The organism is Pseudomonas marincola (assembly GCF_900682675.2).
GTDB classification, from domain to species: Bacteria; Pseudomonadota; Gammaproteobacteria; order Pseudomonadales; family Pseudomonadaceae; genus Aquipseudomonas; species Aquipseudomonas marincola.
This window is the reverse complement of sequence record NZ_LR215729.2, coordinates 1,993,462-2,224,147: the sequence shown is the minus strand read 5'-3', so window position 1 is coordinate 2,224,147 and position 230,686 is coordinate 1,993,462. Positions and strand designations below refer to the sequence as shown.

The window sequence follows — 230,686 nt, the reverse complement described above, 5'->3', positions numbered from 1 at the left end:
TTTGCCGTCCTTGCGGGTGTTCTTCATGTAGCTGATCAGTTTGTCGGTGTAGAAGTCCGTCGAGTAAAAATCATCCGGCACCTCGACCGCTTTGCCGTTCTCAACGTAATGCACCTGCTCGATCTTGCTTGGCTCATCAGCGCGCGGTTTGAAGTGCGATGCGCCGCCTTCAAGCATGCTGAAGGACTGCTGAAAACCACGCGCAGCCGGCCCCTGCTCAGGCGTCAGGCCCAAGTGCCACTTGCCCACCATCATGGTGTCGTAACCGCCGTTTTGCAGCAGTTGCGGCATCGAGTAAACCTGTTGATTGAGATAACCCTCATAGCCCGGATGGCCTTTTTGGAAAGGCATCAAAGCTTCAGCCATCGTGCCCAGCCCGGCCAGATGGTGATCGGTGCCAGACATCAGCATCGAGCGGGTTGGCGAGCAGGTCGGCGCGGCGTACATGCTGGTCAATTGCAGGTTGGCCTTGGCCAGCGTATCGAGTTGCGGTGTGTTGATCTCACCACCAAAAGCACCCAGATCGGAATAGCCCAGATCATCGGCGAGAATCAGCAGAATGTTCGGCTGGCTGCTGGTGGCGGCCGCTGCATTACTAGCAGCCAGGAGCCCAAACAGCAAGGCTTGGGTCAGACGGTTAATACGCATTACAACCTCTCTTGTTCTTGTAAAGCATTGGCGCGCCACGCAGGCGCAGCTCAATCCTCGAAAATAGCGACAGCGCGCACGAAGCCGGCCGAAGCGTGTTTGATTTTATAGGGGAAGCACGAAACCATAAATCCGTTGGCAGGCAACTGATCGAGGTTGGCGAGCTTTTCCATCTGCCCGTAACCAATGTCGCGGCCAGCCTTGTGGCCTTCCCAGATGATCGACGCGTCGCCGCTTTCAGCAAAGCGCTCGCGGGTGTACTTGAACGGTGCATCCCAGCTCCAGGCATCGGTTCCGACCACCCGCACACCGCGCTCCAGCAGATACAAAGTGGCTTCACGGCCAATACCAACGCCGGCATCGAGATAACCCGGCTGGCCAAATATTTCACCGGCTCGGGTGTTGATCAGAACGATGTCCAGCGGCTGCAAATCGTGGCCAATGCGCGCCAGTTCAGCTTCAATTTCGGCAGCCGTCACCACATGGCCGTCCGGCAGCGCGCGGAAATCGAGTTTCACACCCGGCTGCAAACACCAGTCCAGCGGCAACTCGTCGATACCGAACGCAGGTTTGCCGCCATCGGTGGTCGAGGCGTAATGCCACGGCGCATCCATGTGGGTGCCGCTGTGCGTAGTGATTTGCAGGCGTTCGGCGGCCCACGACTCATCACCCGGCAATTGATCCTTGGTCAGGCCCGGAAACATCGCCGCCATCTCTGGCCAGCCTTGCTGGTGGTCGGTGTATTCGATCTTTGGCAGCAACGGCGGCGGATCGGTGTACGGGTTGTTCTCAAGCGTGACCGAAAGGTCAACCAAACGACGGTTAGACGTTTTCATAAGCAGTAACTCCGGACTTCCTGGCCCCTGCGGATTCGCTTCGCGCAACGGCTTTTGGTTTGAGTGAATTGCGGATCAGTGCAGCGGCCGAGCCGTCATGGCGAAAGCCAAGGGCCCGCGCCTGCGGGGTTTTCATCGGCGGGTAATTGCCGAACAATTCTTCGAGTTGGGCATCGGCAGCAAAGCTGATCAGCTGCCGGCGCTCTTCGCCGTATGTGGCGGCCAGCGCATCAATAATCTGGGCAATGCTCAGGTGCAATACAGGCAGCTGCCAGACCCGCTCGCCGTCCAGATCGGAGCCGTCGAGTTGGGCCGCATGTATCAGGTTATCGACACAGCACTGCGCCGACATCCACCAACAACGCGCCTCTGGCGATACGGGGCAACAGTAGGGTTTACACTCAGCGAAGGCACTCAGCAGATCGCTCATGAATGCCGAGCGCAGGCCATTAGGTTGCTGCGGCCGCACAACAATGCCTGGCAGGCGCACTGCGCGGGCGTCAACATCGCCGCGCCGGGCAAGGTCGTTAATCGCCGTTTCGACCATCAGTTTGTGCGCGCCGTAAGACAATGCCGGACGCTTGGCCGCTGACTCATCCATACGTGTGGCAAAGTCCGGGCTGTAAACGGCAACGCTGCTGGCGTAAACCATCACCGGTGAACCCGAATGCTCGCGTAACTGATCGAGCAGCTCCAGGCTCGCCAACAGGTTGATCTGATAGCCAAGGGAATACTGCGCTTCGGCCGCGCCGCCTGGCAGACTGACCAGATGAAACACCACGTCGATGCCATCGGCCAGCGCACGGCGTAACAAGGCCGGGTCGGTAATGCTGCCAATGTGCCGGCGCAGGCGAGAGTCTTCCGGGAAACCGTTCAGTTCCTGATCCAACAGCAACAACGCCGCTATTTCACGACCGCGCAGTTGCCCTTGCGCCAACAGGCGCTCAACCAGTACACGACCGACAAAACCGTTTGCGCCCGTAACCATTACCCGCATGACCTGCTCCTTAGTCGGCAGCGACTACACGTTGGTCGATGCCGCCAAACAGCGATTGGCCATCGGCACCAATCACGTCCATCTGCACGCGATCACCAAACTGCATGAAACCGGTTTGCGGTTTGCCGTGTTCGATCATCTCGATCGCGCGACGCTCCGAGATGCACGCAGAACCTGCGCTGCGATCGGCATTGGAGACCGTGCCCGAACCGATGATCGTGCCGGCGGATAATTTGCGGGTGAACGCAGCGTGGGCGATCAATTCGGCGAAACTGAAGTTCATCTCACGCCCATTCGGATGCCCGAACCATTCACCGTTCCAGTTCACCTGCAACGGCAGATGCACGCGCTGGTCCTGCCAGGCATCACCGAGCTCATCCGGAGTAACGGCCACAGCGGCAAAACTTGAAGACGATTTGGCCTGGACAAAGCCGAAGCCGGTTTTCATTTCACGTGGTGCCAGCGCACGCAGGCTCATGTCGTTGATTTGCACGATCAGTTTGATATGCGCCGCTGCATCAGCTGCGCTGCAGCTCATCGGCACTGAATCGACGATCACCCCGTACTCGCCCTCAAAGTCGATACCAAGGCTTTCGCTGGGCAAAGGGATATCAGCACGTGAACCGAGAAAGTCGTCGCCTGCGCCCTGATACATCAGCGGTGTGATGTCTGCCCCCTCAATCGGGTCAAGGTGGAAGGCTTTCTGCATCAATTCGCCGTGATTAAGGAACGCCGAACCATCCAGCCATTGATACGTGCGTGGTAGCGGCGCCATCACCGCAGTTGGGTCGAAGGCTAAACTGCCATCAAACTGGCCTGCGTTGAGCTGGGTATACAGCGCCTGTAATTGCGGCTCGACACTGCGCCAGTTCTCGATGGCTGCGAGCATATTTACAGCGATATGGCTTACATCGAGGGCACGTTTCAGGTCACGTGAGACCACCAGCAAGCAGCCGTCGCGAGTGCCGTTATCAAGGGTTGCCAATTTCATGTGTGTGCTCCGAGTAATGCAGCCAGATGCGGCGCGTACTGGCCGTCCAGAAGAATGAAAACCATGCGCGACATGGCTTCTGTGCGATTGCTCCATGCGTGATTTGTGCCGCGCTGCACAACCACATCACCGCGTTTGAGGTGCACCTCTTCGCCGTCGAGTACCAGCCACACTTCACCTTCGGTGACGATGCCGTAGTCGAGAGTTTCGGTGCGATGCATCAGTTTGTGCTTCGAGTCCTTGGTGCCCGTGCCCGCATGGGCCTGGCCAATTTCCGCGAAGGTGGCAGCAGCCTCAGCATCACTGACGTTGTTCTGGACGCTGTCTGGTGGAATATCGACGACGCGGATTACGCTGCCCAGCAAACCGGGGCTCAACTGCAATGGTTTGTCAGTCGGGTCATCGCCGTTATCCAGCACTGCCGGGCTGCTCTGGCTGTTCCATACCTCATAAAACACCGTGCCGGGAACAGCCTTGAGGGGAAAGTTGTTCGGCGTCTCGCCGCTCATCGCGACCACTGCTTGGCCGCTGGCATCGTGGCCTGTGACCACGCGTTTAAAGCTAGGCAGTTTTTGCATCAATCAATCCTCGATCCGTTACCGTCGCCGACAGGGCTAGGGCAATGTCATGCCAACACGCACGCCTGCTCGAAAGACAAACGCGGGCCAGCCGGTCGCAACTTGCTGGAATCGCCATAGCCCAAGCTGCACAGGAAATTGCTCTTCCAGCGGCCATCCACGAAGAACGTGCTATCAACCAGGGCATTGTCGAAGCCAGACATCGGCCCGCAATCCAACCCCAGCGCACGCGCTGCGAGCATCAGGTAGGCGCCTTGCAAGCTGCCGTTGCGCAACGCCGCGATGTGCGCCAACTGAGGATTACCGCGATATGGCGCGGCGGCGTCGTAGATCGGGAACAGCTTAGGCAGGAACTCGAAGAACTGGCTGTCGAAGGCCACAATTGCTGTAACAGGCGCTTGCAGCATCTTCTCGCCGTTGTGGCCTTTCAGTGCCGGTAACAACTGCTGTTTAGCTTCTTCGCTGCGCACAAATACAAAGCGTGCCGGGCTGCAATTATTGCTGGTTGGCCCTTGCTTGAATGTGTTGTAAAGCGTGTGCAGTAACTCATCTGATACCGGCTTATCCAGCCAGGCATTGTGTGAGCGGGCCTCAACAAACAGTTGTGCTAAAACGTCACTGGATAATGCTTGATTCATCAAAAACACCTTATCAATCGAGTAGCGGATGCCCGTATTTGCGGGTGCAAATGCTCAGTGCTGAGCCAGATTTTCAACACTCATCGCGGGGGCTTTACTGGCCGTCAGTCGCGGCAGAAACAGGCACAGCAATGCGATCAGCAACTGCGCCACAGCGATCACAGCCAGTGCGGTCGGCAGTGTGTTGTTGACCCCGCTGGTGATGGCAAGCACTGCCAGCGGGCTGACAAACTCACCTGCAAACAAGGCGGCAGTGAACATGCCTGCCGCACGGCCGCGCTGGAAGAAGTCGACGTGCGACATAATCCAGGTGATCAGGGTCGGCAGCATCAGACCAATACCCAGGCCATTGATCAGCACGGCCACCACAACCATGGCGTGGCTGGTGGACAGCGCCATGAGCAGACCGCCGAGCCCTGCCAGCGCAAAAGCCAGCAGCAGCTGGCGATGGCTGGCCAAACCGCTGAGCACACGGAAACTCAGTGCCCCTGCCAGTACGCCGAGTTGATTGGCACCCATGGTCATGCCGATTTGCTTGGGCGCATCGACATGCAGCAGGTTAAGCAGATAACCCGCCTGCACCGGAACAATGAACAGGCTCAACCCGGCCAGAAAAGTCAGCACATATAAAGGTGCCAACGTGCCCCACGGGAATGCTTGCTGTGCGGACTTCTCCAGCAGCGCCCCGGCGCCTTGCGCAACCGGCTCCCACAGCAATTTGGCCATCAAGGGTAGAAACACCAAACCCACCGCATACAGGGCAAACGGCGTACGCCAGCCGCTCTCACCCAGCGCACCACCCAGCCCCATGAAAATAGCCGCCGACAGCGAAGTGGCAACCATTTGCAAGGCGAACAGCCGCTCGCGCCGTGCCCCGTCGTAGTAATCGCCCATGAGCGTGGTGCAGCAGGTCATGATCGCGGCTTCTGCCAGGCCGATACCGGCGCGACTGATCACGATTGCCTCGAGCGACTCAAGCCACAAGGGCAACACGCCGCACACCGAATACAACAGCATTGCACCCAGCAGCAGGGATTTACGGCCCAGACGGTCGGCAATTACGCCGGCGAATGGGGCCAGTAAAGCGATGACCAACGCCGGTAATGTCAGGGCAATCGGCACCAGCACCTGAGCGCCCGGGGTTTCGGCAAAATGCGCCTGCATACGCGGCAACACCGGTGCCAATAACACCGCGCCCAACACCGGCAAACAGCTGCCCAACAGCAACAACAATGACTGCGGTAAACCCGCCTGACGCACGCTGCTCATTGGTTTTCCTCTTGCTGGCTGATGCCACACACAGCCGCGCCGTAAGCGGCCAAACCAAAAACCAACACGCTCCAGAAACCCTGGCTTAAGGCAATTGCTCGATTCATCTCAGGTTCACTCTTGTTATTGTTGGGTTGTTACACGCAATCAGGTCGGCGAGACGCTGCGCGCCAGTGGCGCAACATCGACCGTGGTCTGTGATTTAGTTGTGGGTTGGCCGTTTACCGACGGTTTATCAGCAGTGTTTGCGGCTTGCTCGCTGACCTTGCTCGGCAACAGGAAGTACGCCAGTGCCGGCAGCAGAATCAGTGCTCCCACCATGTTCCAGATGAACATGAAGGCCAGCAGCACGCCCATGTCGGCCTGGAACTTGATCGGCGAAAGAATCCACGTCGCCACACCAATCGCCAGCGTCACACCAGTGAGCATCACCACCTTGCCGGTCGACAGCAGCGCGTTGTAGTAAGACTCGGACAGGCTCTCACCTCGGCGCAGATGCGCGAGCATGATGCTCATGACATACAACGCGTAGTCCACGCCAATGCCCACACCGAGTGCGATCACTGGCAAGGTTGCGACCTTGACGCCGATATTCAGCCAGACCATCAGTGCTTCGCAGAGAATCGAGGTGAGCATCAGCGGGATCACCGCGCACACCGTGGCGCGCCACGAGCGGAAAGTGACCAGGCACAGCAGGATCACCGCGGCGTACACCCAGATCAGCATCTCACGGTTTGCCTGCTTGACCACGATATTGGTGGCCGCTTCGATGCCGGCACTGCCCGCGGCCAACATGAACTGCACTTCATCGGTGTTATTCGCCGCGGCAAAGGCTTCAACATGATCGACCAAGCGCGTCAGCGTCGCGGCTTTGTGGTCGGTCAGGTAGGCGTACAGCGTAAGCAAGCTGCAGTTTTCGTTGTACAGACCACGCGGCGCACTGGCGGTGATCATGTTGAGCATCGCTTGGTTGTTCTGCAGCTCGTACCACTTGGCGCTGCCCTCGCTGAAGCCCACCAGCATGCGCCGGTTGAGCAACGCCAGCGAGTTGGTCGAGTCGACACCCGGCAGGCTGCGCAGTTGCCAGTCGAGGTTATCGACCTTGTTGAGAATGTCGTAACGGGCGCACGCACCGGCCGGGGTTTTGACCATGACCGCGAACAGATCACTGCTTGCCCCGTACTTCTCGGTAAGGAAGGCATCGTCACGGTTGTAACGTGAATCCGGACGCAGTTCCGGCGCACCGGCATCGAGGTCACCGATGCTCAAATGCTCACTGACCATGAAACCGAATACCGCCAGCGCCAGGCTTGCTGCCACGCAGATGGACGCCCAGCGACGCTGGGTGAACAGGTCGAGGAAGCGCCAGAACGCATGACGCTGCTGGCCGGATTGCTCGGCTTGCTCGCTCTTCAGGCTTAGCTGCGCAGCACGCGGGCTCACGCCAACATACGAAAGCAGTACAGGCAGCAGGATCAGGTTGGTGAAGATCAGCACGGCCACACCGATACTGGCGATCAGCGCCAGATCCTGAATCACCTGAATCTTGATGATCATCAGCACCGCGAAGCCCACGGCATCACACAGCAGTGCAGTCAGACCCGCCAGGAACAACCGGCGGAAGGTGAAGCGCGCAGCGACCACCCGGTGCATGCCGCGACCGATGTCCTGCATGATGCCGTTCATTTTTTGTGCGCCGTGGCTCATGCCGATGGCGAACACCAGAAACGGCACGAGTACCGAGTACGGATCGAGTTGGTAGCCGAGAATCGGCAGCAAACCAAGCTGCCAGACCACCGCCACCAGCGAACAGAACACCACCAACAAGGTGCTGCGAACGCAGCGGGTGTACCAGTACAGCACCACCGTGGTGATCAGGATCGCGACGATGAAGAACAGCACAATTTGCTTGAGACCGGCGATCAGGTCGCCGACCTTCTTGGCGAAGCCGGTTATGTGAATATCGATCGAGTCGCTTGAATACTTTGCACGCAGCGCTTCGAGTTGCTCGGACAATACTGAGTAGTCGAGTGATTTGCCGTCCGGTGTTTTCGCCAGCAGTGGCACATAGATAATGCTTGAGCGCTGATCAAACGCGACCAGTTGGCCGATCTCGTTGGACTGCTGCACATTGCGCCGTAACTGGGCCAGGCTTTGCGCCTTGCCATCGTATTCATCGGGGATTACCGGGCCGCCATCCAGGCCCTCTTCCGTCACTGCGACCCAGCGGGTTGCCGGGGTCCAGAGCGACTTCATGTAAGCGCGGTCAACACCTGGCAGCAGGTAAATCTGATCGCTCAGTTGCTGCAAGGTTTTCAGGTAGTCAGCGTCGTAGATATCACCCTTTTTATTGGCGACAGCAATGCGCAGCGCATTGCCCAACCCACTCAACTCACGCTGGTGATCCAGATAGTTGGCAATATAGGGGTGCTGCGTCGGGATCATTTTCTCGAAGCTGGCATTGAGCTCCACGCGGGATGTCTGAAAACCCAGCACCACCGTGGTGATCAAACACACCAGCAGAACCCAGATGCGGTGGTTGAACAGCGCGCGCTCAAGAACCGAGCCAGAGCGTGGGTCGAAATCAGCCATGTCACTGGCGTTGAAACTGTTAGAGGACTTCATAACCTCACTCCGTCGCAGCTGTGGATGGCTGCGTCAGGCGCAACAATCCGGTGAACCCGGCAACAACCACACTGCCATCGGCAGCCTGGACCAAACTCGCAACTGGCTTACCCAGTGGCTTGCCAAACATTTGCAATGCAGCGCCCGCCTTGGCATCGCTGAGGAACAGCCCGCCGGCCTGATTGGCCAGCAAGGTGCGACCGTCTGCCAGTTGCGTGGAGTCGCTGAAAGAAACCGGCATTGGCACAGGCATCAGCTCAAAGGACTGGCCGCTGTCGTGAGAAATAAACGCGTGACCTTTCAGACCGGCCACGACCAGGGCGCCGTCATCCGTAACGTGCGCGGTGAAAAAGCTGCCCTCGTAAGGGCTTTCGAGTTGCACAAATGACTGGCCAGCATCGCTGGAACGGGCCACAAAGCCTTGCTCGCCCGCGAGGTACCAGTCATTACCGTGCTGGGCGATTGCATACAAATGCACCCCCATCGGATTGTCGACATGACCAACCAGCGACTGCCAGCTGGCACCGCCGTCGTTGGTTTGCAGCAACATGCCGTAAGCACCGGCGATCAGCCCATGCTTGGAATCAGTGAAGTGGATAGCCAGAAATGGCTTGTCCGGGCCGTCCGCAATCAAGCGTTCGGCGTTTTGAACGCGCAGATCGGCGTTATCGACTGCGGTTGAGTCCAGCGTTTGTTCATCGACGGCCGTAGCGTCGCTTGTATTCACCGCGGCGGCGGCCGTCACTGCGAGCAAGTCTTTGCGCGCGGCTTCAAGTTCAATATTGGCGGCGTCCAGGCCGCTGAGTTGCAATTTCCAGCTTTCGCCACCATCAACCGTCGCTAACACGACCCCGGCGTGACCGATTGCCCAGCCATGTTTGGCATCGGCAAACTGCACGGCTGTAAGGCTCACCGAAACAGGCACCGGTACTTGTTTCCAGCTCTGGCCATTGTCGTCAGAGACCAGCACCAGACCCCGCTCACCCACCGCAACCAAACGCGAGCCGGCACGTGCCAGATCAATCAGCACGGCTTTTGCCGGGGCAGCCACGTGCATGGCAGCGGTCGTCAACGGTGAACCGGCAGCTGGCATAGCCGCTTGGCAGACCAGGCTATTAGCACACAAAGCCAAGGCCACAATCAGGCCATTGGTGGGCGATTTTATTTTCATAATTGACCTCAAAAAACGCGTCTTGCAGTGGGGCCAGCAAAGGCTGGCCCCGAACATCAAGCAACTGCTTTACCGCACGCCCTGCCCGGCCATCGCGGCTGGCGAGAACTCGGATTTTCTGTAGCGATCAACCACGCCGTACTGCTCCGGCAACCCGGTGTAGACGTTCTGGATAAACCAGGCGCCGGAGGTCAGGTCGTAGAAACCCGAAGACAAGGTGGCGTGAGCCGGGATATCCGGCATAACCGCAGGCAGCGCCCACAGGGTTTTGGCCAGCTGGCCGTTAGCATCCCAGCGGTCACCCAACATGGCCTGCCAGGTGTCTTCGTCGAGGTAGTAGCGCCCTTTCGGCAACTGGTGACGTTTGCCCGGTGCCAGATCTGCTTCAACCACCCAAACGCGGTGCAGTTCCCAACGCACGTAATCCGGGTTCATGTGATGCTTGGCAAACAGGTCTTCGGGCTTGGCTGCGGTCTGCACCTTGTTGTCGTTATAAGGCACATACATCTCTTTCTTGCCGATCAACTTCCAGTTGAAGCGATCGATTCGGCCTTGGAACACCGACAATTCGTCGAAGCTCATCACCCCGGCGGTAGCAGGTGTAGGCGTGTCGCAGCAGGCGTTTGGTAGTTTGCGCACGCGGCGCTGGCCAGCCAGATAAACGTGAGCCTGCGACTTGTCACCGTTGAGGTTGGTACGCCCCATGATCTGCTCACCGGCGCGGATTGGCGGGCCGACGTTCAACAGGCGGAACAGCCAGTAATCACCTTCAAACTTCTCGGCAGACCCTTCCGGGTAGTAGTACGGCATTTCCTGAATGGCTTTACCGTCCGTGGTCATTACCTGAGTACCATCTGCGGTCATCAGGTAGTGACGGAAATGCATCGAAACCGAGGTGCCACGCCAGTTGAGGATGTGGTTCCAGATAGCCTCGGTTCCGTCTTTCGGGATCGGGAATGGCACGCCACCGTAAGCGCCCTGCGGAATTCGCCCAGCGCTGCTGTCAACCAGTGTCGCGTTAACGGCGTTCTTCGCGACGTTGTCATATACCCATTGCGGTGCTGCCGCAGTCCGGTGAGTCGGGTAGACATCGACGCGGTAGGTTTCTGGATACTTGGCAAACATCGCCTTAGTGCCATCGCTCAGCTTGTCGGCGTATTGCGCCATGTTCTGGGCGGTGATGCTGAACAACGGCTTTTCCGCTACGAACGGGTCAAGGCGCTTGCCACCTTGTTTGTAGGCCGGATCAACCTTGGTATAGCCACCATCCCAAGCGGGAATTGTGCCGTCGGCATTACCGGCTTTCTCTGCGCCCATCGGCGTCAAGTTCTTGCCCAGCTGGGCGGCTTCTTCAGCAGTGGCTGCAAAAGCTGGCGAGGCGCTGACGGCCAGGCTGGTCAGCACGGCAAAACACAAAGCCTTGAGTTTGAACTGGGTAGTCATTCTCACGTCCTCTTAGAAAGTGGTTTTAACGTTGAAGGCGACGTAGTCACGGTCTTTCAGCGACTGCTCGAAGTTGAAGTGCGTCTGCCCGTCGAGGTTGGTGTCTTCCGGTCCGTAGTAGTGGGTGTAACTAAGGCCGAAGGTCACGCGGTCGAGATAGGTCGCGGTGACGCCGATGTTCAAATCGCCGCCGCGATCAGGCCCAAACGAGCCGACCACCGCCGACTTGCCCATCGGGAAGTAGCTGATGCCCATCGGCACACTCAAATCGATGCCCGGATAGACCTGACGATACGTCGGGGTGAACACCAGCTTCATGCCAACGCCATCGTCAGTCGCTTTCGGTGAAAGCTGTTCGCGGTTGTCGGTCACGCTGAGCAAGCGGTTCCAGGCCAGTTCGCCGACCATTGCCGACTCTTCGGAGATAAACGAAGGACCAAACGTTGCGAGGAAGTTGAGGTTGACGTGCGCCGTGCGGCCGATTGCGTAGAGCGCGTCATCGTTGTTGTCTGCAGCTTGTCCTGGCGCGATGGTTACACCGTTGGATACCAGCGGCATGTTCCAGCGCATCGAGGCTTCACCCGCCCAGTTGAACTCGCCGGACGTTGTCGAAAAGCTGGCGCCCAGGGCTTGGATGTCTTCCGGGTATACCCAGTAGTATTCGCTGAGTTTGCCAGTCTGGAAATTGGCTGGGCCGGTGGGTTGCTTGAGGTACAGCTTCGGGGTTTTGTCGTGGTACTGAATCGCGTAGAAGCCGTAGTCCACGGTGTCTGCTGCATAGCGCAGCTGCACACCGCCCTGCCCTGAACTGCGCGCTTCTTTATCGTTGCCATGCCAAAACGCAACCTTCTGGCCATTAGGCAATACACCGCCAGTGAGCAGCCGCTCGTTACCTTCGCCAATGGTGTCACTCACCGAGAAGTAGCTACCCGAGCCCGGCAGACGGGTCTCTTCCCATTCCAACTGGTAGTAGGCGCCGAGCGATACATCGTCCGTCAACTGATAAGTTGTCGAGAGCTGATTAACCGGGCGAACGATTTCCTTGAACTGGGTGTTAGGCACCGATACCGCTTTCACAACGTCGATCGGAGCCATACCACCGGCAATGCCGTTAGCCCCGAAGAACAGGCTCTCACCCCAGACCAGGCCATGACGACCGGCGCGAACCGACATCGCGCGCTCGGCAAGCTCGCCATTCCAGTAGACGAATGCATCGAGAATCTCACCACTGCCGCCATGCAGGTGGCGGGTGTCATCGGTGAACTCGTCATACGCAACAGAGCGCTGGTTGGCCCGCAGGGGATCATCAGCGTCGGTGTCTTTCTGGTATTCGGTGTCGTACCAGGCAGCGCCGCTGATACGCGCACCGAAGTCGCCGAACGACATGTCCAGTTCAGACAACAGATCGAGACGATTGGAGATCAGGCCCTTGTCGAAGTTGCGATCACCGTCGTCCTGGTTCAGCGCAACAGGACCTTCAGTCAGGCGGCTGCTCTGATCCTTAACACGCCAGGCGGCGCTGTATTTGACGGTGTTGTCCCAGCGCAGGCCAAAATCCGGATTACCGGTATTGATCTGAAACGCCTGAGCAGCGGGCGCGCCAAGCACCAGCATTGCAGCAAGGGACAGGGTGAAGGGTGCGTAGCGAGACGCAGCGATGTTGCGATATGACATCGGTGTAGCCCTCTTTATTGTTTTTATGCGTTGGTTCTTACAGGTTCCCGACTTGAGCGGGGCAAGGCAGGCCCCTACCCAAGCCGGGTATGCACGGTAAAAGCGTTGTTTTGCGTTGGTTTAGATAGGCTCAGCCGTACGGGCAAGCATCTGTTTAACCAGGCCGATGCGATCGAACTCGCGGTCATGCGCAATTTCTTTATCGCCGGCCAGCACCGAGCTCTCTGCGATGTACTTGCAGCGCTCAAAACGGCGCGCCATGAACCGTTGCAGTTGCTGCTCGAGAGAACCGCCTGCAGTCAGTTCCTCGCTGAGAACCACTGCATCTTCGATGGCCATGCCTGCGCCCTGCCCCAGATGTGGCGTGGTGGCGTGAGCAGCATCACCGATCAGCAGAACGCGACCGCGATACCAGGGCTCATCGACAAACACCACTTCGAGCGGTTTGTAGACCACCTGTTCGCCGTCGGTGATCTGTTCACGCAGCTCGCCGATCAAACCTTCGAAGCCGCTCAGGCGCTTGCGCATTTCAGTCGCCAGCACGCTCTTGTCCATCCACGGGTTGTTCGGCTCATGCGAGGTCACGAACATGTACATCAGGTTATCGGCCAGCGGCACCAGACCGGCATTGCCTGCCGGGCCCATGTAGTTGGCCAGATGATCGATTTCTGCGGTGCGCGGGAAGTTGTAGCGCCAGACGGACTGGCCAGTGAAGCGCGGCTGGTATTTATCGCCAAACAACAGGCCGCGTACTTTCGAGAACAGGCCATCAGCGCCGACCACCAGGCTGTAACGACCCTGCGTGCCATCGGTGAATTGCACGTTTACGCCGTCAGCATCTTCATTAAGGGTTTCAACCGAAAGACCCAAACGCACCTGAGTGCCGAGTTCAATAGCGGTTTCGCTGAGCACCTTGTGCAGCGCAAGGCGTGAGATGCCCACGTTGGCCGGGTATTCCGGGCCGGCCAGACGCTGGCCGGGAATGCGCGCCAGTTGCTGGCCGGAGGTGGTGTTGATGGTGACGTCTTCGAATGCATAGGCAGCATCGAGATAACCATCGAGAACGCCCAGCTTGGCCATTTCGCGAACCACGTTGCTCTGCTGGATGATGCCAACACCGTAAACAGTCCACTCTGCTTTAAGCTCGACCAGATCGACTGCAACGCCTTTGCGGCGCAGGGCGATTGCGGCGCACAGACCGCCAATGCCACCGCCTACGATTAATACCTTGTTCTCTGCACTCATGATGTTCTCACTCTTGTTCTTATGATCCGGGTTGGACGCCAAGTGCTGACCTTCAGGCGTGGTCATCTGCGCGTACGTGCTCCACCCAAGCTTTGTGGATGAAGCATCGGGCCTTACCAGCAATTTGACTAATCGCATGTAAGGATGTGATGTATCGCAAAACGCGATACCTCAATCACGACTCGCAAAAACTCAACTGAGCGGTATCCAGCACCAGCCAACCCTCATCAATCTGGTATTCAAGGGCACTCAACTGCTCACCAAGACACGGCCCGTAAACACAGAGGCCGGACTCAGGAAGAAACTGGGCACCGTGGGCGTAACAGATAATTCGCTGGCCATCGGCGGACATGAAACGGTCCTTGCGATACTCCAGACGCACATCCAGATGCGGGCAGCTGTTGCGATAAAGCCGAACCTGGCCCTGATGCAATACCGCGAAAACGCTGTCGCGGCCCTGGCCCAGCGGATCGAATCCGCGGGCCTGGCCTTCAGCCAATTCACTCATCAGGCACAGGGCAACGAGCGCTGCACTCATCGCTCAATCAGCCCTGCTTCGGCGGTGGACCACCCGGCGCCCATTTCTCTTTCGAGGTAAACAGGAACAATTGCGAGTTGTCTGCCGAGAGCGGAGCCTGACGGGCGACCCACTCGTCATCGTGCTTGTCCATGTCGGCGTCGTACTCGATGTGGCAGCCCAACGGGCTGTTGAAGTACCAGAACCAGTTGGAGCCAAACAGGTGACGGCCAGGCCCCCAGAAACTGGTCCAGCCGCTTTGCTCGAAACGGCGTCCGGCGAGCAGTACTTCGGTGCCGCTGCCCATGTGGAAGGTGAAGTGCTCGCAGCCCTTCATGTGTGGCGGCGTCTGGATCATGAACAGGCAATGGTGATCGTCAGAGCCGGCTGGGCGCATGAACGGGCCGGCGCCGATGAAGGTGTCGGTAGTGCGGAAACCCAGACGCTCGGCGTAGAACGCCTCGGCCTTGGCTACATCCGGAACGAAATACACAACGTGCGACAGCGTGCGTGGAATCGCCGGCATATCGAGGGTGATGCCTGGCTGATTCAGCGGGCGCTGTGGCGCATGGCCTGGCGTGTTGGTCAGATCGGCAGGGGCTGCGAATGCTTTGCGCACGGTGACCTGAAAGCCAATCGCGAAACCCATGTCGTCGACACTGTGTACCGAACCATCGGCGCCACGGGTGACGTCGCGATCACGGCCCAGCTCATCAGCAATGGCTTCGAGGTCGGCCGCGTCAGCTACGCCATAGATTGTTTCGCGGATGGAAGGGGCCGGGCCAATTGCGGCCGGGAGCGAGGCGTCATCGGCTGCCCGAATAACGATTGCGGTGCCGTCCAGCGCTTCGAAACGACCGCCCTTCACGTCCGCACCCACTGGGGTTAAACCGTAATCACGCAAACAATCTGTACAGGCTTGAATGTCATCGACGCCAAAGACCAGGGCGTCAAGGCCAATAATGTTCATGGCATACCACTCCATTGAAATTATGATCCGCATCCGTGGCTCAGTCGCCAGCGCATACGGTGGTGGAGGCCGGGTAGATCCGACTGGTTGCAAAGATTGCGGGGGCTTAATGAAGTTGACTAATCGCATGTGAGGATGCGACCTATCGAAAAACGCGATACCTCACGCCGAACCGATCAGCGCTGGCTGCAGTGATGAATAATGAACACGGATTCACTTTCTTACTTGACGTACAACTGATTGCGCACGAAGGTATCGCAAAAATAAATACAACTCGCAGGACCCTGCCATGCGCTTCAATCACCTGGACTTAAATCTGCTGGTTGCCCTCGACGTTTTGCTTGAGGAGCAAAACATCACCCGTGCGGCCGAGCGCCTGCACATGACGCAGTCCGCAACCAGTGGGGTTCTCGGGCGTTTGCGCACATTTTTCGAAGACGACCTGCTGGTACAGGTCGGCCGCAAGATGCAGCCAACCCCCTACGCACTGGAACTGGCGAAACCGGTGCGCGAAGTGCTCATCACCATTCGTTCCTCAATCACCACCAAGCAGGTGTTCGACCCCGGCACCAGCAAACGCCACTTTCGCCTGGTGACGTCCGATTACCTGATCAGCGTGCTGTTTGCCCGCGTTATCCAGCATCTGCAAAAGGAAGCGCCCAACGTCACCTTCGAGATGCTCGGCCCAAGCGACAATTCCGGTGAATTGCTGATTCGCGGCGAGGTTGACCTGATGATCGTGCCCGAACGCTACATCATCGAAGGCCACCCTTCGCAATTGCTCTTCGAGGAAGACCACGTCTGCGTGGTGTGTAAAGACAACACCAAAATTGGCGACAGCCTGTCACTTGAGCAATACATGCAGATGGGCCATATCTCGGTGGGCTTTGGCCGTACGCGGCACATGAGTATCGAGGACTGGTTCATGAGCCAGTACGGTTTCAACCGGCGTATTGAAGTCATCACCAACGACTTCAATACCCTGCCGCAGCTGGTGGTCGGCACCGAACGCATTGCCACCATGCACAAACGGCTTGCCGAACTGTACGCGACCTACCTGCCACTGCGTATTCTGCCAACGCCGGTGCAAGTACCGATCATGCGCGAATACATGCTCTGGCACCGCAGCATGGATGGCGACCCGATGCACCGCTGGATACGCGAACGCATCAGCCAGTGCATCCATAATATCGAACAAAACAAGGCGGCTTGATGGCCAATCTGGCTGCGCGTGCTGGTATCTCACAGGCCAGCACGCGCCGTCAGATCAACGACCGGCTCGGGTATTAGCGAGGCGCCTGCCCGCATCATCAGCACACCGAGTTGTCATCCAATTAACGGTTAGCAAGTATCGGCATCTGCAATCCGCGGAATCTGGATCATCCACTTGCGCGATGAAACCAGCGCCAGTTAAACCTGAGGTCGCAAACTCGACACTGCTAGATTGCGCTGGCGGGTATCGCGAATGCCGATACCTCTCATCCTTACTCACGATTGGCCAAATACCCGCGTCACTGCTTAACGTAGTTGCCCTGATAGTCCGTATTTGCCTGCCTGGCCGCGGACACTGCCTTTGCTCAGAATAAGGACAACAACAATGTTCCGTTACTTCCCCACCAATTATGTTTGGGACCTTTCTGTAAACCTGGCCATTGAGATGGGCGCGCGCATCGGCGAAATTGAAGAGATGTGCAAGCCGCTGGCTGAAGCGGCCAAGCAACCCGATGCGGCCGGTACTGCAGCGTTTCGTGCAACCTGGTCGAAAATGGCCGACAAACTCTGCAGCCTTGCTGAAGAAGACGAAGCTGCCGGTCGCCTGCTTTCTGCCGGTGAGAAATACAACCGTGCATCCACTTATTACCTCACTGGCGAGCGCCTGCAAGCGCACGGCTCGGAAGGCCGCGCCGAATTGTACCAGCGGGTACTGTCAACCTTTGCCCGTGGCATTGAGCTGAGCAAAGAGAACTGCGAGCGCGTTGAAATCCCTTATGAAGGCGCCCACATCAGTGGCCTGCTGGTTCGCGCGGAAGGCGTTGAAGGTCCGGCGCCGCTGCTGGTTCAGGTCAATGGCCTGGATTCAACCAAGGAAATGAAATACCGCGTAGGCCTGCCTGCATGGCTGGCCAAACGCGGCGTCTCTTCGCTGATTATTGATCAGCCAGGCACCGGTGAAGCGCTGCGTCTGCACAACCTCACCGCTCGTTATGACACCGAGCATTGGGCCAGCCGTGTGGTTGACTGGCTTGAAACCCGCGCGGATGTGGACGCCAAGCGGATTGGCATGGAAGGCGTTTCGCTGGGCGGTTACTACTGCCCGCGCGCGGTAGCCTTCGAACCCCGCTTCGCCTGCGGTGTAGTCTGGGGCGCCAACCACGACTGGCGCGATGTGCAAAAACGCCGTCTGGAAAAAGAAGGCAGCTTCCCAGTTCCGCATTACTGGGCGCACGTGCAGTGGGTGTGGGGCGCCAAGGACATGGACGAGTTCATGACCATCGCCGAAAACGTCCATCTCGATGGCGTACTGGATCGCATCAAGGTGCCGTTCCTGGTCACGCATGGCGAGAAGGACTCGCAAATCCCGCTCAAGTGGGCCGAGCGCACGTATGAGCAACTGGTCAACAGCCCTAAGCGCGAGCTGAAAATCTTCACCGAGCGTACCGGTGGCGTTCAACACTCAAGCTTCGACAACAGCATCAACGCCGGTCAGTACATCGCCGACTGGGTTGCAGAAACACTGGGCGGCCGCACCGCTTAAGCACTTTCTGCAACGCATAAAAAAGCCGAATCCTTTGGCGGGGATTCGGCTTTTTCGTGTCCGTTAGAGCGCTTAGCTGACGACTTTTGTGGCGTGAAACGAACTCATCTGCCAGCCTTTGGCCGTGCGTACCCACACCTGAGTCGCGAATCCTTCGCCACGCATGGCCTGATCACCGCCACGTTTTTGCAGCGTGTTGCACTGCGGGCCCGTCATGATGGCAAGATCATCGCCATAAAAACGAATGTCCAAAGGGCCACGTTCGATCGCCAGATACTGCACGGCGCTGCGAGCATAATCGAGATAGTCCGCCTTGCCTTGCACCAGCCCGGTGGTGTGCACGTACACCAGATCATCGGCAAACAACTCATTCACCGCCGTGTAGTCTTCTTCAACCAATGCACGGCTGCGTTCTTTCTCCAGAGCCAGCAGTTGTTGTTGCGCACTCATTGTTGCTCTCCTTGATAGATCTCGCCGACATGGCGACGCAGCACCATAGAGGCCCGGCGCAGGCGCAAAAAAATCGTCTATCAGGATGGCAACTATCGCCACTTACGATACCCACTGCACGATGATTATCATCAGCGCGCCCTCCCCGTACCACGTGGCCTGCGACTGATATTGAGCGGATCAATAGCCGCGCATCGATACAATCTGCTGGTCGCACAGCAGTTATTTACCTAGCGTGCCGCACATAACAATCAACCGAGCGAAATCGTTATGAGCGCCCTGCATCTGCACTGCCAAACCCTCTTCGACAGCACCGGCCTGGAAACACGTCAGCAGCAAACCCTGGTCGTGGAAAACGGCCTGTTCAGCTACGTCGGCCCAACCGCCAGCGCACCGTCTGTAAAGCCAGGCGATAACGTAGTCGATGCCGGCGACAACTTCGTCATGCCGGGCCTGATCGACGTTCATACACACCTGGCATTCGGTAACGCCCAGAGCGAAGAAGACATCGACATCTGGACCACTGACGAATTTCGCGCCCTGCGCGGCATGTTCTTCGCGCAGCACGTTGTCGCCGCCGGCGTGACCAGCATGGTCTGCCCCGGCGACAGCGGCCAGCTGAGTATTGCGGTGCGCAATGCCATCGCCGCCGGTATGTTCGAAGGCCCGCGCATTGCAGCAAGCAGCCGGGTGATCACCAACCGCCAAAGCCTTAACGACTGGTTCCCGAGCCGCGTCGGCGCGCCCGAATATTTCACCGCACGGCTGGTGACGAGCCGCAGTGAGGCGCTGGCAGAGATTCGTCGCCAAGCCAAAGACGGCGTAGACCTGATCAAAATCGCCATGGACGGCACCCATCGTCGGCCTAACGGCGAGATCATCGCGGCGTTCACCGCAGAAGAAACCTATGAAATGGTTGAGGAAGCGCATCGCCTCGGGTGCAAGGTGGCAACTCACGCCTACGGCCGCGAAGCCGTGATGTACACCGCCAAAGCTGGTGTGGACCTGGTATTCCACGCGTTCTATATGGACGATGCCTGCATCGAGGCACTGCTCGAATCCGGCAGCATCCTTGCCCCGACCATGACCTTCCCGCAGAACACCGTGGATTTCTGCCAGCCACACGACCCGGCGATTACCACCGGTTACGCGGGCTACTGCGCCCGCACGCTGGAGGTTGGCAGTGAAGTACTGAAGCGGGCAAAAGCTGCGGGCATCCCGTTCGCCTGTGGCAGCGACAGTGGTTTTGCAGTAACGCCTTACGGCGAGTGGCACGCCCGCGAACTGGAGCTGCTGGTCAAGCGCCTCAACTTCACCCCAGCAGAAGCGCTTTATGCCGCCACAGCTGTCGGCTCGCGCTGTATGCCGCGCGGTGAAACCCTCGGCACTATCGAAGTCGGCAAGCAGGCAGATTTTCTGCTCATCGATGGCTCGCCCCTGCAAGACATCCGCATTCTGCAAGACCGCTCACGCCTCAAGGCCGTGTACAAGGGCGGCCAACTGATGAAGCAGCAGCGCACCCCGTATAACCCCAAGCAAGTCAGCGATTTCAACTCGCTTAAATGGACCGATCTATACACCCGCGACCGCGTCGCTGAACTTGGCAAGTGGAGCCTGTAAGCATGACCATCACCACGCTAGACCTGAAAACCGCGACCCAGTTGGCCAACGCCGCCATTGCCGCCTCGCACGAGTTGGGCGTGAAACCACTGGCCGTTGCCGTGCTCGATGCCGCCGGGCATCCGCTGGCAGTGCTGCGCGATGAGCAGGCGAGTTTCCTGCGCCCGAAAATTGCCACCGGTAAAGCGCGTGGGTGTCTGGGCATGGGCTTCGGCGGGCGTGAACTGGCACGTCGCGCCCAGGCGATGCCGGCCTTCTTCGATGCCATCAACAGCCTCACCGACGGCGAAGTGATTCCCGTGGCCGGTGGCGTGTTGATCCGCAATAGCCAGGGAACCCTGCTCGGTGCTGTAGGCATTAGCGGCGACACCTCAGACAACGATGAACGCTGCGCCCTGCAAGGCATTAGTGCAGTCGGTTTGGTTGCCGATACCGGTGACGCTCAGGCCTGATCCAGTTGCGCGGCCTGCTCAACCAGCAGGTCGCGAAACCAGGCCAGCGCCGGATCGTTATCCTGATAAGGATGCCACTGCATCACCTGCACCGCCTCTGGAAATGCCAGCGGCGCAGGCAAAATTCTCAGCGCATAGCGCTGCGCAAACTGCTCAGCCTGGCGGCGGAACAAGGTCGCCACGCGGGCGGTGCCCACCACAAATTCCGGCATTAACGCAAAGCTCTCAAGCGCTACGCCAACCTTGCGTTCAATGCCTATTTCACTCAGGTGCGCCGCATCGAGTGCAAGATTGCGCCCTTCGGCAAACTCACGTACCACATGTTCGGCAGCGCAATAAGCGGCCAGCGTCATGCCGCTGGTAAACTGCTGTTGCTCACGGCAGACAATACAGCAGAGCTGATCGCTGAGTAGTGGCGTTTGCGGATAGCCGGGATTCAAGCGTTGCTGCGGCACAATCACCAGATCGCTGCGGCGATAATCCAGGGCTTCACTGACCACATCGCCATCGCGAGGCATCGGCAAGTCACGCAACTTCAAACTCACACCCGGCGCCACGCGGGCAAGTTCACGACTGACCGCCGGCAGCAGTACCGCCGCGACATAATCCGACGCCACGAGAGTGAACTGACGATTGCACATGGCCGGATCAAAGGTCATTGGCGCATCGACAATCTCACGCGCCAAGGTCAATGCTTCGCGCACCTTGGGTTGCAGTTGCAGCGCCAGCGCTGTCGGCTCAAGCCGTCGTCCGACTTGCACCAGCAACGGATCATTGAAGTGCTCACGTAAACGGCGCAACGCGGAACTGGTAGCCGATTGCCCGAGATGCAAACGCTCAGCCGCACGGCTGACATTGCACTCGCTGAGCAGCACATCAAGGGCGACCAACAAGTTAAGGTCAAGGTGGCGATAACGCATGCGGGCTCGGTTCCAGTGGCAGTGGTTGCACAGTGCGGTCGCTATGATTAGCTGATCGGGAAGTGGTTGCAACCATAGATGGCGGGCTTTTTCAGGCGCGTTGCGAAACGACTGTTGCAGCACGCAGACCATAGCGCCTAACACAAACAAAACGGCGGATTGTTACGCCACAGTTAACAGTGATTTACATAAAGCGCTATTTAAAGCAGGACGCTGCCCGCCCATGATGCCGCCCGCTGTACAGACAGCCCCGACGTTTAGGCGTGACTGCACTGACGTCTTTATCGGCCACTCTTTCGGGGTGGCCTTTTTTATGGGCTGAAATCACTTGCAGATTATTACCTGCAAAGTAAGGGTATTTCAGCCCTTGCGCCCAGGATTCCCCGCTGCGAGCACAGATATACCGGTGGGTCTGTTGGGCGTGATCGACACAGTACGGCCCGAATAGTCGCTCATACCGGTTGTTTACCTGAGGTTTTTGATGACGCCAGACCAACGTTTTGCACGCTGGGTGCAAATCGCTATTGCAGCCCTGGCTTGCTGCTTTATCTACTTTCTCACCGCTGACCTGTTCATGCCCCTGACGCCGCAAGCTCAGCTCAATCGCTCGGTGCTCAAGCTCGCGCCGCGCATACCCGGCCAGGTCATAGAGGTGGCCGTGACCAACAACCAGCACGTTCAACCGGGGCAACTGCTGTTTCGGCTAGACCCGCAGCCCTTTGAGATTGAAGTGCAGCAGGCCCAACTGCAACTTGAGCAGGCCGAACAAGACAACGCTGAACTGGACGCGCAACTAGAGGCCGCCAAAGCGCAGGAAAAGGCAGCGCAAGCACAGTCTGCGGATCTGGCAGCGCAGGCCAAACGTATGCAGCGTTTGATCGCCCGCCAACTGGTCTCGAAACAAAACTACGAAACCCTCGACGCGCAACGCCTGATGGCAGTGGCCGAACTCAGCGCTGCACGCGCCAGAATTGGCGAACTAAAAGCCCGCCGTGGCAGCAGCGATAACGACAACTTGCACCTGCGTCAGGCCCGCAATGCGCTACGTCGGGCTAAATTGAACCTGCAATACAGTGAAGTACGCGCTGAGCGCAGCGGCGTAGTCAGCAACTTGCAACTCACAGCGGGCACCTTCGTGGCCGCTGGCGCACCAGTTGCCGCCTTGGTGGAAGACAGCGTGGACATCATCGCCGACTTTCGCGAGAAAGCGCTGCGATATGTCAGCGCCAACACCCCTGCCGTTGTGGTCTTCGATGCGCGGCCGGGCGAGCGCTTCAGCGCTACCGTCAGCCACTTTGATGCGGGAGTTCGCGAAGGGCAGATAGAAGCCAACGGCCAACTGGTAGCGCCAGTGCAATCGGAGCGTTGGGTTCGCGATGCGCAACGCCAGCGTCTGCACCTGCAACTCAACCAGGCGCTCGACTTCACATTGCCGACCGGCGCCAAGGCCACAGTGCAACTCAAGCCCTTCGACAACCCGCTCGCCAGCGCAGCCGCCGCGATGCAGATTCGCCTGATCAGCTGGCTGCACTATGTCTACTGAGCAAGCCGCTAACGGCGGCGCGCCGGTTAAAACACTCAACGAAAATGACCTGCGCCAATGCTTGCGGATCGCCACAGGCGGCTGCCTGGCACTGTTGTCCTGCAAGCTGCTCAACCTGGAGTACGGCGCGTTCTTCTGCGTTTATCCGATGTTGTTGCTTGGCCTGGCACCCAGAATCAATGCCCACCTGATCCGCCAGTTTTTCGCTCAGGGCATGCTCGTCAGCGTTGAGATCGCCCTGCTCTACGGACTATTCGGCGGTCGTCCGCTGGTCATCACGCCGTTGATATTCTTGTCGTTCTGCTACCGCTTTGCGCTCATGGCCAGAGGCAATCACTTCATGTTTGGCGCACTTGGCGCGGTGTTTCTGTCGATCCAGCTGAATTTCGCCAGTTACCCGCAGACCGATGTCATAGACATGCTCGGCTACAACAGTTGGGCAATCCTGCAGGCCACTGCAATTGCCGTACTGATGTTCTATGTATTCCCCGACGCCGAGCCCAGACAAGCACGGACGCCACCGAACAAAGACCTGCCCAGCCGCCGACACGAAGCCTTGCTTGGCGCCACGGTCGCCACGCTGTCGTTTGTTGTATTTCAGTGCCTGAACCTGCATGACTCGCTCTCCGCGCAGGTCGCGAGCATTCTGCTGCTGTTTCCGATGCACTGGAAAGGCTCGCACTTTGCCGGCAGAGTCCGCGCCAAAGGCACATTACTGGGCTGCGCAATGGCGCTGCTGATCATGCTGCTGCTCTACAACCACTACGACGTGCTGCCGCTGCTGATCATCATGGTATGGATAGCCGCCATGGTTTGCGCACGCTGGCACATGCTCGAAAATGGCGTGCCCGGCGTCGGCTTTGGCGCCCTGACCACCCTGGCCATTCTCTTTGGCCAATCGCTAACCCCTGAACACGACATCATGTACGCCACGCTCTACCGCCTGACTTCAGTGAGCCTGTCGGTACTGCTGACCCTGTTCGCCGTATTTATTGTTCATCGCTTGCTCAACAGGTTTGAAGCGACTCGCCATTTCAGTCATTGAGTTCACCGGCCCGGAAGCGGTGATGGATAACGACAGCGCACTGCGGAGCTACCTCGAAGCCCTCCAACAATGCGCCCGCGAAATCCCCCGAGAACTGGGCGCCAGCGCGCGGCATGGCGTCGCCTCAAATTATCGGTAGCGGCTGCTGGTGGCTTGCTTCGACTGACTCAGAAACCCCCAATAGCAGCCCTCATGTGCCGGCCCAGGCTTGGCACGGCCTTCTCGTTTACGCTGCTGAAACACAGGCTTCGGGCTTGGGTAGCATTTCAGTTTTTGCGCGAGGGAAAAAACAAAGCCGCTGACAATCTCGCGTCAGCGGCTTTGGGGTTTGCATAGCCCGTCTGAATCAGGCGCGACTTTCAGTCGCCAGTGCTTTGATAAAACCGAGCATTAACAGCAGCATGATAAACATGAACGGTAGCCCCATCGCTACGGCACCTGCCTGAATCCCTTTCAGCGCTGTGTCGCCACCAATCACGAACAACGTAATGGTGACCAGCGCCACCAGCAGGAGCCAGAGCACGCGTTGGCCTGCATGCGTATTGGGTTCTCCGCCGGCGGCCAGGTTATCAACGACCAATGCACCAGAGTCCATTGAAGTCACCATGAAGATCACCAAAAGCACAACCACCAGCCCCGAGGTGATTGCAGACATGGGCAGCACTTCCAGAAATTGGAACAACGCCATGTTGATATCGCTAAGGCCAGCCACCAACGTTCCTTCACCAGCAGCAATCTGATTGATCGAGCCGAGACCAAACGCCGCGAACCAGAAAATGCTCGCCACAGTTGGGAACAGCATTGCCGCGCAAACCAATTGTCGCAGGGTACGGCCTCGGGAAACCCGAGCGACGAATACGCCAACAATCGGTCCCCATGTGCACCACCAAGCCCAATAAAACACGGTCCAGCCCTGGAACCAGTCCTGATCAGGACGATCAATCCAGTTACTTAATGGCAGAAAATATTCGGCGTAGTCGACAGCCGTTGTCGCAACCGAACTGAAGAAGCTGCCCGCGCCCACCGCGACGGCAACCACCACAAACAATGCCAACGCCAGGAGCATGTTGATGTTGCTTAACAGCTTCACCCCGGAATGCATGCCGCGCCACAAGGAAAAACCAGCGAGGCCCGTCACGGTTAAAATGAACATCAATTGGAAGGTAAACGAGTTGGCAATGCCCAGTACATGGGTAATACCCGCAGTTGCTTGCATGGCGCCCAGGCCCAGGGATGTCGCCAGACCAAACACTGTTAGTACCACGGTAAAAATATCGACGATCTGACCCGGCAAACCCTTGTAAGCATCCCCGATGAGCGGTTTCAGTCCAGAGCTAAGGGAAAATGGCATGCCTTTGTTAAACGCGAAATAACCGATTACCAGGGCGCTGGTGAGATAAATCGCCCACGGGTGAAAGCCCCAGTGAAACATAGTGGCGCCCATTGCGGCGTGAGCTGCCTCCGGTGTTTCTTTGAGTACATTCAAGGGCGTTTTCCACCACTCGGTATACTGCGCTACAGGTTCGGCAACGCCCCAGTAAAGCAGCCCGACGCCCATGCCAGCGGCAAACATCATGGAGAACCAGGAAAGCACGCTGAATTCAGGTTTGGCATCCTTGCCGCCCAGACGAATTTTTCCGTACGGAGACACTGCAATTCCGGCGCAGAACAGTACCGCCAGATTGCCCATGATCATGATGAACCCATCGCAGTTTTTCAGAATCCAACCTTTCGTGGCTTCCAGCGTCTGACCAAACGCAACCGGGTCGTATAGGGCTGCCAATATGAGTGACAACACGATGAAGAAGGAGACGGGAAAGATTACCCGGTGGAAATTCAACCCCATGAACTGAATGTTCAAGGCCGGCGGTTGAGCAGCGTCTACAGCAATGTCTTTCATAACGGGGGCCTCGCTATTGTTTTTGTATTTAAGTCAATTCTGGAGCGTGTTTCGTCGCCGCGAAATCACTACAAGGCAGTTTTCCAGAACTGTGCCTGATACCGATATTCAGTGAGTCCAAACCGCAGGACAAACTATTTTATTGCGCCGATTTATGACTTTTAATCACTTCTGTAAAAGGCCAAAAGTCGTCAACCAGCAAGCATCGATCAACCTGCTTCAAGACCGATAAAGTCTCAGTCTATGTTTCGCAATCACACGCTAGTCGGGCACGCCCAAGCGTGTACCCGGCGCAACATTCCATGCACGCCATGACGCAGCATCGCGTCCGTTTCAGCGATGCCTATTCATGACTTTTTGGCGACTAACGCAGGATGCAAATGGACTTGAATTGACCAGGCTTCATGCAAAAACACGCGCCGCGCCAAAGCCCCATCAAAGCCAATCCGTCTGCCAGGGGTAAGTCGATAACGCCTGGCAACCCTGGGCTGTAATCAGCACCTGTTGCTCAAGCTTGATACCTTCTTTACCGTTCTGCTCGCCGATGTAGCTTTCAACGCACACCACCATGTTTTCTGCGAACACGCCGTCGTAGCCCGCACCCTCCCAGTCCGCGCCTTTATGCGCCAACGCCGGATATTCATCGGCAAGCCCGACACCGTGGGCAATGCAGCAGTAGCGATTGGGTTGATAGACTGACGGGATATCCCATGCCTGCTCAGAAAAATCGCGATAACTCAGGCCTGGGCGCAGCAGGTCCATGTTGAAATGTATTTGCTCATACGCGAGTGCATAGAGCCTGCGCTGATTATCCGTTGGTGCAACATGGCCAACCGTCCAGGCCCGGGAGATATCGGCGCAATAACCGTATGGGCCTATCAAATCGGTGTCGAACGAGACAACTTCACCCGCCTGCATAACCCGGTCACTGGACTCCTGCATCCATGGGTTAGTCCGCGGGCCTGAAGAGAGCAGCCGGGTCTCTATCCACTCACCGCCATGACGAATGTTTTCATAATGCAGCCAGGCCCAGAGCTGGTTCTCAGTCATTCCGGGGTGTTGTTCGTCGTGCATGCGCTGGATGCCTTGTTGGCAGACGCTGATCGTCCAACGCATTAACTCGAGCTCATCAGCCGATTTGATCATCCTTGCGCGTTCCATCAGGCTGTGGCCTTCATAGAGAGACAGCCCTTTTGACTGGAGTAGCTCAAGCCCTTCGAAGTCTGCGCGATCCACTGCAAGCCTTGCATCAGCACCGGCATGGTGTTTGACCGTAGCGACGATCTCATCCGCCCATTGCGCTGCCTTCTCGCTAATGCGTGAGCCGGCGCCGAAATAGCTCCAGTTCAGCGCGGGGCGAATTTCATCCAGCAAACTGTTGCCGGCATGCAAGTGCTCACAGTTATGAAACTCCCAGAGAATCACCGGGCCATCGGCAAACACCAGGGCGTAGCGTGCGTAGTTATGCAGCGTCCAGATCTGCATGTTCGAGGTATCAGTGGCATAGCGAATATTCACCGGGTCATATAGCAGCACCGCAGCACATTGCTCTTTGCTCAACTGCTGACGAACCCGCTGCAACCGGAAGGCGCAGGCAGCGCGATAGGTGGCGGCTGAGACAGGGTTTTTCAACACCTGCTGGTTTGACTGGCCCGTTGGATACTTATTTTTATTTTCAAACATGGCTATTTTCCGTCATTCATATTTGCGCTTGCACAGCCCCAGGCGCTGCTGCATGCCTGTCATCGTGATCTGCATCTGGGATAACCGGCTCAACCTGAGCAGCCAGCGTCGAACTGGCCAGACCGCTTGGCGTCGCCTGATGTTGCAAGGGCGCATCGTCTTGCAGATAAACACCCGTTACCTTGCGCTGCGTCACCAGCACTGCCAGAAAGGCGGCGCAACCGGTGAAGAAGTAGTACAGACTGGAAGCACCAAAACTGGCCATCACCACGCCAGCAATCAGCGGACCGACTGCTGAACCCAGGCCAAAGGTAATCAGCAATATGCCGGCGAGTGAGACACGCAGATGCGCCTCGATGTTGTCATTTGCCAGGGCCACGCCCAGTGGATACAGACAGAACTGCAGGCAGCCAATCAGAATGCCCAGGCCAATCAAAGCAGTCATTGAGAGTTCATGGATAATGGCCATCGGCAAACAGGCCAGGGTCAGCATAACCGCGACCAGCCTGATCAGGCTGGCACGAGGGAATCGATCAGAAAGCAGGCCCAACGGCAGCTGAGCCAACAACCCGGCACCGATGGTCAATGCCATGAACAGCCCGATTTGTGCAGTATCCAACCCTTGTTCGCTGGCATAAATAGCGGCCAGCCCATAAAAGCTTCCATTGATCATGCCGGACACCAGCACGGTTGCCAGCGACTGCGGCACGCGGTGCAAAAAGTGCCTGATAACAACCGGCGCGGGTGGATGCGGTGTAGGGTGAATACTGCCGGTGAGTGCAACTGGCACCAGGCATAACGCGAATGCCATCGCCACGCCCAGCAGCGCATTAATGCCCAGATCGCCATTGATGCTCAATGCCAGCTGGCCCAGCATCATACCGACATAGGTCGACAGCATATAAATGGCCATAACACTGCCGCGCTGATGATTTTGCGAGCACTCGTTCAACCAGCTTTCGAGCACCATCAGCTGACACATCATGGCCACGCCCACCAACAATCGCAGCATCAGCCAGACGCCCATGTTCTCGCTGAAGGCATGGGCCAGGACTCCGGCCGCAATCACACCCGCACAGGCGACATAGGTACGGATATGTCCCACGCGATCGATCAGCGTATGACCAAGCCTTGCCCCCAGAACCATACCGAGCGCATTAGCGGCCATCAAAGCCCCGCTCCAGACCGCAGCACCACCACTGGCATTAAGACGCAGCGCCAGATAAGTCATCAGGAGGCTGGAACCCAATTGCATCAGCATGCACGCCAGATATAACGCACCAAATGCCCGAGTCAGCCCCAGCATGTGTGTTCTCCAACCCGCTATAAACAGGCTGCGCCCAGCCAGTGCCGGGCGCAGCGATCATTTGAGGTGACTGCGACTCATGCCAGGCCGTGGCGTTGTTTCCAGTCACCCGGATGCACCACATAACCGAACAGCGCGTGACCGCCATAGACCAGCTCGGTGCCTTCGGGTATCCATAACATCTGACCGGGTTCAACCCGATACAGCTGACCATTCGCCTGCAACTCGAAGCAGCCTTCAATGACGAAAATCACTTCGTCATACAACAGCGTCCAGGCCACTTCTGCCCCTTCCCAGCGAGCAAAGCCGATTCCAATATTGGGCGAGACCTCATTGCTGATCGCGCGCGCGACAAAGGCTTGCCCATTGCCATCCCCGGCGGCGCTTCTTAGCGCAAAATCCAGATCGCGGTGATCGACCAGCAACACCGGACCTTTACCAGTAGTGGCGACTAAAACACTCATAATTCACTCCGACTGTTCCAGGCCGCCAAACGTATACGCGAGCGCACGCCAATTCCGAGGAATGGCTCAGGGGGATTTAACGAAGGCATGCCGGTTACCGCCTGAATGTCACGCAGCTGGTTTGAATCTGCGCCAATCGCCAAGTCGGCCAGCAGGGTCCCGGAAATGGTGCCCCAAGCGGCACCTACGCCGTTGTCGCAGGCTGAGGCGTATACATTGTCCTGCAGCTCACCGAAGAAGTTGGTGAAGTTACGCGAAATCGCGTACACACCGCCCCACGTATGCGTGAACGGCACATCGGCCAACTGCGGATAACGCGCCAGAAAAGCCTTGCGATGATCATTACGTACGCCTTCGCGCATCGCATCACTGGTGCTACGACCATACTTGGGCACGTGCTTGTAGGTATTACGGATGATCAACCGACGATCTTGAGTCATGCGCACGGTAGTGCCCGCATGATCGGCAGGGGTTAGACCCCAATCGAGCTGGCCACCGAACCGTGCCAGCTCGGCATCACTCAGCGGTCGCGTCCAGCTGGCAAACGTCATCACCGGCAGCAGGCGGTTGCGCAAAAAGCCAAATTCCTGGGTGAATATACTGGTGCCCAAGAGCAATTTGGGTGTGGTTATCTGGCCTTTGCTGCCGTGCAGAATCCATCCACCATTGGAGTCACGCTCCAGACGCTGAATGGGCGATTCTTCGAGTAGCTCTACATTCTCGGGCAAGCTACACCCCAGGCCATTGACCAGTGCTGCCGGTTGCATCAAATAGCATCCGGGTGTGTAGATAGCCTGGCTGTAATGCTGACTGCCGATGACGTCGGCTAATGCCTCGCCATTGACCCATTTGAATGGCTCGCCCAACTCGTCCATCAATTTCGCAAAATGCTCGAGATGCGCCTGCCCACGAGGGCCGACTGCACCTTGATACTTGCCGGCATGAGACCACTGACAATCAATCCCATGCTTAGTGACCAACCCCTGTAACTGGCTGATGGCTGATCGGTTCAGCGACAACAGGCGTTGCTTGTGGGCCGGATCCGGGTGTTCCAGCGCAAACTTGTGCGGCAGATCAATCACAAACCCCGAATTGCGGCCCGAGGCGCCATACCCAACACGCTGGGCATCGACAAGAATGATCCGCGCTTGTGGCAATTGCTCAGCCAAACGCCGCGCCGCAGCAAGGCCGGCAAAGCCTGCGCCGATAACCGCAAAATCAGCCCGCTGCATCCCCTGTAAACGCTTTGCCGCAGGGAGGTCATTCAGCGCGCTGTACCAACCGCAAGTTGAATCATCCAAAGGCAGATTAACGCTTTTATTATTCATGATGCGGCCCTCAGGCTACGGCTTGTTGCGCGGTTTGGCAGGATTGCAGCCAGCTATTGCGTTGCAGCTGCGCTTGGCGCCCCAGCAGGACAAAACCGCAAAGCTTGCCTTCTGCGCTGTAGAACCCTGCACTCATGCCATCGTCGGTTGGCGTGCAACGCCACTCTCCTGCTGTGCCCATTCCAGGCGGTAGCAGGCACAGAGGCGCGGCCGGGGTTTTAACCATGACCGGCATCAGCGGGTAGCTGACTGGGCTCGCGTGTCCTAGCAAGGTTTTACTCAGCGCCTGAATGCCCTGGTTGATTGGTGCCAGATACGGCAACAGTTGCCCGTCAATCTCGATGCAGTCACCCAAAGCAAAGATCCCGGCAACCGAAGTCTGCAAATGAGCGTCGACCTTTATCCCACGATCGGTGGCAATACCACTGCGCTGCGCCAGTTCCAGATTGGGCCGCAATCCAACAGCGGACAGCACCAGATCAGCTTGCAGTTGCTGGCCGTCGGTAAGGCTAAGGTTGTACCCATGTTCGTTACGCTGAACCCGCTCAAGTGAATTGCGCAGATACCAGCTAACGCCCTGCTCGCTCAATGCACGCTGTAAATGCTGGCCGGCATCCGCCGGAAGAAGACGCTCCATCGGCCATTGGCCCAAACCGATAACACTCACATCAAAACCATTGCTGGCAAGGTCATTGGCAAACTCGCAGCCAATCAGCCCATCACCCAGAATTGCCACACGCTTAATGCCCACCAGACGCTCACGAAAACGCTGATAATCGTTGAGGTTGTTAACGCTGAGCAGCGCTTCATTGTCTCCGGAAATAGGCAGGCGAATTGGCGATGCACCGCTGGCCAGAACCAGTTGGCCGTACTCCATCTCACCTAAATTGGTGTGCAGTACACGCTTGTTGCTGTCGATTTTATCTACCTTGCAGTGCGCATAAACGCGCAAGCCCAGACGCTTTTCGATTGCCATTGCTGACTCACCTGTCAGCCCCTCAGCGGTCTTGCCCTGGGCCAGGCCGATAGACAATGCAGGCTTTGAATACAGATGTCCGGAATCCTGAGTCAGCACGCGAATTTCAACATTGGCGTCACTGCGACGCAGTGCCTGTGCTAAGCCATAACCTGCATAACCACTGCCGATGATGACGATAGGTTGACGCGGCAGAGCCGCTGCAACAGGAGCCGGCTTAACCGGCGCAGCCGCCACAGCAATAACCGGCTCATTGATTTCGAGCATTTCAAAATCACTTTTACCAACCCCACACTCCGGGCATACCCAATCTTCGGGTACGTCTTCCCAGCGAGTACCTGCGGCAATTCCGTCTTTAGGCCAGCCTTCGGCCTCGTCGTAAATCAGGCCGCACACCACACAGAGCCACTTTTTCATGATTGCCTCCGTCACTCGCCAGTCACACGAATCGCGACGTTTTTAGTCCGCACATAGCTGTACAGCGCCTCCTGGCCTTTCTCACGCCCGAAGCCAGACAAGCCCACGCCACCAAAGGGGGTTTCGATGCCGCCCGCGTACCACTCATTAATGAATACCTGGCCTGCTTTCAGTCGCCGGGTACAGCGCATGGCGCGGCTGATATCCTGGGTGAACACACCGGCCACCAAGCCGAAATCGGTGCCATTGGCGATGCTCAGCGCTTGCTCTTCGGTGTCGAACGGAATCACCGCCAAGACCGGCCCGAACACTTCTTCCTGAGCGATGCCCATTTGCGGCGTTACATCGCGCAATACCGTGGGCCGCATGAAGTGGCCATGGCGATCACTGAAGGCTTCGCCACCGGTTGCCACAATTGCACCTTCCTCGACGGCGCGGCGGCAAAGCTTCTCGATACCGGACAACTGCGCCGCGCTGATTACCGGCGTGAGATCCGGATTATGCTCACCCGCACCGACCGTCAGACCCTCGGCAAGCTGAACCACTGAATCAACCACTTCTTCGTAGATTTCACGTTGCACCAACAGCCGCGACATGGCTGAACACACTTGGCCTGCGTTGAAGAAAATCCCACCCTTGACGCTCGACAACACCTGCTCACGGTCGGCATCGGCAAACACCAATGCCGCCGATTTACCGCCCAATTCCATAACGCTTGGGGTGGCATTCTCAGCAGCTGCACGCAAGATCGACTGTCCGGTTGGCACCGAGCCGGTAAATACAATCTGATCAACCTGTTTGCTGCTGACCAGATAGTTGCCCACTTCACGTCCGCGCCCACAGATGAGGTTGACCGCACCTTTGGGCAAATCCACTTTGGCGATGGCCTTGATCAATACACACATTCCCAGCGGCGACAGTTCTGGCGACTTAATCACCACCGCGTTCCCTGCTGCCAAAGCGGGGGCCAGAGAGCGTGCGCAGATCGACACAGGGAAATTCCACGGCACAATCTGCGCCGAGACGCCCATTGGATCGTATTGGGTAAAATCCATGTAGCCATTGCCCAACGGGATCGAAGTGCCTTCGATCTTGTCCGCCATGCCAGCGTAGTATTCGAAGTAGCGTGCGGCCTCGGTGAACTCATCACGCGCATCGTTCAGGCTTTTGCCATTTTCCTGGCAAAGGACCCAGGCGCCCTCTTCGGCTACTGCACGAATCTCGGCGGCTATTTGCAACAGCCAGGTCACTCGTTGCGCCGGACGCACCCGGCTCATTGCCTGGCTGTCAGCACAACGCCGTGCTGCTTCGAGGGCGCGCTGAGCATCTTCAACCGAAGTCTGAGCAATGGTTGCCAGCGGCTCGCCTGTGGCGGGTTGATTGACGCTGAGACGGCTGGAACTGTCGACCCATTCGCCGTCGATAAAATTAAGCCAGTGATTAGCAATTGCACTCATGACTCTCTCCTCAGGCCAACTGGTCGGTGGACAAGAATTGACGCGCCGCCCAGGTGTGGAAAAAGTGGGTCGGGATGTCCATCTCGGGCGAGAATGCGCCGCCCTTGTAGCCAGGTGAGTAACGGCCTTTCTGCATGCCTTCTACCGAGCTGATGTCTTCAGCGAACACCACCTTCCAAGATTCAAGAATCGAGTTGCGGCAGGCGGCATACTCGTCGTTAAGCGCCTCATCACCGACATAGAACAAGCGCAGATGCTCAATGGTGCGCCCAGGTGCAACCGGCTCGAGTTGCATGGCAAAAGCGTGATCCGCCTGAATGCCAAGCAGCACGTTAGGGAAAAATGCCACGTATTCGGCATTGCGCAGACGATCCTGTGGCCAGCTCGGGAACATTGGCAGGTGCGTACCGGCCACGTCAGACAGGTTGTAGGCGTAGCTGCCTTGCCCGGCAAAGCTGTCACCGAACATGATGTTGTAGTGATCTTCAAGTCGCGAATAGGTGTTCAGGCTCGGGTGAACCCACGGCAGGTGGTAAGCCTCGCAATAATTCTCGACGGCCAGTTTCCAGTTGCAATTGATGTCCAGCGTGGTGGCATCAAAACCAGGGCGACGGCGCAGCAAATCCATGCCGTCGGCACCGAGGAACTGGGTCCAGCGATCGGTCAGCGGTGCGAGCATTTCCTCCAGCGGCTGCGCGTCGCCGGACAGGTTGACGAATACCATGTCCATCCAGATAGCACTGCGCAAAGCCTTGAGGCCATGCTTCTCGCAAGCGAAACGGTCATCTTTGTGCTTGTCGATACCGCCAACATGCGGTGTACCGCGCAAGCTGCCATTAAGGTCATACGTCCAGGAATGGTATGGGCAGCGAATAACACCCTGCACTTCGCCTTCTTCTTGCACCAGTTTCATGCCGCGATGGCTGCACACGTTGTGAAAGACCTGGACCAGGCCTTCGCGATTGCGCATCAACAGCAACGGCAAACCCATGAAGTCGATCGGCTTGACCGAACCATTCTTGATCAAGTCACTGGCAAAGCCGACACACGCCCAGGTTTTACCCATCACCTCATCGCGCTCCAGCTCAAAATAGCGCTGCTCGGTATAGAACTCGTTACCAAGACCAGTGGCTTGATGGATTGGATTGAGGACACTTTCCAGTTGCTGAACGGGAATGCGTTGAGAGATGGAATTGTTCATTGTTTTTCTCCCCTGCTGGGCACGTTAGGTCAGGTTCGGCAGGCGCATTGGCCACTCTCCGTTGACCGCGAGTTTCGAGAAAAACAGGGATTAGCGACAAACGATTATTTTCGTCAGCATTTATGACTTTTTATCACAGGTAATTCGCCAGCCACCGCTATTTGCGGCCTTTAGTGATATACCCAGCATACATATGACAAACGCTCATCAATCCATGCGTAAAAATAGCGCATCAGCTTGCCAATACGCGCGCGCGAAGAACCGCCGGTGTGCTCATTGCGTTACATGCAATGAGCACACCGGCGCATCTGTTGAAAACGCGGATCAGAGACCAGCGTCAACAGCATCGGGAAGGGTTGGAAGCTGCGAGATTAACCAGGAGCGAAACTGCTTGACGCTCTGACGGGAAGACGTACGGTTGCTGGGCTCAAGCAGGCAGAACTGTCCCTCGGTGAGCAAGGTTGACTGCACAGGACGCACCAACGCACCAGTTTGCAGATGGTTATCAACCAGATTCGACCAGGCCAGGGCTATACCCTGGCCGCTGATCGCGGACTGCAACAGCATCGAGTAGCTGTTGATGTTGATCCGGTGCTTGGGCTCGACCATCTTCCGGCCGAGGCGCAAGAACCACTCGGACCAGCCGATCCAATCGCGCTGCGGATCCTCAAGCCATAGCAAGGTGCAGGTAGAAAATTGTTCGACGCTCACAAGCTCTGGGTGCTTGGCCAAATAATCCGGGCTGCACACCGGGAATACTTCTTCGGAAAACAACGGCGTAACCTGCATGCCTTTGGGCGCAGTTCGGCAATAGTAAAGCGCCAGATCGCAGTCCAGCCGCGAGTAGTCCTTGACGTGATCGTAGGCGATTATGCGCAGGTCGATGTCTTCGTTGTCACGCTGAAACTCGGCAACTTTTGGCAGTAACCACAGCGACGCCATTGCCGTGCTGGTGGCCACCGTGACTTGCTGGGCACCGCGCCAATGGCGGATCTCGCCGGTGGCGCTGGCGAGTTGCAGCAAAGACTCACGCACAACCTCGTAATACTGATTGCCCGTTGGGGTCAGGCTCATGGCTCGGGTTGTACGCTCGAACAGCGCCTTTCCCAGATAGTCCTCTAGCAGACGCACTTGGCGACTGATCGCTCCCTGCGTCACGTTGAGCTCGTTCGCGGCGAAGGTGAAACTCAAATGTCGCGCGGCGCTCTCAAAGGCAACCAGGCTATTGAGTGGCGGCAGTGGATTAATTTTCATCAGGCAATCCGTAATTCTTTGTTTTTATATCGACCCGCTGCCGCGCTCCAACTCAATCAACCAGTGAATTGTTGAGAGAAATGACTGGCGAGTCGCGAATATCGAGCCCGCCTTTTACGCCATCCGAGATTCACTCCGCCAGTGTTTTCTGCAAATCGACTGCATCAATTTGTGAGAAAACGACCACCGGTAAGTCGCTGCAATAAAAGCAAAAAGCCTGCACTCAGGCAGACTTTTCTTGAGTCGATTTCAGACTTGAGAATGCCCTCCTAATTTCAGAAACGCATGTTATATGGATCGCACGAAAAGTCTCTGCTTTTCAGACGATTGCCGACGTTCGCCTAAATATCCAACACCAGACAAGCACTTTTAGCCCGTGAGCAGCAGGGTGTGAACTGGTCGTTCAGGGCGTGTTCAGCGGGTGTCATAAAGGCATCCCGGTGGTCGGGCTGGCCGTCGATCACGCGAGTCAGGCAAGTGCCGCATATGCCCTGCTCGCACGACACAGGAATGATCACGCCAGCTTCATCGAGAACTTGTACCGCCGTTTTGTCTGCCGGAATTTGCAACACCAGACCGCTGCTGTTCAACCGGACTTCAAAACTAGTGTCATCAGCCGTAACTGTAGGCGCAGCGCTGAAGTATTCGCGGTGCAGGCGATTTTCCGACCAGCTCAATGCTCGCGCACTCTCAAGTACAAAGTCCATGTAGCCCGTTGGCCCGCAGACGTACAAGTGGGTTTGCGTGCATTGCCTGGCCAGAACAGCTGTAATGTCGAGCCGTTGTTGCTCATCGCCATCATCAAGGTGAACATGAACATTGGCGGCAAATTCGAGTTGCTGCAGGCGTCTAACAAACGCCGCTTGCTGCGCAGAGCGACTCGAATAGTGCAGTTCGAACGCAGCCCCATTTGAAGCCAGGCGTTGCGCCATGCAGAAGATCGGCGTGATACCAATCCCCCCGGCGAACAACACACTTCGCGGTGCGCTTTCATCCAGCGCAAACAGATTGCGTGGCTCGCTGATCCCTATTCTCTGGCCGACGCGCAGCGCTTCGTGCACAGCGCTCGAGCCACCTCGCGAGGCAGGGTCTTTGAGGACAGCAATACAGTAACGATTGCGCTCTTGCGGATTATTGAACAGCGAGTACTGACGGACCAGCCCGTTGGGTAGGTGCACATCGATGTGCGAACCGGCAGCAAATGCTGGCAAGTCACTGCCATCAGGATTAACCAACTCAACGCTGACAATGTCTCTGGCGACTAGGCGCATGGCCGAGATCAATACGTCCATCACGATGCACTCCGGGCGATAACTGCATCATCCGCCTGTTTTTCTGCTGCAATGATGCGTTCGATAATTCGGCGCGACTGCACTCCGCCAGCATCAATATTGAGTTTGAGCAGATTGCGTTCGGGATGCGCCAACAAGTTGCGTTGCTGACGTTCGAGCATTTCCAGATCCTCCGAGAAGATCTTGCCTTGGCCCGCGCGAATGGTCTCGGTCAACTCAGCATCTTGCGCCTTGAAGTTGCGCGCCATGCCCCAGAAATACCAGATGGATGTGTCGGTCTCCGGGGTAATGAAATCCACCACGATACTGCCGGCCTTGTGCTCTGGCGCGGCGTCATAACCGCCGTTGCCCGCATGCGCTACACCCACTTCAATCATTACATGGCTTGGTGGTGAGAAGCGGCAGATCTGCCAGCGGTCCACCGGCACATCATCGGCCAAACCATTACCGCGCAATGCCGCACGCCAGAACGGTGGCGGCATGACACCTTCCATGAAGCGACTGGTTATCACGTTCTGGCCGTCAACTTTAGTGGTCACCGGCGCTTCATCGATCTCTTTCTGACCAATGCTGGAAGCATGCACATAGGTTTCATGGGTCAGATCCATGAGGTTGTCGACCATCAGCCGATAATCGCAATTGATGTGGAACAAGCCACCGCCGTACGCCCACTCAGGATTCTGAGCCCATTCAAGATGAGGAATCAGGTCGGCACTGGCTTGCTTGGGATCACCCGGCCACACCCAGATAAAGCCATAACGCTCCTCTACCGGGAAACTGCGAATTGCCGGAAAACCCTGCACACGCTGATTCGGCATGGCAGCCACCTTGCCATTACATTCCATCACCAGCCCGTGGTAGCCGCACACCAGTTGACCGTTCTGCACATAACCAAGGGACAACGGCGCTCCACGATGCGGGCAGAAATCCTCAACGGCCGCGACCCGGCCTTCGTGGCCACGGTAGAACACAATGCTCTCGTTACAGACTTTGCGCCCCAAAGGCTTATCCGCAATTTCATCCGGGGTGCAGGCAACGTACCAGGCGTTTTTCGGGAACATGCTCAGATCTCGCTTACTGTTATCAATGGATCCATCTTGAGCAAAATCTACTCATAACACTGAGCTTAATCTAGCCATTGGATCCAGCGAACGTGCGATTAACGAACACAATAAGCTCTAATAACCCGCCGAATCCAACACTGGAATCAGGGACTGGTTCAAGAGTACATTGGCAACCTATAAATCTAATTGGATCCAATAGAGGCTTTAATGAGCGGTTCAGGCCAGCGCGTTCTCAACCTGTTACGCAAGATGATCATCGACGGCGAGTTCCCTGCCGGTGAGCGGCTCGCAGAGATTCCCACAGCCGAACGGCTGGGCGTGTCGCGGATGCCTGTGCGCATGGCTTTTCGCGCTTTGGAACAGGAAGGCCTGCTGATTCGGCTCGGCGCCCGTGGCTTCACGGTTAAACAGATGACCGCCGATGATCTTGCCGGAGCGGTTGAAGTGCGTGGCGTTCTCGAAGGGCTGGCCGCGCGCCAGGCAGCAGAACGCGGGATACCAACCGGGATTCGCGAGGTGTTGCTGTCCTGCCTTGAACAAGGCGATCAGTTGTTCGCCAAGGGCTACGTCTGCGAGGAGGATCTGGCTGAATATCACGACATCAATAAGCGCTTTCATCAGGCAATTATCGACGCCAGCAATAACATGGCCATCGCCGAGGCGCTTGCCCGCAATGAGCACCTACCCTTCGCGTCCGTCAGCTCATTAGCCGTCGACCGCAACGACCTGGCTCTGGAGTACCGCCGCTTCAACTTTGCCCATATGCAACATCACACCGTCGTAGATGCGCTGTTAAGCGGCCAGGGCGCACGTGCCGAAATGATCATGCGTGAGCACGCCAATGCCACATTGCGCTACGCACACCTCTTCGGCTCCGCGCCGAGGGACGGGCTCAAAATCATTCAGTGATGGCTGAATCAAGGCTGCACGAGAATCCGCAAGAGCAATAAACTGTGTTCGAAACTTGGCAGATCTAAGCAAACGCAGCGGCCTGCCCCTCGCCAAAGCAGCCTTGCTGTTTGGCGAGGGGCAGCAATTAGGGCTTACACCACAAACCCGTAAAGGTCCCACTCGGCTTCAGATATGTCCAGCTCCAGGCGTTGCAACTCGGCCCGTTTAATCGCTACAAACGACTCGTGCAAACACTGCCCGAATACCTCTTGCATGAAAGCGGATTGCTCAAAGCGATCAATTGCGCCTTTCCAGCTGGTCGGCAAATCCGCCACATGCTCCTTGCTGTAGCCATTGCCCTCTACCGCAGGGCCCGGATCGGTTTCTTCGCGAATACCTTGCATGGCCCCGGCTAATGTCACTGCGGCCACCAGATAAGCGTTGGCATCAACGCCGGCTACGCGGTGTTCGAAGTGACGGGTCTGGGCTGAACCGTCAGGTACGCGCAATGCCACTGTGCGGTTTTCAAAGCCCCAGGTATCCGATGCTGGCGAGTAGACCGCCGAGGCAAACCGCCGCCACGAGTTGAGGAACGGCGCCAGAATCAGCGCCGTGTCGCCGACTGTTTTGCGGATGCCACCGATGGACTGCAGCATCAGCGGGCTCAATTCACCGCAAGGCTGATCAGCGTACAAGTTGCTGCCGCCTTCATCGTTCAATGACAGATGCAGGTGCATACCCGAACCCGCTTCCTGCCCGAATGGCTTGGCCATGAAGCAGGCCTCCACCCCGAAGCGACGGGCCACCGAGCGAATCAGGCGCTTGGCCAATATCACATCATCCGCGGCGCGCAGCAGGTCCCGGTAGCGGATGGTCAGCTCGTACTGACCCACCGCGTATTCCGAAATAACTGACTCCATGGGAATGCCCAGATGCTCGGCACCGGCGTAGATCATCTCGAACAAGGGTGACATTTCATCCAGCTCATCAACCGCCATGGTGTTGCGATTGCGCGAACGACGGCCCGACAGCAAATAGCGCGCCGGCTGATACCGTCCGTTGGCATCTCGTTCTTTGTCGATCAGGTAAAACTCAAGCTCAAACGCGCCCATGGGTGAGTAGCCGGCCTTATTGGCGGCCTCGACCTGCCGGACTAGAACTGCACGCGGATCGGCATTAAAGGGCGTGCCATCGGCGTTGTACATGCTCACCAGCACCACGCCCCGCCCTGAATGGGGTTGCAAACCGAGCGTTCCCGGCACTGGCCAACAGCGTTTGTCGCCACCGCCATCGTGCAATACCAGTGAACAGTCGACGTCATCGCCCGCAACATCCTGTCCAAACAGCGAGGTCGGCATGGCGCGTCCCGACTCATACAGCGACTCCAGCTCATGCCGGCGAATGGTCTTGCCACGCCCGATGCCGTGGCAATCGGTCATGACAATGTCGACGCCTTTAACGTCCGGATACTTGGCCAGAAACTGATTCAACTCTTCCATCGTGGCCCCTGAGGGCGATTTAGCATTCATATCGGCGACCAATAGTGGGCAGGGAGTTAGTCAATCAAACCCAGATTACGGGCGTGAGCATAGGTCAGCTCAATGACTTTTTGCGTCTTGGCGATCAGCTCATCGGCTTCGGTGTGCGTCAGGCTGAACGGCGGCGCGATGACCATCCGATCGCCAACCGCGCGCATGACCAGGCCATTGTTGAACGAGTGCTCACGGGCGATCATGCCGATCCTGGCCTCGGCCGGGAAGCTGCTGCGTTTGGCCTTGTTCGAGGTGAACTGAAAGGCGCCAATCAGGCCGGCCATAACCGCTTCACCCACCATCGGATGCTCAGCCAGTGCTTGCCATTTCTGCTGCAGATAAGGGCCTATGTCATCGCGCACGCGCGTGACCATTTGCTCTGACTCAAGAATCTCAAGGTTGGCAATCGCCGCCGCGCACGCAGCCGGGTGGCCGGAATAGGTAAAACCGTGGGCAAACTCATCGCCGCGCTCAAGCAACACTTGGGCGATGCGATCGGACACGGCGACAGCGCCCATGGGCACATAGCCCGAGGTGATGCCCTTGGCCATGGTCATGAAATCGGGCTCGGTGCCCATCAGCTCGCAACCAAACCACTCACCTGTGCGCCCGAAGCCGCAGATAACCTCATCGGAAATCAGCAGAATGTCACGCGCTTTGAGGCCCGCAGAGAGTGCCGGCCAGTAGGTAGAAGGTGGAATGATGACCCCGCCAGCGCCCTGAATTGGCTCGGCAATCATCGCGGCGACTTTGTCGGCACCGATTTCGTCGATCATGTCGAGGGTTTGTTGTGCCACATGCAGGCCGAAGGCTTCCGGGATCATGTCGCCGCCATTCGCCCACCAGAACGGTTGCGGCGCGTGCACCACATCGGGAATCAGCATGCCGCCCTGTGCGTGCATACCGCCAAAGCCGCCCAATGAGGCCGCCGCGACTGTAGAGCCGTGATAGCCATTGGTGCGACCCACCATGATGCGTTTCTCGGGCTTGCCTTGCAGCTCCCAAAAATAGCGGGCCAGGCGGAAAATCGTGTCGTTGGATTCAGAGCCGGAACCGGTATAGAAAAAGTGGTTGAACTGCGCTGGCGTGACTGCTGCCAACTTGCGCGACAACTCGATAACCGGCGGGTGCGAGGTATTGAAGAAGGTGTTGTAGAACGTCAGTTCGCTGAGCTGACGGGACACCGCGTCAATAATCTCCTGACGACCATGCCCAACGGACACACACCACAGCCCGCTCATGCCATCAAGCAACTGGTTGCCTTCGGTGTCGGTGAGATACACCCCTTTGGCCGAGCTGATCACGCGCACGCCACGGTCATTCAGCTCGCGGGAATTGGTAAACGGGTGCAGGTGATGCTGCGCATCGGTGTGTTGCAATGCCAGGGTTTGTTTCGACAAGCTCATGATTTCCTCTCTATTGCTTGGGCACGAAGGCCCTGCTGTTATTGGGTTGCGACGCTGCGGTCGGTCAACCGGGAAAAATTAAGTCGCGGCTTTGTAACTGAGTGTTCACCGCTGCCAGGCTTAGCCGGCCAGCGGCTTTTCTTGATCATTTATGCGGCGTAGATCGCAGCCGATTCAGGCCTATGAGCCCGCCGACAACGCATCCAGTTCCGGCATCGCCATCTGCAGCGCCTTGGCATAAAGCTGCACGGCCTGATCGATATCGCGCTGGGTAACGCCTGATGTCTGCGCTGGATGCATACAGCAATAAATTCCATAATTTTTTGCGATCGCAGATCACACGATATAGGCTTAACGAGAGATTTCGCAAGCCCATCGAATAGATATATTTTTGTGCCCTGCTGCGGCTGACTTTTGCGGAAAAATCGGCGTTCAAGCGCCCTTCTGACGTGATACCGCCGGGTTTGGCGTCATCAATGTGCCAATTTTTTCTGGCCCGACGTGCCGCTGCAGAATAAGATTCCACAGGCGCACAAGCTTGTAGAACTGTTTGGCGAGCACCACCGCAGAGTCCTCACATGGAGAACACGTGAAAGATAAAAGCCCGATAGGCCTTGAAACCATTGAAGTGGCCCCGCTCCATGAAGTCGTCTATCAACGGCTGACGCATGCGCTGATGTCGGGCCAGATCAAGCCCGGTCAAAAACTCACTTCACGCAAGATTGCCCATGAGTTGGGCACCAGCGACATGCCGGTTCGCGCCGCGCTGATGAAGCTGCAATCGCTCAAGGCGCTGGACCAATTACCCAATGGCTCGCTTACGTTGCCAGTCATGACTCGTCAGCGCTTTGCCGACCTGATGAGCACGCGATTAGTGTGTGAAGTTGCAGCGGCGCGGGCGGCAGCCGATGCGTTTAAAAAGGCTGAGCTAAAGGCCATTCAAAACGCCTCCTCTGCCCTGACGCAAGCGGCCAAGAACAAGGACATCGACGATTACCTGCTGCGCAATTACGAATTCAAATTCATGATCTATCGCGCCTGCCATTCAGAGTCGTTGATCTTTCTGATCGAGACATTATGGCTGCAAGTCGGCCCGTTTCTACGCCAGTTTGGCAGCAGTTACGCGGGCAATCTGGAGGCCATTCTCGACATCGATTACCACGAGGAAATCGTCGAAGCACTCGGCCGTGGCGATGGTGATGCAGCCGCTGAGGCGTTGCGCAAAGACATCGCCGACGGCATGGCTTTTCTGTTGGAGCATGGCGAGTTTCAGTGACGATCAGCCCGCTTTAACTAAGCCGGTTGCGGTTTGAAGCGGCTCCGATATTCACTGGGTGACAGCCCGACAATGCGCGTAAAAACCTTACGAAAGGCACTGGGGTCGGAGTAGCCAACGGCCCAGGCCACGCGCTCCACCGACAGGTGGCCCAGTTGTAGCGCTGATCGCGCCTTGCTGACCCTGAGTTGCTGGCAATATTCTGATGAAGTCATGCCGGTGGCTTTTTGAAAGCGCCGCAAGAACGTGCGCTCTTCGAGGTTGGCCAATGATGCCAGCTGGGCAAGCGACACATCCTTGCCTTCTACCGTTTGCAGCCAGTGCTGGACTTTAAGGATGGCACTGTCGCCATGCGCCAGTCGCGGCGCAAACATGCTGTAGTAGCGCTGCTCCCTTCCCGGCACATCAATCAGCAACACTTGCGCGGTCTGCAGCATCACATTCGGCCCGAGAAAACGTTCGACCAACCGCAGGCCCAAATCTGTCCAGCTCATCAGGCCGCTGCTGGTGATGATGTCTACGTCATCGATCAATAGTTGGTCGGTGTCTACGCAAATATCCGGAAAACGCGCCTCGAACGACTCGGCTAGTGCCCAGTGCGCGGTAACCGTGCGTTGGTTAAGCAGCCCGGTTTCGGCCAGTACAAAAGTACCTGCACAAACAGAGGCCAGGATGCCGCCATTGGCATGCACGCCTTGCAGCCATGTAACGGTCGAAGCAACGCGGTGTGGAGCAATCGGATCACCGAGCTTTGGCGGCACAATCACCACGGCCAGCTCGCAGGGCAAGTCTGGCGAGCTGTCGAACACCCGCACGGGTGGCGTTTTCTCAGAGCTAGCCTGCCAGTGCGTTACACGTACGGGATTGTGCTCGAGGCCTGCATGTTCAGTCGCAATTCCTCCTGCCATCAGCAGTAAATCAGTCACGCCAAGCACGGCCGCCTGCTGCGCTGACGGGTATAAAACTACACCGATTTCGATTGGCTGCATGGTTGTCATGTGTCGTTTTGTACCCGAATTATGTCGATATGGCCACTCGATACTCTAGCGCATCCCCGTGAGAATGGAACCGTCATCCATTCAATATCGCTGGAGTGAAGCATGAGCAAGCACGCAGTTATTGTCGTCGACCTGCAAAACGAATACCTGCCAACCGGCAACCTGCCTTTGCACCGCATCGAGCAAACCATCAGCACTGCACAGGCGGTCGTAACCAAGGCGCGTAAAGCCGGTGATCTGATCATTAACATCAGGCATGAATCGGCTGAACCTGATGCCCCGCTGTTCACTAAAAACACGCCAGCGGTTCAGTTCATCGAAGCAATGGCGGCGCAGGATGATGAGCCGGTGATTGTCAAAAATTTCCCCAACTCATTTCGTGAAACCGAACTCAAGTCGATCCTGCAGGCGCACGCCATCGACACGCTCACAGTGGTCGGCGCAATGAGCCACATGTGCATCGATGCCACCGTGCGTGCGGCAGCTGACTTTGGCTACCCGGTGACAGTTGTAGAAGATGCCTGCACCACCCTCGACCTGGAATTTGCAGGCCGTAAAGTACCGGCCCCGGACGTGCACGCCGCGTTCATGGCAGGCCTGGCGTTCGCCTATGCGAACGTGGTTAACAGTGCTGAATACCTGAAGGGCTGAACACTAACAATCGCTGCATGATCCGTTTGCAGGGGCGCTGAAATGCCCCTGCAAACCTCACATACCAACTGGCTAATTATCGACGTAAGCCCATCGCGCAATCTGAGCGTCACTCACGCCAGCCAGTCCAGCGTCAGTAACAGCCGGGGCACACCGTTAGAAGCCTGCGGTGAGCGGTGGATCAAACCCTGCCCCTCATTACCCACCCAACGCTCTCCCTTGGCCAGTAACACATGGCCCGTTTGAGCGCGATTGATCAACCCGTCATCTACTGGCTCCGCAGCTGGCTGGCCGAGCAATCGGCGGTCCATTGCATCCTCTGACAACCATTCACTGCCCAGCCCGGCGTAACAAGTAATCAGCCTGAGCGGCACATGGTCGACGTGAAAGCGCGGGCACATGGCTTTGTCCAATACCCGCATGCGCACACCAATGCGCTTTGCGTCGACCAGGCAGACAAAAGCACTGATCAGCGAGCGCACATCACCAACCAAAGCCTCATGGCCGGGTAAATGACTATATCGCGCGAGCAAACCTGTAAGGTCGGGTTGCTCGTCTGCATCACTAAGTTCGAGCGTGATCGATTCAGCTAAGGTTCGATCATGGGCGACGACATTTGCTGCGCAATCGGTAATGTGCACCGGTAACTGCCGTTGCCAAACGGCCAAGTTAACTTGCTCTCTGAGCACCTGTGCCAAAACATCTGCACGCTCGCCGATAACCTGTTGCACAGCGTGTTTGATATTCAGAGCCAGCATCAGGCGACTTCCTGCTCGGTCCATGGGCCGAATGGGTCTGGCAGTGCTTGCCAGGCAGCAGCACCCAGAGCCATTTCCTGATCATCCAACAAGCAGGCATCCAGTTCTGCAGTCAGCCGCGTGAAGTCGATGTTCTGGCCGATAAAGACCAATTCCTGACGACAGTCGCCGACCTCTTCCTGCCAGTGCTTCTTAATTATTTGTAAGCCTTGCTCATCCTGCGGCCATTGATCTTGCGGCACAAAGCGCCACCAGCGCCCAGCAAAACCGTGGCGCATCAACCCACCCGCCTGCGACCAACTGCCGGCCTCGCGGTACTTGCTCGCCAACCAGAAAAAACCCTTGGAGCGAAGCAGGCGGCCATTGGTCCATTCACGGTTAATGAAGTTGAAAAAGCGCTGGGGATGCAGCGGCCGGCGCGCCCTGTAGGCACCAGAGGCGATGCCATATTCCTGCGTTTCCGGCACGTGCTCGCCGCGCAACTCCTTGAGCCAACCCGGGGCCTGAGCGGCACGTTCAAAGTCAAATCGCCCCGTGTTGAGGATTTTTTCCAGCGGCACTGCGCCCATCACCATCGGCACAATTTCGGCATGGGTATTGAGCCCCCGCAGAATAGCCATCAACTCATCGCGTTCATGACTGCTGATCAAGTCTGCCTTGCTCACCAACAGCACATCGGCAAACTCGACCTGCTCGATCAGCAGATCGGTGATCGAACGTTCATCCTCATCACCAAGGGTTTCGCCGCGGCTGGCAAGGCTCTCAGCCTCATGAAAGTCCCGCAGAAAATTAATCCCGTCGACCACCGTGACCATGGTATCCAGACGCGCGAGATCAGCCAGACTCAGGCCGTCTTCACCGCGAAAGGTAAAGGTTTCCGCCACAGGAAGCGGCTCAGAAATACCGGTGGACTCAATCAGCAAGTAGTCAAAGCGGCCTTCGCGGGCGAGCCGCCCTACTTCTTCCAACAGGTCTTCACGCAAGGTGCAGCAGATGCAGCCGTTACTCATTTCCACCAGTTTTTCTTCGGCACGATTGAGGCTGACATCGCGCTGAACCTCGCTGCCATCAATATTGATTTCGCTCATATCGTTGACGATTACCGCCACCTTCAAATTCTGTCGGTTCTTCAAAATGGCGTTGAGCAACGTGCTTTTTCCTGCCCCAAGAAAGCCGGACAACACGGTGACAGGAAGGCGGTTTTTCATGTTTTGAACTCCATCAGTATTCGGGTTGCTGCATCGGTGGGTGTTTGTGCGAGCGGTTCAAGTGCGCTTGGTGTATGGGAGCGTGACATTCATCTGCCAAACGTATTATCACGTTATAACATAACAATACGCAAATCAAAAAAACAGCAGATACCTAACACGAAAATTTTGAGGCCGATGGTGATGAACGCATCACCATCGGCCTATATTTGGAAGGGATCTCGGCAGTCCCAATCTGTTGTCTTCGCTAATCACCCTCAGACCAGCAATGCGAGCTCATAACGAGCCCTGTTCACTGACCCCTATTTCTACACGCTCGCCCTGCAACCGCACCGGCCATGTGCGCAGTTGTTGCTCTGGGTATTCCAGGCACGTGCCATCTTCTAAGCGAAAATGTTGTTTGTAGAGCGGCGCCGCGATCACCAGATCACCGGCCAAATTGCCGACGATTCCGCGACCTATTACGTTAGCGCCTGACTTGGGGTCGCGATTATCAATGGCGTAAAGCTGTTTACCGCTCTCCTCGCCGGGCAGGTAGATCAGCGCAATTTGGGCGCCATCAACCCATGCCACCACACCAGAGTTGGCGACCAGATCAGCACGGCTGCACAGCGATTGCCATTGCAGGGTCTGTTGTTGCTCAAGCAGGGTTGCACTTGATGGGCTCATCAAACCACCTCCTCATATAACGGGATCAGGGAAAGTTCGGCGTCGCGTACTGGCCGGCGTTGCTGGCGTTCTTTAACGAAGTGGATGTCCGGATCGCTGCGTTTGTCGTTGACGAAAGTCCGGAAGCGTTTGAGTTTCTCGGGGTCGTTGAGGGCGTTTTTCCACTCGCACTCATAACGGTCGACGACTAATTGCATCTGCGCTTCCAGTTCAGCCGCAAGCCCCAGGCTGTCATCGATAATCACCGCCTTGAGATAATCCAGCCCGCCCTCCAACGACTCGCGCCACACCGAGGTACGCTGCAGGCGGTCGGCAGTCTGCACGTAGAACATCAAGAAGCGATCGATGTAACGGATGAGCGTGGCGTCATCCAGATCTGTCGCAAACAGCTCGGCATGCCGTGGACGCATACCGCCATTACCACTGACGTAGAGGTTCCAGCCGTTCTCAGTGGCAATCACGCCGACGTCTTTGCTTTGCGCTTCCGCGCATTCGCGGGTACAGCCCGAAACTGCAAACTTGATCTTGTGCGGTGAGCGCAAACCTTTGTAGCGATCTTCAAGGCGCAGCGCCATGCCGACACTGTCTTGCACGCCGTAGCGGCACCAATTACTGCCGACACACGATTTCACCGTACGCAGCGATTTGCCGTAGGCGTGCCCTGTCTCGAAGCCTGCGGCAATCAGCTCACTCCAGATATCGGGCAGCTCGTGTAGCTGCGCACCGAACAGATCGATACGCTGGCCGCCAGTGATCTTGGTGTAGAGGTCGTATTTTTTCGCCACAGCGCCAATGGCGATGAGCCCATCAGGGGTAATTTCACCCCCTGGAATGCGCGGCACCACCGAGTAGGTGCCGTTCTTCTGCATGTTGGCCATGAAGGTGTCGTTAGTGTCTTGTAACGGCACCAGCGACGGATCGGTAATCGAGCGGTTCCAGCAGGATGCCAGCACTGAGCCCACCGCGGGTTTGCAGATATCGCAACCGAGATGACCCTTGCCATGCTTGGCCAGCAGCTCTTCAAAGCTTTCAATGCCCTCGACCCGAACAATCGCGTACAGCTCTTGGCGGGTATAGGCGAAATGCTCACACAAGCTTTTGTCGACCACCACGCCGCGCGCAGTCAGCTCATGTTCAAAGACCTGCTTGAGCAGTGCCGAACAACCGCCACAACCCGTTGCAGCTTTGGTGCATGATTTAAGACCGGCAAGGTCGCTGCAACCGCCATCGATAGCTGCACACACAGCCGCTTTGCTGACGTTATGGCACGAGCAAATGGTCGCCGTCGCAGGTAGTGCATCAGCCCCTAATGCCGGCGCGCCTTCGCCTTGCGGCAAGATCAGGCAAGACGGATCTGCCGGTAATTTGATGTCGTTTTGTACGTACTGCAACAGGGTGTCGTAATAGCTGTTGTCACCCACCAGCACCGCACCGATGGCATGTTTGCCATCAGCCGAAACCACTAAGCGGCGATAGCTGGCAGTGGCTTCGTCGATGAAGCGATAGCTGCGTGAACCGGCAGTGGCGCCGTGTGCATCGCCGATAGAACCGACGTCGACGCCAAGCAATTTAAGCTTTGTCGACATATCGGCGCCCATGAATGGTTCGCTGTCTTCACCGCATATTTGTGCGGCAACTGCACGGGCCATTTGGTAGCCCGGCGCGACCAAACCGAACACTCCGCCGTTCCAGGCAGCGCACTCACCAATGGCATAAATGTTCGGATCGTTAGTGCGGCACTGGCTGTCGATCGCCACCCCACCGCGAGGCCCGAGCTCCAGATTGCATTGCCGGGCCAATGCATCCTGCGGACGAATACCAGCAGAGAAGACAATCAGGTCGGTTTCGAGGAACTCATCACCGCTGAAGTTCATGCGATAGCGGAATTCGCGTCCGGCGCTGATTGACTGGGTAGCCCGCGACAAATGCACGCTGACGCCCAGCGCTTCTATTTGAGCTTTCAGTGCTAAGCCGCCGTGATCATCCAGTTGCACCGGCATCAAGCGTGGCGCGAACTCGACAACGTGCGCTTCAAGGCCCAGCGACTTCAGCGCATTGGCTGCCTCTAAACCCAGCAATCCGCCACCGACCACTACCCCACGAGTCGCCTGCTTGGCCGCCAAGCGAATAGTGTCGAGATCCGCCAGTGTGCGATACACCAAGCGCGAATGTCCTTCAGCGCCTTCAATAGGCGGCACGAACGGGTAAGAGCCTGTCGCCAGCACCAACTTGTCGAAGCTAAAACAGCCTTGGGCAGTGATCACCTCACAGCGCTCGCGATCAATCTCCAGCACGGGAATCCCCAGATGCAACGTAACGCCCGGCTGTTGATACAGTTCAGCGCCGCTGAGTGCCAACGACTCGGCGTCACGCCCGCCAAAGTACTCGGAGAGGTGCACACGGTCGTATGCGCGCAGCGGCTCTTCGCTGAATACCTGAATCTGGTACTGAGCCAACGCGCCGCGCTCAATCAGCTGCTCTACGCAGTGGTGACCGACCATGCCATTGCCGATAACGATCAGCGTTGGCAGATTATTTGTGGTTGCGACAGTGGAGTTCATAGAGCACCCGTTCGAGCTGATCACATTTTCAAAAGCAAAAAAAAGGCGCCTGGAACCTCACGGTCCCAGGCGCCATTGCCTGTTCGTTTGCGGTATTACTGCGGCCGCCATGCCGAGTTCACCGTCTGTGCCCTTGTTCTTTACAGAACGCTCGATCGCCATTGACCGATTGGGCTGCCCTCAAAAGAGAGAGCACTGATTGAGTATTAGCAAGGCCTATGCCAGATAGCTGAAATGGCTGGTTTATGCGCCTGCGCTGCGCATATAACCAACTCAGCAGTCATCCGCAGAACGGGTTTGGAACTCAATTGGTGCACCTTGAATGAAAATTGCACCGCGCTGATGCCAAACCCAAGCGCTGAGCATTCGAGTGTTAAGGATGTTAAGAGCCGGTGCTTAACAGCCAGATAATCACGGCGCCCAGAATCGCGGAAAGTCCCTTCCAGAACATCAGGGGATTTCGCTCAAGCAACGGTGGGCGGTGCTTCTTGAGCAGCGACTGATTGGGCTGACGCAGCTCGAAAATAAATTCCGAGAGCGCGGCATAACGCTTTAACGGATCGGGTTGCAGCGCCTTGCGCAGCACATCATCAATCCACACGGGAAGCTCACGGTCGTTGTCACGCAACGGCTGATAGACCAGGCGATTCTGCGCTGTACGGCTTTTGCACTTGGCCACTTCAGCGCCATACGGCAAGCGCCCGCTGAGCATTTGGTAAATGATGACCGCCAGCGAGAATTGATCGGAGCGTGGCGAGCCCGCCTCACCCAGAAAATATTCGGGTGCGGTGTATTGCGCGGTGCCCAGCAGTTGGTTGCGCGCAAATGGCGCGGTGATTTCAACCAGCCCGGCGACCTGCGCAGAACCAAAATCGATCAGTTTCAACGTACCGCTGGCATCAATCATGATGTTGTCGGGGCGCAAGTCCTGATGGAGCATTTCCAGGCGATGGAATGCCTGCAAGCCTTTGCCAATCTGCTCGGCCATGCTGCGTACTTTCTCCAGCGGCGCTTGTGGATGGTCGATAATCCACTGACGCAACGTCTGCCCCTCAATGTATTCACTGACGCTGTAGAGAAAGTTGCGTTTACGGGTTGGCACGGGCGCTTTGAGCACATGCGGGCTGTCGATACGCCTCGCGACCCACTCCTCGCTCAGCAAACGCTCCAGATGCTGTAAATCATGCTGCAGGTCAACCGATGGAATTTTCAGTACCACCTGCGCGGCGCTGTCGATATCGTCAGCCAGGTAAAGATGGCTGCGGCTGCTGGCGTGCAATTCGCGAATTACCCGAAAGCCTTCAAACTCCATGCGTGGGTGCAGCAACGGGGCGAATGCCAGTTCAGCAACTTGCTGCTGCAACTCACTCGCCTCGTGCAGCGGCAAGCTGTCGACTCGAACAATCTGCACGGTGAGATTGTCATCACTGCCTTGTGCATAGGCATGTTCGACAATCGCCCGGGCGGCACCATCGAGGTCAGTATTCTGCGTCGTAATCAACTCAACCATGCGCGCATCGCTGGCGAATTCGTAAACGCCGTCGGTGGCAAACAAAAAGCAGTCGCCCTGCTCCACCTGAAACGTACGGTAATCGAGCTCAAGGTGAGTATTGATACCCATCGCACGGCTTAGATAGCTTTTGTCTTGCGATACCCAAAGCCGATGGTCTTCGGTCAATTGCTCCAAGCGGCCATCACGTAATCGGTAGATTCGCGTGTCGCCCGCATGGAAAATATGCGCGGTCGTCGACTTGATAACCATCGCGCTGAGCGTGCAAACGTAGCCTCGGTCGAGGTCATAGCGGAACTGGCTCTGACGGGTTTGTGCGTACAACCACGAGTTGGTCGCCATCAACACCCGCTGCGCGGACTTCTTCACTGACCACGCATCAGAGGTGCAGAAATAATCGCCAAGAAAACTGCCCACCGCCGACTCACTGGCAATGTGGCTCACCGCGCTACTGCTTATGCCATCAGCCAAGGCAATGGCGATACCTTTGGCCGTAAGCTGCGGTTCCTGCGGGATATAAACCCCATGAAAGTCCTGATTGGCAGCCTTGCGTCCCTTGTCGGAGTGCTGCCCTACGGTCACCTTGAGCTGGCTGGCCATGTCGCTCCTGACACGGCCCGACAGATTAGCTGCCGGACCGTGATTGCATTTAGCTGAACGTACGCTTCGGCGCCGTCTTCACATGGGTGGTGTAAAGCGTCAGGCCGGTGAAGGCTAAACCGCCCACCAGATTACCCAATGCAGTCGGGATCTCGTTCCAAAGCATGTAATCCATGACCGAGAAATTACCGCCCATAATCATCGCCGACGGGAACAGGAACATGTTCACTACTGAGTGCTCAAACCCCATGTAGAAAAACAGCATGATCGGCATCCACATGGCGATGGTTTTACCGCTGACAGTGGTCGAAATCATCGCGCCAACCACGCCCATCGAAACCATCCAGTTGCACAGCATGCCGCGCAAGAAAATCGTCATCCAGCCCGCCAGACCGTACTCGGCATAGCCCAATGTACGCGCCTCACCGATGTGCGAGATCTTCTCACCGATAACGCCCGGGCTCGCAGAGAAGCCATAGGTGAAGACGAAAGCCATCATCACTGCCACCGTCAATGCGCCGCCAAAATTACCGAGGAATACCAATCCCCAGTTACGCAGCACACCGTTCACCGTCACACCCGGGCGACGGTCCAGCAATGCCAATGGCGTCAATACAAACACTCCGGTGAGCAGATCAAAGCCCATCAGATAGAGCATCACGAAACCCACCGGGAACAACATAGCGCCCACCAGCGGCATACCTGTTTGCACGGTGATGGTAATCGCAAACACGGCAGCCAGCGCCAGGATCGCACCTGCCATAAAGGCGCGGATCAAGGTGTCGCGAGTGGACATGAAAATTTTCGATTCGCCGGAATCCACCATCTTGGTGACGAACTCAGCAGGAGCTAGATAGGACATGTATTTTCCCCAAGTGTCAGTATCGCAACGCAAAAAAAAACGCCTGAAGCCTCTCAGCTCCAGGCGCCTTTGCCTGTTAATTCTTTGCCTAGTTAGTTGTGCGTTACACCGGGCGCAATGGCCCCAACTTATCGCAATCAGCAGTGGTTATTTTGAGCTGCCTGATCGCCGTTGATCATTGGCTGCCACTCGCGTGATTGCGAAGGTGTCACCGATGATTAGCAAGTAGCGCGCCAAACACCCTGAATCTTCGCGGACATCGCGCCAGCAGGGACTTCGCGGGCTGTTGGCAGAGAGCGACTAAGTGATACTCACAGCGGCTTACGCGACATTCGGAACCAAAACAGCGCACACAACCGGAGAAACGCCCCACCCTGAGCCGTGACTGAGACGGCTGGCGCTGACGTATGTTGCTTGAGCCATTGTTGTGCCGGGATTTTACGGTCATGGGTTTGGCTTTCTTGATAGAATACTGGCTGGTGCTGTTTATCCAGACTTGCGCGGTACATCTAACATCTCCGCCTTTTCGCAGCCTTGATGTGATCGTGACTTAAACCGACCCGTGCTACACGACCTTGTTGCGGTGCTAAAAAGTCGTACAAGGAACGAGAAAACGATCACACACAGACCAAAACCCCACAGAATCAGACGACTCAAATGCCCGCAGAATCAGCCTCAACCCCAGTAACCACGCCGCCGGCCCTGTCCCGCCGCTTCAGCGTTGCACCTATGATGGACTGGACAGACCGTCATTGCCGGTTCTTCTTGCGCCAGCTTTCGCGCAATGCGCTGCTGTATACCGAAATGGTCACCACCGGGGCGTTGCTGCATGGCGATACGGCGCGGTTTTTACGCCATGACGAGGCGGAGTATCCGCTGGCATTGCAGTTGGGCGGCAGCACGCCTGCGGATTTGGCAGCCTGCGCCAAGCTTGCCGAGGCGGCGGGTTATGACGAGGTGAATCTGAATGTTGGCTGCCCGAGCGATCGGGTGCAGAATAATATGATCGGCGCCTGCCTGATGGCGCATCCGGCATTAGTGGCTGATTGCGTGAAGGCGATGCGCGATGCGGTGAGCATTCCGGTCACGGTCAAGCATCGCATCGGCATTGATGGGCGTGACAGCTATGCAGAGCTGAGTGACTTTGTCGGCACGGTACGCGATGCGGGTTGCGAGAGTTTCACTGTGCATGCGCGTATCGCGATTCTTTCGGGTTTGTCGCCGAAAGAGAACCGCGAAGTACCGCCGCTGCGTTATGAAGTGGCTGCGCAGATCAAGCAGGACTTCCCGGACCTTGAGATCATTCTCAATGGCGGCATCAAGACCCTTGAGGACTGCAAGACCCACCTCGAAACCTTTGATGGCGTGATGCTCGGCCGCGAGGCTTACCACAACCCTTATTTATTGGCGCAGGTCGATCAACAGTTGTTTGGTTGCGACAAGCCGGTGCTCAGCCGCTATGAAGCGATGCTGAGCATGCGCAGCTATATCGAGCAGCATTTGCAGGAAGAGCGCGCGGCCATGCACCACGTGACTCGTCATATGCTCGGTTTGGCGCAAGGTTTCAAGGGTGCGCGGCGCTTCCGCCAATTGCTTTCGGTGGACATTCACAAGGCTCCTAATCCCATGGAACTGTTTGATCAGGCGGCTCTTTTGCTCGAAGGACATTGAGCCGGCAATCGCCCTCGGGTAATGTCATGGCATCTGCAACGACAAGGCACTGTCATGACTTCCAAGCTGGATCAACTCAAGCAGTTCACTACCGTGGTCGCCGACACCGGCGATCTCGACGCGATTGTCCGGTTAAAGCCGGTAGACGCGACCACCAACCCTTCCCTGCTGCTTAAAGCTGCCGCCATGCCGCGCTATAGCGAATTGCTCAAGAATGCCGTAAGCGCCAGCAACGGTGATCTGGGCATGGCTTGCGACCGCTTTGGTGTGGCGGTTGGCCAGGAAATTCTCAAGGTTATTCCGGGCCGTATTTCGACCGAAGTCGATGCGCGCCTGTCTTTCGACACCGAGGCCACGCTTGAGCGTGCCCACCGCCTGATTGATCTGTATCAGCAGGCCGGTATTGGTCGCGAGCGCGTACTGATAAAAATCGCTTCGACGTGGGAAGGGATTCGCGCTGCCGAGCAGCTTGAGAAAGATGGTATTCAGACCAACCTGACGCTGCTGTTCTCCTTTGCTCAGGCGCAAGCGTGCGCGGATGCCGGGGTCTTTTTAATCTCGCCTTTTGTGGGGCGGATTTACGACTGGTACAAGAAAGCCGAAGGCTGCGATTACGTCGGCGCGGCAGATCCTGGCGTGCAGTCGGTAAGCCGGATTTACAAGTACTACAAAGCCAACGGCTACAAGACTGTTGTGATGGGTGCGAGCTTCCGCAATCTCAGCCAGATCGAGCAACTGGCCGGTTGCGATCGCCTGACCATCAGCCCTGAACTGCTGCAATCGCTGGCTGACGACAACGGCAAGCTTGAGCGCAAGCTCGACGTCAATGCGCAAGGCGAAGCCCGTCAGAGCCTCAACCAGAGCCAATTCCGTTGGGCAATGAATGAAGACCCGATGGCAACTGAAAAGCTTGCCGAAGGCATTCGCCAGTTCGCCCGCGATCAGGAAAAGCTCGAGAAACTGCTGATCAGCTAAACGCAAACGGGGCGCCTAAGCGCCCCGTCATGCTGTAATTTCAAGACTCAGGAATGCTCAAGCGCATTGACCAGGTCATGGAATGCTTCACGATTGGACTCGTTAAGGCCCATCAGAATCCGGTGCGCTTCCAGCACTTTAGCCCGCACCACTTCTTCCGACTGATCTTGTGACGGCAAATCGTCTAATGCCTGCGGACACGGCACCGGTTGGTCGACGATGTTGAACACCTGATCGAAACCCATCGATTGCAGCAATCGTGTGATGTCCGCGTGCGTGGTGACGACCGTGGGCAACAGGCCGATCTTCTGCCGCGACAATATCGACAGCTTCGCCAGCAAGCCCAAGGTAGTGCTGTCGATGCTGCGCGTTTCCGTCAGATCGATGACGATCGCGGAAAAATTGAGCGCCGTGAAGATTTTTTCAATGGTCGAGTCCAGCGCGGAACAGAGCGTCAGGCGCACTTCTCCCACGAACTTAAGAACAAATGTGCCGTCAAGTTCAGCGAATTGGATTCTTCCGGGACCGATCCCAGGATTCATGCAAGGTTCCTGCATAACACCATCAATGCGATATCATCCGGCATATCAGCGAGGTTGGCCAGCCCCAAAGCTGTGCTCAACCCCTCTAAAGAGCCGCCTGCCGAGCTAACTAGCTGAGGCAGTTGGGTTTCTTTTTCCTGCAGAGTGTCGCCCGGCAACAAATCGAGAATGCCGTCAGACAACAGCGTCAGGCTGAACGATTGCGGCAACTCGATCTCGTGATCCGAATATTCGGCCTCATCAAACAGACCGACCGGCAAGCCACGCCCCTGCAGATATTGTGCATCACCATTGCTGTACATCACCGGCAGCGGCAAATGCCCGCCAATGCTGTACGTCAGGCGATTGGTTTGTTCATCAATCACGCCGCCTAGCATGGTCACATGCTTGCCCAGCTTGCAATTGATGAGCCCGCGATTGATGTGCCCAAGCACTTCAGACGGTTTGAACTTCGGCAACGTGCCATTGCGCTTCGACTCGAAGAGCAGGCGCGTGGTCATGAACTTGAGCAATACGGTGATGAACGCCGAGGATGCGCCATGGCCAGACACGTCAGCCAGATAGAATGCCACACGGTGCTCATCAACACGAAAGTAGTCGACGAAATCACCCGACAGATACAGCGACGGGATGATTCTGTGTGAGAACTGCAAATCTGCAACCTGCCAGGGTGTTTCCGGCAGCATGTTCATCTGCACCTGGCGACCAGCATTCTGGTCTTCCTGCAACAAGTGCAAGCTGGCCTGCAGCTCACGGTTGGCAACCTCGAGTTGCTCGCCGTAACGTTTGTTTTCCAGGCGCAGATTGACCCGATCCAGCGCACGGCGAATCGAGTGCTCGAGAACAGCCAGGTCTTCCAACGGCTTGATCAGGTAATCCACCGCACCGAGGCGCAGCGCTTCGACCACATCGCCCATCACACCGGCACCCGAAACCACGATGACCGGAGCCTCGACCTCAAGCGCATTGATGCGCCGGATCAGCTCAAGTCCATCGACTTGGGGCATACGTAGATCGCATATCACCAGATCGGGGTTCTCACGCTGGAAGACTTCCAGACCTTGTAGACCGTTACTGGCTTGCAAAACGTTAAAGCCGCTGTCTTCCAAGTAGGCCGCAAGGCTTGCGCGCACTACTTCGTCGTCATCAATAATCAGCAGCGTGGCACTGGTTTTGTGCATGGGATATCCAGGCAAACTACGCCGGAGATGGGTTGGCGTAAACACTGATCACCAACCCTTTCAGGCGAGCTATCAGTTCGTATTAAGGCGCAGACGGTACTCCCATCCGATTCCTGATTCAAGGGTGTGACGATCCGCAAAAGATCCACTGAATATGACTTTACACCTCAAATAGCTGGAGGCTATAACAACTGCAAACAAGTCGAGCTTATCTTTGAGGATAGCCCTATGTCTCAGGATGAACGTAATTTTACCGAAAAGCGCGATTTCCTGCGTATGCGCCTCAACTCGAACGCCACCCTTGTGTTCAACGATAACGAGTTCCCGGCCGTTTGCCGCGACCTCTCAAGCTCCGGCATGCAACTCGAAACCGAATGCGCTTTAGCCTTGGGCGACCGCGTGTTGGTGCACATTGCCTCCGGGCTGGACAGCTTTGAAGACTTACAAGCAGAGGCCGAGGTTGTGCGTGTCAACGAACTGCCTGCCGGCACCAGACTGGTCGGTGTCTCGGTCATCCGGATGATCTGAGTCCGATACAACGCGTAACAAATCAGCTTTGGCGATAGTTCTTGCGTGGGCCGGTACGCAAGGGATCGAGCAAGCCAGACAGACCGTTGTGATCAATCTCCTGCATTAGTTCAAGCAATCGCCCCGTCTCGTTCTTCGGAAACCCTTCGCGGGCAAACCAGTTCAGGTAATGGCCAGGCAAGTCGGCGAACAACCGGCCCTTGTACTTGCCATAAGGCATTTCGCGGGTCACCAGTAACAACAGGTCTTCAGGTTTCATGGGCACACTTTGAAGATTTGGGCTTGGCTGCGAAGGTTAAGCCCGCGCAGCCACGCTCGCAAGCCAAAGGCTGGCCTGGCGGACCTCATGCATACAGAGCTTGCCGCTCGTAAAGTTGCGCAGGCCAAGCCACTAAAACTCCGGTAAGCTGCGCACCTTGTTTGACTCAACGCAGGTTTTAAACGGCAATGCTTATCAAAGCCCTCAGAAATGGCCTCGGCCAAATCATCATCTTTCTCGACTTTATTACCCGTCCGCGCAAGATGAAACGCACCCCGCAAGCTCAGGCTGCTGTCGAGCAAAGCGCTGCCAATCTTGCCCTTTATCAGTTCAAGGCTTGCCCTTTCTGCGTTAAAACCCGCCGCACCCTGCACAAACTCAACGTGCCTGTTGTGCTGCGAGATGCCAAAAACAACGAGCAAGACCGTCAGGCGCTGCTGGAACAAGGCGGCAAGATTCAGGTGCCGTGCCTGCGCATTGAAGAGAATGGCGAGAGCAAATGGCTGTACGAATCAAAAGCCATCAATGCCTACCTTGAAGAGCGCTTTGCTGCCTGATCAATAAGCCTCGTGGCGACTCAGCTCGCCAGTTAGCGCAATAAAAAGGGCCACTGCGTTTTACCGCAGCGGCCCTTTTTAGTGAACGCAGATTTGCCTGAACGCTACTGGGACGCAGCAACCACGTTGACCTTGCCGACCATGCCAGCCTGATAATGCCCGGCTATCAGGCAAGCAAAATCAAATACCCCAGTGCGGTTGAAGTTCCAGATCATCTCTCCAGTCTCACCCGGCGCTACATGCACCATGTACGGCTGGTGATGCTCCATTTGCACATTGCTGGCCATCATGGCCGCATGGGCATCCAGTTCGGCCTGCGTGCCCAGTACATATTCGTGCACGACCTTGCCGTCGTTATGCAGCACCACGCGGATGGTTTCACCCTCTTGCACGTCGAACTTGGCGGGCACAAACATCATCTGATCATTCATGCGCAGCTCGACAGTGCGCGTGACCAGCGCTTCATTGCCGGCAATACCCCAGGGCTTTTGCTGGTTCACCTGAGTGTGCTCACCTTGCATATCGTGATGCATCGCGTGGGAGTCGTCGTGACCTTGGGCGGCCATTGCGGAGCTGGCCATGCTGATTGCAGTCGCGACTGCAACCATGGAAAAAGTCATGCTGGTAAACATATTCAATCCTCAATAACTGATAAAAACTCGGCACAGGCGGGAGTTGATCAGCCGCGCGGAGGCGGTAAGGCAATCTCTGGAATATGTTGACTGAACAAGCTGTCGGGTATGACGACGGGTTTGGCTGCCTGCAACGGCGCCACCCGTGTCAGCGATGCGCTTTGCAGCAATGTACCGGTGCACACCTGACAATGGCTGCACGGTGTAAGTGATGAGTCAGGGCAATGTTCAGCCGCTGAACTGGCAAACGGCGACAAGCTCTGGCAGTGGTCATTCGTACTCGCAGCATTGCTCATTACCGGCAGGCAAAGGGCAAATACAACCAGCAGTACGAAACGAACAAAGCTCGACATTGGCGCTCTGGCGAAGAAGTTTAAGCGCGGCATTATCCGCTATTTAGTGCCCACACGGGATGACTTGTCCGAGGCATTTTGTCATCCCGTGTTGCGCAGCTAGCGCTGAGACTATCAGCCGAACATAGTGACATGTTTGGGATGGCTGGCAACGCGCTCGAGCCAACCACGGATCGCCGGAAACTCGACCAGATCAAAGCCGCCTTCATCGGCCACATGGGTGTAGGCATACAGCGCGATATCGGCGATGGAGTATTGCGAGCCCACCAGATATTCGGTTTGCTGCAATTGCTTTTCCATCACCCGCAGCGCCTTGTAGCCAAGCTTCTGGCAGCGCTGATATTCATCCATGCGCTCGGCAGGCATGCCTTGATAAAGCTGGATAAAGCGCGCGACTGCCACATTCGGCTCGTGGCTATATTGCTCGAAGAACTGCCACTGCAGCACCTGAGTGCGCAGGCGCGGCTCGACGGGCAAGAACCCGGTGCCATCGGCGAGGTAATTCAGAATCGCGTTGGATTCCCACAAGCAGGTGCCATCTTCAAGCTCAAGCACCGGAATCTTGCCGTTTGGGTTCTTGGCCAGAAACGCTTCGCCCTGGGTCTCGCCCTTGAGAATATCGATTGCGATCCACTCGTATGGCAAGCCCAGCAGGTGCAGCATCAGCTTGACCTTGTAGCAGTTGCCCGAACGCAGATCACCGTAAACCTTCAACATAACCAGCCTCCTCTACTGTGCAGCACTGAGAAATCAGCCCTGACGCTCCCTATCATGCAAACCCGGGGCCGGCATCACAGCCCGCCCCGCCCGCCTCACGCTGCCAGACTGGCCTGCGCTTCACGGATTACCTGTGCAAGACGCTTTAGACCTTCACCCAGGCGCTCTGGCGCCACGTGGCTGAAGTTCAAGCGTAGATGACCCGGATTCTGCTCGGGATCAATAAAGAACGGTTCGCCCGGCATGAACGCAACATTCTGCGCCAACGCCGGTGCCAGCAATGTACGGGTATCAAGTGGTTGCTTGAGTGTCAGCCAGAAGAACAACCCGCCTTGCGGCACTTGCCAGTCAGCCAGATCAGCGAAATGCTCTTCAAGGCACGCCTGCATCGCATCACGACGCTGACGATAGAAGTCGCGTAATTGCGCCAGATGATCGCGATGCTGCTGGCTTCCCAGCCACTGCAGCGCCTGCCACTGACCTACACGGTTAGTGTGCAGGTCTGCCGACTGTTTCAGGCGCAGCAAGTAGGGATACAGATCCGGTGTAGCAATCAGGTAGCCCACACGCAAACCGGGCAATAAGGTTTTCGACACAGTGCCAGTGTAGATCCAGCTGGCTTTTTTCAGGCGGCTGACGATCGGTGTTGCGCTGCCCGCATCAAATACCAGATCACGGTACGGCTCATCTTCAATCAAGGTCACGCCGAACTCATCGAGCAACGCCGCCACAGCATCACGCTTGGCTTCGCTGTAACGCACCGCGGATGGGTTCTGGAAAGTAGGAATCAGGTAGGCGAATGCCGGCTTGTGCGCCTCTAGACGCTGGCGCAAGGCGTCGAGCATCGGGCCATCCGACTCTTGCGGCACGGCAATGCAATCTGCGCCGAACAGCTGGAATGCCTGCAAAGCGGCCAGATAGGTCGGCGCTTCAACCAACACTTCGGTGCCCGGATCAATGAACAGTTTGCTGGCCAGATCGAGGGTCTGCTGTGAGCCGCTGACGATCAAAACCTGGCTGGCATCGCACGGAACGCCCAGTGCACGAGCCTCGGCGGCGATCACTTCACGCAGTGCCGGCTCGCCTTCGCTCATGCCGTACTGGCCCATGCTGGTGGGCATGTCGGCCCACTCGACTTTCGGCAACATGGGTTCTGCCGGCAAGCCGCCAGCAAATGACATGACTTCCGGGCGCTGCGCTGCCGCCAGAATTTCGCGGATCAGGGAGCTTTTGAGGCGAGCAACACGTTCAGAGAAAGCCATTCATATCACCAGTAGCACGAGTCGGGGGAAATAGGTCAAACTGCTTGACTGAAACTACGCTGACTTGAGTAGATACGTCAATATGCTTGACCTTAAAAATCCGACCGCTCAGCAAGCTGCGATGGAAGCATTTTTCTTTGGTTATCAGGCGTTCACCGCCAAAGCCGATGAAATGCTGGCGCGCCGTGGGCTGTCACGCGTGCATCATCGCATCCTGTTTTTCATCGCCCGCCATCCCGGCTTGAGCGTTAAAGAATTGCTCGGCTATCTGGGCGTCAGCAAGCAGGCACTGAGTACTCCGCTGCGCCAATTGCTGGAAATGCATCTGGTGCAAAGCGTCACCGCCAACGACGACAAGCGTAAGCGTTTGCTCGACTTCACCGCTGAAGGCGCAAAACTAGAAAAAGCCCTGCGCCGCGAACAGACCCGGCTGCTGCAGAAGGCTTTTGGCGAAACAGGTGAAGCCGCCGCGCAAAGCTGGATACAAGTGAATCTAGCACTGGGTAAAAGCCGCTAGAACAGCTTTGGTTTTACAGCAATAAAGCTGAAACTGTATCGGTTGATTTGCTCCATGGCTGTACGGCGACGAAGGCTCAAACAGCGCTTAGGCTCTGTATTCGTCTCCCGAGGCCATCATCATGACCGCTGAATTACTCGTCGCCTTTATCGCGTTCGCCTTCGTTACTTCTGTGACGCCCGGCCCCAACAACATGATGCTGCTGACCTCGGGCGTGAACTTCGGCCTGCGTCGCAGCGTGCCGCACATGCTGGGGATCAGCCTCGGTTTTATGGTGCTGGTGATCGCCGTCGGCCTTGGGCTTGGCGAACTGTTCACTCAATTCCCGCCCTTATATGCAGTGCTGCGTTATCTCGGCGCCGCCTATCTTTTGTATCTGGCCTGGAAAATCTCAGGCTCGGGCGCTCCGAGCAGTGATGTCACTGCCAATGCAAAACCCTTTACCTTCTTGCAGGCGGCGGCGTTTCAGTGGGTAAATCCCAAGGCCTGGGTCATGGCCATTGGCGCGATTACCACTTACACCCCGCATGAGAACTTTCTGTTCAATGTGCTGCTGATTGCCGGCCTGTTTGCGCTGGTAAACTGCCCAAGCGTGGCCATCTGGACTGTTGCCGGCAGCATGTTGCGCAAGTGGCTGAGCAATCCGCGGATTTTGCGGGTTTTCAATATCGGCATGGCGTTGCTGCTGGTGGCATCGCTCTACCCGATTCTGGTTGATGTGAAAGGAACAATTTGATGGCTGAAGCTGCACAAACCCCGCTGCGACCACTCGCTGACAGTTCTGCCTCTGCCGTAGTGGCAGGCTTCATCGCAATGCTCACCGGCTACACCAGCTCCCTGGTACTGATGTTTCAGGCAGGCCAGGCCGCCGGTTTGAGCAATGGTCAGATCTCCTCATGGATCTGGGCACTGTCAATTGGCATGGCCATCACCTGCATCGGCTTGTCTTTGCGTTATCGGGCGCCCGTGATGATCGCGTGGTCGACACCAGGTGCCGCGCTGCTCATCAGCAGCCTGCCGGGCGTGCCGTATAGCGAGGCAATTGGCGCGTACATCATCTGTTCAGGCTTGATCGTGATATGCGGCATGACGGGCAGCTTCGACCGTTTCATGCGCCACATACCGGCCTCTATCGCGGCGGCGCTGTTGGCGGGCGTGCTGTTCAAGATCGGCCTCGAAATTTGTGTCGCCGCCGATCAGCAACCGGTTCTGGTGGTGAGCATGTTGCTCGCCTATCTGCTCGGCAAACGCCTGATGCCTCGTTATGCGGTGCTGGCGGCACTGGTTGTCGGCTGCGTGCTGGCAGGTATTTTCGGTCTGCTCAACTTCGAGAATTTTCATCTGGAATTGGCGACACCGGTCTGGACTACGCCGAGCTTCTCGCTGGCCGCGACCATCAGCATCGGCATCCCGTTGTTCATCGTGGCCATGACTTCGCAGAACCTTCCTGGCATGGCGGTCTTGCGCGCTAACGGTTATCAGGTGCCGGCTTCGCCACTGCTCAACACCACCGGGATTTTCTCGATTTTGCTGGCACCGTTCGGCTCGCACGGTATTCACATGGCCGCCATCAGCGCCGCGATTTGCGCGGGCCCGGAAGCCCATGAAGACCCGAACAAACGCTACACAGCTGCCGTCTGGTGCGGAGTGTTTTATGGCATTGCCGGCATCTTTGGCGCAACCATGGCGGCGCTGTTTGCAGCACTGCCGAAAGCCTTGATCCTGTCGATTGCCGCGCTGGCGCTGTTCGCCTCGATCATCGGCGGCCTGACCCAGGCCATGAGCGTGCCCAAAGAGCGTGAAGCGGCGCTGATCACCTTTCTGGTGACGGCTTCGGGGATGACGCTATTCTCGGTAGGTTCAGCATTCTGGGGGATTGTCGCGGGCCTGCTGACGCTGGTGATTCTCAACGCCGGCAAGAAAGACGCCGCCTAAGCCGGCTCAGGGATAAGCCGGTTCAGGGATTGGTCGTGGCGTCTTGCAAAAGCTGGCGCTGCTGCGCCAATTTGTACGCCACGTAGTACTTATAGATATTGCCGACGTAGTCCACAGTTTCGCGGCCGACAATGCGCGCGGCGCCATGTTCGACATTGCCAAACCAGACATCACGGTCAAGCCCGGACTTTTCCGCGAGCCGGCGAAATTTGCGTAAGTTGGTTGGCCCCGCGTTGTATGCAGCGAAGGCCATCAGCACCTTGTTGGTCGGTGAGATTCCGGGCTCATCGAGGTACTTCTGTTCCAGTAAACGTAAATACTTAGCGCCCGCCTCCACGTTATTGTCCGCACTCTTGGCGACATTCTTGATGCCAACTTGCGGGTCTGCCGCCGTGCTTGGCAGGATCTGCATGACCCCGACTGCCCCGTTCGGGCTGCGCGCCTGCTGATCCAACCGCGATTCCTGATATCCCTGCGCCATGAGCATCAGGTAATCGAAATCGTAGGTTTGCGCATGCTTCTTGAATATCTTGACCAGCGACATGAACTTGGCCAACTCGCGTGCAGAAGTCGGGTCCACGATAGAGGTCTGCTCAAGGTAATCTTTGCGCAGGCTGTTACCGAACAAGGTGCCGACTTTGTGCGCCTCTACAAACTTGTCTAATTGCTTTTTAAGCTGCGGATTGTCCGGGCGAATCGCCCAGGCAAAAGCAGAACCCTCATGCACTTTTACCGCCTCGTTGATCTGCATGTCCGGATACAGCCCAGACCATGCTTCGGCGATATAGTGGTCGGCCACCGTCGCCGGAATAACCCCGACGTTGACCATTTCCAGCAGGTCTTCGGTTTCCAGATTCTCATCGACCAACTGAATATCAATCGGCTTGAGCCCTTGCGCCTGAAAGGTTTTATTGAGTTCGGTAAGGTGCTCGAAATAACTGCTGGAGCGGCGCACCATCACTTGACGCCCCGCCAGTTGCGCCACTCCGGTTACCGGTTCAGTGCCTGGCGCACTGACCCAGAGCTCGCCAACGCTGACTGTAAACGGCGCGGTGAAGGCGACTTGTGCAGAGCGCTTGTCGGTGATGACCAAACCACCAGCAGCAATGTCGCCCTGCCCTTTGAGTAATTGGCTGATCAGTTCATCACGCGCCACCGGAATCAGCATCACCTGCCAGCGCACAGCAGCTTTGGGATCAGCATGATTTTTATTCAACCAGGCCGCCAGCGCTACGCTGAGGTCGTAGCTGATACCGGCTTGCTGGCCGCGATCGACGCTGTAAAAGCTCTTGCTGTAGGGCACCAGCACCCGGACCATATGGCGTTTTTGCATGCCGGCAAAATCACCCGTCCAGAGCTTGGGCAAAGGCAGCACCAAGGCATCGACTTCGGCCTCTTCGGCCACACTCAACTCATCACCCTCAGTCGTTGAGAGCGCCACGCCAACAGCGAATGTAACGCAAAAAACGATGCCCACTGCCCACAACGCAAGGCGCTTGATTTGCATGCTCGTCACTCGTTAACCGGGATATTGATTAAAGCTCAAATCCACCCAGCTGACGAACCAGCGCTTCGGATTTGCAGGGGCTCGCGCGAGCCTGAGAGCACCGCTCGCGCCCTGCTCACGGGATCAAATCGCCGTTGCGCCGCCATCAACCGCCAGCGCATGCCCGGTGGTGAACGCAGCTTCATCGCTGCACAGGTACATCACGGCTGCGGCAATTTCCTCAACCCGGCCAATGCGGCCGACCGGATGCATGGCAGCGGCAAACTCAGCCTTGCGCGGATCTGCTTCATAAGCGCGGCGGAACATGTCGGTATCGATCACCGCCGGGCATACCGCATTAACCCGAATTTTCTTCTTGGCGTACTCGACAGCCGCCGACTTGGTCAGGCCGATTACCGCGTGCTTGGAAGCACTGTAAATACTCATCTTCGGTGCAGCGCCCAGGCCGGCAACCGACGCTGTATTGACGATGGCACCCGCGCCTTGAGCCAGCAAGAGCGGCAATTGATGCTTCATGCACAGCCACACGCCTTTAACGTTGACGTTCATGATCGCATCGAACTCGGACTCGTTACCGTCGGCCAGCTTGCCTTGCTCGATTTCGATGCCGGCATTGTTGAAGGCATAGTCGAGACGCCCAAAAGCGGCGATGGTTTGCTGCATCAGCGCCTGCACCTCGGCATCACGGGTCACGTCGCAAGGTACAAACACCGCTTCACCGCCGGCGGCCTGAATCAGCCCAACGGTGGCCTCACCGCCAGCGCTATCGAGATCAGACACCACAACTTTAAGCCCCGCCTCGGCGAACGCCAAAGCAGTTGCACGACCAATACCGGCTGCCCCGCCTGTTACCAGCGCAACCTCTCCCGAATAGCTCAAGCCCATGGGTGTATCCTCTGTTTGAATAGTTATGCGCCGAGTCTAGGCTGATCAGTTATCGGCGCCCCAGCACTATCAGAAAGGCGTTTATTGCTTGATCGACTTGAGTGATTAACACCCCAATCCAATCATCACTCAAATGTATCAGTCAGCATTCTGCGCCCAGCCAACACTTGCCGATAGCACGCAGGACGGCTATCACCTATGCATCGCACTCTGCGCAATTTTTGCGTGGGCAAAATCCGCTGCCGTACAACAAGAGATCTCACCATGTCCGCTTCAATCAATCGCCAATTCCTGCTTGCTCAGCGCCCTGTCGGCCTGCCTTCGCGCGAAACCTTCGAGTTTGTTGAAACGCCGCTGGGTGAACCTGCCGACGGTCAGATCCTGGTCAAGAACGCCTATCTGTCGCTCGACCCGGCCATGCGGGGCTGGATGAACGACGCCAAGTCGTACATCCCACCAGTAGGTTTGGGTGATGTAATGCGTGCACTGGGCGTGGGCGAAGTGGTTGCATCCAAGCACCCTGATTACGCCGTGGGCGACTTTGTAAACGGCGCCCTCGGTGTTCAGGATTATTACCTTGGCGCGCCGAGCGGCTTCTACAAGGTAGACCCCAAGCGCGCTCCGCTGCCGCTGTATCTCTCGGCACTGGGCATGACCGGCATGACCGCCTACTTCGCCCTGCTCGATGTAGGCGCCCCCAAAGCCGGTGACACCGTGGTGATTTCTGGCGCAGCCGGCGCTGTTGGCAGCGTTGCCGGGCAGATCGCCAAGATCAAGGGCTGCCGCGTGATCGGCATTGCCGGTGGCGCCGAGAAGAGCAAGTTCCTGATTGACGAGCTGGGCTTCGACGGCGCCATCGATTACAAGAACGAAGACCTCAACGAGGCGTTGAAGCGCGAGTGCCCGAAAGGCATCAATGTCTACTTCGATAACGTCGGCGGCGACATTCTCGATGCCGTGCTCACCCGCATCGCCCCGAAAGCCCGCATCGTGATCTGCGGGGCTATCAGCCAGTACAACAACAAGGAAGCGGTAAAAGGCCCTTCCAACTACCTGTCACTGCTGGTTAACCGCGCGCGCATGGAAGGCTTCGTGGTGATGGATTACGTCTCGCAGTATCAGGCAGCCGCCGCAGAAATGGCCGGCTGGCTGGCCGACGGCAAACTCAAATCCAAGGAAGATGTTGTCAGTGGTCTGGAGACTTTCCCCGAGACGCTGCTGAAACTGTTCAGCGGGGAAAACTTCGGCAAACTGGTGCTCAAGGTCTGACTCTCAAGCCCGACTGACGCCGCATAAAAAAGGCCAGAGCAATTGCTCTGGCCTTTTACGTTGCAGCGAGACTATTACTGGCGCATACCGCGACCGCTAACCAGCAGGCGCACGCAGGCGAAGTACAGCACGATGGTCGCCACCAACATGAAGCCAATGGCAACGCCGATGCTGATATCCGACACCCCGAGAATGCCGTAACGGAAGGCGTTGACCATGTGCAGAACCGGGTTGGCCATCGACACGGTTTGCCAGAACGGCGGCAACAGCGAGATCGAGTAAAACACCCCACCAAGATAGGTCAGCGGAGTCAGCACGAAGGTCGGAATAATCGAAATGTCGTCGAAGTTACGCGCGAACACTGCGTTGATGAATCCACACAGCGAGAAGATTGTCGCCGTCATCAACACCACCAGAACGGTCAGGCCCAGATGATGAACCTGCAGGTGAGTGAAGAACAGGGACAGCAGCGTAACGATCAAGCCGACCAGCAAACCACGCGCAACGCCGCCGATGACATAACCGATAAGAATGATGTGCGGCGACACCGGCGACACCATCAGCTCTTCGATTGAGCGCTGGAACTTGCTGCCGAAGAAGCTCGACACCACGTTGCCGTACGAGTTGGTAATCACCGACATCATGATCAGCCCCGGAACGATGTATTCCATGTAGCTGAAGCCGCCCATGTCACCGATCTGACGGCCGATCAAATTACCAAAGATCACAAAATACAGGACCATGGTAATCGCCGGCGGCAGCAGTGTCTGCGGCCAGATGCGGGTGAAACGGCGTATCTCGCGCACGACAATTGTGCGCAGCGCCACCATATTGGCGGCCAGTTCCGAGGTCATTTGCGGAGCACTCATTTAGGGGCCTTTACCAGATTTTTCTCTACCAGAGAAACGAACAGTTCCTCCAGGCGATTGGTTTTGTTGCGCAGGCTGCAAACATCGATATTTAGCGCGGAGAGCTGCTGGAACAGATCGGTCATGCCCTGGGTTTTCTCAACCTGAACTTCGAGGGTGTGATCATCAATCAGACGGGTCGGATAACCCTGCAGCTGCGGCGCGGCTTGCAACGTTGTAGTCAGGTCGAGCAGGAAGGTCTCGACATGCAGCTTTTGCAGCAGTTCACGCATGCTGGTGTTTTCGACGATACGGCCGTGGTCGATGATGCCGATGTTGCGGCACAGCTGCTCGGCTTCTTCGAGGTAATGGGTGGTCAGAATAATGGTAATGCCGCGCTCATTAAGCCCGGTCAGAAACGACCACATGGAACGGCGCAGTTCGATATCAACGCCCGCTGTGGGCTCATCGAGAATCAGCAGACGCGGCTCATGGACCAGCGCACGGGCAATCATCAAACGGCGCTTCATGCCGCCCGAGAGCTCACGAGAAGCCACGTTGCGTTTGTCCCACAAGCCCAGCTGCTTGAGGTACTGCTCAGCGCGCTCCTTGGCCAGACGCGGTGGAATGCCGTAATAACCCGCCTGGGTCACGACGATGTCGAAGACCTTTTCAAACTGGTTAAAGTTGAACTCTTGCGGCACCACGCCAATGCTGCGCTTGAGTTGCGCGGGATTGGTGTCCAGGTCATTGCCGAAGATTTTCACGCTGCCGCTGGTTTTATTAACCAGGGTCGAGAGAATCCCGATGGTGGTGGATTTACCGGCGCCATTGGGGCCGAGCAATGCGAAAAAATCGCCTTCGGCAACATCCAGATCCAGGCCATGCAGGGCCTGGAATCCATTGCCGTAGGTTTTGGTCAACTGCCGGATGGACAGAGCGGTAGTCATAAAAAATGTGCACGCCTGATAAGAAGGAAAACATCGGCTGCCATGCAATGCGCAGCAACAAAACCAGCCAAGTCTAGCGCTAAGCAAACTTGAACGCAGTGATTGCTGAACATGAGTCGAGTCTGATTGGCACTGCACGTGCAATCATCAAGCAACCTTTGGAGGGTTGCCAGACTAGCACTGCCAGCGAAATAGTGAAGGCCTTGAAGCTGATGTTATCCATCACCGAGATTCATGGAACGCTCGCAAGGCTCGCCTCCTGGGCGAAATCTCCGCGCATGTTCAACGTCTCGCCGTTGAACAAATGCGGGTAGATCTTGCGCAAGTGTGCATAGAACAAATCCACCGGCAAGTCAGCGAACTGGCCGTGGTCGGTCAGGTATTCCATGTAGCGCTGGCCTTGAGCGTTGAACGGGTGAAACACGCTGTCATTGAAGCCGTCGAACTCAAGCGCGTCCACCCCAAAAATCTCGCACAGCTCGCGGTTAAACGTGGGCGTGGCCTTGACCCAGCGGCCATGCAAATACAACTCGGTGTAACCATGCATGGCAAACACCTCGGTGCGCAGCGCCTCAAGCAGACGTGCAGTCGCCAGATGATTACGCACATCAGCCAGGCCAATGCGCGAGGGGATGTTGCAGTGGCGCGCGCATGCCGCAAGCAAAATCGCCTTGGGCACACAGTAATTTTCGGGCTGGTTTACCGCGCAGCTGGCAGTCAGGCTTTGAGGGTCAAGGCTCAGCACATAGGGGTTATAACGAATACCATCGCGCACAGCGTTGTACAGATTAATCGCCACCTGCACAGGATCACGAATGGCACCGCGTGCCCGTTCAGCGAACTCAACCACCGCTGGGTGGTCACTATTAATGAATCGGCCGGGCAGTAAATAGTCGTTCATGGCATTCACTCTGGTTTTTATAGAGTTTACCCATGGCATATTCGCCGTTAAAACGGCAAACCGGCCAAGTTCGCCGCGCTTATCGCCACACCGGCGCTGATGAGGGCTAAGCTCGTAGAGCGCAGTACGCATTGCGCCATCATGGAGGAGTCAGAATGCTTGTAGTCTGGTTGATCGTTTTAGTCGTAGGTGTGGCTTATATCGCCCACCGGCGCACCCCACCCTTAATTGCCCTGGCAATTGTCGCGGCCTATCTGTTGGCCATGGCGACATGGAGCCACGCACCTACTTTGCTGATGGCAGTGTTCTGGGTGCTCTGGCTGGTGGTTGCCCTGCCCCTGGCGTTGCCCGAACAACGCCGCCAGTGGCTGACCGAGCCGCTGTTCAAGTGGTTCAAGAAAGTTCTCCCACCCATGTCCGCCACCGAGCGCGAGGCTATCGAAGCCGGTACGGTGTGGTGGGATGGCCAACTATTCAGCGGTCGTCCGGACTGGGACACACTGCTGTCTTACCCGAAGGCCAAGCTGACCGAAGAGGAGCAGGCATTTCTTGACGGCCCGACTGAAGAGTTGTGCGCCATGGTCACTGACTGGGAGATCGGCCAGCAGATGGACCTGCCGGAAAAAGCCTGGCAACACATCAAGGAGCACGGCTTCTTCGCCCTGATCATTCCTAAAGAATATGGCGGCAAGGGCTTCTCAGCTTACGCACACTCGCAAGTGGCAATGAAGCTTGCGACCCGCAGCGGTGACCTCGCGTCCACCGTCATGGTGCCAAACTCACTCGGCCCCGCCGAACTGTTGCTGCACTACGGCACTGAAGAGCAGCGCAACCATTACCTGCCACGTCTGGCCAGCGGTGAAGATATTCCCTGCTTCGGTCTTACTGGCCCCCTCGCCGGCTCCGATGCGGGCGCGATGCCGGATGTCGGCATCATCTGCATGGGTGAATGGGAAGGTAAAGAAGTCATCGGCATGCGCCTGACCTGGGAGAAGCGTTACATCACCCTCGGGCCGGTCGCGACCCTGCTTGGCCTCGCGTTCAAGGCACTCGACCCCGATCACTTGCTTGGCGACAAGGAAGACCTGGGCATCAGCCTTGCGCTGATTCCGACCGAAACGCCGGGCGTTGAAATTGGTCGCCGTCACCTGCCATTGGGCGCCGCCTTCATGAACGGGCCGAACTCGGGCAAGGATGTTTTCCTGCCGCTCGAATACCTGATTGGTGGCCCGGAGTATCTGGGTAAAGGCTGGATGATGTTGATGAACTGCCTGTCTGTCGGGCGTTCAATCTCGCTGCCTGCTGTCGGCACTGGCGCGGCCAAGTTCACCAGCATGGTGACGGGCCAATATTCAGAGATTCGCGAGCAGTTCAATGTGCCCATCAGCGCATTTGAAGGTATTCAGGAAGCTCTGGCGCGCATTGGCGGCAACGCCTGGATGATGGACAGCGCCCGTATCCTGACCGCCAACGCAGTCGATCTTGGCGAGAAGCCGTCCGTTCTCTCGGCCATTCTCAAGTATCACCTGACTGAGCGCGGCCGCGAGTGCATCAGCCACGCAATGGATGTGCACGGTGGTAAAGGCATCATCATGGGGCCGAATAATTATCTGGGCCGTTCATGGCAAGGTGCGCCGATTTTCATCACGGTTGAAGGGGCCAACATTCTCTCGCGCAACCTGATGATCTTCGGTCAGGGCGCCATTCGCTGCCATCCGTTTGTACTCAAGGAAATGCAGCTGGCCAATGAACCGGATCAAGACCAGGCCTTGGTCGAGTTCGATGAATTGCTCATGCAGCACATTGGGTTTGCAGTCGGCAACTTTGCCAGCACGCTGGTGTTGGGCCTTAAGCTTGACGCCCTGAAAACCCAGCCGGGCGATGGCCTCAGTGCCAAGTATTTCCGCTCACTGGATCGTCTGTCGGCCGCATTCGCCATGCTCGCAGACATGAGCATGATGCTGCTGGGCGGTGAACTGAAGCGCCGCGAGCGTTTGTCAGCACGACTTGGTGATGTACTCAGCCATCTGTATCTGGCATCGGCATCACTCAAGCGTTACCACGATCTGGATTATCCGGAGCATTCCCGCGTATTCGTTACCTGGGCACTGGAAGAGAGCCTGAGCAAAGCCGAAGAGGCACTCGACGGCATACTCAGCAACTTCCCGAACAAGTGGCTGGGCTGCGCACTGCGCATCATCGTGTTCCCACTGGGTCGCCAGCACAAAGGCCCAAGCGATGCACTGGATGCAGAGATTGCCGAGATTCTGGGTCGCAACAAAGGTGATCCGGCCCTAGAGGAAGTGCTAGAAGGTTGCTTCCGCCCACAAGACAACAAGGATGCAGTCGGCGCGCTGCAATTTGCACTGGACCAACTGGAAGCGGCCAAGCCGTTGCACAAGCAACTGCACAAAGCGCTGAAAGCAGGCGAAGTCGAAGAAGTCCCTGGACAGAACCTGATTGCAGCAGCTGTTTCGGCCGGGGTTTTCACCGAGGAGCAAGCCGAGCAGTTACAACAGGCTGAAAACGCCCGCCGCGTGGTGATCGATGTCGATGACTTCAGCAAAGACGAACTGAAACTCAGCCGCAGCAAAGTGCGTTAATGCTGCCCCGGTAACAGCCACTAACGGCTAATTTGATCAACCGCACGACAGCGGGCGCCGCGAGCTTTATACTCCGGCGCCCGTTTTTTGTTTTCAGGATCCAACCCATGGCCAACACAAACCTCGATCACCACCTTGCCCTGCTCGATCATCTGCGCAAGATTTTGGTTGCCCTGGGTGAAGCTGAACAGATTCTCGACTCCAGCCACGCCCTGTTTCTGGAGCGCTTTGATGAACTGGTCGCCGCTCTGCCGGTAGATCAGGAAGGCAGCCTGTATCTGGGCCAGGATTTGATCAGTCAGATTTTCCAGCGCTACCCTCAAATTGCCCACTTGGTCCCGCGTGACCTGCTGTGGTTCTTCGGCGGCGACTGCCTGCACTTTATGCCGGATGAAGAAATCGCAATTTACCAGCGACTCGATGAGCGTCGTTTTGAAGCCGAGGAGAACGGCGAGCCGTTCGACTGGAATCAAGAGCGTCAATTGCTGAGCATGCCGGACGAAGGCAGCAAACACTAATCATTCAAGCCCGCACAGGGCCTCTGCGCCCTGTTAGCTGTAAGTCATCAGCTGTTCAGAAGCTGTCATTTCACGGTCATTGTTTGGTCATGTTTAGCCCCTATGTTGGACTAGACCATACCAAGGATGACCGTTATGCCAACCCCGCCCTCAAACTTCACAGCGGTTCTTTTGGGACTCTCCGGATGCCTAGTAGATTTTGGCGCGCGCAGTAAAACCGCAACACCCGCCCCCGTTCATCCTTTCAATCACGGCGCCGCTGCTACCCGCCTTGAGCCAGCTTGGGCTGAAACTCAGCCGATCAGCAACGAGCAAGCCCAACCAACACCCGGCGCGCTTGAGCTACTGTTTGCCTTACAACGCAAAAATATCACCTGCGCCTGGATTGATGATCTAGCACCACAAACAGCGAGCGCCCTGACTCAGGAACTACCTGACTGGCTCGACGGCTGCCTGGCTAAACGCGCATGGCCGGCGCCGGATGCGTGCTGGCAGGCCCTGATTGATTTGCAGGCTGAGCAACACTCGGGCTGCATTCTGATTGGCAGTGATCCGCAAATGCTCCAGGCCGCATTGAATGCTGGCTTCTGGACAGTGGGGCTGGCTGCCTGTGGCGCAGCCTGTGGGAAGAGCCTTGCAGAGTGGCAACGCCTCGACACGCAAACCCGTGAAAAACTGCGCGCCGATGCAACCTTGCAGCTCTATCGGCTGGGCGTGCACTCAGTGATAGACGACCTGACCGACGCGCAATCGTGTCTGGCTGAACTTTACAAACGCTACAGCAAAGGTGAAAGACCATGACCCTGAGCCGCACCGACTTTATCGCCCAGGTGGAGCAACTGTTTGCCAACCAAGGCCAGGCGCAATACGGTGAAGATATCAGCCAGACCCAGCACGCACTGCAATGCGCAACCCTTGCGCAGCGCTCAGGCTGCAGTGAAAGCCTGATAGTTGCAGCCCTGCTGCACGACATCGGGCATTTATACGAGTCACCTGAAGCAAGTGCCGCACACGACCTGCGCCACGAAGAACAGGCGGCCAACCTGCTGCGAAATGTATTACCCGAGAGCGTATGGCAGCCCATTCGTTTGCATGTAGCCGCTAAGCGCTATTTTTGCGCCGTCGATCCTGCCTATCACGCGGATCTTTCCAGCGCCTCAAGGGACAGTCTGGCCTTACAGGGCGGCCCCTTTGACCCGAGCGCCGCCAACGCTTTCTTACGCGCGCCGTTTGCGAAGGACGCCTTGACCCTCAGACGCCTCGACGACTTGGGTAAAGATCCACACATGCAAACGCCGCCATTGAGCCATTTCTACCCCCTGATAGAAAATCTGTTAGTGGCTCACGAGCAGGCTGCATAAGCGCCAGTCAAAAGCGCCGCGCGCATAGCGATAAAACAGGCAAAAGACGCATCCATGGATTAATCTTTAATCAGGCAGGGATTTTTGCGGCCTGCCGAGGGTCAATCTATTTGTGTATCTATTAAGGGAGCGTCTCATGCCTGCAAACGAACTGCGGCAGCAACTGGAAGACCTGCGTGCGCAACTGGCGCAAAAACCTGCGCTGACTGAAGAAGATCGCGCGTCGCTGTACATCCTCACTCAGGAAATCGAGCTGCAACTGGCGCAAGACGCTGCAGCTGCACCCGATGCAACCTTGGTAGACGGCGTCAACCTCGCGGTTGAACGTTTTGAAGTGAGCCACCCGACCCTCGCCGGAAGCTTGCGCAATATTCTGCAGAGCTTGGCCAATATGGGTATTTAAGCGCCCAGCCAAGCATGCCTGCCTGACCCAAACCCAGCTACGGCTGGGTTTTTTGTGCCTGCGCCAGTTCATCAACCAGGGCACTAATTGCCTGCACGGCGCAAAGCATATGATCGGCATGGCTGAAGCCAGAGCTTTTCAACGGTTTCAAATCATGGTCGCCCGCTTTCAGCCAATGCAGGCGTATCGAATCAGATAAAGAGTAGCCAGCAACAGCCTCAAAGTTGCCCATGATGTCGCGCTCGCCCTGAACGATCAGGGTTGGGGTACGCAAATCGGCGAGGTGCGCGGTACGCGGCTTGTCTTGCTTGCCCGCGGCATAAAACGGATAACCGAGACAAACCAAGCCATCTGCGCCCAATTCGTCTGCCAGCAAACTGGCCATGCGTCCGCCCATTGATTTACCACCGATCAACAGCGGCCCGGAAACCTGCTCCCGAACCTGGCGATAGACATCGCGCCATTGTTCCAGCAGTCGCGCTTGCGGATTAGGCGGGCGCTTTTTGCCGTCGGTGCGCCGCGCAGCCATGTAGGCAAACTCAAAGCGCACCACCTGAATACCACGCTGAGCCAGCAACGCGGCCATGCTTTGCATGAATTCGCTGTCCATTGGCGCACCGGCACCGTGCGCCAGAATGAATGTGGCGCGTGCAGGGCCGACGGGGTTATCAGTTAATAAAGAAACCGAAGGCTGCGGCTGCGCCTGTTGATCCTGATCAAGTTCTTGAGTTTTGCGACTGCTCATACTGGCTCACGTAAAGTTATGTCCGCACTATTGTGAGTGGACAAACTGGAGCATGCCAAACAATAACAGCGAAAGGAGTCGTCAGGTGTTGCAATGCGCCAACGCCAACCCAGCCCAAAAACCTACAAACCCAACCATTGAACATCAGGCACACACGTGAGGCGCTGATAGGATTTTCTGTGCATTTGAAGGCCCGCAGACCTGCAAACTAGAGCGAGGTTTGAGGTGTGCGACCCAAAGTCGCACCCCGCCGACAAACGGCTTTCATCCTGCTCCAGTTGAGCTAATCTTGTCTGCAGTCGCCACTGTCCACACTCTAAGGCGATTCCCGTCTTCGTCGTGCCGGTTCGTGCATGGTGATGTTTGCGTTCAAAGGCCCTTCGGCGTGCACCCGAAAGGCACTGAAATGCCCTTGAAAGCTTGATCGCGTTGGCATGTATCGTTGCAATGGTTATCCGCTTTATACATACTTGCCGCCGATTTTTATCCCTAAAAAATCCATTAACCGTGGAACCCCAGCAATGAGCACAGCAATCAGTCCGACTGCTTATAACTACAAGGTGGTCCGCCAATTCGCCGTCATGACGGTAATTTGGGGGGTCATAGGCATGGGCCTAGGCGTTTTCATCGCTTCACAACTTGTGTGGCCTGAACTCAACTTTGGCTTGGAATGGACGACTTTCGGTCGTTTACGTCCACTGCACACCAATGCAGTGATCTTCGCTTTCGGCGGATGCGCGCTGATGGCAACCTCACTCTATGTGGTGCAGCGCACCAGTCAGGCGCGTCTGATTTCTGACTCTCTGGCATCATTCGTTTTCTGGGGCTGGCAGCTTGTCATCGTCCTGGCCGTCATCACCCTGCCTTTGGGTATGACCAGCTCGAAAGAGTACGCAGAACTGGAATGGCCGATCGACATTCTGCTCGGCGTAGTCTGGGTTTGTTACGCAGTGCTGTTCTTCGGCACCATCGTCAAGCGTCAAACCAAGCACATTTATGTCGGTAACTGGTTCTTCGGTGGCTTCATTCTGGTTACGGCCATGCTGCACATCGTCAACAGTGCCGAAATGCCAGTCACCCTGTTCAAGTCGTACTCGATGTACTCCGGTGCAACCGATGCGATGATCCAGTGGTGGTACGGTCACAACGCCGTAGGTTTCTTCCTGACCACCGGCTTCCTCGGCATGATGTACTACTTCGTACCGAAGCAGGCTGAGCGTCCGATCTACTCGTATCGCCTGTCTATCGTGCACTTCTGGGCACTGATCACCCTGTACATCTGGGCCGGTCCTCACCACCTGCACTACACCGCTCTGCCGGACTGGGCTCAGTCGCTCGGTATGGCCATGTCGATCATTCTGCTGGCTCCAAGCTGGGGCGGCATGATCAACGGCATGATGAGCCTGTCTGGCGCATGGCATAAGCTGCGTACCGACCCGATCCTGCGCTTCCTGGTGGTATCGCTGGCGTTCTACGGCATGTCGACCTTCGAAGGTCCGATGATGGCCATCAAGACCGTCAACGCCCTGTCTCACTACACTGACTGGACTATCGGCCACGTACACGCCGGTGCTCTTGGCTGGGTTGCGATGATCTCCATCGGTTCGCTCTATCACCTGATTCCGAAGGTGTTTGGTCGCGAGCAGATGCACAGCGTCACACTGATCAACACTCACTTCTGGCTGGCTACTATCGGTACCGTTCTGTACATCGCTTCGATGTGGGTTAACGGCATCACTCAGGGCCTGATGTGGCGTGCAGTGAACGAAGACGGCACGCTGACCTACTCGTTCGTTGAAGCCCTCGAAGCCAGCCACCCTGGCTACGTTGTGCGTGCACTCGGTGGTGCATTCTTCGTCCTCGGCATGCTGCTGATGGCTTACAACACCTACCGCACAGTACGTGCCGCCAAAGCTTCTGAATACGATGCAGCTGCACAGATTCCCGTTGGAGTAGCTCACTGATGAAACACGAAATCATCGAGAAGAATATTGGCCTGATGGCGTTGCTGATGGTGCTTTGCGTCAGCATCGGTGGCCTGACTCAGATCGTCCCGCTGTTTTTCCAGGATGTGACCAACGATCCGGTTGAGGGCCTCAAGCCTTACACCGCGCTTGAGTTGGAAGGCCGTGACGTTTACATCGCCAACGGTTGTGTCGGCTGCCACTCGCAGATGATCCGCCCGTTCCGTGCTGAAACCGAGCGCTACGGTCACTACTCCGTAGCCGGTGAAAGCGTTTGGGATCACCCATTCCTGTGGGGCTCCAAGCGTACTGGCCCGGATCTGGCCCGCGTAGGCGGCCGCTACTCGGACGAGTGGCAGCGTGCTCACCTGTACAACCCACGCAACGTGGTGCCTGAGTCGATCATGCCGGCATTCCCGTTCCTGGTTGAGAAGAAACTGGACGGTAAGGACACCGCGAGGAAGATGGAAGTTATGCGCGGCTTTGGCGTGCCATACACCGATGAAGACATCGCTGGCGCACGCGAAGCAGTTAAAGGCAAAACCGAAATGGACGCGATCGTTGCGTACCTGCAGGTTCTTGGCACCTCTATCACGAGCAAACGGTAACGCACGATGGAAATCGGGACTATTCGCGGTATAGGTACAGCACTGGTATTCGTTGCCTTCATCGGCTTGCTGCTGTGGGCATTCAGCAGCAAGCGCAAATCGGAGTTTGACGACGCTGCCAATCTGCCTTTTGCCGACGAACCCAAAAAAACCAGCGAGCGCGACGAGCAATCTTCCAGGAGCAATAACCAATGACCACTTTCTGGAGTTGGTACGTAACAATTCTTTCACTCGGCACGATTTTCGCGCTGACGTGGCTTATTTTTGGTACCCGTAAAAGCCAGCCTAACGATGAAGTGACCAACGAAACTGTTGGCCACTCCTTCGACGGCATCGAGGAATATGACAACCCGCTGCCAAAGTGGTGGTTCATGTTGTTCGTAGGCACCATCATTTTCGCACTCGGCTATCTCGTCCTTTACCCGGGCCTGGGTAACTGGAAAGGCCTGTTGCCAGGTTATGACTACCTGGACAACGAGGCCAAAACGCCTTTTGCAACCAATGTCGACATTGCCAATGGCAAAGAGCGTAATGGTGGCTGGACTGGCGTTCACGAGTGGGAAAAGGAAATGGCCAAGGCCGACGCCAAATATGGCCCGATCTACGCCAAGTACGCCGCTATGCCAATCGTTGAAGTGGCCAAGGACGAACAAGCGTTGAAAATGGGCGGCCGCCTGTTTGCTTCGAACTGCTCGGTTTGCCACGGTTCTGATGCCAAGGGCGCTTATGGCTTCCCTAACCTGACGGACAACGAATGGCGCTGGGGCGGTGATCCGGAAACTGAAATCAAGAAGACCATTCTTGCCGGTCGTGAAGGCGCTATGCCAGCTCACGGTCCGATCATCGGCGAAGACGGCGTCAAGAACGTAGCTGCTTACGTCCTCACCGAACTGGCGGGTCGCAAGCTGCCGGAAGGCACTGAAGCGGATATTGCTGCAGGCCAGAAAGTTTTCAGCACCACCTGCTTCGCTTGCCACGGGGCTGACGGCAAGGGTACCCACGCAATGGGCGCACCGAACCTGACCAACCCTGCAGCATTTATCTACGGCACCAGCTACGCTCAGCTACAGCAGACTATTCGTTATGGCCGTCATGGCCGTATGCCAGCTCAGGAAGCCTTCCTGGGCAACGATAAAGTCCACCTGCTGGCCGCTTACGTGTACAGCCTGTCGCACAAGACCGCGGAGTAACTAGCTCTCCGCCAATCAGGGCGCGACTCACAGTCGCACCCTGATTTGCAACCTCAGGCGTAACATAGCGGTATAGAGAAATGACTTTGGCTGGCACGTATCAGCCAAAGCACCCAATCCAACCGCTGTGGTACAAACTGATGAGCCAACAGATACCGGTAAAAAACGTTACCCCGAACATCCCCAAAGGCCAGTCAACTGACCTTTACGCAAGTTCTGAAAAAATCTACACCCGTGCCTTCTCCGGCGTTTTCCGCAATCTGCGCAGAATGGGTGGCGCCCTTCTCTTTCTTCTCTATTTCGGCACCGTCTGGCTCAATTACGACGGCCGCCAAGCTGTCTGGTGGAACCTGCCAGAACGCAAATTTTATATTTTTGGCTCAACCTTCTGGCCTCAGGACTTCGTCCTGCTATCAGCGCTGCTGATCATCTGCGCCTTCGGTTTATTTTTTATTACGGTGTTTGCCGGTCGCGTCTGGTGCGGGTACACCTGCCCCCAGAGCGTATTTACCTGGGTTTTCATGTGGGGCGAAAAAGTCACTGAAGGTGATCGCAACCAACGCATGAAGCTCGACAAAGCGCCCATGAGCGCCAACAAGTTCATGCGCAAGTTTGCCAAGCACAGCATCTGGATTGGCGTTTCACTGGCTACCGCCATCACCTTTGTTGGCTACTTCAGTCCGATCCGCGAGCTTATCCCGGACCTCTTCACCCTGAGTGCCAGCGGCTGGGCATTGTTCTGGGTCGGTTTCCTGACCCTCGCGACCTACGGCAACGCGGGCTGGCTGCGCGAGCAGGTGTGCATTTACATGTGCCCCTACGCACGCTTCCAGAGCGTTATGTTCGACGCCGACACCCTGATCGTCTCTTACGATCCGCGCCGTGGTGAAGCTCGCGGACCGCGTAAAAAGGATGCCGATTACAAAGCCCAGGGTCTGGGCGACTGTATCGACTGCAAAATGTGTGTACAGGTATGTCCGACCGGCATCGACATTCGTGACGGTCTGCAACTTGAGTGTATTGGCTGCGCGGCCTGTATTGACGCGTGTGACAGCATCATGGAGAAGATGGATTATCCCAAAGGTCTGATCAGTTACACCACTGAACACAACCTGACCGGACACAAAACACACCTTATTCGTCCACGCCTGATTGGGTATGCTATCGCGCTGATCGCCATGATGAGTGTATTTGTCTGGGCCGTAAGCTCGCGCTCGCTGGTCGGTCTCGACGTGATCAAGGATCGGGTCATGTACCGTGAAAATCAGGATGGGCACATCGAAAACGTCTACACCCTGAAGATCATGAACAAAGCCCAGCACGACATGACCGTGGTGATCAGTGCCGACGGCATTGAAGGCCTTGAGTTTGAGGGCAACACTGAGATCAAAGCCGCGGCGGGTGAAGTGCTTTCGGTGCCGGTGGAGTTGTCCATCCCGCCTGAGAAGCTGCCATCAAGCGCGAACAAGATCATGTTCCACGTCAAATCCATGGATGATCCGAGCATAAACTCTGACGCTGACAGCCGCTTCAATGGCCCAAGCATCCGCTAACATTTAGGCAAAACATAGAATGACCGAACAACCTGTAGTCTCGCCTTGGTACAAGCAATTCTGGCCGTGGTTCATCATTGGCTTGCTTGGCTTGTCTGTTGTCCAAGGCAGTTCGATGCTGATTTTTGCCACGCTCAACCCACCAGGTCTGATCTCCGATGACTACTACGAAGTAGGCAAAGGCATTAACCAGTCGCTGGATCGCGAGAACCTGGCCAAGCAACTTAAGATCAATGCCAAGGTGACCTTCAACAACGAGACCGGTGTTGCAGACATGCAACTTTCCGGTTTCAGTGGCCCTGCAACGCTCAAACTCAACGTGATCTCCCCTACCCAACCGGAGCGTGACCGGCGCATCACCATGCAGAAGGTTGGTGACGGCCACTACACCGGCCAAATGGAAGACGCAGTAGAGGGTCGCCGTTTTGTTGAGCTGATCGGTCAGGAAGGTGGCAAGGACTGGCGTTTGTTTGACGAAGAAGTGCTCGCATCCGGCAGCGTTATTCGTCTCGGCGATGCCAAGTAAATCCGACTTTCTTTTGCGGCGCGGCTACCGCGCCTTTCTGCCAAGCTGGCCTGCCGGCACTCCCGCCCCAGGCCACACGCACACGGCACAAGATCCTTGATCCATGGCTAGCCCTACCCCCTGTTATCACTGCGGTCTGCCGGTACCCACTGGCGGCCACTTCCACGCCAGCGTTTTAGGCCAAGAGCGCGAAATGTGCTGCCCTGGCTGCCAGGCTGTGGCCGAAGCCATTGTGGCTGGCGGGCTTGAACACTATTACAAGCACCGCACCGAAACCGCAGCCAACCCGGATAATCTTCCGCAATTGCTGCCCGATGAACTGGCGCTCTACGACCGCGAAGAAATCCAGCAGCCGTTCGTTGAGCATCAGGGTGAACTCAGCGAAACCTGCCTGCTGATCGAAGGCATCAGCTGCGCTGCCTGTGGCTGGCTGATCGAAAAGCACCTGCGCAGCATGCCTGGCGTCGCCTCTGCCGGCCTTAACCTGTCGAACCATCGCCTACAGGTCCGCTGGGCGGATAGCCAACTGCCGCTCAGCGACATCCTCAAAGAACTGCGCAGCATTGGTTATGCCGGCCACCCGTGGCAAGCCGACAGCGCCGCGCAGCAACTGGCCAAGGAAAATCGCCGGGCAATGCGCGAACTCGGTGTAGCCGGCTTGCTGTGGATGCAGGTCATGATGGCGGCTATGGCGACATGGCCGGAGTTCAACATTGACCTGACGCCTGAGCTGGACAAGATTCTGCGCTGGGTCAGCCTGTTTATGACCACGCCCATTGTTTTCTACTGCTGCGGCCAGTTCTTCCGTGGCGCGCTGCGTGATATCCGCACTCGCCACCTGAGCATGGACATCTCGGTGTCACTGGCGATTGGCGGTGCGTACATCGCAGGTATCTGGTCGACCGTCACCGGCACTGGCGAACTCTACTTCGATGCCGTGGGCATGTTCGCGCTCTTCCTGCTTGCCGGGCGTTATCTTGAGCGCCGTGCCCGGGAACGCACCGCCGCCGCGACGGCGCAGTTGGTTAACCTGCTGCCAGCCTCATGCTTGCGCCTGGAACCGGACGGCCAGACCGTGCGCATTTTGCTCAAGGAACTCAAGTGCGGTGATCGCGTGCAAGTGCCGCCAGGCGCGTTATTACCTGCAGACGGGCGCATCGTCAGCGGTCAGTCCAGCGTCGACGAGTCTGTCCTCACCGGCGAATATCTGCCGCAAGCACGCGCGGTGGGCGACAATGTCACCGCCGGCACGTTGAACGTCGAAGGCCCGCTCACCGTTGAGGTTGAAGCGCTGGGCGATGCCACCCGCCTCTCCGCTATTGTGCGACTGCTGGAACGCGCGCAAACCGACAAGCCGCGCCTGGCTGAGCTTGCCGATAAAGTCTCGCAATGGTTTCTGCTCTTCGTGCTGATTGCAGCCGCCGTGGTCGGCATCATCTGGCTGGAGATCGACCCGTCTCGCGCCTTCTGGGTCGTCCTCGCGCTGCTGGTCGCCACGTGTCCCTGCGCACTGGCGCTGGCAACGCCGACAGCGCTTACAGCCGCCACCGGCACGTTGCATGGCTTGGGCCTGCTGTTAACCCGCGGGCATGTTCTCGAAGGCCTGAACCAGATAGACACGGTCATTTTTGACAAGACTGGCACCCTCACCGAAGGCAAGCTGACCCTCAGTGAAATCCGCCCGCTGGCAGACCAGAGCAGCGACGAATGCCTGATGCTCGCCGCCGCGCTGGAGAACCGCTCCGAGCACCCGATCGCCAAAGCTTTTGGCCGCGCCACGATTGCTGCCGAGGAAGTCGAGAGCACGCCGGGTCATGGCCTGCAGGGCCGAGTCAATGGCCGTCTGCTGCGCATCGGGCAAGCCGCCTATGTCTGTCAGCTAAGCCAGCAACCTTGCCCGGCAATCCCCGGCACTAACGGCCAATGGCTGCTTCTAGGCGATGAGCAAGGTCCGCTGGCCTGGTTTGTCCTTAATGACCGACTGCGCGAAGATGCGCCGGAGCTGGTTGCCGCCTGCCAGCAGCGCGGTTGGCAGGTCATGTTGCTCTCGGGTGATACCTCGCCGATGGTTGGCGAAATTGCCCAAGAGCTTAAAATCGACACCTATCAGGGCGGCATGTCGCCGGCGGATAAACTCGCGCAACTGCAGCATCTGCATGATCAGGGCAAGCGCGTGCTGATGCTCGGTGATGGCGTTAATGACGTGCCAGTGCTGGCGGGTGCAGACATCAGCGTGGCGATGGGCAGCGCAACCGATCTGGCCAAAACCAGTGCAGACGCCGTGCTCCTGTCCAATCGTTTGAGCAGCCTGGTGCAAGCATTCAAGCTGGCTCGCCGCACTCGGCGTATCATTATCGAGAACCTGGTCTGGGCCGGTCTCTACAACAGCTCGATTCTGCCGTTTGCGGCACTTGGCCTGATCACCCCATTATGGGCAGCGCTGGGCATGTCCCTGAGCTCGCTGCTGGTCGTACTCAATGCCCTGCGCCTCACCCGCGCATGAGGCTAAATCGACTTAATCAGGAATCAGCATGCCTGCACTGTATATCTTAATCCCCGTTGCGCTGGCCCTTGTTGCGCTGGCCATCTGGGTATTTTTCTGGGCGGTAGACAGCGGCCAGTACGATGACCTCGACGGCCCTGCGCACAGCATCCTGTTCGACGACGAAGACCCGATGCACAAAGCCGGCATCGACGAAGCGCAACACTCCAGCGAAGACGCGCCAGATACCGATGATAAGGACAAGCGCGATGCTTGAGCTGGCTCCACTGCTGGCGTCGGCGTTGATTCTTGGCCTATTGGGCGGCGGACACTGCCTCGGCATGTGTGGCGGCCTGATGGGCGCCCTGACCCTGGCAATACCGCCCGAGCAACGCGGCAAGCGCTTGCAGTTGCTCATCGCCTACAACGCCGGGCGCATTTTCAGTTACACCTGCGCCGGCCTGATCATTGGCCTTGCCGGTTTTGCCGTCGCCAACAGCCCTGGCGCCATGATTTTGCGGGTGATTGCCGCCTGCCTGTTGATTGCTATGGGCTTGTATCTGGCCGGGATCTGGAGCGGCCTGACGCGCATTGAAGCGCTGGGACGCGGGCTGTGGCGCTACATCCAACCTCTCACCAAACGCTTTATGCCGGTCACCAGCCTGCCTCGCGCCGTTATTCTGGGTGCGCTCTGGGGCTGGCTGCCGTGCGGTCTGGTCTACAGCACCCTGCTGTGGGCCGCCAGCCAGGGCAATGCGCTCGACAGCGCGGCACTGATGCTGGCCTTTGGACTTGGCACCATACCGGTGCTGCTGGCGACAGGGCTCGCTGCCGAGCGGCTCAACGGTTTTCTGCGTAAGCGTGGCGTGCGTGTTGCTGCCGGCATCATGGTCATGCTGTTTGGCCTGTGGACGCTGCCCGGCCCGCACCAACACTGGCTGATGGGTCACTGAGCAAGCCTAAAATTGTAGCTGAGTCACTCAAAGCCTCCTGACTGATCTGTGTCAAGGAGATGCTGGCGTATCGCCAATAGACTGTCTGTTACTGATTTAACAGACCGTGGAACAGCCAATGCTCGACAGCATCCAGTGGGATACAGCCTTGATCCAGCGCTACGATCAGGCTGGTCCACGTTACACCTCCTACCCGACAGCCGTGCAATTCAACGACTCGGTAGGCCCGCTTAACGTGCTCGCGGCTGCGCGTGAGAGCGCCAAGCATAGCCGCGCACTGTCGCTGTACGTGCACATTCCGTTCTGCGCCAACATTTGCTACTACTGCGCCTGCAACAAGGTCATCACCAAAGACCGCAGCCGTGCGGCGGCTTATCTGGTGGCACTTGAACAGGAAATGGCGATCATCAGCCGGCACTTGCACCCAGATCAGGTGATCGAACAACTGCATTTCGGTGGCGGTACGCCGACCTTCCTCAGCCACAGCCAGTTGCGCGAGCTGATGGCGATGATCGGTAAATACTTCAACCTGCTCGATGATGACAGTGGCGACTACAGCATCGAGATCGACCCACGTGAGGCAGACTGGGCGACCATGGGCCTGCTCCGCGAGCTGGGTTTCAACCGGGTCAGCCTTGGCGTACAGGATCTCGACCCGCAGGTGCAGCGCGCGATCAACCGGATGCAGAGTCTCGAAGAAACCGAGGCAATCATCGACGCTGCGCACACCCTGCAGTTTCGCTCAGTCAACATCGACCTGATCTACGGCCTGCCGCTGCAAACCCCCGAGCGTTTCGCCGAAAGCGTGGCCGCGGTGATTGCCTTGCAGCCGGATCGCCTGTCGCTGTTCAACTACGCGCACCTGCCGGAACGGTTCAAACCGCAACGGCGTATCAACACTCAGGATCTGCCCTCGCCCGCCACCAAGCTGGCCATGTTACAAGGCAGCATCGAACAACTGCTGGCCGCCGGCTACCGCTACATCGGCATGGACCATTTCGCCCTGCCGGATGATGAGCTGGCCATCGCGCAGGAAGACGGCAGCCTGCACCGCAACTTTCAGGGCTATACCACGCACGGCCATTGCGACCTGATCGGCCTCGGCGTTTCAGCCATCAGCCAGATCGGCACGCTTTACAGCCAGAACAACAGCGATCTCAATGAGTATCAGCAAAGTCTCGCTCTGGGCCAGCTCGCGACCAAACGCGGGCTCACCAGTAGCGACGATGACCATATTCGCCAGGCGGTTATCCAGCAGATCATTTGTCACTTCGAGCTGCAATTTGCCGACATCGAGCAGCGCTTCGGCATCAACGTACTCGACTACTTCAGCGATTGCCTGCCAGCACTGCACGACATGCATGAGGACGGCTTGATCCGCTTTGACGATAAAGCCATCGAAGTCTTGCCGGCTGGGCGACTATTGGTGCGCTCGGTGTGCATGGTCTTTGACCACTACCTGCATTCGACCAATACGCAACGTTACTCGCGCGTCATCTGACGCGCAGCAATACTTTACCGAGTACCGGGCATTTAAAGTTTCACAGGGTGTATGCCCATGGATACGGACTAAACCGACCGAGTCCGCCAGTTGCTGTAACCCCTTCAGCATGCGGGTTACAGTAATCCCGCTGGCCGAGAATGCATGCGTGATGTAACCTTACGTTATCTGCGTGTATTCCCGGGAACCGACTCGATGTCTGATAGCCTCAAGCTACGCACTCCTCATCAGGTGCACTGCAAGGATTGCAGCCTGGCTGCGCTTTGTTTGCCTTTGTCACTCGACTTTGAAGATATGGACGCGCTCGACAATATCGTCAAGCGCGGGCGTCCGCTCAAGCGTGGCGAGTTTTTATACCGTCAGGGCGATGCCTTTCAATCAGTATACGCCGTGCGTTCCGGGGCGCTCAAATCGTTCAGCGTGAGCGACAGCGGAGAAGAACAAATCACCGGCTTCCACTTGCCGAGCGAGCTGGTTGGCTTGTCGGGTATGGATACGTCAACCTATATGTCCTCTGCGCAAGCGCTGGAAACCACTTCGATTTGCGAGATACCGTTCGAGCGCCTCGATGATCTGGCCCTGCAACTGCCACAGTTACGTCGTCAGTTGATGCGCATCATGAGCCGAGAAATTCGCGACGATAAGCAGATGCTGATGCTCCTGTCGAAGAAGACGGCAGACGAGCGCATCGCCACTTTTCTGGTCAACTTGTCTTCGAGGTTCAGTGCACGTGGCTTCTCTGCGAATCAATTTCGCCTGGCTATGTCGCGCAACGATATCGGTAATTTCCTGGGTTTGGCGGTTGAAACTGTTTCCCGGGTATTCACCCGCTTTCAACACAACAACCTGATTGAAGCGGAAGGCAAGGAAATCAACATTATCGACCCTATCGAGTTGTGCGCCTTGGCCGGTGGCCAGATCAACAACTGATCCCCCGCGCCGCCGGTCATGGCGGCGCAGCTTTACCCCTAAACGCTTACATGCAGGATCCTTGCAATGATTTTCGACGAATTCAGCGTTAAAACGCTGATCCGCCCGGTTATAGATTTCCCCAAGCCAGGCGTGGTTTTCCGTGACATTACGCCACTGTTCCAATCACCGCGCGCACTGCGCATGGTCATCGACAGCTTTATCCAACGCTACATCGACGCCGACTTCAGTCACATCGGGGTAATGGATGCACGTGGCTTTTTGATCGGATCGATCATCGCCTATGAGCTGAACAAACCACTGGTGTTGTTCCGCAAGCAAGGCAAGCTGCCGGCCGACGTTGTCACCGAAGGCTACCAGACCGAATACGGTGAAGCGTTCCTGGAAATTCACGCAGACAGCCTGAAACAAGGCGACAAAGTGCTGATCGTCGATGACCTGATCGCCACTGGCGGCACGCTGCTCGCAGCCGTGCAACTGGTCAAGCGACTGGGCGCCAGCGTTATTGAAGCCGCAGCCATTATCGACCTGCCAGAGCTTGGCGGTTCGCAAAAACTGCAGGACAGCGGCGTGCCGACATTCGCCCTGACAGCCTTCGCCCTGGATGAGCGCTGATTGCTCGACTTATGCGTTTGCTGCTCATAAAAAACCGGCCTTGTGCCGGTTTTTTAATGGTCCAGTGATCTGTGCAGACGCGTCAGCGCTAGAGCCCCATCTGCTTGCTGATGATCTCGTTCATGATCTCGCGTGAGCCGCCGCCAATCGAGAGAATCCGATTGTCACGGTACAAGCGCTCGACCAGGCTCTCGCGCATGTAACCCATGCCGCCGAGAATCTGCACGGCGTCATAAGTGATCTTGTCGGCAATATCGGTGGCAAAGTTCTTGGCCATGGAGATTTCCTTGACCACGCTTTGCCCCGCCGCCATTTTCGCCGCTTGCCGGTAAGTGAACTCGCGTGACACTTCAAGCTGTGTGGCCATCTCTGTCAGTCGATGCTTGAGCACCTGAAACTTGCCGATCAGCTTGCCGAACGCCTGCCGCTCGCGCGCCCACGCCATCGACTCTTCAAAGGCCAGCTGCGCGGTCATGTTGGCCATGATCGCCAGTGAAAGGCGCTCGCTCTGAAAATTCGCCATGATTCCGGCAAAGCCCATGTTCTCGGCTCCGATCAGGTTATCGACCGGCACCCTGCAATCATCGAAGAACAGTTCTGCCGTATCAGACGCCCACCACCCCATCTTTTTCAACTGGCGGCCCACGGTGAAACCTGGCGTGCCCTTCTCGATCAATAACAGGCTGACACCTGAAAATCCCTCGCCCCCGGTGCGCACCGCGACGGTGTAATAGTCGGCGCGCACGCCACTGGTAATGAAGGTCTTGCTGCCGCTGACCCGATAAAACTCACCGTCACGCACGGCGCGGGTTTTCAGGTTTGCCACATCGGAGCCGCCAGAGGGTTCGGTCACCGCCAGCGCCATGATTTTCTCACCCGCCAGCACCTGCGGCACCACCTGATCACGAATGGCCGGCTTGGCCCACTTGAGTACGGGCGGCAAGCCGATATCCAGAGATCCCAGGCCCGCAACCAGCCCACCCGAACCTGAACGCATGAGCTCCTCACTGGCGGCCACCTTGGCAAAAATATCGCCTTCGTGGCTGCCGCCGAAGCGCTCGGGGTAACCAATACCCAAAATCCCTGCTGCACCCGCCTTGCGATAAAGCTCACGGGGGAAACCACCGGCCTCCTCCCAATCGTCTACGTGCGGCAGGATTTCACGCTCAACAAAGCGGCGGACAGAGTCGCGCACGAGGGTGTGGGAGTCATCGAAATAATCTTGCAAGACTGGCATGGCGGCTGCTCGCTGAGGTTTTCCAGACCATACCTAGCGCTTGCTTGGTTAGCAAGATGATAAAACGGCCAGATGCCCCGCTGTTTTTTACAGACGCAGCCTGACTGAACGCCCGTTGAAACGCAGACTTCAGTGGCGCAATTGCCAAGCTGGAGAAAGCAAATGCCGGGTTTTGGTTACAGAACGATTGGGCGGCGACCTGAGAATGCATGGGCAAGCGTACCGCCATCGACCAACTCAAGCTCACCACCGAGCGGCATGCCATGGGCAATACGCGAAGTGACAAGGCCTTTATTGGCCAGCAACTGTGCGATGTAGTGCGCGGTAGCCTCGCCTTCCACTGTCGGGTTAGTGGCCAGAATGATCTCGACGAAAGTACCTTGCTCGATACGCGCCAGTAACTCGGGGATGCCAATGGCTTCAGGCCCAAGACCGTCCAGCGGCGACAAATGCCCCTTGAGGACAAAGTAGCGCCCGCGAAACCCTGTTTGATCAACGGCGTAGACATCCATCGGGCCTTGCACAACGCACAACAGATTGTCGTCGCGGCGCGGATCGAGGCAGATTTCGCACACCTCATCTTCGCTCAGCGTGCGACAACGTTTGCAGTGCCCTACGCCCTCCATCGCCTGCGTCAGCGCCTGAGCAAGGCGCAAGCCGCCACTGCGGTCACGCTCGAGCATCTGCAAGGCCATGCGCTGGGCCGTTTTCTGGCCAACGCCGGGCAGAATGCGCAGTGAATCGATCAGGTGACGAATCAGGGGACTGAAGCTCATGCAGTTTCTCGGTCGCAGGGGAAGTATGAAAATCGCGTTGCAGCATTGTTCGTGTCAGGGCGACACGCTGCACAAGTGGTCGGCGTGAATCCGCCGCCCTTGTGCCAGATACGGGTGCGGCTGCCGTGGCAGCCACACCCGTAGCACTTTTTAGAACGGCATTTTGAAACCGGGTGGCAGTTGCATGCCTTCGGTCATGCCGCCCATTTTCTCTTTGCTGTTGGCTTCAACTTTGCGCACGGCATCGTTGACTGCAGCGGCGATCAGGTCTTCAAGGATTTCCTTGTCTTCCTGCATCAGGCTGTCATCCAGGCTCACGCGCTTGATGTCGTGACGACCAGTCATAACAACGCTGACCAGGCCGGCGCCGGATTGACCGGTGACTTCGGCGTTAGCAAGTTCTTCCTGCATCTTCGCCATTTTTTCCTGCATCTGCTGCGCCTGCTTCATCAGGCCGGCCATGCCACCTTTCATCATGGTGTTGTCCTCGTAATCAGGGGGTAATAATAGGGTCTATGGGTTCAATACTATCGGCACGAATGACCGCAGTGAACTGCTCAATCATTTGCTGGACGAGCGGATCGTTATGGATCGACTCCTCAGCTTCGCGCTGGCGATTCGCACGTTTGCGCGAAGCCGCCTGAGCAGGTGTTTCCTGTTCAGGTTTAATCAATTCGATGTGCAGCTTGAGCTCTCGCCCCTGCTGCTGGTTGAGCGCGTCATTCAGGCGGCGTTGCTGGGTCGGATTAAACAACGCGCTGTGCGCTGGATCCAGGTGCAACAGCCAGTTGTCGCCTTCAACCGAAATCAGTGTGCAGTTAGCGCCAATGCTGCCGGTCATGCCGGCCAGGCCTAACTTGGGGAACAGCTCCAGCCACTCAGCGGCAAGACCGGTGGCGGGCACCGCAGCCGCTGATGGTTCAGGCGCCTCGATTACTTCGGGCTCAATCGCGCCGAAGTCATAATCCATTGATTCTGCGTCCATCTCGACGTAGTCGTAATCACCCAACGGCGGCTCGTCATCCGCATCGTTGTCTGGCAATTGTGCGGCCTCAATCACCACGGCTTCTTCGGTGACAACCGCGACAGTCTCGACGTGCAGCTCTTCAACAGGCTCGCTCGCAGCCTCAGCGACGATCTCCGGCGTTTTCGCTGCAACGCCATCATCTGCAGGCGCCGGATCAGAAACGCTCTCCTGAACAGCCTCTGCTGGCGTTGGAATAACGGACGCTGCAACCGCTGCCGGCTCTTCCCAAGGCAAATCAACCACTGGCGCAGACGCTTCTGGCAGGGGTTGCGGTGCCGCCACGGTTGGCGCCGGCGCTACAGCCGCCACGCTCGCAGCAGCAACGGGCGCAGGCTCAGGCGCAGCAGCTGCTGGCTGAGGTGGTACGGCAGCCGGCGCCGCAATAGCAGCGCCGGCCACTAAATCGCTTGGGGGATTAGCAGTGGCCTGGCTAATCCCGAGCGGCTTTAGCGAAAGCCTTGGTGCGTCCGCTGAATCAGCGGGCCTGAAAGCGAGCATTCGCAGCAGGACCATCTCAAACCCGCTGCGCGGGTCCGGCGCCAAGGGCAGGTCACGGCGACCGATAAGGCCCATCTGGTAGTAAAACTGAATGTCTTCGGCCGGTAATGCACCCGCCAGCTCAAGCACCCGATCACGGTCGCCGTAGCCATTGTCGACCGCATCCGGCAGCGCCTGGGCGATTGCTACGCGGTGCAAGACGTTGAGAATCTCGCTGAGTACGCCATTCCAGTCCGGCCCCTGTTCAGCCAGATGCCGAACCGCGTCAATCACGCCGCGCGCATCGCCCTCAAGCAATGCATGCAACACGCCATACACCTGACCGTGGTCGAGAGTGCCGAGCATGGCCCGCACATCAGCAGCCAGCACCTTGCCCTCACCAAAGGCAATTGCCTGATCGGTAAGGCTCATGGCGTCACGCATCGAGCCGTCGGCAGCACGGCCGAGCAACCACAGCGCGTCTTCTTCGAACGGAATGGTTTCAGCCGCCAACACATGGCTTAAGTGCTCGACCACACGCTCGGGCGGCATGTTCTTCAACGAGAACTGCAGACAGCGCGACAGGATGGTGACCGGCAGTTTTTGCGGATCGGTCGTCGCCAGCAGGAATTTAACGTGCGGCGGCGGCTCTTCCAGGGTTTTCAGCAGCGCATTGAAGGAGTGCGACGACAGCATGTGCACTTCGTCGATCAGGTAGACCTTGAAGCGCCCACGGCTCGGCGAGTACTGCACGTTGTCGAGCAACTCACGGGTGTCTTCGACTTTGGTCCGGCTCGCGGCGTCGACCTCGATCAGGTCAACAAAGCGGCCCTCGTCAATCTCTTTGCAGATCGAGCAGGTTCCGCATGGCGTGGAGCTGATACCGGTTTCGCAGTTCAGGCATTTGGCGATAATCCGCGCAATCGTAGTTTTACCTACCCCGCGGGTGCCCGTGAAAAGATAGGCGTGGTGCAACCGCTGGCTATCCAGAGCATTGATCAGTGCTTTGAGCACATGCGTCTGGCCAACCATTTCGCGGAAGGAGCGCGGACGCCACTTGCGTGCAAGAACCTGATAACTCATCGAAACCCGTCATGAGATGAAAGCAAAAGTGGGCTAATCCTAACGGAGCGACCCGCAAATTGCATCCAATCAGCCGCTTCTTGATTCACAGAAAATACAACTGGCTATTTTTTACACAGACACGTACAATCCGCCTGTTCGTACCAAGCTGTAAGTCAATAAGGCACCGGATACTGCTGTTGAGACTCAACAACACTGTCCACCCCCTCCGATGGAACCCTGGTAAAAAGCGCATACGCCTATCAAGCGATGCCGCACAGCTTTCTACCTGACCCAATCTGATGACTATTCAGGATGTCTCGCCTCAGCGACGACGCAAACCTGCATCCGAAGTACTGACCCGATCCCGGCGATTTCGCCCAATGGTCGTGTAACTTCGCTCCATATGAAAAAAAGTATCTGACCAGAAACCGTCAGTGCTCTGGAGCTTTACTCTGCGCACGAAGCGCTTTTGCTTTAGGAAACACCCAAAAAATGAATACACAAACTCAAATTCAGGTTGCCATTAGCACCCTAGCCAGCGCATTTGCGCCACTCGACTGCCATATTCTTGCTGCACGCAAAGGCAGTTTCAGCTTCACCATTGTCGACAATGCCGGCATTGCCAAGCACAGCCAGCGCCTGTATCCGGGCCAGTACTCGGCTGACTCGCTGGAGCAGGTAATTGCCAAGGCGCGCCAGTCACTCAGCGCCTAAATTATGGCCTGCTGAACTTTAGGCGTAGACTGGGGGTCTGTTTGTTACCCCCAGGATGGAGCCCAGTGAATGGACAGCACCAAACGCGAATTTGTCGAACAACTGTTTTCACCCCTCAAGGCCAATTTCAGCTTGCCACGACCCGATAGCAGCATTGTGCTATCGCTGATCGATGACAGCGAAACCACCGTTTACAGCCGTGTACTGGGTGCAGCTCAATTGAATGACACACAGGCTTTCGCCCAGAGCCTCGAAGAGATCCGCCTGGAACTGGCCGTACGCTCCGGCAATATTCCGGCAGATCTGCGTAAATCCCTGAAAGAGCAAGACAGCGTTCTCAGCTATCACATAGCCTGATTCCGTCTGCCAAAAGCCACAACAGTTCGCTGTTGTGGCTTTTTTAATGCCTGCAGGAAAGCACAAGCTGATAGCGGCCAACCGCCCTGCTTCGCACAGACAATCCCAAGTGCGTCGCGCCAACCCCAACCTGCGGCGCCTTTCATGCAGCCATAAAAAAACCCGAACCTTTCGATTCGGGTTTTCTCGTTAGCTTACGCGGGCCTGATTAGCTGGCCCTGCGCGAGGACTGAACTGAATCAGTCTTCGCGGTAACGGCGCAGCTTCAATGGCTTACCAGCAACACGGGTGTCCTTGAGCTTGGCCAGCAAGCGCTCCAGGCCGTCTTCCGGCAGTTCAACGAGACTGAAGCTCTCGCGGATCTGGATGCGACCGATTGCGTCACGCGCAAGGCCGCCTTCGTTGAGGATTGCGCCCAGCAGGTTCTTGGCAGCAATACCGTCACGCGCACCCAGCGCGGTACGGCAACGTGCACGGCCTTCGCCCAGCGGCATTGGCGCACGACGCTCGCGATCAGAACGAACCGGACGCTCGCCACGCTCACCGCCACGATCGCTGCGCTCACGCGGGCCACTGTTTGGAACCAATGGCTGTTCTTTCTCGACGTCAGCCAAAGTCAGCGCCTGACCATTGGTGGCCTTGCGCAGCAATGCGGCAGCCAGAGCACGTGGCGAGCAACCGATGTCTGCAGTCAGACGATCAAGCAAATCACCGTGGCTGGCCTCAGCGTCGGCAACCAGAGGTGCCAGGCTGGTGGTCAGCTTCTTGATGCGTGCATCGAGAACTTGCTGAGCGTTTGGCAGTTTGACTTCGCCAACCTTCTGGCCGGTAACACGCTCGATAACCTGCAGCATACGACGCTCACGCGGCGTTACCAGCAACAGTGCACGACCTTCGCGACCGGCACGGCCAGTACGGCCGATACGGTGAACGTAAGACTCTGGGTCGTACGGCATGTCCACGTTGAAAACGTGAGTGATGCGCGGCACGTCGAGGCCACGAGCAGCCACGTCGGTTGCGACTACGATGTCCAGACGACCGTCTTTCAGCGAGTCGATTACGCGCTCACGCTGATTCTGGGCGATGTCACCGTTCAGTGCAGCAGCCTTGTAGCCTTTGGCTTCAAGGGCGCTGGCCAGATCCAGAGTGGCTTGCTTGGTACGCACGAATGCGATCAGCGCATCAAACTCTTCAACTTCGAGCAAACGCAGTACGGCGTTAACCTTCTGGTCAGCGTGGATCAACAGGTGAGCCTGTTCGATACGCGCAACGGTTTGGGTCTTGGCAGCGATTTTGATGTGCTGCGGATTGCGCAGGTGCTTTTCAGCAATGGCGCGAATCGAGTGCGGCAGAGTGGCCGAGAACAATACTGTCTGGCGAGTTGCCGGCATGGCCTGGAAAATAACTTCCAGATCGTCCATAAAGCCCAGCTTGAGCATCTCGTCCGCTTCATCGAGCACCAGGTGCTGAATGGTCGAGAGTACTTTCTCGTCGCGGCGCAGGTGGTCAACCAGACGACCCGGCGTTGCCACGATAACCTGGGCACCCTGACGGATTGCTTTCAACTGCGGGCCCATCGGGGCGCCACCGTAAACAGCAACAACGTTAAGGCCAGGCAATTGCTTGGAATAGGTTTCGAATGCCGTTGCAACCTGCAGAGCCAGTTCGCGGGTCGGCGCCAGAATCAGAGCCTGCGGCTCACGCTTGCTGATGTCGATACGGCTGAGCAGCGGCAAAGCGAATGCGGCTGTTTTACCGGTACCCGTCTGCGCCTGACCAATCATGTCCTGGCCGGCGAGAATAACTGGGATGGCTTGTTGCTGAATTGGGGATGGCTCTTCGTAGCCCACTGCAGTCAGTGCTGCAAGAATACTTGGGTGAAGTCCGAGCGCGGCGAAGCCGCCGATTTCCTGGGTCATGGGTCTGCCTCTAAGTGCATCCGCAAAGACCCATGTTCCAAAGCTGCGCATGCCGTGTAAGACCGTGAAGTCACCCTGGCAGCCCTGTCGGCGGGGATTTGCGAAAACGTAATGATTAAAGTGAATCGTCTAGGATAGCCCGCACTTTGCGGACTGGCTGCCGAAGATAGCCTTCGGGCGCGTTGCACTACCTGAACGTGGCCATAAATTGACCGGCGCGCACTATACCGGAAAAGCTGATCAATGTGATGATTTTCGTCTATTTATTAATAAGCTACCGCTAAACGGTCATAACTTGATCAATCCCCGCCTGCGTTTGGACAAGGCTTGTCAGTGACGCTATACCGTTTGCAGGACCTTTACCCGCCGAGAGCCCACCAATGAATGCCAGCAGCAAAGGCCGAGTCAGTCGCGAAAGTCGTGGTGCCGTCATGCTTATCGGGTTGGATCGCGCCAGCAAACGCAATGCATTTGACCTTGAGATGCTCAACGACCTCTGCCTCGCCTATGGAGAGTTCGAGCGCGATGCTGCGCTGCGGGTTGCCCTGGTATTTGCTCACGGCGAACATTTCACGGCAGGGCTGGATCTGGCCAAGGTTGCCGCGACATTTGCCGCTGGCTGGCAAATACCGCCAGGCGGTTGCGATCCGTGGGGCGTATTCGGCGGGCCACGGGTCAGCAAACCGGTAATCGTCGCCGTACAGGGCTACTGCTACACCATCGGTATTGAATTAATGCTGGCCTCCGACATTAACCTCTGCGCCAGCAACACGCGCTTCGCCCAGCTTGAAGTGCAACGCGGCATCTTCCCTTTTGGCGGCGCCACTTTGCGCATGCACCGCGTTGCCGGCTGGGGCAACGCCATGCGCTGGCTGCTGACCGGTGACGAGTTCGATGCTCACGAAGCTCAGCGCTGTAATCTGGTGCAAGAGGTCATGGCCTCGGAAGATTTATTACCGCGCGCCTTGTGGTTAGCCGAACGAATCGCCAAGCAGGCGCCGCTCGGTGTTCAGGCAACCCTGGCGTCAGCGCGTCAGGCGCTCAAAGAAGGTGAAGCCGCCGCGGCCGCTGACTTGCACCCCACGGCAGCCAAATTAATGGCCAGCGAGGATGCCCGCGAAGGCTTGAATGCCATGCTGGAACGGCGCGAAGGCTTGTTCACCGGCAAGTAGCGCACGGTTATTAGAAAGAACAGGCTCAGGTAGCCGGACGGATCTGCTCGACCAGCGGCTGCAATGAATAGCCGAGCGTTGGCGCAAGCATTTCGGCGCGCCACTGCAACTCGCCGAAATCCAGCGTTTGCTCAAGGTCGGCCGGCACCAGCAGCACGACATTGCCCTCTTTCACCGGGCACTCCCAGTAATGACGGTTATACAGCCCGCGCAGCAAGGCAGCGCCAAGCGGTTTGCCATCGTCACCGGCCCACTGGTTGATCACCAGCCAGCCACCCGGGTTGAGTTTGCGCTGACAGTCCTCCAGAAAGCGCCATGCCAGATGCGCTACGCCAGGACCGTGATCGGTATAAAGGTCGACAAAGATCAAATCGGCCGTCTCGGCACTCGGCAACAAATCCAACGCATCCCCCACGCGCACAGTCAGACGCGGGTCATCTTCAAGGCCGAGATATTCCATGGCCAGGCGCGGTACATCGGGACGCAACTCAATGGTTTCGACATCATCCAGCGGCAAGTACTTGAGGCAGGCCTGGGTCAGATTACCGGCGCCCAACCCCAGAAACAGCGCGCTTTCAGGCTGCGGATGGCACAACGCGCCAATGAACATGGCGCGCGTATAGTCGTACTCAAGCCAGCTGGGGTCTGCCATGAATACACAGCTTTGCTCGATTGCATCGCCAAATTCCAGAAAACGGTAGGCGCCTATCTCAACCACGCGAATGGTTCCAAACGCGTCCTTGACCTCGGCAAGCAACACCTCATCCTGCATTTCTTCGACTGGGGGCAAACCCGGCATTGCATTGACTCCACCGTGACAAAGGCGACCACAGGTCACCCGGGAAAGGCGTCAATTGTCATTGAACCGAACCCCCAAGGTCACGCAATAATTAACCATCGACGACTGGCCCCAAAACCAGCGTGCCAAAATAACAATAAGCGCCCTGTTTGAATGCCGCGCAATGCGCCGCAAACACTGCGCAATGATCAATGAGGAAAGTTATGTACGCCATTATCGGCGCAGGCCCAATGGGGCTGTGCACAGCCCGTCAGCTAAAGAAGCACGGCATCGACTTTGTCGGTTTCGAGCTGAACAGTGATGTCGGCGGCTTGTGGGACATCGATAATCCGCACAGCACCATGTACGACTCTGCTCACCTGATCTCCTCCAAGTCGACTACCCAATTCAGCGAATTTCCGATGCGTGACGAGGTAGCGCCCTACCCGCACCACAGCGAAATGCGCCGCTATTTCCGTGATTACGCCGATCACTTCCAACTCAAGACGCACTACCAATTCAACACCCGCGTGGTTGAGGTAAACCGTCTGGAGCGTGGCTGGCAGTTGATCAGCGAGCAGAACGGCGTGCGCCGCAACTGGCAGTTCGACGGGGTGCTGATTGCCAATGGCACGCTGCACAAACCCAACAGCGTCAGCCTGCCCGGCGACTTCGACGGCCAGGTCATGCATTCCAGTGAATACCGCAGCGCCGCCGTATTCGAAGGCAAGCGCGTGCTGGTTGTCGGTTGTGGTAACTCTGCCTGCGACATTGCCGTCGATGCCGTGCACCGCGCCGCCTCAGTCGATATCTCGGTTCGTCGTGGCTACTTCTTCCTGCCCAAGTTCATTCTGGGCAAACCCACCGACACCTTTGGCGGCGCAATCAAATTGCCGCGCCCGCTCAAACAGCGCCTCGACGGCCTGCTGGTGCGTGCGCTGGTAGGCAAGCCATCGAGCTATGGCTTGCCCGACCCGGATTACAAACTCTATGAATCGCACCCGGTGATGAATTCACTGGTGTTGCATTACTTAGGTCATGGCGACATCAAGGCGCGCCGCGACATCAGCAAGGTCGACGGCAAACAGGTGACCTTCACCGACGGCGAACAGGGCGAATATGACCTGATCCTGCAAGGCACAGGCTATAAGCTCGACTACCCGTTTATTGACCGCGCCCATCTCAACTGGCCGGAAAAGGCCGGTGCGCCGCAGCTTTACCTCAACGTGTTCCACCCGCAATACGATGACCTGTTCATGATGGGCATGGTTGAGGCCTCAGGCCTGGGCTGGCAAGGTCGCGATGAACAGGCCGAATTGGTGGCCCTGTATATACGGCAGTTGCAGCAAGGCGCGGCGTCAGCCAAGGCACTGCAACAGACCAAGCGCGAGCGCGCCAGTATTCGCCTCGACGGCGGCTACAACTATCTGGACCTGGAACGCATGGCTTACTACGTGCATAAAGACACCTATCGCGCCAGCATTGCCGAACACACAGCGCAACTCAACGCTGATCTCGACCACAATGGCGCTACCTACGCCACCCGTAGCGCGGTGTAAGGATCAGCATGGAAACGGTAAACATTCAATTCGACCCATCGAGCCTGGTGCTGCTCAATCTGATCCTCGCCGTGATGATGTTCGGGGTCTCGCTGGAACTGCGCGCAGACGACTTCAAAAGCATTCTGCGCTCGCCCAAGGCCCCGGCAATCGGCCTGATTGCGCAGTTCATTCTGCTGCCTGCCCTGACTTGTCTGGGCTGCTGGGCATTCAATGTCGAGCCGATGTTGGCGCTGGGCATGGCGCTTGTGGCCGCCTGCCCCGGCGGTAGCTTTTCAAACATCATGACGTGGATGGCCCGCGGCAACGTCGCGGTTTCGGTGAGCATGACCGCTGTATCCAGCGTGGCGGCAAGCGTACTGACGCCGATCAACTTCGGTTTATACGCCTGGCTTAATCCACACACCCGACCGCTGCTCACTGAAATCTCGATGGACCCGCTGAGCCTGCTGCTCATGGTGTTGATGGTATTGGGCTTGCCTCTGTTGGTCGGCATGTACGTTGGCAAACGCTATCCAGGCTTGTCGAAACGCATCGAAAAACCACTGCGGATCTTTGCCTTGCTGGTCATGCTCAGTTTTGTCGGCTTGGCCTTTGGCAAGAACTACGCGCAATTCATTGCACACTTCCATCTGTTCTTCTGGCTGGTGGTTATTCATAACGCGCTGGCATTGAGTACGGGCTACCTGAGCGCACGCCTCAGCGGCCTGCCCGCCGCCGATCGCCGGGCGATTACCCTTGAAGTCGGCATCCAGAACTCGGCGCTGGGGCTGGTAATTATCTTCACCTTCTTCCCGCAGGCGACCGGAATGCTGCTGATTGCAGCCTTCTGGGGTTGCTGGCATCTGGTCACCGGCCTGAGCCTGGCGTTTTTCTGGTCACGGCGTCCGCCCACCCCGAGCATAACCCTGCAACCGTTGAGCCCAATCGGAGAGAAATGATGAATGTGGTACTGATTACCGGGGCTGCCAGCGGCCTCGGCTGGGAGCTTGCGCGCGCGTGTCACGCCCGTGGCGATGCATTGGTCCTCACCGATATCAATGCGGCTGGGCTGCACGAGCGCATGGCTGAACTGGGTAACGAGCAGATCATCGGCATTGCCGGCGATATAACCGACCCGCAATTGCACCAGCAGCTCATCGCCGCCTGCAGCGAGCGCTTTGGCAAGCTCGACGTACTGATCAACAACGCCGGGATTACCCATCGTTCGCCCACGATCAAAACCGATCCCGCGGTATTTCGCAAAGTCATGGCGGTTGATTATCACGCGCCGCTGGAACTGACCCTCAGCGCTCTGCCGCTGCTGCGCAAAGCTGGCGGGCAAATTGCTGCAATCGGCTCAATGGCTGGCTGGATGCCCGTATTGGGGCGCGCCGGTTATTGCGCGGCAAAAAGTGCCCTGAGCCAGAGCTTTGAAGTGCTGCGCGCAGAAGTGGCCCGCGACGGAATCGGCATGCTCATGGTCTACCCAAGCTTTCTCGACACCCCGATTGATCGCAATGCACTCGGCGCCGATGGCAAGCCGGCCAACCATGCCCGCTCAACCATCGGCAATATTCGCGGTGCCGACTGGATGGCCAGCCAAATCATCGAGGCGTTGGATAAACGCCAGCAACGCCTGTTTCCCGACCGTGGCAGCTGGCTGGCCAGCTTGCTGTGGCGCATCGCCCCGGCGTTTTACTACCGCAAGATGAGTGCACGCTTCGCTGGAGAAATGGCTTGATCGACTTTATCTGGTTGGCGCTCGGCGCTTTCATTCTGCTGGCGTACACCCTTGAGGCCATTACCGGTTTTGGCAGCATTGTTATCGCGCTGTCGCTGGGCGCCCTGCTGTTGCCGATTGAACAGCTGCTGCCAGTATTGGTGCCGCTGAACATCTGCATGACCGGCTACATGACGCTGCGCTACCGCAAACTGATCGACCGCGGTTTGCTGTTCGGCATGATCCTGCCCGGCATGGCCGCCGGCACGCTAATCGGTTACTTCCTGCTGCCATGGCTCGACGCCAATCTGGCCAAACAACTATTTGGCGTTTTCGTGCTGCTGTTCGCCAGCCGCGAACTCTGGCGCATGCGCCACAGCGCAGTTGCGCGCCCGCGTCCGCTTTGGGTCAACCGGCTGATCACCCTGGCCGCTGGCGTAACCCACGGCCTGTTCGCCTCGGGCGGCCCGCTGTTGGTGCATGCACTGGCAGGCACCAATCTGGATAAATCACGCTTTCGCGCAACCTTAATCAGTGTCTGGTTCAGCATGAACAGCCTGCTGACTGTTGCATTCCTGCTGGATGGCCGACTGCTACCCGCGCTACCGCAAGTTCTCAGCTACGCACCTTTGTTGTTGGTGGGTGTCTGGCTGGGCGAACGCTTGCATAAGCGGGTCGACGAAAAACACTTTCGCATCGCCATCTACCTCCTTCTTCTGACCACCGGCGCGCTGCTCAGCTTCCCGCGCTAGCACTGGAGATTGATATGCCGTATCAAATAATCATAAAAAATGCAGCGTACTTCGATGGTTCCGCCCAAGGCGGAGAGATTCGTCATGTTGGAATCAACGATGGCCGCATCGACGCCGTCAGCCTCAGCCCGCTGGACGAAACGGGTTGCCCCGAAGTCATCGACGCGAGCGGCAAGTGGCTGACGCCCGGTTTCATTGAAATCCACTCGCACTACGATGCCGAAGTGATCGCCGCGCCCGCGCTCAAAGAGTCCGTGCGCCACGGCGTAACCACGGTGACAGTCGGCTCCTGCTCGATCAGCATGGTGCTGGCCGATGCCGAAGACTGTTCAGACCTGTTCACCCGCGTAGAAGCTGTGCCGCGCGAATACGTGCTGCCGATTCTTCAGGAACGTAAAACCTGGAACGATGCCGCCGGTTATCGCGCCTTCTACAACAAGCATCCGCTGGGCCCGAACCTGTGTTCATTCCTTGGCCACTCCGAACTGCGCGTTGCGGTGATGGGGCTTGAGCGCGCAACCAGCAAGGTAACCCCGACCGAGGCCGAATTGCAGCGCATGGAGCAGCTGCTCGAAGAAGCGCTGGACGCCGGCTGCCTGGGTTTGTCGGTGATGACTACACGCCTCGACAAAATGGACGGCGACCGGGCATGGTCCAGCCCGTTGCCCTCGACTTTCGCCAACTGGAAAGAGTTCTCGCGACTGTTTGCCGTGCTGCGCAAACGCAACGCAATCATGCAGGGCGCGCCGGACGCGGTTACCAAGGTCAACGTATTTGCATTCTTGTGGCAGGCTCACGGCTGGTTCCGCCGTCCGCTGAAGAGCACCATGCTCACTGCGCTCGACCTTAAATCGCAGCCGATGCTGCATCGCTTCACGCGTTTCTCCGGCTGGATCGCCAACAAACTGCTGCGCGGCAATTTCCGCTGGCAGACCCTGCCGGCGCCGTTCCTGCTCAACCTTGAAGGGCTTAACGTCAATGCCTTCGAGGAGTTTGGCGCCGGGGAGATCCTGCGTAATCTGAAAGACCCGGACGAAATCTATGCCAAGGTCAACGACCCGCAATTCCGTGCGCTGTTCAAGAAGCACGTCAAAGCGATTTTCACCATCGGCCTCTGGCACCGCGACTTCTCGGACTGCTGGGTAACGGCCTGTCCTGACGCGAGCATGGTCGGCAAGAATTTCGAGCAGCTCGGCCGCGAACGTGGCGTCGATGCAGTGGATGCCTACTTTGATATCGCCAGCCAATACCGCGACGCGCTGAAGTGGCAAACCTGCTATGGCAACCACCGTCCCGAGGTAATGCACAAGCTCCTGGCCAGTGAATGGACCCATCCCGGTTTTGCCGATTCGGGTGCGCACCTGCGCTCGATTGCCCAATACAACTTTCCACTGCGCTTGCTCAAATATGTGCGTGATGCACAAATCGCTGGCAAACCGTTCATGTCCACTGCACGCGGTGTGCATCGGGTCAGCGGCGAGTTGGGCGACTGGCTGGGGATTGATGCCGGGCATATTCGCGTCGGCGACCGTGCAGACGTGGTGATCATCAACCCGGAAGGGCTCACCGAAGCGGTGGATGAATTCACTGAAGCGCCGATGGACGTGCTCGGCTTGCAGCGCGTGGTCAAGCGCAATGATGAGGCCGTGGAAGCGACCATTATCAATGGCCGCGTGGCTTACCGGCGCGGTAGCGAGTTCGTCGCTGAACTCGGCAAAGAGCAAGGCTTTGGCCAGTTCCTGGAGAGTCGCGAGGTGCTTGAACGCCAGCAGGCGCAGGGTTTCAATCCGGCCGTCGCCTGAGCCCCAACTAAACCGCACCTGCAGGCATTGCGCCTGAAGGTGCGAGAATTGCGTAAGCCTACTGGGCTTGAGTCACTTGCTGGTTGACCAGATCAATCAGCTGCTTGGCGCCAAAACTCTCCAGCGGCTGACCATTGACAAAGAACGTCGGCGTCTGACGGATGCCGATAGCCTTGGCATCGGCAGCATCCTTCTCCAGCGTTGCGCTGATGTCTGCGGACATCAACTCAGCATGCGCCTTGTCCAGATCCAGCCCGGCACGTTCTGCAGCGGCCCACGCCTGCAACACTTGCGGGTCATCATGCCACTGCGGCTGCGCTGCCATGACGGCCTCTAACACCTGCGGATAAATGTCCTGCTTGCGCGCGGTCTCGAGAATTCGCGCGGCGGTTTCCGAACCGTCATGGAACAGCACATAACGCAGGACCAGGCGCACATCGTCAGGATTGTCAGCCATGAGCTTTTTCACCAGCGGAAAGAACGCCCGGCACGCCTCGCACGACGGGTCAAAGAACTCGACAATCGTCACCGGTGCGTTGGCAACACCAATTACCGGTGAGTGAAAACGCACCAGCGAACTCGATTTCGGAGCCGCTGCCGTGCTGGGTTCTGGCGCTTTGGTTGAGTTGTAGAAAATCGCCGCACCGGCAAAACCGAGCAGCACAACGATCGCGATGACGAGCACAGTTAAACGTTTGCTCATTGACTGGATCTCCGGAAAATAATCAAAAGAAGAGCGCTGATCAGGCTAAAAATAATCAGCGAAAGAACGGGCAACGGCACAACGCCGAAAATAGTCATGTTGCTGCCGGAGCACGAGCCACCCGCGCCACAGGGCTGGATGCTGTCGCCGAACACGCCGGCATAGAGCAGGCTGTGATACAGCGCGATAAACCCTCCAACGCTCGCAACGGGCAGCGCATAACGCCACACGGCGAAATCCGAGCGGTAGCTGGCCACTGCCAGAATAATCACCAGCGGGAACATGAATGCGCGCTGAAACCAGCACAGATTACAGGGCGCCTGCCCCATGACCTCGCCGATAAACAGCGCACTCAATGTGGCCACCAGCGCCAGCAGCCAGGCTGCAAGCAACAGGCACCAGCTACTGAACGCGTGAGCGCTTGTGTCGGACGCGCTCATGACGTCGCGCCCTGCGAAAGGGAAAACGATTGCATAGATTGATCCTTAATTGCACAAGTCCGGAGCCGCAAAGCGGCCAAGGGTTAACTCGGCAACAAGAACCGTGGCGGGCGCTCGATGTGATAAACCGGCCGCAGTGGCTCACCCACGACCCGTTTGCTGTCAGGCAATGCAGTGCTTGGCTGTACTGGCAGCAGCAAACCGCTCACCAACGATGGCGGCTCGTGAGCATGATCGGCTGTGGCGGATGCCTGATTCTCGGCGGTGCAGAGCATGCAGCTTAGCGTCACCGCGCCTTTAGCGGCGCCACTGTGCAGGCTTACTGGCGCGTCAATACCAGTGAGCAAGGCACTGGTCTGCCAAAGCCAGACTGTTAAAAAAGCCAGGCTCAGCGCGCGGAGCAATTTCTGGGTGAACAGGCGGCCGGGCATTCAGGGCAAACCGAGGGAACGCAGAAGATTCGGCATTCGAGCACAGGCGCTCGGCGAGGGGCAAGCTTGAGCGCTTTGCTGGCACAGGCAATTGTTTACTGATTGCTACAACTAATGGCCGGTGCAGCACGGCCGTCGATATAGTCCGCCTATCAAAGCGATGCTTTTGAAGCCTTATGCCAATCGGTTACCATTCAGGTCTGCCCAAACTGAAGAGCCGAGAGCCACCATGTCGCAACCCTGGAGCCCTACCAGCTGGAGAAGCAAACCCATCCAGCAACAGCCGCAATACCCGGACGCCGCCAAACTGGCCAGCGTCGAACAAACGCTGGCGGGCTATCCACCACTGGTATTTGCAGGCGAAGCCCGTGAGCTGCGTCGCCAGTTTGCCGAGGTCACTCAGGGTCGCGCATTTTTGCTGCAAGGTGGCGACTGCGCCGAAAGCTTCGCCGAGTTCAGCGCCGGCAAGATCCGCGACACGTTCAAAGTGCTGCTGCAAATGGCCATCGTCATGACCTTCGCGGCCGGTTGCCCGGTGGTCAAAGTCGGGCGTATGGCGGGCCAGTTCGCCAAGCCGCGCTCCGCCAATGACGAAACCCTCGACGGCGTTACCCTGCCCGCTTACCGCGGCGATATCGTCAATGGCATCAACTTCGATGCTGCCAGCCGTGTGCCAGACCCGGAGCGTTTGCTGCAGGCCTATCACCAGTCCACGGCCTCGCTGAACCTGCTGCGCGCCTTTGCTCAGGGCGGTTTTGCCGACCTGCATGAGGTGCATCAGTGGAACCTCGACTTCATCGCCAACGCCTCGCTGGCAGAGAAGTACAGCGCACTTGCCAGCCGCATCGATGAAACCCTCGCCTTCATGCGCGCTTGCGGCATGGATGGTTCATCGCAAGTTCGCGAGACCAGCTTCTTCACCGCTCACGAAGCCTTGCTGCTCAACTACGAGCAAGCCTTTGTACGCACCGACAGCCTGACGGGGCGTGACTACGCCTGTTCCGCGCACATGCTCTGGATCGGCGACCGCACGCGTCAGCTCGACGGCGCGCATGTCGAGTTCTTGCGCGGCGTGCAAAACCCAATCGGGGTCAAGGTTGGCCCAAGCATGAACAGCGAAGAGCTGATCCGCTTGATCGACATTCTCAACCCTGATAACGACCCGGGCCGCCTCAACCTCATCGTGCGCATGGGCGCTGGCAAGGTTGAAGAAGGCCTGCCGCGCCTGATCCAGACGGTTCAGGGCGAAGGCCGCCAGGTGCTGTGGAGTTGCGACCCGATGCACGGCAACACTATCAAGGCGTCCAACGGCTACAAGACCCGTGATTTCGCGCAGATTCTGGCCGAGGTCAAACAGTTCTTCGCCGTGCATCAGGCTGAAGGCAGCTACGCAGGCGGTATCCACATCGAGATGACCGGACAGAACGTCACCGAATGCATCGGCGGCTCGCGTCCTGTCACCGAAGCCGGCTTGTCTGACCGTTATCACACCCATTGTGACCCACGCATGAATGCCGACCAGTCGCTGGAGCTGGCCTTCATGATCGCGGAAACCCTCAAGCAAGTCCGCCGTTAATTACTGGCGGCGAATAGCGCCCTGCTATTCGCCGTCACGTCCGCCTCTCTGCATCCCCATTTATTGATTGTGCTCGCCAACCGTCCCGCTCCGGGCGTAGCGTAGGCATGAACGCCATTTACCTGTGGCGCCATGCACTGCTGCTGCACTACGCACAGGTTAAATGCACCAGCACGCAGCATTAACGCCGATTTCAACCTGAGCCTTAACTGCAGCAGGCTGGCAATCGCTGGCTTGCAGCGCTGTGGCATGGTGACTGCAGGTGATTGCAACAACGCGGCGCCCCAACATCGGCGCGCTATTGATTACGCCGGTTGCTGGCAGACATCACAGCCGCAACCGCTCGCAATTGGAGTGCAGGCTTTGCTTTATCAAACCGCTGTAGGTGCGCTGCAATACCGTTTTGCCGACCTCAAGACCTTACTCGCCAAGGCGAGCCCGGCGCGCTCCGGGGATTATCTGGCAGGCCTGGCTGCGGCCACTTACGAGGAACGCATGGCGGCGAAAATCATCCTCGCCGATGTGCCGCTCAAGCAGTTCTTGCAGGAGGCGCTGATTCCTTACGAATCGGACGAAGTCAGCCGCCTGATCATCGACACCCACGACAAGGCCGCGTTTGCCCCGATCAGCCATCTTACCGTCGGCGACTTACGCGACTGGCTGCTGCTCGACAGCACCGACAGCCAGGCATTGGCCGCTGTTGCCGCCGGCATTACCCCGGAAATGGCCGCTGCCGTGAGCAAGCTGATGCGCAATCAGGATTTGATTCTGGTGGCCAAAAAATGCCGCGTGGTTACCGCGTTTCGCAACACCATCGGCCTGCCCGGTCATCTGTCGGTGCGCCTGCAACCCAATCACCCCACCGACGATGTGCGCGGCATTGCAGCCAGCCTGCTCGACGGCCTGCTCTACGGCTCGGGCGATGCCACGGTCGGTATCAATCCTGCCAGCGACTCGTTATCGACGCTGATGCGCCTGTGGCAAATGCTCGATGAGGTGCGCGAGCACTTCGATATCCCCATGCAAAGTTGCGTACTCACCCATGTCACCACCCAGATACAGGCGATTGCAGCCGGCGCGCCAATTGATCTGGTGTTCCAGTCCATCGCCGGCACCGAGAAGACCAACAGCAGTTTCGGCGTGAATCTGGCGCTACTGCGTGAAGCTCACGACGCGGCGCAGTCGCTCAAGCGCGGCACAGTGGGCAACAACCTCATGTACTTTGAAACCGGCCAGGGCAGCGCGCTCTCGGCAGGCGGCCACCACGATGTCGACCAACAAACCTGCGAGGCGCGCGCCTATGCCGTGGCCCGTGAATTCAAGCCATTACTGGTCAACACGGTGGTCGGCTTTATCGGCCCGGAATACCTGTACGACGGCAAGCAGATCATCCGCGCCGGACTTGAAGATCACTTCTGCGGCAAATTGCTGGGCCTGCCAATGGGCTGCGACGTCTGTTACACCAACCACGCCGAAGCTGACCAGGACGACATGGACACCTTGCTTACGCTGTTCGGCGCGGCAGGTATCAACTTCATCATGGGCATTCCCGGCGCGGACGACATCATGCTCAACTACCAGAGCACTTCGTTCCACGACGCCCTGTATCTGCGCAGCGTGCTCGGCCTCAAACGCGCCCCCGAGTTCGATGCATGGCTGGCCAAAATGGCCATTACCGACACCACCGGCCAGCTGCGCGAAATTGGCCGGGGCCATCACCTGCTCAAGCAATTGCCCTTTATTTCCGGTGCCGCCTGAGGAGTCGTATGCATGCACAATGACGATAAAACCCTGATTCAGGCCAATCCGTGGGATGAGCTGCGCAGCCACACCAATGCCCGCATTGCGCTGGGCCGCGTCGGCTCAAGCCTGCCGACCCGCGAAGTACTCAAATTTGGCCTGGCCCATGCGCAGGCGCGCGATGCCGTGCACCGGCCACTGGACTTCACCCACCTCAAGCACGAGTTGCACGCCGAAGGCTTTCGCACCTTGCACGTGCACAGCAATGCGCAGGATCGCCAAACCTATTTACTACGCCCGGATTACGGCCGGCAGCTACACGATGAAAGCCGCATTTATCTGGAACACGCGCTGCCCGCACCCGAACTGGCTGTAGTCATCTGCGATGGCCTGTCCTCGATTGCCGCCCAGCGTCATTCGCTGCCGTTGCTCAAGGCCTTTCGCGAACGATTCAGCACCGACTGGGCCAACACGCCCGTGGTCATCGCCGAACAAGGCCGCGTTGCCATTGGCGATGGCATTGCCGTGGCATTACGCGCGCGTCTGTTGATCGTGTTGATTGGTGAGCGGCCCGGCCTGAGTTCGCCCGACAGTTTAGGCATTTATCTGACCTATCAACCTGCGCACGGCAGCATGGACAGCCAACGCAACTGCATCTCCAACGTGCGCCCCGAAGGCTTGCCGTATGCGCAGGCCGCGCTGAAACTCGACTATCTGGCCCGCGAGTCGCTGCGCCTGCAACTTTCCGGCGTGTCACTCAAGGATGACAGCAACCAGCTTAAAATCAGTTCCTGAAGCGCTCTTGCTGCAACTTGCAGATGCGAACAACCTGACAGCCCGCCAGCGCCGGAGTAAGCTGCTAACTCAAGCCTAAAGGGAGTTTCTGTATGCCTTGGTATATCTGGCTGTTAATCATCGTGGTGCTCGGCTCCATTGTTGGCGGTTTGATGGTGTTGCGTGACACCGCCAAACCCCTGCCGCTCGATGAAGAGCAACTGAAACGGATACACGAGCGTAATGCCGAACAAGATGCCAAGGACCAGCGCGACGCCTGAGCGCATCTTGGTTTCTACGCAGCCCGGCCAATGCGCAGCGTTTCTGGCAATAACGCCTGCCAGCCTGCGAGTTGCGCTCGCGTCACTGTTGCTGCTGACAGGAGCTGGCTGCAGCCAGCAACCTGTCTCGTCCGAACAATCCTGCGAGCAACTGTTTGCCACGCGCGATCAGCTCACGCAGGCCACGCGCGATGGCCAGTTTGCGCAGATTAAAGGCTTTTACGGCCTGCGCAGCAGTCGCCTCGATACGCTGCTCGCAAGCCAGGCCATAAACCCGGAGCAACAGCGGCTATGGCTGCAGCGACTGGCCGCCAACGACATCGCCGCCAGTGCCATTGAGCAACGCAACCTGCCCGCCTCTGCACGCAATGGTCTGGATAATCCGGCCTTCCAAGCGCGATTGAATGCCTGTCGCAACAATCAGATTCAACAGCTTTTGAGCGATCCATCGGCGCTGGATCAACTGCGCAACGCCAGCGCAGTTGCCGATGACTATTCGCACTGGGCGCGTGCATTGGGCCTCTACCCTCTGCTCAAACCGTTGTACCGCAAAGGTATTGCCCAGTGGCAAGCTGAGGCCGCCACCACGACCGCGCCGCAAGACTCTGCCCGCTGGCTGAATTACCAGCCGGTGGCCACAGATACTTCAGCGCTTCCGACAAAGTTCTCGCTTGACGCACTGGGCTTGCCGCAAGTTGACGCCGAGCAATTGCAGGCGCTATTTGCCAGGCACGCGCCGCTGATAAATGTTGAACAAGCAAGCCCGGCGGATCGTATCGGTCAACCGCGTTTCAATGCGCAAGGCGAGCGCCAGTTCAGCCCGTTGCCGGTGATTTATCAGCATACGGGCTGGAGCCGGATTGACGGGCGCTGGCATCTGCAGCTGATCTACCAGATGTGGTTCCGCGAGCGCCCCAAATCCAATCCGCTGGACATGCTCGGCGGCGATCTCGACGGGCTGATCTGGCGCGTAACCCTTGATGATCAAGGCGCTGCCATGTTGTACGACAGCATTCACCCCTGTGGCTGCTGGCACAGTTTCTTTGTGCCGCAGAGCTCTGCCTTACGCTTCAGCCAAGCGCGGGATGAAGAAAGCCGTCCACATCGGCTGGTGGCTGTTGACGCCAGCAAGCCCGCGACATTGTGGTTAAGCGCCAGAGAGCATGCGCTGGTCTGGGTGGACCAGCGAACCAGCGCCAGCGTGCCGATCACCTATCAGCAAGCCTCGCTGGATCAGTTGCGCCAGCTTGACCACGGCCAAGGCACTAAGAGCCTCTATCAACCGGACGGCTTAATCAGCGGCACTGAGCGACTGGAGCGCTGGGTACTCTGGCCATCCGGCGTACACGCGCCAGGCAGCATGCGCCAATGGGGCCGGCATGCGACAGCCTTTATCGGCCGTGCGCATTTCGATGATCCGCTGTTGCTTGAGCGCTATTTCAACGCGGCGCCATAAGCGGGGCTTACGCCGGTTTAATCACCAGGGTAAGTGCTTGTTCGGCTAACTGATCAAGGCTCATCGGGCCTTCTGAACGGAACCAGGTGTTGGTCCAGCTCAACGCGCCGGTAAGAAAGCGGCGAATGATGAACGGGTCGCCGCTGAATTCGCCCTGCACGCGCGCCTCTTCGAGCACATCGAGCCAGATCTGCTCGTATTCGTCACGCAGGGCCAGAATGAACTGCTGGCCATCGTCCGACAGCGAACGCCACTCATACACAAGCACCGCCATCGCCTCGCCGGTGCCGCCCATAATCGACTGCAACTCGCAACGAATCAGCGCCAGCATGCGTTCACGGGTGTTCGCGGCCTGCCCCAACGCATCACGCATCAAGGCGGTGTTATAACGAATGGTTTCCTCCATCACCGAGCGCAGGATCTCATCCTTGCTCTTGAAGTGATGAAAGATACTTCCTGATTGAATCCCTACAGCGCCCGCCAGATCACGCACTGTGGTGCGATCAAAACCCTTGCTACGAAACAGATGCGCAGCCATTTGCAGCAATTTACCGCGAGCACTTTCAGGGTCTGTGACCTGACCACTGGCGACCAATTGCTGCATAACTGCATGGGCTTGTTGTTCATTCACGCGACATTCTCTCCACCGGCTCACTGCTGCATGACCTGCAGCGCCTTCTCAGCCCAACAGTTGTAAGGCAGGAATTTATTCTGCACAGGCCCACCAAGCAAGCGCTTGGCTAAATTTTCTGAAATTTACCCACAAAGACTTTTCAACCAAGCGCTTGCTTGGTAGTGTTGAAGCCATTGCAAAACGCTAACGCACAGCCGGTATCTGCACCCGCAATCCGCTGGCAATAACAACAAAGCTGAAGACGCCAGCGTCAACCAGCAACTTTTAGCGCAATTGTTTCAGGGGCCTGAGCATGAGTAAAACCATCCGCATTGGCTGTGCCTCGGCATTTTGGGGCGACACCTCCACCGCCGCTGCGCAGTTGGTCAACGGTAGCGAACTGGATTATCTGGTTTTCGATTACCTGGCCGAGGTGACCATGTCGATCATGGCCGGGGCACGCATGAAGCAGCCCGACGCGGGCTACGCGCGAGATTTTGTCGAGGTGCTCGAGCCGCTGCTGCCAACACTGGCGACCAAACAGATCAAGGTCATCAGCAATGCTGGCGGGGTTAATCCACAAGCCTGTGCGCAAGCGCTGGCAGCGGCCTGCGAAAAAGCTGGGGTCGATCTGAAAATTGCCGTTGTGCATGGCGACAACCTGCAACCCAAACACAGCGAACTGCGTAACAGTGATGTTCGCGAGATGTTCAGCGGCGAGCCTTTACCGCCGTTCTGCGTATCAATCAACGCCTATCTGGGCGCGCCGGGCATTGTTGAGGCGCTAAAGCATGGCGCAGACATCGTCATCACCGGCCGCGTGGTCGACAGCGCCGTAGTCAGCGCTGCGCTGGTGCATGAATTCAATTGGCCTTGGGACGCTTACGACAAACTCGCCCAAGCCGCCCTGGCTGGGCACATCATCGAATGCGGCGCGCAGTGTACCGGTGGCAATTTCACCGACTGGCAAAGCGTGCCTGATTACGCCCACATCGGCTTCCCGGTGGTTGAGGTCGCCGCCAATGGCGATTTCACCGTGAGCAAACCACAAGGCAGCGGCGGACTGGTGACGCCATGGACAGTCGGCGAGCAGATGCTCTATGAAATCGGCGACCCGCAAGCCTATTTACTACCCGATGTCATCTGCGACTTCTCGCAGGTCACGCTCGAGCAAACAGCCGAGAACGTGGTGTCCGTGCGTGGGGCCAAAGGCCTGCCACCGACGGACCAATATAAAGTTAGCGCGACCTATCCAGACGGCTTCCGCTGCACCGCCAGCTGCCTGATGGCAGGCATTGATGCGGTCAAAAAAGCCCAGCGGGTCAGTCAGGCAATTATCGACAAGACCAGCGAAATGTTCGCCGAGCGCGGTTGGGGCGACTATTCACAGGTGTGCATTGAATTGCTCGGCAGCGAAGCCACGTACGGCAGCCACGCCCTGCGCGACGACACACGTGAGGTGGTGATAAAGATCGGTGTGCGTCACGCCAAGAAAGAGGCGCTGGTGTTGTTTTCGCGTGAGATTGCCCAAGCCGCAACCGGTATGGCGCCAGGCCTGACCGGGATTGTCGGAGGGCGCCCGACGGTGTATCCGGTGATCCGTCTCTTCTCCTTCCTCACCGATAAAAGCCTGTGCCAACTGCATGTGGCCATCGGCGATCAGCAGCACGCCGTGCAGCTGCCAGACCGCGCAACGCCCGCCCAGCCAGCAACACCTGCCACCGCGCCGTTGCCGAAAGAAACCGGCAGCTCACGCGTGCCGCTGGTGCGTCTCGCCGTCGCCCGCTCCGGCGACAAGGGTGACCACAGCAATATTGGTGTCATGGCCAGAAAGCCCGAATACCTGGCATGGATAGCGGCTGCTCTCACCCCGGAAGCCGTGGCTCAATGGTTCTCGCATGTACTCGACAGCCCGCACAGCAAAGTGTCGCGCTGGTATTTACCTGGCACCCATAGCTTGAATTTCCTGCTTGAAAACAGCCTCGGTGGCGGCGGTGTTGCCAGCCTGCGGATCGACCCGCAAGGCAAGGCGTTTGCCCAGCAACTGCTGGAGATTCCAATACCGTTGCCAGCAGAACTGGCCGCTGAGCTGGCTTGAAGCCAAGCCCTGCAAATTACCGATTAACCCGTTGCCCGCTCGCAGCTTGTCGCGCGCAAAACACAGGATATTTGTCAGCATGAGTTATCAATCAGTCTTCTCAGCAGGGTTGTTCGCCGGGCAAACCATCATGGTTACCGGTGGCGGCAGTGGCATCGGGCGCTGCACCGCGCATGAACTGGCGGCGCTCGGTGCACATGTGGTGTTGGTCGGGCGCAACCTTGAAAAGCTTGAAAAGACCGCGGGCGAAATCAGTCAGGACGGTGGCAGCGTCAGCCTGCACACCTGCGACATCCGCGATGAGGAGTCGGTCAAGGCGATGGTCGCGGCGACAATCGCCGAGCATGGCGCCATCCATCATCTGGTCAACAATGCCGGTGGCCAATACCCGGCGCCACTGGCCTCAATCACCCTCAAAGGCTTTGAGGCCGTGGTGAAGACCAATCTGGTCGGCGGTTTTCTGGTGGCCCGCGAGGTGTTCAACCAGAGCATGAATAAAACCGGCGGCAGCATCGTCAACATGCTCGCCGACATGTGGGGCGGCATGCCCGGCATGGGCCATTCGGGTGCGGCACGGGCGGGCATGGAAAACTTCACCAAAACCGCCGCCTTCGAGTGGGCGCATGCGGGCGTGCGGGTGAATGCCGTCGCGCCGGGTTGGATTGCTTCCAGCGGCATGGACACCTACGACGGCGCCTTCAAGGCCGCGATTCCGCTGCTGCGCGAGCATGTTCCGCTAAAACGCATCGGCACTGAATCTGAAGTTTCGGCGGCGATCGTCTTCTTGCTTAGCCCGGGCGCTTCATTCATCAGCGGCACCACCGTGCGCATCGACGGCGCCGCCAGTCAGGGCGGCCGGGCGTTCCCGCTGAGCAAAGCCAAAGCAGGGCAAAGCCAGCCGTTCAATGGTTTCCATCGCGCCTACATGCCTGACGTTCTCAAAGGGGAATAACCGATGCCGGTGATCCAGTCCGAAATAGACCCGCACAGTGAAGACTTTGCGAGCAATCGCGAGGCCATGCTCAGCGCCATTGCCAGTTTTCGCGAAGTCGAACGCAATTGCCTGGAGAAAGCCTGTGAGGCCAAGGCCAAGTTCGAAAAGCGCGGCCAGCTGCTACCCCGTGAGCGGCTCAATCTGCTGCTTGATCCGGGCGCGCCGTTTCTCGAACTGGCGTCTCTGGCCGGCTACAAACTGCATGACGATAAAGATGGCAGCCAGGCCGGCGGCGGGATTATCTCCGGGATTGGTTACATCGCCGGCATCCGCTGCCTGATCACGGCCAGCAACAGCGCGATCAAAGGCGGCACCATTTCGCCAACCGGCCTGAAGAAAACCCTGCGTTTGCAGCAGATCGCGATGGAAAACAAACTGCCGGTAGTCGCCCTCACCGAAAGCGGCGGCGCCAACCTCAATTATGCCGCCGAGATTTTCATCGAAGGCGCGCGGGGCTTTGCCAATCAGGCGCGGATGTCCGCGATGGGGTTGCCGCAGATCACCGTCGTGCACGGTTCCAGCACCGCAGGCGGTGCGTATCAGCCGGGGTTGTCTGACTACGTGGTGGTGATTCGCGGCAAGGCCAAGATGTTTCTGGCCGGCCCGCCGCTGCTCAAGGCCGCCACCGGCGAGATTGCCACCGACGAAGAGCTCGGCGGTGCGCAGATGCACGCCGAGGTAGCCGGCACGGCCGAATATCTGGCGGAAAGTGACGCCGACGGCTTGCGCATTACCCGCGAAATCATGGCCATGTTGCCGTGGAACCAGCAATTGCCGGTGCGCCCGCAACGCACCTATCGCGAGCCGCTGTATCCGCCCGAAGAGCTGCTGGGCGTAGTCCCATCCGATGCCAAGAAGCCCTACGACGTGCGCGAGATTATTGCGCGCATTGCCGATGGCTCGGAGTTTCTCGACTTCAAGCACAACTACGACAACCAGACCATTTGCGGCCACTTGAGCATCGCCGGGCAGCCCTGTGGCGTGATTGGCAATAACGGCCCGATTACCCCGCAAGGCGCCAGCAAGGCCGCGCAGTTCATCCAACTGTGCGAGCAAAGCAACACGCCGCTGTTGTTCTTGCAGAACACCACAGGGTTCATGGTTGGCAGCGAATCCGAGCAGCTCGGGGTGATCAAGCACGGCTCGAAAATGATCCAGGCTGTCGCCAACGCCACGGTGCCCAAGCTGACGCTGGTTGTCGGTGGCTCGTACGGCGCCGGTAACTACGCGATGTGCGGCCGCGGCCTTGATCCACGCTTTATCTTTGGCTGGCCCAACTGCAAAACCGCGGTCATGGGCGGCGCGCAGGCCGGCAAGGTGCTGCGCATTGTCACCGAAGCCAAACACGCCAAGGACGGCAAGGAAGCAGACCCGAAGATGCTCGACATGCTGGAACAGGTCACCGCGCAAAAGCTCGACAGCCAGTCGACAGCCTTGTTCGGCACCGCCAGTTTGTGGGATGACGGCCTGATCGACCCACGCGACACGCGCACCCTTTTGAGTTTCTTGCTGGATATCTGCGCCGAAGCGCAGGTGCGCCCGCTCAAATCCAACACCTTTGGCGTCGCCCGCCTCTGATCCGGAGAATAATAAAAAATGATTTTCACTCAAGAACACCAGGAACTGCGCCGCACCGTGCGCAACTTCGTCGACAAGGAAATCAACCCGCACGTTGAGGAGTGGGAAAAGGACGGGCGTTTCCCGATCAAGGAAATCTTCAAAAAAGCCGGTGATCTAGGCTTGCTGGGTATTTCCAAACCGGAAAAATTTGGCGGCATGGGCCTCGATTACAGCTACTCGATTGTTGCCTCTGAAGAGTTCGGCACCATTCACTGCGGCGGCATTCCGATGGCCTTTGGCGTGCAAACCGACATGTGCACGCCCGCCCTCGCCCGCTTTGGCTCGGACGAGCTGCGCGACGAATTTTTGCGCCCGGCCATCAGCGGCGACATGGTCGGCTGTATTGGCGTATCCGAAGTGGGCGCAGGCTCTGACGTGGCCGGTTTGAAAACCTCCGCACGCAAAGACGGCGACGACTATGTGATCAATGGCAGCAAGATGTGGATCACCAACTCGCCCAGCGCCGACTTCATTTGCCTGCTGGCCAACACCTCTGACGACAAGCCGCACGTCAACAAGTCGCTGATTATGGTGCCGATGAATACGCCGGGAATTTCCCTGAGCCCGCACCTCGACAAACTGGGCATGCGCAGCTCGGAAACCGCTCAGGTGTTCTTCGACGAGGTGCGTGTACCGCAACGCTATCGCATCGGCCACGAAGGCGCGGGCTTCATGATGCAGATGCTGCAGTTTCAGGAGGAACGCCTGTTCGGTGCGGCAAACATGATCAAGGGACTGGAGCACTGCGTAGACGCCACTATCGAGTACTGCAAAGAGCGCAAAACCTTTGGCAATCCGCTGATCGACAATCAGGTCATTCACTTTCGCATGGCCGAACTGGCCTCTGAAATCGAAGCCCTGCGTGCGCTCGTCTACCACGCCACAGAGCTGTATGTGAGCGGCAAGGATGTCACCAAACTGGCATCGATGGCCAAGCTCAAGGCCGGCCGCCTGGGCCGTGAAGTGACCGACAGCTGCCTGCAATATTGGGGCGGCATGGGCTTCATGTGGGACAACCCGGTGTCGCGCGCCTATCGCGACGTGCGTCTGGTTTCGATTGGCGGCGGCGCGGACGAAATCATGCTCGGCATCATCTGCAAGCTGATGGGTATTTTGCCCGGCAAGAAAAAGGCTTGAGTCGATGATGACTCAATCACGGCAAACCCCTCTGTCAAAGGAACGCCCATGAAGCTGCCGAGTACCACCACGCTGTTGCTTGAGGTCTGCGACTTCAGCCTGCGCATTACCCTTAACCGCCCCGCCAGCCGCAACGCCATGAGTCTGGAAATGGTCACCGAGTTGCGCGAGGTGTTCAGTCTGCTGCGCCAGCAGACAGCAATACGCGCAGTGGTGATTCGCGGCGCAGACGGGCACTTCTGCGCCGGTGGCGATATCAAGGACATGGCGGCAGCACGCAGCGTTGGCGTTAATGCCTACCGCGAGCTGAACCGGGCCTTCGGCAGCATGCTTGAAGAAGCCCAGCAGTTGCCACAGGTGGTGATTGCCGTGCTCGAAGGCGCGGTACTCGGCGGGGGTTTCGGTCTGGCGTGCGTCTCGGACATCGCCATTGCCAGCCACGCTGCAAAGTTTGGCCTGCCCGAAACCACACTGGGAATCCTGCCCGCGCAAATCGCCCCGTTCGTGGCCAAACGTATCGGCCTGACGCAAGCGCGCCGGCTGGCACTGACAGCCGCCCGGTTCGGCGGCGAAGAAGCCGTCAGCCTGGGTCTGGTGCATTTCAGCGAACCCGACAACGCGGCATTGGAACAGCGCTTGGCGACAACACTGGCGAATATTCAGCGTTGCGCACCGGCCGCCAATGCGGCAACCAAGGCCTTGCTGCTGCGCACCGAGCAGGAGCCGCTGGGTGAGTTACTGGATGCGGCAGCAGAGCAATTCGCCGAGACGGTGGTGAGCGCAGAAGGTGCCGAAGGAACCCTGGCATTCGTCCAGAAACGCGCCCCGAGTTGGGCGCAATAAGCAGGAGCCGCACGCATGCCCGCTTTCAATAAAATTCTCATCGCCAACCGCGGCGAAATCGCCTGCCGGGTCATCCATACCGCTCAGGCATTAGGCTATCGCACGGTCGCGGTCTACAGCAGCAGCGATGCCGACTCACGCCACGTTGAGCTGGCCGATGAAGCGGTTTGTATCGGCCCTGCGCAGGTCAGTCAGTCGTACCTGAAAATCGACGCGATCATCAACGCCGCCCAACAAACCGGCGCCGATGCCATTCATCCGGGCTATGGCTTCCTCTCGGAAAACGCTGCGTTTGCCGAGGCCTGCAAGGCTGCGGACATTGTGTTCATCGGCCCGAGTGTCGAGTCGATTCACCTGATGGGCAGCAAGCGCTTGTCGAAAATCGCCATGCTCGAAGCCGGTGTGCCGTGCATTCCGGGCTACGAGGGTGCCGCGCAGGATGATGCAACGCTGGCGCGCGAGGCCGAGGCAATTGGCTATCCGCTGATGATCAAAGCCAGCGCCGGTGGCGGCGGACGTGGCATGCGCCTAGTCGAATCTGCGGCGCAGCTCGGCGAGCAGTTGCGCACGGCCCGTTCCGAGGCGCTGAATGCGTTTGGCAGCGATGAGCTGATTCTGGAGAAAGCCGTGATTCGCCCGCGCCATGTCGAGGTGCAGGTGTTTGGCGATCAGCACGGTAATCTGGTGTACCTCGGTGAGCGTGACTGCTCGGTGCAGCGCCGCCATCAAAAGGTGGTCGAAGAAGCGCCCTGCCCGGTCATGACCGAAACACTGCGCAACGCTATGGGCGCAGCCGCCATCAAAGCCGCTGGCTGGGTGGATTACGTCGGCGCTGGCACGGTCGAGTTCCTGCTCGACAGCAGCAATGGCGAATTTTACTTTCTGGAGATGAACACCCGTTTGCAAGTTGAGCATCCGGTCACCGAACTGATCACCGGGCAGGATCTGGTGGCGTGGCAAATCATGGTCGCCGAAGGTCAGGCACTGCCGCTGCAACAAGAGCAGATCCAGCTCAACGGCCATGCCATGGAAGTGCGCCTTTACGCCGAGGACTCTACGCATAACTTCATGCCGCAAACCGGCGCGGTGTTGCAGTGGTCGCCGGAGCTGCTGGACGGTATCCGCATCGATCACGGCCTGCGCGAAGGCCAGCAAATTTCGGCGTTCTACGACCCTATGCTGGCGAAAATCATCGCCTACGGCGCAACCCGTGAAGAGGCGCGGCGCAAGCTGGTGCGTGCGGTCGAACAATGTGTGTTGCTTGGCGTTAATGCCAACCAGCGTTTCCTTGCCAATCTGCTCAAGCATCCGGAATTTGCAGCGGGCAATGCCACCACCGCATTCATTGCCGAGCATTTTCAACAGGACCCAAGCCTGAGCCCGGCGGCACCTGACAACGCTGAAATTGCACTGGCTGGCGCCCTGTTGTTTCAAACAGGCGCGCAGCAACCTGGCGGTACTAATGGACTGTCCGGCTGGCGCAATGTGGCAAGCTCACCGCTGCAACTGAAACTGCAGGTGCTGGAGCAAAGCGTGGCCTTGCAAGTGGACGTTAAGCAAGCCGGCAGTCAGGCGCAGTTGGCTGTCACCGTCAATGATCAACAACTGGAAATTCAGTTGCTGGACATGCATCAGGGACGCGCCACAGTGGTGATCGACGGCGTGCGCAAGCGTGTTGCCTTTCATCTGCAGGGCGGCAGCCTGTGGCTTTACGGGCACAGCGGCAACCTGCATTTCACCGACGTCACCCACGCTCAAGTTACCGCAGCGGCCAGCGCCACCACCGGCACCGTCAAGGCGCCCATGGATGGCGCAATCGTCGATGTGCAGGTTGAGATGGGCAGTCGCGTCAGCAAGGGCCAGCTGTTGTTGGTGCTGGAGGCGATGAAAATGGAACACCCGCTCAAGGCCAGTATCGACGGCGTCATCAGCAGTGTTCAGGTGCGCCAAGGGGATCAGGTGCGCAATCGCCAGGTACTGATTGAGATCGAGCCCGAACATCCAGACGCCGAGGCCGTTACCGGCTGAATCGCATCACTTCATCTACTGAACGGAATGCCTCTATGTCACTGAATAACAAGACCCTGTTCATCACCGGCGCCAGCCGCGGTATCGGCCGCGAAATTGCCCTGCGTGCGGCCCGCGATGGCGCCAATATCGTGATTGCAGCCAAGAGCGCCGAAGCCCACGCCAAGCTCCCAGGCACCATCCACAGTGTTGCCGAGGAAGTGATCGCCGCCGGTGGCCAGGCTCTGGCCTTGCAACTCGATGTGCGCGATGAAAATGCGGTGGCAGTGGCCATGGCCAAAGCCGCTGAACACTTTGGCGGCATCGATGCGCTGATCAACAATGCCGGCGCAATCAAGCTGATGGGCGTCGAGCATCTGCCGGCTAAACGCTTCGACCTGATGTATCAGATCAACACCCGAGCGGTGATGGTTTGCAGCCAGGCAGCGTTGCCGTACCTGAAAAAAAGCAGTAACGGGCACATCATCAACCTCTCGCCTCCGTTGAATCTCGACGAAAAATGGTTTGCCCAACACGGCCCCTACACCGTGACCAAATATGGCATGAGCATGCTCACATTGGGCATGAGCGCGGAGTTCAAGAAGTACGCCATCAGCGTCAACTCGTTGTGGCCGAAAACCATGATCGCCACCGCCGCCATTGAGTTTGAACTGGGCAGCCGTGACGCCTTCAAACGTGCCCGCTCGCCGCTGATCATGGCCGACGCCGCTTACACAATCCTCAACAGCAAGCAACGCAGCATCAGCGGCCGCCTGCTGATCGACGAAGAGATTTTGCGCGAGCACGGGCAGACCGAGTTCGAACACTATCGCTTTGATCCCGAAGGCGGCGACCTGATCCCTGATTTGTTTGTCGACTGATTTCAGTTGAGCCAAAAGCCGGCACTGCAGGCAGATATATTTGCCCTATCCAACCTGCAGCGCTGGCTAAAATTCCGAGCAAGCGCCATCCTTGGCTCTTTAGCGGCGCGCAGTTTTTTCGCCGCCCGATAAGTTAAGGATCATTGCTATGCAAAATGCACCTCTGGCTGCCAACGATTACGAGTTCCTCGAAGATGCACTGCTGAAGTACGGCGACGATAACTCCGTACTCAACGTCTCCGAACTCGATGGCTACCTGACCGCACTCGCGTCTGGCCCGGTTCAGGTGGATATTGCCGAGTGGTTCCCGGCTATCTGGGGCGGAGAGAATCCGGACTGGCAAAGCCCGGACGAAGCCAAGCAATTCATCGACCTCAGCGTACGTCACCTCAACACCCTGGCCGCCCAACTGGGCACTGATGTGCAGGCGTTCGAACCGCGCTTCGAGACCACCGACCATCATGGCCAGAGCGTAACGCTGGCTGAAGAATGGTGCTTCGGTTACCTGCGCGGAATCAGCGTCAGCAACTGGCCTGAATTGCCGGCGCAACTGGCCGCGCAACTTGAGCTGATTGCCCAGTGCGCCGAAGAAGACAATTTCGAGTTGCCAGCCAATTTCGATGCTAATCAGCATAACCAGCAGCTGGCAGCAATCAAGCCGGCCGCGATTGCCCTGCATGATTACTGGGTGACTCAGCGCTAAGCCTGCTGCAACTTAAAAGGGCGGCCCAGTTGTTCTGGAGCCGCCCTTTTCATTTCTAGCCCAGGCCAGTCACTCAGGCATGGTCTGTTCGCACGGCTGCCGGAGCCTTGGCTTGCGCGGGTGGTGCCGCAGCGCCGTGATCGTCTTCGGCAATCACCGGCACCTCGTTACCTTCACAGTCGTAGAGTTTGCCGTCGACGAAGTGATCGCCGTCGTTAAGGCAGGCAATATCGGTGAAACGCAGCGAACGTTCAGTACCCGCGACAAACACCGACTGCTGATCGGAGTTACCGGTGGTGAAGTGGTTGAACGCCAGATTGAGGATGATCGCCATGATGGCCGACGAGCTGATGCCCGAATGGAAGATGGTGGCGAACCAGTCTGGGAACGCGTGATAGAAAGTCGGCGCGGCAATCGGGATCATGCCGAAGCCGATTGAGGTGGCAACGATGATCAGGTTCATGTTGTTGCGATAATCAACCTTGGACAACGTGCGAATACCGCTCGCCGCCACAGTACCAAACAGCACGATACCCGCCCCGCCCAGCACCGAAGTCGGCACAGCGGCGATAATGCGGCCCATGATCGGCAGCAGGCCCAGGGTGACCAGAATCAAACCGCCGGTGGCAACCACGAAGCGGCTCTTAACGCCGGTAACGGCAACCAGACCCACGTTCTGCGCAAATGCACTCTGGGTGAATGAACCGAAGACAGGCGCTAGCATGCTCGACAGCATGTCGGCGCGCAGGCCATTGCCGAGGCGCTTGGAGTCAACCTTGGTGCCGATGATTTCGCCGACGGCAAGGATGTCGGCGGAGGTTTCGACCAGCGTCACCATGATTACGATGCACATCGAGATGATCGCTGCGATGTGAAAGGTTGGCATGCCGAAGTGGAACGGTGTCGGGAATGCGACAATCGAGCCTTCAGCGACTTTCGAGAAGTCCGCCATGCCCAGCGCCATGGCGATTAATGTACCGATGACCATGGCCAGCAGGATCGACAGGCGCGAAATTGTTGCGCTGCCGATTTTGCTCAGCAGCAGCACGATAACCAGGGTGATGGCTGCGAGGCCGATGTTGCCCATGCTGCCGAAGTCTTCCGCACGGCTGTTGCCGCCCATTGCCCAGCGCGCCGCGACCGGCATCAGTGTCAGGCCAATGGTGGTAATCACGATTCCGGTGACCAGCGGCGGGAAGAACCGGGTTATTCGGGAGAAAACCGGGGTTATCAATAAGCCGATTAGCGAGGCGGCTATGACCGCGCCAAAGATCGCCTGGATTCCGCCACTCCCCCCTGTGGTGACAATCGCAACCATGGTCGCGACACCGGCGAATGAAACGCCCTGTACCAGCGGTAACTGGCAACCGAAGAACGGCAGCCCGAGGGTTTGCAGCATGGTCGCCAGACCACCGGCGAACAGTGAAGCGGCAATCAGCAGGCCGATATCACTGGGAGACAAGCCGGCGGCCTGACCGACAATCAGCGGCACGGCAACGATGCCGCCGTACATGGTGAGTACGTGTTGCAAGCCGTAGGCCATATTGGCCGGGGCTCCGAGGTTCTCATCTTCCGGGCGTGGCGCTGAAGTACTGCTATCTACAGACGTAGTCATAGGGAGTCTCTCGCTTTTTATTGTATTCACGACGCTGGCAATAATATGCGTCGATTTTTTCCACTTGTATACAATAAATATTGAGAGCCAAACCTAAGTAGAGTCAGCGCCAAAAACATCCAGCGTGACTTGTCAGTCAAATCAGTTATTTAAGCGCGAAAAGGCAGAAGAAACGCAAAGAAAAGTGTGCACAATAAATTGTAAACTGCCGCACAAAACTCTGTGCAGACGACGCTTAAGGCGTTACTGCTTGATCTCGATTTGCAGTTCAGCACCGTCAATCGACTGCAAATACTCGTCGTCATCGTTGGTGTGCAGCTTGCCGCTTAGCTGATATTTGCTCGGCTGATCGTCTTCAGGCACAAACAACGGTGGCAGCAATGGATCGGCGGTCGGTTCATCGACTGCGGCCTCATTGAGCTCCTTGAGCAGGCCTTTAGGCAAACTCAGGTCGAGTTTGGGCTTTTCCGGCTCTTTGGGCTTGATCGGCGCTTTCGGCTTGGGTTTGACGGGCGGCTGGTAGGTGATTTCGGGGGAATCCGCAGCCTCGACTGGTTCCAGCGGCTCGCTGACTTCAGGCTCGATGGCACCTGCTGGGTCTGGCAGCGCCTCGGGCACCAGCTCTGCCTCTGCAGGCACCGGCGGCTGGACGACTACAGTTTGCTCTGGCGGCTTTTCGGCTGGAACAGTCGCGACCGGTTTCACCACCTTTTTCGGCGCTGAATCTTGCTCGCAGGCAACGAGTAAGGGGGCCAAAAGTGCCAAAAGGAGCAAACGCTGCGTAGTCATAGTCGATCTGAAGAAGAGATAACCTGCACCCTCGCCCAGCATTGCTGCTGCGAGGATGTCATTCAATAGCACTATGCTCGCGTACTGCCCGCTAACTGACAAGCTGGATTTTGTCGCAGGCGCCGGCTTTAGCGCTCCTTGGCGAGCCGCGTCAGCTGTTGCTCAATATCCAGCGCGGGTAAACGCTGCTGCAAGCGTTGAATACGCGCATTGGCCTCAGCAGTGTCACCCGCCTTGCGCAAGTCGAGAATTTCGAGCAACTGCGCACGCGTCTGCTCATCAACTGCAAGTTGCAGATTGTCTGTTTTACTCTCGGCGCTCGACGCCATGGAGGCGACCGAAGCTGGAGGCGCTGCGGCTTCCATTTCAGGCTTGGCAGATGGGGCGCTGAGCTGCGGACTCTGCTGAGCCTGACTGCGCTCCAGTACTTTCTTGCTGGCCTGTTGTTCGTGCATCGCTGGCGCCGCGTACTGGCGGGCGGCCGGGCTATCGTAGGCCGTTGGCTCTGGCTCGACTGTATTGAACACCAGGCCCACGGCGACGCCGATCACCATTACGCTGGCCAGCGCCACAGGCCAACGCCCCCCGCGCTCACCGGCAAACAACCAGGCATGCAGACGCGACAATACGGATGAACTCGCCGCCGGCTTTTTCGCCGCTCTGGCCGCCGCACTAGCCGCCGCACTCGCCGCCTGCATAATGCTGGCATCGGTGACAGCCGATGGTTGCAGATCATGATGGGTTCGGTAGTGCTCAATCAGTTGCTGCTCACTGGCATCCAGTGGGTTGGGTTGCTTACTCATACGTTGACCTCTTCAGCTGCCGGATCGGCCAGCAGCCGACGTAACTTTTGCAATGCGTAGCGCAGGCGACTCTTGACTGTTTCAGCTGGTGTTTGGGTAATGTCTGCTATTTCGTGCAATTCAAGGTCAGCGTGCGTGCGCAATAAAAACACTTCGCGTTGATCCAGCGGCAAATCCGCCAGTGCGGCGTCCAGACGCTGCCGGTCCTGACTCAGGCTCAATTGCTGTTCCGGCGTCGCCTCGCCGGTCGGTTGCGCGTGCAGCTGATCATCGTACTGATCTTCGCGACTCGCCCGCGTGCCGTTTTTGCGCCAATAGTCGATCAGTCGGTTGCGGCCGATCTGGTACAACCAGGTTTTAAACTGCACCGCTTCGCGCTGCAACGACTGGCTGCGGATCAGGCTCAACCAGGTTTCCTGAAACACCTCTTCAGCCACAATCGGGTCATTGCACAGGCCATGCAAAAATCGCAAAAGCCCGAGGCGATGGCGCTGGTAAAGTTGGCCGAAAGCGTCCTCATCGCCCAGACGATAGCGGCGCAACAGTTCGCTATCGTCAATTTGGGCATCGCCAGATTGCGTCACTCAATCAATCCTTGCTGTTGGTGAAATAGTTGCCTGAGTCGAGGTTTGCAGACTGTGCGCCAGCTCGACCAGTTGCACAAACTCTGCGCGCAACCCCAGCCCATCGCGGACCTTGCTCCTGCGCGGCAATCTCGCAGTGGCAGCCATATCGAACGCGCCGGTGAACTTACCGCCTTTAGCTGTTGGGCGAATGCGCCGACTGCAGCTGATGATATTCGCAAGCTGTAATCAGGCTGGCAGAAAAGCCCAGCGGCAATGCGTGGCAGGCAATAATCGTGGCGCATCTCCTTGGCGATCAGTCCCGATGCCAAGGTAGACGAAGCTCGATGCAGATCCGGGTTAATAGCCTGGGTTGACTTCCTGGCACAGCTGATTGGCCAACATGCCCAGTGTCATCAGCGCCCGCTCTGTTTCGCGGGTTAACGGAATGCCGCAGTTCAGCCGAACACAGTGATTAAACTGCTCGGTATTACTGAAAATTAGTCCCGGTGCGATGCTGATGCCCTGCTGCAACGCGCTGACGTGAAGGTCTTTGGTGTTCACCCGTGCCGGCAAACTCACCCACAAAATGAAGCCGCCATTGGGCCGGGTCATTTGCGTGCCTTCCGGGAAATAGCGCTGCACCGCCAACTGGAACACGCTGAGATTCTTGCGGTATTCCTGACGGATGTAGCGCAGATGGCGGTCATAACCACCATTTTCCAAGTAGGCGGCCACCGCCATTTGCGTCACGCTGCAAGCCGAGTGCGTGCTGAATGTCTGCAGCCGCTGAATTTCTTCCTGATACTTGCCCGCAATGATCCAGCCGATCCGCACACCGGGCGACAGGGTTTTCGAGAAGCTGGAGCAATACACAACGCGCCCCTCTTTATCGCTGGCTTTAAGCGCCTTGCTCGGGCCTTGCTCGAACATCAACTCGCCGTAGATATCGTCTTCAACAATCTGAATGTCGAAATTCTCGGCCATGCGCAGCAGTTGCTTCTGGCGGTCTTCGGGAATGGTTCCGCCGAGAGGATTGCTCAGACGCGCGGTCAGTACCAAGGCTTTGATCGACCACTGGCTGGCTGCCAGTTGCAGCGCTTCAAGGCTGATGCCGGTGGTTGGGTCGCTGGGAATCTCGATTACCTTGAGGCCCAGCAAGTCCGCCAATTGCAGCAGCCCGTAATAGGTCGGCGACTCAGTGGCGATCAGATCGCCGGGCTTGGTCAGCACGCGCAGCGACATTTGCAGTGCATCGACGCAGCCATGGGTGATGACCACCTCAGCTGGACCGACCACCACACCCGCATCACGCATGCGGATCGCAACCTGACGGCGCAACGGCTCAAAGCCCGGGCTGAACATATAACTAAAGGCACGGGCACTTTGGAAACGAGTGACCTTGGACAACTGCTGATGCAGCGCCCGCGCCGGTAAATAATCGACATGGGGCACAGCCGCCCCCAGCGGGAACACACCTTCGCGGCGAGACTCGGTGAGCACCTGATTGATAATGCTACTGCGGGTAACCAGGCTGGGCCGCTCGACCCTCGCCAGATCAGGCGTTTGCGCAGTCAGAGCCGGAGTTTGGTGCACATAGAAGCCGGATTGCGGCCGCGCACGAATCAGCCCCTGATCCTCAAGATTGGCGTAGGCCTGCAGTACAGTTGCGTGGCTGACATTGAGCTGCGAACTCATCTTGCGCACCGACGGCACCCGCTCACCCGGCTGATACACCCCGCGACGGATGTCCTCTGCCAGCTGTTGGGCAATACGTTGATAGAGCAAAAGATTGGTCATGGCCACTTCTCACCGAACTGAACCGTTACAGTAACCGGTCACACTGAAATTGCACCGGTACAGATTCGATAATTGTGGACGATACAGTGGCAAATTCAAGGGACTGTTACGGTTTAGTTTGCCCATAGAGCAACTGTTCCGCAGGACGAATAACGCACGGTGGATGGATTGGTGCATAGCGTGCGGAGGATGGATAGCGTGCACCGCACCGCAATCCGTCAAGGCGATGCAATCGCCCAATCAACAGACCAACGCAAATCCCGCACCGCCCAAAGCCAAAAGCCAATCCGCGCAACATAGCCCCACCGCCATGACGGAAGCCGCAATGCGGATTCCATCCTCCAGCGGGTTTATCGTGCGGCGCCCATGCGGCCTTGTTCGTCGGAGAAGACCACTTCGACGCGACGGTTTTGTGCCCGGCCTTTGGCCGATGCGTTCTCAGCCACCGGGAAGCTCTCTCCGAGGCCTTGAACGGAAATACGCTTGCTGTCGATGCCAAGGTCAACCAACGCATCCGCCACGGTCTGTGCGCGTGCCTGCGACAATTCGATGTTTTGCTGGGTGTCGCCGCTGCTGTCGGTATAGCCTTCGATACGCACAACCCGCAGCGGATGCAATTGGAGGAACTGCACAAGTTTGAGCACGGTGCGATTGGCAGAGGCTTTGAGGTCTGCATGGCCGGCATCAAACAGCACATCGCCGATGGTAATGACCAGGCCGCGCTCGGTGTCGGTGGTGACCAGATTGACCATCTGCTCACCGAGCAAGCCGTTTTGCTCCTGCAACGTCAGCAGCTTGGCTTCGCGCAGGGTCAGTTGCAGGCGCTGACGCTCCAATTCGAGCTTGGCGGCACGTTCGTTATTGGCGGTGAGCAGGCTCTTCTGTTTAGCGATGTCGCTGTAGCGCTGGCTCAGGTAGGCGTAATGCATTACATCTTCGCTGCTGCCCAGATAACTGGAAAAACGTTCCGCACGGACCAATGTCTCGCCCGAGCGGATTACGTCTTTGGGTGCGCTGCGCAACACCTCGGTGTTGTCGCGAATACTTTCAAAGCTCGCCTGCGCTTTCTGCAATTGCTGGGCGGCGTCCTGCGAGGTCGCACAACCACTCAACGCTGCCACTAGTAAGGCTCCACACATTCCCTGCAAACCGTTCATTGCTGCGCCCTCAACTGCGTACGCAGACGATTGATCTGCTTGTTCAACTCTTGCAGACGTACCTCGCTCTGGCCCACTAGATAGTCGGCCTCAGCCTCACGGGCATCCAGTTCAGCCTGTTCTGCGAGCATGCGCGCCTCTTTGAATTGCTGCTGCGCGACAGCCTGATCGGCGAGCTGCAACTTGGCTTCGGCTTGCTTGAGCGATTCTATGTCGGTTGTGGCGCCGACAGCTTTCGCCTGCGCAATGCTCTGCGCGGTCAACTGCAACTGCTCGGTCGGTTGCGGGTCGCTGGCACAGCCGGCCATCGCCAATAGCAGCACGGCGCTGCATGACAGTTTATTGATCACAAAGTGTTCCTACTGATTCGAAGGGCTATCCGTGGTGCTGGCGGCTTGCAACACATGCTGCTGCCAAAGGATGTAGTTCTGTTCAAGCCAGGCTTGCGGAAGCTCGGTTGCTGCCAATTCTGTCATTTTTTTGGCCAGCTGTCCGCGCAGCCATGGCGTGTTGCACGCCGAGTTGTGCGAAATCGCTAAGTGCAGGCCAGTGCTTTCAATCGGTGGCGACAATGCCAGCAAATCCTTGGCCAAGCCTTTGCTGTTCGCCAGCAACTGGCCCGGCTCGCGCTCAGCCACTACATAGTCCAACTCACCGGCCATCAGCTTGTCGAACAGCTGGGCCAGATTGGCGCCCTGCTCAAGCGACAGATTTTCGCTGGCGTAGGCTTTGAACGCCGGGCTGAAATCCATGCCGACACTGGCGCCACGGCGCTCGCGCAAATCAGCCCACTCGATATAGGGGAAACTCAGGATGTTGCGCACCCACACCACGTCCGCTTGCTGGAACAGAGCCGGATAGACGATATCCAGATGCTCAAGATCCTGCGGGGTAATGCTCGCGCCCGCCAACAGATCAACCCGGCCACTGCTCACCTCGGACTCGGCCTTGGTTTTGGAGCTGCTGTAAACCACATCAATGCGGATACCCAGCTCCTTGCCCAGATGCGCAAGTAGATCGGCTTGCGCGCCAATCAAGCGCTTGGGGTTTTGCGGGTCGCGCCAGAGAAATGGCGGATAATCCGGCTGGCCCGTTGCAACCATGCGCTCGCACGCCATCTCGGCCATGGCCGCCGGCATGCTCAACACACAGATCAACGCGACGAGGGGTCTTGCGAGCAATCGATAAAGCATTAAAAAATTCAACCTTGGGTCAGGAGACTGGCAAGCAAATGAGGCCGCTAAAGCCTGCGCGCCACACACCGCTTGTGCTGCGCGAGGTGTTGCTAGGCTAAAGGCATTGCACTGGGGAAAACACTTAATAACGTCCCTAATCGCAATTTTTCGCCTACTTGCAGAACAGTGTCAGGATTTTTAACAGATCGCAAAGATGGCTTCATGCTAGCGTATGAGCCGCTAAAAAACCCAGCGACAAGGATTCGCAATGAAAAAACTAGTGGCCGCCCTCCTCCTTTTGGTCGCCGCAACGGCCGGTGTTCTCTACGCATTCCCCGCCACAATGCTGTGGAGTGTGCAGTGGGTCGGTGAACGCGTAGCCGGTGTTTCGAGCCGGCAAATCGAGGTCGCCGATCTTAGCATTCATTATTACGAAGGCGGGCCTGCGGGCGCTGAAACCTTGCTTCTGGTGCATGGTTTTGGCGGCGACAAGAGCAACTGGTTGAAATTCGTCGGCCACTTTACCGGCAAATACCACGTAATCGCCCTCGACCTGCCCGGTTTTGGTGACAGCAGCAAGCCGCAGCTCAGCTTCGATGTTGGCACACAAGCCGAACGCTTACTGACCTTTACCGACGCCCTGAACCTGCCGCCAGTCAATCTGGTTGGCAACTCGATGGGCGGCCACATCAGCGCACTCTATGCCGCACGCTACCCGCAGCGGGTCAAAAGCCTGGCATTGTTTGATAACGCCGGGATCACGGCGCCGGTCGACAGTGTGTTGTTCAAGCGCCTGAAAAGCGGCCAGTCCAACCCTCTGCTGATTCAAAGCCGCAGCGACTTCAAGCAGATGCTCGACCTGGTGTTCGTCAACGTGCCGCCCATGCCTGAGCGCCTGAAGAACTATCTGGCAGATAAGGCAATCGCCAGTTATCCGCGCAACAGCAAAATCTTCGAGCAACTGCAAACCCGCTACATTGCCCTCGAACCCGAGCTTGGGAAGATCCAGGTGCCTACCTTGCTGCTCTGGGGCGATCAGGATCAGATACTCGACATTTCCAGCATGGCGGTCATGCAGCCGTTACTGGCAAAGCCCAACACGGCCGTGATCAACAACTGCGGCCACGTGCCAATGCTTGAATGCCCGGACGCGACAGCCCGGCAATACCAGCAATTTCTCACCGCCAACGGCAAAGGCTGAGCCAATCGCAGGCAACAAAAAACCCGCACAAGGCGGGTTTTTTGTTGCCTGAAAAGACTGGAAGTTAAACCAGTTTTTCCAGCTCTGGTACCGCTTCAAACAGGTCAGCAACCAGACCGTAGTCTGCAACCTGGAAGATTGGCGCCTCTTCGTCTTTGTTGATCGCAACAATGACTTTCGAGTCTTTCATACCAGCCAGGTGCTGAATGGCACCCGAGATACCAACAGCGATGTACAGCTGCGGTGCAACGATCTTACCGGTCTGGCCGACCTGCATGTCGTTCGGTACGAAACCTGCGTCAACTGCAGCGCGCGAAGCGCCAACAGCAGCGCCCAGCTTGTCAGCCAGTGCGTACAGGTGCTTGAAGTTGTCACCGTTCTGCATGCCACGACCGCCAGATACGACAATTTTGGCAGCGGTCAGTTCAGGACGATCAGACTTCGCCAGCTCTTCGCCAACGAATGCCGAAGTGCCTGCGTCTGCACCAGCAGAAACTGCTTCAACAGCAGCGGAACCGCCTTCAGCAGCAACCGGATCGAAACCGGTAGCACGCACGGTGATCACTTTCACGGCAGCCGAAGACTGCACGGTCGCGATAGCGTTACCGGCATAGATTGGGCGTTTGAAGGTGTCTGCGCTTTCAACCGCAACGATCTCGGAGATCTGGTCAACGTCCAGCTGAGCGGCAACGCGCGGCAGGATGTTCTTACCATTGCTGGTGGCAGCAGCCAGGATGTGGCTGTAGCCAGCACCCAGTTCTGCGATCAGCGGAGCAACGTTTTCTGGCAGCTGATGAGCAAAGGCTGCGTTATCAGCAACCAGTACCTTGCTGACGCCAGCGATTTTGCCAGCCGCTTCAGCAGCAGCGCCGCAAGCAGCACCTGCAACCAGAACGTGGATATCGCCACCAATTGCCTGCGCAGAAGCAACGGTGTTCAGCGTGGCAGGAGCCAGAGCAGCGTTCGTGTGTTCTGCAACTACTAAGATAGCCATTTAGATTACCTTCGCTTCGTTCTTCAGTTTCTCGACCAGTTCAGCAACCGACTTGACCTTGATACCCGCGCTGCGTGCAGCAGGCGCTTCGACTTTCAGGGTCTTGACGGTGGAAGCAGTGGAGACACCGAGTGCGTCAGGAGTTACCACTTCAAGCGGCTTCTTCTTGGCTTTCATGATGTTCGGCAGCGACGCGTAACGCGGCTCATTGAGGCGCAGGTCGGTGGTCACGATAGCTGGCAGGTTCAATGCAACAGTCTGCAGGCCGCCATCGATTTCACGGGTTACGTTTACTTTGTCGCCAGCCACTTCAACCTTGGAGGCGAAGGTGCCTTGAGCGAAACCAGTCAGAGCGCCCAGCATTTGGCCAGTCTGATTGTTGTCGCTGTCGATCGCCTGCTTACCCAGGATAACCAGCTGTGGCTGCTCTTTCTCTACAACCGCTTTCAGCAGTTTGGCCACAGCCAGAGAATTCAGTTCGTCGCCGGACTCAACCAGAATCGCGCGATCAGCACCCAGTGCCAGTGCGGTACGCAGTTGTTCCTGCGCAGCAGTTGGGCCGATGGCAACGACGACGATTTCGCTCGCAACGCCTTTTTCTTTCAGGCGAACTGCTTCTTCAACAGCGATTTCGCAGAAAGGGTTCATCGACATCTTGACGTTGGCAAGATCAACGCCGCTGTTGTCCGCTTTGACACGAACCTTGACGTTGTAGTCAACCACTCGTTTGACAGCTACAAGAACCTTCATGGATTCCTCGTTACTCTCTTGTGAATAGGATTATCGCCGACACCTGATGGGCATGTGTGCAGATCGGCAGTACTAACCTGCGCCCCTGACGACGAATGTAAAACCGACCGTATCTTGACCGCACAGACCCGATGGGTCAATACAGCGAACTGCCCAGTCATCCGTGATGTAGTAAGATTCTACCAGTCCTACAGAAAATTCAAACAAACGTTTGTATTGGACCCAAGCGCGCCTGACGATATAATGCGCGCGCACTGTTCACGGACTGAACCTGCCTTTCCAATAAAATATCAAGTAAGAGCCTGACTAGGAGATAGCCTGTGGAACGCGAATTTATGGAGTTCGACGTCGTCATCGTCGGAGCTGGCCCTGCTGGCTTGTCCGCCGCCTGCCGCCTGAAGCAGAAAGCTGCTGACGCGGGTAAAGAATTGAGCGTCTGCGTGGTCGAAAAAGGCTCCGAAGTCGGCGCACATATTTTATCGGGCGCTGTATTTGAGCCACGCGCACTGAACGAGTTGTTCCCAAACTGGAAAGAACTCGAAGCACCGCTGAACACGCCGGTGAAGCGCGACGACATCTACATGCTGAAGAACGCGGAAAGCGCCAGCAAGATTCCAGACTTCTTTGTGCCTAAAACCATGCACAACGAAGGCAACTACATTATTTCACTGGGCAACCTGTGCCGCTGGCTGGCTCAGCAAGCCGAGAATCTGGGTGTTGAGGTCTATCCGGGCTTTGCTGCTCAGGAAGCACTTATCGACGAGAACGGCGTAGTTACCGGCATTTTGACCGGTGATCTCGGCGTAGACCGCGAAGGCAATCCGAAAGAAGGCGTCTTCACGCCCGGTATCGAACTGCGCGCCAAGTACACCCTGTTCGCTGAAGGCTGCCGTGGCCACATCGGCAAGCAGCTGATCAAAAAGTACAACCTCGACTCCGAAGCCGATGCTCAGCATTACGGCATCGGCATCAAGGAAATCTGGGACGTCGATCCATCCAAGCACGAGCAAGGTCTGGTGGTTCACACTGCCGGCTGGCCGCTGGATGACGAAAACATGGGCGGCTCGTTCCTCTATCACCTGGAAAACAACCAGGTAGTCGTCGGTCTGATTGTTGACCTGTCCTACAGCAACCCATACCTGTCTCCGTTCGATGAATTCCAGCGTTACAAGCATCACCCGGTGATTGCTCAGTACCTGGAAGGCGGCAAGCGCGTTGCTTACGGCGCACGTGCCATCTGCAAAGGCGGCTTGAACTCGCTGCCGAAAATGGTCTTCAAGGGCGGCGCGCTGATCGGTTGCGACCTCGGCACCCTCAACTTCGCCAAGATCAAGGGCAGCCACACGGCCATGAAGTCCGGCATGCTTGCAGCCGAAGCCGTAGCCGATGCGCTGTTGGCAGGCGGCGAAGGTGGCGATGAACTGACCAGCTACGTTGATGGTTTCAAAGCCAGCTGGCTGTACGACGAACTGTTCCGCAGCCGTAACTTCGGCCCGGCCATGCACAAGTTCGGCGCTCTGGGCGGCGGTGCTTTCAACTTTATCGACCAGAACATTTTTGGCGGCAAGATTCCATTCACCCTGCACGACACCAAGCCGGATTACGCCTGCTTGAAGCCGGCCGCAGAATCGAAAAAAATCAACTATCCGAAGCCGGATGGCAAGCTCAGCTTCGACAAGCTGTCGTCGGTGTTCCTGTCGAGCACCAACCACGAAGAAGAGCAGCCTTGCCACCTGAAACTGGCTGACGCGAGCATCCCGCTGGACAAAAACCTGCCTATGTATGACGAGCCTGCGCAGCGTTATTGCCCGGCTGGCGTGTACGAGATCGTCACCCAGGAAAGCGGTGAGCAGAAGTTCCAGATCAACGCCCAGAACTGCGTTCACTGTAAGACCTGTGACATCAAGGACCCTGCACAGAACATCACCTGGGTTGCCCCAGAAGGCGCAGGCGGCCCGAATTACCCGAACATGTAATTCGGCTGCACAAGAACAAAAGGCTCCCTCGGGAGCCTTTTGTTTTTTAGCGATTAATAACCGGCGATTTATTCTGGCTGTGGCGCTATCGGGAAAAACTCACCACTGCTCCAGACACCGAGCCATGCTTTGCCCTCGATCACGCGCTCTACGGCTAACTCAACCAACTGATAAAACACGTTGCGATGAATCAACGCTTCGAGGTTGCTGCGCACCAGCACATAAGGCGCAGGCTCCTGGGTTTGCTCATCGAACGTCACCCGAATCGGGTGCTCTTTATCGGCGATGAACTGATCTTCAACGTTATTGGTAAAGCGCAAAACCTGCGTCTCACCTTCGCCTTCCACCGTCAGCAATGTTGCCACGAAAGGCGCATCATCAACGGTGATGCCTACCTTTTCGACTGGTGTAATCAGGAAGTAATCATCGCCATCGCGACGGATAATCGTCGAAAACAGCTTAACCATCGGCTTGCGCCCAATCGGCGTGCCCATATAAAACCAGGTGCCGTCGCGCGCGATGCGCATGTCGATATCGCCGCAGAAATCAGGATTCCACAGATGCACCGGCGGCAGTCCTTTTGCGCTGCTGGGGATCTGCGCAAGCAAATCACTGACATTGGCTGTATCTGTCATCTTGACCTCCGGTCAATTCAGTCGAGCTGTAAAAATAGCTGAGAACAGGCAACAAAAATAATCGCCAGCGTATTTCTCAGGGCAGTCTAGTCGCTCAAGCCTATCAAGCTGCGCGCATACTGTTCCAGCGGCGGGCCAATCAAATCCTCTGGTTTCGTGTCGTAGGTCGTCAGCAAACCACCGCGCAAGCGTATGCGTGCGGTATCAACCAGATACCGGGTACTGGTTTCGATCACCATCAACTGGATCACCCCGCTGTCTGGCCCCAAACGGTCAAGCGCCTCCTGATCTTCCCACTCCTCAACCGTACCGATTCGGTCGTCCGCCGTGGCGAAACGGCAATACAGCAAGTAATGCGCGCCATCCGCCCGCGCCTGACTCATTGCCTGCTCAAGCCCAAGCGGGGTGCGGGACTTGCGCACCAGCGGGAAGTATTCGATGAATCCCTTAAACGCCTCTTCGGCAACCACATTGGCGGTGGGGTTAGCCTCGCCGCGCGGCTTGAAATAGCCTTGCGCGATGTAAATGAAAGAATCTTGCTGTATGCGCCGCGAATTGGCGCGCTGCGTTTGCGCGTGTTCCAGCACGCCAACGTCACGCAATTGGTACTCGGCGCCATCTGCCAAGTCACTGACCTTCATGCATCCGCTCGTCATCGAAAGCGCCAGCAAGGCCAGCAGTGAAATCAGGCTACGCATTTGAAATCTCCAATACCGGCGACAAAAATCCGGCGAATTTCCCTTTAATGCAGAATCCACGCCAGCCTGTGCGAAATTGCAGTCAACATGCTAACCATCGCCCCAGACTTGCCGGTTAACGAGCTAAAACGGCCCACTGTTGCAGGCTTGAATATACGGCTATCTATACCCCGAACGTCACTCTGCGCTGCGCTGCTCGGAGGAAATCCGGATGAACTTTCTGATCCGCCCTGCCCTCACATCTTCAGACGTCAGATGAATCATAAGCTGCATGCTTTCCTTTATTTATCTAGATCAGAGGACTAAATGACCGCCATGAGTAATCTACTAGCAGGCAAGAAAGTATTGTTCATCACCTCGAATACGGGGATCGAACGCGATGAGTTGGTTAAACCGCTGGAGTCGCTCAAGGCGCAGGGAGCCTTGGTCACTCATGCCTCAAGTGACGGCGGTACGACCCAGACATTCGTTAATGACACAGACAAAGACCGCACTGTTGAGTCGCATACCTCGCTGGCTGGGCTCAAAGCCTCGGACTTCGATGCCCTGGTGATTCCGGGCGGTACAGTCAACGCGGATACGTTACGACTGGATGAAAACGCCCAGCGTTTGGCCAAGGAATTTGCCGATGCCGGCAAAGTAATCGCAGCGATTTGCCACGGGCCATGGCTGCTGATTAACGCTGGCATTGTCGCTGGCAAAACCCTCACCTCATACACCAGCGTCAAGCTCGACCTGGAAAATGCCGGCGCTGCCGGCTGGGTCGACACAGAGGTTAAACAGTGCCCAGCCAATGGCTGGACGTTGATTACTTCGCGCACCCCGAAAGACATCCCAGCGTTCACCGAAACGATAGTAGCGGCGCTTAAATAGGTGTAAGACGTGAATAGGTCGAAAGCTCCAGCCGACTGGCTCAGTGGCTGGAGTCTACAAAATATGGACTTTCGTCGATTGGCCGATAGCGTCGGCATGCCCCCTCTCTTCTGGCTCAACCTGTGTCTAGTGAGTGGCCTCAACGAGTTGAAGCCAGACTGACGACTGCCGATCACAAGAGGCAATATTCGTTAAGTAGTTACTCGCGCGTCACTCAACAACGGCTTCCGTCTCATCCGAGACCTCTTCAAATTGGATCTGATGGCGTGTCCATTCAGCAGCTACCACAGGGTTTTCACGAATCTGCTGGTCGATCTGGAGTGTCTCTCGATACTCACGAGCTTGGGCTGCCATCGACCACTGCGTCTGCACGCCGAGTACTTCAAGCTCTTGTTTAATGTCAGTAATACCTATCCGGAAAAACTCTTTTCGCGGATTGACCTTGTTGACCTGCTGCCGAAGGAAGTGGCGGTGAAGCTGTTTCTCTAGGCTAGGAGCATCCTCGCTGAAGATCATCGCATGTACGTCGAATTCAAACGGTACGCTGGCATCACCAAGTTCGCGAATGCGGTCCGTTGGCTCTAACCGGCGAGTCATGCCGATTTTGAATACATCCTCACCGAACGAGCCGATGTTCGAGATGACATAGACATGGCCCGTGCGGGTTTGCTGCGCCATTGAAAGCGCACGCTGGTTCTTCTCTTCAGCTTGGCGCAACTGCTCCTGCAGTAGCGCCAATTTAGCCTCGAACTCTGCACGCTGCGCTTCGGAGGAGGCAGCCACCTGAGCCTCAGCCTTCTCCATGGCCTTACGGAGGTTCTGCTCTTCCTTTGCAGCTTCCTTGATGGCACGTTCATATTCGCGACGGGCTTTTTCTTCCTCGCGAATCTGTTCACGCAGGCGACGTTGCTCCTCGCGCTCTTGGTCCCGAATCGCCTGTGCAATTGCAGCCCATCTCAACTCCTCTAGCCGAGCTAACAAGTAGGCCTCAGTAACCCTGGCATTGCGAAATGACGCGCCATTGACATTGACCAAGGCAAACGAGTCCCTAATCTCTTTTTCGAGTGTTCCGTGATTATCCGACTTGGCCCGAGATAGGATCGAGTCCACCTTGCCGTTGAAGGCGTCCGTGACAAAACGGATTGCAGTTGATCGACGATTTGTCTCGGCGTAGTCACAAACCGCAGCCTGCCCATTTCTGACCATCAGCTTGGTAAGTTCGCGAGCAGCCTTCAGCTTCTGTCCGGCCTCGGTATAACCGATCTCATCCGCCAGATCATCAAGCAAGTGGTAGGTCGGAATGATGTAAGAATCGCCGTAACCTTCGATCTTATTCTTGATCGCGGCAGCTGCCTCTGTGAGCTCTTTCAAACGCCCAGCGGCACCATAGGCCTCGCCAGCAATTTCCTCAGCTTTGGTATGCGCCGAGCTTACAATGCGCTCGGCCTCAGCTAGCGCAGAAGATAGCCGTGCTTCCGCTTGCTCCAGACGCTGTCTCGAAGTTTTGAGCATTAAGTCTTTCTGAGACTTGATCTCGTCGTTCAGTTTTTCAACCTCAGCCTCTACGTCAGCGAGAGCCTGGTAACGCTCCAGCTGAGCTTGCAAGGTTTTCAGCCTATTGCTCTGATCAACATACCTCTGTGCAGCAACTTTGGCCTCATCGAGTAGAACTTGAATTTCACGCCGCTGAGCTGACGCCAAGTCGTCGAGCTGTTTGATCCTACCAAGCAGCTGGTTACGCTCTGTAAGAAGGGTCGCTCTGGCTTTCTGATGCCTGGCACTTTGGACAACGAGATATATCAGCGCCGCAGCGGCACCGATGAGGATAAGTTCCATCTACTGTAGTTCCTTGCTTTCGACTGGCTGTTGATTATTGGAGTGAGATGATCAGTAGCCATCATAGTGTCATCTTCAAATGGGCTTACCAAGTGCGTGATGTTCGCTATTGGCCGGTTAAAACCGTCATGACCCCGCTGCATCATAGTCAAGTGTTACGCAGACCGGAGGTCGAGTCTGTGCACTTCCCAAGCCTGCATCTACCCGCTCAAACATCGCCTTTAAAACATGACGGCGGCACGCCTTCCCACCGTTTGAAGGCGCGTCTGAAATTGGCGACGTCGTTATAGCCGAGGGAATAGGCAATCTGCTCAACGCTGAGGCGCCCTGCCTTGAGTTGTTCCAGAGCCAACGTGTGGCGTACTTCCTGAAGGATTTGTTTGTACGAGGTGCCCTCCTCGCGTAAATGCCGATGCAATGTGCGCGGGGTGAGCAAGAGCAACCGGGCGATGGCATTGAGGCTGGGAAAGTTCTGCTGCCGTTCGAGCAAGAGCCGCCGGACACGTGAACTCACTGCCGCAGTCTCGCGGTGCTTGCTCAACTCACGCTGACAAATCAGCTCTGCTTGCTTGAGCGCTTCAGGATCGGCCATGCGCAAGGGCTGATCCAGCTGAGCAGAGCTGAAGGTAAACCCGGCCCAAGGCTGAGCATAAGCCACAGGGCAGCCGAATATTTCAGCAGCCAGTGGCGCGTAGCGCGGTGCAGCGCAGGGAAAGCTGACTCGCTCTGCACGGACAGCGCCTTGAGTCGCCGCATCGAGCACGTTTTTGATCGACAGCATCACCGCCTCAAACACACTGGTCTGGATCGACCCCAACGGGTAACAAGGAACCAGCTGTATCTGCTCTTGCTGCAACGCCACATCGGTTATGTGCTCAAGCCGAACAAGGCTGGTGCGCAATCCAAGATAGCGCTCCAGCAACTCAATGGCCTGGCGCAACGTGGCGCTTTGCAGGGCGGCAAAACCAAGGATGCCATGGCTGTTAACCAGCAGACGCTCGCCGAGCAGCAAGCCCAAGGCTGGCTCTGCAGACACCTGCAGGGCCTCTTCAACCAACCGGCAGAACAACTCATAACTCGGGTGAAAATCAGCCGCATCAAGCTGCTGCGCGTCGACACCACAGCGCAGCAGCCAGATATCTGAGGACTTGCCCTTCGCGTCGAGTATTTCGCCGATCTGACGCAGGTAAAGCGCAGGAAGCATGAAGTCGGACATAGCATTTCACTGGCTGGCACGAAGCCACAATGTCAATTAATGACCCCATGAATGTCAATCCTTAACCTCACGCCAATCACGCACACGGCCTAGCCTATCGACCATGGGCCTGCCTCTCGCGCTCGTGCGCGAACGCTACAAACGCCCATAAACAATACGTGCCCATAATGATAAAGAGACGACCATGAACGCTCTGCACTACCTCAAGTTTTTCCTGTTCCACCTCGTTGGTTTATTCGCCATTGCCGCCATCCTCGCGGGCGGCGCCTGGATAACGCTGGCGTTGATCACGATTGTCAGCGTTTATCTGGTTGGCGACGCCGTGGGCGGTGACGACACCAGCACACCAACGCTCAACCATCCGTGGATACTTACCACGCATTTATGGCTGGCATTACCGCTGTTGGTGCTGTTGGTGTTTGCTGCGGTGTGGAGCGTCAGCACGACTGACTTTGCAGGCTTCGGCGCCGCCCTCAGCCAACTCAGCGGAGTTGACCTGTTGGCAGCCCGCGAAAGCACGTCCATTGGCCATCACTTTTCCGCCTGGATACTCACCGGCCTGATGATTGGCATGCTCGGCACCATTACCGCCCATGAGCTGATTCACCGGACATGGGACCCGATCTCTCTGTTTATCGGGCGCTGCTTACTGGCCTTCAGTTTCGACACGGTGTTCTCAATCGAGCATGTCTACGGTCATCACCGTTACGTGGCCACGCCGAAGGACCCGGCCACTGCCCCGCGCGGGCGCAACGTGTACACGCACATCGTTAAATCAACGATTGATGGCAACCTCAGCGCTTGGGAAATTGAGAAGAAGCAACTCGCTCGAAAAGGAAAGCCTGTATTCAGCTGGCACAACCGGGTTATCCGCGGGCACCTGATGAGCGTGTTGCTGGTGATTCTGGCTTTTGCCATCGGCGGCATTGCGGGCATGTTGTTCTTCATCGCCTGCGCTTTGTGGGGTAAAGCGCTGTTGGAGATTGTGAACTACATGGAGCATTACGGCATCGTTCGTAACCCCGCCACGCAGGTGCAGCCGCGTCACTCATGGAACACCAATAAACGGCTCAGTTCCTGGACCATGTTTAACCTGACCCGCCACTCGCACCATCATGCCAAAGCCATTACCCCGTATCAGGATCTGCGGCCATTTCCGGATGCGCCGATGATGCTCGGTGGTTACCTGACCACCATTGTCATCGCCATGTGCCCACCGCTGTGGCACAAGCTGATGGCGCCAAAATTACTGGCCTGGGACCGCGACTATGCTAACGCCGAGGAGCGTGAATTGGCCCGACAGGCGAACGCCAGCAGCTCACAGCCCGCTCTGCAGAAGGCGACGGCTTAAGCCCAAACTGCTTGGGTTGGCGTCAATGCCAACCCACGCCACAAGTCGCTCTCACCATTGCAGCCTCCTCCGGCCAGAATCAGATGCTCAAGCCTTCCCCTGCGCTTGGGCGCACCAGCGTTTGCTCTTCTCACGACCAGAACTCACCTGAACTTTCAATTATCAAGGCCCTCAGAAACTTAAGGGACGTTGGCATCTAGCCATTAATGGCACGCCGATTCGGCCTCGTCATACAGCAGTCGATTTCGTTCGATAAGCCATCTGACAGCGTGAGGAGATAACGTGAGTGACATTAAAAAGCAGGCACGAATTTATCGCATGGTCATGCCCGAACACATCTGTCCGTTTGGTTTAAAAGCCCTCGATCTACTCAAGCGTGAGGGCTACGACGTGGTCGATAAGTGGCTGCGTACGCGCGAAGAAACCGATGAGTTCAAGCAACAACATGCGGTCGAAACAACCCCGCAAATCTTCATTGGCGGTGAACGGATCGGCGGGCTGGATGAGCTGAAAAGCTACTTGGGTAAACCCGCCAAAGACCCGGATGCAGTGACCTACCAGCCGGTTATCGCAGTATTTGCAACGGCAGCACTGATCGCGATGGCTTCAACGTGGGCGACCTTGGGCGATATCTGGACGGTGCGCACAATTGAATGGTTTATCGCCATCAGCATGTGCATGTTGGCATCGCTGAAATTGCGCGATTTAGAGAGTTTCACCAACATGTTTTTGGGCTACGACTTGCTCGCGCAAAAAGTCGTGCGCTATGCCTATGCGTATCCTTTTGCCGAGTTGATTGCCGGGGTGCTGATGATTTCCGGAGCGCTGATCTGGTTTGCCGCGCCACTGGCCCTGTTCATCGGCAGCATAGGCGCCTACTCGGTTTACAAGGCTGTTTACATAGAAAAGCGAGACCTCAAATGCGCCTGTGTCGGTGGCGACAGCAACGTGCCGCTCGGATTTATTTCCTTGACCGAGAACCTGATGATGGTCGGCATGGCAATTTGGATGCTGGTCGCATACTGAGCAATGATGGCCGATGCCTGATGATCGGCCGCTCAATACAAACGGGATAAACGCAGCGCGATGCAACCGCGCTGCGCTTGGCTCATTCAAGCGATAAGCGTCAGTTCATCAAGCGTCCACGACTCGACAGCCCCTGCAACCGCATCGCCATAGGCAATCATGTGCGGTGCACTCATATGGCTCTGCCACAACTCACGGGTTTGCCACGTTTCATGGAAAACGAAGTGGTTGGGGTTTTCATTATTCACGTGCAAGTCGTAATTAATGCAGCCCTCTTCCGCTCGGGTGCTGTCTATCAGCTTCAACAGTTCGGCTTTAACCAGGTCTGCATAGCCAGGATTGGCTTTGATGTTGGCAACAAGAGTGAGTACAGTCATTTTCAAATCCCTTTGAACATTCAGTGATGCGCTGCGGTTAAGCAGCGCGTGTGATAGAGCGACCCAGTCGGGGCGCTAGAAACCTTCCAATACAATCTTGCCAATCGAGCGACCCGCTTCCAGTTCGGCATGGGCGGCGCGCAAGTTCGCGGCATTGATTGGCCCTAAATGCTTGCCGACCGTGGTGGCAATGCGTTCTTGCTCAATCAAATCAGCCACTCGATCAAGCAGCCGACCCTGCTCATGCATATCGTTGGCGTTATGCATGGAGCGGGCGAACATGAACTCGAAGTGCAGAGACAGGCTTTTCGGCTTAATTTTGGTTGCGTCCAATTCTTCAGGATCATCAATCAAAGCGATCCGGCCAAAAGGCTTGAGCAATTCGATGTAGCTGTCCAAGTAAGCCGCCGAATCATTCAGGCTGGCTACATGGGTTACCTGACCAACACCCAGCGCCTCAACTTGCGGAGCCAGCGGCTGCGTGTGATCGACCACATGATGCGCACCGAGCTTTTTAACCCAGGCTTGCGAGCTTTCCCGCGAGGCTGTGGCGATAATCGTTGCGCCCGTTAAGGTGCGTGCCAATTGCAGCAGGATTGAACCGACCCCGCCGGCTGCGCCGACCACCAGAATCACCTCATCCGACGGCGCGACTGCAGTGTCAGATAGTTGTTTGATTTGCAGGTGTTCGAACAACAACTCCCACGCGGTGATCGTCGTCAGCGGCAATGCCGCCGCTTCGCTGTCACTCAGACGCTTGGGCTTATGGCCGACGATGCGTTCATCCACCAATTGATATTCAGCATTGCTGCCCGGACGCGTCAGGTCGCCGGCGTAGTACACCGCATCACCCGGCTTGAACAACGTAACCGCTTCGCCGACCGCCACGACTTCACCGACCGCATCCCAGCCCAACACTTTGTATTCGCCATCCTTGGGTGCAGCTCGCAAGCGCACTTTAGTGTCCACCGGGTTTACCGCTATCGCCTTGATCTTCACCAGCAGATCGCGGCCGCTGGCCACAGGTTGCGGCAGTTCAATATCGATCAGTGCAGCAGAATCGGTAATAGGCAGTGACTTGCTGTAACCAATAGCTTTCATGGGTGACTCCAGTCATTCAGTTGATGGCACCTAGAATAGGCCTTGATTTACCTGAGATATACGGAGTAATAATTGATTAATTATCAATAAATTTTTGACTATATGCTCATTGAAGACCTGCACGTCATCCTCAAAGTCGCCGAGTTTCGCAACATCACTGCGGCCGCTGCACACTTGGATATGAGCACGGCCACCGCCAGCGTCGCGATAAAACGCGTTGAGGCAGCGCTGGGCACCGAATTGTTTATTCGCACGACGCGTAAGCTGAGGTTATCGAGCGCGGGCGAACGTTATATCCCGCAATGCGAACAAGCGCTGCTCATGCTTGAGCACGCCAAGCAGAACATGAAGAGCGATCTGGATGTGGTTGACGGCGAGTTGCGCATCGCCCTGCCTTCCGATCTGGGCCGTAATATTGTGGTGCCCTGGCTGGATGAGTTTATGCAGGCGCACCCCAACGTCAGCCTCAGCCTGAATATCAGTGACCGAAATCTGGATTTCTATCGCGACCCGATAGACCTGGCCCTGCGTTATGGCTCGCCTAAAGACGCCAATGTTTATGGCTTCAAGATCTGTAATGTGCCGCGAGTTGTCTGCGCTGCGCCGAGCTATCTGGAGCAACACGGCACACCCGAGCACCCGCATGATCTAGCGTCGCATCACGGGTTGTTTTACCAACTGCAGGACACCTTGCATAACGTCTGGCATTTTTCCCAGGGCGCCGGCAGTTTCAAGGTCAAGATGAGCGGACGCCATGCCTCGAATGACGCCGACTTGGTCAGGCGCTGGTGCGTCGCGGGGAAAGGCATCGCCGCCAAATCAAGTCTGGACATGTCACGCGACTTGCTCGCCGGCAATGTCGTCAGTGTGCTGGATGAGTACCAGTGCGCGCCTACTGAGCTGTGGCTGATTTTTCCCAGTCGTCAGTCCATAACGCCGGCCGCACGCCTGTTGCGCGACCTGCTCAAGGAGAAAACGGCTGAGGTATTGGACCAGTTAGTCAAACGCGGCATCCTCGCGCCCAGCGCCCTCGACTGAGTTGGCAGCGGTCGATTAACTCGGCGCTGCGAACGATTGCTTGCAAAAGCGCCCACCGGGCCAGCGCTCTGCGAAAGCGGCAATTGCGGCGTGGATTACAGTTGGTCGCGGCTGACGCCGCTGCGAACCCGAACAATATCGGCGAGTACCGCCAAGGCAATCTCACCCGGCGTTCGGCTGCCGATATTCAGCCCGATCGGCGCATGAATACGGGCAAGCTCGGCATCAGTCAAACCGCCCACGCGGCTCAATCGCTCAAGGCGCTTTTGCGAGGTCTGCAGTGAGCCCATCACGCCGATATAAAATGCGTCGGTGCGCACGGCTTCGATCATCGCTAAATCGTCAATGCGCGGATCATGGGTTAACGCCACGACGGCGGTATCACAGTGACACCCTCCATCGGCAATAAACTGCGAAGGCAGTTGCCGGCGTATTTCTACGTTGTACAACACCACGTCCGCGATTACTTCCTCACGTGGGTCACACAAGATCACCTCGAATCCGAGACCCACCGCAAACTCGGCGCACACCTGAGAAACACTGGAGTAACCCGCCAACAGCAGGCGTTGCGCCGCTCCCACCCGCACACGTACCCGGTCGATTTCACGCTCGATGCGCAAACCTTGTTCGCGGTCAGCAAACAGGCTGCGCGCACCACTGCTCAGATCAACCTCACGAATGAGCCGCTGTTGCCCGCGCAAAGCAGACACCATCTGCTGCAAATGTGCCTGCACCTCACAACCGGGCTGCATATGCTCGACCAGTACATCAAGCACTCCGCCACACGGCAGGCTTACCCGCGCCTGTGCATCGTCGCCTTCGCCATAACGGACGATAGTCACTGGCCGGGCAAACTCGCCCTGCGCCACTTGTTCAAGAAATGCCTCTTCAACACAGCCGCCCGACAAAGATCCCAACCATTGGCCTTGCGCGTTCACCACCAACAACGAGCCCGGCGCACGGGGCGCCGAACCGTATGTGGCGAGTACCGTGCACAACCAGATTGGCTGGCCGGCCTGTGACCATTCCAGCGCTCGGCGTACAACTTGTAAGTCCATATGCTGCACGTCAGTCAGCCTTGCTATGCGTATCAGACTTATCGGCTTGCAGCTTTTGCACATCGCTGACCGCCAACTCGCCGGTTTGCCCGCCCCAGCGTTGGCGCAGGTAATTGAGCAGGTCGGTCAGCTGCGTCTGGTCGAGCTTATCGGCGAAGCCCGGCATCGGCTGCATACGCTCAAACCCGGAGAACTGCTGCTCATCAATACCGTCTTCAATCACCCGCAGTAAGTTGCGCGGATCATCCAGGCGCACGGTGGTGTTGCCGCGCATGGCGACCGCGATGTGCGGTTTGCCTTCACCCTCAGGCGCGTGACAACCGGCGCATACATTGAGGTATTGCTGATGGCCGCGTTTGGCACTGTCATTCAAATCATCCAGAGCCCGTGTTTCGACGACTTTAGCCGCTGGCGGTGTGTCGCCCAGCAGATAAGTCGCCATTGCCGCCAGGTCTTTATCGTCAAGGAACTGAGTGCTGTTGTGAAACACCGGATACATCTCATTGAACATCGTGCCCTGGGAGCTCATGCCGTGCTTGAGGAACGTGCTCAGATCCTGATGATTCCAGCCACGGTTCGCCAGATCATCAGCCAGCAAGCTGGGTGACAGATACCCATTGAGCAGGCCGCCGCTTAAGTGCTTATCGACTTCCATGGCGCCGGTTGCACTGCGCGGGGTATGGCATTCGCCGCAATGCCCCATCACCTCAACCATGTATTGCCCACGCTGCCAGGCCGCGCTTTTATCCTCGGCGGGCTTTAGCTGAAGATCGTCGGCGTACATCAGGTTCCAGGCGGTTAACCCCAAGCGCACATTAAACGGAAAGCTCAGGCTGGTTTCGGGAGCGTCACGTTCGATCGGCGCGACGGTTTTAAGGTAGGCGTGAATCGCGTCTGAGTCCTCACGCGGCATCAGGTGATACGAGGTGTACGGCATTGCCGGATAAAGATTGGCGCCGTCACGCCGCTTGCCTTCGGTGAGCGCGGCAAAGAACTCATCATCGGTATACAGCCCGATTCCATGTTCTTTGCTTTGGGTGATGTTGGTGCCATAAATGATGCCGAATGGCGACTCAATCGCCAGCCCACCCGCGAATGGCGCGCCGCCCGGTGCGGTGTGACACGCCATGCAGTCAGCCGCCCGGGTCAGGTACTCACCGCGCTCTACCTGATCATCCGCCTGCGCCTGCAACAACGGCGCAGCCAAACCAACCGCCAAGGTGATGCGGGTCAGTAAATGCTTCATGCTTAACCCTCCTTGACCAGGCCGAGATCGGACAACACATTGCGGGTGGCGCTGTAATAGCGCACGTAGCCGGTGCAACGGCAAATGTGATGGCCCAGGCTTTCTTCAATGACCTGTTCCAACTGACTCTTGGCAACGGGTTGGCGTTGAAGTTTTTCGACCAGAACGGTTGCCGCGTTAACAAAGCCCGGCGCGCAGTAACTGCACTGGAACGCAAACTCATCAACAAAGCGTTGCTGGATAGGGTTCAACTCGGTGACCACACCTTGTTCATCGCGCTTCGCGTGGCCCTCAATCGTGCGAATTTGTTTACCCGCGAAATAATGCGCGCCGGTGATACAGGTGCGCACTTCTTCGCTGGTACCGTCCGGATTATCAACGATCACCACGCAGGCATGGCAGATGCCCTGACCACAGCCGAGGCGTGAGCCAGTAAGGTTGTTGTATTCGTGAAGGTAATCAATCATCGGCAGGTCATCAGGGATGTCCACCGCGTCGACGGGCTTGCCGTTGATTGTCATTTGCAGCGGATGCTTAGCCATTGAGGGCCTCCTTGATGCGAGCTGGCGAGATTGGCAAATCGCGTACGCGCTTGCCGATTGCATGGGCAACAGCGTTACCGATTGCGCCGACCACCGGGATCATCACCACTTCGGCAATGCCCTTGGACGGATCGCTCGCCGACAACGGCGGCAGAATTTCGGCCGTCTGCTTCCACACCGCCACATGCTTGGCCAGCGGCAGGCGGTAACGGTTGAAATTCCAGTCGCCCTCACCCGGCCCGCCTTCATAGAAAGGCATTTCCTCCAACAACGCATGGCCGATGCCCATGGCGATGCCGCCTTCAAGCTGCCCCCTGACCAGCTCTTCTACCAATACCCGGCCGCACTCAACCCATGAGTGATGATTGAGCACCTGCACCTCGGCAGAACCTTTGTTGACCTTCAATTCAACCAGCGTCGCGACAGGGCTGTAGTAAGTCACCGCCGCGTTGTTCAGTTGAACATCGGGGTAATGCACGTTCTGCCGGTCCAGCAAGTGGAAGCCAGCGCTATTCATTTGGGCTTTCTTAACGCTGACAGCGCCATCGCCGTATTTGACTGCCAGGCTGTCGAGCGGCAAACGCTCGCGCACGCCGTCAATGCTGAATTCAGCCTCAGCCCAACTCCAGCGGTTGAAGCCATGTACGGTGGCGCCCGTCACCAAACCCTGCTCGTGGGCACGTTTGGCCAGCATCTCAAAGCTCAACGGCTGCATGCCATTGGCCGTCAGCTTGCCGTCGACCCAGTGCGCGTCTTCGCGACGCACCACGTAGGGATTGGCCTGACCGCCATAAGGGCCTTGCCGCCAGATCTGTAACGCAGCTGGCCAAAGACCGTGATTGAACAGTACCCGAGCGGCTTCGCGGGTGGCGTGGCTAAAGTAATACGCGGAGTTGGTCGCCGAGGATGCAGAAGCCAGCTTGCCGACCCAACGCGGGTTACGCAAAAACTCATTCTGCTCAGCCTGGCTCATGGTGTAAGGGTTACCGCCGGAGGTGAGCTGCAGCTCGTCCCATTCGGTTTCACCGGTTTTCACATGCGCTGCCGGAACGCCAAGGAAATCCGCGACCACCAGCGCTTGCGAAGTGGCCATGCCCGTACCAATTTCGATGCCGATGTGACGCAGGCTGACGTCGCCGTCTGCGGTGAACTCGATACTCGCCATTGGCGCTTCCGCACCGGTGCCGAAATCCTTCTGGCAGATTGCAAAACCGACGCCGTACCAGTTATCCGGGTCGGCGGCCTCACGTTCTTGCTTGATCACATCACGGTTTTTCCAGACCGGATGAACTGCCGCCTTGTCGAGAATTTCATGCAAGCGCAACGCCCCGGCCGGCACAGCGCCCTGGGTATTCTTCATGCCGGAAACCATGGCATTTTTCTGGCGCAACTTGATGGCATCAATATTCAGCCGGCCGGCAATTTCATCGACCATCATTTCAGTCGCGGCCATGCTCTGCAGCGTGCCGTAGCCACGCATCGAGCCTGCTTCCACGCCGCGCGAATGGAAGGCTGTGACCTGCAAATCGTTCTGCGGCATGTAATAAATCGATTGCGCAGCCGTGGCGCCAACCGCCGCCACCGACGAGCTGTAATTGGCCCGCCCGCCGCCATCGACGGTCATCTCGGAACGGAAAATCTTGAAACTGTGATCGTTCTTGTCCACGGCCAGTTGGTAATGGATATCGAACGGATGACGCTTGATTCCGCTTTGGAACTGCTCGTAACGGTCATTCGCCAGCCGCACCGGCACACCGTTGCCGTACAACGCCGCGAGCGCCGCGTAATAAACGAAAATATTGTGGTCTTTAGAGCCATAACCCACGGTGTAACCGGGGTGAACATTGAGTTGCGCCAGACTAAATCGCGACGGCGCGATCATCTTCGCGGTTTCGGTAGCCGCTTCATGCGGGCATTGCGTCGCCACCACAAAGTGCAAGGTTTTGCTGGCGGGGTCGTACCAGCCATTGCCGTTGTCTGGCTCCAGCGCCGCTGGTTCAATCGAGGGTGTCTTGTAGCGCTCATCGAACACCAGCCAGTTATCCGGCGGGCTATCAATCTGCTGCTTCATGCGCTCGGCATAAAACAGCCCGCGCTCGGTCAGGTTGCCGTGCAGATCAGGTTGCGAGTTCCACACCGGACGCCGGTTTCGCAGCATTGGAAACAGAATCGAATCCTTGAGGCTGGCAAACTCATCTCCATCAGCAGATGTCTTACCACCTACGCGGACATAGCGAAAACTGCCGTAAGGATCGGTGGTGTAAAGCGCTGCTTTTTCGCCATAGCGGATAGCCTTGTCATTAAACTTGAGCTTGGCTTTGGCCTGGCGGAATCGCTCGAAGTCATGCCAGATCAGAATCGCTACCGGATGACCAATAAACATCGGCACCTGGCCGACGGGAAGCAGTGGATCGGGCGCATGGTCTTCAGGAAAGACGATGCCATCCTTGCTCAAGTCTTCGGCGGTTACCGTGCGGTCAGGCTGCAATTCAGCGCCGAGGAATGTCAGGTCGATGCCCGCAAACAGATGGTCGGCTTTGGTGGTTTTCAGCAACATGGCATGACCCTGCTGTTCGGGCCAGCCGGGCATGTCCTTGGCGCGAATGTCGCGCGCGAAAACTTTGCTGCCACAGACCTTCGACATCGCATCACTGCGCGCGCGGGCTTTGCCATTATTGCCGAGCCATTGTTCGGGCGGCACGGTGACACTGTTTTCTCTCAAGGCAGCAAGGGCCGGATTGCTTAGCGGCATAAGCGTAACGCTCACGCCAGCCACCAACCCGCCCTGCAAAAACGAGCGTCGGGAAATATCACGGTTGGACATTGATTATCCTCTGGGCGGTTATCTTTCCGCCGTTTTGAGTATGTACTTTTCAGCCTCGCAGTTTGCCTAGGCATGTGCGAGCAGGCCGGCAAGCCTATCGACTCAACAAAGCTGACTTAGGGGTTAAGTTATAGATTTCTGCATTAATCGCAAACATTTTGTTACATGTAGTCCCGCCTGAGCGGCAACAGACAGCCCGGTTTTGAGGGCTCAAGACGTGTGAAAACCGCTGCAGGCGGGAGAGTGACGGGCGTGATGCGAGCGTTAGCCCTGAGGCAAATCGATGTCTGCGAGAATTCCGTGATCATCCACCTCAACCCGTTGTACCGCCTGTGAATTCGCCTGGATTACCGCTTTGGCACCGGTGTCTCCTGTCAGCCCCTGCATCTCTGCCCAGAATTTGCGACCGAATAAAACCGGGTGGCCGGGCTGACCTCGGTAGGTCGCCACCACAATCTGATCAGCCGATGCCCGCTCAATCAGCGTGTGCAACGTCTCTGGATTAATCCACGGCATATCGCCAAGAAAAATTGCCACAGCAGCTGCGCTCGACTGCTCTTCAACTGCGCGCATGCCGCTGGCAATGCTGTGCCCCATTCCGTCATAAGTTCTTTCGCTGCGCACAACGTGACTGGACTGAGGTATTTGCAACGGCTCAAGATCATCGTCCGGACGCACAACCACCCAAACGTCCTGCAGCAGTGAACACGGCAGGCGCAAACTTGCTGACAGTAGCTTTTGGCCATTGTTCAATTCAGCGATGCGTTTATCAGCGCCAAAACGGCGCGAAAAACCAGCCGCGAGAACCAGCCCTGCTACCGTGCGGATTTTTTCAACCTGCGAGTGCTGCACGTTGCTCACGCCTCCTAACCGATACTTGATTTGCGTGAAATGGATGCTCAGGCTTGCAAGCAAACACCCGATATTTGCAGGCACAATTAAAGCTGCGTGCGACTCTATACTAACGATGCGCCGCGCCGCAGGCGTTAAAAACGTATTAACACCGCCCGACTAACCTGTATTTGAGGAGCTTTGCTTTCGTGACCACAGCAGCAGAAAGCCCAACTGACACGCCGCGCATCATCGGCTTTCATGCCCACGTCTACTTCAATGCAGAGACACTGGAATTGGCCCGGCAACTCTGCGAGCAGGCCGCTTCCCTGTTCCCCTTAAAGATGGGCCGCATTCATCAAAAACCTGTAGGGCCGCATCCCGACTGGAGCTGTCAGCTGGCATTCAAACCCGAGCTGTTCGGTCAGTTCATTCCCTGGCTTGCCCTTAATCGTAAGGGTCTTGTGGTGTTCATTCACCCGATTACCGGCAACGACCTTGTTGATCACCGCGATCGCGCCATGTGGATGGGCGCAGTCCGCCCGCTCGATCTTTCGGTGTTGCCAGAAGAGACGCCGCATTACAGCTTCTGATGCAGCGTTCGCTCAGGGTCAGCCCTGCCGGGTTTTGTGAACGTCGAACAACTTCGACTGGGCGACCCCGAACGCGCGGTTGACGCCGCCACTCACACTGCGCTCAAAGCCATCAGCCAGCATTCCCTCGATGCCAGCGGCGCTGACGCCACGATAGTTCTTCAGTGTCTCCAGCAGCTCTTCGAAGCTGCGCCCCTGATTGATCAGTTGGCTGGCATGCAACACGACGCCGTTAACCGCCCGCCGTGCAACGTGCTCGGACACGCCATGGGCCAGCGCATCGTGATACAGCGTCTGAGCGAGCAGCGCCGGATACGCAGGCCCAGTCCCAGACAACGCGGTGAGGTAATCAAGCTGCGCCTCGTCGGCCACTTCATCTGCATAGCCGCAGGTGGCGAACAGTTGCTGGACAAAGGATCGGCTCACGGCATCCACCTGCTCATTGGCCAACCACGGCGTGTAAGACTTACCGATTTCCAACGCCGCGTTGGGCATTGCACGCACCACACGTGTACCGCCGGTGAATAATTGGATGTCCGCAAGCGGTACACCGGCGACCAACGAGATAAGCAATTTGTCCTGCACGTTAATGTGTACAGAAGCCAAATCTTCTGGCCGGACCGACAGGATGACCACATCGCTGTGCGCGACCAGAAACCGGTTGTCATCAGTCACGCGCACATCGCCAAGGGCCTCAACCGGCTCTCTGAGCTTGCCGGAGCGGCTCGATAGAATCATCGACTGCGGCTGTACAAATCCGCTGCCAACCAATGCAGCGGCAATCGAGCGGCCCAACCACCCCGCTCCGCCAACGACGCCTATTGTCTGTCCGGTCATTGAACACAGTCCTTTAACATCTGATGGGTTCAGGTCAAACCCTTGCCCGATTCAGGGTAACAGCACCCGCGATGAACTGGCGCATCACGCTTCTGAGCATCCGCCTCACCGCCGTAACCGCGAATTAACTTATCAGGCGTAAACAATGCAAACCGTTGGCTAATCCGCTGACGATTGGCTACATTTCGGGTGCGCTGCGAGAATGGCTATTAGCCACCAAATCAAATACCACACCGGAACCATAACCGGCACTTGGGGAGCAGCTCAGTTGCAAGGGATGCACACACAAAACCCGCATACACGAGACGCCCGCCCCGAGTTCTGGGCGCTTTGCATACGTTGCTGCCAGCTGGCCGGCAGTGTGGACGTGGCCTTCTTCTTTATTTTTCTGGCGCTGGGCTCGCCCATTCTGGCCTGGGTAAACGTCATCAGCGTGGCGATGTATGTCTACGCTTATCGCGCCTTCAAGCAACGCCGCAATCGCCTGGCGATCATGTTGATTCGCACCGAGGTGCTGGTTCATGCCTGCCTGGGCACTTTGCTGGTCGGCTGGGAAAGCGGCTTTCACTACTACTTGCTGATGTTCATTCCAGCGCTGTTCGTGTCGATGCGTGCACGTAGCGCCTGGATACTTGCAGCCTGCCTGTGGGCTTATTACGTCGCGCTGGACGTAATCATGTGGTACGTCGAGCCGCTGCAACCGATTTCCACCAACGCTCTGCTTGGCGTGCATGTATTCAACCTCACTGTAGTGTTCTTGATGTTCAGCTATCTGGCGCTGTTTTACGTCATTACGGTGACCAACGCGCACAAGAATCTGGCGCGGATGGCGACGACTGACTCTCTGACGGGCCTGCTCAATCGCCGGCATGTTATTGCCCTGACCGAGAAAGAGCTGGCGCGCCAGCATCGCCGGCCGAGCAATCTGACATTGATGCTGATGGATATCGATCACTTCAAGCAGGTCAACGATCAGCACGGGCACGACATGGGTGACCGCGTACTTGCAGCCGTCAGTGAGCGACTCAAATGCACGATTCGTGAGCAGGATTTCATTGGCCGCTGGGGCGGTGAGGAATTTCTAGTGGTGATGCCGGAAACCGATCTGGCCCAGGCAAACGCCAGCGCTGAGCGAATACGCCAGGCAATTCAGGAGCTGGTGATTGACAGTGATCAGCTGCAGGTGCGCGTGACACTCTCGATCGGCATCACTCAGTACCAGCCGGAGGAGATGCTCAGCGACGCCATAGCCCGCGCTGACCATGCCCTTTACGCGAGCAAGTCAGCCGGGCGTAATCGCGTCGATACGACGCTCGCCTGATTGGGCTGAATTACAAGCCGCGCTGCCACTCTTTGCGCAGATGCGCTTGCTGCGGTCGTTCGATGGCCTCACGAACCTGAGCCAGAAGGCGCTGCTTGTCGGCGCCTAAGTTGCCTTTCAGCACCAGGTAGTTCGAGGCATGGTCGCTGCGAAATACCGTATTGTTAAGCTCCAGCCCTTGCAGCAAGCGTTCGATTTCAACAAACAATTGCGCTTGATCCAATTGCTTGAAGTCTTCAAAGCCAAGACGCAGACGCGCATCGCCCTGCGGGAAGCTGACCACCAAGGTCGAAAGAAACTCGGGTTGAGCGGCGTTCATCAAACGTGCTGAATTGTCCGCGTGCTGCTCGCTGAGCACACTGCCGCCCAAACCGTTGAGGATCATCACCGAACGGGTGATGCCCGCCTCGCCCAGCTTCTCAAGCGCACTCAGGCTCGACTCGTACGTCTCGCCCTTGTTGATGCGCGCCAGCACTTCATCGTCGCCAGACTCACAGCCGATATACGCCATGCCCAATCCGGCATCCGCCAATTCCTTGAGTTCGCTCACCGACTTCTTGCGCAGGTTGCGCGGCAGGCAATAACTCGACACCCGATTGACCTCGGGCATGTTTTCGCGAATGGCGTTAAGGATATTCAGCAATCGGCGCGTCGGCAGTACCAACGCATCGCCGTCCGCAAGAAATACGCGCTGCACGATCAGTTGCTCGCCAGACTTGCGGATTTCGTCGAGAACTTGTGCCTCATCGCGGGCACGAAACTTCTTCTGCGGCTGCGTGTACATTTCGCAGAAGGTGCAGTTGTTCCAGGAGCAGCCATTGGTGACCGGCAAGATCAGCGAGTGCGCCTCACTGGGTGGGCGAAATACCGGTTCGATGTAGGAAATCGGGAATTCAGACATAAGCAATCCGATGGCCGTAGCGGTGATATTCAAGCTGCGCCCGGCAGTTGAATGGCCGGGCCAGCGGCTCAGTCGCGCAGGGCTGCGCGACTTGATTGCGACAGTTCAGGTCTGCGGTCAGGCCGGGCCGCTGTCGCCGTCACGCTTGCGCTTGTTGCCCATGCGCACGCCGATGTCCATCAGGAACTGGAAGAAGCCTTCCTGATCTTCCAGCACGTTGCTCCAGAATGGCGAGTGGTACAGCGCAACAGCGCCGTGTACCAGTGCCCAGGCAGCACAGTAATGGAAGTATGGCGGCACGTCTTCCAGCTTGCCTTCAGCGATACGGCCCTTGATCAGCAGCGTTAAGCGCTCGAAGTTGGACGCACGAATCTTGTGCAGTTGTTCGACCATTTCCGGGACCTGATTGCCCTTCACCACCTTCTCTTCGAGGCGGTCGAACAAACGGTAGCGCTGCGGATCGCGCATGCGGAATTCGAAATAGGCACGTGACAATGCCTCTTTGTCGCGGTCAACATCAGCCGAATGCAGCAACTCATTCAAATCACGCTCGTAGTCGAGCATCAGGCGCAGATAGATCTCCGCCTTGGATTTGAAGTGTTTGTAAATCGTGCCTTTACCGATACCAACAGCGTCGGCGATCATTTCGACAGTTACACTGTCTTCGCCTTGCTCAAGGAACAGCTTCAGCGAGGTATCGAGTATCTCTTGCTCACGGCGGCGAAACTCGCGGACCTTACGGGGTTCTTTCTGCATAAAAGGACTAAGTGGTCAAAAATCGAAGCCGGCTATTATGCCTAACTAACGCAAAAATGCACGGATCATCCGACCATGTACGCACTTCATGACGAATTTTCGCAACTTCTTGACCTTCGCTACCTCAATCACGCGGCTGTTGCACCCTGGCCAAAACGCGCTGTAAGCGCCGTTGCACGCTTCGCCGAGGAGAATGCGCAACGCGGCGCACGTGATTATCCAAGCTGGATACAGGTAGAAGATAAACTGCGCCAGCGCCTGAGCCGGTTGCTCAATGCGCCATCGACCGACGACATCGCATTGGTAAAGAACACCTCCGAGGCGTTGTCTTTTGTCGCTTTCGGTCTCGACTGGAAGGCCGGCGACCAGATCATCATCAGCGATGAAGAATTCCCCTCCAATCGCATCGTCTGGGAAGCACTGCGACCGCAAGGCGTCGAAATCATTCAGGTCAACCTGCAACAGGGTGACCCTGAAACCAACCTGCTGGAGGCTTGCGGGCCGCGCACCCGCCTGATGTCGGTGAGTGCCGTGCAGTTTGCCAGCGGTTTGCGTCTGGATCTGCCACGCCTGGGCCAGGGCTGCAAAGAGCGCGGCGTGCTGTTCTGCGTAGACGCGATTCAACAGATCGGCGCCCTGCCCTTTGATGTGCAGGCCTGCCAATGCGCCTTCGCCATGGCCGACGGCCACAAGTGGATGCTCGGCCCTGAAGGGCTCGGGGTGTTTTATTGCCGCAGTGATTTGCGCGACCAGCTCACGCTCCACGAGTTTGGCTGGCACATGCTCGAACACATGGGTGATTACCAGCGTACCGAATGGCAACCCGCTAACAGCGCACGGCGCTTTGAATGCGGCAGCCCGAACATGCTAGGCACAATGGCGCTGGAAGCCAGTTTGTCGCTACTTGAAGAGGTGACGATGGCTGAGGTCGGCAACGCCCTTGAGCAGCGCGTACAGTGGCTTATCGACGGACTGGGCGAGATACCTGGCGTGCAGCTGCACAGCGCGCTAGCGCCTGAACGACGCGCCGGGATCATCAACTTCACCGTTGATGGGCACGACAATCATGCCCTGCACAAGCAGCTCATGGCCGAGCAAGTGGTGTGTATCCCGCGTGGTAAAGGCATTCGCTTCTCCCCGCACTTCTACACCGAACCAAAAGTTATCGAGGACACTTTGAGGATTTTGCGCAAGCTGAGCGGAATATGAGAACTCAAGCGCTGCACCGGTATTCCAAATCCGTTTAAAAACCGAGGTTATTGGGCTGGAAGATTGCCCAACATAGCCAATACTGATGAGTACTGACGGCGCATCTCCCCCCAAGTGTGCTGTCAGCCAAGGTGCCGTGGACCGCGCATCTTGATTTACTCCTAATGGTCTTAACCCGGATTCATCCCCCAGAACCCGGGTTTTTTTTGCCTGCGATTCAGCCTTGCAGGTTGACCCGGGCCAGCGGGAACAGGCGCTTGAAGTTCGCGCCCGTCTGCTCGGCCAGCGTCTCGTAGCTAACGCCGCGCAACACGGCCAGATACTCGGCTACATCACGCACGTATTCCGGCAGGTTGGGTTTGCCGCGATGCGGTACAGGCGCCAGATACGGTGAGTCGGTCTCGACCAACAAGCGATCGGCCGGCACCTGACGGGCCACTTCACGCAGCGCCTCGGCATTGCGGAAGGTGACAATGCCCGACAACGAGATATAGAAGCCCAGATCCAGCGCGGCCTTGGCCATGTCCCAGTCTTCGGTGAAGCAATGCAGCACGCCGGCTTGCGGCAAGGCCGCTTCACGCAACAGCGTCAGGGTATCGGCACGCGCACCGCGGGTATGCACGATCACCGGCTTGCCCGTGGTTTGCGCCGCCTGCAGGTGCAAACGGAAAGAGGCCTGCTGCAACTCGGCGGCTTCCGGCTCGTAGTGATAATCGAGGCCGGTTTCGCCAATCGCGACCACATTGGGATGCTCAAGCTCACTCAGCAGCCAGTCCATCGCCGGCGCTGCACCCGGCTCGAGGTCAAGCGGATGCACGCCTACCGAGCAATCGACGTCGCTGTAGCGCTCGGCCATCTGCTTGACCGCGCCGGCGTTTTCCGCGCTGACGCCAATGCACAAGAAGTGGCCGACGCCACGTGCACGCGCGGCATCCAGAGCGGCGTCCAGCGAGCCGTTGTGGGCGCCAAGGTCCAGGCGGTCGAGGTGGCAGTGCGAGTCAATCAACATAACAATTCTTAATCTTCAACAATTGGGTCAATGCAAAAGGCCGCAATCAATGCGGCCTGCGGTGGAGCGTAACGCTATCGGTCAAGGTTACATGGTGTGCGTTGGGCGGTCCGATTTCAATGCACCAGCCAGATAGGTTTCTATCTTGTTCCGGGCGTTGTCGTCGCCGTCATTGAACTGCACACCTACGCCTGCGGCGCGATTACCTTGTGCGCCCTTGGGCGTGATCCATACCACTTTGCCGGCGACCGGGATTTTTTCCGGCTCGTCCATGAGGTTGAGCAACATAAACACTTCATCGCCAAGGCGGTAAGTCTTGTTGGTGGGGATAAACAACCCACCATTTTTGATGAACGGCATGTAAGCGGCATAGAGCACGGATTTGTCTTTGATGGTCAGTGACAAGATTCCGTTACGCGGACCCAGATTAGGTGGCAAGCTCATGCTGCATTCCTGATTTGCGATGTCTTAGTGGCCGATTCTAGCGCGGTACTGCCAAGCTTGCCCACTGCACAAGCAGCGCTTCGAGAAGCAAGGCACGGTTAAGGTTGGCTTTACTCATGACTTTTTGCCGTTGTTCGAGCAACCAGTCCTGAATATTCAGAATCCTCGACTGTGGCGTCTTGCCAGCCAGATACTGCACGACAGCGCGCATATCCTGCTGACCCAAGCCTTCTTCATCCTGAGTCATCTGGTAACGCAAAATCAACTGTGCCCAGTCACAAAACCAGTCAAAAAGCAGCGTTAATGCCACAGGGTTCAAGGTTTCAGTCAATTGACTCGGGGCAACTTGCTGTTTGAGCAGCTTTTTCACCCCCTCAACGACTAGCTCACGTTGCGCCGGCACACCCGCGGCGTGCATGTTTACCGCCAATAATGGTGAGCCAGCCGCCAGATACAGCAGTTGCTGACGCTGCTCAGCTGATGACTCGGGCAACGCTTTAGCCAGCCAACCGAGGCTCATGGCTTCGCTGGGCAGCGGACAGGCCTGCTGCACACAGCGACTTTTGATGGTTGGCAACAAGCGACTCGGCTGATGGCTGATCAGCAGAATCACGGTATCGCCCGAAGGCTCTTCGAGACTCTTCAGCAGCGCATTGGCCGCGTTCAGGTTCATTGCCTCACCCGGCTCGACCAGCACCACCTTGCGTCCGGCCAGCTGCGCGGTTTGCACCACAAAACTGACCAGATCGCGAACCTGATCGACCTTGATCGGTTTGTCGGCCTCTTCCGGCTCCAGCACGTAATTATCCGGATGCGTGCCAGCGGCCAGCAAATGACACGACTTGCAATCGCCGCAGGCCTCAAGCCCTTGCCGGTTCTGACACAACAAGCTGTGCATCAGACGCTCCGCCAGCGCGCGCTTACCGATGCCGGCAGGGCCATGCAGCAGATAGGCGTGAGCGTGTTGCGCGCGGCCCGCCAGTTGCCTCCAGAGGTCGTCCTGCCACGGATAGGCTTCAGCCACGGCACAACTCCACAATCTGCGGCAGCAATGCGTCAATGGATGCCTGGACTTCTGCGAGACTTTGCGCGGCGTTGACAATCCGATAGCGCTCGGGCGCCTGCGCAGCATGGCGCAGGTACGTCTGGCGAACGGCATTGAAGAAGTCATGGCCTTCTTGCTCGAAGCGATCCAGACGGCCGCGCTCGGCAGCACGCGCCAGACCGACCTCGATTGGCAAATCGAAAACCAGAGTCAGATCCGGACGCAAATCGCCCTGTACGAAACTCTCCAGCACGCCAATGCGCGCCTCGGACAGACCGCGACCACCGCCTTGATAGGCGTATGTCGCATCGGTAAAGCGATCACACAACACCACTGCGCCGCGTTTAAGCGCGGGGCGGATCACCTGCGCAAGATGCTGGGCACGCGCGGCAAACACCAATAACAGTTCGGTGTCGGCGGCCATGGCCTCGTCGGTAGGTGACAGGAGGATTTCGCGGATCTTCTCGGCCAAAGGCGTGCCGCCCGGCTCGCGGGTCATCACGACGTCGATAGAATGTTCGCGCAAGCGCTCAGCCAGGTATTCCCGATTGGTGCTCTTGCCTGCGCCTTCCGGGCCTTCAAGGGTGATAAACAAACCGCTCACTGGCTGTCCTTTTGTGGTTCTGGCTCACTCGGTGCTGGGCTGGACCGGTAATCGGCCCGACGCTTGAGTTGATACTCGCGCACCGCTTTATTGTGGGCATTCAAAGAGTTGGAGAATACATGGCTGCCGTCGCCGCGTGCGACAAAGTACAGGCTTTTGCCTTCCGCCGGATGCAGGGCGGCGTGAATCGCTTCACGGCCAACCAAGGCAATCGGCGTCGGCGGCATGCCATCTATCTGGTAAGTATTGTACGGCGTCGGCTCGCGCAGATCGGCGCGGGTGATGCGGCCTTTGTAGCGCTCTCCCATGCCGTAGATCACCGTCGGGTCGGTTTGCAGGCGCATGCCAATGGCCAGACGGCGGATGAAAACCCCGGCGATCTGTTCACGCTCGTGCGGAACACCGGTTTCCTTCTCGATCATCGAGGCCATGATCAACGCCTCGTAAGGCGTCTTGTACGGCAGATCAGCGGCGCGTTGCTGCCACTCTTCATCAAGCACTTTCTGCAGACGCGTATGCGCTTGTTTGAGCAATTCGAAATCGCTCATGCCGCGCACAAACTGATAAGTATCGGGGAAGAAGCGCCCTTCCGGATTGACGCCGGGCTCACCCAAACGCTCCATCAACTCGGCGTCGCTGAGCTCGCCCAGTGTCGCCTTGAGTTCGGTTTGTTTGGCGAACGCGCTGCGCACCTGACGGAAGTTCCAGCCTTCTACCAGCGTCAGGCTGTATTGCACCACCTCGCCATCACGCCACAACTGCAGCATGTCGCGCACCGTCATTCCCGGTTGCAAGCGATACTCACCGGAATGCAGCGACTCGTCTTTAAGGTTGAAGCGCCAGTAAAGCCGCAACCAAAAGGCCTTGTCGAGCACGCCTTCAGCCTCAAGCTGATTGAGCATACCGCCAGGCGTAGACCCTTTGGGCACATCCACCAAGCGTTCGGCTGGCAGCGCCAGAGGTTGTTGCAACGCGCTGTGCTGCTGCCATGCGGCGAAGGCCACGAGCAAGCCAGCCACTAACACGGCGCATTCAAGCAACAGCAGAAATTTTCGTATCACGAATCAGTTGTCCAATAAATCACAGGCAATGGACTGTAGTTTACGGGTGAGCGGCCCCACGGGCCAGCTATGCTCGGCAATACGCGTGACGGGCCACACGCCATACAGGCTATTGCACAGAAAAACCTCATCGGTGCCGAGCAATTCCAGGCGGGGAATGTCGCGCACGAAGCAGTCGATACCCAACGCCTCTGCCTGCGCCAACAACTCACTGCGCATAACCCCGGCAACCCCGCAGCGGCTCAGGTCTGGCGTATGCAATTGGCCTTTTTGAATCAATATGAGGTTGCTGTAAACGCCCTCAATCAAGCGCCCGGAATAATCCAGCATCAAGCCTTCAGCATAGGCCGGGTCTTGCCACTCGCTGCGCGCCAAGACCTGCTCAAGGCGATTGAGGTGTTTCATGCCCGCCAACAACGGCTGCTCGGCCAGTCGTGTCTGGCACGCGAACAGGCTTACGCCATGCTGCGCATTAGCGGCTGGATAGTTTGGTCGTGGTGAACCCGTTAAAACCCTGCGCGGGGCGCACGGCTCAGGTAACGCATATCCGCGCATGCCCTGGCCGCGGGTGAGAATCAGCTTGGCGACGCCATCACCCAGCAACGCGCTGAACGCGAGTATTTCACTGCGCACGATGAAGGCATCAAAAGGGATCAGTAAGCGCTCGCAACTCAGCGCCAGACGCGACATGTGTCGCTCTAAAAGAGAAGGCTTGCCATGAGATACGGAGATGGTCTCGAACAGACCATCTCCGTAAGCCAGACCACGATCACTTGCAGGCAGTGAATCCGCCGCAACACCGTCGATCCAGCTGAACATCAACCGTTAAACCGACGGAATACCAGGGAACCGTTGGTGCCACCAAACCCGAACGAGTTGGACAGAACGGCATCAATCGCCATTGGCTTGGCGTGATGCGGCACCAGATCCAGATCGCAGCCTTCATCAGGCTGATCGAGGTTTATGGTCGGCGGTGCAACCTGATCTTGCAGTGCCAGAACGCTGAAGATCGCCTCGACCGCTCCCGCCGCACCCAGCAGGTGACCGGTCATGGACTTGGTCGAGCTGACCGACAGATTGTAGGCGTGCTCACCGAATACTGACTTGATCGCAGCAATCTCGGCCTTGTCGCCAGCATTGGTCGACGTGCCGTGGGCATTGATGTACTGCACCTGATCCGGGTTCAAACCCGCATCACGCAGCGCATTGGTCATGCAGCGGGCAGCACCGGCGCCATCTTCGGGTGGCGAGGTCATGTGGAACGCATCGCCGCTCATGCCAAAACCTGTGAGTTCGGCATAAATGGTCGCGCCACGCGCCTTGGCATGTTCAAGCTCTTCGAGAACCATGGTGCCAGCGCCGTCAGACAAGACGAAGCCATCACGATCAACATCCCACGGACGACTGGCCCGCGCCGGGTCATCGTTGCGTGTAGACAACGCACGGGCGGCAGCGAAACCGCCAATACCCAGGCCGCAGGCGGCCATCTCGGCGCCACCGGCAACCATCGCGTCGGCTTCACCGTAAGCAATGTTGCGCGCCGCCATACCGATGCAGTGCGTGCCGGTAGTGCAGGCGGTAGCAATGGCGTAGTTCGGGCCTTGCAGACCCAGGTGAATCGACAGGAAACCGGAAATCATGTTGATGATCGAACCCGGAACAAAGAACGGCGAAATGCGCCGTGGGCCCTGCTCGATCAACGCTTTGCAGCTGTTTTCAATATTGGTCAAACCGCCAATACCCGAACCCAGCGCAACACCGATACGCTCGCGATTGGCGTCGGTGACTTCCAGCCCGGAGTTGGTCATCGCCTGAAAACTGGCGGCCATACCGTACTGGATAAACAAGTCGAGCTTGCGCGCCTCTTTTGCGGAGAGGTACTGCTCAACATCAAAATTCTTTACCGAACCACCAAAACGGGTGGAATAGGCAGAAAGGTCCATATGCTCGATCGAGCCTATGCCACTGCGCCCGGCCAAAATGCCCTGCCAGCTGCTCGGCACATCGTTACCCAGCGGTGAGACCATGCCCATACCGGTAACCACGACGCGTCTACGCGACACAGCAATCTCCTTTTAATTCTGATTACAACGCAAGGATTGCGTAAAGCCAGTTAACAACAGACATAACGCCCGAAAACCGCAGCGCTGCGTAACCTGACGATGAATTACAGCCTGATAAAGAAAAGCCGCACAGCCCTAAGACAGTGCGGCTTATCCATGTCAGGAACTGACGATCTACTTACGATGCGTGAGCAGTAACGTAGTCGATAGCTTCCTGAACGCTAGTGATCTTCTCAGCTTGCTCGTCCGGGATTTCGGTCTCGAACTCTTCTTCGAGGGCCATTACCAGCTCAACGGTGTCAAGAGAGTCAGCACCCAGGTCTTCGACGAAGGAAGCGCTGTTGGTTACTTCCTCTTCTTTTACGCCAAGCTGCTCGGCAACGATTTTCTTGACGCGTTCTTCGATGGTGCTCATACCGTGTTTTCACTCCTATTGGATAAATCTAGGCAGCTGTTTTAATTAAGACAGCTAAGTGTATAGAAAGGTTTTTTAGCATTTCAAGCTAAACGCTCAAACGCCCCAAAATCACATCAAATGCCCATCTATAAACCTGTTGCAGCTTTATAACGGATTTTAGATAGCAGCTATGACAGTTTTTTTAAGGCAATCGTCACATTTAGCTCATATACATACCGCCATTCACAGGAATAGTAGCCCCTGTGACATAAGCTGCGCCATCAGAAGCGAGGAATCCGACCACTTTCGCGATCTCTTCAGCCTGCCCCAAACGACCCAGCGGAATCTGTGTCAGCAATGCTTCACGCTGTGCTTCCGGCAATTCACGGGTCATATCGGTGTCGATAAAGCCCGGTGCCACTGCGTTTACTGTGATCGAGCGCGAACCCACTTCACGGGCCAGTGCACGACCAAAGCCCTCAAGACCAGCCTTGGCAGCAGCATAGTTTACCTGACCGCCGTTGCCCATCGAGCCTACAACCGAGCCGATGTTGATGATACGACCAAAACGCGCCTTAGTCATACCACGCAATACACCTTTGCTCAGGCGATAGAGGCTGTTGAGGTTGGTATCAATGACGTCAAACCACTCGTCATCTTTCATCCGCATCATCAAATTGTCGCGCGTAATGCCGGCATTATTGACCAGAATCAGCGGCTGACCGAATTGTTGCGAGATATTGGCAAGTACCGTGGCAACCGACTCGTCGTTGCTCACGTCCAGCTCCATGCCAGCGCCTTCGACGCCATTGGCCTTGAGCGTTTCGCTGATGCGCTCAGCGCCTGCAGCCGATGTTGCAGTACCAATAACAGTCGCGCCCTGACGACCCAGTTCCAGCGCGATGGCCTGACCGATACCCCGACTCGCACCTGTTACCAGGGCAACTTTACCTTGCAAGCTCATATCACTCTCCTCAATCAGGCCAAGGCCGCGCGCGTGGCGGCAAAGGCTTCTGGGGTCTCCAGATTGTGGGTATTGACGCCTTTGACGCAGCGTTTGTTCAATCCGGACAAAACTTTTCCAGGGCCGCACTCAACCAAGTCGGTTACGCCCTGATCCGCCAGGCACACCATGGATTCAACCCAGCGAACCGGGCTGTACAGCTGTGCCAGCAAATCGTTCTTCAAAACATCCAGGTCGGCGACCACAGCAGCACTAACGTTCTGCACCAGTGCGATCTTCGGCGCCTGCCAGTTGATCGCCTGCACGGCTTCGGCAAAACGCTCAGCAGCCGGGCGCATCAACTCGCAATGCGAAGGCACGCTGACTGGCAACGCCATGGCGCGCTTGGCGCCACGCGCCTTACACGCCTCGATCGCGCGGGCAACGGCCGCGGCACTGCCGGCGATAACCACCTGGCCAGGCGCGTTGAAGTTTACTGCGCTAACTACTTCACCCTGCGCCGCTTCAGCGCAAGCTGCCAGCACGTCCGCGTCTTCCAGACCCAGAATCGCCGCCATTCCGCCCTGGCCAGCAGGAACAGCCTGCTGCATCAGCTGACCGCGATGCTCGACCAACTTGACCGCATCAGCCAATTCCAGGCTGCCAGCGGCGACCAGCGCCGAGTATTCGCCAAGGCTGTGGCCCGCAACGAAAGCCGGGGTTGCGCCGCCTTCAGCCAGCCACAAACGCCACAGCGCAACGGATGCCGTGAGGATTGCCGGTTGGGTTTTATCAGTTTGATTGAGTTGCTCTTCCGGGCCCTGCTGAGTCAATGCCCAGAGGTCGTAACCCAGCGCCGCGGAGGCCTCGGCGAACGTATCGAGTACCAGCGGCTGCTGGGCACCCTGCTCTGCCAGCATGGTCAGAGATTGCGAACCCTGACCTGGGAAAACGAATGCAAGGGATGCAGTCATGTTAACGAGCCCCAAATAATCTTATTGGTAAAAAAGCGTGACCTGAATGGATCAGAGCACAGAAAACTCTCAGTTGGATGACAACCTAGCGCCTGCGGTCACATCTCAGAGCAATAGATCTTCGAGCTTACCACTCAAACGCTGTGGTAAATCCTCTTCGATCTCCTTTAAAGCTCGGCGAATTGCGGATTTGAAGCCGGCGCGACCGGCAGAACCATGACTCTTTACCACGATACCCTGCAAGCCCAGCAGGCTCGCACCATTGTATTGCGCAGGCGCCAACTCATTCTTCACCCTCGCCAGCAGCGGCAGCGCGACCAAGCCGACCAGACGCCCCGCCCAGTGACGCTTGAAAATAGCCTCAATGCGCAGGGCAATCATTTTGGCCAGCCCTTCGCTTGATTTGAGCACGATGTTGCCGACAAAACCGTCGCACACCACAACATCTGCCTCGCCGCGATACAGGCCGTCACCCTCTATGAAACCGGTGTAGTTGACGCTGCCGGCCTCTTGCAGCAACTGCGCGGCCAGTTTGACCTGCTGATTACCCTTGATCATCTCGGTGCCGACATTCAGCAGCGCAACCCTTGGCGCAGGCGTACCGAGGACCTCGGCGGCCACCGAACCCATTACCGCAAACTGATAGAGCTGCTCGGGGCTGCAATCGACATTGGCGCCCAGATCGAGCAAATGGCAGAAACCGTTATTCGTCGGAATCGCGCTGACAATGGCCGGACGGTCGATACCCGGCAGGGTTTTCAGAACAAACCGCGACAGCGCCATCAACGCGCCGGTATTGCCGGCACTGACGCAGGCATTCGCCCGGCCCTGCTGCACCATATCCAGCGCCACACGCATGGATGAGTCGGTCTTTCTGCGCAAGACCTGAGCAGGCGCATCGTCCATGGCAATCACTTCGCTGGCATGCTGAACATGCAGACGCGCGCGATCAACACCTGGGCGTTGGGCGATCAGTTCTTCAATAAGGGAGGCTTGGCCGACAAGGACCAGATGTAACGAGGGGATTTCTTCCAGACAGTCGAGACTGGCTGGAACAATGCAGCGAGGACCGAAGTCCCCGCCCATTGCATCAATCGCGATGATTGAGGCGGACAAGTTATTACTCGTCAGCGCCCTTATCAATCACTTTGCGGCCCTTGTATACGCCTTCTGGCGATACGTGGTGACGCAGGTGAACTTCACCAGTGCTCTTCTCAACGGACAGAGCGTTACCAGTGAGGGCGTCGTGCGAACGGCGCATGTCACGGGCGGAACGGGATTTTTTGTTCTGCTGAACAGCCATACTAATAAACTCCTAAACGTTTGGGTCACGCTTTAACTGTGCCAATACACTGAACGGGTTGGACCGCGTTACCTCGTCCTCGCTCGACTCAGGCTCTATATGTCCGGCCGGCTGCTGGCAATCTTTCGGATCATGCATCGGCACGATCGGCAAGGCGAGCAAAAGCTCCTCCTCAACCAGTGCCAACAGATCCAATGGGTCTTCACCCAATTCAAGCACGTCATAGCCTTGCGGCACAGACTGGGTATTTGCGCCCTCCTTCACCACAGCGTAATCACACTCACTGTAGATCGGAAGAGTTACCTGCTCCAGACAACGCTGGCAAACCATTTTGACGTCAACCTCGAGCTCGCTGTGGAAAACCACAGCGTTACGCTCGTCGCGTTCAAACATGAACTTGACGTGCACAGTGCCTTGGTTATCGGCAAGCGCGCCGCAGAGCCTTTTCAAGTCGGCAAGAGGCACCACACCGTCGAGGGTGGTAGTGCGATCTGCAAGCTTGCGCGGATCAACGTGAGGTGGAATCGGGCCATTTAACATAGGCGCCGCATTCTAGGGATGCGACCCGCCTCTGTCAAAGGAAATTCAGCCTGTGCAGCATGTTAGGCGACGATTAGAATCACATACACCCAATTTGCCGCCCGAGAGTAACGCAATGCACCCCCTGGTACTGGCCTCAAGCTCACCCTACCGCCGCCAATTACTGGCCCGTTTGTGCGTGCCGTTCGAGTGCAACTCGCCCGACATAGATGAGTCGCCGCATCCAAACGAGGACGCCACAAGCTTGGTCCGCCGCCTGTCTCTCGAAAAAGCTCAGGCCCTGCGCGACCACTATCCGCAGCACCTTATTATAGGCTCGGATCAAGTCGCTGTGCTGAACGGCCAGATACTCGGCAAACCGCACACCTTTGAGCGCGCCGCGCAACAACTGCGCGCCGCCAGCGGCAACAGCGTGAGCTTCCTTACCGGCCTGACGTTATTCAACAGCGCCAACAACACCTACCAAACCGACTGCGTACCATTTACCGTGCATTTTCGCACACTCAGCGACGCCCAGATAAAGCGTTACCTCGAAGCCGAGCAACCGTTCGATTGCGCCGGCAGCTTCAAGGCCGAAGGCCTGGGCATTAGCTTGTTTAAAAGCACCGAAGGCAGCGACGTCAACAGCCTGATCGGCTTACCCCTGATTCGCCTGGTAGACATGCTCAATAATGAAGGGATTGAGCTGCCCTGACGCAAAAGCCCTGCACAGCATGACTGCGCAGGGCTTTGTTGAAGCCGAATGCAAACCTTAGCGCAGGCTTGGACCTTCAAAACCCATCCATACCGCAAGGTTCTGAGCGACGCTGGCGCCAATCTTCTTGGCAAAGCGATCCAGCGGTGAATCCTGCACTGTGAAGTCAACCAGATTCTTCTCGCCAATCACCTCACGCGCCACGTAACTGGTGCTGCCCAGCGCATCAACCAGCCCCAACAGCAGGGCTTGCTCGCCAGACCAGACCAGACCGGAGAACAGCTCAGGGTTCTCCGCGACCTTCAGGCGATCACCACGGCCTTTCTTGACGCTATTGATGAACTGCTGATGCGTTGTATCGAGCACGCCCTGCCAGAACTTGGCTTCTTCTTCCTTCGGCGGCTGGAACGGATCCAGGAACGCTTTGTGTTCGCCCGAGGTGTAAACACGACGATCAACACCGAGCTTATCCATCAGGCCGACGAAACCGAAACTTGCCGCCGTCACACCAATCGAGCCGACCAGACTGGCTTTGTCGGCATAGATCTCATCAGCAGCACTGGCGATGTAATAAGCGCCCGAGGCGCCCAGATCACTGATCACCGCGTAGACCTTGATTTTCGGGTATTCAGCGCGCAGACGGCCGATTTCGTCATATATATAGCCAGACTGCACAGGGCTACCGCCCGGACTGTTAATACGCAGGATCACACCCTTGGTGTTTTCATCCTCAAAAGCGGCGCGCAGGCTGCTGACGATATTGTCGGCACTGGCAGCCTCTTTATCAGCAATCATGCCGTTAACATCAATAACCGCCGTATGACTGGCACTGCTGTCACCGCCCGACTTACCCAACTGCAACATGGGCGAGAACATGGCCAGCGCAACAAACAGATAGATGAAGGTCAGGGTCTTGAAGAAGATCCCCCAACGCCGGGAACGACGCTGCTCAATGACACCGGCGAGCAGTGTTTTTTCCAGCAACTTCCAACTCTTACCATCAGAATCGCCTTCAACCGGCGCTTTCCACTCATCCGACATACACACCCACCTCAATCGATTATTGATCTGCGCCCGGCCTTGCGATCCTTTCAGCCGCGACCCAGCCAGTCATGTAACTCGCAGAACTGCTCCACCGCCAACACCGGCCCGAATTCACGCAGAGTTTCCAGCGGCTGCGCACCATAACCCACAGCTACCGAGTCTACGCCAGCGTTACGCGCCATTAACAAATCGAACGACGAGTCACCGACCATCAGCGCCTCACTCGGTTTGGCCGCGCAATGCGCAAGAATCTCTTCGATCATCAGCGGATGCGGCTTGCTTGAACCCTCATCGCCGCAACGGGTGACATCGAAAAAGTTCTCCCAGCCATTACCCTGCAAAACACGCTCAAGCCCAGCACGCCCTTTGCCAGTGGCAACTGCCAACTGATAGCCCTGCGCGCGAAAACTCTCCAGCGACTCCGCCACACCTGCAAACAACGGCGAAGGCGTGGCTTCAAGCTTTAGATAATGCTCACTGTAGGCACTGCGAAAACGCTGAACATGCAGCGGGTCCGTCATGTCCGGGTATAGGGATACAGCCGCCTCAGGCAAGCTCAGGCCAATAATACCCTTGACCCGCACATCATCTCTTTGCGGCAATCCGCATTCGCGGGAGGCCTGATGGATCGAGACAACGATTCGGTCGATTGAGTCTGCCAGCGTGCCATCCCAATCAAAAATCAGCACACGGTAATCAGACACTCAAGCGCTCCACAGTTTTTGCCCACATCTCATCGACCGGCGCTTCGAGCTTAAGTTGCGTACCATCAAGCATTGGCACAACCAACTCGTACGCATGCAGAAACAAGCGCTTACCGCCAAGATCGCGAATTTCGCGGGTAAAGTCGTCATCGCCATATTTACTGTCACCGGCAATGCAATGGCCGGCAAACTGTGTGTGCACACGAATCTGGTGGGTACGCCCGGTTACAGGCTTGGCCTCGACCAGGGTTGCGAACTCGCCAAAACGGCGCAGCACACGGAAACGTGTCAGCGCTTCCTTGCCTTCATTATTGACTTCGACCATGCGCTCACCCGAACGCAAGTTGCTCTTGAGCAGCGGCGCATTGACCATTTTCTTAGATGCCGCCCAATTACCGCGCACCAACGCCATGTAACGCTTATCCACGCCATCGCCGCGCAACGCTTCATGCAGATGGCGCAGCATGCTGCGTTTTTTAGCGATCATCAGCAGGCCGGAGGTGTCACGGTCGAGACGATGCACCAGCTCCAGCTCTTTGGCGTCGGGACGCAACTGACGGAAGGCCTCGATCACCCCGTAATTCAGGCCGCTGCCGCCGTGCACGGCGATCCCGGCAGGCTTGTTCAGGACAATGAGGGCTTTGTCTTCGTAGACAATCGCCGCTTCCAGACGCTTGAGCAGCCCTTGCGCCAGCGGCTCGACCTCATCACGCTCAGGCAGGCGAAGCGGCGGCACGCGCACAATATCGCCGACCTGCAGCTTGTACTCAGGTTTGATCCGACCTTTATTCACGCGCACTTCGCCTTTGCGCAAAATGCGGTAAATCAAAGTCTTGGGAACACCCTTCAGCTGGGTGCGAAGAAAGTTGTCGATACGCTGGCCGGCAAGTTCCGGCGCAACCTCAAGCAGCTGAACGCCGGAGGTTGGAGATTGAGATGTAGTCATCGCGCAATCATAACAATTTTTATGGATTTGAAGCACTTAATCATTACTGCTATAGTCCCGACGCCGCCAAAAGCGGACTGGTTTGGGAATGATCGCTAGAACTGCCATCCCAACCAAGGCAACCCATTTTGGACGAGAGGCCGTCCGACGGGTTCTTCAGAGGTTTTAAGCCAGAACGGCTCTCGAAGAATTCGGAAATAAAGCCTAAGGAAGCCTCACTAAAAGGCAGCCAGCGACGGGAATGCAAGGCAAGAAGTTGCGCAACAGCGGTTTACCCAGCGTAAACGTGCAATAGGGCCACTTCTAATGCAGCAACAACCTGGCGCAACGCTGACTTGGAGGCATCTAAGACATCATGCGCACCCTTCCCCTTTGGAAGACTGCGATAAATGCTAACCCGCTACGGATTCTGCGAGCGGCACCCGATTTTCAGCGTTACGTGTAGGGTGGAGATGTACAACTGCAGGTCTGCGTAGCAATTAGCTTTACCAAGACGCCTTATCTCGTCCGCTACCTGCAATTGATTCCTCCTCCTTTAACAAATGCTTGTTGTTGATTCAGCGAGCAGGAGATGTCCGTCGCGACCCAGCCCTATTTGGCTGACTGTCGCTTGACAATGCAGCGGCTTATGACCGCTGCTGACGCGCCTGACACCGACCCTGAGAGTCGTGTGTGCCGAACGCCGTTTCCGAGAGCACCGGAAACCGACGGTACTACATGAAAAGAATGCTGATTAACGCAACTCAACCCGAAGAGTTGCGTGTTGCCCTAGTCGATGGCCAACGCCTATACGACCTGGACATTGAATCTGGCGCCCGTGAGCAAAAAAAGGCCAACATCTATAAAGGCCGCATCACCCGCGTCGAACCTAGCCTGGAAGCCGCTTTCGTAGATTTCGGCTCCGAGCGTCATGGTTTCCTCCCGCTAAAAGAAATCTCCCGCGAATACTTCAAGAAGGCTCCTGAAGGCCGCGTCAACATTAAAGAAGTGTTGAGCGAAGGTCAGGAAGTCATCGTTCAGGTCGAGAAAGAAGAACGCGGCAACAAGGGCGCAGCCCTGACCACGTTCATCAGTCTGGCCGGCCGTTACCTCGTGCTGATGCCGAACAACCCGCGTGCTGGTGGCATCTCGCGCCGTATTGAAGGCGAAGAGCGCAACGAACTGCGCGAAGCCCTGAATGGCCTCAACGCCCCTGCTGACATGGGCCTGATCGTGCGCACTGCGGGTCTGGGTCGTTCCAGCGAAGAAATGCAGTGGGACCTCGATTACCTGCTGCAACTGTGGAGCGCGATCAAAGAAGCCTCGCAGGATCGCCCGGCACCCTTCCTGATCTATCAGGAGAGCAACGTCATTATCCGCGCTATCCGCGATTACCTGCGCCAGGACATCGGCGAAGTACTGGTCGACAGCGTTGAAGCACAGGAAGAAGCCCTGAGCTTCATCCGTCAGGTGATGCCGCAGTACGCCAGTAAGATCAAGCTGTACGAAGACAGCGTGCCGCTGTTCAATCGCTTCCAGATCGAAAGCCAGATCGAAACCGCTTTCCAGCGTGAAGTTAAATTGCCTTCCGGCGGCTCGATCTTCATCGACCCGACAGAAGCACTGGTGTCGATCGACATCAACTCGGCGCGCGCCACCAAAGGCAGCGACATCGAAGAAACTGCTCTGCAGACCAACCTTGAAGCCGCTGAAGAGATCGCGCGCCAACTGCGCCTGCGTGACATCGGTGGCCTGATCGTGATCGACTTCATCGACATGACGCCGGCCAAAAACCAGCGCGCAGTCGAGGAGAAGGTTCGCGAAGCGCTGGAAGCTGACCGCGCCCGTGTTCAGGTTGGCCGCATTTCGCGTTTCGGCCTGCTGGAAATGTCGCGTCAGCGTCTGCGTCCGTCACTGGGTGAAACCAGCGGCATCGTTTGCCCACGTTGCAACGGCCAAGGCATCATCCGTGACGTTGAGTCGCTGTCGCTGGCCATCCTGCGCCTGATCGAAGAAGAAGCCCTGAAAGACCGTACCGCCGAAGTACGCGCTCAGGTGCCAATCCCGGTTGCCGCCTTCCTGCTGAACGAGAAACGCAACTCGATCACCAAGATCGAACTGCGCACCCGTGCACGCATCGTCATTCTGCCGAACGATCACCTCGAAACGCCGCACTTCGAAGTGCAGCGCCTGCGTGACGACAGCCTCGAAGCTCAGACGACCCAGTCGAGCTACGAGATGGCCGTGACCGAAGTTGAAGAAGAGAAGCAAGCCAGCGGTACTCGTACTCTGGTTCGCCAGGAAGCCGCCATCAAGGCTGCTCCTCCGCGCTCTGCGCCAACGCCGGCAGAAGCTCCTGCTGCAGCCCCAGCTGCTGCAACCGAGCCAAGCCTGTTCAAAGGTCTGGTGAAGTCGCTGGTGAGCCTGTTCGCCACCAAAGAAGAAGAGAAGCCTGCGGTAATCGAAGCCAAGCCTGTCGAGCGTAAGCCACGCAGCAGCGAAGAGCGTCGTAATGGCCGTCAGCAGAACCGTAATCGCGGCAACCGTCGTGATGAAGAGCGCAAGCCACGCGAAGAACGCGCACCGCGTGAAGAGCGTGCTCCACGTGAGGAGCGCCAACCGCGCGCCGCCCGTGAAGAGCGCCAGCCGCGTGACAGCGTAGAAATCCGTGAGCCGCAGGAACAGCGCCAGTCGCGTCCGCCGCGTGACGGGGGCGAAGGCCGTCGTGAGCGCAAGCCGCGTGAAGAGCGTCAGCCACGTGAACTGCGTGACCCAATCGACAGTAACGACAGCAACAACGCCGAGCAGGCGCAAAACGAACGCCCTGCACGTGAGCCGCGCCAGCCGCGTCCACCGCGCGAAGAGCGTCAGCCGCGCAAAGAAGCTGTAGCTGCCGACACTGCTGAAGAAGCCCTGCCGGATACCGATCAGCAAGCCTCTGACGAGCAAGACAGCAACGAAGGCGAGCGTCCTCGTCGCCGTTCACGCGGTCAGCGTCGTCGCAGCAACCGTCGTGAGCGTCAGCGTGATGCCAACGGCAACCTGATCGAAAACGCTGAAGAAAGCACCGAAGGCGCTGAACCAGCCAAAACCGAAAACTCTACGCTGGCAGAAACCACTGCAGCAGCAACCGGCGCCGTAGCCGCCACAGCATTGGCCGCAACTGCAGCCGCTGTTGAAGCCGCCACTGCTGAATCGGCACCTGCCGAGCAGAAGCCTGCTATTGAGCCGAAGCAGCCTAAAACTGAAGTTGCCGCACCTGCGGAAGTTGCAGCTGGCGCAGCAGAAGTTGAAGCACCTGCCAAGGCTGAGCCGACTGAAGCTGTAGAAGCTGTGGTTGAGGCAAATGCTGAAACTGCTACTGAAACAGCCCAGCCAGAAACCGTTAGCACTGCTCCGGTTGAAGCAGAAGTTGCTGCTGAAGCACAGGCACCGGTAGAGGCTGCACCTGCAGTCGAGCCTACTGCCGTGCCTGCCGCCGAGCCTAAAGCTGAAGTTGTAGCCGAGCCCATTGCTCAGCCTGCAAGCGAAGCGCCAGCAGTTGCTGAAACGACTGAAAAGTCTGAATCAGTTGAAGTGCAAGCACCTGTTGCTGAGCCGGCCGTTGAAGCAGCCAGCGAAGTAGCTGCCGAGGTTGCTGAGCAACCCGCTGCTAAAGAGCCTGCTCAACTGCCAACACTGAACGGTCGCGCACCTAACGACCCACGTGAAGTTCGCCGCCGTCGCCTTGAGGCCGAGCGCATTGCTCGTGAAGCAGAAGCTGCAAAGGCAGATGTATCTGAAACTGCTGAGGCCACTGAGCCGCAAGCAGAGCAGGACGCAGACAAGCCGCAAGCCTGATTCTGATCAGGTCGCAATAAAAAAGGGGATGCTTCGGCATCCCCTTTTGCGTTTCTGTAGGCCAATAATCACATCGACTCCTGAAATCCGCCCTGCCCCTGCGCCGCACCAGCCCGCCCCCAACAGCGCCACCGTCGCACGCCTGTGTGGCCGGATATGCTCAAAGCTGGCATTAACAGCGGCCACAACAGGCTCTGAATTGCACTGCTCTGCTCCCTACAGTTGTTGGCACGAAATGCGCTAGCAATCTGGCTATACGCTGGAAGTTAGGCTCATAACCCAAGTGAATTACAAGGATCTGACTCCGAGGTTAAATATTTGTTGACCCAGAAGTCAGAAAAATCTAAATTCGCACCATAGAAGGCCGATAAAGGGCATCACACGCCCCTGCGTAGCCGCTTCTTATCGCCCGATACGAGTGCACCGCTGCCTCGTAAAGAACAATAAAATGCCTGGAGGTCGCCTTGATCCAGTTTTTACTCAACCGAGAGCTGCGCACAGAGCAGCAACTCGATCCAAACGTCACCGTGCTCAATTACCTGCGTGAGCATCTCGCCAAACCCGGCACCAAAGAAGGTTGCGCCTCTGGCGACTGCGGCGCATGCACCGTGGTTGTCGGTGAGTTGGCCAACGTCAATGGCCGCGAGTGCGTGCGTTACCGCACCCTCAACTCCTGCCTGACCTTTGTTGCCAGCCTGCACGGCAAGCAACTGATCACCGTGGAAGACCTCAAGCATCAGGGCAAGCTGCATAGCGTGCAGCAGGCTATGGTTGACTGCCACGGTTCACAGTGCGGTTTCTGCACACCGGGCTTTGTCATGTCGCTGTTTGCCCTGCAGAAGAACTCCAGCAGTTTCAGCAAGGCTGAAACCATGGAAGCACTGGCGGGCAACCTCTGCCGCTGCACCGGTTACCGGCCAATCATTGATGCCGCCGAGCAAGCGTGCTGCCAGAAGCAGCCGGACCAGTTCGATGTTTTTGAAGCGCAAACCATCGCTCAACTGAAGGCCATCGCCCCGGCCGAAACCGCCGAACTCAACAGTGGCGACAAGCGCTGCCTGCTGCCGCTGACCGTAGCGGATCTGGCCGATATCTACGCCGCCAACCCCGAGGCGCGCCTGCTCGCGGGCGGTACGGATCTGGCACTGGAAGTGACTCAGTTCCACCGCGAACTGCCGGTGATGATTTATGTCGGCCACATCGAGTCGATGAAGCGCATTGAGGTGACTGAACGCAGCATCGAAATCGGCGCGGCCACGGCGCTGTCTGACTGCTACGCCGCGCTGGCGCAGGATTACCCGGACTTCGGCGAGCTGCTGCACCGCTTCGCCTCGTTGCAAATTCGTAACCAGGGCACGCTGGGCGGGAATATCGGCAACGCCTCACCGATTGGCGACGCCCCGCCGCTGCTGATCGCCTTGGGTGCGCAGATCGTCCTGCGCAAAGGCGCCGAGTCGCGCACCTTGTCACTGGAAGATTACTTTATCGATTACAAGGTCACTGCCCGTCAGGAAGCTGAGTTCATCGAGAAAATCATCGTACCGCGCCCGCAGGCAAACCAGGCATTTCGCGCCTATAAAGTCTCCAAGCGTCTGGATGATGACATCTCGGCGGTGTGCGCCGCCTTCAACCTCAAAGTTGTGGACGGCACCGTACAAACCGCACGCATTGCCTTCGGCGGCATGGCTGCCATCCCCAAGCGGGCAAGCGCCTGTGAAGCTGTACTCAAGGGCGCAGCGTGGTATCCGGAGATTATCGAGCAAGCATGCGCTGCACTGGCGGAAGACTTCACGCCGCTCAGTGACTTCCGTGCCAGCAAGGAATATCGCCTGCTTACCGCACAGAACCTGCTCCGCAAATGCTTCCTTGAGTTGCAAGCTCCTGAAGTCGAAACACGGGTGACCGCTTATGTCTAATCACAGCATTCAAAAAAGTCAGGCCGAACTGGCCGAACTGTTCCGCGCCGGCCTAACCACAGGCGTGGGCCGCAGCGTTAAACACGAAAGCGCAGACAAGCATGTGTCGGGCGAAGCTGTTTATGTGGATGACCGCCTTGAATTCCCCAACCAACTACACGTTTATGCGCGCACCAGTGACCGCGCCCATGCGCGTATCACCCGCATCGACACCACGCCGTGCTATGCAATACCGGGCGTAGCAATTGCCATCACCAGCAAAGATGTACCGGGCCAACTGGACATCGGCGCCGTCGCGCCGGGCGATCCATTACTGGCAGACGGACTGGTTGAGTTTGTTGGCCAGCCGGTAATTGCGGTCGGTGCCGACACTCTCGAGAACGCCCGCAAAGCAGCAATGGCGGCGATTATCGAGTATGAAGACCTTGAGCCGGTGCTGGATGTTGAGGAAGCCCTGCGCAAGAAGCATTTTGTGCTGGAGAGCCATCAGCACCGCATTGGCGACTCACAGGCCAAGCTCGACACGGCGCCGCGTCGCCTGCAAGGCAAACTGCACATCGGCGGTCAGGAGCATTTTTATCTGGAGACTCAGATCTCCTCGGTCATGCCGACCGAAGATGGCGGCATGATAGTTTACACCTCGACTCAGAACGCCACTGAAGTGCAGAAACTGGTCGCCGAGGTTCTCGGTGTAGCCATGCATAAAGTGGTGATCGACATGCGCCGCATGGGTGGCGGTTTTGGCGGCAAGGAAACCCAGGCTGCCTCCCCTGCCTGCCTGTGTGCGGTAATTGCTCACCTGACAGGCCGCCCGACCAAAATGCGCCTGCCGCGCATGGAAGACATGAGCATGACCGGCAAGCGTCACCCGTTCTATGTTGAGTACGACGTCGGTTTTGATGACAACGGCTTGCTGCACGGCATCCAGATCGAACTGGCCGGTAACTGCGGCTATTCGCCGGACTTGTCTGGCTCGATTGTCGACCGTGCAATGTTCCACTCAGACAATGCCTACTTCCTCGGCAACGCCACCATCAATGGTCATCGCTGCAAGACCAACACCGCCTCGAACACCGCCTACCGTGGCTTCGGCGGCCCGCAGGGGATGGTTGCGATCGAGCAGATCATGGATCACATCGCCCGCAATCTCGGGAAAGATCCGCTCGAAGTGCGCAAGACCAACTACTACGGCAAGACCGACCGTAACATCACCCACTATTACCAAACGGTTGAGCACAACCTGCTCGACGAGATGACCGCCGACCTCGAAGCCAGCTGCGAATACAGCAAGCGTCGCGAAGAGATTCGCGCCTACAACGCCAAGAGTCCGGTGTTGAAGAAAGGCTTGTCGATGACGCCGGTGAAATTCGGCATCAGCTTCACTGCCAGCTTCCTCAATCAGGCTGGCGCCTTGGTGCATATCTACACCGACGGCAGCATTCACCTCAACCATGGCGGCACTGAGATGGGCCAGGGTTTGAACACCAAAGTGGCGCAGGTTGTCGCCGAAGTGTTTCAGGTGGATATCAGCCGTATCCAGATCACCGCAACCAACACCGACAAGGTACCGAACACCTCGCCGACTGCAGCGTCCAGCGGCACCGACTTGAACGGTAAAGCGGCGCAAAACGCGGCGGAGACCATCAAGCAGCGTCTGGTTGATTTTCTGGTGCGCGAGCACAAGGTCACGCCGGAAGACATCGAGTTCCGCAATGGCCAGGTGCGCATCCGCGATGAGTTCATGAGCTTCGACGCCGTGGTGCAACAGGCCTATTTCGCACAGGTGTCGTTGTCGAGCACCGGCTTCTACCGCACCCCGAAAATCTACTACGACCGCAGCAAGGCCGCTGGCCGTCCGTTCTACTACTTCGCCTACGGCATGGCATGTTCCGAGGTGATCGTCGACACGCTCACCGGCGAATACAAGATGCTGCGTACCGATATCCTGCATGACGTGGGTGCGTCACTGAACCCCGCAATCGACATTGGCCAGGTCGAGGGCGCGTTCGTGCAGGGTATGGGCTGGCTGACCACCGAGGAGTTGGTGTGGAACAACAAGGGCAAGCTTATGACCAGCGGCCCCGCCAGTTACAAGATCCCGGCCATTGCCGATATGCCGCTGGACCTGCGCGTTAAACTGGTCGAGAACCGCAAGAACCCGGAAGACACGGTGTTCCACTCCAAGGCTGTGGGTGAGCCGCCGTTCATGCTCGGAATCGCGGTGTGGTGCGCGATCAAGGATGCCGTGGCCAGCCTCGCTGATTACCGCGAGCAGCCTGATATCGATGCGCCTGCCACTCCCGAGCGCGTACTCTGGGGCGTCGAGCAGATGCGCAAACTGCGCAGCACGGCGAAAGCGGTTGCCAGCGAAGCTGTCGAGCCCGCCTGAGGCCATGAGCGCAACTTGCGGGTTGCGCCCAACCCTTTAACGAGTGGTTAAGTGTATGACTACAGCCGAACACATCAATCAAACCGCCGAGTTGGCCGCAGCGCAACTGAGCGCTAAACGGCCGCACAACGACGCATGGCGCCTGTCACGTTCGGGCAAGCCGCTGAGCAGCTGGAGATTAAGCAAATGAGTTGGATCAGTGCTCTCGCCGAGTTGCAGCAAAGCGGTACACCCTGCGTACTGGTGACGATTATCGAGGAGCGCGGCTCAACCCCGCGCAATGCCGGCTCTAAAATGGTGGTCAGCGCCGAGCGCATCTACCAGACCATTGGCGGCGGCCATCTCGAATACAAGGCGATGCAGATCGCCCGTGAAATGCTTGAAAGCCGCACGCAGGACTCACGTCTTGAACGCTTTAGTCTCGGCGCCAGTCTCGGCCAATGCTGCGGTGGCGCCACCGTGCTGTTATTCGAGCCCATGGGCCAGCCGCAAGCGCATATCGCCGTATTTGGTGCCGGCCATGTCGGCCGCGCCCTGATCCCGATTCTTGCCAGCCTGCCGTGCAAAGTTCGCTGGATCGATTCGCGCGAGAGTGAGTTCCCGGCGCAGATTGCCGACAACGTCGAAAAGGTTGTCAGCGAAGATGTTGTCGATGAAGTCGAGGCCATGCCGTCCGGCAGCTACTACATCGTCATGACCCACAATCATCAGCTCGATCTGGAATTGACGGCGGCCATTCTCAAGCGGGAAGACTTCGCCTATTACGGCTTGATCGGCTCGCAAACCAAGCGCGTCAAATTTGAACATCGCCTGCGCGATCGAGGCTTCAGCGCAGACGTCATGCAACGCATGCGCTGCCCGCTGGGCCTTGCCGAAGTCAAAGGCAAACTGCCGGTAGAGATCGCCGTATCGATCGCCGGAGAAGTTATCGCCACGTACAACTCAACGTTCGGCGAACACAAGAACAGCAAAAGCGGCAAAGGCGAAAGCATCGCCAAACTCATGCCGACTTCACGCCGCAGTCAGGGCTGAACAGCCCGCCCGCGCCGCTTATTGAATATTGCAGCCTGCTAACGAGTAGACCATGAATCAATCTGTTAAAGCCTACCGCGCCGCCATCCTTCACAGCATCGCCGACCCGGCCGTGGTGGGAGTCGAGCAATCGTATGAGTACTTCGAAGATGGCGTACTGGTCATCGACAATGGTCAGGTGGCTAAAGTCGGCCCGGCCGAACAGGTGCTGGCCACACTGAATGGCGTCGAGGTAATCGAATACAGCAATGCGCTGATTACACCGGGCTTTATCGACACCCACATTCATTACCCGCAAAGCGGCATGATCGCCTCTTATGGCGAGCAGTTACTCGACTGGTTGAATACGTACACCTTCCCGACCGAACAGCAGTTTTCCGACAAGGCCCATGCCAGCGATGTCGCCGGTATTTTCCTCAAGGAGTTGCTGCGTAACGGCACCACCACTGCACTGGTTTTTGGCAGCGTGCACAAGCAGTCGGTCGATGCCTTTTTTGAGGCCTGCGAGTCGCTCAATCTGCGGATGATTGCCGGCAAGGTATTGATGGACCGCAACGCCCCGGATTACCTGACCGACACGCCTGAATCCGGCTATGCCGACAGCAAAGAACTGATCCAGCGCTGGCACGGCAAAGGCCGCCTGCACTACGCCGTAACGCCGCGTTTCGCCCCGACCAGCACCCCTGAGCAATTGGCGCTGGCGGGCAAGCTGTACCAGGAGTTCCCGGACCTGTACATGCACACCCACCTGAGCGAGAACCTCAAGGAGATTGAGTGGGTTAAAGCCCTGTTCCCTGAGCGCAGCGGCTACCTCGATGTGTACGATCACTACCAGTTGATTGGTCCGCGTTCGGTGTTCGCGCACGGCGTGCATCTGTGTGATGACGAATGCCAGCGCCTGGCTGAGACCGGTTCTGCCGTTGCGTTCTGCCCGACCTCTAACCTGTTTCTCGGCAGCGGCTTGTTTGACCTGAACAAGATGGAACAGCACAAGGTTCGCGTGGGTCTGGGCACCGATGTGGGCGCAGGCACCAGCTTCTCTCAGCTGCAATCGCTGAACGAGGCGTACAAGATCATGCAGTTGCAAGGTAAGAAACTCGACCCGTTCAAATCGTTCTATCTGGCAACACTGGGCGGCGCCAATGCGCTGTATCTGGATGACAAGATCGGTAACTTCTCGACCGGAAAAGATGCCGACTTCGTGGTCCTCGATTACAACTCCACGCCACTGATGAGCTATCGCATGCAACAGGCCAAGAGCTTCGAGGAGAAGCTGTTTGCCCTGACCATGTTGGGTGACGATCGCAGCGTCAAAGAGACCTTTGCTGCCGGTGTATCGGTGCATCGTCGGGGGTGAGGGTTGAACGGGGAGATTGGATGGCGCGGGTCTTGGGGTTGATCTTGCGGTTGCCCGACGGATTGCGTTGCTATCCATCCTCCGGTTTGGATTTCCCCTGCGTATCTGTTCATGGAGGTTGGAATCCGCTTGCAGCTTCCGACATGACGCTCTGACTGCCTGGCGCGGGCTGGGTGTTGATCTTGCGATTGCCTGACGGATTGCGTTGCTTCGCGTCGCTATCCATCCTCCGGTTGGCGGTTCTTCTGTGGTGTGTTTGATGGAGGTTGGAATCCGCTTGCGGCTTCCGACACGGCGATCTGACGGTCTGGCGCGGGTTTGGGGTTGATCTTGCGATTGCTCGACGGATTGCGTTGCTGCGCGCCGCTATCCATCCTCCGGTATGCGGTCCTGCTCCGGTCTGTTCGTGGAGGTTGGAATCCGCTTGCGGCTTCCGACATGGCGGTCTGGCTGTCTGGCGCGGGCAGGGGGTTGATCTTGCGGTCGTCCGACGGATTGCGTTGCTTCGCGTCGCTATCCATCCTCCGGTTTGGGTTTCTCCTGCGTATCTATTCGTGGAGGTTGGAATCCGCTTGCGGCTTCCGACATGACGGTCTGATTGTCTGGCGCGGGGTTGGGGTTGATCTTGCGATTGCCTGACGGATTGCGTTGCTTCACGCCGCTATCCATCCTCCGGTTTGGGTTCATGCTTTGGGATGGGTTCGTTTTGCGGCGAATTTAATCGCTTGTACCGTCACACTGGAACGGCATAATGGGGCCTCAAATCCACCGCTACGGTATATCGCAATGCAAAGTCTCGACCCGCAGCAACGCCTCGCCCTGCATGCCGCCATCATCGCGCATGATGACGCGCAAAATTGCACTGTATACCGCCCGGATGAAAGTGACCCTGACGCCGAAGAAGAAGACCTCGGTGACGGCAAGATAATACTCGGAGGCACCTATGTGCCGCCTGCCGAATGGGATCAGGAAGCGCTGGATGACTATTACGACGACAGCGACCCAAGCCTGTTTGTCACCGCCCGAATAGCCAGCGATTACAAGCCGGGCAGCGCAGACTACTTTGAAGTGGAACCCGGTGATTTTGTTGCCACCCTCCCCGCGCCAGGCAAAGTGCAGATGTACTTCGTTTACGACTACACCGAAGACGCGCAAGGCCGCGAATACGTGCTGATCCGCGACGACGAGTAACACTGTTCACGGTCATCCGCTGGCCGCACTAACGGATGACCGCGCTAATGCAAAAAGCCCCCGCTGAATCGACAGCGAGGGCTTTTTTATGCAGAACCGCCGGGCTTACTTGATGCTGCCTGCGCGGCCCGGCTTCTTGCTTTGCAGAATGTGCGAGAACACTGCGTGAAGATCATCCGAGGCGCTTTCTTCGTCGAGGTTGAGCTTGCTGTCGATGTGATCCATGTGATGCATCATCAGGCTCACGGCCTTGGCGGTGTCACGTGCCTCGATGGCGTCGATCAACTGATTATGCTCATCGTATGAGCAATGCGAGCGACTGCCACTTTCGTACTGGGCAATGATCAGCGAAGTCTGCGAAACGAGACTGCGCTGAAAGCTGGTCAGCGGTGCGTTTTTGGCCGCCTCAGCAAGTTTGAGGTGGAACTCACCCGACAAACGAATACCGGCGCCGCGATCACCGCGCGAGAAGCTGGTTTGCTCGTCCTCAACCATCTGCCGCAGCTCAGTCAACTGATCGGCCGTGGCATGCTGTACGGCAAGCTCGGTGATGGCGCGCTCAACCATGCGCCGCGCATAAAAAATCTGCCGCGCTTCATCGACGCTTGGGCTGGCAACGACAGCGCCGCGATTTGGGCGCAGCAGCACCACGCCTTCGTGGGCAAGCCGGGACAGCGAACGACGGATGATGGTGCGGCTGACACCAAAAATCTCGCCCAGCGCTTCCTCGCTCAACTTGGTGCCAGGTGCCAGGCGCTGTTCGAGAATTGCATCAAAGATATGAGCGTAAACAATATCGTCCTGAGTCCCGCTGCGACCGGCAAGGCTGGCGCGTGACTGCTTTTTGAGAGGCTGCAATTGATCGTTCATTCTGGCTCGCGTTGTCATGTCCGACAGTTTTAATACTGCCTAAACGCGCTGATGCATCCCTGGATGTCAGCGCTTTTAATATTCAGTCCAGAGCAATGCAATCTCTGGACCCCACAGATCCCGGCGGGTTGGCATTAATCGCCAGCTGTAATCTGAACTCTACTGCTATTCGGCCGACTGGCAAGGAAAATTCGCCAGAAAGATGAATAAATCGGCACGCGCATTGTACACAATTTGACCAGCACAGGCACTTTTTACGACCAAGGTCGCAGCTTGCACTGTTGCAGTGCGCGGGTAACTAAGCATCTGTCGAGATCAGAAATTTGTGTGCGGGGATAAATCAATTTGGTCTAAGCATCGAATTGTTCAATTCCGATCATTTTAGCGCAAGGCTGATTGCTGCCAAAACAGCGGCAATGAAACGCCCAGAGCGCGCTAAAAAGCACGTCATTCGTTTTCTAATCTTCTGTTTTTATTAGCTTATTCCTCATATCAAGGCATATACAGGCGGCCCACTGCATTGCCACACGTGAAAATGCAGTTGATCACTATCGGTAAAACAGTAATTGCTTTTTTTGTATACAACCGCATAATCGCGCATAGTGATTTCTTGACCCAACAGTCAACTACTCACCCGCAAGAGCACCTTAACGCATCGCCTGCCTCAGAGACTTTGTCGTGCACAGCACCGGGTCTGGGCGGTACACAACAAAAGCAATGAGGAGTACCTGCTGTGGAAAGCGCCAAACAAGAACAATATGCAACGCCTGATTCAGGGACTGGGAGCGGTGGATTGCTGGACCGTTTCTTCAAACTTACCGAGCATCGCACCACCATCAAAACCGAACTGATCGCGGGCCTGACTACCTTTGTCACGATGGCCTACATCATCTTCGTTAACCCCAATATCATGGCAAATGCCGGCGTTGACCACGGGGCCGCCTTCGTCGCGACCTGTATCGGTGCTGCGCTGGGCTGCTTTCTCATGGGCCTGTACGCCAACTGGCCAGTCGGGCTTGCGCCGGGCATGGGTCTCAACGCGTTTTTCACTTACACCGTCGTCGGCGAGATGGGCTACAGCTGGGAGACCGCATTGGGCGCGGTGTTTATCTCCGGCGTGTTGTTCATGATCATGAGCTTGTCGCGGATACGTGAGTGGCTGCTCAACAGCATTCCCATGAGCCTGCGCTTCGCAATGGGCGCGGGGGTCGGATTATTCCTCGGACTGATTGGTTTGAAGACCGCCGGCATTGTCGTCGACAGCCCGGCGACCCTGCTGACCATGGGCTCGTTCGGTGAACCCAACGCCCTCCTCGCGGCCGTTTGCTTCCTGCTGATTGCCGTGCTCAGCCACCGCAACGTGTTCGGCGCAATCCTGTTCAGCATGCTGGCCGTAACAGCGATTGGCTGGGGCATGGGCATCGTCGAATTTGGCGGCGTGGTTTCGATGCCACCGAGCCTGGCGCCGACGTTCCTGGCAATGGACATCAAAGGCGCGTTCAATGTGTCGATGATCAGCGTCATTCTGGCGTTCCTGTTCGTCAACATGTTCGACACCGCCGGCACTCTGATGGGCGTTGCCCACCGCGCCAATCTGGTCGATGACGACGGGCAGATCCAGAACCTGTCAAAAGCCCTCAAGGCGGACAGTACGTCCAGCGTTATTGGCTCACTGGTCGGCTGCCCGCCGGTCACCAGCTATGTCGAAAGCGCATCCGGCGTGGCTGCAGGTGGCCGCACCGGCCTTACCGCAATCACCGTTGGCGTGCTGTTCCTCGTCGCCATGTTCTTCGCCCCGCTGGCGGGCATGATCCCGGCCTACGCCACCGCAGGCGCGTTGATTTACGTGGCCATGCTGATGATGAGCGGCATGGCGCATATCGACTGGGAAGACCTGACAGACACGATTCCGGCTATTGTTACCGTGGTGATGATGCCGCTAACCTTCTCGATCGCCAATGGCATCGCGCTGGGCTTCTTGACATACGCAACGCTCAAGCTGCTGACTGGTCAGCGCGACAAGGTTTCGGTGTCGCTGTATGTGCTCTGCGTCATCTTCATTGCAAAGTTCGCTTTCCTGTAAAAGCAGCCTGTTTGGGCTGGACCGTGCGCAGCACTTTGCGGCGCACGGGATAATCACCCTAAACCCCGACGCCAAGGTGCCGGGGTTTTTCAACGTCTGGAGTAAGCAGCATGAGTCTGGAAACCTGGTTATTGTTCAGCAGCGCCGCCTTGATCGTGATCCTGATTCCGGGGCCGCTGTCGCTGCTGATGGTCAGCAATAGCCTGAACTATGGCCTGCGCCGTTCGATCCCGGCGTTCATCGGCGGCGTCTCGGCCTCGATCTGCCTGCTCAGCGCATCGGCACTGGGGTTGGGCGCATTGCTGCTGGCCTCGGAGAAGCTGTTTTCAGCGCTGAAACTGATCGGTGCGCTGTACTTGTTTTACTTGGCCTTCCAAAGCTGGCAGGCCTCACGCCAAGCCGCCAGGCCCGTTACCGCAGAAGAGCAGCCGGTCAACCCAAGCTTCAACAGCATGTTCTGGAAAGCCTTCGGCCTGGGCGCGAGCAACCCGAAAGACATCCTGTTCTTTGCCGCTTTCCTGCCGCAGTTCCTCTCCACCGAATACTCGATGACCCAGCAACTGCTGGTGATGATCGCCACCTGGGCGGTACTCGATCTGGCCTGCAAGCTGTTCTACGGCCTCAGCGCCCAGGGCGCCGCCCGCTACCTGCGCTCAGGCAAGGGCCAGGTCTGGTTCAACCGCATCAGCGCCGGACTATTCGGCGCGGCTGGAACGGCTTCATTGCTGAGCCGCTGAACACACCCCGAAACCTGGGTAGAGGCACAGCCGCTACCCAGGGAAATGGCCACCACACAACCGTCGCCATGCAGCAAGCCGCAAACGGATTCCAACCGCAATCAAACACACAAACGAAGCCCCGCCAACCGGAGGATGGATAGCGGCGCGCAGCAACGCAATCCGTCGGGCGATCGCAGAATCAACCCCAAACCCTCGCCAGACAGTCAGACCGCAATGTCGGAAGCCGCAAGCGGATTCCAACCGCCATCAGCCACACCACCGAAAAACCGCCAAACGGAGGATGGATAGCGGCGCGCAGCAACGCAATCCGTCGGGCGATCGCAAGAGCAACATCCAGCCCGCGTCATGCAGTTAGACCGCAATGTCGGAAGCCGCAAGCGGATTCCAACCTCCACGAATGCACCGGAGCAGAGCCGCATACCGGAGGATGGATAGCGGCGCGAAGCAACGCAATCCGTCGAGCGATCGCAAGATCGACACCCAGCCCGCGCCAGGCAGTCAGATTGCCATGTCGGAAGCCGCAAGCGGATTCCAACCGCCATCAGCCACACCACCGAAAAACCGCCAAACGGAGGATGGATAGCGGCGCGAAGCAACGCAATCCGTCGGACGATCGCAAGATCAACACCCAGCCCGCGCCAGACAGTCAGACCGCCATGTCGGAAGCCGCAAGCGGATTCCAACCTCCATCGAACATATTAGGCAGGGTGTTTGTTGGCCCACCAATCAATCGCCCCCTTAATCGCCACGCAAAAAAAAGCCCGCAGTGCGGCGGGCAAGGACTCTATTAATGAGTCAGAGGGTGACAAGCATTCGGTGCATCAGCTGCCGCGATATGTCGAGTAGCTGTATGGGGAAATCAGCAGTGGCACGTGGTAGTGCTCCTGATTGGCGTCGATGCCAAAACGCAGCACAACCACATCGAGAAACGCCGGATCAGGCAGGGCAACGCCGCGGGCGCGGTAGTAGTCGCCTGCATGGAAGTGCAGTTGATAGACGCCGGTACGGTAATCGTCGCCTTGCAGAACTGGCGCGTCGCAGCGGCCATCGGAGTTGGTCAATACGCTGGTGAGCAATTCCAGCTGCGCGCCTTCTACGCGGTACAGCTCGACTTTCAACTCGCTCCCCGGGCAGCCGTGAGCTGCATCCAGAACGTGGGTGGTTAATCGTCCCATGGCTTCAGGGCGCCAGCAGCCTCAGCTGCACCAGCACCACACCTCCTCTACTGTTTGAATGTTGACGAATCCAGCGTTCTCGCCGCGCCGGCCTGCTGCTATATAAAGCACAAGACCCGCTGACCTGCAGCCGCTGATTCGCAGTTGTTGGCAGAATAGCATGCAATAAAATATTTGCGACACTTTTTTGATAAATTGTACACAATGTCAAAAGCATCACGCCTGAACCACTGCCGCAAATTGCCAGGCCAAATTTGCTCATCGCCAGACCATGAGGGCGATGTGGCGCAAAGAGCTGACCATTTAGGCAAGTTTCTTGCTAGGTATTCAATACAACCATTGGCTATGACTGCTCATGAAAAATAGCTAAATTTTAGATTTACAAAACATCATCTACTTTGTATACAATTAGCCCATCACGGTCGCCAGTCCAAAAAGTCGGACAGTGCAATGACCGCAACACCATTACAAAGGAAGACTGCAGTGAGCGCTGAATACCCTCGCGACCTGATCGGTTACGCCAACAACCCACCGCATCCGCAGTGGCCGAATGATGCTCGCATCGCCCTCTCGTTTGTCCTCAATTATGAGGAAGGTGGTGAGCGCAACATTTTGCATGGCGACAAGGAATCTGAAGCGTTCTTATCGGAAATGGTTTCGGCTCAGCCGCTGCAAGGCGAGCGCAACATGAGCATGGAATCGCTTTACGAGTACGGCAGCCGTGCCGGTGTGTGGCGCCTGCTCAAGCTGTTCCAGAAGCACAATATTCCGCTGACTATCTTTGCCGTAGCGATGGCTGCCGAGCGCCACCCTGAGGTGATCAAGGCGATGGTTGCTGCGGGCCACGAGATCTGCAGCCACGGTTATCGCTGGATCGACTATCAGTACATGGATGAGCAGCAGGAACGCGAGCACATGCTCGAAGCGATCCGCATCTTCACCGAATTGACTGGCGAGCGCCCACTGGGCTGGTACACCGGCCGGACGGGTCCGAACACTCGTCGCATCGTTATGGAAGAAGGCGGATTCCTCTATGACTCCGACACCTACGACGATGATCTGCCTTACTGGGACCCGGCCAGCACCGAGGCTAAACCTCATTTGGTAATCCCTTACACGCTGGACACCAACGACATGCGTTTCACGCAAGTGCAGGGTTTCAATAAGGGTGACGATTTCTTCGAATACCTCAAAGACGCCTTCGACGTGCTGTATGCCGAAGGTCTTGAAGGCGCACCGAAAATGCTCTCGATCGGCATGCATTGCCGCTTGTTAGGTCGTCCCGCTCGTCTCGCGGCTTTGGCGCGGTTCATCGAGTACGTCAACAGCCATGAAAAAGTCTGGATCGCCCGCCGCGTAGATATCGCGCGCCATTGGCATGCCACACACCCGTTCAAGCAGGAGCACGCAAAATGAGCCGTTTTCAGACCCTGACTCCGTCGCAGCTAAGCCGCGAGGACTTCGTCAGCGCCTTTGCCGACATTTATGAGCACTCACCGTGGGTTGCCGAAAAGGCTTATGACCTGGGTGCGGATGACACGCTCAATGACATTGATGGCCTGCATCAGCGCATGGCCGATATTTTGCTCAGTGCCAGCCGCGAAACCCAACTGGCATTGATCAACGCTCACCCGGACCTCGCTGGTAAAGCGGCGGTTCGCGGTGAACTGACCGCCTCCTCCACATCGGAGCAGGCCGGTGCGGGCATTCAGGATTGCACCGCCGAGGAGTTTGCCCGCTTCACCGAACTGAACGACGCCTACAAGGCCAAGTTCGGCTTCATTTTCATCATGGCGGTAAAAGGCAGCAACCGTCACCAGATCCTGGCGGCTTTCGAGGAGCGCATCCATAACTCCCCGGAACAGGAATTTGCCCGTGCTCTGGCTGAAATAAACAAGATTGCGTTGTTCCGTCTGCAGCAGCTCTAGCTCCGACCGGAGAACTCTGCACACAGCGACGCAACTATTCCCTACGCCCTCATTTAAGGCAGACATTCATGAAAGCTTACGCCGTACCTTTCGAAAAATACGTCAACCTCGCCGACGCCCGTCTGGGAACCAAGGCCATTTCGGTAACCGATGACTGGTTCGCCGACGTTAACCGCCTGTTCCAGCCGACCCCGGCCGTATGGAAGGAGGGCGTTTTCGATGACAACGGCAAGTGGATGGACGGCTGGGAGTCACGCCGCAAGCGCTTTGAAGGCTACGACAGCGCAGTGATTCGACTGGGCGTGCCGGGCTCGATCAAGGGTGTGGATATTGACACCAGTTTCTTCACCGGCAACTTCCCGCCGTCAGCCTCGCTTGAAGGCTGCTTTGTTGCAGAAGGTGACCCGAGCGACACCACCGAGTGGACCGAAGTACTGGGCGCCGTAGAGCTGCAAGGTAACAGCCACCACTATCACGAAATCAACGATGCTCAGGCATTCACTCACCTACGCTTTAACATCTATCCAGATGGCGGCGTTGCCCGTTTGCGCGTTTACGGCATTCCGTTCCGCGACTGGAGTGCTGTTGGCGATAACGAAGAAGTCGATCTGGCGGCTGCACTCAATGGCGGTCGCGCACTGGCTTGCTCAGACGAGCACTTCGGTCGCATGAGCAACATCCTCAACCCGGGTCGCGGCATCAACATGGGCGACGGCTGGGAAACTGCACGCCGCCGCACACCGGGTAATGACTGGGTCATCGTCGCACTCGGCGCGCCGGGCTCAATCGAGCGCATCGTTGTCGACACCCTGCACTTCAAAGGCAACTACCCGGACAGCTGCTCGATTCAGGGCGCATTCGTCAAGGGCGGTACCGACAGCCAGATCGAAACCCAGAGCCTGTTCTGGCGCGAACTGTTGCCAAGCCAGAAGCTGGAAATGCACGCCGAGCACGAGTTCAGCGAGCAGATCAAAGACCTCGGCACCATCACCCACGTGCGCATCAATGTGTTCCCGGATGGTGGCATCAGCCGTCTGCGCCTGTTCGGCAAAGTGGCCAAGTAAACAGCAACACCGCGAGTCCTGCAGGGCGCACTGCCCTGCAGGCAACAGAATTTAGATCGGCAGGCGTGAGTTTGAATGCGCGCTTGCCTTGAAGAGAAAACGACATGCGTAAACTGATCATCGAGCCTTTGAGCAAAGAAGCCTTCGCCCCTTTCGGCGACGTCATCGAGACCGAAGGCAGCGAGTATTTCATGATCAATAACGGCTCAACCCGCCGCTATCACAAACTGGCCGAGGTCGAGACCGCGCAGCCAGACGATAAGGCAATCATCAGTATTTTCAGCGCCGAAGCACTGGAAATGCCGTTGACCGTACGCATGTTGGAACGCCATCCGCAGGGCAGTCAGGCGTTTATACCGCTGCTCGGCAACCCCTTTCTGATCGTGGTCGCGCCAGTTGGCGATGTACCTGATTCAGAGCTTGTCCGTGCTTTCCGCAGTAACGGTAAGCAGGGCATTAATTACCATCGCGGCGTTTGGCACCACCCGGTGCTTACGATCGAAAAGCGGGATGACTTCCTGGTGGTTGATCGCAGTGGCTCTGGCAACAACTGTGATGAGTACTTCTTTACTGAGGATGCGCAGCTGCTCCTCAACCCCCACCAATAAGAGAAGCCCAGGGGACCTGATTTCAGGCACTGGGAGAAGAGGTAAAGACTGTGGAAGCACATTTGATTGAATGGCTGAACCTGAGCGTGCGCTGGGTTCACATGATCGTCGGTATCGCCTGGATCGGCGCGTCCTTCTATTTCGTATGGCTGGAGAACAACCTCAACCGCGTTAACCCCAAAGACGGCCTGGCGGGCGATTTGTGGGCGATTCACGGCGGCGGTATCTACCACCTCGAAAAATACAAACTGGCCCCGCCGAAAATGCCGGAAAACCTGCATTGGTTTAAGTGGGAAGCCTACTGGACGTGGATGTCCGGCGTTACCCTGTTGATGGTGGTTTACTACCTCAACCCGTCGCTCTACCTGATTGCGCCAGGTAGTGATCTGGCGCCAGGCGCGGCTATCGCCATCGGCATCGGCTCGCTGGTTGCGGGCTGGTTCATCTACGACATCCTCTGCGACTCGGCGCTGGGTAAGCAACCTGCCCTGCTCGGCTTTGTGCTGTTCATCCTGTTGGTCGGCGCAGCATTCGGTTTGAGCCAGGTGTTCAGCGGCCGCGGTGCCTATATCCATGTCGGCGCGATTATCGGCACCATCATGGTCGGTAACGTATTTCGCACCATCATGCCGGCTCAGCGCGCACTGGTTAAGGCCATCGAGGAAGGCAGCACGCCAGACCCGGCACTACCAGCCAAAGGCCTGCTGCGTTCACGCCACAACAACTACTTCACCTTGCCGGTGCTGTTCATCATGATCAGCAACCACTTCCCAAGCACTTACGGCAGCAGCTACAACTGGCTGATTCTCGCCGGTATCGCAATTGCTGCGGTGTTGATTCGTCACTACTTCAACACCCGCCACAACAGCAACAAGTTCGCCTGGGCATTGCCTGCGGGCGCACTGGCAATGATCTGCCTGGCATTTGTTACGGGCCCGGCTTCACAGCCTGCGATGCCAACCGCCAGCCAGCCTGCCGCGATCAAGTATGCACCGCTGCCAGCCACTGCAATGCCAGGGCCGGGTGCTGCAAAGCCGATACAGCCGCAAGCACCTGCTGCGCCCGAACAACCGCAACAAGCCAACACTGCGCCAGCGGCTGGCGGCGAAGGGTTTGCCCAGGTCGATAGTGTTATTCAGGAGCGTTGTTCGGTGTGCCATTCGGCCAAGCCAAGCAGCCCGATGTTCAGCGCAGCCCCTGCCGGCGTGATGTTTGATACCCCGCAGCAGATCCAGCAGCAGGCGGCGCGTATTCAGGCTCAGGCTGTAGCAACACAGACCATGCCGCTGGGCAACATCACCCAGATGACGCAAGCGGAACGTGATTTGATCGGCCAGTGGATTGCACAGGGCGCGCAAATCAATTGATTGACCCGATGCCGCACCGCTCACCCGGTGCGGCATTTTTGTATCTGCAATAAAGCTGACTTGCTAGTGCCACCCATCGAACGCACTCCGTGTGACATGATGATTTGGCAGCCCCGCGACTGATAAAAATAAAAGCGCTTGAGGTGTTTGCATGACCCGGTTGAATAACAACTCGGCGGCCGTTTCTGCCGTCGATCAGCGTCTGCCTTGGCTGCAGATGCTTCTGGTGAGTTTTCAGCATTTGCTGCTGATGTACGGCGGTGCGATTGCCGTGCCGCTGATCATTGGCGAAGCCGTCGGTTTATCCAGGGAAGAAGTCGCGTTTCTGATCAACGCCGATTTGCTGGTAGCCGGTGCAGCAACACTGGTGCAATCGCTCGGCATCGGCCCGATGGGCATCCGGATGCCGATCATGATGGGCGCAAGCTTTGCCGCTGTCGGCAGCATGGTCGCCATGGCCGGCACGCCCGGAATCGGCCTCAACGGCATATTCGGGGCGACCATCGCCGCTGGATTTTTCGGCATGCTGATCGCGCCGTTCATGTCGCGCATCGTGCACTTCTTCCCACCGTTGGTGACCGGCACCGTGATCACTTCAATCGGCCTGTCGCTGTTTCCCGCCGCCATCAACTGGGCCGGTGGTGGCAGCGATGCAACCCAGTTCGGCGACCTTAAATACCTGGCCATTTCGGCAATGGTGCTGATCTCGATTCTGCTGATCAATCGCTTCATGCGCGGATTCTGGGTAAACGTTTCGGTACTGGTCGGCATGCTGCTGGGCTACGCCATTTCAGCGTGTCTGGGCATGGTCGATCTGAGCGGGTTGTCTCAAGCGCCATGGCTGCAAGTGGTGACTCCGCTGCATTTCGGCATGCCGCAATTCAGCCTCGCACCAATTCTGTCGATGTGCCTGGTGGTGGTCATCATCTTTGTTGAATCAACAGGCATGTTTATCGCGCTGGGCAAAATCACGGAACAGGAAATCACCCCGGCCAAGCTGCGACGCGGCCTGCTGTGCGACGCTGGCGCATCGTTTGTCGCGGGCATTTTCAATACCTTCACTCATTCATCGTTCGCCCAGAATATTGGCCTGGTGCAGATGACAGGCGTGCGCAGCCGGTTTGTCACCGCTTGCGCCGGCTGCATGCTGATCACCTTGAGCTTGCTGCCCAAGGCGGCCTTTCTGGTGGCCTCGATTCCGCCGGCGGTATTGGGCGGCGCGGGCATTGCGATGTTCGGCATGGTTGCCGCTACCGGCATCAATATCTTGCAGGAGGCCAACATTGCCGACCGCCGCAATCAATTGCTGGTCGCCGTTAGCATCGGCATGGGCCTCGCCCCGGTGGTACGTCCAGAGCTGTTTGCTCAACTGCCACAGTGGATGGACCCAATCACTCACAGCGGGATAGCCCTGGCGACGCTGAGCGCCGTCTCGCTGAATCTGCTGTTCAACATCCTTGGCGGCGCCGACCGAGCGCAGCTGGTCCGCCAACCCGCCAGCCACTGATACAAAACAAGGCTCATCCCTGTGTTGAGCCTTGTTCTCCCGCCTTAAAGCCCTCTCTTCACATCCGCCAATCAGCCCGCTGTTTGGCAGATGACCATGCATCCACTTTTTGTACACATAATCACAATAAATTGTTTTTACGCTTGTAAACAAATTGCTATAGTCGATATATTCTGACTGATCAGACAACTTTCTGATGTGCAGATTGAGGCGCCGTGAAGCCTCGTGTAAGCCCATGACCGTATAAAAAAAACAGGCAGGCTCCAACATGACCGCTACTCGCTCGACCCCAGCCCAAGCTCCGTCTGCAAAAAGCAGCGAGCTGATCTATCAACTCGATGACCGTCCCGCTTTCGGCCCCGCGCTGTTCGCAGCCTTGCAGCATGTACTGGCCAGTTTCGTTGGCATCATCACTCCCACCCTGATTATCGGTAACGTGCTCGGCCTCGGTGCTCATGTACCGTATCTGGTGAGCATGGCGCTGTTCGTGTCCGGCATCGGCACCTTCGTGCAGGCTCGCCGCATTGGCCCAATCGGTTCAGGCCTGCTCTGCCTGCAAGGCACCAGTTTCGGTTTTCTCAGTGTGATTCTCAGCGCTGGATTCATCGTCAAGGGGCGCGGCGGCAGCCCGGAAGATATTCTCGCGACCCTGTTTGGCGTGTGTTTTTGCGCTGCCTTTGTCGAGATCGCATTCAGCCAGTTCATCAACAAACTGCGTCAGGTCATTACCCCTGTCGTGACGGGCACCATCATCTGCCTGATGGGTTTGTCGCTGATCAAAGTCGCCATGACCGACATCGCCGGTGGCGTCGGCGCCAAAGATTTTGGCGCCTTGCATAACCTCGCGCTGGGCGGTGTGGTCATGGCCACAATCATTATCTTCAACCGCTTCAAGTCGCAGGCCGTGCGGCTCAGCGCCGTGGTAGCCGGCTTGCTGCTGGGCTCGCTGGTGGCCTGGTTTACCGGCCAGCTGAGTTTTGCCGATATGCCGGAGGTACCGCTGGTCAGCGTGCCGCAGCCGTTCAAGTACGGCTTCAGCTTCGACTGGATTGCATTCGTGCCGGTCGCGGTGATTTTCCTGATTACCCCGCTGGAAACCGCTGGCGACCTGACAGCCAACTCGATCATATCCAAACAACCTGTCACCGGCCCGCTGTACCTGCGCCGGATCAAGTCCGGTGTGCTCGCCGACGGCTGCACCTCGGCAATGGCCGCCGTGTTCAACAGCCTGCCAATGACCACATTCAGCCAGAACAACGGGGTTATCCAGCTCACCGGCGTAGCCAGCCGCCATGTCGGCCTGTACATCGCTGGCATTCTGGTGCTGCTGGGTCTGTTCCCGATTGTCGGCGCCGTGCTGCAAATGATGCCCAAGCCAGTACTCGGCGGCGCCACGCTGATCATGTTCGGCACGGTGGGTGTTGCCGGTATCAAGATTCTCGCCGAGGCCGGACTGCATCGGCGCAACGTCATGATCGTGGCCATTTCGCTCGGCCTCGGGCTCGGCGTTGCCGGTGTACCCGAAGTGCTTTCGCAGATGCCGGACACCCTGAAAAACATCTTTGGCTCACCGATCACCATTGGTGCAATGAGCGCCATTTTGCTGAATTTCTTCCTGCCCGAAGAACACGCCCTTGAAGTGGCTGAAGACGATTTCGACCCCGAAGCGCACCTGCATTCGGTACTCCAGGATTCACAAGATAAGACACCGCAAATCGCGACCGAGCAGCCACAAGCTAGCCCGCAGCGTTATTCCGCACCTGCCCAAGGCCAACCCGGCACCTACCCAGCAGTCGCAAGCGGCCAGCTGTGAACACATATCCCACAACTCAAACAATAAGGAAGACCCGATGAACCTGAAGCGACTGCCACTCTGCCTCTCACTCACGGCAGGCCTGTTTGCAGCCCAGCACGCCAACGCCGATGACCTGCTGTACTGGCAAAGCAACAGCCTGTCGTACCTCAACGGCAGCAATTTCCAGCGTGGCAACTTCAACGCCGAAGAACAACGCTCGCAATCGACCTTCACCTTCGAACACGCCAGCGGCTGGGTATGGGGCGATATTTTCTACTTCCTCGACTACGTTAATGCCGACAACCTGCAATCACGCGGCAGTTTCAGCAACGGCACCTTCGAGCAGAAAGAGCACAACACCTTTTACTACATGGAGTTCTCGCCACGGGTAAGCCTCAGTTGGCTTACTGGCCAGGATCTTTCGGCCGGGCCGCTTAAGGACGTGAAAGCGGCCTTTACTTACGAAAAAGGCGAAGGCGGCCCAGGCACTGAAAACTACCTGTACGGTCTCGGTTTCGACTGGAATGTGCCGGGCTTCGCGTTCCTCAACACCAACATTTACCGGGTGAAGATCAACAACCAGGTGTTCTTTGCCGACCCGAACAGCAACGGCTACACCGAGCAGTTGACGGTTGCAGGCGCCTATCCATTCGCCGTTGGCGAGCAGGACTTTTTGATCGACGGTTACGTCGACTGGCGCGCACCGTCTGATGAGGCCGGCACCCAGACTTCGGTCGGCTCCTCTATCCAGATCAAGTGGGATGCGGGTAAAGCGCTGTTCAATCAGGACAAGAAGCTTTACGTCGGTACCGAGCTGAACATGTGGCACAACAAATACGGTGTTAAGCCGGTAGACGGCTCGGCTGATGGCTTCGACCAGACCGCCGTTCAGGCGCTGGTGAAGTACTACTTCTAACGCCTGAGTTGTACCCGACAAGGCAATTGCGCAGCCGCGCAGTTGCCTTTTTTTGTGGGCGCAGATTGGGAGGTCGCTTGCACCTTGCGGATTTGGCAGGCATGAGCCGTATACCGCCATGATGGTTTGCCTTGCAGGCTAACCATCCTCCGTCAATGGGCGAAGGGCGATGGCAGGCATGAGCGGCATGACGCAACAGTCATTTAAAAACCAATTAGACGCACCAGAGTTTTGTTGCGCTATCCAGCTAATCATGTGTACAACTGTCGCCACCAAGCCAATCAGAACACGGCATAACTGGAACGCAAACTGCATACAATTATCAAATAAACGTGCAACTACCGACTCTGAGCCAAGGAAGTTCAATGCCTGCTGAAGACCTAAAAATAAAACACATCGAACCGACGCTGTATAACGACGACCTTGCACCGCTTGAGCATGCCAAGCGCAACTGGGGCAGTTTCGAGATCTTCAACGTCTGGTCCAACGATATTCAGAGCCTCTTCGGCTACACACTGGCTGCAACCCTGTTCATTTCCTACGGCCTTAGCGGCTGGGCTGTGCTGGCCGGGATTGTGCTGGCAGGCTTCATTGTTATGGGTCTGGTACAGCTAACCGGAAAGCCATCGGTTAAATACGGTGTGCCATTTCCGGTCATGGCACGCGCCAGCATGGGCGTTCGTGGTGCAAATTTCCCGGCGCTGGTGCGCGCAATCGTCGCCATCTTCTGGTACGGCGTGCAGAGTTACTTCGCCTCAACCGCAGTGGCACTGCTGCTCAACTCCGTTACCGGTGCCAGCACCGAGCCGGTGTTTCTCGGGCTTAGCGCGATTGGCTGGTTGTCCTATGTATTGGTCTGCGCGTTTCAGGTCATGCTGTTTATGCGCGGCATCGAGTGGATCACCAAGTTCCTGAACTGGGCCGGCCCATTTGTTTATGCCGTGATGATCGTGCTGATGATCGTGATCTGGTACAAAGCCAGCCCGAGTTTGCTCGATGAACTGGGTACAATCTTCAGCGGTCAGGGCGAATTTGCCGCCGGCCCGGTCGCCGCATTTGCCACGGTAGTGGGTACGATGGTCGCCTACTTTGCAGCTGTGGTGATCAACTACGGCGACTTTGCGCGCTTCGTCAAAAGCCAGAAGCAAATGACCATCGGCAACTTTCTGGGGCTACCGGTGAGCCTGGCGATCTTCTCGCTGATCGCCCTGATCATTACCGCTGGCACGGTGGTGGTGTTCGGTGAAACGCTGACCAACCCGACCGATATCATCGCCCGTGTCGACAACCTGACCCTGACCATCATTGCCGCGATCACCTTCTTCGCCGCAACTGTCGGGATCAATCTGGTCGCCAACTTCATACCGCCCGCCTACGACATCGCCAACCTTGCACCGGCTCGCATCAGCGCGCGCACGGGCGGTTTCATTACCGCGGCCATTGCCTTCGTTATCGGCGCGCTGTGGATTGCCTTCATCAGCAAGGTCGGTATCGCCGGCTTCGTTGATACTCTGGGCGCAGTGCTGGCCCCGCTCTACGGCATTATCGTTGCGGACTACTATCTGGTGCGTAAGCAGCAGCTCAACCTGCAAGACCTGTTCAGCACAGAAACCAGCGGTGCTTACTACTACGATAACGGCTGGAACCGCAAAGCGATGCTGGCGTTCGGCGCTGCTTCGGTGTTCTCGGTCTGCACGGTCTGGGTGCCAAGCCTGAGTATTTTCTCCGGCTACTCATGGCTGTTCGGCGCCTTCCTTGGCGCGGCCCTGCATTACCTGCTGATGCGCAAGCAAGTCGCATTGGTTGCCGTTACCGAATAAGCCCGATGATGTTCGGTCGTGCCCAGCGCAGCCTGCGCACGACCGATGGTTTACTCAGGGCTGGTTGATTGCTGCGCTGTTTCGGCCCGGGCTTTTTGCCGCTTTAGAAAGTCGACCTTCCACTGCTCCATCCCCAAGTATTCTGAATCCAGATTGGCCTCGACCCGGTACTTGCTTTTCAGGGCAGCGACTTCACTTGCGTGCGCGCTCAGATAGCGGTCAAAGCTGGCAATTACCTGCGGCTGTTTGCGGCTCGAGAGCTGGTACTGAATGCGTGAGTATGGCAGCGACGGATCGAACACCAGCGCGCCAGGTCGGGTACTGATGGTGTCGAGATAATGCGTGGCCACCACCACGTTGTAATACGCTCCATCGGTGTCTTTTTTCAGCGCCTGATTGATCATCGAACGCAAGTCATCATTGGCCACCCATTCCACCGGCTGCGCGGCAAAACCCTGCGGCGTCCAGCCGTTGACGATGGCCAGACGCTGTAACTGTTGCAGCGGCCTGCCAACCCGGCCAGGCGCGACCAGCACGCCATCGACCGACTCAACGATGTCAGCGCTGTACACCAGTGCGCTGCCCGCCTTGGCGGACGCCGACCATGTTGGATTGTCCGGGTATTTGAAGTCGACCTCGCCACTGAGCAAGGCCGGTAACAGTTGCTCGACCGGCAACGGTTTGTAGATCAGCTCAACCCCGCTGTCCGCTGCAAATCCATCGAATAGCTCGCGGGCGAAACCGCGGAACTGACCGTGTTTATCGACTGAATAGTGCGGCGCAAATGCAACGGCTTCAACGCCCACAACATAGCTCTGCGCGGCTGCATTGCCGGCAAATACTGCGATGCAAATACCGCATAGGTAACTCGGATGCACATTGATCTCCCGATTATTGTTGGATTAAGGAGTAGAACCAATCGCTGTTACTGGCGCTGCGTACAGCACCACCGAAGAAGCCCGCATTAGCGGGCGCGATGAGTAATCTGGCGGGATCAGGCTGCTAGCGAAGCATCTGGCTAGCCACCGGTCATGCTCATGAAGCGAATGACTTGCACCTGCTCGTCGTTGGCAAAATGGTGACGCTCAGGCTTGAGCTGCAAGGCATCACATAATGCCGCCTGCAAGCGCTGGGTATCCCCCGGATATGCACGCACCAATTGCTTGAGATCCAGCGCATTATCATGGCCCAGACACAACACCAACTTGCCTTCGGCGGTCACCCGAACCCGGTTGCAGGCACCGCAAAAATTGTTGCTGTGCGGAGATATGAAACCCACCTGCGTGTCAGTTCCTGTCACTTGCCAATAACGCGATGGCCCGCCGGTAAGCTTGCTGCTGGCTTGCAGGCTGTAGCGCTGTTCGATACGTTCGCGCACCTCGCTGCTTGAGCAAAAGGTCAGTTGCCGCTGATGGCTGGTCACGCTGCCCAACGGCATCTCTTCGATAAAGCTGATGTCGAGACCGCGACCCACGGCAAACTCGACCAGGTCGAGAACCTCATCATCGTTGTGGCCTTTCTGGATCACGCTGTTGAGTTTGATCTTGCTGAAACCCAGCTGGCGGGCGGCATCGATTCCGCCGATCACCTGATCCAGCATGTCGCGCCGGGTAAGCGCTGCAAACCGCTCGCGCTTGAGCGAATCGAGGCTGACATTGAGCCGATTTACACCCGCTTCAAAGAGTTGCCTGGCCATGGCGGCCAGTTGCGAGCCATTGGTGGTAATCGCCAGATCCTCAAGCTCGGCGCGCGCGCCCAGTCGCCTGAGCAAAGACACAAGATTCTTGCGCACCAGCGGTTCGCCGCCGGTGATGCGAATGCGCTTAACCCCCAAACCGATGAAGGCATCGGCCACAGCGTAGAGTTCTTCCAGGCTGAGAATTTGCTCACGTGGGGCGAACACCATGTCTTCGCCCATGCAGTAGGTGCAGCGAAAATCACAGCGGTCAGTGACAGACAGGCGCAAGTAGGTGATGCGCCGCCCGAACGGGTCGACTAGTTGTGCAGGTTGGGCATTAAGCAAATCAGGTCTCCGGATTCTGGGAGCCGGTTATTTGTTGTTGGAGTCCGCAGACAGATGAATAGAAACAGAAAAAGCAATTTGTGTACACGATTTATTGACCCAAAAGTCAGGATAGTGCGCACAACGTGCCCGGAGGCTGGCTTGAGACTCATGTGAGCAGGGTGATAACATGCCCGACCGCCGCTTTATTCGAGCGATTCAAGGGACATCAAAGGGCATATGACCAGCATTCGCGAGCGCAACAAAGAACTGATCTTGCGTGCGGCCAGTGAAGAGTTTGCAGACAAGGGCTTCGCCGCCACTAAAACCAGCGACATCGCTGCCAAAGCCGGCCTGCCAAAACCTAACGTCTACTACTACTTCAAGTCGAAAGAAAACCTCTACCGCGAGGTACTCGAAAGCATTATCGAGCCCTTGCAAGCAGCCTCCTCGATCTTCAATCAACCGGGTTTACCGGCCGATGTCTTGAGTGGCTACATTCGTTCGAAAATCCGTATTTCCCGCGACCTGCCCTTTGCCTCCAAGGTATTTGCCAGCGAGATCATGCACGGTGCGCCGCACTTGTCGCCCGAGCAAACCGAGCAACTCAACGCCCAGGCCAAGCACAATATTTCCTGCATTCGCCGCTGGATCGATCAGGGCTTGATGGCCGAGGTAGATCCGCATCACCTGATGTTCAGCATCTGGGCTGCGACGCAAACTTACGCCGACTTCGACTGGCAGATTTCTACCGTCACCGGTAAAGCCAAACTCGAAGACGCCGACTATGAAGCGGCCACGCAAACCATTACCCGGCTGGTTCTCAAAGGTTGCGAAATCGCCGAGCACGCGCCTGTCGCCTCCGAACAAGTGGGCTGAAAAAACCCGCCTCGCCTGCATAACGCCCAAGGCATAGCGCGACGCAGAACGCCGTCGCGCCCGCCAACCTCAGGCCGCCACGCCCGCATCGGCTTTAAAGCCAATCGACTCGATCGCGCTGATTGCGCATTGCTCGTCGATATCCGAGGTATCGCCGGTAATCCCGACCGCGCCAATCACCTCACCTTGCGCATCACGGATCAGCACACCACCTGGCGCCGGAACCAGATTGCCGTCGGCCAGGTTGTTCACTGCCCCGATAAACGCCGGACGCTTTTGCGCATCGGCGGCGATAAAACGCGAGCCCTTGCCTAGCGCCACCGCACCCCAAGCCTTGCCAATGGCAATTTGCGGGCGCAGCAAGCTGGCGCCGTCCTGACGTTGCAAGCTGATCAAGTGGCCACCTGCATCGAGCACCGCGACGGTCAGCGGTGCAGATTTGATCTCGGCCCCTACCGCCATTGCGCACTGGGTAATACGCGTTGCCATTTCCAGAGTGAGCGTATTCATGAATTCACCTTCCTCAAGTTAATAAATCAACACGCACCCGGCGGCAGCTACCGAGTTGGGTGCGTTTTCAAAGCTGGCATCACTATCCTTATCATGAGCAAAAAACTCAACAACAAGAACACAATATTATTTGTGATTGTATACATTAGTTAGCTTGGCAACATTCAAAGAACGCGCAATTGCTATTCAGGCCGCGTCAAACAGGCGTTTAAAAAGAATCGGACCGTGCAGTCAGGTAAGCGCGAAAAATTGTTGACCGCAAACTCAAGCTCTGAATAGAATCAGCACCAAGCAACATGTATACAATTTAACAATAAAAGAGGCACAAGAATATGGCCAAAATGAGAGCAATCGAGGCTGCCGTACTGGTGATGCGCCGCGAAGGCGTTGAAACTGCGTTCGGCATTCCCGGCGCCGCAATCAACCCGCTGTACGCGGCACTGAATAAAGTGGGCGGCATCGACCACGTCTTGGCCCGTCACGTTGAAGGCGCCTCGCACATGGCCGAGGGTTACACCCGCACCAACGCCGGTAACATCGGCGTGTGCATCGGCACATCCGGCCCGGCTGGCACCGACATGGTCACCGGCCTCTACTCTGCCAGCGCTGACTCCATCCCGATTCTGTGCATCACCGGCCAGGCGCCGCGTGCGCGCATGCACAAAGAAGACTTCCAAGCTGTCGATATCACCAGCATCGTCAAACCTGTAACCAAGTGGGCAACCACTGTGATGGAGCCGGGCCAAGTGCCGCGCGCCTTCCAGAAAGCCTTCTACGAGATGCGTTCCGGTCGCCCTGGCCCGGTACTGATCGATCTGCCATTCGATGTGCAGATGGCCGAGATCGAATTCGACATCGACGCCTACGAGCCGCTGCCGCTGGCCAAACCTGCTGCCACTCGCGTGCAGGCTGAAAAAGCCATTGCCATGCTCAACGAAGCCGAGCGCCCATTGCTGGTGGCCGGTGGCGGTATTTTCAACGCCGACGCCGCTGCCAAACTGGTTGAGTTCGCCGAACTGACTGGCGTGCCGGTCGTGCCGACCCTGATGGGCTGGGGTTCGATTCCGGACGACCACAAACTGATGGTCGGCATGGTTGGCTTGCAGACTTCACACCGTTACGGCAACGCCACCCTGCTTGAATCCGATCTGGTATTTGGCATCGGCAATCGCTGGGCTAACCGCCACACCGGCACCGTTGAGGTGTACACCGAAGGCCGCAAGTTCATCCACGTGGATATTGAGCCGACGCAAATCGGCCGTGTATTCAACCCGGATCTGGGCATTGTTTCCGACGCAGGCGCGGCACTGGATGCCTTCCTGGCTGTTGCCCGCGAGTGGAAAGACGCTGGCAAATTGAAAGACCGCAGCAGCTGGGTTGAAGCCTGCCGCGAGCGCAAGCGTACGCTGCAGCGCAAGACTCACTTCGACAACGTGCCGGTGAAACCACAGCGCGTATACGAAGAAATGAACGAGTTCTTCGGCAAAGACACCTGCTACGTGACCACCATCGGCCTGTCGCAGATTGCCGGTGCGCAGTTCCTCCACGTCTACAAGCCGCGCCACTGGATCAACTGTGGTCAGGCTGGCCCGCTGGGCTGGACAGTGCCTGCGGCATTGGGCGTGGCCAAGGCCGACCCGAGCCGCAACATCGTTGCGTTGTCTGGCGACTATGACTTCCAGTTCATGATCGAAGAGTTGGCCGTAGGCGCGCAGTTCAACCTGCCTTACATCCACGTCGTGGTGAACAACTCCTACCTGGGCCTGATCCGTCAGGCGCAGCGCGGCTTTGAGATGGATTACTGCGTGCAGTTGGCGTTCGAGAACATCAACGCACCCGAGCTTAACGGCTACGGCGTGGATCACGTTGCCGTGGTTGAAGGCCTGGGCTGTAAAGCCATCCGCGTATTCGAGCCAAACGATTTGCAAGCTGCGTTCGCCAAAGCCAAGGCCTTGATGGAAGAGCACCGCGTACCGGTTGTGGTTGAAGTGATTCTGGAGCGTGTTACCAACATCTCCATGGGCACTGAAATCAACGCCATCAACGAGTTTGAAGAACTCGCTGCACGCGGCGCCGATGCCCCGTCTGCCATCGCTTTGCTGGATTGATTCAACGCTGGCTGGCCGTCCTTCCGGGGGCGGCCGCCGGGTGCAACCGTAAAGTACTCAATGCCACCTGTGTTGACTGTGCTTTGCGCTATCCACCCCACTTTCAAGGAGCATTTTATGCCTCGTTTCGCTGCCAACTTGTCCATGCTGTTCACCGAAGTGGACTTCATGGATCGCTTCGCCGCTGCTGCCGACGCAGGTTTCAGCGGTGTTGAATACCTGTTTCCGTATGACTTCCCAGCCACCGAAATCAAAGCACAACTCGACAGCAACAAGCTTGAGCAGGTGCTGTTCAACCTGCCTGCCGACGACTGGGCCAGCGGCTCTCGCGGTATCGCCTGCCACCCGGACCGGGTTGAAGAATTCCGCGCCGGTGTAGACACCGCAATCGCCTACGCCAAGGTTCTGGGCAATACCCAGATCAACTGCCTGGCCGGTATTCGCCCGCAAGGCTATGACTGCGCAACCATCGAGAAAACCTTCGTCGACAACCTGAAGTTTGCCGCCGAAAAACTCGAGGCGGCCGGGATCAAGCTGGTCATGGAAATGATCAACACCCGCGACATTCCGGGCTTCTACCTGAACACCACAGCGCAGGCGCTGGCGATTCGCGACAAGGTCGCAAGCAGCAATCTGTACCTGCAATACGACATCTATCACATGCAAATCATGGAAGGTGATCTGGCCCGTACCGTGGCGGACAACCTGGCTGTGATCAACCACGTACAACTCGCCGACAACCCGGGCCGCAACGAGCCGGGCACTGGTGAGATCAACTACCGCTTCATGTTCGAACACCTGGACCGCATTGGCTACCAGGGCTGGATTGGCTGCGAATACAAGCCTGCCACCACCACCGCTGCCGGCCTCGGCTGGATGAAAGCGCACAACGCGATTTAAGGAGCATTAACATGGCTAAGATTGGTTTTATCGGCACCGGCATCATGGGCAAGCCTATGGCCGAGAACCTGCAAAAAGCAGGTCATCAACTGTTTCTCTCCACCCACCACGACGCCGCACCGGATGATCTGGTCGCAGCAGGCGCCATCGCGCTGGCCAACCCGAAGGAAGTCGCGCAGGAAGCCGAATTCATTATCGTCATGGTGCCGGATACCCCGCACGTAGAAGACGTGCTGTTCCGCAGCGAAGGCGTTGCCGAAGGTGTAGGCCCGAACAAGGTGGTGATCGACATGAGCTCGATCTCGCCAAGCGCGACCAAAACCTTCGCTGACAAGATCAAAGCCACTGGCGCGGCTTACCTCGACGCACCGGTTTCCGGCGGCGAAGTGGGCGCCAAGGCAGCAACCCTGTCGATCATGGTCGGGGGTTGCCCGAACGCCTTTGAACGCGCCCTGCCGCTGTTCCAGTCGATGGGTAAGAACATTACCCGCGTTGGCGGCAACGGCGACGGCCAAACAGCCAAAGTGGCTAACCAGATCATCGTCGCCCTGAACATTCAGGCCGTCGCTGAAGCCCTGCTGTTTGCGGCCAAGAACGGCGCAGATCCTGCCAAGGTGCGTGAAGCACTGATGGGTGGCTTTGCTGGCTCGAAGATTCTCGAAGTTCACGGCGAACGCATGATCAAAGGCACCTTCGATCCGGGCTTCCGCATCAGCCTGCACCAGAAAGACCTCAACTTGGCACTGGCTGGCGCACGCGAGTTGGGCCTGAACCTGCCGAACACCGCCAACGCCCAGCAAGTGTTCAGCACCTGCGCCGCTATCGGTGGCAGCAACTGGGACCACTCGGCACTGGTTAAAGGCCTTGAGCACATGGCCAACTTCTCGATCCGCAAGGACTGAGACCGGCGCGTACCGCCAGGCGAGCCGCAAGGCCCGCTCGCGGTAACGCCAAGAGCAACACATCAGGTGGCGTGCCCAAGGTAGGTTGGGCTCGCCATCTGATGCCCCTTTCGACCTCCCGGCAGCCGGTGTCACGGCCTGTCTGACGGGTTGGTCGATTCCAGTCCAGAGCGGCCGAGACCGGCAATTGTGGACTGTAATCGGCCCAGCACCACCGCCTTGCTGCCTTTGCAATGCCCTGCGGCCGCCGCCAACAACAAGAGAGCCTGCCATGTCCTTCGACCCGCAAACCCTGCTCCGCGACCTGTTCAATACCGCCATTGATGCCGCGCACCCACGCCACGTTCTCGCCGATCATTTACCGGCGGATCGCAGCGGCCGGGTCATTGTGATTGGCGCGGGCAAGGCCGCCGCCGCCATGGCTGAAGTCATTGAGCGCGAATGGCAAGGCGAGGTCAGCGGGCTGGTGGTGACCCGTTATGGTCATGGCGCAGATTGCCGCAAGATCGAGGTGGTGGAAGCGGCCCATCCGGTGCCTGATGATGCCGGTGAGCGCGTGGCCAAACGCGTACTGGCGCTGGTCAGCAACCTGAGCGAAAGCGACCGGGTCATCTTCCTATTGTCCGGTGGCGGCTCTTCCCTGCTCGCCCTGCCCGCCGAAGGCATTACCCTGCAAAACAAGCAGGCGATCAACAAAGCATTGCTGAAATCCGGCGCGACCATTGCCGAGATGAACTGCGTGCGCAAACACCTCTCGGCGATCAAGGGTGGCCGTCTGGCCAAGGCTAGTTGGCCCGCCACGGTTTACACCTACGCCATTTCCGATGTGCCTGGCGATGAGGCCACGGTGATTGCCTCTGGCCCGACCGTGGCAGACCCGAGCACTTCGGTTGAGGCGCTGGCGATATTGGCTCGCTACAACATCGAAATCACGGTCAACGTGCGCAAATGGCTGCAAGACCCGCGCTCAGAAACGGTCAAGCCCGGCGATCCGTGCCTGGCGCGTAGCCACTTCCAGCTGATCGCGACCCCGCAACAATCGCTGGAGGCGGCCGCCGCCAAAGTCCAAGCCGCCGGCCTGCCGGTACTGATTCTCGGCGACCTTGAGGGCGAAGCGCGTGACGTGGCCAAAGTCCATGCTGGTATTGCGCGTCAAGTCGTGCTGCACGGCCAGCCAATCAAGGCGCCATGCGTGATTCTCTCTGGCGGTGAAACCACGGTGACCGTGCGCGGCAATGGCCGTGGCGGGCGTAATGCCGAGTTCCTGCTGAGCCTCACCGAAAGCCTCAAGGGGCTGGACGGCGTGTACGCCATTGCCGGTGATACCGATGGCATCGACGGCTCCGAAGACAACGCGGGCGCGATCATGACGCCGTTCAGTTATGCGCGGGCAGGCCTGCAGAACCTCAGCGCGCGTGATGAGCTGGACAACAACAACGGCTATGGCTACTTCGCCGCACTCGATGAGCTGATCGTTACCGGCCCGACGTGCACCAACGTCAACGACTTCCGTGCGCTGCTGATCCTCGGCAACGAAGCGCAGTAACTGCGCGGCGCACACACACCGAATTCCATCACTTCAAGAGCATCATCATGACGGCTGACAAGAAAGTAAAAATCCTCGCCACGCTGGGCCCGGCGATCAAAACCATCGACGACATCCGCCAGCTGGTCGAAGCCGGGGTGAACATTTTCCGCCTCAACTTCAGCCACGGCGAGCATGCCGATCACGCCGAGCGTTACAACTGGGTGCGTGAAGTCGAGCGCCAACTTAACCAGCCCATCGGCATCCTGATGGACCTGCAAGGCCCGAAACTGCGCGTTGGCCGCTTCGCGGAGGGCAAGGTCATGCTGCAACGCGGCGACAGCTTGCGCCTGGATCTGGATAAAACCCCGGGTAACGCCCAACGCGTAAATCTGCCGCACCCGGAAATCATCGAAGCCCTGCAGCCGGGTATGAGCCTGTTGCTGGACGATGGCCGCCTGCGCCTGCAAGTGACGGCCAAACACAGCGATGCGGTTGATACCGAGGTGATTGCCGGCGGCGAGTTGTCGGACCGCAAAGGCGTTAACGTGCCCGAGGCCGTTCTGCAACTCAGCCCGCTAACCGAGAAGGATCGCCGCGACCTGAGCTTCGGTCTGGAATTGGGTGTGGACTGGGTGGCGCTGTCGTTTGTGCAACGCCCGCAAGACATCATCGAGGCACGCGAACTGATTCAGGGCAAGGCGTTTCTGATGGCCAAGATCGAGAAGCCATCGGCGGTGACCCACCTCGAAGAAATCGCCACGCTGTGCGACGCAATCATGGTCGCGCGTGGCGATCTGGGTGTTGAAGTGCCGGCCGAGAACGTGCCGCGCATCCAGAAAGACATCATCCGCACCTGCCGCCAACTGGGCCGCCCGGTGGTTGTCGCCACGCAGATGCTGGAGTCGATGCGCTTCTCCCCGGCGCCGACCCGCGCCGAAGTCACCGACGTTGCCAATGCCGTGGCCGAAGGCGCAGACGCGGTGATGTTGTCGGCAGAGACCGCCTCCGGCGAGTACCCACTGGAAGCTGTGGGCATGATGAGCAAAATCATTCGTCAGGTTGAAAGCGGCCCGGATTTTCAGGCGCAGCTGGACGTCAGCCGCCCACAAGCCGAGGCCACCAGCTCCGATGCCATCAGCTGCGCCATACGCCGCATCAGCGGAATTTTGCCGGTGGCGGCGCTGGTCAACTACACCGAATCCGGCGCATCCAGCCTGCGTGCCTCACGTGAACGGCCCAAGGCGCCAATCCTCAGTCTCACCCCGAACCTGCACACCGCGCGCCGCCTGACAGTGGCATGGGGCATTTATTCGGTGGTTAACGAACGCCTGCACAAGGTCGAGGAAGTCACCGCCACCGCGCTGGAAATCGCTCAGGCGCAAGGCATGGCCAAACGTGGCGACACCGTGGTCATTACCGCCGGCGAGCCTTTTGGGCAGCCGGGCAGCACCAACAGCCTGCGCATCGAAACCTTGCACTAACCGTGCGCACGAATGCGCCAAACGCATCGGCGTTTGGCGTAACCCGGGCAATCGCTCCACGAACAGCGACTGCATCTTTATGGCGCCTTCTGCATCTGCGGTCGGCGCTGTTTTTTATTGAGCCTGTTGCCGAGTCATTCGATGCAGCCCATTACCGAACACACCCTCAGCGGTTTTCGCGCCCTGCTCAACGGTTTCAGCCAGATATTTTTACAGGCCAATCCGCGCTGCGGCCTGTTGGTGCTGTTGGCCCTGTGCACCGGCGCGCCCGACTTGCTCGGCGGCGCACTGCTTGGCGGGCTTTGCAGCATGCTCACGGCGCAACGCCGAGGTTACCCGGCGGCGGACATTAGCCAGGGTTTGTATGGCTACAACGGCATCCTGCTGGGAATTCTGATCACCAGCCAATTCAACTGGTCGCAACTCAACCCACTGCTGATTATGTTCAGCGCAGGGGCATCAAGCCTGCTGCTGGCGCCGTGGATGGCGCGCATGCGCAAACGCCAATGGCTCCCCGCCTTCACCTGCCCGTTTGTCCTGCTCGGCTGGCTGGTCCTGCAGTTGGCTGGCCCTCTGCAACTTGAAGCCACAGCCAACGCGGCAGACTTAACGCATCAGCTCAATTGGCCAACCGCGCTGTCCGCCGTGGCACGCGGATTGGGCCAAGTGATTTTTATCGACCGTCCACTGGCTGGGATTTGCCTGCTCTTGGGGCTGCTGATAGCCGATCGGCGTGCGGCATTGTGGGCGCTGATCGGCACCAGTGCGGGGCTGGCGTTCGCCCTGTTGCAAGGCTGGGAGCAGCACAGTGCGCTGGCCGGGCTATTCGGCTACAACGCAGTGTTAACCGCCATCGCCGTGAGTCAGGTTAATCGCGGCGCGTGCCTGCCGGTGATCGGTATCGTTCTGGCGTTGCTGCTGCAGCCGGGATTCAGCAGTCTGGGGCTCCCGGCGCTGACCATGCCTTTCATTCTCGCCTGCTGGTTGCTCAAGGCCAGCCAGCGACTGCTCAAGCAAAGTGCCAACGACTGCGCTCCGGTTAAATAAGTCCGGCGCGCAACAAGGTCGCCACTCAGGCTAAACTCCCTAGGCTAATCGCCGATTCACCCGCCTTGATCTAAGCGCGGACAACAGGGAGCACGCTAGCAGCACATGGATAACCATTTGAGTTTGCGCCGCCGGATTTACCGGATCATCTTTTTCACCGACACCCCCGCCGGCCAGCGCTTCGACAATATTTTGCTGGTGACCATTCTGGCCAGCCTTGTGGTGGTGATGCTCGACAGCATCCAAGGCGTACACAGCCAATACAAGTCGTTGATGTCCGGGCTTGAGTGGATGTTTACCGCCCTGTTCGCCGCCGAATATCTGGTGCGTATTTACTGCTCGCCAAAGCCTCTGCGCTACATTTTCAGCTTCTATGGCCTGATCGATTTACTGGCGATTTTGCCCGGCCTGCTGATTCTGCTGTTCCCGAGCGCCCAATACCTGCTCATCGTGCGGGTTATCCGGATGATGCGGGTGTTTCGCGTACTCAAGCTCAGCCCTTACCTGCGCCAGGCCAATTTTTTGATGACCGCCCTGCGCGGCAGCCGCCAGAAGATCATCGTGTTCTTCTCCTGCATTGCCGTGCTGGTGACGGTGTTCGGAACGCTGATGTACGTGATTGAAGGCCCGGAGCATGGTTTCACCAGCATCCCCAAAGGGATTTACTGGGCGGTCGTAACCCTGACCACGGTGGGCTTTGGCGACATCGTGCCGAAAACCGCGCTGGGCCAGTTTCTCTCGACGCTGGTGATGATTACCGGTTATTCGATTATCGCCGTGCCCACCGGCATATTTACCGCCGAACTGGCTACCGCAATGAATGGCGGTGAAGGCCTTGAGCGCGAATGCCCAAGCTGCAAGAAACCCAGCCATGAGCCGAACGCGGCCTTCTGCAATCGCTGCGGCAATCCGCTCTATCCGCGTGAGGCGGATCAGCCCGCCTCCAGCCCGCCATCTGCAGCAGAGCAAGGTCCGGTTTGATCAAACGGCGCGCAGCTGCTGTAAATCAGCTGCGCTCGTTGGGCGTTGAAGTCAGCTCGAATGGGCTGTTGTTGCGCCGCTGGTTGCGATCTTCACGTGGCGTTGCGCCGAAGAAATTGCGGTAGGCGCTGGAGAAATGCGGGCCGGACGAGAAGCCACACGACAGGCCAATCTGAATGATCGACTTACTGGTCTGCATCAGCAACTGACGCGCCTTGTTCAGGCGCAGTTCAAGGTAATACTGGCTGGGAACGCGGTTGAGGTACTGCTTGAAAATCCGCTCCAACTGACGCCTTGAGACGCACACGTGCTGGGCAATTTCGTCGGTGGTCAGCGGCTCTTCAATGTTCGCCTCCATCAACAAAACTGCCTGAGTCAGCTTGGGATGGCTTGAGCCAAGGCGATTTTGCAGCGGAATGCGCTGGCGCTCGCCGCCTTCACGAATCCGCTCCACCACCAACTCTTCGCTCACCGCACCGGCAAGCTCAGCGCCGTGATCGCGCGCCAGCAAGGCCAGCATCAGGTCGAGCACGGCCAGACCGCCGCATGCCGTCATGCGATCACGATCCCAGTCAAACAAGTGGCTGGTGGCGATGACCTTGGGATAGCGCTCGGAAAAATCATCCTGCCAGCGCCAATGCACCGAAGCGCGATAGCCGTCGAGCAAGCCCAGTTGCGCCAACGGATAAACCCCGGCCGCGATACCGCCAACCAGACACCCCGCACGCACCTGCTGTTTGAGTGCAGTGGAGAGCGTCATGTGCAGGTTGGCAGGCGGCTCGTCGGCCAGCAGAAACAGCCGCTGGCAGCCTTCAAGTTTGCCCTGCCAGGGTTCACCCGGCATTTTCCAGCTGTTCTCGGCCGGCGGTTCTGCCTGCAAAAAGCACAGTTCGTAGACAACCTCAGGGTGAACGCGCTGGGCCACCAGCAGCGCTTCCTCGGCCAGTGCCAAGGTCAGCGCTTTGGTGCTGGGCCAGATCAGGAAGCCAATTCGATGGGCATTCATTTGGGGCAGTTCGTGCTCTTAATCAGGGAAAAGCGCCGCCTTGGCGACGCCCGGAAAACTCAGCCAAACCTGCACAGGCAAACTGATGAGTTGCATAGTACTGCGTTACAAAACCTTAAGGCATTGATTTCGCACCATGTTAGGGCGCAAATACCTGCCGGGCCTGTTCAATCCTAAGCGCTCCGTGCGAGTCGACTGTCTCCCTGATGCCACTTATTTAAGGCTACCGGAAAGAAACTGCTGGAGCCGCTCAGATTGCGGATTAACCAACACTTCGCGCGGATCACCCCGCTCCTCAACGACGCCCTTGTGCAGGAACACCAGCTGATTGGAGACTTCACGGGCGAAGCCCATTTCGTGAGTCACCACCACCATGGTGCGACCTTCCTGCGCGAGGTCTTGCATGACCTTGAGCACTTCGCCTACCAGCTCCGGATCAAGTGCCGAGGTTGGCTCATCGAACAGCATAACCTCAGGCTCCATTGCCAATGCACGGGCAATAGCCACACGCTGCTGCTCGCCGCCGGACATGTGCGCCGGATAAGCGTCTTTGCGGTGCGCCACCCCCACTTTATTGAGGTAATGCTCGGCCTTTTCCAGCGCCTCTTTCTTTGCCATGCCCAGTACGTGAACCGGCGCTTCGATAACGTTTTCCAACGCGCTCATGTGCGACCACAGGTTGAAGTGCTGAAACACCATCGCCAGACGTGAACGCATGCGCTGCAACTGCTTGGGATCAGCCGCCTTGAGTGCACCGTCTTTGCTTGGAACCAGTTTCAGCTCTTCATTGTTGAGCAGGATTTTGCCGCCATACGGCTGCTCAAGCATGTTGATGCAACGCAGGAACGTACTCTTACCGGAACCGCTGGAACCGATGATGCTAATGACGTCGCCTGCCTTTGCCGCGAGCGAAACGCCCTTGAGCACTTCATGGCTGCCGTAGCGTTTGTGCAGATCTTGGACTTCCAGTTTGTACATGGTGTCGACTCTCGAATGCAGTGAATCAGTCGTTGAGCAAGCGGCCCTGACGGATAGATTGATGTCCGGCCACCTTGGCCAACCAGCGTCCAGGCTGCGCAAAACGCATGCGCTCTATCGCAAACAAAACCCCGGATGTGCCAGCACAAACAATCGTACCGTTATCATCCAGCGGGTCCAGAACTTCGAATATCGGTGTACCGGCTTCGACGTATTCGCCGGCCTTGTGAAAGAAGCTGACCACACCACAGTGCGGCGGAAACAGCAGCTCAGTGCCGCTGAAAGGCACTGCATCGCAGCACGCTTGCGGCGCTTGAGGCCATTCACCACTGATCAGGCCTTGTTCAGCCAGAAACGCCAGAATCGCCTCAGCGTATTCCCGCGCCTTGTGCGCATCGGTGTTGTCCATGCCGCCCAGCTCGACGGTGGTCGACAGGCATGCCGGCGCAATGGCCGCATCCGGGAAGCGCTGCGCCAGTCGCAACCACGGCGCAGAGCAGGCTTCATCGAATGATGAGCCGCCGGAGTCTTCCGCCAGCAACACCGTACCCGCCTCAAGCCGCGCGGCCAGAGAGCGTAGCGCCGGCCACTGCTGCGGAATCCCGTAGAGGTGTACAGCAGCTTCAAAGTCGCAATGCAGATCGAGCATCACATCGGCGTCGCAGGCGTGGCGCAACAACAGCCGCTGCATGCCTTCCAGCGCCGATGCGGCGGGCTCAAGCGCATCCAGAACAGCGCGCATGCTGCTGCGGATTAGCGCCGTATTGGCCGCTTCATCGCTGCCCACGTGGCCCTGCAACGCCGGCCCGATCAACTCGGCCAGATCGGCAAAGTCACGGTTGAAGTTCTTGCCGCTCGACAGTTCGAAACGGCCTTGATGCTGACCCTGAACCATCTGTTCCAGGCCGATTGGGTTGGCTACCGGCACCAGTTCGATGACGCCAAGCAAGCGCCCCTGCTCTTCAAGCTCACGCAGGCGGCGACGCAACTCGACCGCGACCCGCATGCCCGGCAACTCATCGGCGTGCAAAGAGGCCTGAATGTAAGCCTTGCGCTCGCCACTGCCATAACGCAGTACCGTCAGACGGCGCTCAGTGCCGGGTGTACTCCACGGCAATACATGATCAATACGCTGCATGCGTTACTCCTCAGGACTTGCGCGGGGCCATGTAGGCCAGCCAGCGCAATTCGGCGCGCTTGAACAGGCGCACCAGAATGAAGGTCAGGCAGAGGTAGAAAACACCTGCCGTGATAAACGCCTCGAACGGCAGGTAATACTGCGAGCTAACCGTACGCGCTGCACCAGTGATATCGATCAGGGTCACGATCGACGCCAGACTGGTGGTGTGCAGCATCATGATCACTTCGTTGCTGTACTGCGGCAGCGCCCGGCGCAATGCCGAAGGCAGCAAGATGCGCTTGTACAGTTTGAACCGCGACATGCCCATGGCTTTGGCTGCTTCGATTTCACCGTGCGGCGTGGCCTTGAGGCTGCCCGCCAGAATCTCGGCGGTGTAGGCGCTGGTGTTGATGGCAAAGGCCAGGCAAGCACAGAACGTGGCGTTCGACAGATACGGCCAGAGCGCGGATTCACGCACCGACTCGAACTGCGCCAACCCGTAATAGATCAGGAACAGCTGCACCAGCATCGGCGTGCCGCGAATCACGTAGGTATACAGCCAGGCCGGGAAATTCAGCCAGACCGCCTTGGAAACTCGCATCAAGCCCAGCGGAATGGCCATCGCCAAACCCAGCGCCAGCGAGATCAGCAGCAGCTTGATGGTGACCAGTACACCGCCGAAGTACAGCGGCAAACTGTCGATAATGACGTTGTAATCGAAAATCATCAGTCGATCCTCCGGCTCACAGGTCAGCGGCTTTGGTGCCGACCGAGTAGCGTTTTTCGAGGAAGCGCAGCGCTAACAGCGACACACTCGTGAGCACCAGATACAGCCCGGCAACAGCCAGGTAAAAGGTGAATGGCTCACGCGTGGCGTCAGCAGCACTCTTGGCCTTGAACATCATGTCTTGCAGGCCAACCACAGAAATCAGCGCAGTCGCCTTGGTCAATACCAGCCAGTTATTGGTGAAACCGGGGATTGCAAAACGGATCATCTGCGGCACGAGGATTCTGAAAAACACCTTGGCCGAACTCATGCCATACGCCATGCCCGCCTCGGACTGGCCCTTGGGGATCGCCATGAATGCACCGCGAAAGGTCTCGGACAGATAAGCCCCGAAGATGAAGCCCATGGTGAAGACGCCGGCCATGAACGGATTGATGTCGATGTAATCCTCATAGCCAAACATTGGGGCCAGACGGTTGACCATGTCCTGGCCGCCGTAAAAGATCAGCAGAATCAAAACCAGATCAGGAATCCCGCGCACAACTGTCGCGTAGGTTTCGCCGAGGAATGCCAGCCACTTGATGGGCGATAACCGAAAGGCTGCGCCCACCAGCCCCAGAAACGTTGCGACTGCCATTGAAGTCAGCGCCAACACCAGGGTGAGCCAAGCTCCATCGAGAATGGTCGAACCATAGCCATTCAGCATGCTCTGATTACCTCAAGCAAGCGCCAGACGGCGCCAGAGAACGGTCGGATTGACTGGCAGAGAGGCCAATCAAACAAAATTCGGGTGGGTAGAAGTCAGCCGGCAAACACTGCAATTGCCACGCAGTGCTGGAAAATGCCGGCCTGACGGCACCGCATTGAATGGGCTGCGCGTGCAAACACTGAGCCCACTCATGCGTAACGCTTACTCGCCGTAAACGTCGAAATCGAAGTACTTGTCCTGCACTTCTTTGTACTTACCGTTGGCGCGAATGCCAGCGATTGCAGCAGTAATCTTGTCGGCCAGAGCGGTATCGCCCTTGCGTACTGCAATGCCTGCGCCTTCACCGAAGTACTTCTTCTCGTTGAAGTCCGGGCCTACTAGCGCGAAGCCTTTACCGGCGTCGGTCTTGAGGAAGCCGTCGTCGATATTGACAGCGTCAGCCAGCGTGGCATCCAGGCGGCCAGCAGTCAGGTCAAGGAAGATTTCATTCTGCGAGCTGTAACGAACCACTTCAACACCGGCCGGGGCCAGTACGTCGGTAGCGTAACGGTCATAGATCGAGGCGCGCTGCACGCCGACTTTCTTGCCTTTGAGATCAGTCAACGGATCTTTGATCTCGGTACCCGCTTTCATCGCCAGCTTGGCTGGGGTGTGGTAGTACTTTTTCGAGAAGTCGACCGACTTCAGACGGTCTTCGGTGATGGTCATTGAGGACAGTACAGCGTCGAACTTGCGAACTTTCAAAGCCGGGATCAGGCCGTCGAACTCTTGCTCGATCCACTTACACTTGACCTGCATCTCTTCACACAGGGCATTGCCGATGTCGTAGTCAAAACCGGTGATGTTGCCTTCCGGAGTTTTGAACGCAAACGGAGGGTAAGCCGCTTCAATACCAATGCGCAGGGTTTTGGCGTCTTCGGCCATGGCCATTGACGACAACACGGATAGCGCCAATGCGCCGAGAAGTGCAATCTTCTTCATCTTGTGACTCCTTCGTATGGGGGGCTTCGTTTGGCAGTGAATATGTGGCTTGTTTATCTGCATCCAGCCATGCATGAATTGTAGAGAGTCGCGACGCCTGTGCGCATTGCGCAGGCCATAAACGGCTCAAGCTGGGTGAGCGGCATTCTATCGGCAGGCCGAAAGTCGATATTTCCTCAATGCGACAAGTAATTACAAAAGGGTCTAGGCGCCCGCGAGGGCTTATTGACAGAAGCAGGCGAACGTGCTTCCAGAAACATCAAGCATAACCTATTAACAAGGCAACTATCACGCCAACATTCACAGACCGCAGTAATGATGCGGCCTATGCCTGAAAAATCATTTTAGAGCACGCCCCATTTTGTCGCAAGCCGGGGCAAAGTGTTCCATTTTGGCCCACCCGTTTCAGGCCTTTGTTACCTAACAGCCGCCTAACCGCACGAGCTCAGTCCGAGCCAGGCAACCCCGGAAACAACAACGCCCGACTCAAGAGCCGGGCGTTGGTTTAATCAGGAGGTGATCAGGCGCAGGCGCTGGTCATTTCCTTGTGAGTGTCGATCAGGTGCTGAACAACACCCGGATCGGCAAGGGTCGAGATATCGCCCAGTGCGTCGTACTCACCGGTGGCGATTTTGCGCAGGATGCGTCGCATGATCTTGCCGGAACGCGTTTTCGGCAGGCCTGGCGCCCACTGAATAACGTCTGGCGAGGCAATCGGACCAATCTCCTTACGCACCCAGTTCTTCAGTTCCTGACGCAATTGCTCGGTGGTTTCTTCGCCGCCGTTGAGCGTTACGTAAACGTAGATGCCCTGCCCCTTGATGTCGTGCGGCACGCCAACCACGGCAGCCTCGGCCACTTTCGGGTGCGCAACCATCGCGCTTTCGATTTCGGCGGTGCCCATGCGGTGGCCGGAAACGTTGAGAACATCGTCCACGCGACCGGTAATCCAGTAGTAACCGTCTTCGTCGCGACGCGCACCGTCACCGGTGAAGTACATGCCACGGAAGGTCTTGAAGTAGGTATCCACGAAACGATCATGGTCACCGTACAAGGTGCGGGCCTGACCCGGCCACGAATCGATGATGACCAGATTGCCCTCGGTCGCGCCGTCCAGCAGGTTGCCCAGGTTGTCGACCAGTGCTGGTTGCACACCAAAGAACGGACGCGTTGCCGAACCCGGCTTCAGCGCAGTAGCACCCGGCAGTGGGCTGATCAGAATGCCGCCGGTTTCGGTCTGCCACCAGGTATCGACAATCGGGCAACGCTCTTTACCGACAGTGGTGTGGTACCAGTTCCAGGCTTCCGGATTGATCGGCTCACCGACCGAGCCCAGCAGGCGCAGGCTCGAACCGTCAGCACCTTCTACCGCAGCCGGGCCTTCGGCCATCATCGCGCGGATAGCGGTTGGCGCGGTGTAGAGGATATTGACCTTGTGCTTGTCGATGATTTTCGCCATGCGGGTGATGTCCGGATAATTCGGCACACCTTCAAACAGCAGCGTGGTCGCGCCATTGGCCAGCGGGCCATAAACGATGTAGCTGTGACCAGTCACCCAGCCCACATCAGCGGTGCACCAGTAAATATCACCCGGCTTGTAATCGAATACACGCTCATGGGTCAGCGCCGCATACACCAGATAGCCGCCGGTGGTGTGCTGCACGCCTTTCGGCTTACCGGTAGAACCCGAGGTGTAAAGAATGAACAGCGGCTCTTCGGCGCCCATCTCTTTTGGCGCGCAGTAGTTACCGGCAACCTTCATCAGGTCTTCGTACCAGACGTCGCGATGCTGGTTCCACTTGATGTTGCCGCCCGTGCGCTTGCAGACAATGATCTTCTGCACGCTGGAGGTTTCAGGGTTGGTCAGCGCATCGTCGACGTTGGCTTTCAGCGCTACACGCTTGCCGCCGCGCAGGCCTTCATCGGCGGTGATTACCACCTTGGATTTGCAGTCGATAATGCGACCGGCCAGTGCTTCCGGCGAGAAGCCACCGAAAACCACGGAGTGCACCGCGCCGATGCGGGTACAGGCCAGCATGGCCACAACCGCTTCCGGAATCATCGGCATATAGATAGTCACAACATCGCCGCGATGGATGTCCTGACCGCGCAAGGCGTTGGCAAATTTGCAGACCTGCTCGTGCAGTTCGCGGTAGGTAATGTTGCGTTGTTCGGAAGGATCATCCCCTTCCCAGATGATTGCGACCTGATCGCCACGCTCTTCAAGATGACGGTCCAGGCAGTTGGCGGACACGTTCAGCGTGCCGTCAGCGAACCACTTGATGTCCACGTGGTGATCGTCGAATGAAGTCTGTTTGACCTTGGTGAATGGCTTGATCCATTCGATGCGTTGGGCCTGCTCACGCCAGAAACCGTCCGGGTTGATCACCGACTGCTGGTACATGGCCTTATAGGTTGCTTCATCAGTCAGCGTGTTTTCCGCCACTTCCGGACGAACAGGATATAAAGACGCAGCGCTCATCAAAATCACCTCAATCTGAGAATGGATTAGTTATTTTTATATGCCCCATTGTGTGACCAACAGCCACACGGCAGGCCATTCGACCATGGTCTTAACGGACTTAGACCATGGTCGCGCCAGAGGTTTAACCATCAGAAAATTTTTGTAACGCAGGGCGCGCCAATCGCACAAGCAAAAATGACAACGCGGGCATGGTTTAGCCTGCCCGCGTTGTCATTTGCGCAAGTGGCTACTCAATGGGTCAATTCATGCCCAGCCAGTTTGGCAGCGCCATTGAAACAGCCGGGATGTAGGTGATCACCATCAGGAAGCCGAGCAGCAGCATCAGCCACGGCCAGGCAGCGCGGATAACCTGAGTCAGCGGCATACCGGTCACCGCCGAGGTCACGAACAGGTTCAGGCCCACCGGCGGGGTTATCAATCCGATCTCCATGTTCACCACCATGATGATGCCCAGATGGATCGGGTCGATGCCCAGCTCCACCGCAATCGGGAACAGGATCGGCGCCAGAATCAGGATGATCGCCGAAGGCTCCATGAACGCCCCGGCTATCAGCAGCACGATGTTCACCACCAGCAGGAACTGCCACGGCTGCAGGCCGGCTTCGATCACCCACGCGGTAATGGTCTGCGGGATTTGCTCGGTGGTCAGCACGTGAGCAAACAGCATGGCGTTGGCAATGATGAACATCAGCATGATGGTCAGCTTGCCGGAGTCGAGCAGCACCTTTGGGCATTCGCGGAAGGTCAGGTCTTTATAGACAAACAGCGCGACAAAGCCTGCGTACACCGCGGCTACGGCGGCAGCCTCGGTCGGGGTGAACATGCCCGAGTAGATCCCGCCGAGAATCACTACCATCAAAAGCAAGCCCCAGATGGCTTTGCGCGCAGCCGTGAGGAACTCGCGTACGGTGGCGCGCGGCTGTGCAGGCAGATTCATTTTGCGCGCGACAATGTAAATCGCCAGCATCAACGCAAGGCCCAGCAACAGACCCGGAATAACACCGGCCATGAACAGCTTGCCGACCGATTGCTCGGTTGCAGCGGCGTAGACCACCATCACAATCGACGGCGGAATCAAAATACCCAGCGTACCGGCGTTACAGACGATACCGGCGCCGAACGCTTGCGGATAACCCGAGCGCACCATGCCGGCGATCGCAATCGAACCAACTGCGGCAACGGTCGCCGGTGAGGAACCAGACAACGCGGCGAACAGCATGCACGCCATAACGGCCGAAATAGCCAGACCGCCACGGATGTGGCCGACGCAGGCGTTGGCAAAGTCAATCAGGCGCTTGGCCACGCCGCCGGTGGTCATGAATGCGCCGGAGAGCAGGAAGAACGGGATCGCCAGCAGCGTGTAGTGTTCGGACGTTTCAAACAGCTTGATGGCCAGCGAGCGGACCGAGTCCGGGCTGAACAACATAATCGTCACCGAGCCGGCGAGGCCCAGCGAAACCGCAATCGGCACGCCGATGAACATCAGCGCGAACAGCGCGGCAAACAGGAACAGAATGGTCATTATTTTTGCGCCTCGTGTTCTTTCAGTTTCAGCGCATCGGCGGCTTCATCAGCCAGGCCGAGGCCGGTCTGCTCGTTACGCAGAATTCGCACGAAGATTTCGAAGAAACGGATAAATACCATCGCGTAGCCAAACGGTACGATGGCCGCGATATGCCACTGTTTGATGCCGTAATGGCCGAGGTCTTCTGCACCAATACCGGCTGTGAACAAGGCTTCGACCCAGTCAAAGCTGCCGACTGCGATCATGCCGGCGTAAGTCAGGCAGGCGATGCAGGCAATGATTCCAATGCAACGCTGAATGGGCCGCGGCGCCAGTTTTACCAGCGCATCGACGCCGATATGGCCCGCGGTGCGCACACCGTAAGCCAGACCAAAAAAGATCAGCCAGGCAAACAGCGCCTTGGTCAGCGCAATGCTCCAGGTCATGGCCTGGGCCATGCCGAGAATATGATCGCCAATCGAAAACAGGCTCTCACTTGCACCTTGCCAGTGGTCTGCCCAGCTGTAGAACAAGGTGTAGAGGTTATTGAGGATCACGTAGGTAAACGTGACCAGAGTCATGGCACCCAACAGAAAGGCGATAAAGCCTTCCTCAAAATGATTCCATGCACGCAGCATAAAGCTCACGGGCCGATCTCCTGATTATCTTGTTATTGGTTTAAACCTTGGAAGCGCTGGGACTCTAACCCAGCACTCAAGGCCGCGACATTCACCATTGATAAATGCCGGATTCGTCACTGCCTAATGAGTGTTTTTGGGCCCGGCAAAGCAGGCACAAGCAGCGAATAAAGCAGGCCCCGACCATAAACACAGCTTATTGAGCAGCCTGCGTGGGGCCATCAATAGCCTGCTATGTGTCGGTGCCTGTAAACAGGAAGACGACCGCTGCCGCAGCAACGGTCGTGAAGGTGCGTTTATTGCGCCTGGTTCGCGGCCTGAGCAGCCTCGATCACGTCAGCGCCGATATTAGCCTCAAACTTCTTCCACGCCGGGCGCACGGCATCACGCCACGCATCGCGTTGCTCTGGGGTCAGTTTGATCATCTCGACCTTGCCGGAAGCAATGATCGCCTGCTTGGCTTTCTCGTTAACGTCGGCCGCCTGCTTGTTCACCTCAGTGGTGACCTCGGCAACAATCTCTTCGAGCTGGCTGCGAATATCTGCAGGCAAGCTGTTCCAGAACTTGGTATTGGTGATCAGTACATAGTTGCCGATGGCGTGATCGGATTCGATCATGTACTTCTGCACTTCAAAGAACTTCTGGCTGTAAATATTCGACCAGGGGTTGTCTTGAGCGTTGACCACACCGGTCTGCAGGCCCTGATAAATCTCAGCGAAAGACATCTTGCGCGGCACTGCGCGCAAGGCGCTGTATTGAGCGGCTTGCAAATCCGAAGGCTGTACGCGGAACTTCAAACCACGCGCATCGCTGGGCTTGATCAGCGGTTTATTGGCGGTCAGCTGGCGCATGCCGTTAAGCCAGAAAGCCAGGCCGGTAATGCCTTTGTCTTCCATCGACTTGAGCATTGCCTTGCCCTTGTCGGAGTTCTGGAAGCGTTGCGCTGCTGCCATGTCGTTGAACAGGAACATCATGTCGAACAACTGCAGTTGCTTGGTGTACTGCTCAAGCTTGGACGGCGCCGGCGCGAGCATTTGCACCTCGTTGAGCATCAGCGCTTCCATTTCCTTGCCGTCACCGTACAGCGAAGAGTTGGCGTAAACCTGAACCTCAACTTTGCCGGACAGGCGCTCGTCGACGAGCTTCTTGAACAGCAGCGCGCCTTGGCCTTTCGGCGTGTTATCAGCAGTGATGTGGGAAAATTTGATCAGGATTGGGTCTGCGGCCTGAGCAGCCACTGCGCCAAACAGGGCGATACCGGTGGCAAGACTGAGTAAGGCGCGACGGACAGACGGATACTTCATGGGGAGCTCCTATTATTTTTGTCTGAGCGTTGAAACGGCGAACACCCAGTAACAGGAACTCAGCGCTTCATCGACGGCTGGACTCTAACGCGCCGATAGCACAACTGAAATTCGCATTTGAGGAATCAAGCCTTCGGCATTGACGAAGGCAAAGCCAATTCGCCAGCGCGTGCCTCACTGCTGCTCAGGTGTTCGAGCATTTGCCTGGCCGTGACTGAGAGCGCATCAACACTGCGTACGGCAATCTTCATTTCGCGCCGCGCCCAGTCATCACTGAGGTTCACCACCTGCACATTGAGCGCAGGCAAATAGGTGCGCACGGCAATCTCTGGCAACACACCAATGCCCATGCCGGTGTGGATCATCCTGCAGATCGCCTCAAAGCTGCGCACCTGAATACGCAAGCGCAGCGACACCCCAAGGTGATGCACCGAGTGCTGCAGCAAACTGTGCAGGGAGGCGTCTTGCTGCAAGCCAATAAAGTCATAACCGACCGCATCGCGCAGAGCGACGCAACCGCGCGATGCCAGTGGATGATCGCGCGGTGTGACCAGCACCAGCTGATCATGGCGATAGCTGAAAACCTGTAAATCCTCGGCCGGCACGTGGCCTGCGAAGATGCCGATGTCGGTCAGGCCCTCACGCACGGCGCGAATGGTTTCGCTGCTGACGCGTTCCTCAAGGTCGATTTTCACCTGCGGATGCAAGTGAGTGAACGTGCTCAAGTCTTCGGGCAGGAACTCAATCACGGCCGAGGTGTTGGCGTGAATCCGCACGTGCCCTTTGACCCCGTCACTGAACTCGCTGAGGTCGGCATTCATTTGCTCGATGTTGTCCATCACATTGCGCGCATGGTGCAGCAGCGCATGCCCGGCGGGCGTCAGTTCAACGCCCTTGGGCTGTCGATAGAGCAAGGTGATACCCAGCTGGCTTTCGAGGTCGCTGACGCGCTTACTCACAGCAGCCAGGGCCAGATGCTCACGCTCGGCGGCCTTGGTCAGGCTGCGCTCATCGGCAATCGCGATAAAGATTTTCAGCGTTACAAAGTCGATACGGCGCATGGCAACGGCCCTCCTTTTGCGTGGTTCGACAACGGCGTGCGGGCAAACACGCTGGTCTGATCGGGACAAGGCTCTCACAAAAGCACTTCGCGGGATACGAAGTCAGGCTTGTTGATTAATCAATTGTTCGAAGCCCGGAGCTGAGTAATTCTGCAGCCATAACGATAAGGCAACTCGGTTGAGGCACCCCATGACAGAATTGAATGTGAGTCCGATGGCGCTGCAAGGTTTGAAAGTGGTTGAGATGGGGCAGCTGATCGCCGGCCCATTCGCCAGCAAACTGCTCGGCGAGTTTGGCGCACAAGTGATCAAGATCGAACCGCCTAAGGTCGGCGACCCACTGCGCAAGTGGCGCAAAATCAAAGACGGCACCTCACTCTGGTGGCACGTGCAGTCACGCAACAAACAGTCGCTCACGCTCAACCTTAAAGAGCCGGAAGGTCAGGAGATCGTGCGCAAACTGATCAGCGAAGCGGATATTCTGATTGAGAACTTCCGCCCCGGCGCACTCGAAGGCTGGGGCCTTGGCTGGGAGCAGCTTTCGGCCATCAACCCCAAACTGATCATGCTGCGAATTTCAGGCTACGGCCAGACCGGCCCATACCGCGACTTGCCCGGCTTTGGCGTTATCGGCGAAGCCATGGGCGGGCTGCGGCATTTGTCGGGCTATCCGGGGCAAGCGCCAGTGCGCGTCGGCATCAGCATCGGCGATTCGCTGTCATCGCTGTACGGCGTTATCGGTATTTTGCTGGCCCTGCAAGAGCGTCAACGCAGCGGTCTGGGCCAGTACATTGATGTGGCGCTGTACGAGTCAGTGTTCGCCATGATGGAAAGCCTGATCCCCGAATACGACGCCTTTGGCTATGTACGCGAACCCGCCGGCAGCGCCCTGCCCGGCATCACGCCATCCAACTCCTACCCGTGCAACGACGGCAGTTATGTGCTGATCGCAGGCAACGGCGACAGCATCTACAAGCGCTTGATGCTGCTGATTGAGCGTGCCGACCTCGCCAATGATCCGCGCCTTGAGCATAACGACGGACGCAGCGAACACGCCGCCATGATCGACGAGGCTATTGCCCAATGGACCTCCCAGCGCAGCCGCCAGCAAGTGCTCGATGCACTCAATGAGGCACGCGTACCGGCCGGTTTCCCATACACCGCTGCCGACATCGTCAGCGACCCACACTATCTCGCGCGCAACATGATCGAGACCGTGCAAACCGCCGCAGGCCCGTTAAAAGTCCCTGGCGTATTACCCAAATTAAGCCGCACACCGGGCCGCATCGGCACTGGCGGTCCGGCACTTGGCGAGCACACCGATGATGTATTGGCAGGCCTGGGCCTGACCGGTGAGCAGCGTCAGGGCTTGCGCGAACGCGGCATTATTTAAGGAATCGTGATGACTAAGCGTCTGTATATCCAGGATGTAGCCACCCGTGATGGCTTCCAGATTGAACCCAATTTTGTTGCCACCGAAGACAAGATCGCGCTGATCGATTATCTCTCGCACACCGGCCTGGCCAAGGTTGAGGTCACCTCATTCACCTCGCCCAAAGCGATTCCCAACCTGCGTGACGCAGAAGAAGTGATGCGCGGCATTCAACGCATACCGGGCGTGGAATACACGGTATTGGTGCCCAACGTGCGCGGCTGCGAGCGCGCGCTGTCGTGTCAGGTTGATGAAATCAATCTGGTCATGTCCGCCAGCAACACCCACGGCCTGGCAAACCTGCGCATGACGCCCGAGCAGTCTTTGCAACAGTTCAAGGAAATCATCGAGGTCACGCGTGGCAGCGGCGTATTTATCAATGCCTCGCTGTCGACCACATTCGGCTGCCCGTTTGAGGGCGATGTTGCCGAGTCACGGGTGTATGAGCTGATACAAAAGCTCACCGACATCGGCGTGCAGGGCGTCACGCTGTGCGACACCACCGGCATAGCCGACCCGGCGCAAGTTGAGCGCATCAGCCGGGAAGCATTGACCCGCTGGCCAGAAACCGTTTTCACCCTGCACTTCCACAACACCCGGGGCATGGGCCTGGCCAACGCAATCGCGGCACTGAATGCCGGCGTAGACCGCTTCGACGCCTCGCTTGGCGGCCTCGGCGGCTGCCCCTACGCGCCAGGTGCCAGCGGCAATATTTGTACGGAAGATCTGGTGCACATGTTCCAGCGCATGGGCTTCGACACCGGCGTCGACCTCGATGCCCTGCTCGCCGCCGCAGCCACCCTGCCGGAATTACTGGGCCACGATGTGCCCGGCGCGATCCTCAAAGCCGGAAAGTCTGACCGCCGCTATCCCAAGCCGAAGTGGATGGAAAACGCCAGCTAAGTAAGGCACTTGCGAACGCAATACTGCAAAGCGCCAACCGAGCCCGTGTTGGCGCGCCGTTTACTGTGCAGGCGGTAATTATGACCGGCCGGGCAACAGTCCTTTGCAGGTGCTAGCGCCTTGGGTGATTTACAGTTCGGATTTAACACGCACACAACCATCAGGGCGCTGCGTTTCATACGCATGAAAAAGGCTGGCAGAGGTGATCTGCCAGCCTTTTTCATGTTTGGGCGAAATCCTTACTGCCCGTTTGAAGCCTCAGCCGCTTGAATCAAGTCGGCACCAATCTGGCCTTCGAACTTCTGCCACACCGGCTTCATCGCCACTCGCCATTCAGCCCGTTGCTCAGGCGTCAGGGTGATGACCTCAGTGGTGCCAGAGTCGATAATTTCCTGCTTGGCGCGCTCATTCAAATCACTGGCTTGTTTGTTCACTGCTACGGTCACTTCCCCCATGATTTCATCGAGCTGGGTACGAATATCAGCAGGTAAATCGTTCCAGAATTTGGTGTTGGTGATCACCATGTAATCGATCAGACCGTGATCCGATTCAGTCATGTATTTCTGTACTTCGTTGACCTTCTGACTGGTGTAGTTGGACCAAGTGTTTTCAGTGCCGTTGACTACACCGGTTTGCAGGCCTTGATAAACCTCAGCAAAACTCATCTTGCGTGGGTTGGCTCTGATCGCCTTGAACTGCTCTTCAAGCACAGCGGAAGCTTGCACGCGGAACTTCAGCCCGCGCGCATCACCGGGCACACGTAGAGGTTTATTGGCCGAGAGTTGCTTGGTGCCGTTGTGCCAATAGGCCAAACCGGTAATGTTCTTGCTTTCCATCGACTTCAGCAGGCCTTTACCTTCCGGGCTGCTTTGAAAGCGATCGGCGGCAGCCAGGTTGTCGAACAGAAAGGGTAAATCAAAAATTTGAATGGGCTTGGAGTACTGCTCGAATTTGGCCAGAGATGGCGCCAGCATTTGCACATCGCCCAATAAGAGCGCCTCCATCTCTTTACCGTCGCCGTACAAGGACGAGTTTGGATAAACCTGAACCTGGACTTTGCCCGGCAGGCGCTCTTCCACCAGCTTTTTGAACAGCAAAGCGCCCTGACCCTTTGGCGTACTGTCCGCCACGACATGCGAGAATTTGATAATGATCGGGTCAGCCGCCTGAGCAAGCCCAGACATGACGACCGATGCCGACAATGAAACAGCGCATAGCAGCGCCTTAGCAGGAAATTTATACATGGTCTTGCCTCTTATTTTTGTCATGGAAGAAACCGTTGTCTCAGTCGCCGAATACGATTAGTCGCTGAGACAGAACCCAAGCCAGCAACGCTTGGGCCCGATAAATTTTCAGGGGTTAGATTTTGATACCGGCGCGCTCAAGCAACCGCCTAGCATGACCCAGAACAGGTGCATCGACCATCTGGCCATCGACCACAAACACACCCGCGCCCTGCTCTGCGCCACTCATGACGCGCTGCGCCCAAGCCAGCGCATCGGCATCCGGCATGAGTGCTTGGTGCACTACCGCCACTTGCGTGGGGTGAATGCACAGCACGCCACCAAAGCCCATATCGCTGGCGTCGCGAGCAACGCGAGCCAAGCCTGCTTGGTCATTAATGGCCGGAAACACGGTATCCAGCGGTGGCGCCAACTGCGCAAGGCGTGAGTGCAATAAAATCGCATATCGCGCCTGATCAAGAATTCTGCCTGCGGCGGCAGTTGCAGAGTCCAAACCCAAGTCGAGTCCCAAATCCAGGCCGCCAAACGACAAGCGCTCAACGCCGTGTGCACGGGCGATTTCTGGCAGTGCGTATAAGCCTGCAGCGCTTTCAATAATCGGCCATACCGGTTTATTGCACGCCTGCACACGAGCAACTTGGTCTGCGCTTTCAACCTTGGGCAGCAGCACACCGATGACGCCATCATGCCGTGCGCAAAGGGCTAGATCCGCCGCATGAGCGCAATGGTTCGGCGCATTGATACGCACCAGAACTCGTGCATCAGGCTGGCTGCTCAAAAACGCACTCAGGTTCTCCCGCGCTTGCTCCTTGAGACTTTCCTCTACCGCATCTTCAAGGTCGACAATTACCGCGTCAGCGCCAACCGCAAGCGCTTTGGGAATACGCTCCGGACGCGAAGCGGGTACAAATAAGGCTGTGCGAACAGTACGCAGGCTCATGGTTTTCTATCCTTTCTATCGCTCAAGCGCAGGTCAAACCGCACCCTGCTCACGCAGTTGTTCAATGACGGCCGGGTTCAGGCCCAGCTCTGCAAGCACGCTGTCGGTGTGTTGGCCGAGCCCAGGCACGCCATCCATACGTGGCGAGAAGGCGTTGTTGCGGCCGGGCGGGAGCAAGGCTGGCAACAGGCCAGCGGGGCTTTCCACCTGAGTCCAGCGCTCCCGGGCCTTGAGTTGCGGATGCTGCCAGACACCAGCCATGTCGTTGACGTGGGCATTGGCAATTTGCGCGCTGTCGAGCCGCTCAATCACTTGCTCAGCGCTGAGTGTCGCGAAGCTTGCAACAATGATTGCGCGCAATTCAGCGCGGTTCTCGGAGCGCTTAAAGTTCGCTGAAAATCGTGCGTCGTCCGCCAGTTCGGGTTGCAACAGCACCTTGTCGCAAAACGCCCGCCACTCACGTTCGTTCTGCAAGCCCAGCATCACAGTGCCGCCATCGCCTGCGGGAAAAGGGCCGTACGGGTAGATGGTTGAGTGCGCGGCACCGGCACGTGGCGGCGGCGCAGCGCCTTCGTAGGCGTAATACATGGGATAGCCCATCCACTCGACCAGGCTTTCTAACATCGACACATCCACCCGGCTGCCAACCCCGGTTTTGCCGCGCAGCATCAGCGCCGACAGCACACCGGTATAGGCATACATACCGGCCGCGATGTCGGCAATCGAACAACCGGCCTTGGCCATCTGCTCTTCACCCGCATCCCCGGTTACAGAAAGAAAACCGCCCTCGCTCTGTATCAGCAGGTCGTAGGCTTTCTTTTGCTCATACGGGCCGCCTTCGCCATAGCCTGAAATGTCACACACGATCAACTGCGGGAACCGCTCATGCAACGCCTCAAACGACAAGCCCATACGCGCCGCAGCGCCTGGCGCGAGGTTCTGTACCAGCACATCGGCCGTGGCCAGCAACGCCTCGAGCACCTCGCTGGCACGCTGTTGTTTCAGGTCCAGTGTCAGGCTTTCTTTGGAGCGATTGGTCCACACAAAATGCGAGGCCAGGCCACCTACGCGCTCGTCGTAATTGCGCGCAAAATCGCCGGTTTGCGGGCGCTCGACCTTGATAACCCGAGCCCCCAGATCCGCCAATTGCCGCGTACAAAACGGGGCGGCAATTGCATGCTCAAGGCTCACAACGGTGATGCCGTCTAACGGACGTGGCGCGTTATTCGATGTATTCATTGCATAACTCTCATGTCAGTTGGCGAGCGCCAGAGAAGCGCAGTCGCCGTCATCCGGTTAGATAAGGCTGTGCACATCAGGGCGCTGATGCAGTTGCCACACCTGTGAAATCAACGCATCAACCGGCGCTCCCTCAAGCGCGCCCGAGAACGCCAGCAGGCTCCGGAACTTGTCTTCCAGCTCAGGGCGAGACAAGGTATTGCCCGGATCACCCTTGGGCTCATCGATAGCGCCCTGCAACCGGCGGCCATCGACTGTGAGCACCTCAACCCGGCCCAGCCAGCGCTGCGGATAGGCAGCGTCTACCTGCGCATCCAGCTGCATCTGTACCTTGTCGCGAAAACGCGCTACACGCGCATCATTCAGCGCGAACTGCTCAAACTCAGGCAGCCCGGCCTTACCGTGTACGGCAATCAAACCCAACACGGTGCCCATCGAGAACTTGGCCTGATGCACGCTCTGCGGCACATCTACGCGCCCCAGCACATCAATGGCGCCCTGATGTACGTGGGTGGTGACGCGTTCGATGTGCTCGTGGCTGAGCCCTTCGCGCTGCATCAGTCCCAGCAATGCATCGGCTGCCGGATGGGTGTGGCGGCAGGAGGCGTGGAACTTGAACGATGTTTCAAGCAGCGCCCAGCGGCTGCCGAGTCGATCGGACAATTTTTGCGGTTGAGCATCACTCGACATGCCGGCAGCCATGCCCTGCTCGCCCTCAAGGATATTGCGCGCGCCGGTCAGGCCATCGGCAGTTAGGTAGGCTGCCAGCAATCCATCCGCTGCGGCCTTGGCGGTATGCAGTTGTTTGGAGTCGGCGGCGTCACGCAAGAACTCCCACAAACCAGCCGCCTGCGTGCCAGCCGAACCCAGCACGTTAATAAATTGCGCCGCATCAAAATTACGCAATTTAC

The 230,686-nt window shown here is 57.4% G+C and carries 211 protein-coding genes and 1 pseudogene (2 of these 212 running past the window's edge); 92 read left to right on the top strand and 120 right to left on the bottom strand.

The features are described 5' to 3' along the window. The 14 genes from PMYSY11_RS10425 to PMYSY11_RS10360 form a co-directional block, all read right to left on the bottom strand. A protein-coding gene (locus PMYSY11_RS10425) for an arylsulfatase (RefSeq protein WP_150549123.1) crosses the window boundary here: on the bottom strand, positions 1–648 show its start. Its footprint begins 1,005 nt before the window's first position; 648 of the gene's 1,653 nt are visible here — the first part of the coding sequence; the start codon lies at positions 646–648; its stop codon lies beyond the left edge, outside the window. Positions 649–698: 50 nt separating this feature from the next. Then, entirely contained in the window at positions 699–1,484 is a 786-nt protein-coding gene (locus tag PMYSY11_RS10420) for a cyclase family protein (protein WP_069899768.1), read from the bottom strand. Then, a complete protein-coding gene (locus PMYSY11_RS10415) occupies positions 1,471–2,481 on the bottom strand; it encodes an NAD-dependent epimerase/dehydratase family protein (RefSeq protein WP_150549122.1) in 1,011 nt (336 codons plus the stop codon). The genes PMYSY11_RS10420 and PMYSY11_RS10415 overlap by 14 nt, the downstream gene beginning before the upstream one ends. A gap of 10 nt (positions 2,482–2,491) precedes the next feature. Beyond that, positions 2,492–3,472 carry a fumarylacetoacetate hydrolase family protein gene (locus PMYSY11_RS10410; protein ID WP_150549121.1) on the bottom strand — a complete coding sequence of 327 codons (981 nt, stop codon included), beginning with the start codon at positions 3,470–3,472 and terminating at the stop codon, positions 2,492–2,494. After that, positions 3,469–4,050, bottom strand: a complete 582-nt coding sequence (locus PMYSY11_RS10405) for a cupin domain-containing protein (RefSeq protein ID WP_150549120.1) — start codon at positions 4,048–4,050, stop codon at positions 3,469–3,471. The genes PMYSY11_RS10410 and PMYSY11_RS10405 overlap by 4 nt, the downstream gene beginning before the upstream one ends. A gap of 47 nt (positions 4,051–4,097) precedes the next feature. Next, positions 4,098–4,688, bottom strand: coding sequence for a malonic semialdehyde reductase (locus tag PMYSY11_RS10400; protein WP_150549119.1), 591 nt, complete (start codon positions 4,686–4,688; stop codon positions 4,098–4,100). A gap of 54 nt (positions 4,689–4,742) precedes the next feature. Then, on the bottom strand, positions 4,743–5,957 hold the full coding sequence (locus PMYSY11_RS10395) for an MFS transporter (protein ID WP_150549118.1): 1,215 nt from the start codon (positions 5,955–5,957) through the stop codon (positions 4,743–4,745). A gap of 147 nt (positions 5,958–6,104) precedes the next feature. After that, a complete protein-coding gene (locus tag PMYSY11_RS10390; RefSeq protein WP_150549117.1) occupies positions 6,105–8,582 on the bottom strand; it encodes an efflux RND transporter permease subunit in 2,478 nt (825 codons plus the stop codon). 4 nt (positions 8,583–8,586) lie between these two features. Further along, on the bottom strand, positions 8,587–9,753 hold the full coding sequence (locus PMYSY11_RS10385; protein WP_150549116.1) for a WD40/YVTN/BNR-like repeat-containing protein: 1,167 nt from the start codon (positions 9,751–9,753) through the stop codon (positions 8,587–8,589). A 69-nt stretch (positions 9,754–9,822) separates the two neighbouring features. Continuing rightward, positions 9,823–11,196: a DUF1329 domain-containing protein gene (locus tag PMYSY11_RS10380; protein WP_090511650.1), complete on the bottom strand. Its 1,374-nt coding sequence runs from the start codon at positions 11,194–11,196 to the stop codon at positions 9,823–9,825. Positions 11,197–11,208: 12 nt separating this feature from the next. After that, on the bottom strand, positions 11,209–12,870 hold the full coding sequence (locus tag PMYSY11_RS10375) for a DUF1302 domain-containing protein (RefSeq protein WP_150549115.1): 1,662 nt from the start codon (positions 12,868–12,870) through the stop codon (positions 11,209–11,211). A gap of 120 nt (positions 12,871–12,990) precedes the next feature. After that, the gene (locus PMYSY11_RS10370; protein ID WP_150549701.1) at positions 12,991–14,115 is read right to left on the bottom strand and encodes an FAD-dependent oxidoreductase; all 1,125 of its coding nucleotides are present in this window, start codon (positions 14,113–14,115) and stop codon (positions 12,991–12,993) included. A gap of 175 nt (positions 14,116–14,290) precedes the next feature. Continuing rightward, positions 14,291–14,653 carry a Rieske (2Fe-2S) protein gene (locus PMYSY11_RS10365; protein ID WP_150549114.1) on the bottom strand — a complete coding sequence of 121 codons (363 nt, stop codon included), beginning with the start codon at positions 14,651–14,653 and terminating at the stop codon, positions 14,291–14,293. 7 nt (positions 14,654–14,660) lie between these two features. Further along, positions 14,661–15,602 carry a VOC family protein gene (locus tag PMYSY11_RS10360; protein ID WP_150549113.1) on the bottom strand — a complete coding sequence of 314 codons (942 nt, stop codon included), beginning with the start codon at positions 15,600–15,602 and terminating at the stop codon, positions 14,661–14,663. Positions 15,603–15,891: 289 nt separating this feature from the next. Here PMYSY11_RS10360 and PMYSY11_RS10355 point away from each other — a divergent pair, with 289 nt between their 5' ends. After that, a complete protein-coding gene (locus PMYSY11_RS10355) occupies positions 15,892–16,815 on the top strand; it encodes a LysR family transcriptional regulator (protein ID WP_150549112.1) in 924 nt (307 codons plus the stop codon). A gap of 384 nt (positions 16,816–17,199) precedes the next feature. Continuing rightward, the gene (locus tag PMYSY11_RS10350; RefSeq protein WP_090511640.1) at positions 17,200–18,357 is read left to right on the top strand and encodes an alpha/beta hydrolase family protein; all 1,158 of its coding nucleotides are present in this window, start codon (positions 17,200–17,202) and stop codon (positions 18,355–18,357) included. A gap of 72 nt (positions 18,358–18,429) precedes the next feature. Here the strand turns inward: PMYSY11_RS10350 and PMYSY11_RS10345 are convergent, their stop codons facing one another. Then, the gene (locus PMYSY11_RS10345; protein WP_150549111.1) at positions 18,430–18,807 is read right to left on the bottom strand and encodes a nuclear transport factor 2 family protein; all 378 of its coding nucleotides are present in this window, start codon (positions 18,805–18,807) and stop codon (positions 18,430–18,432) included. Positions 18,808–19,077: 270 nt separating this feature from the next. On the opposite strand from PMYSY11_RS10345, the gene PMYSY11_RS10340 reads away from it, so the two are divergent. Further along, positions 19,078–20,427 carry a metal-dependent hydrolase family protein gene (locus PMYSY11_RS10340; protein ID WP_150549110.1) on the top strand — a complete coding sequence of 450 codons (1,350 nt, stop codon included), beginning with the start codon at positions 19,078–19,080 and terminating at the stop codon, positions 20,425–20,427. Between the two features lie 8 nt (positions 20,428–20,435). Then, a complete protein-coding gene (locus tag PMYSY11_RS10335) occupies positions 20,436–20,879 on the top strand; it encodes a GlcG/HbpS family heme-binding protein (protein ID WP_090511791.1) in 444 nt (147 codons plus the stop codon). On the opposite strand, the gene PMYSY11_RS10330 is transcribed toward PMYSY11_RS10335, so the two are convergent. Continuing rightward, positions 20,870–21,799 carry a LysR family transcriptional regulator gene (locus tag PMYSY11_RS10330; protein ID WP_150549109.1) on the bottom strand — a complete coding sequence of 310 codons (930 nt, stop codon included), beginning with the start codon at positions 21,797–21,799 and terminating at the stop codon, positions 20,870–20,872. The two genes, PMYSY11_RS10335 and PMYSY11_RS10330, sit on opposite strands and share 10 nt — an antisense overlap. A gap of 481 nt (positions 21,800–22,280) precedes the next feature. Here PMYSY11_RS10330 and PMYSY11_RS10325 point away from each other — a divergent pair, with 481 nt between their 5' ends. Continuing rightward, positions 22,281–23,342, top strand: a complete 1,062-nt coding sequence (locus PMYSY11_RS10325) for an HlyD family secretion protein (RefSeq protein ID WP_150549108.1) — start codon at positions 22,281–22,283, stop codon at positions 23,340–23,342. Then, positions 23,332–24,387, top strand: a complete 1,056-nt coding sequence (locus tag PMYSY11_RS10320) for a DUF2955 domain-containing protein (protein WP_150549107.1) — start codon at positions 23,332–23,334, stop codon at positions 24,385–24,387. The genes PMYSY11_RS10325 and PMYSY11_RS10320 overlap by 11 nt, the downstream gene beginning before the upstream one ends. Positions 24,388–24,733: 346 nt before the next feature. Here the strand turns inward: PMYSY11_RS10320 and PMYSY11_RS10315 are convergent, their stop codons facing one another. The 12 genes and pseudogenes from PMYSY11_RS10315 to PMYSY11_RS10265 all read right to left on the bottom strand — a co-directional run bounded on the left by PMYSY11_RS10315 (position 24,734) and on the right by PMYSY11_RS10265 (position 38,726). Further along, positions 24,734–26,287, bottom strand: coding sequence for a BCCT family transporter (locus tag PMYSY11_RS10315; protein WP_150549106.1), 1,554 nt, complete (start codon positions 26,285–26,287; stop codon positions 24,734–24,736). Positions 26,288–26,722: 435 nt separating this feature from the next. After that, positions 26,723–27,970, bottom strand: coding sequence for a M24 family metallopeptidase (locus tag PMYSY11_RS10310; protein WP_150549105.1), 1,248 nt, complete (start codon positions 27,968–27,970; stop codon positions 26,723–26,725). Between the two features lie 16 nt (positions 27,971–27,986). Continuing rightward, positions 27,987–29,276 carry an MFS transporter gene (locus tag PMYSY11_RS10305; RefSeq protein ID WP_170860583.1) on the bottom strand — a complete coding sequence of 430 codons (1,290 nt, stop codon included), beginning with the start codon at positions 29,274–29,276 and terminating at the stop codon, positions 27,987–27,989. A gap of 77 nt (positions 29,277–29,353) precedes the next feature. Beyond that, positions 29,354–29,740, bottom strand: coding sequence for a cupin domain-containing protein (locus tag PMYSY11_RS10300; RefSeq protein WP_069899792.1), 387 nt, complete (start codon positions 29,738–29,740; stop codon positions 29,354–29,356). Further along, positions 29,737–31,068, bottom strand: coding sequence for an NAD(P)/FAD-dependent oxidoreductase (locus tag PMYSY11_RS10295; protein ID WP_150549104.1), 1,332 nt, complete (start codon positions 31,066–31,068; stop codon positions 29,737–29,739). Before PMYSY11_RS10295 ends, PMYSY11_RS10300 begins: the two co-directional genes overlap by 4 nt. 10 nt (positions 31,069–31,078) lie before the next feature. Beyond that, positions 31,079–32,311 (bottom strand): FAD-dependent oxidoreductase, encoded by a 1,233-nt coding sequence (locus PMYSY11_RS10290; protein ID WP_239655592.1) that lies wholly within the window; start codon positions 32,309–32,311, stop codon positions 31,079–31,081. After that, a pseudogene (locus PMYSY11_RS21885) lies at positions 32,300–32,461 on the bottom strand (rubredoxin); the annotation flags it as partial. The gene PMYSY11_RS10290 and the pseudogene PMYSY11_RS21885, both read right to left, overlap by 12 nt. An 11-nt stretch (positions 32,462–32,472) precedes the next feature. Beyond that, positions 32,473–33,918, bottom strand: coding sequence for an aldehyde dehydrogenase family protein (locus tag PMYSY11_RS10285; protein ID WP_150549103.1), 1,446 nt, complete (start codon positions 33,916–33,918; stop codon positions 32,473–32,475). 10 nt (positions 33,919–33,928) lie between these two features. Next, on the bottom strand, positions 33,929–35,119 hold the full coding sequence (locus PMYSY11_RS10280; RefSeq protein ID WP_150549102.1) for an aromatic ring-hydroxylating oxygenase subunit alpha: 1,191 nt from the start codon (positions 35,117–35,119) through the stop codon (positions 33,929–33,931). Positions 35,120–35,443: 324 nt separating this feature from the next. Next, positions 35,444–36,373, bottom strand: coding sequence for a LysR substrate-binding domain-containing protein (locus PMYSY11_RS10275; protein ID WP_150549101.1), 930 nt, complete (start codon positions 36,371–36,373; stop codon positions 35,444–35,446). Positions 36,374–36,714: 341 nt separating this feature from the next. After that, entirely contained in the window at positions 36,715–37,668 is a 954-nt protein-coding gene (locus tag PMYSY11_RS10270; RefSeq protein WP_150549100.1) for a PDR/VanB family oxidoreductase, read from the bottom strand. Continuing rightward, positions 37,665–38,726, bottom strand: coding sequence for an aromatic ring-hydroxylating dioxygenase subunit alpha (locus PMYSY11_RS10265; RefSeq protein ID WP_150549099.1), 1,062 nt, complete (start codon positions 38,724–38,726; stop codon positions 37,665–37,667). Before PMYSY11_RS10265 ends, PMYSY11_RS10270 begins: the two co-directional genes overlap by 4 nt. Before the next feature lie 210 nt (positions 38,727–38,936). Between PMYSY11_RS10265 and PMYSY11_RS10260 the strand changes: the two genes are divergently transcribed. Next, positions 38,937–39,638, top strand: coding sequence for a GntR family transcriptional regulator (locus PMYSY11_RS10260; RefSeq protein WP_150549098.1), 702 nt, complete (start codon positions 38,937–38,939; stop codon positions 39,636–39,638). Positions 39,639–39,772: 134 nt separating this feature from the next. Here the strand turns inward: PMYSY11_RS10260 and PMYSY11_RS10255 are convergent, their stop codons facing one another. After that, a complete protein-coding gene (locus PMYSY11_RS10255) occupies positions 39,773–41,119 on the bottom strand; it encodes a glutamine synthetase family protein (protein WP_197737974.1) in 1,347 nt (448 codons plus the stop codon). A 56-nt stretch (positions 41,120–41,175) separates the two neighbouring features. Next, entirely contained in the window at positions 41,176–42,558 is a 1,383-nt protein-coding gene (locus PMYSY11_RS10250; RefSeq protein WP_150549096.1) for an aspartate aminotransferase family protein, read from the bottom strand. Positions 42,559–43,147: 589 nt separating this feature from the next. On the opposite strand from PMYSY11_RS10250, the gene PMYSY11_RS10245 reads away from it, so the two are divergent. Further along, positions 43,148–43,834 (top strand): GntR family transcriptional regulator, encoded by a 687-nt coding sequence (locus PMYSY11_RS10245; protein ID WP_090511494.1) that lies wholly within the window; start codon positions 43,148–43,150, stop codon positions 43,832–43,834. A gap of 17 nt (positions 43,835–43,851) precedes the next feature. Here PMYSY11_RS10245 and PMYSY11_RS10240 read toward each other — a convergent pair whose 3' ends face one another. After that, positions 43,852–44,823: a GlxA family transcriptional regulator gene (locus PMYSY11_RS10240; protein WP_338051127.1), complete on the bottom strand. Its 972-nt coding sequence runs from the start codon at positions 44,821–44,823 to the stop codon at positions 43,852–43,854. Positions 44,824–44,934: 111 nt separating this feature from the next. Between PMYSY11_RS10240 and PMYSY11_RS10235 the strand changes: the two genes are divergently transcribed. Beyond that, on the top strand, positions 44,935–45,483 hold the full coding sequence (locus tag PMYSY11_RS10235) for a cysteine hydrolase family protein (protein WP_150549094.1): 549 nt from the start codon (positions 44,935–44,937) through the stop codon (positions 45,481–45,483). Between the two features lie 113 nt (positions 45,484–45,596). Here PMYSY11_RS10235 and PMYSY11_RS10230 read toward each other — a convergent pair whose 3' ends face one another. The 6 genes from PMYSY11_RS10230 to PMYSY11_RS10205 form a co-directional block, all read right to left on the bottom strand. Continuing rightward, the gene (locus PMYSY11_RS10230) at positions 45,597–46,241 is read right to left on the bottom strand and encodes a DUF1826 domain-containing protein (protein ID WP_150549093.1); all 645 of its coding nucleotides are present in this window, start codon (positions 46,239–46,241) and stop codon (positions 45,597–45,599) included. Then, positions 46,241–47,449 carry a zinc metallochaperone GTPase ZigA gene (gene zigA, locus PMYSY11_RS10225; RefSeq protein WP_150549092.1) on the bottom strand — a complete coding sequence of 403 codons (1,209 nt, stop codon included), beginning with the start codon at positions 47,447–47,449 and terminating at the stop codon, positions 46,241–46,243. The genes PMYSY11_RS10230 and zigA overlap by 1 nt, the downstream gene beginning before the upstream one ends. 276 nt (positions 47,450–47,725) lie before the next feature. After that, on the bottom strand, positions 47,726–48,118 hold the full coding sequence (gene nirD / locus PMYSY11_RS10220; protein ID WP_069899808.1) for a nitrite reductase small subunit NirD: 393 nt from the start codon (positions 48,116–48,118) through the stop codon (positions 47,726–47,728). Further along, the gene (nirB, locus tag PMYSY11_RS10215) at positions 48,118–50,679 is read right to left on the bottom strand and encodes a nitrite reductase large subunit NirB (protein WP_150549091.1); all 2,562 of its coding nucleotides are present in this window, start codon (positions 50,677–50,679) and stop codon (positions 48,118–48,120) included. The genes nirD and nirB overlap by 1 nt, the downstream gene beginning before the upstream one ends. A gap of 382 nt (positions 50,680–51,061) precedes the next feature. After that, positions 51,062–52,789: a bifunctional protein-serine/threonine kinase/phosphatase gene (locus tag PMYSY11_RS10210; RefSeq protein ID WP_150549090.1), complete on the bottom strand. Its 1,728-nt coding sequence runs from the start codon at positions 52,787–52,789 to the stop codon at positions 51,062–51,064. A gap of 49 nt (positions 52,790–52,838) precedes the next feature. Beyond that, complete coding sequence (locus PMYSY11_RS10205) at positions 52,839–53,651, bottom strand: formate/nitrite transporter family protein (RefSeq protein WP_090511339.1); 813 nt, start codon at positions 53,649–53,651, stop codon at positions 52,839–52,841. Between the two features lie 657 nt (positions 53,652–54,308). Between PMYSY11_RS10205 and dusA the strand changes: the two genes are divergently transcribed. Together dusA and tal are read left to right on the top strand one after the other, a co-directional pair. Then, entirely contained in the window at positions 54,309–55,322 is a 1,014-nt protein-coding gene (dusA, locus tag PMYSY11_RS10200; protein ID WP_150549089.1) for a tRNA dihydrouridine(20/20a) synthase DusA, read from the top strand. A gap of 54 nt (positions 55,323–55,376) precedes the next feature. After that, on the top strand, positions 55,377–56,297 hold the full coding sequence (gene tal, locus PMYSY11_RS10195; protein WP_150549088.1) for a transaldolase: 921 nt from the start codon (positions 55,377–55,379) through the stop codon (positions 56,295–56,297). Between the two features lie 47 nt (positions 56,298–56,344). Here tal and rssC read toward each other — a convergent pair whose 3' ends face one another. Together rssC and rssB are read right to left on the bottom strand one after the other, a co-directional pair. Then, positions 56,345–56,827: an anti-sigma factor antagonist RssC gene (gene rssC, locus PMYSY11_RS10190; protein WP_090511776.1), complete on the bottom strand. Its 483-nt coding sequence runs from the start codon at positions 56,825–56,827 to the stop codon at positions 56,345–56,347. Between the two features lie 8 nt (positions 56,828–56,835). Further along, a complete protein-coding gene (rssB, locus tag PMYSY11_RS10185) occupies positions 56,836–58,020 on the bottom strand; it encodes a two-component system response regulator RssB (protein WP_090511321.1) in 1,185 nt (394 codons plus the stop codon). A 228-nt stretch (positions 58,021–58,248) separates the two neighbouring features. On the opposite strand from rssB, the gene PMYSY11_RS10180 reads away from it, so the two are divergent. Then, positions 58,249–58,548, top strand: a complete 300-nt coding sequence (locus PMYSY11_RS10180) for a PilZ domain-containing protein (RefSeq protein WP_069899816.1) — start codon at positions 58,249–58,251, stop codon at positions 58,546–58,548. 22 nt (positions 58,549–58,570) lie between these two features. On the opposite strand, the gene PMYSY11_RS10175 is transcribed toward PMYSY11_RS10180, so the two are convergent. Then, positions 58,571–58,807 carry a DUF3820 family protein gene (locus tag PMYSY11_RS10175; protein WP_150549087.1) on the bottom strand — a complete coding sequence of 79 codons (237 nt, stop codon included), beginning with the start codon at positions 58,805–58,807 and terminating at the stop codon, positions 58,571–58,573. Positions 58,808–58,995: 188 nt separating this feature from the next. Between PMYSY11_RS10175 and PMYSY11_RS10170 the strand changes: the two genes are divergently transcribed. Continuing rightward, positions 58,996–59,364, top strand: coding sequence for a glutaredoxin domain-containing protein (locus tag PMYSY11_RS10170; protein ID WP_069899818.1), 369 nt, complete (start codon positions 58,996–58,998; stop codon positions 59,362–59,364). Positions 59,365–59,468: 104 nt separating this feature from the next. On the opposite strand, the gene PMYSY11_RS10165 is transcribed toward PMYSY11_RS10170, so the two are convergent. The 4 genes from PMYSY11_RS10165 to PMYSY11_RS10150 form a co-directional block, all read right to left on the bottom strand. Next, positions 59,469–59,996 carry a cupredoxin domain-containing protein gene (locus PMYSY11_RS10165; RefSeq protein WP_239655570.1) on the bottom strand — a complete coding sequence of 176 codons (528 nt, stop codon included), beginning with the start codon at positions 59,994–59,996 and terminating at the stop codon, positions 59,469–59,471. 47 nt (positions 59,997–60,043) lie between these two features. Beyond that, positions 60,044–60,349 carry a hypothetical protein gene (locus PMYSY11_RS10160; RefSeq protein WP_150549086.1) on the bottom strand — a complete coding sequence of 102 codons (306 nt, stop codon included), beginning with the start codon at positions 60,347–60,349 and terminating at the stop codon, positions 60,044–60,046. Between the two features lie 114 nt (positions 60,350–60,463). Continuing rightward, positions 60,464–61,066, bottom strand: a complete 603-nt coding sequence (locus tag PMYSY11_RS10155; protein ID WP_150549085.1) for a glutathione S-transferase family protein — start codon at positions 61,064–61,066, stop codon at positions 60,464–60,466. Positions 61,067–61,161: 95 nt separating this feature from the next. Beyond that, positions 61,162–62,328, bottom strand: a complete 1,167-nt coding sequence (locus PMYSY11_RS10150) for an aminotransferase-like domain-containing protein (RefSeq protein ID WP_069899820.1) — start codon at positions 62,326–62,328, stop codon at positions 61,162–61,164. Positions 62,329–62,410: 82 nt separating this feature from the next. Here PMYSY11_RS10150 and PMYSY11_RS10145 point away from each other — a divergent pair, with 82 nt between their 5' ends. The 3 genes from PMYSY11_RS10145 (at position 62,411) to PMYSY11_RS10135 (ending at position 64,780) form a co-directional block, all read left to right on the top strand. Next, positions 62,411–62,845, top strand: coding sequence for a MarR family winged helix-turn-helix transcriptional regulator (locus tag PMYSY11_RS10145; RefSeq protein ID WP_069899821.1), 435 nt, complete (start codon positions 62,411–62,413; stop codon positions 62,843–62,845). A 121-nt stretch (positions 62,846–62,966) separates the two neighbouring features. Beyond that, positions 62,967–63,581: a LysE family translocator gene (locus PMYSY11_RS10140; RefSeq protein ID WP_150549084.1), complete on the top strand. Its 615-nt coding sequence runs from the start codon at positions 62,967–62,969 to the stop codon at positions 63,579–63,581. After that, on the top strand, positions 63,581–64,780 hold the full coding sequence (locus PMYSY11_RS10135; RefSeq protein WP_150549083.1) for a benzoate/H(+) symporter BenE family transporter: 1,200 nt from the start codon (positions 63,581–63,583) through the stop codon (positions 64,778–64,780). Before PMYSY11_RS10140 ends, PMYSY11_RS10135 begins: the two co-directional genes overlap by 1 nt. A gap of 22 nt (positions 64,781–64,802) precedes the next feature. Here the strand turns inward: PMYSY11_RS10135 and PMYSY11_RS10130 are convergent, their stop codons facing one another. Both PMYSY11_RS10130 and PMYSY11_RS10125 read right to left on the bottom strand, forming a co-directional pair. Next, entirely contained in the window at positions 64,803–66,287 is a 1,485-nt protein-coding gene (locus PMYSY11_RS10130; protein WP_150549082.1) for an MltF family protein, read from the bottom strand. A 123-nt stretch (positions 66,288–66,410) separates the two neighbouring features. Beyond that, entirely contained in the window at positions 66,411–67,172 is a 762-nt protein-coding gene (locus PMYSY11_RS10125; RefSeq protein ID WP_150549081.1) for an SDR family oxidoreductase, read from the bottom strand. Positions 67,173–67,436: 264 nt separating this feature from the next. On the opposite strand from PMYSY11_RS10125, the gene PMYSY11_RS10120 reads away from it, so the two are divergent. Further along, on the top strand, positions 67,437–68,441 hold the full coding sequence (locus PMYSY11_RS10120; protein WP_150549080.1) for an NADP-dependent oxidoreductase: 1,005 nt from the start codon (positions 67,437–67,439) through the stop codon (positions 68,439–68,441). Between the two features lie 74 nt (positions 68,442–68,515). Here PMYSY11_RS10120 and PMYSY11_RS10115 read toward each other — a convergent pair whose 3' ends face one another. The 3 genes from PMYSY11_RS10115 to PMYSY11_RS10105 all read right to left on the bottom strand — a co-directional run bounded on the left by PMYSY11_RS10115 (position 68,516) and on the right by PMYSY11_RS10105 (position 71,140). Continuing rightward, positions 68,516–69,295 carry an ABC transporter permease gene (locus tag PMYSY11_RS10115; RefSeq protein ID WP_069899883.1) on the bottom strand — a complete coding sequence of 260 codons (780 nt, stop codon included), beginning with the start codon at positions 69,293–69,295 and terminating at the stop codon, positions 68,516–68,518. A gap of 11 nt (positions 69,296–69,306) precedes the next feature. Beyond that, positions 69,307–70,239: an ABC transporter ATP-binding protein gene (locus tag PMYSY11_RS10110; RefSeq protein ID WP_069899827.1), complete on the bottom strand. Its 933-nt coding sequence runs from the start codon at positions 70,237–70,239 to the stop codon at positions 69,307–69,309. A 232-nt stretch (positions 70,240–70,471) separates the two neighbouring features. After that, on the bottom strand, positions 70,472–71,140 hold the full coding sequence (locus PMYSY11_RS10105; RefSeq protein WP_150549079.1) for a transglutaminase-like domain-containing protein: 669 nt from the start codon (positions 71,138–71,140) through the stop codon (positions 70,472–70,474). Between the two features lie 155 nt (positions 71,141–71,295). Here PMYSY11_RS10105 and PMYSY11_RS10100 point away from each other — a divergent pair, with 155 nt between their 5' ends. The 5 genes from PMYSY11_RS10100 to PMYSY11_RS10080 all read left to right on the top strand — a co-directional run bounded on the left by PMYSY11_RS10100 (position 71,296) and on the right by PMYSY11_RS10080 (position 76,025). Next, complete coding sequence (locus PMYSY11_RS10100) at positions 71,296–73,743, top strand: acyl-CoA dehydrogenase (protein ID WP_150549078.1); 2,448 nt, start codon at positions 71,296–71,298, stop codon at positions 73,741–73,743. Between the two features lie 107 nt (positions 73,744–73,850). Further along, positions 73,851–74,261, top strand: a complete 411-nt coding sequence (locus PMYSY11_RS10095; protein WP_069899830.1) for a PA2817 family protein — start codon at positions 73,851–73,853, stop codon at positions 74,259–74,261. Between the two features lie 117 nt (positions 74,262–74,378). Next, positions 74,379–75,062 (top strand): HAD superfamily inactivated hydrolase PcrP, encoded by a 684-nt coding sequence (locus PMYSY11_RS10090; RefSeq protein WP_420830081.1) that lies wholly within the window; start codon positions 74,379–74,381, stop codon positions 75,060–75,062. After that, positions 75,059–75,622, top strand: a complete 564-nt coding sequence (locus tag PMYSY11_RS10085) for a phosphonate degradation HD-domain oxygenase (RefSeq protein ID WP_150549076.1) — start codon at positions 75,059–75,061, stop codon at positions 75,620–75,622. The genes PMYSY11_RS10090 and PMYSY11_RS10085 overlap by 4 nt, the downstream gene beginning before the upstream one ends. A gap of 136 nt (positions 75,623–75,758) precedes the next feature. Next, complete coding sequence (locus PMYSY11_RS10080) at positions 75,759–76,025, top strand: DUF4404 family protein (protein ID WP_069899833.1); 267 nt, start codon at positions 75,759–75,761, stop codon at positions 76,023–76,025. Between the two features lie 37 nt (positions 76,026–76,062). Here the strand turns inward: PMYSY11_RS10080 and PMYSY11_RS10075 are convergent, their stop codons facing one another. Next, positions 76,063–76,770, bottom strand: a complete 708-nt coding sequence (locus tag PMYSY11_RS10075) for an alpha/beta family hydrolase (protein WP_239655568.1) — start codon at positions 76,768–76,770, stop codon at positions 76,063–76,065. Positions 76,771–77,291: 521 nt separating this feature from the next. Here PMYSY11_RS10075 and ccoN point away from each other — a divergent pair. The 12 genes from ccoN (at position 77,292) to PMYSY11_RS10015 (ending at position 89,092) form a co-directional block, all read left to right on the top strand. After that, complete coding sequence (gene ccoN, locus PMYSY11_RS10070; protein WP_069899835.1) at positions 77,292–78,734, top strand: cytochrome-c oxidase, cbb3-type subunit I; 1,443 nt, start codon at positions 77,292–77,294, stop codon at positions 78,732–78,734. Further along, positions 78,734–79,342 carry a cytochrome-c oxidase, cbb3-type subunit II gene (gene ccoO / locus PMYSY11_RS10065; RefSeq protein WP_069899836.1) on the top strand — a complete coding sequence of 203 codons (609 nt, stop codon included), beginning with the start codon at positions 78,734–78,736 and terminating at the stop codon, positions 79,340–79,342. Before ccoN ends, ccoO begins: the two co-directional genes overlap by 1 nt. A 6-nt stretch (positions 79,343–79,348) precedes the next feature. Continuing rightward, the gene (locus tag PMYSY11_RS10060; protein WP_069899837.1) at positions 79,349–79,537 is read left to right on the top strand and encodes a CcoQ/FixQ family Cbb3-type cytochrome c oxidase assembly chaperone; all 189 of its coding nucleotides are present in this window, start codon (positions 79,349–79,351) and stop codon (positions 79,535–79,537) included. Further along, positions 79,534–80,532 (top strand): cytochrome-c oxidase, cbb3-type subunit III, encoded by a 999-nt coding sequence (gene ccoP / locus PMYSY11_RS10055; protein ID WP_090511281.1) that lies wholly within the window; start codon positions 79,534–79,536, stop codon positions 80,530–80,532. Before PMYSY11_RS10060 ends, ccoP begins: the two co-directional genes overlap by 4 nt. A 140-nt stretch (positions 80,533–80,672) precedes the next feature. Continuing rightward, positions 80,673–82,085, top strand: coding sequence for a cytochrome c oxidase accessory protein CcoG (gene ccoG / locus PMYSY11_RS10050; protein ID WP_069899884.1), 1,413 nt, complete (start codon positions 80,673–80,675; stop codon positions 82,083–82,085). Between the two features lie 19 nt (positions 82,086–82,104). Then, a complete protein-coding gene (locus tag PMYSY11_RS10045; protein ID WP_069899839.1) occupies positions 82,105–82,611 on the top strand; it encodes a FixH family protein in 507 nt (168 codons plus the stop codon). A gap of 103 nt (positions 82,612–82,714) precedes the next feature. Continuing rightward, the gene (locus PMYSY11_RS10040) at positions 82,715–85,114 is read left to right on the top strand and encodes a heavy metal translocating P-type ATPase (RefSeq protein WP_150549075.1); all 2,400 of its coding nucleotides are present in this window, start codon (positions 82,715–82,717) and stop codon (positions 85,112–85,114) included. A 28-nt stretch (positions 85,115–85,142) separates the two neighbouring features. Beyond that, a complete protein-coding gene (ccoS, locus tag PMYSY11_RS10035) occupies positions 85,143–85,370 on the top strand; it encodes a cbb3-type cytochrome oxidase assembly protein CcoS (RefSeq protein ID WP_069899841.1) in 228 nt (75 codons plus the stop codon). Beyond that, on the top strand, positions 85,363–86,046 hold the full coding sequence (locus PMYSY11_RS10030; protein WP_069899842.1) for a sulfite exporter TauE/SafE family protein: 684 nt from the start codon (positions 85,363–85,365) through the stop codon (positions 86,044–86,046). The genes ccoS and PMYSY11_RS10030 overlap by 8 nt, the downstream gene beginning before the upstream one ends. Before the next feature lie 118 nt (positions 86,047–86,164). Next, positions 86,165–87,547, top strand: a complete 1,383-nt coding sequence (gene hemN, locus PMYSY11_RS10025) for an oxygen-independent coproporphyrinogen III oxidase (protein WP_069899843.1) — start codon at positions 86,165–86,167, stop codon at positions 87,545–87,547. Positions 87,548–87,742: 195 nt separating this feature from the next. Beyond that, a complete protein-coding gene (gene fnr / locus PMYSY11_RS10020) occupies positions 87,743–88,477 on the top strand; it encodes a fumarate/nitrate reduction transcriptional regulator Fnr (RefSeq protein WP_069899844.1) in 735 nt (244 codons plus the stop codon). Positions 88,478–88,543: 66 nt separating this feature from the next. Then, on the top strand, positions 88,544–89,092 hold the full coding sequence (locus PMYSY11_RS10015; protein ID WP_069899845.1) for an adenine phosphoribosyltransferase: 549 nt from the start codon (positions 88,544–88,546) through the stop codon (positions 89,090–89,092). Between the two features lie 88 nt (positions 89,093–89,180). Here PMYSY11_RS10015 and PMYSY11_RS10010 read toward each other — a convergent pair whose 3' ends face one another. The 4 genes from PMYSY11_RS10010 to dnaX form a co-directional block, all read right to left on the bottom strand. Continuing rightward, a complete protein-coding gene (locus tag PMYSY11_RS10010) occupies positions 89,181–90,329 on the bottom strand; it encodes an acyl-CoA dehydrogenase family protein (protein WP_150549074.1) in 1,149 nt (382 codons plus the stop codon). Between the two features lie 176 nt (positions 90,330–90,505). Next, complete coding sequence (gene recR / locus PMYSY11_RS10005) at positions 90,506–91,105, bottom strand: recombination mediator RecR (protein WP_069899847.1); 600 nt, start codon at positions 91,103–91,105, stop codon at positions 90,506–90,508. Between the two features lie 150 nt (positions 91,106–91,255). Further along, entirely contained in the window at positions 91,256–91,582 is a 327-nt protein-coding gene (locus PMYSY11_RS10000) for a YbaB/EbfC family nucleoid-associated protein (RefSeq protein WP_069899848.1), read from the bottom strand. 16 nt (positions 91,583–91,598) lie between these two features. After that, positions 91,599–93,692: a DNA polymerase III subunit gamma/tau gene (gene dnaX, locus PMYSY11_RS09995; RefSeq protein WP_150549073.1), complete on the bottom strand. Its 2,094-nt coding sequence runs from the start codon at positions 93,690–93,692 to the stop codon at positions 91,599–91,601. A gap of 474 nt (positions 93,693–94,166) precedes the next feature. Between dnaX and PMYSY11_RS09990 the strand changes: the two genes are divergently transcribed. After that, on the top strand, positions 94,167–94,388 hold the full coding sequence (locus tag PMYSY11_RS09990; protein WP_069899850.1) for a hypothetical protein: 222 nt from the start codon (positions 94,167–94,169) through the stop codon (positions 94,386–94,388). 69 nt (positions 94,389–94,457) lie between these two features. Next, positions 94,458–94,745: a DUF3509 domain-containing protein gene (locus PMYSY11_RS09985; RefSeq protein ID WP_069899851.1), complete on the top strand. Its 288-nt coding sequence runs from the start codon at positions 94,458–94,460 to the stop codon at positions 94,743–94,745. Between the two features lie 239 nt (positions 94,746–94,984). On the opposite strand, the gene PMYSY11_RS09980 is transcribed toward PMYSY11_RS09985, so the two are convergent. Next, positions 94,985–96,664: a DEAD/DEAH box helicase gene (locus tag PMYSY11_RS09980; RefSeq protein WP_069899852.1), complete on the bottom strand. Its 1,680-nt coding sequence runs from the start codon at positions 96,662–96,664 to the stop codon at positions 94,985–94,987. Positions 96,665–97,044: 380 nt separating this feature from the next. On the opposite strand from PMYSY11_RS09980, the gene PMYSY11_RS09975 reads away from it, so the two are divergent. Then, positions 97,045–97,836 carry a crotonase/enoyl-CoA hydratase family protein gene (locus tag PMYSY11_RS09975; RefSeq protein WP_150549072.1) on the top strand — a complete coding sequence of 264 codons (792 nt, stop codon included), beginning with the start codon at positions 97,045–97,047 and terminating at the stop codon, positions 97,834–97,836. 25 nt (positions 97,837–97,861) lie between these two features. Here PMYSY11_RS09975 and PMYSY11_RS09970 read toward each other — a convergent pair whose 3' ends face one another. Then, complete coding sequence (locus PMYSY11_RS09970; RefSeq protein WP_150549071.1) at positions 97,862–98,635, bottom strand: spermidine synthase; 774 nt, start codon at positions 98,633–98,635, stop codon at positions 97,862–97,864. A gap of 203 nt (positions 98,636–98,838) precedes the next feature. Between PMYSY11_RS09970 and PMYSY11_RS09965 the strand changes: the two genes are divergently transcribed. Genes PMYSY11_RS09965 through PMYSY11_RS09945 form a run of 5 tightly spaced genes read left to right on the top strand, consistent with a single transcriptional unit; the run spans position 98,839 to position 104,429 of the window. After that, positions 98,839–100,173, top strand: a complete 1,335-nt coding sequence (locus PMYSY11_RS09965) for a flavin-containing monooxygenase (protein ID WP_150549070.1) — start codon at positions 98,839–98,841, stop codon at positions 100,171–100,173. Between the two features lie 8 nt (positions 100,174–100,181). Continuing rightward, entirely contained in the window at positions 100,182–101,114 is a 933-nt protein-coding gene (locus PMYSY11_RS09960) for a bile acid:sodium symporter family protein (protein WP_150549069.1), read from the top strand. After that, positions 101,114–101,896, top strand: a complete 783-nt coding sequence (locus tag PMYSY11_RS09955) for an SDR family NAD(P)-dependent oxidoreductase (protein WP_069899857.1) — start codon at positions 101,114–101,116, stop codon at positions 101,894–101,896. The genes PMYSY11_RS09960 and PMYSY11_RS09955 overlap by 1 nt, the downstream gene beginning before the upstream one ends. Then, entirely contained in the window at positions 101,893–102,627 is a 735-nt protein-coding gene (locus tag PMYSY11_RS09950) for a sulfite exporter TauE/SafE family protein (protein ID WP_371850767.1), read from the top strand. Before PMYSY11_RS09955 ends, PMYSY11_RS09950 begins: the two co-directional genes overlap by 4 nt. Positions 102,628–102,641: 14 nt before the next feature. Beyond that, entirely contained in the window at positions 102,642–104,429 is a 1,788-nt protein-coding gene (locus PMYSY11_RS09945; RefSeq protein WP_150549068.1) for an N-acyl-D-amino-acid deacylase family protein, read from the top strand. A 58-nt stretch (positions 104,430–104,487) separates the two neighbouring features. Here the strand turns inward: PMYSY11_RS09945 and PMYSY11_RS09940 are convergent, their stop codons facing one another. The 3 genes from PMYSY11_RS09940 to PMYSY11_RS09930 form a co-directional block, all read right to left on the bottom strand. After that, positions 104,488–105,132: a DsbA family protein gene (locus PMYSY11_RS09940; protein ID WP_150549067.1), complete on the bottom strand. Its 645-nt coding sequence runs from the start codon at positions 105,130–105,132 to the stop codon at positions 104,488–104,490. Next, complete coding sequence (locus PMYSY11_RS09935; protein ID WP_150549066.1) at positions 105,129–105,572, bottom strand: disulfide bond formation protein B; 444 nt, start codon at positions 105,570–105,572, stop codon at positions 105,129–105,131. The genes PMYSY11_RS09940 and PMYSY11_RS09935 overlap by 4 nt, the downstream gene beginning before the upstream one ends. A gap of 83 nt (positions 105,573–105,655) precedes the next feature. After that, on the bottom strand, positions 105,656–106,003 hold the full coding sequence (locus tag PMYSY11_RS09930) for a hypothetical protein (protein WP_150549065.1): 348 nt from the start codon (positions 106,001–106,003) through the stop codon (positions 105,656–105,658). Between the two features lie 229 nt (positions 106,004–106,232). Between PMYSY11_RS09930 and PMYSY11_RS09925 the strand changes: the two genes are divergently transcribed. From PMYSY11_RS09925 to PMYSY11_RS09905, 5 genes are all read left to right on the top strand, one after another. Continuing rightward, a complete protein-coding gene (locus PMYSY11_RS09925) occupies positions 106,233–107,579 on the top strand; it encodes a class II 3-deoxy-7-phosphoheptulonate synthase (RefSeq protein ID WP_069899862.1) in 1,347 nt (448 codons plus the stop codon). A gap of 363 nt (positions 107,580–107,942) precedes the next feature. Then, a complete protein-coding gene (locus PMYSY11_RS09920) occupies positions 107,943–109,337 on the top strand; it encodes an ethanolamine ammonia-lyase subunit EutB (protein WP_150549064.1) in 1,395 nt (464 codons plus the stop codon). Between the two features lie 12 nt (positions 109,338–109,349). Then, on the top strand, positions 109,350–110,114 hold the full coding sequence (gene eutC, locus PMYSY11_RS09915; RefSeq protein ID WP_069899863.1) for an ethanolamine ammonia-lyase subunit EutC: 765 nt from the start codon (positions 109,350–109,352) through the stop codon (positions 110,112–110,114). Positions 110,115–110,206: 92 nt separating this feature from the next. Next, positions 110,207–110,374 carry a DUF2897 family protein gene (locus PMYSY11_RS09910; RefSeq protein ID WP_069899864.1) on the top strand — a complete coding sequence of 56 codons (168 nt, stop codon included), beginning with the start codon at positions 110,207–110,209 and terminating at the stop codon, positions 110,372–110,374. A gap of 7 nt (positions 110,375–110,381) precedes the next feature. After that, positions 110,382–111,830: a hypothetical protein gene (locus tag PMYSY11_RS09905; RefSeq protein WP_150549063.1), complete on the top strand. Its 1,449-nt coding sequence runs from the start codon at positions 110,382–110,384 to the stop codon at positions 111,828–111,830. Between the two features lie 7 nt (positions 111,831–111,837). Here the strand turns inward: PMYSY11_RS09905 and PMYSY11_RS09900 are convergent, their stop codons facing one another. Further along, on the bottom strand, positions 111,838–112,434 hold the full coding sequence (locus PMYSY11_RS09900; RefSeq protein WP_172970713.1) for a TetR/AcrR family transcriptional regulator: 597 nt from the start codon (positions 112,432–112,434) through the stop codon (positions 111,838–111,840). Positions 112,435–112,756: 322 nt separating this feature from the next. Here PMYSY11_RS09900 and PMYSY11_RS09895 point away from each other — a divergent pair, with 322 nt between their 5' ends. The 8 genes from PMYSY11_RS09895 to PMYSY11_RS09860 all read left to right on the top strand — a co-directional run bounded on the left by PMYSY11_RS09895 (position 112,757) and on the right by PMYSY11_RS09860 (position 122,726). Continuing rightward, on the top strand, positions 112,757–114,541 hold the full coding sequence (locus PMYSY11_RS09895) for an acyclic terpene utilization AtuA family protein (protein WP_150549061.1): 1,785 nt from the start codon (positions 112,757–112,759) through the stop codon (positions 114,539–114,541). A 79-nt stretch (positions 114,542–114,620) separates the two neighbouring features. After that, entirely contained in the window at positions 114,621–115,493 is an 873-nt protein-coding gene (locus PMYSY11_RS09890; RefSeq protein WP_150549060.1) for an SDR family oxidoreductase, read from the top strand. A gap of 3 nt (positions 115,494–115,496) precedes the next feature. Continuing rightward, the gene (gene atuC / locus PMYSY11_RS09885) at positions 115,497–117,113 is read left to right on the top strand and encodes a geranyl-CoA carboxylase subunit beta (RefSeq protein WP_069899869.1); all 1,617 of its coding nucleotides are present in this window, start codon (positions 115,497–115,499) and stop codon (positions 117,111–117,113) included. Between the two features lie 18 nt (positions 117,114–117,131). Beyond that, positions 117,132–118,292, top strand: coding sequence for a citronellyl-CoA dehydrogenase (gene atuD, locus PMYSY11_RS09880; RefSeq protein WP_150549059.1), 1,161 nt, complete (start codon positions 117,132–117,134; stop codon positions 118,290–118,292). 48 nt (positions 118,293–118,340) lie between these two features. After that, positions 118,341–119,135, top strand: a complete 795-nt coding sequence (locus tag PMYSY11_RS09875) for an enoyl-CoA hydratase/isomerase family protein (RefSeq protein ID WP_150549058.1) — start codon at positions 118,341–118,343, stop codon at positions 119,133–119,135. 15 nt (positions 119,136–119,150) lie between these two features. Continuing rightward, positions 119,151–121,163 carry an acetyl/propionyl/methylcrotonyl-CoA carboxylase subunit alpha gene (locus PMYSY11_RS09870; protein ID WP_150549057.1) on the top strand — a complete coding sequence of 671 codons (2,013 nt, stop codon included), beginning with the start codon at positions 119,151–119,153 and terminating at the stop codon, positions 121,161–121,163. 35 nt (positions 121,164–121,198) lie between these two features. Then, complete coding sequence (locus tag PMYSY11_RS09865) at positions 121,199–122,023, top strand: SDR family oxidoreductase (protein WP_150549056.1); 825 nt, start codon at positions 121,199–121,201, stop codon at positions 122,021–122,023. Between the two features lie 148 nt (positions 122,024–122,171). Further along, complete coding sequence (locus PMYSY11_RS09860) at positions 122,172–122,726, top strand: UPF0149 family protein (RefSeq protein ID WP_150549055.1); 555 nt, start codon at positions 122,172–122,174, stop codon at positions 122,724–122,726. 73 nt (positions 122,727–122,799) lie between these two features. On the opposite strand, the gene PMYSY11_RS09855 is transcribed toward PMYSY11_RS09860, so the two are convergent. From PMYSY11_RS09855 to PMYSY11_RS09820, 8 genes are all read right to left on the bottom strand, one after another. Further along, positions 122,800–124,341, bottom strand: coding sequence for a nucleobase:cation symporter-2 family protein (locus PMYSY11_RS09855; RefSeq protein WP_150549054.1), 1,542 nt, complete (start codon positions 124,339–124,341; stop codon positions 122,800–122,802). A 243-nt stretch (positions 124,342–124,584) separates the two neighbouring features. Then, positions 124,585–125,046, bottom strand: a complete 462-nt coding sequence (locus PMYSY11_RS09850; protein WP_150549053.1) for a hypothetical protein — start codon at positions 125,044–125,046, stop codon at positions 124,585–124,587. A 212-nt stretch (positions 125,047–125,258) separates the two neighbouring features. Then, positions 125,259–125,933, bottom strand: coding sequence for a hypothetical protein (locus PMYSY11_RS09845; protein ID WP_150549052.1), 675 nt, complete (start codon positions 125,931–125,933; stop codon positions 125,259–125,261). Continuing rightward, the gene (locus tag PMYSY11_RS09840; RefSeq protein ID WP_150549051.1) at positions 125,930–126,517 is read right to left on the bottom strand and encodes an RNA polymerase sigma factor; all 588 of its coding nucleotides are present in this window, start codon (positions 126,515–126,517) and stop codon (positions 125,930–125,932) included. Before PMYSY11_RS09840 ends, PMYSY11_RS09845 begins: the two co-directional genes overlap by 4 nt. Before the next feature lie 339 nt (positions 126,518–126,856). Beyond that, a complete protein-coding gene (locus PMYSY11_RS09835) occupies positions 126,857–128,296 on the bottom strand; it encodes an aminotransferase-like domain-containing protein (RefSeq protein WP_150549050.1) in 1,440 nt (479 codons plus the stop codon). A gap of 350 nt (positions 128,297–128,646) precedes the next feature. After that, positions 128,647–129,453, bottom strand: coding sequence for an OmpA family protein (locus PMYSY11_RS09830; protein WP_150549049.1), 807 nt, complete (start codon positions 129,451–129,453; stop codon positions 128,647–128,649). Further along, entirely contained in the window at positions 129,450–129,761 is a 312-nt protein-coding gene (locus PMYSY11_RS09825; protein ID WP_150549698.1) for a DUF4398 domain-containing protein, read from the bottom strand. The genes PMYSY11_RS09830 and PMYSY11_RS09825 overlap by 4 nt, the downstream gene beginning before the upstream one ends. A 51-nt stretch (positions 129,762–129,812) precedes the next feature. Then, on the bottom strand, positions 129,813–130,646 hold the full coding sequence (locus PMYSY11_RS09820) for a substrate-binding periplasmic protein (protein ID WP_150549048.1): 834 nt from the start codon (positions 130,644–130,646) through the stop codon (positions 129,813–129,815). Positions 130,647–130,896: 250 nt separating this feature from the next. Here PMYSY11_RS09820 and PMYSY11_RS09815 point away from each other — a divergent pair, with 250 nt between their 5' ends. Then, positions 130,897–131,829 (top strand): alpha/beta fold hydrolase, encoded by a 933-nt coding sequence (locus tag PMYSY11_RS09815; RefSeq protein WP_150549047.1) that lies wholly within the window; start codon positions 130,897–130,899, stop codon positions 131,827–131,829. A gap of 64 nt (positions 131,830–131,893) precedes the next feature. On the opposite strand, the gene PMYSY11_RS09810 is transcribed toward PMYSY11_RS09815, so the two are convergent. Both PMYSY11_RS09810 and PMYSY11_RS09805 read right to left on the bottom strand, forming a co-directional pair. Further along, complete coding sequence (locus tag PMYSY11_RS09810; protein WP_150549046.1) at positions 131,894–132,823, bottom strand: electron transfer flavoprotein subunit alpha/FixB family protein; 930 nt, start codon at positions 132,821–132,823, stop codon at positions 131,894–131,896. Then, the gene (locus PMYSY11_RS09805) at positions 132,824–133,573 is read right to left on the bottom strand and encodes an electron transfer flavoprotein subunit beta/FixA family protein (RefSeq protein ID WP_069902204.1); all 750 of its coding nucleotides are present in this window, start codon (positions 133,571–133,573) and stop codon (positions 132,824–132,826) included. Between the two features lie 320 nt (positions 133,574–133,893). Between PMYSY11_RS09805 and PMYSY11_RS09800 the strand changes: the two genes are divergently transcribed. Continuing rightward, positions 133,894–135,549 (top strand): electron transfer flavoprotein-ubiquinone oxidoreductase, encoded by a 1,656-nt coding sequence (locus PMYSY11_RS09800; protein ID WP_150549045.1) that lies wholly within the window; start codon positions 133,894–133,896, stop codon positions 135,547–135,549. Positions 135,550–135,617: 68 nt separating this feature from the next. On the opposite strand, the gene PMYSY11_RS09795 is transcribed toward PMYSY11_RS09800, so the two are convergent. Next, on the bottom strand, positions 135,618–136,184 hold the full coding sequence (locus PMYSY11_RS09795) for a DUF1285 domain-containing protein (protein WP_150549044.1): 567 nt from the start codon (positions 136,182–136,184) through the stop codon (positions 135,618–135,620). Between the two features lie 86 nt (positions 136,185–136,270). Then, a complete protein-coding gene (locus PMYSY11_RS09790) occupies positions 136,271–136,882 on the bottom strand; it encodes a DUF4823 domain-containing protein (protein WP_150549043.1) in 612 nt (203 codons plus the stop codon). A 315-nt stretch (positions 136,883–137,197) separates the two neighbouring features. Between PMYSY11_RS09790 and PMYSY11_RS09785 the strand changes: the two genes are divergently transcribed. Beyond that, a complete protein-coding gene (locus tag PMYSY11_RS09785) occupies positions 137,198–137,755 on the top strand; it encodes a type 1 glutamine amidotransferase domain-containing protein (protein ID WP_150549042.1) in 558 nt (185 codons plus the stop codon). Positions 137,756–137,965: 210 nt separating this feature from the next. Here PMYSY11_RS09785 and PMYSY11_RS09780 read toward each other — a convergent pair whose 3' ends face one another. Then, positions 137,966–139,591 carry an SNIPE associated domain-containing protein gene (locus tag PMYSY11_RS09780; RefSeq protein ID WP_150549041.1) on the bottom strand — a complete coding sequence of 542 codons (1,626 nt, stop codon included), beginning with the start codon at positions 139,589–139,591 and terminating at the stop codon, positions 137,966–137,968. Between the two features lie 208 nt (positions 139,592–139,799). Beyond that, positions 139,800–140,807 (bottom strand): AraC family transcriptional regulator, encoded by a 1,008-nt coding sequence (locus PMYSY11_RS09775; protein ID WP_150549040.1) that lies wholly within the window; start codon positions 140,805–140,807, stop codon positions 139,800–139,802. A gap of 184 nt (positions 140,808–140,991) precedes the next feature. Between PMYSY11_RS09775 and PMYSY11_RS09770 the strand changes: the two genes are divergently transcribed. Together PMYSY11_RS09770 and PMYSY11_RS09765 are read left to right on the top strand one after the other, a co-directional pair. After that, entirely contained in the window at positions 140,992–142,158 is a 1,167-nt protein-coding gene (locus PMYSY11_RS09770; protein ID WP_150549039.1) for an alkane 1-monooxygenase, read from the top strand. 282 nt (positions 142,159–142,440) lie between these two features. After that, a complete protein-coding gene (locus PMYSY11_RS09765; RefSeq protein WP_239655567.1) occupies positions 142,441–143,184 on the top strand; it encodes a MauE/DoxX family redox-associated membrane protein in 744 nt (247 codons plus the stop codon). A gap of 86 nt (positions 143,185–143,270) precedes the next feature. Here the strand turns inward: PMYSY11_RS09765 and PMYSY11_RS09760 are convergent, their stop codons facing one another. Continuing rightward, the gene (locus tag PMYSY11_RS09760) at positions 143,271–143,561 is read right to left on the bottom strand and encodes a putative quinol monooxygenase (protein WP_069902195.1); all 291 of its coding nucleotides are present in this window, start codon (positions 143,559–143,561) and stop codon (positions 143,271–143,273) included. Positions 143,562–143,636: 75 nt separating this feature from the next. Continuing rightward, positions 143,637–144,662: a zinc-binding alcohol dehydrogenase family protein gene (locus PMYSY11_RS09755; RefSeq protein WP_150549038.1), complete on the bottom strand. Its 1,026-nt coding sequence runs from the start codon at positions 144,660–144,662 to the stop codon at positions 143,637–143,639. 102 nt (positions 144,663–144,764) lie between these two features. Between PMYSY11_RS09755 and PMYSY11_RS09750 the strand changes: the two genes are divergently transcribed. Continuing rightward, positions 144,765–145,700 carry a LysR family transcriptional regulator gene (locus tag PMYSY11_RS09750; protein WP_150549037.1) on the top strand — a complete coding sequence of 312 codons (936 nt, stop codon included), beginning with the start codon at positions 144,765–144,767 and terminating at the stop codon, positions 145,698–145,700. Positions 145,701–145,795: 95 nt separating this feature from the next. On the opposite strand, the gene PMYSY11_RS09745 is transcribed toward PMYSY11_RS09750, so the two are convergent. From PMYSY11_RS09745 to PMYSY11_RS09725, 5 genes are all read right to left on the bottom strand, one after another. Next, on the bottom strand, positions 145,796–146,767 hold the full coding sequence (locus tag PMYSY11_RS09745; RefSeq protein WP_150549036.1) for an XdhC family protein: 972 nt from the start codon (positions 146,765–146,767) through the stop codon (positions 145,796–145,798). A 1-nt stretch (position 146,768) separates the two neighbouring features. Further along, positions 146,769–148,004, bottom strand: a complete 1,236-nt coding sequence (locus PMYSY11_RS09740) for a c-type cytochrome (RefSeq protein ID WP_150549035.1) — start codon at positions 148,002–148,004, stop codon at positions 146,769–146,771. A 2-nt stretch (positions 148,005–148,006) separates the two neighbouring features. After that, positions 148,007–148,546, bottom strand: a complete 540-nt coding sequence (locus tag PMYSY11_RS09735) for a (2Fe-2S)-binding protein (RefSeq protein WP_150549034.1) — start codon at positions 148,544–148,546, stop codon at positions 148,007–148,009. After that, positions 148,539–151,370, bottom strand: a complete 2,832-nt coding sequence (locus PMYSY11_RS09730) for a xanthine dehydrogenase family protein molybdopterin-binding subunit (protein WP_150549033.1) — start codon at positions 151,368–151,370, stop codon at positions 148,539–148,541. Before PMYSY11_RS09730 ends, PMYSY11_RS09735 begins: the two co-directional genes overlap by 8 nt. A 264-nt stretch (positions 151,371–151,634) precedes the next feature. Next, positions 151,635–152,231: a nucleotidyltransferase family protein gene (locus tag PMYSY11_RS09725; RefSeq protein ID WP_239655566.1), complete on the bottom strand. Its 597-nt coding sequence runs from the start codon at positions 152,229–152,231 to the stop codon at positions 151,635–151,637. A 179-nt stretch (positions 152,232–152,410) separates the two neighbouring features. Between PMYSY11_RS09725 and PMYSY11_RS09720 the strand changes: the two genes are divergently transcribed. Continuing rightward, the gene (locus PMYSY11_RS09720) at positions 152,411–152,794 is read left to right on the top strand and encodes a DOPA 4,5-dioxygenase family protein (protein WP_150549032.1); all 384 of its coding nucleotides are present in this window, start codon (positions 152,411–152,413) and stop codon (positions 152,792–152,794) included. A gap of 18 nt (positions 152,795–152,812) precedes the next feature. Here the strand turns inward: PMYSY11_RS09720 and PMYSY11_RS09715 are convergent, their stop codons facing one another. Continuing rightward, a complete protein-coding gene (locus PMYSY11_RS09715) occupies positions 152,813–153,631 on the bottom strand; it encodes a pyrroline-5-carboxylate reductase family protein (protein WP_150549031.1) in 819 nt (272 codons plus the stop codon). Positions 153,632–153,908: 277 nt separating this feature from the next. Here PMYSY11_RS09715 and PMYSY11_RS09710 point away from each other — a divergent pair, with 277 nt between their 5' ends. Then, positions 153,909–154,952 (top strand): GGDEF domain-containing protein, encoded by a 1,044-nt coding sequence (locus PMYSY11_RS09710; RefSeq protein ID WP_090511137.1) that lies wholly within the window; start codon positions 153,909–153,911, stop codon positions 154,950–154,952. A gap of 10 nt (positions 154,953–154,962) precedes the next feature. Here the strand turns inward: PMYSY11_RS09710 and PMYSY11_RS09705 are convergent, their stop codons facing one another. Together PMYSY11_RS09705 and PMYSY11_RS09700 are read right to left on the bottom strand one after the other, a co-directional pair. Continuing rightward, positions 154,963–155,859, bottom strand: coding sequence for a radical SAM protein (locus tag PMYSY11_RS09705; protein WP_150549695.1), 897 nt, complete (start codon positions 155,857–155,859; stop codon positions 154,963–154,965). Positions 155,860–155,970: 111 nt separating this feature from the next. Continuing rightward, the gene (locus PMYSY11_RS09700; protein WP_150549030.1) at positions 155,971–156,609 is read right to left on the bottom strand and encodes a TetR/AcrR family transcriptional regulator; all 639 of its coding nucleotides are present in this window, start codon (positions 156,607–156,609) and stop codon (positions 155,971–155,973) included. Positions 156,610–156,684: 75 nt separating this feature from the next. Between PMYSY11_RS09700 and PMYSY11_RS09695 the strand changes: the two genes are divergently transcribed. Continuing rightward, on the top strand, positions 156,685–157,818 hold the full coding sequence (locus tag PMYSY11_RS09695) for an aminotransferase class V-fold PLP-dependent enzyme (protein WP_150549029.1): 1,134 nt from the start codon (positions 156,685–156,687) through the stop codon (positions 157,816–157,818). A gap of 217 nt (positions 157,819–158,035) precedes the next feature. On the opposite strand, the gene PMYSY11_RS09690 is transcribed toward PMYSY11_RS09695, so the two are convergent. The 13 genes from PMYSY11_RS09690 to PMYSY11_RS09630 form a co-directional block, all read right to left on the bottom strand. Next, positions 158,036–158,827 (bottom strand): TatD family hydrolase, encoded by a 792-nt coding sequence (locus tag PMYSY11_RS09690; protein ID WP_069902182.1) that lies wholly within the window; start codon positions 158,825–158,827, stop codon positions 158,036–158,038. 87 nt (positions 158,828–158,914) lie between these two features. Then, positions 158,915–159,271: a PilZ domain-containing protein gene (locus tag PMYSY11_RS09685; protein WP_069902181.1), complete on the bottom strand. Its 357-nt coding sequence runs from the start codon at positions 159,269–159,271 to the stop codon at positions 158,915–158,917. A gap of 37 nt (positions 159,272–159,308) precedes the next feature. Then, the gene (locus PMYSY11_RS09680; RefSeq protein ID WP_150549028.1) at positions 159,309–160,295 is read right to left on the bottom strand and encodes a DNA polymerase III subunit delta'; all 987 of its coding nucleotides are present in this window, start codon (positions 160,293–160,295) and stop codon (positions 159,309–159,311) included. Beyond that, positions 160,288–160,920: a dTMP kinase gene (gene tmk / locus PMYSY11_RS09675; protein WP_150549027.1), complete on the bottom strand. Its 633-nt coding sequence runs from the start codon at positions 160,918–160,920 to the stop codon at positions 160,288–160,290. Before tmk ends, PMYSY11_RS09680 begins: the two co-directional genes overlap by 8 nt. Further along, positions 160,917–161,981 carry an endolytic transglycosylase MltG gene (mltG, locus tag PMYSY11_RS09670; RefSeq protein ID WP_150549026.1) on the bottom strand — a complete coding sequence of 355 codons (1,065 nt, stop codon included), beginning with the start codon at positions 161,979–161,981 and terminating at the stop codon, positions 160,917–160,919. Before mltG ends, tmk begins: the two co-directional genes overlap by 4 nt. 3 nt (positions 161,982–161,984) lie before the next feature. Beyond that, the gene (gene pabC / locus PMYSY11_RS09665; RefSeq protein WP_150549025.1) at positions 161,985–162,800 is read right to left on the bottom strand and encodes an aminodeoxychorismate lyase; all 816 of its coding nucleotides are present in this window, start codon (positions 162,798–162,800) and stop codon (positions 161,985–161,987) included. Then, positions 162,800–164,044 carry a beta-ketoacyl-ACP synthase II gene (gene fabF, locus PMYSY11_RS09660; RefSeq protein WP_069902176.1) on the bottom strand — a complete coding sequence of 415 codons (1,245 nt, stop codon included), beginning with the start codon at positions 164,042–164,044 and terminating at the stop codon, positions 162,800–162,802. The genes pabC and fabF overlap by 1 nt, the downstream gene beginning before the upstream one ends. A 178-nt stretch (positions 164,045–164,222) precedes the next feature. After that, positions 164,223–164,459, bottom strand: a complete 237-nt coding sequence (acpP, locus tag PMYSY11_RS09655) for an acyl carrier protein (RefSeq protein ID WP_069902175.1) — start codon at positions 164,457–164,459, stop codon at positions 164,223–164,225. Positions 164,460–164,661: 202 nt separating this feature from the next. After that, the gene (gene fabG, locus PMYSY11_RS09650) at positions 164,662–165,405 is read right to left on the bottom strand and encodes a 3-oxoacyl-ACP reductase FabG (RefSeq protein ID WP_069902174.1); all 744 of its coding nucleotides are present in this window, start codon (positions 165,403–165,405) and stop codon (positions 164,662–164,664) included. Positions 165,406–165,419: 14 nt separating this feature from the next. Further along, on the bottom strand, positions 165,420–166,358 hold the full coding sequence (fabD, locus tag PMYSY11_RS09645; RefSeq protein ID WP_069902173.1) for an ACP S-malonyltransferase: 939 nt from the start codon (positions 166,356–166,358) through the stop codon (positions 165,420–165,422). Between the two features lie 105 nt (positions 166,359–166,463). After that, the gene (gene plsX / locus PMYSY11_RS09640; RefSeq protein ID WP_075723267.1) at positions 166,464–167,474 is read right to left on the bottom strand and encodes a phosphate acyltransferase PlsX; all 1,011 of its coding nucleotides are present in this window, start codon (positions 167,472–167,474) and stop codon (positions 166,464–166,466) included. A 4-nt stretch (positions 167,475–167,478) separates the two neighbouring features. After that, positions 167,479–167,661 (bottom strand): 50S ribosomal protein L32, encoded by a 183-nt coding sequence (rpmF, locus tag PMYSY11_RS09635; protein WP_069902171.1) that lies wholly within the window; start codon positions 167,659–167,661, stop codon positions 167,479–167,481. A gap of 12 nt (positions 167,662–167,673) precedes the next feature. Further along, complete coding sequence (locus PMYSY11_RS09630; protein ID WP_069902170.1) at positions 167,674–168,201, bottom strand: YceD family protein; 528 nt, start codon at positions 168,199–168,201, stop codon at positions 167,674–167,676. Positions 168,202–168,316: 115 nt separating this feature from the next. On the opposite strand from PMYSY11_RS09630, the gene PMYSY11_RS09625 reads away from it, so the two are divergent. Beyond that, entirely contained in the window at positions 168,317–168,895 is a 579-nt protein-coding gene (locus tag PMYSY11_RS09625) for a Maf family protein (RefSeq protein WP_150549024.1), read from the top strand. 57 nt (positions 168,896–168,952) lie between these two features. On the opposite strand, the gene sppA is transcribed toward PMYSY11_RS09625, so the two are convergent. Genes sppA through rluC form a run of 3 tightly spaced genes read right to left on the bottom strand, consistent with a single transcriptional unit; the run spans position 168,953 to position 171,589 of the window. After that, complete coding sequence (gene sppA, locus PMYSY11_RS09620; RefSeq protein ID WP_150549023.1) at positions 168,953–169,936, bottom strand: signal peptide peptidase SppA; 984 nt, start codon at positions 169,934–169,936, stop codon at positions 168,953–168,955. 50 nt (positions 169,937–169,986) lie between these two features. Beyond that, the gene (locus PMYSY11_RS09615; RefSeq protein ID WP_069902167.1) at positions 169,987–170,643 is read right to left on the bottom strand and encodes an HAD-IA family hydrolase; all 657 of its coding nucleotides are present in this window, start codon (positions 170,641–170,643) and stop codon (positions 169,987–169,989) included. Next, complete coding sequence (gene rluC / locus PMYSY11_RS09610) at positions 170,636–171,589, bottom strand: 23S rRNA pseudouridine(955/2504/2580) synthase RluC (protein ID WP_069902166.1); 954 nt, start codon at positions 171,587–171,589, stop codon at positions 170,636–170,638. The genes PMYSY11_RS09615 and rluC overlap by 8 nt, the downstream gene beginning before the upstream one ends. Before the next feature lie 717 nt (positions 171,590–172,306). Here rluC and rne point away from each other — a divergent pair. The 6 genes from rne (at position 172,307) to PMYSY11_RS09580 (ending at position 183,293) form a co-directional block, all read left to right on the top strand. After that, positions 172,307–175,408 (top strand): ribonuclease E, encoded by a 3,102-nt coding sequence (gene rne / locus PMYSY11_RS09605; RefSeq protein WP_069902165.1) that lies wholly within the window; start codon positions 172,307–172,309, stop codon positions 175,406–175,408. Positions 175,409–175,872: 464 nt separating this feature from the next. Next, entirely contained in the window at positions 175,873–177,324 is a 1,452-nt protein-coding gene (gene xdhA, locus PMYSY11_RS09600; RefSeq protein WP_069902164.1) for a xanthine dehydrogenase small subunit, read from the top strand. Continuing rightward, on the top strand, positions 177,317–179,713 hold the full coding sequence (xdhB, locus tag PMYSY11_RS09595) for a xanthine dehydrogenase molybdopterin binding subunit (RefSeq protein ID WP_150549022.1): 2,397 nt from the start codon (positions 177,317–177,319) through the stop codon (positions 179,711–179,713). Before xdhA ends, xdhB begins: the two co-directional genes overlap by 8 nt. A gap of 186 nt (positions 179,714–179,899) precedes the next feature. Continuing rightward, positions 179,900–180,745 carry a xanthine dehydrogenase accessory protein XdhC gene (gene xdhC / locus PMYSY11_RS09590; protein WP_150549021.1) on the top strand — a complete coding sequence of 282 codons (846 nt, stop codon included), beginning with the start codon at positions 179,900–179,902 and terminating at the stop codon, positions 180,743–180,745. Positions 180,746–180,797: 52 nt separating this feature from the next. Continuing rightward, on the top strand, positions 180,798–182,102 hold the full coding sequence (gene guaD / locus PMYSY11_RS09585) for a guanine deaminase (protein ID WP_150549020.1): 1,305 nt from the start codon (positions 180,798–180,800) through the stop codon (positions 182,100–182,102). Positions 182,103–182,888: 786 nt separating this feature from the next. Then, a complete protein-coding gene (locus PMYSY11_RS09580) occupies positions 182,889–183,293 on the top strand; it encodes a hypothetical protein (protein WP_069900498.1) in 405 nt (134 codons plus the stop codon). 105 nt (positions 183,294–183,398) lie between these two features. Here the strand turns inward: PMYSY11_RS09580 and PMYSY11_RS09575 are convergent, their stop codons facing one another. Continuing rightward, positions 183,399–184,163, bottom strand: coding sequence for a GntR family transcriptional regulator (locus PMYSY11_RS09575; protein ID WP_069900499.1), 765 nt, complete (start codon positions 184,161–184,163; stop codon positions 183,399–183,401). A gap of 733 nt (positions 184,164–184,896) precedes the next feature. On the opposite strand from PMYSY11_RS09575, the gene PMYSY11_RS09570 reads away from it, so the two are divergent. Beyond that, entirely contained in the window at positions 184,897–186,246 is a 1,350-nt protein-coding gene (locus tag PMYSY11_RS09570; RefSeq protein ID WP_069900500.1) for an NCS2 family permease, read from the top strand. Between the two features lie 110 nt (positions 186,247–186,356). After that, the gene (locus PMYSY11_RS09565; RefSeq protein WP_150549019.1) at positions 186,357–186,983 is read left to right on the top strand and encodes a LysE family translocator; all 627 of its coding nucleotides are present in this window, start codon (positions 186,357–186,359) and stop codon (positions 186,981–186,983) included. A gap of 824 nt (positions 186,984–187,807) precedes the next feature. Here the strand turns inward: PMYSY11_RS09565 and uraH are convergent. Continuing rightward, complete coding sequence (gene uraH, locus PMYSY11_RS09560) at positions 187,808–188,161, bottom strand: hydroxyisourate hydrolase (RefSeq protein WP_069900507.1); 354 nt, start codon at positions 188,159–188,161, stop codon at positions 187,808–187,810. A 483-nt stretch (positions 188,162–188,644) separates the two neighbouring features. On the opposite strand from uraH, the gene puuE reads away from it, so the two are divergent. The 9 genes from puuE (at position 188,645) to PMYSY11_RS09515 (ending at position 199,166) form a co-directional block, all read left to right on the top strand. After that, positions 188,645–189,577, top strand: a complete 933-nt coding sequence (gene puuE / locus PMYSY11_RS09555) for an allantoinase PuuE (RefSeq protein ID WP_069900508.1) — start codon at positions 188,645–188,647, stop codon at positions 189,575–189,577. Further along, the gene (uraD, locus tag PMYSY11_RS09550; RefSeq protein ID WP_090511078.1) at positions 189,574–190,089 is read left to right on the top strand and encodes a 2-oxo-4-hydroxy-4-carboxy-5-ureidoimidazoline decarboxylase; all 516 of its coding nucleotides are present in this window, start codon (positions 189,574–189,576) and stop codon (positions 190,087–190,089) included. Before puuE ends, uraD begins: the two co-directional genes overlap by 4 nt. A gap of 68 nt (positions 190,090–190,157) precedes the next feature. Then, positions 190,158–191,153 carry an allantoicase gene (gene alc / locus PMYSY11_RS09545; RefSeq protein ID WP_090511075.1) on the top strand — a complete coding sequence of 332 codons (996 nt, stop codon included), beginning with the start codon at positions 190,158–190,160 and terminating at the stop codon, positions 191,151–191,153. 104 nt (positions 191,154–191,257) lie between these two features. Continuing rightward, positions 191,258–191,761 carry an ureidoglycolate lyase gene (locus PMYSY11_RS09540; protein ID WP_069900511.1) on the top strand — a complete coding sequence of 168 codons (504 nt, stop codon included), beginning with the start codon at positions 191,258–191,260 and terminating at the stop codon, positions 191,759–191,761. A 50-nt stretch (positions 191,762–191,811) separates the two neighbouring features. Further along, positions 191,812–193,128: a urate hydroxylase PuuD gene (locus PMYSY11_RS09535; RefSeq protein WP_150549018.1), complete on the top strand. Its 1,317-nt coding sequence runs from the start codon at positions 191,812–191,814 to the stop codon at positions 193,126–193,128. A gap of 151 nt (positions 193,129–193,279) precedes the next feature. Then, the gene (locus PMYSY11_RS09530; protein ID WP_150549017.1) at positions 193,280–194,635 is read left to right on the top strand and encodes a nucleobase:cation symporter-2 family protein; all 1,356 of its coding nucleotides are present in this window, start codon (positions 193,280–193,282) and stop codon (positions 194,633–194,635) included. Between the two features lie 268 nt (positions 194,636–194,903). After that, entirely contained in the window at positions 194,904–196,448 is a 1,545-nt protein-coding gene (locus PMYSY11_RS09525) for a uracil-xanthine permease family protein (RefSeq protein WP_150549016.1), read from the top strand. A 37-nt stretch (positions 196,449–196,485) separates the two neighbouring features. Beyond that, entirely contained in the window at positions 196,486–197,346 is an 861-nt protein-coding gene (locus PMYSY11_RS09520) for an outer membrane protein OmpK (RefSeq protein ID WP_150549015.1), read from the top strand. Between the two features lie 365 nt (positions 197,347–197,711). Beyond that, positions 197,712–199,166: an NCS1 family nucleobase:cation symporter-1 gene (locus PMYSY11_RS09515; RefSeq protein ID WP_150549014.1), complete on the top strand. Its 1,455-nt coding sequence runs from the start codon at positions 197,712–197,714 to the stop codon at positions 199,164–199,166. Positions 199,167–199,216: 50 nt separating this feature from the next. Here PMYSY11_RS09515 and PMYSY11_RS09510 read toward each other — a convergent pair whose 3' ends face one another. Further along, a complete protein-coding gene (locus PMYSY11_RS09510; RefSeq protein WP_150549013.1) occupies positions 199,217–200,044 on the bottom strand; it encodes a substrate-binding periplasmic protein in 828 nt (275 codons plus the stop codon). Between the two features lie 140 nt (positions 200,045–200,184). Continuing rightward, positions 200,185–201,189, bottom strand: a complete 1,005-nt coding sequence (moaA, locus tag PMYSY11_RS09505) for a GTP 3',8-cyclase MoaA (protein ID WP_150549012.1) — start codon at positions 201,187–201,189, stop codon at positions 200,185–200,187. A gap of 219 nt (positions 201,190–201,408) precedes the next feature. Here moaA and PMYSY11_RS09500 point away from each other — a divergent pair, with 219 nt between their 5' ends. Beyond that, on the top strand, positions 201,409–202,047 hold the full coding sequence (locus tag PMYSY11_RS09500; protein ID WP_069900520.1) for a TetR/AcrR family transcriptional regulator: 639 nt from the start codon (positions 201,409–201,411) through the stop codon (positions 202,045–202,047). Positions 202,048–202,116: 69 nt separating this feature from the next. Here PMYSY11_RS09500 and PMYSY11_RS09495 read toward each other — a convergent pair whose 3' ends face one another. Then, positions 202,117–202,557 (bottom strand): GlcG/HbpS family heme-binding protein, encoded by a 441-nt coding sequence (locus PMYSY11_RS09495; RefSeq protein ID WP_069900521.1) that lies wholly within the window; start codon positions 202,555–202,557, stop codon positions 202,117–202,119. 332 nt (positions 202,558–202,889) lie between these two features. Here PMYSY11_RS09495 and gcl point away from each other — a divergent pair, with 332 nt between their 5' ends. The 7 genes from gcl (at position 202,890) to PMYSY11_RS09460 (ending at position 211,504) form a co-directional block, all read left to right on the top strand. Further along, positions 202,890–204,665, top strand: coding sequence for a glyoxylate carboligase (gcl, locus tag PMYSY11_RS09490; protein WP_150549011.1), 1,776 nt, complete (start codon positions 202,890–202,892; stop codon positions 204,663–204,665). Between the two features lie 117 nt (positions 204,666–204,782). Further along, positions 204,783–205,565 (top strand): hydroxypyruvate isomerase, encoded by a 783-nt coding sequence (gene hyi, locus PMYSY11_RS09485; protein ID WP_150549010.1) that lies wholly within the window; start codon positions 204,783–204,785, stop codon positions 205,563–205,565. A gap of 11 nt (positions 205,566–205,576) precedes the next feature. After that, on the top strand, positions 205,577–206,467 hold the full coding sequence (locus PMYSY11_RS09480; protein WP_090515245.1) for a 2-hydroxy-3-oxopropionate reductase: 891 nt from the start codon (positions 205,577–205,579) through the stop codon (positions 206,465–206,467). 271 nt (positions 206,468–206,738) lie between these two features. Beyond that, positions 206,739–208,013, top strand: coding sequence for a glycerate kinase type-2 family protein (locus tag PMYSY11_RS09475; protein WP_150549009.1), 1,275 nt, complete (start codon positions 206,739–206,741; stop codon positions 208,011–208,013). Between the two features lie 47 nt (positions 208,014–208,060). Further along, a complete protein-coding gene (gene pyk, locus PMYSY11_RS09470) occupies positions 208,061–209,476 on the top strand; it encodes a pyruvate kinase (RefSeq protein WP_150549008.1) in 1,416 nt (471 codons plus the stop codon). 141 nt (positions 209,477–209,617) lie between these two features. Next, positions 209,618–210,523: an urea transporter gene (locus tag PMYSY11_RS09465; protein ID WP_150549007.1), complete on the top strand. Its 906-nt coding sequence runs from the start codon at positions 209,618–209,620 to the stop codon at positions 210,521–210,523. Between the two features lie 105 nt (positions 210,524–210,628). After that, positions 210,629–211,504 (top strand): ion transporter, encoded by an 876-nt coding sequence (locus PMYSY11_RS09460; protein WP_150549006.1) that lies wholly within the window; start codon positions 210,629–210,631, stop codon positions 211,502–211,504. Between the two features lie 25 nt (positions 211,505–211,529). Here the strand turns inward: PMYSY11_RS09460 and argR are convergent, their stop codons facing one another. From argR to PMYSY11_RS09405, 11 genes are all read right to left on the bottom strand, one after another. Next, a complete protein-coding gene (argR, locus tag PMYSY11_RS09455; RefSeq protein ID WP_150549005.1) occupies positions 211,530–212,510 on the bottom strand; it encodes a transcriptional regulator ArgR in 981 nt (326 codons plus the stop codon). Between the two features lie 213 nt (positions 212,511–212,723). Next, entirely contained in the window at positions 212,724–213,488 is a 765-nt protein-coding gene (locus PMYSY11_RS09450; RefSeq protein WP_069900530.1) for an ABC transporter ATP-binding protein, read from the bottom strand. Between the two features lie 25 nt (positions 213,489–213,513). Further along, entirely contained in the window at positions 213,514–214,626 is a 1,113-nt protein-coding gene (locus tag PMYSY11_RS09445) for a succinylglutamate desuccinylase/aspartoacylase family protein (protein WP_150549004.1), read from the bottom strand. 10 nt (positions 214,627–214,636) lie between these two features. Then, positions 214,637–215,335: an ABC transporter permease gene (locus tag PMYSY11_RS09440; protein WP_069900532.1), complete on the bottom strand. Its 699-nt coding sequence runs from the start codon at positions 215,333–215,335 to the stop codon at positions 214,637–214,639. 16 nt (positions 215,336–215,351) lie between these two features. After that, positions 215,352–216,041 carry an ABC transporter permease gene (locus PMYSY11_RS09435; protein ID WP_069900533.1) on the bottom strand — a complete coding sequence of 230 codons (690 nt, stop codon included), beginning with the start codon at positions 216,039–216,041 and terminating at the stop codon, positions 215,352–215,354. 204 nt (positions 216,042–216,245) lie between these two features. Then, a complete protein-coding gene (locus tag PMYSY11_RS09430; RefSeq protein ID WP_090515260.1) occupies positions 216,246–217,025 on the bottom strand; it encodes an ABC transporter substrate-binding protein in 780 nt (259 codons plus the stop codon). A gap of 520 nt (positions 217,026–217,545) precedes the next feature. Then, positions 217,546–219,507 carry an acetate--CoA ligase gene (gene acs / locus PMYSY11_RS09425; RefSeq protein ID WP_069900535.1) on the bottom strand — a complete coding sequence of 654 codons (1,962 nt, stop codon included), beginning with the start codon at positions 219,505–219,507 and terminating at the stop codon, positions 217,546–217,548. A gap of 241 nt (positions 219,508–219,748) precedes the next feature. After that, on the bottom strand, positions 219,749–221,032 hold the full coding sequence (gene dctM / locus PMYSY11_RS09420) for a C4-dicarboxylate TRAP transporter large permease protein DctM (RefSeq protein ID WP_150549003.1): 1,284 nt from the start codon (positions 221,030–221,032) through the stop codon (positions 219,749–219,751). Further along, entirely contained in the window at positions 221,032–221,652 is a 621-nt protein-coding gene (locus PMYSY11_RS09415; protein WP_197737990.1) for a TRAP transporter small permease, read from the bottom strand. Before PMYSY11_RS09415 ends, dctM begins: the two co-directional genes overlap by 1 nt. A gap of 296 nt (positions 221,653–221,948) precedes the next feature. Continuing rightward, the gene (locus tag PMYSY11_RS09410) at positions 221,949–222,956 is read right to left on the bottom strand and encodes a DctP family TRAP transporter solute-binding subunit (protein WP_150549001.1); all 1,008 of its coding nucleotides are present in this window, start codon (positions 222,954–222,956) and stop codon (positions 221,949–221,951) included. 125 nt (positions 222,957–223,081) lie between these two features. Next, positions 223,082–224,017, bottom strand: coding sequence for a LysR family transcriptional regulator (locus PMYSY11_RS09405; protein ID WP_069900425.1), 936 nt, complete (start codon positions 224,015–224,017; stop codon positions 223,082–223,084). Positions 224,018–224,207: 190 nt separating this feature from the next. On the opposite strand from PMYSY11_RS09405, the gene PMYSY11_RS09400 reads away from it, so the two are divergent. After that, on the top strand, positions 224,208–225,410 hold the full coding sequence (locus PMYSY11_RS09400; protein WP_150549000.1) for a CaiB/BaiF CoA transferase family protein: 1,203 nt from the start codon (positions 224,208–224,210) through the stop codon (positions 225,408–225,410). Between the two features lie 9 nt (positions 225,411–225,419). Continuing rightward, a complete protein-coding gene (locus PMYSY11_RS09395; protein WP_150548999.1) occupies positions 225,420–226,352 on the top strand; it encodes a hydroxymethylglutaryl-CoA lyase in 933 nt (310 codons plus the stop codon). A 239-nt stretch (positions 226,353–226,591) separates the two neighbouring features. Here the strand turns inward: PMYSY11_RS09395 and PMYSY11_RS09390 are convergent, their stop codons facing one another. The 4 genes from PMYSY11_RS09390 to PMYSY11_RS09375 all read right to left on the bottom strand — a co-directional run. Continuing rightward, on the bottom strand, positions 226,592–227,596 hold the full coding sequence (locus tag PMYSY11_RS09390) for a TRAP transporter substrate-binding protein (RefSeq protein ID WP_069900428.1): 1,005 nt from the start codon (positions 227,594–227,596) through the stop codon (positions 226,592–226,594). Between the two features lie 115 nt (positions 227,597–227,711). Further along, positions 227,712–228,536 carry an HpcH/HpaI aldolase/citrate lyase family protein gene (locus tag PMYSY11_RS09385; protein ID WP_150548998.1) on the bottom strand — a complete coding sequence of 275 codons (825 nt, stop codon included), beginning with the start codon at positions 228,534–228,536 and terminating at the stop codon, positions 227,712–227,714. A 33-nt stretch (positions 228,537–228,569) separates the two neighbouring features. Beyond that, entirely contained in the window at positions 228,570–229,775 is a 1,206-nt protein-coding gene (locus PMYSY11_RS09380; RefSeq protein ID WP_150548997.1) for a CaiB/BaiF CoA transferase family protein, read from the bottom strand. A 57-nt stretch (positions 229,776–229,832) separates the two neighbouring features. Then, a protein-coding gene (locus tag PMYSY11_RS09375; protein WP_150548996.1) for an MmgE/PrpD family protein crosses the window boundary here: on the bottom strand, positions 229,833–230,686 show its 3' portion. Its footprint extends 496 nt past the window's final position; 854 of the gene's 1,350 nt are visible here — the last part of the coding sequence; its start codon lies off the right edge, out of view — the gene reads right to left on this strand; it ends in the stop codon at positions 229,833–229,835.

Bases quoted from the DNA above. Each gene is read 5' to 3' on its own strand.
- PMYSY11_RS10420 (WP_069899768.1), bottom strand. From the start codon at position 1,484: ATGAAAACGTCTAACCGTCGTTTGGTTGACCTTTCGGTCACGCTTGAG.
- PMYSY11_RS10415 (WP_150549122.1), bottom strand. From the start codon at position 2,481: ATGCGGGTAATGGTTACGGGCGCAAACGGTTTTGTCGGTCGTGTACTG.
- PMYSY11_RS10410 (WP_150549121.1), bottom strand. From the start codon at position 3,472: ATGAAATTGGCAACCCTTGATAACGGCACTCGCGACGGCTGCTTGCTG.
- PMYSY11_RS10405 (WP_150549120.1), bottom strand. From the start codon at position 4,050: ATGCAAAAACTGCCTAGCTTTAAACGCGTGGTCACAGGCCACGATGCC.
- PMYSY11_RS10400 (WP_150549119.1), bottom strand. From the start codon at position 4,688: ATGAATCAAGCATTATCCAGTGACGTTTTAGCACAACTGTTTGTTGAG.
- PMYSY11_RS10395 (WP_150549118.1), bottom strand. From the start codon at position 5,957: ATGAGCAGCGTGCGTCAGGCGGGTTTACCGCAGTCATTGTTGTTGCTG.
- PMYSY11_RS10390 (WP_150549117.1), bottom strand. From the start codon at position 8,582: ATGAAGTCCTCTAACAGTTTCAACGCCAGTGACATGGCTGATTTCGAC.
- PMYSY11_RS10385 (WP_150549116.1), bottom strand. From the start codon at position 9,753: ATGAAAATAAAATCGCCCACCAATGGCCTGATTGTGGCCTTGGCTTTG.
- PMYSY11_RS10380 (WP_090511650.1), bottom strand. From the start codon at position 11,196: ATGACTACCCAGTTCAAACTCAAGGCTTTGTGTTTTGCCGTGCTGACC.
- PMYSY11_RS10375 (WP_150549115.1), bottom strand. From the start codon at position 12,870: ATGTCATATCGCAACATCGCTGCGTCTCGCTACGCACCCTTCACCCTG.
- PMYSY11_RS10370 (WP_150549701.1), bottom strand. From the start codon at position 14,115: ATGAGTGCAGAGAACAAGGTATTAATCGTAGGCGGTGGCATTGGCGGT.
- PMYSY11_RS10365 (WP_150549114.1), bottom strand. From the start codon at position 14,653: ATGAGTGCAGCGCTCGTTGCCCTGTGCCTGATGAGTGAATTGGCTGAA.
- PMYSY11_RS10360 (WP_150549113.1), bottom strand. From the start codon at position 15,602: ATGAACATTATTGGCCTTGACGCCCTGGTCTTTGGCGTCGATGACATT.
- PMYSY11_RS10355 (WP_150549112.1), top strand. From the start codon at position 15,892: ATGCGCTTCAATCACCTGGACTTAAATCTGCTGGTTGCCCTCGACGTT.
- PMYSY11_RS10350 (WP_090511640.1), top strand. From the start codon at position 17,200: ATGTTCCGTTACTTCCCCACCAATTATGTTTGGGACCTTTCTGTAAAC.
- PMYSY11_RS10345 (WP_150549111.1), bottom strand. From the start codon at position 18,807: ATGAGTGCGCAACAACAACTGCTGGCTCTGGAGAAAGAACGCAGCCGT.
- PMYSY11_RS10340 (WP_150549110.1), top strand. From the start codon at position 19,078: ATGAGCGCCCTGCATCTGCACTGCCAAACCCTCTTCGACAGCACCGGC.
- PMYSY11_RS10330 (WP_150549109.1), bottom strand. From the start codon at position 21,799: ATGCGTTATCGCCACCTTGACCTTAACTTGTTGGTCGCCCTTGATGTG.
- PMYSY11_RS10325 (WP_150549108.1), top strand. From the start codon at position 22,281: ATGACGCCAGACCAACGTTTTGCACGCTGGGTGCAAATCGCTATTGCA.
- PMYSY11_RS10320 (WP_150549107.1), top strand. From the start codon at position 23,332: ATGTCTACTGAGCAAGCCGCTAACGGCGGCGCGCCGGTTAAAACACTC.
- PMYSY11_RS10315 (WP_150549106.1), bottom strand. From the start codon at position 26,287: ATGAAAGACATTGCTGTAGACGCTGCTCAACCGCCGGCCTTGAACATT.
- PMYSY11_RS10310 (WP_150549105.1), bottom strand. From the start codon at position 27,970: ATGTTTGAAAATAAAAATAAGTATCCAACGGGCCAGTCAAACCAGCAG.
- PMYSY11_RS10305 (WP_170860583.1), bottom strand. From the start codon at position 29,276: ATGCTGGGGCTGACTCGGGCATTTGGTGCGTTATATCTGGCGTGCATG.
- PMYSY11_RS10300 (WP_069899792.1), bottom strand. From the start codon at position 29,740: ATGAGTGTTTTAGTCGCCACTACTGGTAAAGGTCCGGTGTTGCTGGTC.
- PMYSY11_RS10295 (WP_150549104.1), bottom strand. From the start codon at position 31,068: ATGAATAATAAAAGCGTTAATCTGCCTTTGGATGATTCAACTTGCGGT.
- PMYSY11_RS10290 (WP_239655592.1), bottom strand. From the start codon at position 32,311: ATGCTCGAAATCAATGAGCCGGTTATTGCTGTGGCGGCTGCGCCGGTT.
- PMYSY11_RS10285 (WP_150549103.1), bottom strand. From the start codon at position 33,918: ATGAGTGCAATTGCTAATCACTGGCTTAATTTTATCGACGGCGAATGG.
- PMYSY11_RS10280 (WP_150549102.1), bottom strand. From the start codon at position 35,119: ATGAACAATTCCATCTCTCAACGCATTCCCGTTCAGCAACTGGAAAGT.
- PMYSY11_RS10275 (WP_150549101.1), bottom strand. From the start codon at position 36,373: ATGAAAATTAATCCACTGCCGCCACTCAATAGCCTGGTTGCCTTTGAG.
- PMYSY11_RS10265 (WP_150549099.1), bottom strand. From the start codon at position 38,726: ATGTTCCCGAAAAACGCCTGGTACGTTGCCTGCACCCCGGATGAAATT.
- PMYSY11_RS10260 (WP_150549098.1), top strand. From the start codon at position 38,937: ATGAGCGGTTCAGGCCAGCGCGTTCTCAACCTGTTACGCAAGATGATC.
- PMYSY11_RS10255 (WP_197737974.1), bottom strand. From the start codon at position 41,119: ATGGAAGAGTTGAATCAGTTTCTGGCCAAGTATCCGGACGTTAAAGGC.
- PMYSY11_RS10250 (WP_150549096.1), bottom strand. From the start codon at position 42,558: ATGAGCTTGTCGAAACAAACCCTGGCATTGCAACACACCGATGCGCAG.
- PMYSY11_RS10240 (WP_338051127.1), bottom strand. From the start codon at position 44,823: ATGCAGCCAATCGAAATCGGTGTAGTTTTATACCCGTCAGCGCAGCAG.
- PMYSY11_RS10235 (WP_150549094.1), top strand. From the start codon at position 44,935: ATGAGCAAGCACGCAGTTATTGTCGTCGACCTGCAAAACGAATACCTG.
- PMYSY11_RS10230 (WP_150549093.1), bottom strand. From the start codon at position 46,241: ATGCTGGCTCTGAATATCAAACACGCTGTGCAACAGGTTATCGGCGAG.
- zigA (WP_150549092.1), bottom strand. From the start codon at position 47,449: ATGAAAAACCGCCTTCCTGTCACCGTGTTGTCCGGCTTTCTTGGGGCA.
- nirD (WP_069899808.1), bottom strand. From the start codon at position 48,118: ATGAGCCCATCAAGTGCAACCCTGCTTGAGCAACAACAGACCCTGCAA.
- nirB (WP_150549091.1), bottom strand. From the start codon at position 50,679: ATGAACTCCACTGTCGCAACCACAAATAATCTGCCAACGCTGATCGTT.
- PMYSY11_RS10210 (WP_150549090.1), bottom strand. From the start codon at position 52,789: ATGGCCAGCCAGCTCAAGGTGACCGTAGGGCAGCACTCCGACAAGGGA.
- PMYSY11_RS10205 (WP_090511339.1), bottom strand. From the start codon at position 53,651: ATGTCCTATCTAGCTCCTGCTGAGTTCGTCACCAAGATGGTGGATTCC.
- dusA (WP_150549089.1), top strand. From the start codon at position 54,309: ATGCCCGCAGAATCAGCCTCAACCCCAGTAACCACGCCGCCGGCCCTG.
- tal (WP_150549088.1), top strand. From the start codon at position 55,377: ATGACTTCCAAGCTGGATCAACTCAAGCAGTTCACTACCGTGGTCGCC.
- rssB (WP_090511321.1), bottom strand. From the start codon at position 58,020: ATGCACAAAACCAGTGCCACGCTGCTGATTATTGATGACGACGAAGTA.
- PMYSY11_RS10180 (WP_069899816.1), top strand. From the start codon at position 58,249: ATGTCTCAGGATGAACGTAATTTTACCGAAAAGCGCGATTTCCTGCGT.
- PMYSY11_RS10175 (WP_150549087.1), bottom strand. From the start codon at position 58,807: ATGAAACCTGAAGACCTGTTGTTACTGGTGACCCGCGAAATGCCTTAT.
- PMYSY11_RS10170 (WP_069899818.1), top strand. From the start codon at position 58,996: ATGCTTATCAAAGCCCTCAGAAATGGCCTCGGCCAAATCATCATCTTT.
- PMYSY11_RS10165 (WP_239655570.1), bottom strand. From the start codon at position 59,996: ATGTTTACCAGCATGACTTTTTCCATGGTTGCAGTCGCGACTGCAATC.
- PMYSY11_RS10160 (WP_150549086.1), bottom strand. From the start codon at position 60,349: ATGTCGAGCTTTGTTCGTTTCGTACTGCTGGTTGTATTTGCCCTTTGC.
- PMYSY11_RS10155 (WP_150549085.1), bottom strand. From the start codon at position 61,066: ATGTTGAAGGTTTACGGTGATCTGCGTTCGGGCAACTGCTACAAGGTC.
- PMYSY11_RS10150 (WP_069899820.1), bottom strand. From the start codon at position 62,328: ATGGCTTTCTCTGAACGTGTTGCTCGCCTCAAAAGCTCCCTGATCCGC.
- PMYSY11_RS10145 (WP_069899821.1), top strand. From the start codon at position 62,411: ATGCTTGACCTTAAAAATCCGACCGCTCAGCAAGCTGCGATGGAAGCA.
- PMYSY11_RS10140 (WP_150549084.1), top strand. From the start codon at position 62,967: ATGACCGCTGAATTACTCGTCGCCTTTATCGCGTTCGCCTTCGTTACT.
- PMYSY11_RS10135 (WP_150549083.1), top strand. From the start codon at position 63,581: ATGGCTGAAGCTGCACAAACCCCGCTGCGACCACTCGCTGACAGTTCT.
- PMYSY11_RS10130 (WP_150549082.1), bottom strand. From the start codon at position 66,287: ATGCAAATCAAGCGCCTTGCGTTGTGGGCAGTGGGCATCGTTTTTTGC.
- PMYSY11_RS10125 (WP_150549081.1), bottom strand. From the start codon at position 67,172: ATGGGCTTGAGCTATTCGGGAGAGGTTGCGCTGGTAACAGGCGGGGCA.
- PMYSY11_RS10120 (WP_150549080.1), top strand. From the start codon at position 67,437: ATGTCCGCTTCAATCAATCGCCAATTCCTGCTTGCTCAGCGCCCTGTC.
- PMYSY11_RS10115 (WP_069899883.1), bottom strand. From the start codon at position 69,295: ATGACCTCGGAACTGGCCGCCAATATGGTGGCGCTGCGCACAATTGTC.
- PMYSY11_RS10110 (WP_069899827.1), bottom strand. From the start codon at position 70,239: ATGACTACCGCTCTGTCCATCCGGCAGTTGACCAAAACCTACGGCAAT.
- PMYSY11_RS10105 (WP_150549079.1), bottom strand. From the start codon at position 71,140: ATGAACGACTATTTACTGCCCGGCCGATTCATTAATAGTGACCACCCA.
- PMYSY11_RS10100 (WP_150549078.1), top strand. From the start codon at position 71,296: ATGCTTGTAGTCTGGTTGATCGTTTTAGTCGTAGGTGTGGCTTATATC.
- PMYSY11_RS10095 (WP_069899830.1), top strand. From the start codon at position 73,851: ATGGCCAACACAAACCTCGATCACCACCTTGCCCTGCTCGATCATCTG.
- PMYSY11_RS10085 (WP_150549076.1), top strand. From the start codon at position 75,059: ATGACCCTGAGCCGCACCGACTTTATCGCCCAGGTGGAGCAACTGTTT.
- PMYSY11_RS10080 (WP_069899833.1), top strand. From the start codon at position 75,759: ATGCCTGCAAACGAACTGCGGCAGCAACTGGAAGACCTGCGTGCGCAA.
- PMYSY11_RS10075 (WP_239655568.1), bottom strand. From the start codon at position 76,770: ATGAGCAGTCGCAAAACTCAAGAACTTGATCAGGATCAACAGGCGCAG.
- ccoN (WP_069899835.1), top strand. From the start codon at position 77,292: ATGAGCACAGCAATCAGTCCGACTGCTTATAACTACAAGGTGGTCCGC.
- ccoO (WP_069899836.1), top strand. From the start codon at position 78,734: ATGAAACACGAAATCATCGAGAAGAATATTGGCCTGATGGCGTTGCTG.
- PMYSY11_RS10060 (WP_069899837.1), top strand. From the start codon at position 79,349: ATGGAAATCGGGACTATTCGCGGTATAGGTACAGCACTGGTATTCGTT.
- ccoP (WP_090511281.1), top strand. From the start codon at position 79,534: ATGACCACTTTCTGGAGTTGGTACGTAACAATTCTTTCACTCGGCACG.
- ccoG (WP_069899884.1), top strand. From the start codon at position 80,673: ATGAGCCAACAGATACCGGTAAAAAACGTTACCCCGAACATCCCCAAA.
- PMYSY11_RS10045 (WP_069899839.1), top strand. From the start codon at position 82,105: ATGACCGAACAACCTGTAGTCTCGCCTTGGTACAAGCAATTCTGGCCG.
- PMYSY11_RS10040 (WP_150549075.1), top strand. From the start codon at position 82,715: ATGGCTAGCCCTACCCCCTGTTATCACTGCGGTCTGCCGGTACCCACT.
- ccoS (WP_069899841.1), top strand. From the start codon at position 85,143: ATGCCTGCACTGTATATCTTAATCCCCGTTGCGCTGGCCCTTGTTGCG.
- PMYSY11_RS10030 (WP_069899842.1), top strand. From the start codon at position 85,363: ATGCTTGAGCTGGCTCCACTGCTGGCGTCGGCGTTGATTCTTGGCCTA.
- hemN (WP_069899843.1), top strand. From the start codon at position 86,165: ATGCTCGACAGCATCCAGTGGGATACAGCCTTGATCCAGCGCTACGAT.
- fnr (WP_069899844.1), top strand. From the start codon at position 87,743: ATGTCTGATAGCCTCAAGCTACGCACTCCTCATCAGGTGCACTGCAAG.
- PMYSY11_RS10015 (WP_069899845.1), top strand. From the start codon at position 88,544: ATGATTTTCGACGAATTCAGCGTTAAAACGCTGATCCGCCCGGTTATA.
- PMYSY11_RS10010 (WP_150549074.1), bottom strand. From the start codon at position 90,329: ATGCCAGTCTTGCAAGATTATTTCGATGACTCCCACACCCTCGTGCGC.
- recR (WP_069899847.1), bottom strand. From the start codon at position 91,105: ATGAGCTTCAGTCCCCTGATTCGTCACCTGATCGATTCACTGCGCATT.
- PMYSY11_RS10000 (WP_069899848.1), bottom strand. From the start codon at position 91,582: ATGATGAAAGGTGGCATGGCCGGCCTGATGAAGCAGGCGCAGCAGATG.
- dnaX (WP_150549073.1), bottom strand. From the start codon at position 93,692: ATGAGTTATCAGGTTCTTGCACGCAAGTGGCGTCCGCGCTCCTTCCGC.
- PMYSY11_RS09990 (WP_069899850.1), top strand. From the start codon at position 94,167: ATGAATACACAAACTCAAATTCAGGTTGCCATTAGCACCCTAGCCAGC.
- PMYSY11_RS09985 (WP_069899851.1), top strand. From the start codon at position 94,458: ATGGACAGCACCAAACGCGAATTTGTCGAACAACTGTTTTCACCCCTC.
- PMYSY11_RS09980 (WP_069899852.1), bottom strand. From the start codon at position 96,664: ATGACCCAGGAAATCGGCGGCTTCGCCGCGCTCGGACTTCACCCAAGT.
- PMYSY11_RS09975 (WP_150549072.1), top strand. From the start codon at position 97,045: ATGAATGCCAGCAGCAAAGGCCGAGTCAGTCGCGAAAGTCGTGGTGCC.
- PMYSY11_RS09970 (WP_150549071.1), bottom strand. From the start codon at position 98,635: ATGCCGGGTTTGCCCCCAGTCGAAGAAATGCAGGATGAGGTGTTGCTT.
- PMYSY11_RS09965 (WP_150549070.1), top strand. From the start codon at position 98,839: ATGTACGCCATTATCGGCGCAGGCCCAATGGGGCTGTGCACAGCCCGT.
- PMYSY11_RS09960 (WP_150549069.1), top strand. From the start codon at position 100,182: ATGGAAACGGTAAACATTCAATTCGACCCATCGAGCCTGGTGCTGCTC.
- PMYSY11_RS09955 (WP_069899857.1), top strand. From the start codon at position 101,114: ATGAATGTGGTACTGATTACCGGGGCTGCCAGCGGCCTCGGCTGGGAG.
- PMYSY11_RS09945 (WP_150549068.1), top strand. From the start codon at position 102,642: ATGCCGTATCAAATAATCATAAAAAATGCAGCGTACTTCGATGGTTCC.
- PMYSY11_RS09940 (WP_150549067.1), bottom strand. From the start codon at position 105,132: ATGAGCAAACGTTTAACTGTGCTCGTCATCGCGATCGTTGTGCTGCTC.
- PMYSY11_RS09935 (WP_150549066.1), bottom strand. From the start codon at position 105,572: ATGAGCGCGTCCGACACAAGCGCTCACGCGTTCAGTAGCTGGTGCCTG.
- PMYSY11_RS09930 (WP_150549065.1), bottom strand. From the start codon at position 106,003: ATGCCCGGCCGCCTGTTCACCCAGAAATTGCTCCGCGCGCTGAGCCTG.
- PMYSY11_RS09925 (WP_069899862.1), top strand. From the start codon at position 106,233: ATGTCGCAACCCTGGAGCCCTACCAGCTGGAGAAGCAAACCCATCCAG.
- eutC (WP_069899863.1), top strand. From the start codon at position 109,350: ATGCACAATGACGATAAAACCCTGATTCAGGCCAATCCGTGGGATGAG.
- PMYSY11_RS09910 (WP_069899864.1), top strand. From the start codon at position 110,207: ATGCCTTGGTATATCTGGCTGTTAATCATCGTGGTGCTCGGCTCCATT.
- PMYSY11_RS09900 (WP_172970713.1), bottom strand. From the start codon at position 112,434: ATGCAGCAATTGGTCGCCAGTGGTCAGGTCACAGACCCTGAAAGTGCT.
- PMYSY11_RS09895 (WP_150549061.1), top strand. From the start codon at position 112,757: ATGAGTAAAACCATCCGCATTGGCTGTGCCTCGGCATTTTGGGGCGAC.
- PMYSY11_RS09890 (WP_150549060.1), top strand. From the start codon at position 114,621: ATGAGTTATCAATCAGTCTTCTCAGCAGGGTTGTTCGCCGGGCAAACC.
- atuC (WP_069899869.1), top strand. From the start codon at position 115,497: ATGCCGGTGATCCAGTCCGAAATAGACCCGCACAGTGAAGACTTTGCG.
- atuD (WP_150549059.1), top strand. From the start codon at position 117,132: ATGATTTTCACTCAAGAACACCAGGAACTGCGCCGCACCGTGCGCAAC.
- PMYSY11_RS09875 (WP_150549058.1), top strand. From the start codon at position 118,341: ATGAAGCTGCCGAGTACCACCACGCTGTTGCTTGAGGTCTGCGACTTC.
- PMYSY11_RS09870 (WP_150549057.1), top strand. From the start codon at position 119,151: ATGCCCGCTTTCAATAAAATTCTCATCGCCAACCGCGGCGAAATCGCC.
- PMYSY11_RS09865 (WP_150549056.1), top strand. From the start codon at position 121,199: ATGTCACTGAATAACAAGACCCTGTTCATCACCGGCGCCAGCCGCGGT.
- PMYSY11_RS09860 (WP_150549055.1), top strand. From the start codon at position 122,172: ATGCAAAATGCACCTCTGGCTGCCAACGATTACGAGTTCCTCGAAGAT.
- PMYSY11_RS09855 (WP_150549054.1), bottom strand. From the start codon at position 124,341: ATGACTACGTCTGTAGATAGCAGTACTTCAGCGCCACGCCCGGAAGAT.
- PMYSY11_RS09845 (WP_150549052.1), bottom strand. From the start codon at position 125,933: ATGAGTAAGCAACCCAACCCACTGGATGCCAGTGAGCAGCAACTGATT.
- PMYSY11_RS09835 (WP_150549050.1), bottom strand. From the start codon at position 128,296: ATGACCAATCTTTTGCTCTATCAACGTATTGCCCAACAGCTGGCAGAG.
- PMYSY11_RS09830 (WP_150549049.1), bottom strand. From the start codon at position 129,453: ATGAACGGTTTGCAGGGAATGTGTGGAGCCTTACTAGTGGCAGCGTTG.
- PMYSY11_RS09825 (WP_150549698.1), bottom strand. From the start codon at position 129,761: ATGGCCGGCTGTGCCAGCGACCCGCAACCGACCGAGCAGTTGCAGTTG.
- PMYSY11_RS09820 (WP_150549048.1), bottom strand. From the start codon at position 130,646: ATGCTTTATCGATTGCTCGCAAGACCCCTCGTCGCGTTGATCTGTGTG.
- PMYSY11_RS09815 (WP_150549047.1), top strand. From the start codon at position 130,897: ATGAAAAAACTAGTGGCCGCCCTCCTCCTTTTGGTCGCCGCAACGGCC.
- PMYSY11_RS09810 (WP_150549046.1), bottom strand. From the start codon at position 132,823: ATGGCTATCTTAGTAGTTGCAGAACACACGAACGCTGCTCTGGCTCCT.
- PMYSY11_RS09805 (WP_069902204.1), bottom strand. From the start codon at position 133,573: ATGAAGGTTCTTGTAGCTGTCAAACGAGTGGTTGACTACAACGTCAAG.
- PMYSY11_RS09795 (WP_150549044.1), bottom strand. From the start codon at position 136,184: ATGACAGATACAGCCAATGTCAGTGATTTGCTTGCGCAGATCCCCAGC.
- PMYSY11_RS09790 (WP_150549043.1), bottom strand. From the start codon at position 136,882: ATGCGTAGCCTGATTTCACTGCTGGCCTTGCTGGCGCTTTCGATGACG.
- PMYSY11_RS09785 (WP_150549042.1), top strand. From the start codon at position 137,198: ATGAGTAATCTACTAGCAGGCAAGAAAGTATTGTTCATCACCTCGAAT.
- PMYSY11_RS09780 (WP_150549041.1), bottom strand. From the start codon at position 139,591: ATGGAACTTATCCTCATCGGTGCCGCTGCGGCGCTGATATATCTCGTT.
- PMYSY11_RS09775 (WP_150549040.1), bottom strand. From the start codon at position 140,807: ATGTCCGACTTCATGCTTCCTGCGCTTTACCTGCGTCAGATCGGCGAA.
- PMYSY11_RS09770 (WP_150549039.1), top strand. From the start codon at position 140,992: ATGAACGCTCTGCACTACCTCAAGTTTTTCCTGTTCCACCTCGTTGGT.
- PMYSY11_RS09760 (WP_069902195.1), bottom strand. From the start codon at position 143,561: ATGACTGTACTCACTCTTGTTGCCAACATCAAAGCCAATCCTGGCTAT.
- PMYSY11_RS09755 (WP_150549038.1), bottom strand. From the start codon at position 144,662: ATGAAAGCTATTGGTTACAGCAAGTCACTGCCTATTACCGATTCTGCT.
- PMYSY11_RS09750 (WP_150549037.1), top strand. From the start codon at position 144,765: ATGCTCATTGAAGACCTGCACGTCATCCTCAAAGTCGCCGAGTTTCGC.
- PMYSY11_RS09740 (WP_150549035.1), bottom strand. From the start codon at position 148,004: ATGAAGCATTTACTGACCCGCATCACCTTGGCGGTTGGTTTGGCTGCG.
- PMYSY11_RS09735 (WP_150549034.1), bottom strand. From the start codon at position 148,546: ATGGCTAAGCATCCGCTGCAAATGACAATCAACGGCAAGCCCGTCGAC.
- PMYSY11_RS09730 (WP_150549033.1), bottom strand. From the start codon at position 151,370: ATGTCCAACCGTGATATTTCCCGACGCTCGTTTTTGCAGGGCGGGTTG.
- PMYSY11_RS09715 (WP_150549031.1), bottom strand. From the start codon at position 153,631: ATGACCGGACAGACAATAGGCGTCGTTGGCGGAGCGGGGTGGTTGGGC.
- PMYSY11_RS09710 (WP_090511137.1), top strand. From the start codon at position 153,909: ATGCACACACAAAACCCGCATACACGAGACGCCCGCCCCGAGTTCTGG.
- PMYSY11_RS09700 (WP_150549030.1), bottom strand. From the start codon at position 156,609: ATGCAGAAAGAACCCCGTAAGGTCCGCGAGTTTCGCCGCCGTGAGCAA.
- PMYSY11_RS09695 (WP_150549029.1), top strand. From the start codon at position 156,685: ATGTACGCACTTCATGACGAATTTTCGCAACTTCTTGACCTTCGCTAC.
- PMYSY11_RS09690 (WP_069902182.1), bottom strand. From the start codon at position 158,827: ATGTTGATTGACTCGCACTGCCACCTCGACCGCCTGGACCTTGGCGCC.
- PMYSY11_RS09685 (WP_069902181.1), bottom strand. From the start codon at position 159,271: ATGAGCTTGCCACCTAATCTGGGTCCGCGTAACGGAATCTTGTCACTG.
- pabC (WP_150549025.1), bottom strand. From the start codon at position 162,800: ATGTTCAGCTGGATCGACGGTGTTGCGGCGGATTCACTGCCTGCAAGT.
- acpP (WP_069902175.1), bottom strand. From the start codon at position 164,459: ATGAGCACCATCGAAGAACGCGTCAAGAAAATCGTTGCCGAGCAGCTT.
- fabG (WP_069902174.1), bottom strand. From the start codon at position 165,405: ATGAGCTTGCAAGGTAAAGTTGCCCTGGTAACAGGTGCGAGTCGGGGT.
- fabD (WP_069902173.1), bottom strand. From the start codon at position 166,358: ATGACTGCATCCCTTGCATTCGTTTTCCCAGGTCAGGGTTCGCAATCT.
- rpmF (WP_069902171.1), bottom strand. From the start codon at position 167,661: ATGGCTGTTCAGCAGAACAAAAAATCCCGTTCCGCCCGTGACATGCGC.
- PMYSY11_RS09630 (WP_069902170.1), bottom strand. From the start codon at position 168,201: ATGTTAAATGGCCCGATTCCACCTCACGTTGATCCGCGCAAGCTTGCA.
- PMYSY11_RS09625 (WP_150549024.1), top strand. From the start codon at position 168,317: ATGCACCCCCTGGTACTGGCCTCAAGCTCACCCTACCGCCGCCAATTA.
- sppA (WP_150549023.1), bottom strand. From the start codon at position 169,936: ATGTCGGATGAGTGGAAAGCGCCGGTTGAAGGCGATTCTGATGGTAAG.
- rluC (WP_069902166.1), bottom strand. From the start codon at position 171,589: ATGACTACATCTCAATCTCCAACCTCCGGCGTTCAGCTGCTTGAGGTT.
- rne (WP_069902165.1), top strand. From the start codon at position 172,307: ATGAAAAGAATGCTGATTAACGCAACTCAACCCGAAGAGTTGCGTGTT.
- xdhB (WP_150549022.1), top strand. From the start codon at position 177,317: ATGTCTAATCACAGCATTCAAAAAAGTCAGGCCGAACTGGCCGAACTG.
- xdhC (WP_150549021.1), top strand. From the start codon at position 179,900: ATGAGTTGGATCAGTGCTCTCGCCGAGTTGCAGCAAAGCGGTACACCC.
- guaD (WP_150549020.1), top strand. From the start codon at position 180,798: ATGAATCAATCTGTTAAAGCCTACCGCGCCGCCATCCTTCACAGCATC.
- PMYSY11_RS09580 (WP_069900498.1), top strand. From the start codon at position 182,889: ATGCAAAGTCTCGACCCGCAGCAACGCCTCGCCCTGCATGCCGCCATC.
- PMYSY11_RS09575 (WP_069900499.1), bottom strand. From the start codon at position 184,163: ATGAACGATCAATTGCAGCCTCTCAAAAAGCAGTCACGCGCCAGCCTT.
- PMYSY11_RS09565 (WP_150549019.1), top strand. From the start codon at position 186,357: ATGAGTCTGGAAACCTGGTTATTGTTCAGCAGCGCCGCCTTGATCGTG.
- uraH (WP_069900507.1), bottom strand. From the start codon at position 188,161: ATGGGACGATTAACCACCCACGTTCTGGATGCAGCTCACGGCTGCCCG.
- uraD (WP_090511078.1), top strand. From the start codon at position 189,574: ATGAGCCGTTTTCAGACCCTGACTCCGTCGCAGCTAAGCCGCGAGGAC.
- alc (WP_090511075.1), top strand. From the start codon at position 190,158: ATGAAAGCTTACGCCGTACCTTTCGAAAAATACGTCAACCTCGCCGAC.
- PMYSY11_RS09540 (WP_069900511.1), top strand. From the start codon at position 191,258: ATGCGTAAACTGATCATCGAGCCTTTGAGCAAAGAAGCCTTCGCCCCT.
- PMYSY11_RS09530 (WP_150549017.1), top strand. From the start codon at position 193,280: ATGACCCGGTTGAATAACAACTCGGCGGCCGTTTCTGCCGTCGATCAG.
- PMYSY11_RS09525 (WP_150549016.1), top strand. From the start codon at position 194,904: ATGACCGCTACTCGCTCGACCCCAGCCCAAGCTCCGTCTGCAAAAAGC.
- PMYSY11_RS09520 (WP_150549015.1), top strand. From the start codon at position 196,486: ATGAACCTGAAGCGACTGCCACTCTGCCTCTCACTCACGGCAGGCCTG.
- PMYSY11_RS09515 (WP_150549014.1), top strand. From the start codon at position 197,712: ATGCCTGCTGAAGACCTAAAAATAAAACACATCGAACCGACGCTGTAT.
- PMYSY11_RS09500 (WP_069900520.1), top strand. From the start codon at position 201,409: ATGACCAGCATTCGCGAGCGCAACAAAGAACTGATCTTGCGTGCGGCC.
- PMYSY11_RS09495 (WP_069900521.1), bottom strand. From the start codon at position 202,557: ATGAATACGCTCACTCTGGAAATGGCAACGCGTATTACCCAGTGCGCA.
- gcl (WP_150549011.1), top strand. From the start codon at position 202,890: ATGGCCAAAATGAGAGCAATCGAGGCTGCCGTACTGGTGATGCGCCGC.
- hyi (WP_150549010.1), top strand. From the start codon at position 204,783: ATGCCTCGTTTCGCTGCCAACTTGTCCATGCTGTTCACCGAAGTGGAC.
- PMYSY11_RS09480 (WP_090515245.1), top strand. From the start codon at position 205,577: ATGGCTAAGATTGGTTTTATCGGCACCGGCATCATGGGCAAGCCTATG.
- PMYSY11_RS09475 (WP_150549009.1), top strand. From the start codon at position 206,739: ATGTCCTTCGACCCGCAAACCCTGCTCCGCGACCTGTTCAATACCGCC.
- pyk (WP_150549008.1), top strand. From the start codon at position 208,061: ATGACGGCTGACAAGAAAGTAAAAATCCTCGCCACGCTGGGCCCGGCG.
- PMYSY11_RS09465 (WP_150549007.1), top strand. From the start codon at position 209,618: ATGCAGCCCATTACCGAACACACCCTCAGCGGTTTTCGCGCCCTGCTC.
- PMYSY11_RS09460 (WP_150549006.1), top strand. From the start codon at position 210,629: ATGGATAACCATTTGAGTTTGCGCCGCCGGATTTACCGGATCATCTTT.
- argR (WP_150549005.1), bottom strand. From the start codon at position 212,510: ATGAATGCCCATCGAATTGGCTTCCTGATCTGGCCCAGCACCAAAGCG.
- PMYSY11_RS09450 (WP_069900530.1), bottom strand. From the start codon at position 213,488: ATGTACAAACTGGAAGTCCAAGATCTGCACAAACGCTACGGCAGCCAT.
- PMYSY11_RS09445 (WP_150549004.1), bottom strand. From the start codon at position 214,626: ATGCAGCGTATTGATCATGTATTGCCGTGGAGTACACCCGGCACTGAG.
- PMYSY11_RS09440 (WP_069900532.1), bottom strand. From the start codon at position 215,335: ATGATTTTCGATTACAACGTCATTATCGACAGTTTGCCGCTGTACTTC.
- PMYSY11_RS09435 (WP_069900533.1), bottom strand. From the start codon at position 216,041: ATGCTGAATGGCTATGGTTCGACCATTCTCGATGGAGCTTGGCTCACC.
- PMYSY11_RS09430 (WP_090515260.1), bottom strand. From the start codon at position 217,025: ATGAAGAAGATTGCACTTCTCGGCGCATTGGCGCTATCCGTGTTGTCG.
- acs (WP_069900535.1), bottom strand. From the start codon at position 219,507: ATGAGCGCTGCGTCTTTATATCCTGTTCGTCCGGAAGTGGCGGAAAAC.
- dctM (WP_150549003.1), bottom strand. From the start codon at position 221,032: ATGACCATTCTGTTCCTGTTTGCCGCGCTGTTCGCGCTGATGTTCATC.
- PMYSY11_RS09415 (WP_197737990.1), bottom strand. From the start codon at position 221,652: ATGCTGCGTGCATGGAATCATTTTGAGGAAGGCTTTATCGCCTTTCTG.
- PMYSY11_RS09410 (WP_150549001.1), bottom strand. From the start codon at position 222,956: ATGAAGTATCCGTCTGTCCGTCGCGCCTTACTCAGTCTTGCCACCGGT.
- PMYSY11_RS09405 (WP_069900425.1), bottom strand. From the start codon at position 224,017: ATGCGCCGTATCGACTTTGTAACGCTGAAAATCTTTATCGCGATTGCC.
- PMYSY11_RS09400 (WP_150549000.1), top strand. From the start codon at position 224,208: ATGACAGAATTGAATGTGAGTCCGATGGCGCTGCAAGGTTTGAAAGTG.
- PMYSY11_RS09395 (WP_150548999.1), top strand. From the start codon at position 225,420: ATGACTAAGCGTCTGTATATCCAGGATGTAGCCACCCGTGATGGCTTC.
- PMYSY11_RS09390 (WP_069900428.1), bottom strand. From the start codon at position 227,596: ATGTATAAATTTCCTGCTAAGGCGCTGCTATGCGCTGTTTCATTGTCG.
- PMYSY11_RS09385 (WP_150548998.1), bottom strand. From the start codon at position 228,536: ATGAGCCTGCGTACTGTTCGCACAGCCTTATTTGTACCCGCTTCGCGT.
- PMYSY11_RS09380 (WP_150548997.1), bottom strand. From the start codon at position 229,775: ATGAATACATCGAATAACGCGCCACGTCCGTTAGACGGCATCACCGTT.